Genomic DNA, 226,834 nt, shown 5'->3' with positions numbered 1-226,834 from the left:
GAGGGAGAGCTGACCGAGGTCGCCGCCGGCACGCTCAACGCCGCCACCGGCGTCGAGGCCACCCCCGACGCGCTCTACCAGATCGGCTCGATCACCAAGGTCTGGACGGCCACCCTGCTCATGCAGCAGGTCGAGCGCGGCAGGCTGACGCTGGACACCCCGGTCGCCGAGGTGCTGCCCGAGTTCAGGGTGGCCGACCCCGAGGTCAGCAAGACCGTCACCATGCGGCACCTGCTCTCCCACACCAGCGGCATCGACGGCGATCTGTTCCTCGACACGGGCCGCGGCGACGACTGCGTGGCCAAGTACGTCGAGGCCTGCGCCGACCTGGCCCAGAACCACCCCATCGGGGCCACCCAGTCCTACTGCAACTCCGGCTTCGTCATCGCCGGCCGCGTCCTGGAGAAGCTGAGCGGCAAGACCTGGGACGCCCTGCTGCGCGAGGAGATCGCGGAGCCCCTCGGCCTGACCCACACCTGGACGCTGCCCGAGGACGTGCTGCGCTTCCGCGCCGCGATGGGCCACGTGGACGGCGGCGCGCCGGCCCCGGTGTGGGGGCTGATGCGCAGCGCCGGCCCGGCCGGGCTCATCTGCGCCCGCCCGGCCGACGTGGTCGCCTTCGCGCGGGCCCACCTGGAGGGCGGGCTGCTCGACGACCCGCAGGCCATGTGGGAGCCGCAGGTGGACGTGCCCAACCCGCACGGGCTCGGCCCCCAGTGGGGCGTCGGCTGGATCCTGGACGAGTGGAGCGGGCAGCGCGTGGTGTCCCACGGCGGCAACACGATCGGCCAGCACGCCATGCTCTGGGCCGTGCCGGGCACCGGGACCATCGCCTGCGTCACCGCCAACGGCGGCCACTCGGGCGCCTTCACCCGCGCCGTGGCGACCGAGCTGTTCGCCGAGCTGGACGGCCTCGCCGTGCCGCAGATGCCCGCCCCGCCGGAGACCCCGATCGAGGTGGACGCCACCCCGTACGCCGGCGTCTACGAGCGGGCCGGCGCCCGCATCACGGTGTCGGTCAAGGACGACGGGCCGTGGCTGACGATGGAGGCCACCGGGGCGCTGGCCGAGCTGGAGCCGGAGCCGGTGAAGCGCAGGCTCGTCCCCGTGGAGGGCGGCGAGCGGCCGCTGTTCGCGTGCAAGGAGCCCGACGCTCCCGACTGGCTCGCGGTCGTCTTCTACGAGCTGGCCGACGGCTCCCCGTACGTGCACATGGGCGCCCGCGCCACGCCCAAGACGGGGTGAACTATCGTGACCCCATGAGAATCCGCCCGCGCGCCAGCCTCGGGCGGATCCTCGACGACCTCGGCACCACGGTGCTCGACGTCGCCGCCTCACCGGGCGACCTCGACGCCGAGGTCACGGGCGTGCACATCTACGACCCCCTCGACGAGCTGATCGTGCCCGAGGGCGCGATGGTGCTCGCGGTCGGGGTGCAGGGCGCCGCCGACGTCTGCGCGCTGCTGGCCCGCGTACCCCACGCGGCCGGCGTCGTCGTCAAGCTGCCCGTCGACGTGGACGAGCGCGTGCGCGCCGCCGTGCTGGAGACCGGCGTCGCGGTGCTCGGCCTGACCAGGGCCGCCTCCTGGGCGCAGGTGGCGGCACTGGTGCGCTCGCTGCTCGCCGAGGGTGACCTGGCCGAGCCCGGCGAGGGGGCGCACGGCGACCTGTTCGCGCTGGCCAACGCCGTGTGCGCGCTGCTCGACGCGCCCGTCACGATCGAGGACAGGTCGTCGCGGGTGCTGGCGTTCTCCGGCCGGCAGGAGGAGGCCGACCAGGGCCGCGTCGAGACCGTGCTGGGCCGCCAGGTGCCCGAGCGCTACCTGCGGCTGCTCGACGAGCAGGGCGCCTTCAAGCGGCTCTACCAGAACCGCGAGCCCGTCTACATCGAGCTGCACGACGGCAGCGTGATCAACCGGGTCGCCGTGGCGGTGCGGGCCGGCGACGAGATCCTCGGCTCCATCTGGGCGGCCGTGCACGAACCGCTCACCCCGCAGCGGCAGCGCGCGCTCGCCGACGCCGCCAAGGTCGTCGCGCTGCGGCTGCTGCACGAGCGGGCCGGCGCCGACACCCAGCGGCGGCTGCGCGCCGACCTGCTGTCCACCGTGCTCGCGGGCGGCGCCGACGCCGCCGAGGCGGCCGGCCGGCTGGGCATCGCGACCGCCCGGCTGTGCGTGCTGGCCGCCGAGCTGACCGGCCCGCCTGGCGACGGCGCCCGCACCTCCGGGCACGCCTTAGATCGGGCCTCCGACCGGCTCTCCGATCACCTCGCCGACTACGCGGCCGACCACGCGCGCAGCGAGAGCGAACGGCAGCGCTTCTGCGACGCCCTCGCCCTGCACGTCGCCGCCATCCACCCCAAGGCCGCCGCCGCGCTGGCCGGCTCCGTCGCCTACGCCGTGCTGCCCCTCACCCCGGGCGGTGGCGAGGAGGAGCGGGCCGTCCGCGTCGCCGAGAGCTTCCTCGCCAGGGTCGGCCCCCGCCACGCCGCCAACGTCGGCGTCGGCCGGCTCGCGCTCAACCTCGCCCAGGTCGCCCGTTCTCGCGCCGACGCCGACCGGGCCCTGCGCGTGCTGCGCACCCGGGGCGCCAGCGGGCAGGCCGCCGGCTACACCGCCGTGCACTTCGAGTCGCTGCTGCTCCAGGTCTCCGACGTGGCCGCCGCCGAGGAGCAGGCCCCCACCGGCCCCTACCAGCGGCTGCTGGAGCACGACGCCGAGCACGGCACCGAGCTGGCCGCCACGCTGGGGGCGTACCTCGACGCGTTCGGCGACGTCAACCTGGCCGCCGCCCGCGTCCACGTGCACCCCAACACCTTCCGCTACCGGCTCAAGCGGCTCACCGAGATCGGCGGGCTCGACCTGAGCGACCCCGACGCCCGGCTCACCGTGCAACTCCAGATGCGGATCTTCGGACGCCAGCACTAGACGGCCGAGCTTTTTCGTGGCCGGCACCGAAGAACGCGCCACGGCGCAGCCGCGAAGGTGGACCTCACCCCCACGCTCGTCTGGAGTACCCATGAGAACACCATTCGCGGCGGGCCTCGCCGCGCTCGCCCTGCTCGCGGCCGGCTGCGGAGGGACGGGGGCGGAAGGCGGGCCGGCCGGGGGCGGCACGTTCACGTACGCGCTGCCCGCCGACCCGGGCGTGCTCGACCCCGCCATGGGCGTGCTCAACGTCACCAACACCACGCTCTCGCTCGCCTACGACACGCTGGTCAGCGTGGACGCCGAGGGCAAGATCGTCCCCGCGCTGGCGCAGAAGTGGGACGTCGAGCCCGACAAGGTCACCTTCACCATGCGCAAGGACGCCGTCTGCTCCGACGGCTCGCCCGTCACCCCCTCCGACGTGGCCGCCAGCGTCGACCACATCACCGACCCCGCCACCAAGTCGTCCATCTACGGCGTGCTGGTCCCCACCGGCATGAAGGCAGAGGCCGACGACGCGGCCGGCACCGTGACGCTGTCCATGCCGGAGCCGTTCAGCTTCATCCTGGAGACCGGCCGCGCGATCTTCGTGGTCTGCGGCAAGGGCGTCAAGGACCGCTCGCTGCTGGCCCGCTCCACCTCCGGCAGCGGCGCCTACCAGCTCACCGAGGCGGTGCCCGGCGACCACTACACGTTCAAGGTGCGCAGGGAGTACGCCTGGGGCAGGCCAGGCAGCTCCATCAAGGAGGCGCCGGAGACCGTCGTGCTGAAGATCGTCCCGAACGAGCAGACCGCCGCCAACCTCCTCGTCGCCGGCTCGCTCAACGGGATCACCCTTTACGGCCCCGACCGTGCCCGCGTGGAGGCCGCGCCCGGCGTCACCAAGGCGGTCACGCCGGTCGCCAACGGCCAGTTCTTCTACCACCAGGGCGACGACAGGCCCACCCGCGACCCCGCCGTGCGCAAGGCGCTCACCCAGGCCATCGACCTCAAGGAGCTGGCCGGCATCGCCTCCAGCGGCACCGGCAAGCCGCCCACCGGGCTCGTCCTGTACCCGCGTCCCTGCCAGGGCGACACCGTCACGGGCCACGTGCCCGCGCACGACCCGGCGGCCGCCGCCGCGGCGCTCGACGCGGCCGGCTGGAAGGCCGGCCCCGACGGTGTGCGCGTCAAGGACGGCAAGCGGCTCACCCTGCGCTACCTGTACGCCACCACCCGCGGCGCCGGCGTCCAGGCCGCCGCCGAGTACCTGGCCACCGCCTGGGGCAAGATCGGCGCCGAGGTGAAGCTGAACGGCGCCATCGACACCAAGCTGTCGGAGTCGCTCAACGCCACCCAGGACTGGGACGTCGTCTGGCTGCCCATCGGCGTCACCCTGCCCAGCCAGCTCGTCGGCTTCCTGTCCGGCCCCGGCGCGCCCAAGGGCGCCAACTTCGCGCACCTGGCGAACAAGCGCTACCAGTCGCTCGTCGCCGAGGCGTCGAAGGTGCCCGCGGCCGAGGGCTGCGACAAGTGGCTGCAGGCCGAGTCGGCGCTGTTCGAGGACGCCGACCTGGTTCCGGTGGTCGAGACGAACGTCCTGGAGGCGGCCAAGGGCGCCACGTACGAGATGCTCGCCGGGATGTTCACGACCACCTCCATCCGCCTCACGCAGGGGGGCTGATGAGCCGTCGTGTCGGCGTACGGCGGCTGGTGCGCTTCCTGGTGTCCCTGGCCGTGCTCGTGGTGGCGACGTTCGCGATGATCCACCTCATCCCCGGTGACCCCGTGCGCGCCGCCCTCGGCCCGGCCGCGCCGGTCGAGCTGGTGGAGGCGCGCCGGGCGGCGCTGGGCCTGGACCGGCCGCTGCCCGAGCAGCTCGTCACCTACGTGACCGGCGTCTTCTCCGGCGACTTGGGGACCTCGTTCGTCACCGGCGAGCCGGTCGGGGAGGTCATCCTGACCCGCCTGCCCAACACGCTGAGCCTGGCCCTGCTCGCCACCCTCGTGGCCCTGCTCGTGGCCGTGCCGCTCGGCATGTGGGCGGCCATCCGCACCGAGAACGGCCGCAACCGCGGCACCGAGCTGACCTTCAGCGCCGGCACGGGTGCGGCGGTGGCGGTGCCGGAGTTCCTGTACTCGATCGCGCTGGTGGCCGTCTTCGCCATCGGGCTCGGCTGGTTCCCGCCCGCGGGCAAGGCGGGGGCGATCACGTACGTGCTGCCGGTCGCCGCGCTGGCGATCGGCCCGGCCGCCATGATCGCCCGCATCTCCCGCGTCGAGACGCTGCGCGAGCTGGGCAAGGACTACGTGCGGCTGGCCCGCGCCAAGCGCCTGCCCGCCGCCCGGCTGCACCTGCGGCACGTGCTGCCCAACACGCTCACCGCCACCCTCACCGTCGGCGGCCTGCTGCTGACCTCGCTCATCGCGGGCGGGGTGCTGGTCGAGTACGTCTTCGCCTGGCCGGGACTCGGGCTCAAGATCGTCGAGTCGGTCACCCAGAAGGACTACCCGGTGGCCCAAGGCGTGGTGCTCGTCTACGGGGCGATCGTGCTGGTCGTGAACCTGGGCGTCGACCTGGTGCTCGGCACGCTCGACCCGACGTCCGCGATCAAGGAGGCATGATGACCCCGCTGCTGGGGCGGCTGCGGCGGAACGCGCCCGGCGTGGCCGGGGCCGTCATCGTGGCGGCCATGGCCCTGCTGGCCGTGCTCGGGCCCATCGTCTGGGGCGCCGAGGCCGACCGCATCGACGCCGCCGCCATCCTCCAGGGCTCCTCGCCAGGACACCCGCTCGGCACCGACAACCTCGGCCGCGACCTGCTGGCCAGGGTGCTGGTCGCGGGCCGCTACTCGCTGCTGCTGGCCCTGGCCGCCACCCTGATCGGCGCGTTCGCCGGCGTCGTGCTGGGCACGCTGCCCTCGATCCTGCCCAGGCGCGGCGCCCGCCTGGCCACCGGCACCGTCAACGCGCTGGTGGCCTTCCCGGGGCTGCTGCTGGCCATGTTCACGGCCGTCGTCAGCGGGCTCGGGGCGCGCGGCGCGGTGCTCGGCATCGGCGCGGCCATCGCCCCCGGCTTCGCCCGGCTCACCCAGACCCTGGCCGCCACGGTCGCCGGCGCCGACTACGTCTCCGCCGCCCGCATGCTCGGCGTGCCGCGCCGCCGCATCCTGACCAGGCACGTGCTGCCCAACATCGCCGAGCCGCTCATCCTGCACCTCACCCAGGCGCTCGGCGGCGCCCTGCTGGGCCTCGCCGGGCTGTCGTTCCTGGGGCTCGGCGTGCAGCCGCCGGACTTCGACTGGGGGCGGCTGCTGTTCGACGGGTTCCCGCGCATCTACGTCACCCCCGAAGTGGCGCTCGGGCCCGCCGCCGCCATCGCGCTGGCCGGCATCGGCTTCAACCTGCTGGGCGACGCCCTCGCCAAGGCCGCGGCGCGCACCACCGTGCCGCGCGGCCGGGCGGCGCCCGCCGCGCCGCCCGGTGAGCCGCCCGAGCCCGACCCGGAGGCCGTGCTGGAGGTGTGCGACCTGACCGTCTCGTTCCCCGGCGGCGCGTCCCCCGTACGGAACCTGTGGCTCACCGTCGCGCCCGGCGAGATCGTCGGCCTGGTGGGGGAGTCCGGCAGCGGCAAGAGCATGACCGCCGCCGCCATCGGCGGCCTCGTGCCCTACCCCGGCGCCGTCACGTACGCGGCGCTGCGGCTCGGCGGCAAGGACGTCGCCACCCTGTCGGGCAAGGAGCTCGGCACCGCGCTCGCCATGGTCTTCCAGGACCCGCTGGCCGCGCTCAACCCCGCGCTCAAGGTCGGCGGCCAGCTCGCCGAGGTCGCGGTCGTGCACGAGGGCGCCACCCGCGCCGACGCCCGCCGCCGCGCCGTGGACCGGCTCGGCCAGGTCCACCTGCCCGAGCCGGAGAGACGCGCCGGGCAGCACCCGCACGAGCTGTCCGGCGGCATGCGGCAGCGCGCCGTCATCGCGATGGGCCTCATGGGAGCGCCCCGCCTCGTCATCGCCGACGAGCCCACCACCGCCCTCGACGTGACCGTGCAGCGGCAGATACTCAAGCTGCTGCGCGAGGTCGTCGAGGAGACCGGCGCGGCCACGCTGTTCATCTCGCACGACATCGCCGTCGTGGGCGAGCTGTGCGACCGGGTCGTCGTCATGTACGCCGGCCGCGTCGTCGAGGAGCTGCCCGCCGACCGGCTCGCGGGCGGGGCCGCGCACCCGTACACGAAGGCGCTCATCGCGTCCCTGCCCGACCTCGACACCGACCGCGACACGCCGCTGGCCGGCATCCCCGGCACCCAGCCCGCGCCCGCGGACGTCGGGCCCGGCTGCGCGTTCGCGCCGCGCTGCGAGCTGGCCACCGCCCGCTGCGCGAGCGAGCGTCCCGAACTCGTCACCCTCGGCCCCGGCCGGCGGGCCGCCTGCTGGGAGGTCAAGTGATCGTCAAGAACCTGAGCGTGCGCTTCGGCGCCTTCACCGCCGTGGACGACGTCACGCTGGAGATCCCCGACGGCAAGGTGGTCGGGCTCGTCGGCGAGTCGGGGTCGGGCAAGTCCACCCTCGCCAGGGCCGTGTGCGGGCTCGTGCCGCACACCGGCAGCGTCGAGGGGGCGCGGCGGGTGCAGATGGTCTTCCAGGACCCGTACGCGTCCCTGAACCCCCGCATGACCGTCGGCCGCACCATCGCGGAGGGCTGCGGCCCCGGCGAGGTGGAGCGGCTGCTCGGCCTCGTCCGGCTGCCCGCCGAGCTGGCCGGCCGCTACCCGCGCGAGCTGTCCGGCGGGCAGCGGCAGCGCGTCGCCATCGCCCGCGCGCTCGGCGGCGACCCCGAGCTGCTGGTGGCCGACGAGATCACCAGCTCGCTCGACGTGTCGGTGCAGGGAGCCGTGCTCAACCTCGTGCGCGGCCTGCGCGACGAGCTGGGCCTGTCGATGCTGTTCATCTCGCACAACCTGGCCGTCGTGCGGTACGTCGCCGACGTGGTGGCCGTCCTGCACCGCGGCCGGCTGGTCGAGGTCGGGCCCGCCGAGCAGGTCGTCGGCGAGCCCGCGCACGACTACACCCGCGCCCTGCTGGCCGCGGTGCCGCGGCTCAGAGAGTGATCCACTCCGTGGCGGTGGTGACCTCCTCCAGCACGCCCGGGATCGGCTCGACCCCGAGCCCCGGGCCCGTGGGCACCTCCAGGTGGCCGTCCACCAGCTCGAACGGCTCGGTGACGTCGGTCGCGAAGTAGCGGCGCGAGCCGGAGGTGTCGCCCGGCAGCGTGAAGCCGGGAAGCGCGGCCAGCGCCACGTTCGCCGCCCGGCCGAGGCCGGTCTCCAGCATGCCGCCGCACCACACCGCGATGCCGTTGGCCCGGCACAGGTCGTGGATGCGCCGCGCCTCCAGGTAGCCGCCGACGCGGCCCGGCTTGATGTTGACGATCGAGCACGAGCCGAGCGCGATCGCCGCGGCGGCGTGCTCGGCCGACTCGATCGACTCGTCCAGGCAGATCGGCGTGCGCAGCCGCTGCGCCAGCTTCGCGTGCTGCACCAGATCGTCGTTGGCCAGCGGCTGCTCGATCAGCAGCAGGTCGAACGCGTCGAGCCGGGCCAGCCTGGGCGCGTCGGACAGCGCGTACGCGGCGTTCGCGTCCACCTGGAGCAGCAGGTCGTCGCCGAACCGCTCGCGCACCGCCCTGACCGGCTCGACGTCCCAGCCAGGCTGGATCTTCAGCTTGACCCGGACGTACCCCTCGTCGACGTAGCCCGCCACCGCGTCCAGCAGCTGCGGGATCGAGTCCATGATGCCGACCGACACCCCGCACGGCACCCGCGTCTTCGCCGCGCCCAGGAACCGGCCGAACGACTCGCCCGCCGCCCGCAGCTGCGCGTCCAGCACCGCCGTCTCCACCGCCGCCTTGGCCATCCGGTGGCCCTTGATCGGCTCGAGGGCGCCGGCCACCTGGTTCGCGTCCAGGCCGGCGGGCAGCGCGGGCAGCAGGAAGCGGCGGATCACCTCGGCGGCGCCGTCGACGTACTCGGAGGAGTAGAGCGGCTCGCTCATCGCCACGCACTCGCCCCAGCCCTCGGAGTCGGGCGTCACCACCCTGACCAGCAGCACGTCACGCGCGGTCTCGGTGCCGAACGAGGTGCGGAACGGCGACACCAGCGGCATCGCGATCCTGCGCAGCTCCACTCCGGTGATCTTCACATGCTCTCCACTACGTAGTACGACTTCGCGGCGAACCCCGTCACCTTGCGGCCCTCCGCCATCAGCCCACCCAGCACATCACGGACGGCGTGCCGCCACGCCTTGCCCGCCCCCTTGTCGGCCCTGCGCAGCGCCTGGATGTCGGGCGGCACCGCGACCAGCACCACCGGCGCGTCCACCGGGCCGAGGGCCGGCCGGCCGCCCTCGTCGGCCAGCGCCACCACCGCGCCCTCCGGCGCCGGCGCGTCACCGGGCTCCCGCCTGGCCAGCGCCTCGACGTGCGGCGCGGTCAGCGGCCACGAGGCCAGCAGCCGGTCGGACTCGTCGCCCTGGTTGATCGCGTCCTCCATGACGCCGTAGAAGTACGGCAGGTACTCCACCGGGCGCGCGCCCAGCTTCGCCAGGTTGAAGTGCGCGTTGCGGCGTACCAGCGGGTCGTAGGTCCAGGTGATGCGGGTCAGGCCGCGTTCGAGCGCCCAGCGGCGCTGGTGCTGCTTCAGCTCGAACCCGATGCCCCGGCCCGCGACCGAGCCGGTGACGTGGGAGTGCAGGGCGTTGCCGGCGGCCAGGAACCCCACGGAGCCGCCGACCAGGCGCCCGCCGTCGAAGGCGCCGGCGACGTAGCCGCCCGCGTGCGACAGCGCGCGCATCAGCTCCATCGTGATGGGCGGGTCGCTGGAGCCGAAATCCCAGATGTCGTCGAACAGCGTGTAGACGCCCTCCAACTCCGGCATCTCGTGAAGCTCCCTGACCTCGATCAACGTCTCACCCTTTCCCCTCACTGAGGTTCCATGGCGACGTTATGCCATGGAGGGGCGCCCGGGATTCGTCCGGTACCACCAAGAGGACGGGGGTCTTTCGTAGCGGAACCTCAGCGCGGTCCCAGCGCGGTCCCAGCGCGGTCCCAGCGCGGTCTCAGCGCGGCTCAGGGGGCCGCCTCCGCGTGCAAGGCGATGCCGATCCTGCTCGGCGCCTCCTGGCTCAGGCGTACGGACTCCAGCGGCACCGTCACCTCCGGCGTACGGTAACGGCCGCCGGAGAACCGGCCGGCGCGGTGAGCACCACGTCGGCCCCCTGCAGCAGCAGCTCGGCGATCTCCTCGGCCCCCCGCGCGACCGGCCGCCCCACCAGCAGCCCGGGGAACTCCGGCACCGGCCCGTCGAGCGCGTAAATGATCTTGACCCTGGTGGCACAGGGCGGCGGGCCGCCGTCATGCCACCCGCAGACCACGACGTCAGCCGGCGCACCGGCCGGGGGGACAGGCGACACAGCGGGCTTCCACGTGCCGATGTGCAGCATGCTCCATGACTACCTTCGCCGCGAACCATCACACGCCGTCATGCCGTGGCTGTCAGCGCAGGCTGCGGGCGTCGAGCCGGCGCAGGATGCGGGAGATGATCGCCGGGTCCGCCGCGGGGTCGCGGCGGGCGTCCAGCACGACCTGGCGGGCCGCCGACATCATCTCGCCCTGCACCCGGCGCATCAGCCTGATCCGGCGGACCCGCTGCTCGTACGCCTCGCGCCGCTCCTCGTCGGCGGCCTCAGGGCTGAGCCGCACCCCCATGTCCAGCAGGCGTCGGTTCAGCACCTCCATCACCTCCTCCGGCAGGTCCTCGGCCTCGTCGATCTCGCGCAGCCGCCGCTTGGCCGCCTTCGCCGCCGCCACCGCCAGCCGCTTCTCCAGCTCCCGCTCCGCCGCCGTGTCCGCCTTCACGCCCAGCTTGCCCACCAGCCACGGCAGCGACAGGCCTTGCACGATCAGCGTCGTCAGGATGACCGCGAACGCGATGAACACGATGACGGGACGCTGCGGGAACGCGCCGTCCTCCGTCTCCAGCGGGATGGCCAGCGCCAGCGCCACCGACGCCACTCCGCGCATGCCGGCCCACCACATCACCACCGTCTCCCGCCAGCTCAGCGGGATCTCGGTGTCCTCATGGCCAGGGCCGCGCGCCTTCTTCGCCAGCCAGGCCGCCGGCAGCAGCCACACCAGCCGTACGAAGACCACCACGCCCACCACGGCGGCGCTCCACCACAGCAACTCGCCCAGCCGCCCGTGCACCGTGCCGAGCACCGCGTGCAGCTCCAGCCCGATCAGCCCGAACGCCACCCCGGTCACCAGCGTGTCCACGACCTGCCAGAACGTCGCCGAGGCGAACCTGCCCAGCACGTCGTCGGCGTCCGACATGCGCTCGCTCAGGTAGAACGACGTCGTCAGCACGGCCAGCACGCCAGAGCCGTGCAGCTGGTCGGCCAGCGCGTACGACACGAACGGCACCAGCAGCGACACCCCCACCTGCAGCGTCGCGTCGCCCAGCCACGCCATCAGCCGCCCGCCCAGCCAGCCCAGCGCCAGCCCCACGATGACGGCCACCACCGCCGACAGCACGAACTCGGTCAGCGCCCCCGGCCACGAGAACGTGCCCGTCACCACCGCCGCGATCGCCACGTGGTACAGCACGATCGCCGTCACGTCGTTGAACAGGCCCTCGCCCTCCAGCAGCGACACCATGCGCCTGGGCAGCCCCAGCCGGCCCGCCACCGCCGTCGCCGCCACCGGGTCCGGCGGGGCCACCAGCGCGCCCAGCGCGACCGCCGCGGCCAGCGGCAGCCCCGGCACCAGCGCGTGCGCCACCCCCGCCACGGCCGCCGTCGTCACGAACACCAGCGCCACCGCGAGCAGGAAGATCGGCTGCCAGTTGGCCGCGAACTGGCGCCACGAGGTGCGCTGGACGGCCGCGTACAGGAGCGGGGGCAGCAGGAGGGGCAGCACGATGCCGGGCGGTACGTCCACGTTCGGGACGAAAGGCAGGACGGCCATCACGATGCCCAGCAACGTCATGAGGACGGGCGGCGGCAGGCCCAGGCGGTCACCCAGCGGCACCATGAGCAGCGCCCCCAGGAGCACCAGCATGAGCAGCACGAACTGGTCCACGAACGCCCCCAACTGATCGCCGCACCAGCCTAGTCCAGCCCTTTCCCCCAACCCCGAGAACCCCACCCCCTCTGACGCTCCCGCCCTACGGAGGCTCTCCCGTCGGACGGGCTCGTGTCCTTCGGGGGTGGGGTGGAGACCCCCACCTTTCGGGTGCTTGCGTCTTTGGAGGCTTTCCCGCCTCACGGGCTCGTGTCCTTTGGGGTGGGGTGGGCCACGCCTACCCTTTCGGGCTCGTGGGGTGGTGGCGTCAGTGGTCGAGGGTGTGGAGGGTGTGGGGGAGGGAGCCCAGGGGGAGGGCGCCTGACTCCGTGCAGGCGATGACGTCGGCCAGGCGGGCGCCGAACAGGTCCGGTACGTGGATCGCCGGCTCCAGGCAGAACGTCATGCCCGCGGACAGGACGGTGTCCTCGCCGGGGCGGGGGCCCTCGTCGGGGCCGAGGCCGATGCCGTGGGCGACCTGCGGGGAGGCGTAGCGGCCGTAGCCGCTGCCGTCGATCACCTCCGTGACCGCCCTGGCCACCTCCGACATCGGGACGCCGGGACGTACGGCGGCCAGCCCCGCCCGGTACGCCGCCGGCACCACCGAGTACATCGCGTCGAAGTCCTCCGGCGGCTCGGCCACCACGAACACTCGGGCCGCCTCCGCGCAGTAACCGCCCCACCGCCCGCACACCGACACGGTCACCGCGTCCCCAGGGTTGATGACGCGGTCGCCTGGCACGTGCGAGGGCCTGGCCGTGTGCTCTCCCGCCGCGACCCGCAGCGCCGCCACGTCCTCGCACCCCGACTCGACCAGCAGCAGCCCCAGCCGCTTTGCCATCTCCCGCTCGGTCGCCCCGAACCAGGACAGCTCCCGCGCCCCCGCCAGCACGCCCTCCGCCGCCGCGACGGCCCGCCTGATGGCGGCCACCTCGCCCGGCTCCTTGCACAGCCGCAGCGGCGCCAGCACCGTCGAGGCCGGTACGAACTCCGCCTCGATCGCCAGCCCGAACAGCTCCCGCACCCGCATCTCGGCGTCCACCCCGACCCGCCGCGCCCCTGAGGGCACCACCGAGGCGGGATCGTCCGTCTCGGCCACCACCTCGGCCGTCACCACGAGGAACGCCCCCTCACCGCCCCCCAGGAACCGGTAATCGGGCGAGGGCCGCAAAATCAGCGCATCCACCCCATCCGCCACCATCCGCTCCCGCACCGCGACCACCCGCGAGGCCACCGAAACCGCCAGAGGCCCCACCAGAGGCCCCACCAGAGGCCCGATCGCGGGGCCGTCCCCCGGTCCAGCGAGCCCGGGCGCGCCCATCGCCGCCGCACCCTTCGGCGCACCCTCCGGCCCGGGACGCTCATCCGGCGTGAGGTCCGCACCGAGGGGATCAGGGGGTGGCGGGGTCACTTGGGCTCGTGGAGCCAGCAGGCGACCGGGCCGAAGGCCGGCTCCTTCTCGCGGCACACGTCCATCACCGAGGGGCAGCGCGGGTTGAAGCGGCAGCCCGACGGCGGGAAGGCGGGGTCAGGGACGTCGCCGGGCAGCTCGGCGGGCAGGACGCCGAGACCGTCCGGTTTGGGGATGGCGCCCAGCAGCGCCTCGGTGTACGGATGCCGCGGCCGCGCCCACACCTCGGCCGTGTCGCCCACCTCGACGATCTTGCCGAGGTACATGACCGCGATCCGGTCCGCGATCAGCCGTACCACCGACAGGTCGTGGCTGATGAACAGCAGCCCGGCCCCCGACGACACGGCGAGGTCCCGCATGAGCCGAGCCACCTGCGCCTGCGCGGAGGCGTCCAGCGCGGAGATCGGCTCGTCCCCGATGAGCAGCCGGGGCCGCGCGGCCAAAGCCCTGGCGATGGCGATGCGCTGCCGCTGCCCGCCGGAGAACTCGTGCGGATGCCGCCCGGCGAAGTCGCGCGGCAGCCCGACGCGTTCGAGCAGGTCGGCGGGCGTCGTGGAGGTGTCGCCCGAGGTGCGCAGCCCGTCGGCGATCTGGTCGCCCACCCGGCGCCGGGGGTTCAGGGACGCGTACGGATCCTGGAACACCATCTGGATGCCGGTCAGCTTCCTGCGCCGCAGCCCGAGCGGCGTCACCGGCTCGCCTTCGAACGCGATGGACCCGGCCGTCACCGGGTTCAGCCCGCAGACCGCCCGGGCCAGCGTCGACTTGCCGCAGCCGGACTCCCCGACGAGCCCGACCACCTCGCCGGGCCGCACCTCCAGGCTGGCCCCCGCGACGGCCCGCACCACGGGACGCCCGGGCGAGCGGTGCTCCACCACCAGGTCGTCGATGGTCAGCATGCTCAGCGCACCTCCGTGTCGGGCAGCGAGTCCAGCAGCGAGCGCGTGTAGGCGTGCCCGGGCTCGCGCAGCACGCGCCCGCGCGGGCCCGACTCCACCACCAGGCCGTCCTTCATCACGCTCACCTCGTCGGCCACCGCCGACATGACGCCCAGGTCGTGCGTCACCAGCAGCACGGCGAGCCCCAGCTCGTCGCAGAGCCCGCGCAGCAGCCGCAGCACGCCGGCCTGCACGGTGACGTCCAGCGCCGTGGTCGGCTCGTCGGCGATCAGCACCTTCGGGGAGCAGGCCAGCGCGATGGCGATCGCGATGCGCTGCCGCATCCCGCCGGAGAACTGGTGCGGGAAGCGCCCGTACGCCTCGGCGGGGCCGGGGATGCGGACCTTGCCGAGCAGCTCGACCGCCCGCTCCTTCGCCTCGGCCTTGCCCAGCCGCAGGTGGTGCCGCATGTGCTCGGTGAGCTGCGTGCCGATGGTCAGCATCGGGTGCAGGCTGGTCGCCGGGTCCTGGAAGACCATGGCGACCTCGCCGCCGCGCACCCGGTTCAGCTCCTTGGGCGGCAGCCGCAGCAGGTCGCGCTCGCCGAGCGTGATGGCCCCCGACGCCTTGGCGCCGTGCGGCAGCAGGCCGAGCACGGCGAGCCCGGTCATCGTCTTGCCCGAGCCGCTCTCGCCGGCCAGCCCGTGCACCTTGCCGGCCGCCAGCCGCAGGTCCACGCCGCGCAGCACGTCCTTGCCGCCGATCCTCACCTTCAGGTCCGCGATGTCCAGCGTCACAGGGCACGCTCCTTGATCGCGCGGGCCGTACGGGGGTCGAGGGCGTCGCGCAGCGTGTCACCGAGGAAGTTGAACGCCAGCACCACGGTCAGGATCGCCAGGCCGGGGAACGTCGCCACCCACCAGCTGTCGAACACCTCCACGCCCGACGCCACCATCGCCCCCCACTCGGGCGACGGCGGCTTGGCGCCGAGGCCGAGGAACGACAGGCCCGAGAGCAGCAGCAGCGCCGTGCCGATGTCGAGGGTGGCGAGCACCAGGACGGGGCCGGTCACGTTCGGCAGCACGTCCACCCGCAGCGAACGCCACACCGAGAAGCCCAGCAGCCGCCCGCTCAGCACGAACTCCCGCTCCCGCACGCCCAGCACCAGCCCGCGCGTCACCCGCGCGTACGCCGGCCAGGCCACGACCAGCACGGCCAGCACCGCGTTCGTCAGGCTCGCGCCCAGCGCCGCGGCCACCACCATGGCCAGGATCACCGTCGGGAACGCGAACACCAGGTCCGCCACCCGCATGATCGTCTCGTCCACCCAGCGGCCGAAGTAGCCGGCGCACGCGCCCAGCAGCCCGCCGATCAGCACGGACAGCACCACCAGCAGCAGCGTCAGCGGGATCGACACGCGCGCCCCGTACATGACCCGGCTCAGGATGTCGCGGCCGAGCTGGTCGGTGCCGAACCAGTGGCCGGGCCCGGGGGCGGCCAGCCGCGGCAGCTCCTGCGCCAGCGGGTCGTGCGGCGCCAGCGCGGGCGCCGCCAGCGCGATCACCAGCCAGGCCACCGCCAGCACCGCGCCGACCACGGCCAGCGGCTGCCGCCACGCCTCGGGCAGCCGCCGCAGCAGCCCCCTGCGGGCCAGGGGGTCCCGCCGTCTCATTGCAGCCTCACTCGGGGATCGATGACGCCGTACAGGACGTCCACGATCAGGTTGATGACCAGGTACACCACGCCGACGACCAGGCCGACGCCCATCACGGCGGGCAGGTCGAGGGTGGTGGCGCTCTTGTAGGCGTACTGGCCGATGCCCGGCCAGGCGAAGATGGCCTCCACCAGCACCGTGCCGGACAGCAGGCTGCCGAACGCCAGGCCCGCGACCGTGATGACGGGCACGAGGGCGGAGCGCAGCACGTAACGGAACAGGATCGTCCGTCCGGGCAGGCCCTTCGCCCTGGCCGCGCGCACGTAGTCCTGGCCCAGCACCTCCAGCACCGCCGAGCGGGTGAAGCGGGTCAGCAGCCCGATCGTGTAGAGCGCCAGCACCAGCGCCGGCGTGACCAGGTGGCCGACGGCGGAGGTGAAGATGTCCCAGCGGCCGGCCAGCAGCGCGTCCACCGTCTGCAGGCCCGTCACCGGCGGCGCGGAGCCGAGCGCGGCGTCCACGCGGCCGCTGCCCGGCGTGATCTGCAGCCGGTAGAAGAAGACGTAGAACGCCACCAGCGCCAGCCAGAACGTCGGCACCGAGATGCCGATCAGGCTCAGCACCCGCAGCGCGTGGTCCGACAGCCGGTCCCTGCGCAGCGCCGCCACCACCCCGAACGCCACGCCCAGCACCAGCGAGACCAGGATCGCCGCGCCGGCCAGCTCCAGCGTCGCCGGCACGAACTCCGCCAGGTCCTGCGCCACCGGGCGGTGGCTCTGCTGGCTCGTGCCCAGGTCGCCCTGGACCAGGCCCTGCAGGTGGATCAGGTACTGCTGCCACAGCGGCTTGTCCAGCCCGTGCTCGGCCCGCCACTGCGCCACGATGGCGGGGTCACCGAGCGCGCGCTGGCCGAGGTTCGCGGCCACGGGGTCGCCGGGGACGAGGTTCGTCAGCACGAACGTCACCAGCGTGATGCCCCACGCCATGAGCACGGCCAGCAGCACGCGCCGCACGAGGAACCGCACCAGCGGATGCCCGCCCCGCCGCCCCGCCTTCTTCTGGGCCGGGCCGGCGGCGGGCCGGCCCGCCGCCGGTTCCTGGGTCTCCGACACTTGGGACGTCCCCTACTTCACGCCGAGGTCGGCGACGTCCACCGTCCACACCGGGTGGTACTCGAGCCCGGTCACCGACGCGGCCGTCACGATGTTCTGGCTCGGCTGGATCAGCGGGACGAACGGCCCCGAGGCGTTCAGCTTCGTCTGGACGTCCACGTACGCGGCCTTGCGGGCGTCGTCGCCGATGGCCGCGGCGGCCTGCTCACCGGCGGACTCCAGCTCCTTCGACGCCCCCTCCTTCCAGCCGGCCCGCAGCCCCACGGTCTTGCCGGGCAGGAACGCCAGGTAGTCGCTCGGGTCGGGGTAGTCGGGGCCCCAGTACCACAGCCCCATCTCCTCCTTGCCGTTGCGGTAGTTGTCCAGTGCCGTCGTGACCGGCGCGGGCTGCAGGTCCACCGTGATGCCGACCTCCTTGAGGTTGGCCTGGATGCGCTCGGCCAGCGGCTGGAACGACAGGCCGTTCACGGTCAGCTCGCTCGGGTACTCCAGCTTCACGGTCGGGTTCGACAGCCCGCTCTCGGCCAGCGCCGCCTTGGCGCCCTCGACGTCCCGCTTGGCGCCCTGGTCGGGCGGCAGCGCGCCGAGCAGCTGCGACGGGATGATGCCCGGCGCCTGCGTCGAGCCCTCGCCGGCCAGCTCGAGCAGGCCCGCGTAGTCCACGCCCTTGCGCACGGCCTCGACGAACTTCGGGTTCGTGGTGGTCTTGCTGACCGCGGAGTCCTGGTTGGCGAGCAGGAAGAGCACGTTCGCCGAGGGCGTCTTCTTCACCTGCAGCGTCGGCGGCATGCCGGTGACCTGGTCGCCCGACAGGTTGAGCGCCACCTGGCTGTCGCCGCGCTGCACGTTCAGCTTCTGGGTGGCGGCCTCGACGTTGCGGATGACGACCTTGTCGTAGGCGGGCTTCGTGCCGTGGTACTTGGGGTTCGCCTTCAGCGTGACCTGGCTGCTGACGTTGAACGACTCGATCTCGTACGGGCCCGACCCGGCCGACGTCGAGTTGAGGTACTGCTCGGCCTTGTCCTGCGGGTCCGTGGTGGCGCCGTGCTCCTTGGCGACCTTGCTGTTGATGATGCCGAGCGCCGGGTTCGGCAGGATGTACGGCAGCGCCGGGTTCGGCGTCTTCGACGTCAGCGTGATCGTCGAGTCGCCCTCCTTGGCCACCTCGACGCCGTCCAGCAGGAACGACGGCGTACCCTTCATGTCACGCACCCGCGTGAGCGAGAACACCACGTCGTCGGCCGTCAGCGGAGACCCGTCGGCGAACGTGGCCCCCTGCTTCAGCTTGAGCGTCAGCGTCTTGCCGTCCTCCGACAGCTCGTACGACTCGGCCAGCGCCGGCACCGGCTTGGTCACGTCGGCCCCGTCGAACGTCAGCAGCGTCTCATAGATCGCCTTGCCCACGATGAGCCCCGTCGGCTCGTACGTGCGGCCGGGGTCAGCGGTCTTCAGGTCGAAGGAGGTGTCGATGACGAGGGTCTTGCCCCCGGCGGCACCCGATGCCCCGGAGGTGGGAGTCGTGCCGCCGCTTCCGCAGGCGGCGAGGGCGAGTGCACCGGCGAGCAGCACAGCCGCCGTCTGCGAGCGGGTCGCCATGTAGGTCCTCCAAGGTTGGACGTTCGGCAGAAGGATGTCGAGGATTGTGCGGCAGAACGTCCAGGCTCCGTGCGGTCGGCGAGACGGATATAAAGAGCGGTGAGGTAATGATGAGTGAAATTTCCAGAAATGGTGCCACGGGTGGCGGTCAACCTGGACGGATCGGAATCGGTCTCGAGCTGGACGAGATCCACATGAAGATCCTCGAGGTGCTCAGGGAGAACGGCCGCATCTCCGTCGCCGCCCTCGCCGAACGCGTCGGCATCTCCCGCGCCAACGCCTACACCCGCTTCGAGGCGCTGCGCGCCGACGGCGCCATCAAGCGCTTCACCGCCGAGATCGACCACGTCAGGACCGGGCTCGGCATCACCGCGCTCATCTTCGTCACCGTACGGCAGCAGATGTGGAAGCAGTTCAGGGCCGAGCTGGCGCGGATGCCGGAGGTCGAGTACTGCGCGATCACCACCGGGCAGCACGACGCGATGATCCAGGTGCGGGTCTCCGACGTGGCCGCCGTGCACACCATGGTGACCGACCGGCTCGCCAACATCCCGGCCGTCAAGGCCACCGAGACGGTGTTCATCCTGGACGAGGTGCTCAAGCGGCCGTACGTGCTGCCCAGCGACCGCGACCAGGCCGCCCGCGCCCAGCGCCGCCCCACCCCGGAGACCCAGGGCGACGTGCCGCTGGGCAAGATGCGCTTCGTCGGCGCCGCCGAGGGCCGCGCCGCCCTCCGCAAGGACACCTGACCTCGCTGGCTCGCCGGGGTGAGCCGCCCCTCCCTGGGAGCTCACCCCGGCTTCCGGACGGTCAGGGGAGCTCGGCGCAGACGCTGACGTGCGGCGTGTCGTCGCCCTCGAAGCTGAACTCCTCCACCAGCCGCAGCCGTCCGTCGTCGCCGGTCTCGATGCGGCTGGTGCTCTTCCCCGCCGCCTTGCCGCCGGCCACCAGGGCGTGCACGTAGGAGATCGTCACCTCGGCGCCGTCGCGCGTCCCCACGAAGCGGCCCTGCGTCACGGTGTCGCCGGTGTAGCTGCCCCACACGAGCCCGTCGTCCTCCCAGTACTCGAACCGTGTGGGACCATCGGGGTTGACCTTGCTCGCCGTCGAGCTGACCATGACGAATTTACGACCGTTGAGATTCACGCGGTCCATGGTCCCGACAATCCCGAAATTTCATCATTCGGCTGGACATCTTGTGAGACATCACGTCAACTTCCCGGCAATCCGTCCAGTCCGCCACCGCCTCTCCACCGCGCCGCCACACGGCTAGTCCACCCGCCCTCAGACGGTGGCGCGTCATGGAAGGCGGTACGCGGCGCATGCGCCTCCGGCTGCCCTCCGGGTGGTGGGGTGGTGCGGGAGGCGGTGTGGGTCCGGGGCGGTGGCGCATGGCTACGTGCGGCGACCGCCCCGGAGTGACCGCGGGGACCCGGTGCCGGTCTGGCGAGGACCGGCGCTGCGACGTGGCAACTGCTCCATCGGGGTCCTGCGGGCACCATCCCCTGCGCCGGCGAGAACACCGGCCGTCCCTCCGCGAACGGCCTGGACGTCCTCACCCGCGCCCCTCCCACGGGGGACGCTCACATATTGCGATTTTCCGTACGATTGCGCCTCAGGGTCCAGCCCAGGGATTACCCCGGGTAGGGCTCTGGGTCCCTTAACGTAGTGATCTTCGCGGCGGCTCGCCGGAGGTATGGGCTTGCCCGGGACTTTACCTTTGAGCGCCTGACGCCAACATTGCACTGTGTGATAGTAATGTGACACTGCGTATCCGAAAGAGGTCCGGGAGATCTTCATGGCGTACACGCTCTCGATCTTGGCGGCGGTGGGCGCGGTGGCGCTCACCGCGCTGGTGTTCAGACGGGTCAAGAGAGCAGGCGAGGATCGTGATCCGAGCGGCCCGTCCGCCGCGCACGCCGGGGCGATGCTGTCGGCGATGTTCCTGCTGGTGTTCGCCATCGCGATCATCGTCCCCTGGACGACGGCCGACGCCGCGAGGCTCAACACCCACGCCGAGAGCCAGGCCGCCGTCGACGCCTACTGGGCCGCCGCCGAGCTGCCCGGCAGCGCCTCCGAAGAGGTGCGCAGGTCGCTGCGGGAATATGTGGCGTTCGTGGTCAGGGACGAGTGGCCGCTGATGAAGGAGGGCCGCATGCACCCCGTCGGGGCCGAGCGCATGGACGACCTCCGCGCCCGCGTCACCGCGCTGCCGGCGGCCAACGACGACGAGGAGGACGCCAAGGCGCAGGTGCTCGAACACCTCCGCGCCATCTCCACCGCCCGCGCCCAGCGCACCGCCGACGCCGCCGCCCGGCCCCCGGACGGCCTGCTCTTCCTGACCGTCCTCACCGGGGTGCTGGTCGTCATCTTCCCGTTCCTCGCCGGTGCCAGGCCGCGCGGGCTCGCGATCCTGCCGCTGGTGGCGACCGCCGCGCTCATCGGGTTCGGCACGTACCTGACGTGGGACATCTCCCGCGCCTTCGACGGACCCCTGGCCGTGGGGCCGGAGGCGTTCAGGGGAGCCCTGGACGAGTTCGCCCGGATCACCGGAAAGGTGTGACCGTGGGAGCAAGGCGCGGCCCGCTCCTGCTGGCCACCGCCCTGATCACCGTCACGGTCACCGGCCCCGCCACCACCGACCTCGGCCCTCCTCCGCGACGTGGCGCGCTGACCGCAGCCGACCGGGCCGCTCACCAGGCGCACACTCCGGCCGCGGCACCGCTCCCGCCCAGCGCACAGCAGCTGTCGCGGTACGCGCCGGTCGCGTCGCACGTGCCGATGGCGGCGGCGTGGGGCGTGGCGGGATCGGCGCGCGCGCAGTCCGGTGGTGGGCGGGCAGGGGTGGTGCGGGTGGCCTCGCGGCGGGTGCGGATGGCGGCTCGTGTGACGGAGCCGGGGCGGGTGCCGGCGCCTCGTAAGCCGGCTCGGCCGGTCGTCAAGCAGCGGCCGGTGCCCAAGCCCGGCGCGGTGCCCAAGCCTCGTGCGGTGCCCAAGCCGCGGCCCGTGCCCAAGGTGTCCGTGCGGGCGCCGGCGCCGCCCAAACGGGTCAGAGTCGGGCGGGACGTGCGGGTGCCGCGGGTGTGGGTGCAGAGTTCGCCTCGGCCCAGGGTGTCGATCGCGATGCCGGACGCGAAGCGGCATGCCGCGCCCAAGGTGACGGTGCCTCAGGTGACCGTCTATCCGGACGGGCTGTGCGCGGGTGACGTCCAGCTGGGGGAGTGTCCGCGCGGGCGGCTCCGGCAGGTGCAGCGGGGCGTGCCGCCGCTCGTACCGGCTGAGGTGGTCCTGCCGCCCACGCCGACGCTCACGCCCACGCCCACTCCCACGCCGTCCCCGACGCCGTCCTCGCGGTCGCACGTCATCCGGGCCGAGCCGGCGGAGCGGCGGCGCAACCCGTTGAGCAGCGTCCTGCTCACCGTCGTCCTGGTGACGGCGATCACCTCGACCACCGCCGTCGCCTTCCGCGCCCGCCGCTGACCGCGCCCGCCGTCCACCGGTTCCAGGCCGGTGGACGGCGAAGGGGCTCAGGAGGCCAGGGAGCTCAGGGCCTTGGTGCGGGTCTGGAGGGTTTCGCGGAGGGCGGTCGCCTCCTTGGTCGCCTCCTCGGTCGCCTCCTCGGTCGCCTCCCTGGTCGCCCTCGCGGTGTCGGCTCCGGCATTCCGCCCGTACGCCGCCAGCGCCTCGTCCAGCAGCTTCGTGGCGGTGCCGCCGGCCAGGAGCTCCCGGTACAGGGTGGCGTACTCGCGCTCATAGAGCTTCTTGAAGCCGGCGTCCTTCAAGAAGCGGTCCTTCAGCGCGTGTCCCATCATCCGTGGCCCGCCCCCGGCGGGCGGCTGGGCCTGCTGATCGCGCTGGGCCGCTCGTCGCGGGCGGGCGCCGAAGCCCCGGCTGATCGTCTCCTCCGGGCCGGCCGTGGCGTCGCCGCTGAACGCGAAGTTGAGGTCCCAGCTGATCACGCGGAACTTGCTGGTGCCGAGGTCGTACCAGAGGTAGTAGTTGCGGCCGGGCCCGGACATGTCGTCGAAGTTCAGCAGCAGGTTCTGCAGGGCGGCGTAGCGGGCGAACGACTCGACGTCCAGCCGCTCGGCCAGGCCCTTCGCGAACTCCTCGTCCGACGCCTCCTCCACCCACTTGATGAAGCCGATGACCGGCTGCAGGTCCCGTTCGCCCTTCAGGTTGACCTGCTTGAAGTCGTCGACGTACGCGGTCTGGTCCTCGCCCTGGTAGGTGAAGCTGCTGGAGGCCAGCGACTTGTACAGCACGCCGTCACCGAGCCGCTCGGCGTACCCCTCGTCCAAATACTCGACGAGCAGCCGCGGCCTGGACGCCCGGCCGTTGACGGAGAAGGAGGAGTAGGTCGTGCGCTGGGTCGGTTCGCCGGCCGCCCCCACCATGGCGATGGCCAGCGCCTCGTTGAGCAGGGTCGAGGACTGCTGCGCGGCCGGGCGTACGGCGATCTGGCTGTGGCCCTGATAGCGGCGGCCCGCCACGAACTCGTCGAAGCTGATCAGCCACGGCAGGTTCTCCGGCTCCTCGGCCTTGAGCTGCCCGAAGCCGGCCCGCCCGCCGCCCGGCGGCCGTCCCACCCCGGGCGGCTGCCCGTTTCCAGGGGGCTGCGCGTTGCCGGGTCGCTGTCCGTTCCCCGGGGGCTGCGCGTTCCCCGGAGGGCGGCCGTCGGCCGGGGGCCGGAAGCCCTCCGGCGGTCCGCCGCCGCCCGGCCGGACGCGCGGCCTGGACTGTCCCTTCCAGGTGAACCCCTGCAAGGTCGAGTTGCCCTTGAGCCGGATCCCCACGCTCGGGATCCGTGTCCCGTCGATGGTGAGATCCGCCTCGACGTACTTCTTGTCGCCGTCCTTGAAGTACTCGGTCAGCATGTCCTGGTAGCCCTCGTCCCGGAACGTGAGCGTCACCTCGTGCGGCGTGGCCGCGTCGAACAGCTCGCGGGTGCCGGTGAGGTTCTGGACGACGGTGCCGGCCTGAACGGTGCCGGAGGTGGTGACGTACGGGCGGATGGTCCCGCTGCCGAACACCCCCCAGCACGCCACCAGGAACACCGCGCACAGCGCGACCAGCTTCCAGTTCTGCCGGAGTTTGACGGGGATGCGGTGCCTGAGTGCCATGACGGGGCCCTCACAGGTCGGTCTGGTCGTACCCGGTCAGGACCGTGACGTTCTGGCCGTGGTTGCGCTCGCGCAGCGCGGCGATCACGTCCGAGGGCTCGCTGCCCTTCTTGATCTTGACCGTGTACATCAGCTCGATGAGCGCTCCGGCCCTGATCGACTCCATGCTGACCAGCTCGAACTCGTCGGTGTGCCGGACCAGCACGTCCTGGATAGCGTGCGTGTAGTCGTCGTCGGACGGCACCTGCACCTTGACGACCTGCCGCCGCACGTTCAGCTGGAACCAGCTGAACCGGTGCATGATCATGATGATCAGCGAGATCGCCACGGCGGCGACCACGGCCAGCAGGTAGAACCGGGTGCCTACGGCCATCCCGACGCCCATCACCAGGAAGATGAACCCGACGTCCCTGGTCTCCTTGATCGCGTTGCGGAACCGCACCACCGACAGCGCGCCGACCAGGGCGAAGGCGCGGGCGATGTTCGAGCCGACCACGAGCATGATGAGCGAGATCAGCATGCCGAGGATGACCAGCGTCTGCACGTACGACTGGCTGTAGGAGACGTTGCGGTGGGTCGCCCGGTAGACCCAGCCGATCATGGCGCTGAGCACGAACGACAGGGACATCGCGATCGCGATGTCGGCGACGCTGAACGTGCCGGACAGGTCCTGGAACGAGAAGTCCACGGGGGGTCACGCCTCCTTGGCGGTGGTCATGGCCGGCGGGCGGCCGTTGGAGGGGTCCAGGTCGTGGCCGGGGATGTGGAACAGGGAGCGGGGCGCCCGCCCGTACGCCTCCACGCTCTGGCAGTACTTGGAGACCCGGACCACCTGGAGGTTCCGCTCGGCGGTGAGGTCGGTCAGCCAGTACGGCACCCGCTCGTCGGCCTTGACCTCCATGATCACTTTGCCGGGCGGGACGATGAACCGGTTCTCGGCGTCGGCGCCCAGGTGGAAGTCCCTGTCACGCCCGCGTACCCGCTGGTCGAAGGTCACCCGCAGGCCCACGTCGGCACCGCGGCCCACGTACGCGTGCCGCTGGTAGCCGGTCATCGCGGTCGCCCGCAGGTCGAGGCGGCAGACCAGGTCGAGCACCTCCTCCAGGAAGGCCCGCTCGGACGGCCCGTGCGCGACCATCGCGCGCCCGTCGCACAGCGCGACGGCGTCCCGGTACGGCAGCCGCACCCGCCGCTTCTGCGTGACCCGGTTGACCCGCTGCTTGATCTCCACGAAGACCGGGGTGTCGCCGGTGACCTGGAACCGGTCGCCGTAGTGGCGGATCCGCAGCTTCCTGCGGAACTTCAGGCCCTCGATCTTCTCCCAGTAGAAGCGCAGCGCCCGGGTGTCGTAGTAGACGCTCCAGATGCCGTAGCCGTTCTCGCCGCTGTGCTCGTCGCGGTCGAGCAGGCGCTCCATCTCGGCCCGCAGCTCGCCGGCCGTGGCGGCGTCGACCAGGTACTTGATCTCGTACCGGTTGAACGCGTGCAGCCTGCTGGGAGCGCGCAGGGCGTGCCCCGCCTCGCTTGGGGGAGAGCTTGGGGCGGCGGGCTGATCTGCGGAGATGGTACGCCTGCGGAATCTGCGCAGCATGTCTCTCCTTCCGTGTCAGTCCATATGGGATCGCAACAAGCTGGGAATAGTGTGTGAACTCCCGCTTACGCTGAAGCCCGACAGGGAGGTGGACGTGGCCGAGACGGCGACGACCGGGACACCGGCCGACGAGCTGGCAGAGGTGATGGCCGAGCTGGCCGCACTCGCGGACCCGAAGATCCGCGAGGTGAACGAGCGGCACGGCGACGACCACGCCGTGAACCTGGGCAAGCTGCGCGCCATCGCCAAGCGGCTCAAGACACGGCAGGACCTCGCCCGCGAGCTGTGGGAGACGGGTGACAGCGCGGCGCGGCTGCTGGCGCTGCTGGTCTGCCGGCCGAAGGCGTTCGAGGCGGACGAGCTGGACCGCATGCTGCGCGAGGCCCGCACGCCCAAGGTGCAGGACTGGCTGGTCAACTACGTGGTGAAGAAGAGCCCGCACGCCGAGGGGCTGCGGGTGGCCTGGTTCGCCGACCCCCACCCGGTGGTGGCGAGCGCGGGCTGGGCGCTGACCGTCGAACGGGTGTCCAGGAAGCCTGAGGGTCTCGACCTGGCGGGGCTGCTGGACGTCATCGAGGCGGAGATGAAGGACGCCCATGAACGCCTCCAGTGGGCGATGAACCACTGCCTGGCCCAGATCGGCATCGACCACCCCGGGCACCGCGCCCGCGCCGTCGCCATCGGCGAGCGCCTGGAGGTGCTGAAGGACTACCCGACCTCGCCGGGCTGCACGTCCCCTTACGCGCCCGTCTGGATCGAGGAGATGGTGCGCCGCTCGGGCTGACCCGGCGGGCCCTCCACGGGCAGCAGGACACGGAACGCGGTGCCGTGGCCCGGCGCGCTGCGCGCCTCGATGCGGCCGTCGTGCGCGGCCACCAGCGCCGCCGCGATGGCTAGCCCCAGGCCGGTGCTGCCGCTCTCGCGGGAGCGGGCGGGGTCGGCGCGGTAGAAGCGGTCGAAGACGTGCGGCAGGTGCCCGGGATCGATCCCCGGCCCGTCGTCGCACACCTCGACCACGGCCACCGGCCCCCGCACCTCCTCGGCCCCCGCCCAGGTGACCGCCGCTGCGGGGCGATCGCCGGCGTCCGGCCCCCGCATGTCATCACCTCCGGCCCGGGCGGCCGCCGTGCCGTGATCGCCGGGATCCCGGTTGCCGAGGAGGACGTGGACGGTGGTGCCTTCCGGGGTGTGGGTGAGGGCGTTGCCGACCAGGTTGGCGAGGACGCGGTGCAGGCGGTGCTCGTCGCCGGTCACCCGTACCGGATCGTCGCCCAGGACCAGCTCCACCGCACGGCCGGGGTCACGCGCCCGCGCCGCGTGCACCACGTCGGCCGCGATGACGTGCAGGTCCACCTCCGTAAGGTCCAGGGCGCGCTCCTCGTCCAGACGGGCGAGCAGCAGCAGGTCCTCCACCAGGACGCCCATCCGCTCGGCTTCCCCTTCGATGCGGCCGAGGATGCGGGCCACGACGGGATCGGGGCCGGGCCGGCCGTGCCGGTACAGCTCGGCGTACCCCCTGATGGAGGTGAGCGGGGTGCGCAGCTCGTGCGAGGCGTCGGCGAGGAAGCGGCGCAGGCGCTGCTCGGAGCGTTCGCGCTGGTGCAGGGCCTCGCCCAGGCGGCCGAGCATGACGTTCAGCGCCCGGCCCAGCCGGCCCGTCTCGGTGCGCGGGTCGCTGTCGGAGACCCGCCGGTCCAGCTCGCCCGCCGCGATGGCGGTGGCCGTGCGTTCCATGCGGGTGAGCGGGCGCAGGCCGAGGCGGACCACGGCCAGCGCCACCGCGCCCAGCAGCGCCAGCACGAGGACGCCGGCCGCCGCCTCGATGAGCAGGAGCCGGCGTACGGTGCTGCGGTTGGACTCCAGGGAGAGCGAGATGGCGGCCCTGTCGCCGTCGGGCAGGCGCACGATCATGGTCCGCCACTCGGCGCCGCCCGCCATGTCGGGCACGGTGAAGGGGCCGCGCGGCGGGTGGGCGAGCAGGCCGGCGGACACGTCGGGGCCGTCGCCGCCGCCGGGCAGCCGCCGTACGACCGCGCCCGACCCGGTGAACACGGTGACCCGGAACAGGGTGGGCAGCTCCACCTCGCCCCGCGGCCGGGGCGGCGGCACGGAATCGCCCGGCGGCGGCGGTCCCTGGCGGAACGTCGCGGCGAACCCGGTGAGCTGGGTGTCCACGCGCGCCAGCAGCGAGCGGTCGAGCAGCAGCACCCCGGCCGCCGCGAAGACCGCCAGCGCCGCCGCCGACAACGCGAGCAGCGCCGCGAGCAGCCGGTGCCGCAGCGGCCACGCCCGCGCACGGGGAAGGGAACGGTCCGTCATCGGGTCCGGTCGTTCGCCGGAGAGGGTTGGGGCCATCGGTATGTTGGGATTCCGGCGCGTCATCGGGCCCGGTCCAGCAGGGTCTGGTCGCGCAGGGAGTAGCCCACGCCGCGCAGCGTGTGGATCAGCGGCCGCCCCTCGGCGTCGATCTTGCGGCGGAGGTAGCTGATGTACGACTCCACGATGCGGCTGTCGGCGCCGAAGCCGTGGCACCACACGCGGTCGAGGATCTGCGGCTTGCTCACCACCCGCTCGGCGTTGATCATCAGGTAACGCAGCAGCGCGAACTCCGTCGGCGACAGGTGGATGTGCCGGCCGGAGCGGCGTACGGCGTGGGTCTCCTCGTCCAGCTCCAGGTCGGCGTAGCGGAGCAGGCCGTCGTCGCAGGGCGCCTCGCGCGCGCCCGTGCGGCGCAGGATGGCGCGGATGCGCAGCACCACCTCCTCCAGGCTGAACGGCTTCGTCACGTAGTCGTCGCCGCCCGCCGTCAGCCCCGCGATGCGGTCGGCGACCGTGTCGCGCGCGGTCAGGAACAGCACCGGCGGCCCCCCGCCGTCCGGCCGCAGCCGCTGCGCCACCGCGAAGCCGTCGAGGTCGGGCAGCATCACGTCGAGCAGGATGAGGTCGGGCCGCTGCCGGCCGACGCTCTGCAGCGCCTGGGAGCCCGACGCGGCCGTGCGGACACGGAAGCCGTTGAGCTCCAGGGCGTCGAGCAGCAGCTCGCGGATGTTGCGCTCGTCGTCCACGACGAGTACCACCGGTGCCGGGTCCATGCGCTTTGTTCTATCGCGCCGCCGAGAAGCCGGTCATAAAACCACCGGTCAGAAAACCAGTGGTGCGGTGCGCGGCACGACCCGTAGAAGGGAGGAGCGCCGGACGAGGAGATCTTGACAGGCGGGGGCGTCAACCACGTGGTGAAGGTGGCCGGCACCGTACGCCGCCCCACCTGTGTGTTCTGGGACGGCCTGCCGGCCGCGTTCATCGACTTCGACACCGCGCATCGGCCGCCGCGGGCGACGCGGCCTTCGCCGGTCACGTCGCCCGCGGGGACGACCGCTGCTACGAGACGGACATGGCGCACCTGAGGCGGCACGCCGGCCGGCTCACTTGCCGAACCCCGCGGTGAGACCGGCAAGGAGCTGGCGGCGGCCCACCACGTACAGCACCAGAATGGGCAGCGTGGTGAGCACGACGGAGGCGAGCACCGCGGGCACGTTGATGCTGTACTGGCCCTGGAACGACCAGAGTGCCAGCGGCAGCGTGCGCTTGTCGGGGCTCTGGGTGAGCACCAGAGGCAGCAGGAAGCCGTTCCAGATCTGCAGCGCGTTGTAGATCGTCACCGTCACCACGGCGGGGCGGGTGAGCGGGAAGGCCAGCTTCCAGAGCATCTCGGTCTCGGAGGCGCCGTCGATCCGCATGGAGTCGAACAGCTCCTTGGGCACGTCCCTGATGAAGTTCGACAGGACGAGCACCGACAGCGGGATCGCGAACGCGATCGAGGGCAGGATCAGCGCCATCAGCGAGTCGTACAGGCCGAGCTGGATGATGATCAGGTAGATCGGGATCACCACGGCCTGCAGCGGGATCGCGAGACCCATCAGGAACAGCGAGTTCGTCCAGCGCAGCGACCTGCTTCTGCCGCCGCGCACGATCGCGTACGCCGCCATGAAGCTGACCAGCACGGCCGGCACCACGGCGCCGAGGGTCGCGATCACGCTGTTGATGAAGTACTGGATGAAGTCGGACTCGATGACCAGGCGGTAGTTCGCCAGCGTCGGCTCTCCCGGCGGGGCGAACGGGTTCTCCTGGTAGTAGTTCGACTGCGACTTGAAGCTGGTGATGACGATCCAGTAGATCGGCACGGCGACGATGACCAGCCAGATGACGCTGGTCACGCCGGCCATCCAGTTGGGGCGCTCCTGGCTGCGGCCGACCTTGCGGCGGTGCGAAGGGCCGGCGGAGATGGTGTCGCGCTGGGGAGCCCTGGTGGGGGCGGTCGTCATGCGTCAGGCCCCTTCAAGCTGGCTGTGGCTTTGGTCTCGGCCGCCGAGCCGGCGCAGGAGCAGCGACAGGCCGAGGCCGACGAGGACGAGGATGACCGCGATCACGCTGGCCGGACCCATGAGGTTGGCCTGGAAACCGCGCTTGTACATGTCGAGCGCGAGCACCCGGGTGGCGTCGCCGGGGCCGCCGGCGGTCAGCACGAAGATCAGGTCGAAGAGGGTCAGCGACCCGACGACCATCAGCGTGGACGACGTGATGATCGTGTACTTGAGCTGCGGCAGCGTGATGCTGAAGAACCTGCGCACCCGGCCCGCGCCGTCGAGCTCGGCGGCCTCGTACATCGAGCGCGGGATCTGCCGGATGCCGCCCTGGTAGATCAGCGAGTGGAACGGGATGTACTGCCACGACACCACGAAGATCACTACGCCGAAGGCGAGCACCGGCTCGCCCAGCCAGTCCTGGACCAGGAACGGGATGTTCAGCCCGGCGCCGAGACCGAAGTTCGGGTCGAGCAGCGCCTTGTAGGTGATCGCCAGCGCGGCGGAGCTGAGCAGCAGCGGGATGAAGAACACCACCGACAGGATCGCGCGGTACTTCTGCTGCCCGGCCAGGAAGGCCCCCATCAGGATGCTCGCGGGCGTCTGCACCGCCCACGAGACGGCCATGACGAGGAAGGTGATCCACAGCGCGTGCGGCAGGCCGGGATCGGCGAGGATGGCGCTCCAGTTACTGAACCCGGCGATACCGATCTCTCCGAGCCCGTCCCACTGCGCGAAGCTGAGGGCGAGCACCCCTACCAGCGGGATGAGGGCGAACCCGACGAAGAACACCAGCGCCGGAATGGTCATCCATTTGATGGAGCCGCCACGGCCCGCCCTGCGGGCGGGCCTGGCGGTGGTCATGACGGCGCTCACTTGCCGATGACCGCGTTCATGTTCGTGGCGAACTCCTCGGGCGAGATGGACAGCTGGAACAGCTTGGCGATGTTGTCCAGCAGCACCTCGGCGGCCGTCGGGCTGAGCGCCTGGTCCCAGGACTGACCGAAGGTCTTGGCGTTGACCGCGATGTTGTAGACGAAGCCCAGGAAGTCCTTGTCCTCGGAGTTCGCGAACTCCTTGTCCGCGCCCTTGATGATCGGGACGGCGCCCGTGCCGACCCACTCCTTGACCGCGGTGTCGTCGATCAGCGCACCGGCGAAGAACTTCTTGGCGATCTCCTTCTGCTCCGGCGTGGCCTTGGAGGAGATGGAGATGTACTGGCCGGGGTTGCCCACGGTGTTGCCGGGGTCGCCCTTGCCGCCGTCGACCGGCGGGAAGTTCATGTAGCCCAGGTTGCCGCCGGAGACGAAGTCGCCGCCGTCGGCCTTCATGCTGCCGTACGTCCAGCCGCCGTGCAGCATCATGGCGGCCTTGCCGGTGTAGAGCAGGGCCTGGTCGGCGTTGGAGTCGGCGGTGATGGAGGAGAAGCCCTTGACGAAGCCGTCGGCCTTGATCAGCTTCTGCATCTCGCCCAGCGCCTGGATCGCGACCGGGTTGGACCAGGCGTCCTTCTCACCGTCGAACACGGCCTGGAAGACCTCGGGGCCGCCGATGCGGTCGAAGAGGAACTCCAGCCACATCATGTTCGTCCAGCGCGACTGGCCGCCCAACGAGAACGGCGCGATGCCCTTGGCGTTGAACTTGGGCACCAGGTCGAGGATGTCGCCCCACGTCTGGGGCGGCTGCGCGCCGATCTTGTCGAAGGCCCGCTTGTCGTAGTAGAGGACGATCGGCTGCAGGGTCTCGCACGGCATCGCGTAGATCTTGCCGTCGATGGTCGCGGCGCCGAAGGAGGACGGGAACAGCTTGTCCTTGACGGCCGGGTTCTGCTCGAACCAGTCGGTCAGGTCGTCCACCTGGCCGGCCTGCACGTAGCTGCGCAGGGTGCCGCCACCCCAGCCCCAGATGAGGGTGGGGGCCTGGCCGGCGCCGATGGCCGTCTTGATCTTGGTCTTGAAGGCGTCGTTCTGGAACGTCGTGCCGGTGATCGTCCCGTTGGCGTTGGCCTTGTTGTGCCGTTCGATCGTCCTGGTGCGCACGCCCTCCTGGGGCTGCGTCGACAGGTACCAGTACGTGGCGCTGTTGGCGCCGCCGCCACCGGCGGTCGCGCCGGCGCCGGGGTCGCCACCGGCGCCCGTCTGGGTGGGACCCGTGCCGCCACAGGCGGCAAGCGCTGCTCCTAGGGGGACACCCATGGAGACGAGGCTGAGAAAGTTGCGGCGAGAGGTAGTCCTGGACTCCACGCTGATCTCCGTACGTGAGTGCCGCGGGCTGGGGGTCGCGGCTCGTTGATCATCGGATGCGATGGCCGGCGGTCGTGGATTGGCACCTTAGTGCCACTCTTCCACTCCTCCTAGTGTCAGCTCATCGAAACATTTTCGACATGACCGCGGGGGTCGCCAATCTAGGTTTCGGGAATAGTGGTGTCAAGAGGTTGTCGATCAGACAAACATCTGGCGTTCTGATGAGGCGCGTGTAAGGTACTACCGCGCGTGCTCTTAGCTGGAGGTCTGGGACAGCGACGGTCACGCGCCGAGGTCGGCACCGCTGGCGAAACGTCTTCGAAAAGTTACGAAAAGACCGCACCTCTTTAAGGAGCGCAGTACATGACGGCTCTAGATCGGACCCCCACGGCGAACCGGGCGCTGCGCCCGTGGCAGGACCCGGCGCTCGCCGTGGCCGACCGAGTCGAAGCCCTCCTTGCCGAGCTGACCCTGGAGGAGAAGATCGGCCAGCTCGGCAGCAGGTGGGTCGGCAACGACATGAGCCAGGCCGAGGAGCCGGAGCCGGGCGCAGAGCCGCTCAACGTGGCCCCCATGCAGGACGTCTTCGCCGCCTCCGGCACCATCCCGCTGGAGGAGGCCGCCCGGCACGGGCTCGGCCACCTGACCCGCGTCCACGGCAGCGTCCCCGTCACGCCGGAAGAAGGCGCGGCCGAGGTCGTCCGCCAGCAGCGGATCGTGATCGAACGCTCCCGGCTCGGCATCCCCGCCATCGTCCACGAGGAGTGCCTGACCGGCTTCACCGCCTACGGCGCCACCGTCTACCCGGCCGCCATCGCCTGGGCCGCCACGTTCGACCCCGGCCTGGTCGAGCGCATGGCCGCCGCCATCGGCCGCGACATGCGGGCCGTCGGCGTGCACCAGGGGCTCTCGCCGGTGCTCGACGTCGTGCGCGACTACCGGTGGGGGCGGGTCGAGGAGACCATGGGCGAGGACCCGTACCTGGTCGCGACGCTCGGCGCCGCCTACGTACGCGGGCTGGAGAACGCCGGGATCATCGCCACGCTCAAACACTTCGCCGGCTACTCCGCCTCCCGCGCCGCGCGCAACCACGGGCCCGTGCCGATGGGCAGGCGCGAGCTGCTCGACATGATCCTGCCCACCTTCGAGACCGCGATCGCGCTCGGCGGCGCCCGCTCGGTGATGAACTCCTACTCCGACGTCGACGGCGTCCCCGCCGGCGCCGACCCGTGGCTGCTCACCGAGGTGCTGCGCGACGACTGGGGCTTCACCGGCACCGTCGTCTCCGACTACTGGGCGGTTCCGTTCCTGACCACCATGCACCGCGTCGCCGCCGACACCGGCGAGGCCGGCGTGCAGGCGCTCACCGCCGGCATCGACGTCGAGCTGCCCGACACCCTCGGCTTCGGCCAGGACCTCGCCGACCGGGTACGCCGCGGCGAACTGGACGAGGAGCTCATCGACCGGGCCGTGCGCCGCCTGCTCACCCAGAAGGTCGAGCTCGGGCTGCTCGACCCCGGGTGGACGCCCGAGCAGTCCGTCGCCGGCGCCGCGGACGTCGACCTCGACTCGCCCGCCAACCGCGCACTCGCCAGAGAGCTGGCCGAGCGCTCGATCATCCTGCTCGACGCCGGCACCGCGCTGCCGCTGCTCGGTGAGGGCCGCGCCGCGCCGCGCCGCGTCGCCGTCGTCGGGCCCGCCGCCCACGACCCCCGCACGTTCATGGGCTGCTACGCCTTCCCCAACCACGTGCTGCCCCGCCACCCCGGACTCGGCCTCGGCATCGAGGCGCCCACCGTGCTCGACGCGCTCACCGCCGAGCTGCCCGGCGCCGAGCTGCGCTACGAGAAGGGCTGCGAGGTGCGCGGCGACGACCGCTCCGGCTTCGCCGCCGCCGTCGAAGCCGCCCGCGACGCCGACGTGTGCGTGGCCGTGGTCGGCGACCTGGCCGGGCTGTTCGGGCAGGGCACCTCCGGCGAGGGCTGCGACGCCGAGGACCTGCGGCTGCCCGGCGTGCAGGCCGACCTGCTCGCCGAGCTGGCCGCCACCGGCACGCCCGTGGTCGTCGTCGTGGTCTCCGGACGGCCGTACGCGCTGGGCGAGATCCGCGACGGCGCCGCCGCGCTCGTCCAGGCGTTCATGCCCGGCGAGGAGGGCGGCGCCGCCATCGCCGGCGTGCTGTCAGGCCGCGTCCAGCCCACCGGGCGGCTGCCCGTGCAGATCCCGCGCGTGCCGGGCGGCCAGCCCGGCACCTACCTGCAGCCGCCGCTCGGCACCGACAGCCACGGCATCAGCAACCTCGACCCCACCCCGCTGTTCCCCTTCGGCCACGGCGCCTCCTACACCACCTTCGAGGTGACCGGCCTGCGGCTCAGCGCCACCGAGGTGCCCACCGACGGCGAGTTCACCGCCACCGTCACCGTGCGCAACACCGGCGGGCGGGCCGGCGAGGAGGTCGTCCAGCTCTACCTCAACGACCTCGTCGCCCAGGTCACCAGACCCGTCCAGCAGCTCACCGGCTACGCCAGAGTTCCGCTCGAACCCGGCGAAAGCGCCGACGTCACCTTCCGCATACACGCCGACCGCACCGCCTTCACCGGGCGCGACCTGCGCCGCGTCGTCGAACCAGGCGACATCGAGGTGCTGGCCGGCACGTCGGCCGCCGACCTGCCGTGCCGCGCCGTCGTACGATTGACCGGCCGGACCCGCCACGTCGGCCACGACCGCCGGCTCGTCACACCCGCGGAGGTGAGCGCCGGCGCGGCCGCCGGGCAGTCTCGGCAAGGGGGTGCAGATGCCGCCCAGTCCTAGACGTGCCACGCTCGCGACGGTCGCGGCGTCCGCAGGGGTGTCGGTCGCGACCGTCTCCAAGGTGCTCAACGGCCGCAGCGACGTCTCGCCGGCCACCCGCTCGCTCGTGCAGTCGCTGCTGCAGCAGCACGACTACGTCGCCCCGGCGCCGCGCCGCGAGCAGGCCGGGCTCGGCATCGTCGAGGTGCAGTTCGACACCGACCTCAACGCCTACTCCACGGAGATCATCCAGGGCGCCGTCGAGGCCGGGGCCGAGGCCGGGGTCGGCATCGTGGTCAGCATCAGGGGCGGCCAGGCCCGCACCACCGCCTGGGCGCGCGGCCTGGTCGCCGCAGGGCGGCGCGCGCTGATCGCCGTCACCAGCGAGCTGACCGCCGGGCAGCCCGCCGCGCTCAACCGGGCGCGGCTGCCGCTCGTCCTCATCGACCCGCTCAACCTGCCGCGCACCCGGGTGACCAGCATCGGCTCCACCAACTTCGCCGGCGGGCTGGCCGCCACCCAGCACCTGCTCTCGCTCGGCCACCGGCGTATCGCCTACGTCGGCGGGCCCGCCACCGCCGCGTGCAACCAGGCGCGGCTGCACGGCTACCGGGCCGCCATGGAGGCCGAGGGGGCGCCCGTGCTGCCCGGCTACGTGCGCTCCAGCCACTTCCACTACCAGGACGGCGTCGAGGGCGGAGCCGCCGTGCTCGACCTGCCCCACGCGCCGACCGCCATCTTCGCCGGCAGCGACGAGATGGCCGTCGGCATCATGGAGGCGGCGCGGGAGCGCGGGCTGCGCATCCCGGAGGATCTGAGCATCGTCGGCTTCGACGACACCCAGATCGCCAAGGTCACCTCGCCCCCGCTGACCACCATCCGGCAGCCGCTCCGCGAGATGGGCCAGGCGGCCCTCCGCACGGCCCTGCGGCTGGCGGAAGGCGAACGCGTGGACTCCCACCACGTGGAGCTGGCCACCGAACTGGTGGTCCGCGGCTCCACCGCCCCCGTCCCCCACCGCCTCTGACCTACCTCCTCATCTCTCCCCGGCTTTTGGCCGCGGAGAGGTGAGGAGGTAGATGTTCGTCTCGAATCCCCTTCCCGCCCGCTACCAGACGCCGATTTCGGCGGTTGCCGGGCGGCGGTGGTTCGCCTCCGCTCCTTGGCGAGATCGACCCTGCTTTCTTGGCAGGGTCACCTCTGACTCTTCCGCCGAAAAGTTTCGGTCCTTCAGAACTTCTTCCCATACCGTCTCGGCTCTTCTGACCTGGTGATTCTGCGCCCGGCCACACTGCTCCGGGATTCGCGGACGGGCTGCTCCTGGCGAAACCGTTTCGAGTTTTCGCCGGTGGCGGGAAGAGGGACCGGGTGGGGGTGGTTGAGGGTGAGCGTGGAGGAGAGTGCGGTCGTCGTCATCGGGGCCGGGCAGGCCGGCCTGTCCAGTGCGTACTTTCTGCGGCGGTTCGGGGTCGAGGCCGTCGTGCTCGACGCGGAGGACGGGCCCGGCGGGGCGTGGCGGCACCGGTCGCCCTCGCTGACGATGGACAAGGTGCACGGCATCTTCGACCTGCCGGGCCACCCCAAGCCCGCGGACGGCGGCGGGGTGCGGCCCGCCGCCGAGGTCGTGCCCGCGTACTTCGACGCCTACGAGCGGGCGGCCGGGCTGCACGTCGTGCGTCCTGTGCGGGTCACGTCCGTGCGCGAGGGCGCCAGGGGGCGGTTGCTCGTCGCGACGGACGCGGGGGAGTGGTCCGCCGCCGCGCTGGTCAACGCGACCGGTACGTGGACCCGTCCCTACTGGCCGTACTACCCGGGGGCCGCCACGTTCGCCGGCCGCCGGCTGCACTACGCCGACTATCGGGGGCCGGCGGAGTTCGCGGGGCGGCGGGTGGTCGTGGTGGGCGGCGGGACATCGGCGGCGCACGTCCTGTCGGAGATCGCGGGGGTGGCCGCCGCGACCGCGTGGGTGACGCGGCGGCCACCCGTCTTCCGTGACGACGACTTCGGCGAGGACGCCAGGCGCGAAGCCGTCGCCATGGTGGAGGACCGCGTACGCGCCGGGCTGCCGCCGCAGAGCGTCGTCGCCGTGACCGGGCTCACCTACAGCACGGTCGTCCGTGAGGCGCTGGCCAAGGGGGCTCTGCACCGGCGCCCGATGTTCCGCCGCATCACCGAGACCGGCGTGGAGTGGGACGACGGCACGTTCCTGGCCTGCGACACCATCGTCTGGGCCACCGGGTTCCGCTCGGCGCTCGACCACCTCGCACCCCTGCGCCTGCGGGAGCCGGGCGGCGGCATCCGCGTCGACGGCACGCGGGTCGTCCGCGACCCCAGGGTGCAGCTGGTCGGCTACGGCCCCTCGGCCAGCACGATCGGCGCCAACCGCGCCGGCCGCATGGCCGCCCGCGAAGTCCACCGCCTTCTCACCACCACCCCCGCCCCTCCGGCCGCTGCGCTCGCGCCTTCGGCGGTTACCTTCGCGCATCCACCCGCCACCCCCGCACCTGAGGCGGCGGCCTCCTCTGCGCTTCCGGCTGCCTGAGGTCGTACCAGCGGAAATGCCCGCTGGATGTCCGGTTCATGTCCTTGTCCCCAAGGCACTGGTCGAACACCATCTCGGGTGAGGCTCACAGGCGCCGGGAAAAGGGGCGATCATGCGTGGGGATGCGCCGGGGGACGCGCGCGGCGGGCGGCGCGACGAGAAGGTCCGTAGGCGCCGGTTCACCGTCCGGGGCAGGTGGGTCAGAACGGCGGCGGTCGTCCTGGTCGCGCTGCTGGTGCCGGCCGGGGTGTCGGCGGCCAGCACGATCGGCAGGTTCGGCGACATCTACCGGGCACGCCCCGACGCCGTCTCCGCCGAGCCCGCCGCCAAGCCCCACGACCCGGCCAAGCCCACCGTCGCCTTCCTCACCGGCGGCAACGGCACCAACGCCGCCGACCTGCTGGGCCCGTACGAGGTGCTGGCGAGCACCGGCCGCTTCAACACCTACGTCGTCTCCGCGGGCCCCCGGCTGATCACCCTGACCGGCGGGCTGGACGTCGTCCCCGACCTGACGTTCGAGGAGTTACGGCAGCTCCTCACCGGGCGCGGCGACACGCTCGACGCCGTGCTCGTCCCCGCCATGGAGCAGCCGGAGCCCGCCGAGCTCGCCGCCATCAACGCCTGGCTCAGGCAGCAGTCGGCGGCCGGCGCGCTGACCGTCAGCGTCTGCAACGGCGCGCGTGCGCTGGCCCGCAGCGGCCTGCTGGACGGCCGCCCCGCCACCTCGCACTGGCTGCGCATGCGCGGCCTGCGCGCGGACTTCCCGGCGGTGAAGTGGCAGAGCGGCCTGCGGTACGTGGACGACGGCGACGTGATCACCGCGGCCGGCGTGCTGTCGGCCATCGACGGCGCCCTGCGCATCGTCGAACGCCTGGCCGACATGGACACGGCCCGCCAGGCGGCCGACGCCGTGCACTGGCGGCACTACTCGCCGGGAGCGCCCGCGCGCATGCCCGTCCAGGGGCTGGACCTGGCGGATCTGGTGGCCCCGCTCAACTCCTCCTACCAGACCCGCCCGTCGGCCATCGGCGTCCAGCTCGTCGAGGGCGCCGGGGAGCTGGAGCTGGCGTCGGTGTTCAACGGCTACACCGAGCAGTCCGTGGTCGGGCACACGATCGCGGTGGGCGACGGCCCCATCCGCTCCGAGCACGGCCTGACGTTCGTCCCCCGCAGGACCCTGGCCGCCGCGTCCGGCGACCTCGACCGGCTCCTCGTCCCGGGCCACGAAGCCGCCCGCGCCCAGGCGGCGGGCACGGGAAGGCCGGAGTACGTCCACCCGGCCGACGAGTTCGCCTTCGACGCGGTGATCCGCGACATCGCCCGCACCTACGACGTGCCGACCGCCCGCTTCGCCGCCAAGACGCTGGAGTACCCGGTGATGGACGTCGAGCTGCGCGGCGGCGCCTGGCCGTGGCGCGAGACGCTGGTCTTCGCCCTGCTCATCCTGCTGGGCGTGGCCCTCGCCCTGGGCACGGGCGCGGTGGCCCGCCGCCTGCGCACCTGAAGCGTCCTCATGCGCTCCTGGCGCGACGCGACCTACTACGCGATGGGTTCGCCGAGCCACAGGAGAGCCGGCGCGCAAGGTGGGACCGCCGCACAGAAGGTTCGGCGGGCACGGGCCCCGGCGCCGTTGGCCGAGGGGTCCGTGGGCTACTACGCGGCATAGTGTCCATACCGATCCGATCACTGTGGTGAAGGGGGTCGACACGTCCGGTGACGTCAGGTTAGCGTCCCCCTATAAGGATCTTTATCCGGTCAGGAGGGCTCCATGGAGGTTCCCGGCTACACGGAGATCCGGGAACTGGGTCACGGCGGGACCGGCCGCGTGATGCTCGCCGTCCGAGACTCCGACGGCTCACAGGTCGCGATCAAGCACCTCGCCGAGCCGCTGCGCGACGATGAGGCGTTCGTGGCGCGGTTCAGGGAAGAGGCGCGGCTCATCCAGGAGATCGACAGCCCGCACACCGCGCGCGTGCTCGACTACGTCGAGGGCGACGACGACGCGGTCATCGTGATGGAGCTGGTCGACGGTCTCACGCTGCGGCGGCTGCTGGCCGGCGAGGGCGCGACGGGCCCGCAGGCGGCGCTGGCGGTGCTGAAGGGCTCGCTGCTCGGCCTGGCGGAGGCGCACCGGCACGGCGTCGTGCACCGCGACTTCAAGCCAGAGAACGTGATGATCACCCAGGACGGCGACAGCAAGCTCGTCGACTTCGGCGTGGCGGCCAAGGTCGGGGAGACGGCCGCGCTGGCGGGCACGCCGTCGTACATGGCGCCCGAGCAGTGGGACGAGGCCCCGGCCGGGCCCGCCACCGACGTCTACGCCGCCACCCTCGTCTTCTACGAGTGCCTGACCGGCCACCGCGCCTTCCACGGCGAGAACATCGCCGCCCTCGCCTACCAGCACCAGCACCTGCCGCCGCCGATCGACGACATCGCGGCGCCGCTGCGCCCGCTGATCGAGCACGGCCTGGCCAAGGAGCCGGCACGGCGGCCGGAGTCGGCGCTGTCGTTCCTGGAGGAGCTGGAGGAGACGGCGCGCACCGCGTACGGGGACGACTGGGAGGCCCGTGGCCGCGCGACCCTGGCGTTACTGGCCGTGCCGCTGGCCGGGCTGCTGCCCAACCCGCCGCCCGCCCCCGAGCCTGGCACGGGCACGAGCCTGTTCCACAACGCGCTGTCGCCGGCCGGGAAGCTCGCCATGACCGGCGGCCTGGTGGTGGCGACGGCCGCCGCGGTGGTGTCGGCGTTCGCGATCCTGGGCGACGCGCCCGCGCCGCGCAGCGTGGCCGTGCCGCCGCCCAGCGTGGCCCCGCCGGTCACGCCGGCGCCCTCCTCGCCTGAGCCGCCGGAGCAGGCCGCGACCCCGACGACGACCCCGACGACGACACCGACGACGGGGCCGAGCACGGAGCCGACGCGCACCGAGGAGCTCCCTCTTGCGAGTGAGTCGGCCGTGGTGACGCCGCCGGCGGGCCGCCCGGCGGGCAGCGCGCCTCCCCGGGCCAGCAGGCCGACCGCCCAGCCGACCAGTACGGCTTCCAGACCCACGCAGCGCCCCACGACCACGAGGCCCACCAGAGAGCCGACCCGCAGGCCGACCACGACGAGCGGCCCCACCAGGAGGCCCCCGACGACCGCGGCGCCCACCACCGTCCGGCCGACCCCGCCGCCCCCTGCCGGCGACCCGCCCGACCCGCCGGGCAATCAGGAGCCGCCGCCCGCGACGAACCAGCCGGACCCGCCCCGCGAACGGGAGCCGCTGCTGTCGGTCTCGGTGAGCGTCTCGCTCGGCCTGCCGGTGCTGAGAGGCGGCGACCGGCTCGTGGACGCCGACATCGGGCTCGGCCTGGGCACCAGCCTGCTGGGGTTCGTGGTGGTGCCGGGCTCGGTGCTGCTCGGACGGCACATCGTGGTCCGCAGAGTACGAAAAGGCCGTGATCACGAAATATCGTGACTTGCGGGTGGGGAGGCTTGATCCTCTACTATCGTGCGTCGAATAGAGGGCGACCCCCGGCCTGAACCGCTCATGCCCGGATCCTGCCCTGTGGCCCGGGGTAAGGAGAAGCGTGGCGGAAGCCTCCCCCGTCCGTACGTCCCTGCTCTGCATCGTCCTCGCCCAGCTGCTGCTGGTCACCGCGGTCCCCGCGCACGCCGCGCCCAAGCCGACGGCCAAGCAGCTCAAGAAGGAGCTGGCCACGATGCAGAAGGACGCCGACAAGCTCATCACCGACTACTACGCCTCCCGCGTCGCCCAGCAGCAGGCGGACAAGGAGGCGAAGAAGGCGAGCGAGCGGCTGGCAGAGGCGCAGGAGACCTACGACCGCCACTCGACGGAGCTGCGGGCCATCGCGACGGCGGAGTACATGGGCGGCACGCCGGGACCGCTCGCCATCCTCGTCAGCGGGCAGAGCGGCGGCGACCCCGCGCGACTGCTGAACAGGATGGCGCTCTCCCAGCACCTCATCGACGGCCAGGACGCCAGGCTGCGCGGCCACGCTCAGGTCAGGGACGCCCGCGCGCGGGCCGAGGAGGAGGCGGCGGCCAAGGCCGAGGAGCTGAAGCGCACGGTCGGCGAGCTGGAGCGGCGCAAGAAGAAGGCCGAGAAGCAGATCGAGAAGATCAAGGACAGGATCGACCTGCTCTACACGGCGCCGGGGGTGCGGCGTCCCGACGGCACGTGGGTGCCGCAGCTGCCGGACGGGCCCGACAACATCACGCCCAGGATGCGGCTGGTCAGGCAGCTCATCCAGGAGCGGTTCGAGGTGCCGTACGGGATCGGGTGTTACCGGCCGATCCAGGACGGCGGCGAGCATCCGCTCGGGCGGGCCTGCGACTTCATGCTGAGCCGCGGCGGCGCGATGCCGTCAGGGGAGGAGCTGAAGCGCGGCGACGAGATCGCCGCCTGGGTGATCAAGAACGCGAAGCGGCTCGGCATCATGTACGTCATCTACCGCCAGCGCATCTGGCACGCCAGGACGGGCGTGTGGCGGGTGATGTCGGACCGCGGCGGCACGACGGCCAACCACTACGACCACCCGCACGTCTCGGTCTACTAGTCCCTGGTCTACTAATCCCTGGCCTGCTAGTCCTTGGCGAGGGCGGCGAGCAGGCGGTCCTCGGTGACCTCGGGGCCGTTGAGCTGCTCGGTGATGGCCCCGTCGCGCAGCACGACGACGCTGTCGCAGTTCTCCACCAGCTCGCTCACGTCGGAGGAGATGAGCAGGATGGCCAGGCCGTCCACGGCCAGCTCGTCCAGCAGGGCCTGCATCTCGACCTTGGTGGCGACGTCGACGCCCCTGGTGGGCTCGTCGAGCAGCAGCACCTTGGGGTGCATGGCCAGCCACCTGGCCAGCAGCACCTTCTGCTGGTTGCCGCCGGACAGCTCGCCGGCCGGCTGGCGGGGGGAGACGGCCTTGATGCCGAGCCGCCGCATGAAGGTCGCGACGATGTTGTCCACCTGCGCGTCGGACACGATGCCGGCCCGCGACAGGCGGGGGAGCGCGGCCAGGGCGATGTTGTCGCGCACCGACAGGGTGGGCACGATGCCCTCGGTCCTGCGGTTCTCCGGCACCAGGCCGATCCCGGCGCGTATGGCGCTCCTGATCGACCACTTGCGCACCGGCGCGCCCGCGACGGTGAGCTGACCGGCGTCCACCGGCAGCACTCCGGCGATGGCGCGGGCCGTCTCGCTGCGTCCGGCGCCGAGCAGCCCGCCGAGGCCGACGACCTCGCCGGCCCGCATGGCGAGCGACACGCCGTCGAGCATGTGGTGCCTGGTCAGGCCCTTGGCCTCCAGGACGGGCGCGTCACCGGGCGGGTCGGGCTCGCCGGCGGGCAGGGGCGGCGCGGCGGGGTGGAAGGGGCGGCCCAGCATGAGCGAGACCAGCCGCAGCCGGTCGAGCCCGGCCAGCGGCCCGGTGTGCACGACCCGGCCGTCGCGCAGCACGGTGACCCGGTCGCAGATGCCGTAGAGCTCCTCGAGGCGGTGGGTGACGTAGATGACCGAGCGGCCCTGCTCGCGCAGCCGGGTCACCGCGCCGAACAGCACCTCGAGCTCGCCGTGGTCGAGCGCGGTGGTGGGCTCGTCCATGATGACCAGGCGGGCGTCGGCGGACGCGGCCCGCGCGAGCGCGACGATCTGCCGCGCGCCCTCGCCGAGCGAGCCGAGCGGGCGGCGGACGTCCACCTCCAGCCCGTACGCCGCCAGCACCTCCGCGGCCCTGGCGTGCACGGCGGCGGAGTCGATCAGCCCGAGCCGCCCCCGCGGCTCCCTGCCGAGCAGCAGGTTGCGGGCCACGCTCATGGTGGGGACGAGGTTGGTCTCCTGGTGGATGGTGGCGATGCCGGCCTTCCTGGCGTCGGCGGGCCCGGCGAAGCGCACCGGCTCGCCGAGGAAGCGCAGCTCGCCCGCGTCGGGCGGGTAGACGCCGGAGAGCACTTTCACCAGGGTGGACTTGCCCGCGCCGTTGCCGCCGATGAGGGCGTGCACCTCGCTGGCGCGTACGGACAGGGTGACGTGGTCGAGGGCGGTGACACCCTGGAACGCCTTGAGAACGCCAGCCACCTGCAGCACGGTTGCCTCCGCCTCGATGGTGGTCGAGGAAGGAAACAATATAGTAACGGGCTTGTCACATTCGATCAGTGCGCCGATCAGAACTGGGCGACGTGCAGCCGTACGCCGCGCGCGCTCAGCTCGTCGAGCACGTCGCGGGGCGCGGAGTCGTCGGTGACCAGGTGGTCGATGCGGTCGGGCGGCACGGTCTGCACCATGGTGTCGACGCCGACCTTGGTGTGGTCGGCCAGCACCACGACCTCCTCGGCGGCGGCGGCCAGGGCCCGGTCGACGCCCGCGACCTGCATGTTGGGCGTGGACAGGCCGCGCTCGGCGGTCAGGCCGTTGCCCGAGATGAACGCCCTGCGCACCCGCAGCCCGGCCAGCGAGTGCTCGGCCGCGCTGCCGACCAGGGCGAGGATGGAGCCGCGCAGCGTGCCGCCGGTCAACATCACCTCGACGCGCGGCGAGCCGGCCAGCACCTGCGCGACCAGCAGCGAGCTGGTCACCACGGCCAGCTCGGAATGCCTGGTCAGGCGGCGGGCGAACTCCTGCGTGGTGGTGCCCGGCCCGACCACGATGGCGTCGCCGTCCTCGACGAGCGCGGCGGCGAGGTCGGCGATGGCGGCCTTCTCGGCCGACTCCAGTGACACCTTGTGCGCGTAGCCGGCCTCGCGGGACAGCTCGCCGGGCAGCGTGGCGCCGCCGTGGTGGCGGTTGAGCAGGCCCTCGGACTCGAGCGCGCGCAGGTCGCGGCGGACGGTGACCTCGGAGGAGTGGACGGCCTGGGCCAGCTCGCGCAGCGACACGGCGCCGTTGGCACGTACCAGCTCGAGGATGCGCTGGCGGCGTTCGGCGGCGAACACGGGCCTGCGTCCGTCGCTCTGCGTGTCGCTCACGGGGCCGATCATAGTCGAAAGGCCAACATGAGTTCACCTCTGACCGAACGAGAACGAATTTGATCGGAAATCTTGACCGGCTCGGTCCGGCGGTGCTTACTTTGGAGCGTGTCAGGGTCAAAAGCTGTCCGAACCTGATCGGCGCCTTCCGAAAGGACACTCCCCGTGCGTAAGCGCCTCGCGTTGCTGCTGGCCGTACTGATGTCCGTGTTATGGCAGCTGCCGGCACCCGCCTCCGCCGGAACGGCGGCCCTTCCCGAGCGGAACGGGCTGCGCGGCGACTACTACCTCGCCTCAGGGGCGGGAAAATTCGACTTCGCCGAGCTCAAGGCGAGCATCATCGACCCGAAGCTGGAGCTGACCGACCTCAACCCCATCTTCCAGCTGCTGACCGGCAGGGAGGACGACGTCTCGGTCCGCTGGACCGGGCAGATCACCCCGGAGTTCTCCGAGACCTACACCTTCTCGATCATCGGTGACAACGGCTTCCGCCTCTGGGTGGACGGCCAGGTGATCATCGATCACTGGGTGGACGACTGGGACATCGAGCAGACCGGCACCCCGATCGCCCTCGAAGCCGGCCGCGAGTACGACATCAAGGTCGAGTACTTCGAGCACTACGGCGGCGCCAACCTGCGCCTGCGCTGGCAGAGCCCGAGCCAGCCGAAGGCCATCGTGCCCACCGAGGCGCTCACCGTCCCGGCCGACTTCCAGCCGGACGGCCCGTACGACGCCCGGCTCAACACCACCGGCGACGTCGTGACGCTCACCTACCCGCAGCCCCTCGCCCCGCTGCCCGCCGGCGCGGCGGAGAAGCTCGCGCTGACCGTCGGGGCCGCCGCCTGGCCGGTCACCTCGGTCGAGCAGAAGAGCCCGGAGACCCTGGCGCTCACACTCAAGTACCCGGTCCCGGCCAAGGCCGGCGGCACCGTGCGCACCTCCTACGACGGCAGCGGCGGCATCACCTACGCCGACGGCACCCCGCTGGCCGCCTATCCGTTCGCGAGCGTGGTCAACCTGTCGGCGTACGTGCTCAAGACCCGCTGGACCGACGAGGTCGACAAGAACGACCCGCTGCCCGAGTACCCGCGGCCGCAGCTCGTCCGCGACCGCTGGCGCAGCCTCAACGGCGTCTGGCAGTTCGCCACGGCCAAGGAGGGCGAGGCCGCGCCCATCGGCCGCACCCTGCCCGAGCGGATCACCGTGCCGTACCCGGTCGAGTCGCAGCTGTCCGGCATCGGCCGGCACGAGGAGCGCATGTGGTACCGGCGCACGTTCGAGGTGCCGCGCTCCTGGAGCGGCGAGCGGCTGATGCTGCACCTCGACGCCGTCGACTGGGACGCCGCCGTCTACGTCAACGGCAAGCGCGTCACCACCCACAAGGGCGGCTACGACCGCATCAGCGTGGACGTCACCGGCGCGCTCAAGCGCAAGGGCCCGCAGGAGCTGGTCGTCGGCGTGTACGACCCGACCGACCGCGGTGCCCAGCCCGTCGGCAAGCAGCGGCTGGAAGCCGGCAACATCTGGTACACCCCCGTGTCCGGCATCTGGCAGACCGTCTGGATCGAGCCGGTCGGCAGGGACCGCGTCGACCGCGTCGACACCACCCCCGACGTGCGCGGCCAGGCCGTGGACGTCACCGTGCACGGCACCCCGGGCACCGCCACCGTGATCGTCAGGGACGGCCGCCGCGTCATCGGCACCGCGCACGGCAAGACCGGCAAGAAGCTGCGCGTCCCCGTGCGCAAGCCCAAGCTCTGGTCGCCGGACAGCCCCCACCTGTACGACCTGGAGGTCAGGCTCAAGGGCGACAAGGTCGAGTCGTACTTCGGGATGCGCGAGATCACCCTGTCCGGCAACCGGATGCTGCTCAACGGCAAGCCGGTCTTCCAGATCGGCCCGCTCGACCAGGGCTTCTGGCCGGACGGCATCTACACCGCGCCCACCGACGAGGCCCTGCGCCACGACCTGGAGCAGACCAAGGCGCTCGGCTTCAACGCGGTGCGCAAGCACGTCAAGGTCGAGCCCGACCGCTGGTACCACTACGCCGACAAGCTCGGCCTGCTGGTCTGGCAGGACATGCCGTCGGCCTTCAGGACCGACGACAGGCAGCAGTTCGAGACCGAGCTGCGCGCGATGATCGACCAGCACAGGAGCAGCCCGTCGATCGTCATGTGGGTGCCGTTCAACGAGGGCTGGGGCCAGTACGACCAGGCCCGCATCGCCGACCTCGTCAAGAGCTGGGACCCGAGCCGCCTGGTGAACAACATGAGCGGCGTCAACTGCTGCGGCGCCGTGGACGGCGGCAACGGCGACGTCAAGGACTTCCACATCTACCCGGGCCCCGGCAACCCCGGCAAGCCCGAGGGCGACCGCGCGACCGTGATCGGCGAGTACGGCGGCCTGGCCCTGCCGCTCGTCGGCCACACCTGGTCGGGCGGCGGCTGGGGCTACGCGGTCGAGCCCGACCCCGAGGCCCTCACGAACCGCTACGTGGGCATGGTCGAGGAGCTGGCGCGGCTGCACGCCTGCGAGCAGCTCAGCGCCGCCATCTACACCCAGACGACGGACGTCGAGACCGAGATCAACGGCCTCATGACGTACGACAGGGCGATCACCAAGCCCGACGTCAAGCGCCTCCACGACGCCCACAAGGCGCTGACCAGCGCGATCAACCCCACCTGCGACTGAACCACCGCCGCGCCCCGGCCCTGTGCGAGGGCCGGGGCGCGCACCGGCAGGACCTGATAAGAAGGGAACCGCGATGACCCCCCATCTCCGGACGGCCGCCCTGACCCTGGCCGTCCTCCTCACCGCGACGGCCTGCGCCAAGGCGGAGGAGCCGCAGGGCGCGCCCGCCCCCACCGGCACCGCGGGGCGGCAGGTCGTCCAGACACCTGCGGGCACGGCCGGCCCGACCTGCACGCTGGAGCAGTTCGGCGGCACGAAGTTCGACCTGAAGACGGCCACCGTGGGCTTCTCCCAGTCGGAGAAGGAGGCCAACCCGTTCCGCATCGCGGAGACCAAGTCGATCAGGGACGAGGCGGCCGAGCTCGGCATCGGCGACCTCAAGGTGACCAACGCCCAGTCGCAGTTCTCCAAGCAGATCACCGACGTGCAGCAGCTCATCGCCCAGGGCGTGCAGCTCCTGGTCATCGCGCCGCTCAACTCCGACGGCTGGGAGCCGGTGCTCCAGCAGGCCGCGGCCAAGAAGATCCCCATCATCACGGTCGACCGCAAGATCAACGCCAAGCCGTGCAGCGACTACCTGACCTTCATCGGCTCCGACTTCTACGAGCAGGGCAAGCGCGCCGCCGACCGGATGATCGACGCGCTCGGCGGCAAGGGCAAGGTCGCCATCCTCCTCGGCGCCCCCGGCAACAACGTCACCACCGAGCGCACCAACGGCTTCAAGGACCGCGTCAAGGAGAAGGCGCCGGACATCACGATCTCGTTCGAGCAGACCGGCGAGTTCGCCCGCGAGAAGGGCCAGCAGGTCACCGAGCAGCTCATCCAGTCCAACCCCGACATCAACGGCATCTACGCCGAGAACGACGAGATGGCGCTCGGCGCGGTCACCGCGCTCAAGGGCGCGGGCAAGGAGCCGGGCGACATCAAGATCGTCTCGGTCGACGGCACCCGCAGCGCCGTCCAGGGCATCGTGGACGGCTGGCTGCACGCGGTCATCGAGTCCAACCCGCGCTTCGGGCCGCTGGCCTTCGAGACCGCGCAGAAGTTCCTCGACGGCGAGGCCATCCCCGACAAGGTGATCATCTCCGACCGTGACTACGACACCACCAACGCCAAGGACTCCCTCGGAGAGGCGTACTGAGGTGGAAGCGGTTCTCGAGGCCCGCGCCGTCAGCAAACGCTTCCCCGGCGTCCTCGCGCTCGACGGCGTGTCCCTCGCCCTGCGTCCTGGCGAGGTGCACGCCCTCGTCGGCGAGAACGGCGCCGGCAAGTCCACCTTGATCAAGGTGTTCACCGGCGTCTACCGCCCCGACGAGGGCGAGCTGCGCTATCAGGGCGGCACCGCCGCCTTCGGCAGCCCCATGGAGGCGCAGCGGGCCGGCATCTCCACCATCTACCAGGAGGTCAACCTCGTCCCCATGATGTCGGTGGCCCGCAACCTGCTGCTCGGCCGCGAGCCGCGCGGCAGGTTCGGCGTCATCGACGCCGCCGCCCTGTACGGCGAGGCCGAGCGGGTGCTGGCCGGCTACGGCGTCGAGACCGACGTCCGCCGCCCGCTGCGCACGCTCGGCGTCGGCGCCCAGCAGATGGTGGCCCTGGCCCGCGCCGTCTCCGTGGACGCCCGCGTCGTCATCATGGACGAGCCCACCTCCTCCCTGGAGCCGCGCGAGGTCGAGACGCTGTTCGGCGTGATCAGGCGGCTGCGCGACAGCGGCATCGCGGTCATGTACGTCAGCCACCGCCTCGACGAGCTCTACCAGGTGTGCGACCAGGTCACCGTGCTGCGCGACGGCCGGCTCGCGCACACCGGGCCGCTGGCCGCGCTCGACCGGCTGAAGCTCATCGCCCTCATGCTGGGCCGCGACCTCGACGAGGTCCGCGCCCAGGGCGTGACCCGCTTCAGCCGCGACCGCCACGGCTCCGGCGCGGACGCTCCCGTGGTCGAGGCCCGCGGCCTGACCCGCAGGCACGTGCTCGACGGGGTGAACGTCAGCGTCGAGCCCGGCGAGGTCGTCGGGCTCGGCGGCCTGCTCGGCGCGGGACGTACCGAGACCGCCAAGGCCATCGTCGGCGCGCTGCCGCTCGACGGCGGTCAGGTGCTCGTCGCCGGGCTGCCGCTGCGCGGCGGCTCCACCGCCGCCGCCATCAAGGCCGGCGTCAGCCTGCTGCCCGAGGACCGCAAGGCCGAGGGCATCATCCCGACGCTGTCCGTCCGCGAGAACATCGCCCTGGCCGCCCTGCCCGCGCTCGGCCGGGCCGGCGTGGTGTCCGAGGCGAAGATCGACCGGGTGGTCGAGATCTTCATGCGGAGGCTGAGGATCAAGGCCGCCTCGCAGCACCAGCTCGTCTCCGAGCTGTCCGGCGGCAACCAGCAGAAGGTGCTGCTGGCCCGCTGGCTCGCCGTCCGGCCCAAGGTGCTGCTGCTGGACGAGCCCACCCGCGGCATCGACGTCGGCGCCAAGGCCGAGGTGCAGGCGTTGATCGACGAGCTGGCCCAGGAAGGGCTGGGCGTGCTGCTCATCTCCTCCGACCTGGAGGAGCTGGTCGAGGGCGCCGACCGGATCCTCGTGCTGCGCGAGGGCACGGTCGTGGGCGAGCTGTCCGGCGACGAGGTGACCGAGGAGAGGATCATGGCGACGATCGCGGAGCAGGCCGATGGCTGAGCTGACCTCCAGGGGGAGCGCCCGGGTCGCCGTGCTCAAACCCCAGGTGTACGCGTGGGTGCAGGACTACGGCGTGTACGCGGCCGTCCTCGTGCTGCTGCTGTTCAACGTGCTGTTCACCCCGCACTTCCTCGACGCCTCCAACTTCCGCACCCAGCTCGTCCAGGTCACCCCCATCGTGATCGTCTCGCTGGGCATGGCGCTGGTCATCGGCACCCAGGGCATCGACCTGTCCGTCGGGTCCGTGATGGCGCTGGCCGCCGCGCTGACCGTGCTCTACCTCGGCTACGGCTGGCTGCCCGCGGCCGTCGTGGCCGTCATCGGCGGCGCCGTGGTGGGCGCGGCGGGCGGGGCGCTGGTCGCGTACGTCGGCGTGCAGCCCATCGTCGCCACGCTCGCGCTGCTGGTCGGCGTGCGCGGCCTGGCCAACGTGCTGGTGCCGCAGCTCGTCGAGTTCCGCAACCCCGACCTCATCGCGCTCGGCAGCAGCTCCGTGGCCGGGATCCCGGTCATCGTGCTCATCGCGGCGGCGCTCACCGTGATCGTGCTGTTCGTGGTGCGGCGCACCACGTTCGGCCGGCAGGTCGTCGCCATCGGCGGCAACCGCTCGGCCAGCGAGCTGTCCGGCCTGCCCGTCAAGCGGGTGCTGCTGATCGTGTACGTGATCTGCGGCCTGCTCGCCGCCCTGGCCGGCGTCCTGGCCACGGCCCGGTTGCAGGCCAGCGACCCCACCTCGCTCGGCCTGTTCATCGAGCTGTCGGCGATCACCGCCGTCGTGGTCGGCGGCACGCCGCTGACCGGCGGCCGGATCAGGGTGCTCAGCACGGTCATGGGCGCGCTGCTCATGCAGCTCCTGGCCGCCACGCTGATCAAGCACAACCTCCCGCAGTCATGGACCCAGATGGTCCAGGCGGTCATCATCCTGGCCGCCGTCTACGCCACCAGGAAGCGGGGGACCCGATGAACCGCGAACAGGTGAGCAGGCTGCTCCAGCAGCACGGCGCCGTCATGGTGCTCGGCCTGCTGGTCGTCGTGGGCAGCCTGGCCTTCGACTCCTTCGCCACCACCGCCAACGCCGCCAGCGTGGTCGTCTCCTCGTCGTTCCTCGCGATCATCGCCGTCGGGATGACGTTCGTGATCATCAGCGGCGGCATCGATCTGTCCGTCGGGTCGCTGTTCGTCCTCGGCGGCGTGCTGGCCGCCTACGGCTCCCAGTACGGCCTGCTCGTGGCGCTGCTGCTGCCGCTCGCCGTGTGCGGGGTCGTCGGGCTGCTGCAGGGGCTGGTCATCGCGCGTACCGGGATGGCGCCGTTCATCGTGACGCTGGCCGGGCTGCTCGGTGTGCGCGGGCTGATGCTGGCCATCTCCGACGAGGGCGCCACCACGTACCTCGTCGAGGACCGCGCCTTCGCCACGCTCGGCCAGGGCGAGATCCTCGGCCTGTCCTACCCCGTCTACCTCACCGCCGCCCTCGCGCTGCTCGCCATGGTGCTGCTGCAGCGCACCGGATTCGGCCAGAACGTCTACGCCATCGGCGGCAACGAGCAGGCGGCGGCCCTGATGGGCGTGCCGGTCGTGCGGACCAAGGTGTACGTGTACGTCATGTCCGGCCTGCTGGCCGGGCTGGCCGGCGCGCTCAACGCCGCCCGGCTCTCCTCCGGCGTCACCATCCTCGGCATCGGCCTCGAACTCGACGCCATCGCGGCCGTCGTGATCGGCGGCACCCTGCTGACCGGCGGCGCCGGCGGCATCACCGGCTCCGTGGCCGGGGTGCTGCTGCTGGGCGTCATCCAGAGCCTCATCAACCAGGTGGGCAACCTGACGTCGGCGTTCCAGCAGGTGGTCAGCGGCCTCTTCCTGGCTCTGGTGGTGGTGGCCCAACGCCTCCTCAGCAAGGCCCAGCGCCTCACCTGACCCTTCACCTGATCGGGGGCGGTCAGCGGACGCGGCCGCGGGGCTTGAGGCGGGTGCCGGGGAGGACCGGCGCGGGCAGGGGCGCGCCGTCGAAGCCCTCGACGACGCCGAAGCCCTCGCCGTCCATCCACTCCTTGCGGTACGCGGCCACCTCCTCGTGGGAGCGGCCGACGAAGTTCCACCACATGACGATCTCCTCGGCGAACGGCTCGCCGCCGATGAGCAGCACCCGGCCGCGGCCCGGCAGGCGTATCGAGGTGCGGCCCGGCGGCACGTACACCAGCGGGCCCCGCTCCACCCCGGCCACCTCGCCGTCGAGCAGCAGCAGCCCGTGCTCGAAGCCCGGCTCCAGCGGCACCTCGGCGGCGCCGTCGATCGCCAGCTCGGCTCCCACGAGCGGGGTGTAGGCGGTGGCGGGCGAGGTCACCCCGCCGAGCGTGCCCATGAGAACGCGGGCCCGGTGGCCGGTGCCGTCCAGCACGGGCGGCTCGGGGTGGTGCTCGAAGGCGGGCGCGGTGTGGCGGTGCTCGCCGGGCAGCGCCACCCACAGCTGGACGCCGTGCAGCACGGTCTGCGGCGACTCCTCCGAATGGGAGATGCCGCGGCCGGCCGTCATGAGGTTGAGCTGGCCCGGCCGGACCTCCTGCAGCGTGCCCAGGCTGTCGCGGTGCAGCACCTCGCCCTCGACCAGCCAGCTCACGGTCTGCAGGCCGGTGTGCGGGTGGGGCGGCACCCGCATGGTGGCGTGCTGCGGCCCGTACGCGTCGACGAAGCACCACGCGCCGATCATGCGGCGGTGCACGCCCGGCAGGGTCCTGCTGACCGTCATCGCCCGGGGCCCGCCCAGCGGCACCTCCCGCCCGATCAGGACCTCCCGCTCGTCCGGCGCGTCAGGCGCCGGGACGGCCGCCCCTTCCGCCTCGATGGCGGGCCCGCCGGCCGGGCCGGCGGTGCAGCGGATCTCGCGGGGGTCCCGTTCCAGGTTGCTCACGCCCGAACTCTACGTCGTGGCGCTGCGCGGGCGACGACTCAGGTGAGCATCTCCCACCAGCCCTCGACCGTGGGGGCGGCGGAGGCGTCCACGGCCTCCCCGGGACGCGGGACCGCGATGCGGACGTCGCGGGCCTTGGCCTCGCGCCACAGCCGGTCCACCGGCTCGGCCCAGGGGTGCAGGGCGAGCGTGAACGTGGCCCAGTGCACCGGCAGCAGCAGCTTTCCGCCCAGGTCGAGGTGGGCGTTGACGGCCTCTTCCGGGTTCATGTGGATGTCCGGCCAGGCCGGGCTGTAGGCGCCGATCGGCATCAGCGTCAGGTCGAACGGGCCGTGCTTGCTCCCGATGCCCCGGTAGCCCTCGAAGTAGCCGGAGTCACCCGCGTAGAACACCCGCTTGGTGGGCCCGGCCACTACCCAGGAGCCCCACAGCGTGTCGTTGCGGCTCAGGGTGCGGCCGGAGAAGTGGCGGGCCGCCGTGGCGGCGAAGCGCAGCCCCGCCACCTCGGCCTCCTCGTCCCAGTCCAGCTCGATGATGCGGTACGCGGCCACGCCCCACCGCTCCAGGTGCGCCCCGATGCCCAGCGGCACGATGAACGGCGCCTTCTGCGTCCTGTTGAGCCTGCGCACGGTCGCCATGTCGAGGTGGTCGTAGTGGTCGTGGGAGATGGCGATCGCGTCCACCTCGGGCAGCTCGTTCAGCTCCACCGGCACCGGGTGGTGCCGCTTGGGGCCGACGAACCGCGTGGGGGAGACCCGGCGGCTCCACACCGGGTCGAACAGCACCCGCCTGCCCTCGATCTCCACCAGCGTGGAGGCGTGGCCGTACCAGACCGCGCGCACGCCGTCGGCGGGCGGCGCGTCGGCCGGCGGGATGCGCAGCGGGATGGGACCTGCCGGGTGCCGCTGCTCGCGGTCCTGGGCGAACTCGCCGAGCATGCTGACGGGCGGCCCGGACGGCACGGTCGCCGCCCCGGGCATCGGATTGACGAACGCGCCGTCCCTGAACTGCGCCGAGCGCCTGATCCGCGCCACCCGGTCGGGCCCCGACCGCAGCGGCCGCATGCCCAGCTCGGCGGGAACCTCGCGCAGCGCCCAGCCGGCCGCGGCCAGGACCGCGCCGCCCGCGAGGATCCGCCGTGCCGTCCGCATCCCTGCCATCGCTCACACTCCCCTGGAAGATCTCTCACGTCCCGATCGGTGTGAACGGGACTCCCCGGTGTTCTACATCTACGATATATCGCGATAGGTCAGACGGGCGTGATCGCTCCACCGGCGTTGACCGAATCCGGCCACCGCCGGGGCGCGCCCGCGTAGGGGCGGCGTGCGCGGCGATGCCGGGCCCCGTCACCGAAGCGGCGACCTCGTCCGGTTGAAGGAAACCTATCGGTCGCCCCGAACCCCCGGAACGCCACCCCCATCGTCCGCGTCAGCGGCGTTGGTCGCGGCCGCGGTGGGGGTGGGGCCATGGGTTCGGGCGGCAGCGGCCGAGGGATTTCGACTGCTGGACCATGACGGGGGCCAGGCGGCCGGGGCCCGGGCAGTGGCGGTGGTCGTGTCCGAGGGCGTGGCCGACCTCGTGGTTGATCAGGTAGTGCCGGTACGCCGCCAGGTCGCCGTCGTACTGGGGGACGCCCTTCGCCCAGCGCAGGGCGTTGATGACCGAGCGGCGGCCGTTCCAGCAGGACAGTTCGCCGCCGGTGCGCAGCGGCAGGCACTGGCGGATGGTCATGCGCGGGCTGGACAGTGCGACGCGCACCCGTACGGGGCCGTGGTCCACGCGGTGGAAGCGGGCCCAGCCGCGGACGTCGTTGAGCGTCCTGTGCACCTCGGCGGCGAACGCGCGCGGCTCGAACGGCAGCCCGCGCTCCACCTCCACCAGGTACCGCACCGCCGCGCCACGGCCGGGCCTGGCGGGGGCCGAGCCTGGGACGATCGCGTAGCGGCCGGAGGCGGCGTTCGGCACCCGTACCTCCTCCTGCTCGGGCGCCTCCTCGCGGTGGCGGGGCGCCAGCGGCCTGGGGGCAGGCGAGGGCGGAGGTGTGATCGAGGGGGAAGGGGGCGCGGTGGCCTCCGGGTTCGCGCAGCCGGCCAGCGCCGCGAGCAGCAGCAGGAGCAGTGCGAGCAGCGGCAAGACGGCCTCCCCACGACGTCACCGGTGGGGAGGTATCCGATCTTACGTTGCCGCTTGTCGCACTTGACGGCCAGGGTGGCTTATCGCGCTCGGTGCCCGAATTCAGCCGGTGGGCGGCCGGTACGGGGCGAGGTCGATGGGCGGCCGCTCCCCGAGCGCCAGCGCGGCGGCGAGCTCACCGGTGAACGGGCCCGCCGTCAGCCCGTACGCGCTCAGCCCCGTCGCCACCACCACGCGGTCCGTCACCGGCCCGATGAGGGCGGAGCCCGGAGCGTAGACCGGGCGCAGGCCGACCCGCGTCTCCGAGACCGTCGCGCTGGCCAGCCCCGGCGCCACCCGCAGCCCGGCCTCGATGACCTCGTCGAGCCCGCCCACGGTGACGCGCGGCGCGAACCCGACGTCCTCGACCGTCGCGCCGACCACCACCCGCGAGTCGGGGAAGCCCAGCAGGTACGGCCCCATGCGGGGCAGGATGATCGGCCACCACGCGGTGTCCACGCCCTCCAGCGTGGCGTGCAGGATCTGGCCCCGGCGGGGGAAGACCGGCAGCTCGACGCCCAGCGGCCGGCACACCTCACCCGTCCACGCACCGGCCGCCACGATGACCGCGTCCGCCTCGAGCGGCACCCCCTCACCCATGGGCTCTTGCTGGACGCCGGGCATCGCCGGCGCATCAGGGTGAAGCGGCGCCGCCTGCCGCCACGAGGCATCCCCGGCCGGGACCGCCGCGGAGGAGCCGGTCCCGGCGGGGGCCGTTCCGGAGAGGGCGGGGGCGGGCGGGGGAGGGGTGGGGGCCGAGGTCTCCGGGTGGTCGGCGGGGTGGAGGAGGACCTGGCCGTCCTGGGTCAGGGTGGCGGTGCCCGTACGGACCTCGGCGCCCCTCGCCACCGCCGCCGCGAGCAGGGCGTCGCGCACCGAGCGGCCGTCCACCCTGGCCGCGCCCGGCACCAGCAGCGCGCTCAGCGTGTCGGACAGCGGCGGGAACAGCTCGGCAGGGGTCGCCACGTCCACGACCTCGCCCATCTCGGGCGCACCGGCGTAGCGGCGGCGCAGCAGCGCCCGCACCGGCTCCAGGTCCACCGGGTCCTCGGCCACCAGCAGCGCGCCCACCTTGGCGTAGCCGATGTCCTCGCCCAGCTCCTCCACCAGGCCGGGGTAGTGGCGGGCGCCCTCGCGGGTCAGGCGGTACCAGTCGTCGTCTTCGGGGTGGTCCACCCACGGGCAGACGATGCCGGCCCCCGCCTGCGTCGCCTCGCCCGGGTAGCCGCCGTCCACGACGGTCACCGCCGCGCCCCTGCGGCTCAGGTGGTAGGCCGCGCCGGCCCCCACGATGCCGCTTCCGATCACCACAACACGCATGCTCCCCATGTTCGCAGCCGGGGTGAGCAGGGCCGATGACCGGGCCGGGGTCTAGGCCGGGGTCTGGGCCGGGGTCTGGGCCGGGGTTACACGGAGGCGCGCATGCTCTGCCGCAGTTGCGGCGTCAGGAACGACGAGCGAGGGCCGGCCAGGGCCGCGTCCATGCGCTCGGCCTGGCCGAGGGTGAACATGTACATGGCGGCGTCCTCGACATAGTCCATGTAGTTCATGAACATGTCGCCGTTCGGCGCGTTGCCGCAGCTCACGGCCGGGAAGGACGGGGAGCCGCGGTTGGGCCCCGCCTGGTTGGGGGTGTCGTCGACGAAGTCGCTGCCCGAGCAGCCGTCGCCGTCGTCGCCCCAGATGTGGCGCAGGTTCAGCCAGTGGCCGACCTCGTGGGTGGCGGTCCGGCCCCCGTCGTACGGGGCGGCCGCCGTCCCGGTGGTGCCGAACGCGCTGTGCCGGATGACCACCCCGTCGAGCTCGGGCGGCCCGCCGGGGAAGGCGGCGTACCCGAGCGCGTCCGTCAGCTCGCACACCCAGACATTCAGGTAGCGGTCGGCGGGCCAGGCGTCGGAGCCGCCCTGCGCGCTGAACTTGACCCTGTCGTCGGTGCTGAACCCGGCGGCATCGGTGGAGACGCGGACGACGCCGGAGGTGGGCTCGCCGTCGGGCCCGGTCGAGGCCAGCCGGAACTCCAGCCGGGCGTCGGCCACGACGTTCCGCCACACCTGCGGCACCTTGCTCACGTCGGGGTTGGCCATGCGGAAGTCGGCGTTCAGCACCTTGAGCTGGCTGTCGATCTGCTCCTGGCCGACGTCCTGCTCGGGGGTGCGGTGGACGACGTGCACCACCACGGGGATGGTGACGACCTCGTCCCGGGCGGCGGCCCTGGCGGTCCTCCTGGCGAACGTCTCGTTCTCGATCGCGGCCAGCGCCAGCGCGTAGCGGGGCGAGGAGGCGAGCAGGCGGCGATGGACGGGCATGGTGGCGCAACGGTCGGTGTCGGGCACGGGGGTTCCCTTTCGGTGCGCGCGGCGGAGAGCCGCACAGGGGGGACGGTTGGCTCCTGCACATCTACCCAGAATGTAGTCGAACAATCACTCTGAGTGATGACAGGAGCCTTTCGTCCCCCTTGCGCTCAGCGCACCGTGACGGACGAGGCGGCCGTGCCGCCGCCGCGGTCCTCCCATCCGGCCAGGACGTTCGCGCCCTTGCCCGGGGCGCGGGTCACCGGCACGGTGACGGTGGTGACGCCCTTGCGGGAGACGGTCACGACCTTGCTGCCGGCCGTGCCCTCGGCGTCACGGACGAACAGGTGCGCCTTGCCCGGCCCACCGGCCTGCAGCCGCACCCGCACGGCGTCGCCCCCGGCCGAGGCGGTCAGCACCCGCGCGGCCGAAGAGGCGGCCGGCGCGCCCGCGGGCGGCACGTGCACGCGCACCGCCTGCTCCAGCGTCTGCGGCGAGTCCAGGGAGGACAGCGCCGTGTCGGGGATCACCGGGTCGGGCGGCGTCGTGGGCCGGTCGGCGGGCGGCTGGTAGCCGGGCAGCGTGGCCACGCCCCACCGGTACGGGTCACCCTGCACCCCGCCCCACGTGGACCAGCCGATCCGGGTCTGACCGGTCTTGTCCTGGGTGTCGGAGTCGTACACGAGGATGTTCAGCCCGAGGTGCGCGGGATCGACCGCGCCCGGCAGCACCTCCATCGGGATGGACAGCTCCACCGTGTACCCGCCGTCGCCCGTCGTGGACGCCACCTTCATGCCGGGCGCGGTCTCCTCGCCGGGGCCCTGGCGGTTGTCGGCGTCGCGCAGGAAGCACGGCGGCCCCTCGGCGGTGACCGGCAGGACCGCGGCCTTGAAGGTGGTGGAGGTGTTCTCGGACGTGCCGCGCGGGTCGAGGGTGACCTCCACCGCGTCGGTACGCCAGTGCCGCTTGCAGTCGGAGGCGGCGAGCGGCGTGCCGAGCACGTCGTCCTTCACGTGCACCAGCAGGTAGAGCGTGTCGTCGTGCCAGGCGGCCCGGGCCGTGCCCGAGCAGTCGGCCGCCGACGCGCACGCGCTGCCCTCCCACAGGCGGGAGATGTCGATCGGGTCGCCGGCGTACTCGCCGTCGCCCTCGGCGCCGTCCACCGCCGGCGCGGTCTCGGCCTGCGGCACCGTGGTGGCGGGCACGAGTTCGAGCGCGGGCCTGGCAGTGGCGGAGCCGCCGCCGTCGACGGTCGTGGTGATCGTGTACGCGTAGTCGCCGCCCTCGTTGGACGTCTTCAGCGACGGGTCGGAGTTGGTCACCTCGAACGGCACGGTCGTGGACTCGCCCGCGGCGAGATCCTCGAAGGGCGCCTCGGTCTGCTCGGCGGTGAACCCGCCGGGCAGGCCGAGCCGTACGGTGCCGGACCGCGTCTCCCCGCTGACGTTGGTGACGACCACGCCCACCTCGCGGCCGCCGCCGGAGGGGAGCGTGAGCACGGGCGGGACGATGCCGCCGAGCTGCGGCACGCCCACCTCGGCCGTCCACTTCTCGTACTGGGCGACCTGGGGGAGCGGCTGCTGCGCGGCGCGGACCGGCGGGCTCACCTCGACCTGCCGGTCGGTGTAGCCGCCGCCGCGCTCGGTGGTGAGGGTGGCGGCCAGGCGTACCCGGCCGGGCGCGGCCTGCGCGGGAGGCGTCACCTTGAAGGCGGCCTTCCCGGAGCGCCCGGCCCGCAGCCTGCCGAGGTCGCCGGAGCCGCTGACCTGCCAGCCGTCCGGCACCCGCAGCGCCACCTCGGAGCGGCCGAGCTCCTCCTTCGGCGGCGCGCTCACCTCGGCCTCGACCGTGAACGCCGCCCCCGGCCGCACGTCGAACTCGCCCGTGCGCAGGGCGAACCGCGTGCCGACCGGAACGCCGCCCTTGGCCCTGGTCAGCGCGCCGTCGAGGATGTTCGTGGGCGCGGCGGCGGCCGGGCTGCCCGGCTCGGGGAACGGCACCCGCGCGTCCACCTGGGTGAAGAAGTCGCAGCCGAGCTGCGCGGGGTCGGACGGCACGTCGGGGAAGCCGGCCCAGCCCTGCGAGGCGTACGTGCGCTGCGCCTCACGCTCGACGGCGGCCCACGTCCTGCCCCTGCTGGGCGAGGTGCGCCCGCTCCAGACGCCGAACACGTTCTGCGCGGGATTGTTCGGCTTGTACGTCGAGGAGCACGACGGCCCGACCTGCCCGGTGCCGCGCGCCCCGCCGGTGAACAGCCGGGCCGGAGCGAACGGCCGCAGCCCCTCCTTCGTGATCTGGCCGGGGAACGCCTTCGGGTCGGCCGCCGCGTAGAACGCCGCGATCGCCAGCCTGGCCGCCTCCTGGTGGTTGCCGTGGTTGCCCGGCGTCGGAGCCGGATCCATGGTGAGGATGATCTCCGGCCGGGTCTGGCGGACGACCCTGACCACCTTCTCCAGCGTGTCGCCGCCCCACACCTGGTCGGTCAGCGGCGCGCTCACCGTGTAGTAGAAGTCGACGTCGTCGAGGTTGAACACCTCGCGCACGCCCGCCTTGCCGACGGCCGCGCGCTCCTCCGACTCGCGCAGCAGCCCGAGCGCGGGCCCCTCCTCGGGGCCGACGGCGTTGCCGCCGCCCTCGCCCCTGGTCACGGTCACCACGCCGGCGCGCACGCCGTGGTCCTCGTTCCACTGGCCGAGCGTGGACAGCGTGCCCGACTCGTCGTCGGGATGCGCGCCGACGAACAGCGCGTCGAGATCGACGGGAGCCGGCGCGGCGCTCGCCGGAAGGGCGCCCGCCGGAAGGGCGCCCGCCGGAAGGGCGCTCGCTGGAAGGGCGGGGAGAAGACCGAGGACGAGCGCGGCGGCGGCCAGCGGAGCCGCGCTCCGCCGCGCGGCGGATACGTTGATGGGCATCGAACCTCCGGGGGGCTACTCGCGGACCGCCCCCTGAAGCAGTCCGCGGACGAAGTGGCGCTGGAGGAACAGGTAGAAGATGACGACGGGCGTCGCGACGATGACCGACCCGGCCGCGAGCAGCGTGAAGCCGGAGGTGTACTGGCCCTGGAAGAAGGCCAGCCCGAGCGGCGCCGTACGCAGCGACTCGCTGGTCACCATGATCAGCGGGATGAGGAACTCGTTCCACGTCCACATGAACACCAGCAGCGTCAGCGTGACGATCGCGGGCCTGGCCGGCGGCAGCAGCACCTGCCACAGCACCCGCCAGCTCGACGCCCCGTCGATGCGCGCGGCCTCGACGATCGCCCGGTTGGAGGTCAGGAAGTAGGCCCGCATCCAGAACGTCCCGAACGCCACCGACATCGCGACCTGCGGCAGCGTGATCGACCAGAACGTGTCGATGAGCCCCAGCGAGCGCAGGTCGAAGTAGAGCGGCACCGCCACCGCCTCGCTGGGCATCATGATGCCCAGCATGAACAGGTAGAACAGCGCCGTCCTGCCGCGGAAGCGCATGGTGCCGAAGGCGTAGCCGCTCATGATCGACAGGACCACGCTCACCACCACCGTGAACGCCGACACCGCGAGGCTGGTGCGCAGGTAGGAGCCGAAGTGGCCGATGTCCCAGGCCGCCGCGAAGTTCGCCAGGCCGGAGGTGTCGCCGCTGTCGGCGGGGCCGAGCGCGGCCGACAGGATCACCACGATCGGGTAGAGCGCGAACGCGGCGAACACCGACAGGATGACGTAGTTCGCCACCCGCTCACCGCGCGAGATCACGTCAGCCTCCTGTCCGCGAACCGGTTCACGCCGAACGACACGACGAAGATGAGCACCGTCAGCGTGACGCCGATGGCCGCCGCCGACCCGACCTGGCCCAGGCCGAAGGCCCGGTGGTAGACCTCGTACGACGGAACCGAGGTGGACTCGCCGGGGCCGCCGCGGGTGGTGACGTACACCAGGTCGAACGTGCGCAGCGCGGCGATCATCGTCAGCGTCAGCGCCACCGCGATCTCCGCGCGCACCGACGGCAGCGTGACCGAGAAGAACTCGCGCACCGCGCCAGCCCCGTCGAGGCGGGCCGCCTCGTACAGGTCGGCGGGCACCCGGCTCATCCCGGCCAGCAGCAGCACCGTCACCAGGCCCGTCTCGAACCAGGTGCCCACCACGCCGACGGCGGGCAGCGCGAAGGCGTAGTCGCCCAGCCAGCCGCGGGTCAGCGCGTCCAGCCCGAGCGCGCTCAGCAGCGAGTTGAGCGAGCCGTCGGGGGCGTACACCCGCCGCCAGGCCACCGCCACCACGACCATCGCGATGACCTGCGGCAGGAACACCACCGTGCGGAAGAAGGCGAGCCCGCGTACCTTGGCGTGGTTGAGTATCGCGGCCAGCGTCAGCCCGATGACCAGCGGGAACACCGAGTAGAAGACGATGAGCACCAGCGCGTGCCCGAACGCCCCGCGCAGCCCCTCGTCGGCCACGATCGCGAGGTAGTTGTCCAGCCCCGCCCACGTGCCGACGCTCAGCCCGTCCCAGTCGTAGAGGGAGAACTGCACGGCCCGCCCGATCGGCCAGAGCAGGAACGCCGCATAGATGGCGAAGGCGGGCAGGATGTACAGGTAGGCGACGCGGCGGGGCTCTCCGGGCGGACTGGTCATCCTCCGTTGCTCTCGGTGAACGCCGTGTAGTCCTTCTCCAGTGTCTGCAGGAACTCCTGCGGCGTGGCCTTCTTCGCGAGCAGGTCCTGCAGCGCCGCGCCCAGCGTGTCGGCGAAGGTGGGGGTGGCGTAGTCGAGGTACGGCACCAGCCCGTCCTTCTCGGTGGCCGTGCCGAACGCGGTGAAGACGTCCTTCTGCGGCCCCTCCTTCACGCTCTGCGCGGAGGTGTCGGCGACCGGCAGGTTACCGGTCTCGGTGAGCACCTTCATGGCGTCGGCATTGGTGATGAAGTCGATGTACGCCGCCGCCGCGTCGGGATGCGGGCTCTTCGCGGTCACCGCGAACGGCAGCCCCGTGCCGCCCGTCGCCACCGGCGCCGCGTCGGCCGCCGCGCCGGGCGGCAGCATGAAGCCCAGGTCGGAGCCGAGCGCCTTGTCCAGGTCGGCGAGCAGCCAGGTGCCGGCGATCAGGAACACACCCTGGCCCTTGCCGAACGCCTGCCAGGACGCGTCGTAGCCCTGCCCGTTGAAGCCCTTGGCGAAGTAGCCCTTGTCCACCCAGCTCACCAGGTGCTCGGCCGCCTTGACGTTCTCCGGCGAGGTCCAGGACGCGCCCTTCTTGCCGAACGCCAGCGTGCCGATCTGGTCCTTCGGCACCTCGCGGCCCTGCACGGTGCCGAACACGTGCACGGCGGGCCACTTGTCGAGGTTGCCGAACTGCAGCGGCACCTCGCCGCCCGCCTTCGCCGCGGCCAGCGCCGACTCGAGGTCGGCCCACGTCGCCGGCGGCTCGACGCCCAGCTTCTTGAGCTTGGCCTTGTTGTAGAAGATGCCGACGACCTCGCCGACCTGCGGCAGGCCGTACAGGTTGCCCTCGCCGAACACCTTGCCGTCGGCGCTGTAGCGGGAGTACTTCAGCACCGACTCGGGGTAGCGCTGCTTCCACCCGTACGCCTCGGCGTACGCGTCGAGCGGCAGCAGCTGCCCCGCCTTGACGAACGCGCCCATCGACGAGCGGCCGTTGTTGGCCTCCACCACGTCGGGCGGCTCGTTGCCGCTCAGCGCCAGGCGCAGCGTGGTGTTGAGGTCGTCGAACGAACGGGAGACCCGGTTGAGCTTGATGTTGGGGTATTTCGCCTGGAACGCCTTGTTGAGCTGCTCCATCTGGGCCGCCTGGCCGCCGCGGACCTCCTGGTCCCACACGGTCAGGGTGACCTCGCCGAGCGAGGCGGCGTCGGTGCGCACCGCCGAGGCGGACGGCTGGGCCGAGGGGGAGGAGGGCGGGGCGGAGGAGCCGGGCGCGCACCCGGTCAGGACCCCGGTGAGGGTCAGGGCGCCGGCGGCGAGCAGGGCGAATGCTCTCGGGCCGCGCGGTCGTCGCGTCGGGGGGGTCATGCGTTACTCCTTATGAACAGGTGCGCGAGGAGTGTCCGGGTCGTCATCCTCGGGCGGGGATTGCGGCGCTTCCGGCCGCTGCCCGGAAGCGGGGGGTGCCATGCCGGGCGTCATGCCGGGTGTCATGCCGGGTGTCATGCCCACGTCGGCGTACCTGGCGATGGTCGCAGCAGCGCGGCGCACCGCGCCCACCGGGTCGGTGGGCACCAGCCGGTCGAGGAAGGCGTAGCGGCGGGCCAGCGAGCTGCCGTACGCGCCGCCGTACGGGGCCGTCTCGCGCACCTCGTGCCACCAGTCGGCGATGTCGCCCCAGCCCGGCGCCGCCAGCGAGCCGCCGAACTGCTGCACCGCGAGCCCCGCGCACAGCCCCGAGAACGCCAGCCGGTCGTTCAGCGGCCAGCGGCACAGCGTGCCCAGCACGAGCGCGGCGCCGAACACGTCGCCCGCGCCCGTCGGGTCGAGCGCCGTCACCCGGGGCGCCGGCACGAACGCCTCCTCACCAGTCGAGGAGTCGATCGCCATCGCCCCGTTGGCGCCGTCGGTCACCACGGCCAGCGGCACCTTGTCGGCGAGCACGTAGAGCGCGTCGCGCGGCGTCTCGGTGCCGGTGTAGGCCATCGCCTCGGTCGCGTTCGGCATGAACGCGTGGCAGAACTCGAGCTGGTCGAGCAGCGAGCGCGACCACGCGCCCGACGGGTCCCAGCCCACGTCGGCGAAGATCAGCGCGCCCTCGCGGGAGGCCAGCTCGGCCCAGTTGCAGGCGGCGTCGGGCGAGCCGAGCGGCTCGTCGGGGGAGAGCGTGGCGATCACCGCGCGCGAGCGCGGCGGCTTGCCGATCATCTCGTTGGCCGGCATCGGCGAGGGATGGCCGTGGGTCACCATGCTGCGGTCGCGGTGCACCGCCATCGACACCGTCACCGGCGAGTGCCAGTGCTCGAAGCGCCGCGAGCGCGACAGGTCGACCGACTCCTGCTCCTCCAGCGTGCGCCAGCAGAAGTCGCCGTAGTCGTCGTCGCCGAACGCCGCCGCGAGCGACGTGCGCAGCCCCAGCCGGCTCGTCGCGATGGCCAGGTTGGCGATGCCGCCGGGGCAGGAGCCCATGCCCTCGGCCCAGATCTCCGTGCCGGCGGCCGGCATGGCGGGCAGGCCGGTGAAGACGATGTCGAGGAAGACGGTGCCGGCCAGGAAGACATCGAACTGCGGGCCTTCTGAGGTCCGCTCGCCGGCGAGAGGGTCGTACGCCTGGACAGACACGGGAATAAGTCCTCCTCGACACACCAGGTTCTGCGCAATCTTGCACGTTTGCTCGTACTCTGCAAGTGCTCGCGCAATTGTTTGGCGCAAGCTGCTTACTTGTGCGCGAATTTGAATGTTAGACTCCGGCCGTGCTCCAGCGCCTCCGGCATGCCGAGATCATGCGCCGCGTCCGCAGCTCGGGCGCCACGAGCGTGCGTGATCTCGCCAGTCAGCTCGGTGTGAGCCCGTCCACCATCCGCAGGGACCTCGAGGTGCTCGACCGCGACGGCACCCTGCGGCGCGTCAGGGGCGGCGCCCTGGCCACCGTGGACGCCGACGCCGACCGGCCGTTCTCCGAGGTCGCGGCCACCGACGAGCAGGACAAGGAGGCCGTGGCCGCCCGCGCCGCCGAGCTGGTCGGCGACGGCGACGTCGTCCTGCTCGACATCGGCACGACCACCATGCGGCTGGCCCGCAGGCTGCGCGGCCGCCGCGTCACCGTGGTGACCTCCAGCCTGGCCGTGCTCGACGCGCTGCGCACCGACTCCGCCGTCGAGCTGCTGCTGCTCGGCGGCATGGTGCGCCGGCCCTACCACTCGCTCGTCGGCGTGCTGACCGAGGCGGCGCTCGCCCAGGTCGTCGCCGACCGGGTGTTCCTCGGAGCCAGCGGCGTACGCCCCGACGGGCAGCTCGTCGACACCACGCTCGCCGAGGTGCCGCTGAAACGGGCCATGATCGCCGCGGCCGGGCAGGTGGTGCTGCTGGCCGACCGGCACAAGTTCCCCGGCACCGGCGCGCTGCGCGTGTGCGGTCCCGAGGACGTCGACGTGCTGGTCACGAACGAAGGCGCCGACGAGGCGACGCTGCGCGCCTGCGCCGCCGCCGGCGCCGAAGTGCTGCTCACGTGAAAGGCTGAGGATGAGACTGGCCGTACTCGGCGGCGGGGGCTTCCGCGTCCCCCTCGTCTACGGCGCGCTCCTGCGCGACACCGCCAAGCCCCGGGTGGAGGAGGTGGTGCTCTACGACGTCTCGCCCGAACGGCTCGAGGCCATCTCCCACGTGCTGCGCGGCATGGCCGCAGGCCACGACGACCCGCCCGCGGTGCGGGTCACCACCGACCTCGACGACGCGCTCACCGGAGCCGGCTTCGTCTTCTCCGCCATCCGCGTGGGCGGCCTGGCCGGGCGCACCGCCGACGAACGGGTGGCGCTCGAGCTGGGGCTCGTCGGCCAGGAGACCACCGGGCCAGGCGGCATCGCGTACGGGCTGCGCACCGTGCCCGTCGCCGTCCGCGTGGCCGAACGCGTCGCCGCCCGCGCGCCCAGCGCCTGGGTCATCAACTTCACCAACCCCGCCGGCATGATCACCGAGGCCATGCGCAGCGTGCTCGGCGACCGCGTCATCGGCATCTGCGACTCGCCCATCGGGCTCATCAGGCGGGCCGCCGGCGCGCTCGGGCTCGACCCCGCCCGCGTCTCGCCCGACTACGTGGGGCTCAACCACCTCGGCTGGCTGCGCGGGCTCGTGCACGACGGCCGTGACGTGCTGCCCTCGCTGCTCGCCGACGACGCCGCGCTGCACCAGGTCGAGGAGGCCAGGCTGCTCGGCGCCGACTGGGTGCGGGTGCTGGGCGCGCTGCCCAACGAATACCTGTACTACTACTACTTCGCCCGGCAGGCCGTCGCCGCCGGCGCCGGGACCACCAGGGGAGAGGCGCTGCTGGAGCAGCAGGGCCGCTTCTACGCAGCCGTGCGCGAGCGGCCCGGCCACGCGCTCGACGCCTGGCGGCGAGCCCGCAAGGAGCGGGACGAGTCGTACATGGCGGAGGCGCGCGAGGCCACCGACGCCGGCGAGCGCTCCGCCGAGGACCTGGAGGCCGGCGGGTACGAGGGCATCGCGCTCGCCCTCATGGCAGCCATCGCCAGGGGCGAGCCCGCCACCATGATCCTCAACGTGCGCAACGGCGCCGCCGTGCCCGGCCTGCCCGATGACGCCGTCGTCGAGATCCCCTGCGCCGTCGACGGCTCCGGCGTCCGGCCGCTCGCCGCCCGGCCGCTGCCCGGGCGGTTCCTCGGGCTGATGCAGCAGGTCAAGGAGGTGGAGCAGACCGCCATCGAGGCCGCGCTGACCGGGTCCTCGCGCCTCGCGGTGGCGGCGTTCGCCCTGCACCCGCTGGTCGACTCCGTACCGACCGCGCACCGCCTGCTCGACGGCTACCGCGCCCGCATCCCCGAACTCGCCGCCGTCTTCCCGAACTGACCGCTCCTCTCATTCCGTTGCGACGAAGTCGATGATCGGGGTGTCGCCCGAGACGAGTTCGAGGGTCTGGCGTGCGGTGCCCGGGTTGGCCAGCAGGGCGACGATGACGGCGGCCACGTCGTCGCGCGGCACCGCGCCGGGCGGCACCTCCGCCTCCAGCCGGACCAGGCCCGTGCCGGGCTCGTCGGTGAGGCGGCCGGGCCGCAGGATCGTCCAGTCGAGGTCGCGGCGGCGCAGGTCCTCCTCCGCCTCCGTCTTGGCCTTGATGTACGCGGCCCACACCTCGTCGCGCTCCGGATCGACCGGTTTGCCGGCCCCGATGCCCGAGATCTGGATGAAGCGCCGCACCCCGGCCCGCTCGGCCGCGTCGGCGAGCAGCACGGAGGCGGCCCGGTCGACGGTGTCCTTACGAGCCGCGCCGCTACCGGGCCCCGCCCCCGCCGCGAACACCACGGCGTCGGCCCCCTCCACGATCCGGGTGACCTCGTCGACGCTCGCCCGCTCCAGGTCGCACACGACGGCCTGCGCGCCGGTCGCCTCGACGTCGGCGACGTGCGCCGGGTTGCGTACCAGCCCGACGGCCCCCGACTTGAGCCGCTCCGCCAGCCGCAACGCGATCTTCCCGTGTCCACCCGCGATGATGATCCGCATGTCGGCCATGGTGTCATGGACGCATGCGTGACTTCCCGCAGGCGCCCACGCCGGCGTTCCTCTTCGACCTCGACGGCACCCTGATCGACAGCGTCTACCAGCACGTGGTGGCCTGGCGGCAGGCGCTGTCCGGCATGGGCATCGACCTGTCGGTGTGGCGGATCCACCGCCGCATCGGCATGAGCGGCGGGTTGTTCGTCAGCGCGCTGCTGCGCGAGACCGGGCTCCAGCTGACCAAGGAGCAGATCGACGAGCTGCAGACCCACCACGCCGAGGCGTACGAGCAGCAGGCCCACTCCGTCAGGCCGCTGCCCGGCTCGGCGGAGCTGCTGGCCGAGCTGAGCGCGCGCGGCGTGCCGTGGGCCATCTGCACCAGCGGCTACGCCCGTACGGCGCGGCTCGCGCTCGGCCTGCTCGGGCTGCCGGAGAACACGCCGATGGTCACCCGTGACCTGGTGCGGCGCGCCAAGCCCGACCCCGACCTGTTCCTCGCCGGTGCGGCGCTGGCCCGCGTCGAGCCCGCGCATGCCATGGTGGTGGGTGACAGCGTCTGGGACCTGCTCGCCGCCCGCCGGGCCGGCGCGCTGGGCATCGGGGTGCTGTCCGGCGGGTATGGCAGGGACGAGCTGGAGCGCGCGGGGGCTTTCCGGGTGTACGCCGACCCGGCGGACATGCTGGACCGGCTCGACGAGCTCGGCGTACGCCAGAGTGACTGACGGGAATATCCCTGCGAACCTCCGAGCTGGAGCATGCGTATTCCCCACAGAGGAGCTGACTAATGGACTTGGCAGACATCGGCGTCACCGGCCTGGCGACCATGGGGCGCAACCTGGCCAGGAACCTGGCCAGGCACGGCTACACCGTGGCCGTGCACAACCGGTCCCACAGCCGCACCGAGCAGCTGGTGAAGGAGTTCGGCTCCGAGGGCACGTTCGTGCCGTCGGAGCAGATGGCCGATTTCGTGGCCTCGCTGAAGCGGCCACGGCGCGCGATCATCATGGTGAAGGCGGGCGCCGGCACCGACGCGGTGATCGAGCAGCTCGCCGAGCTGATGGAGCCGGGCGACATGATCGTCGACGGCGGCAACGCCCACTTCGAGGACACCCGCCGCCGCGAGGCGGCGCTGCGCGAGCGCGGCCTGCACTTCGTCGGCACCGGCATCTCCGGCGGCGAGGAAGGCGCGCTGCTCGGCCCGAGCATCATGCCGGGCGGGTCGAAGGAGTCGTGGGAGGCGCTCGGCCCGATCCTGCAGGACATCTCGGCCAAGGTGGACGGCGTGCCGTGTTCGGTGCACGTCGGCCCCGACGGCGCCGGGCACTTCGTCAAGATGGTGCACAACGGCATCGAATACTCCGACATGCAGCTCATCGCCGAGTCCTACGACCTGCTGCGCCAGGCACTGGGCGCCACCCCGGCCGAGCTGGCCGAGGTGTTCAGGGAGTGGAACAGAGGCGACCTCGACTCCTACCTGATCGAGATCACCGCCGAGGTGCTCGACCAGGTCGACGCCGAGACCGGCAAGCCGTTCGTGGACGTCGTGGTCGACCAGGCCGAGCAGAAGGGCACCGGCCGCTGGACCGTGCAGAGCGCCCTCGACCTGGGCGTGCCGGTGACGGGCATCGCGGAGGCGACGTTCGCCCGCGCCCTGTCCGGCCACCCCGAGCAGCGCGCCGCGGCCAGGTCGCTGCACGGCCCGAACCTGTCCGGCGTCGGCGGGCGCGAGCTGATCGAGGACGTCCGCCAAGCCCTGTACGCCTCCAAGATCGTCGCCTACGCCCAGGGCTTCGACCAGATGGCCGCGGCCTCCAAGGAGTACGGCTGGGACCTCGACCTCGGCGCCATGGCCACCATCTGGCGGGGCGGCTGCATCATCAGGGCCAAGTTCCTCGACCGGATCAGGGCGGCGTACGACGCGAACCCGAACCTGCCGACGCTGCTGGCCGACCCGACGTTCGCCGGGGCGCTGGAGGCGGCGCAGGAGTCGTGGCGGCGCGTGGTCACCACGGCCGTGCAGATCGGCGTGCCGACGCCCGGCTTCTCCTCGGCGCTGGCCTACTACGACGGGCTGCGCCGCGACCGCCTCCCGGCGGCGCTGGTGCAGGGACTGCGCGACTTCTTCGGCGCGCACACCTACCACCGGGTGGACAAGGAGGGCACCTTCCACACCGACTGGTCCGGCGACCGCACGGAACGTCCGGCGTAGCCCTCTGACAGAGATGATGTGGGTGAGCGCCTCCCGCCGGGTCTGACCCACCCCCTGACCCGCGCGTCCGGCCCGCACCGAAGCCGGCATCCAGGGCCTTGGCCCGTCGCTTGAGCCAGGTGCGCAGGCCGGGGGCGGTGTCGTGCCGCCGGCGCCGCGCCTTTCGGCGGCGCTCCTGGCGCTATGCCTGGGTGGGCCGTGGCGGCGCTCCTGGCCTTGTGCTCTCCGTGCCGCGGGTGCGGGCGGCCTGTGCCGCCATTGCGGAGCCGTTGGCGAGGGCCGTCACCACGCAGAAGCCGATCGGTCCCGCGGTGTCGTGCACGGTCACCTGGCCGGTCGCGACGCCGTCGGCGCTGAGGTGGCCGGTGCCCTCCATGCCGACGATCTCGCCCTCCGGCTGCCTGGCCAGCGTCAGCGTGTAGTCGGCGTTGATGAACCGCAGGCCGTCGGCCTGGGCGTTGCTGATCGGGCTGGCGAAGTCGGCGGCCAGCGCGGCCCGTACGATCGGGGTCAGCGGCTCGTCGTCCACCAGCGGAAACTTCTCGCGCAGCCACACCCGGCCCGGCCCTGGAGCGCCCCACGGCGTCACCCGCCACAGGTCGAACGGCGGCGTCCAGGGCCCGCCCGCCCCGGCGGGCGGGCCCGAAGGCGGCGGCTCGTCCCAGGCGGGCGTGACGAGCGAGCGCTCGCCGTCGGGCTGCTCGCCCTCCCGCAGCAGCACCGCGCTCGCCCGCGCGATGACGCCCTGGACGGTGGAGATCGTCGCGTCCGCCACGCGGATCCTGCGGCCGTCCCTGATCAGGGACGTCTCCACGGTGACCGGCAGCATCGGGCTGTTGCGGAACAGATCGACGGTCAGCCGGGCGAAGCGCAGCCCGGGCTGGGCGTGGTGCTGTTCGAGCGCGCGGGCGGCGAGGCCGCCGAGCAGGCGGCCGTGCAGCATGTCGGGGGACCAGGGGCCACGGGCGTGCGGAGCGGGCACGAACTCGTCCCGCTTAAGCGTGAAAAACGCTGACTCTGACGACACAGAATGAGATTCTAGAGCAGGGTTGCCGTCGTGCCCCTCGGCGCCGCCATTGCGGCCGGGAACCGACCGGAGCGCCTCCTACCGTCCCTGCCATGCTCATCGACGACCACATCATCGACATATCCCAGGACAAGCTCGACGACCTGCGCGAACGGCTCGCCAGGACCCGCTGGCCCGACGCGCTCGACGGGGCCGGCTGGACCTACGGCGTGCCGCCCGAGGCGGTGCGGGAGCTGGCCGCGTACTGGATGGACGGCTACTCCTGGCGCGCCCACGAGGCCAGGCTCAACAAGCTGCCCCAGTACACGACCGAGATCGACGGCCAGCGCGTGCACTTCGCGCACGTGCGCAGCGACCGGGCCGACGCGCCCGCGCTGCTGCTCACCCACGGCTGGCCCAGCTCCTTCGCCGACTTCTCCCACCTCGCCGGCCCGCTCGGCCGCGACTTCCACCTCGTCATCCCGTCCATCCCCGGCTTCACCTTCTCCGGCCCCACCCGGGAGCCCGGCTGGGGCGTGCGCCGCGTCGCCGCCGCCTGGATCACGCTGATGGACCGCCTCGGCTACGACCGGTACGGCGTGCAGGGCGGCGACTTCGGCTCGCTCATCTCCGCCGCCGTCGGCCGCGCCGCCCCCGGCCGGGTCATCGGCGTGCACCTCAACGCGTCCGTGACCGCCTTCCCCACCGACGACGGCGCCGGCCTCACGGAAGCCGAGCAGGAACGCGCCGCCGGCGTGCGTGAGTGGGAGAAGGTCTCCGGGTACGCCGTCATCCAGGGCACCAGGCCCCAGACCCTGTCCTACGCCCTCGCCGACTCGCCCGCCGGGCTGCTCGCCTGGAACCTGGACGCGTTCGCCTCATGGGGCGAGGACGCCGGCGGGCTCACCCCCGACGACATCCTCACCAACGTCGCCCTCTACTGGTTCACCGGCACGGCGGGCTCGGCCGGCCGCCTGTACAAGGAGAGCATGCCCGACTGGGCGCCGCCCGCCGCGCCCGACCCCACGCCGACCGGCATCGCGGTCTTCCCCGGCGACACGACCGTACGGCGCTACGCGGAGCAGGTGCACAACGTGGTGCACTGGTCGGAGTTCGACCGGGGCGGCCACTACGCCGCCCTCCAGGCCCCCGGCCTGCTGGCCGGCGACCTGCGGACGTTCTTCGCCTCCCTGTCCTAACCGGTGGCCATGACGCAGAACGGGTGACCTTCGGGGTCGACCAGCACCGTCCACCCGTCACCGCCCGGCTGGAACTCCGGCACGACCGCGCCCAGCGCCGCCAGCTCCTTCTTGGCAGCCTCGACGTCGGGCACGGTGAGATCGAGATGCACGTGCTTGCCACCATTCGGCCACCCCGGCCCCTGGTAGCCCTCGACCCGCTGGAACGACACGGACACGGGCCCACCCTCGAGCGTCACGAAGTCCGCGTCACCGTCCGTCCGCGTCCACCCGGTCGCCTTGGCGTAGAAGCCCGCCAGGGCGACCGGGTCGGCGCAGTCGAACACGATGGAAGAAAGATTCGCTGTCATGCGCCCCAGCCTGCCGCGCCGGCACGACGAGGGTCTTGAACATCCTTGCGCCGTTCGGAGGATCTCAGTGGTTCTCTTGCCTGCTTCACTGGCAGCTGCCTCGATCGCTCGAGGTCTTCCGTCGCCTCCACAGGCGTTCAGCGTCTCCGGGGAACTGCCTGGCGGAGGCGAGGGTGGTGACGTTGCCGGCTATGCGCGGAACCAGCAGCCGGGCGGGAAATGTCGGAGGCGGTGGCTAGCGTTTCCCGCATGCTCTCCTCAATGTGTCTGGCCTCGGGGCCGGGGTTCCGGCTCGATGCCGTGACCTGCGTGGCCGACCACCGGGGCTGGTCGGCTCCGGAGGTGAGCGACCGTTACCACGTGGTGCTGGTGCGGCGAGGGGTGTTCCGGCGGATGACGCGCGGGCGGGCCGCCGTCAGTGACCCGACGATGGCGTACGTCGGGGTGCCCGGCGAGGAGGAACGCTTCGCCCACCCGGCGGGCGGCGACGTGTGCACGTCCCTGTCCCTTACGCCCGGCCTGTGGCGTACGCTCACCGCCGCGATGCCGCTCCACGACGGCACCGGTCGCCACACCCGCTCCGCCACGCCCACCGCCAAGGCGACGGCGCTGACGGCACCGGCGTTCTACGTGGACGCCCGTCTCGACCTGGCCCACCGCCGCCTCCTCCGGGCGGCCCGCGACGGCGACATCGCGTTCGCGCTGCCCGAGACCATGACCCTCCTCCTTCGCGCCGCCCTCACCCCACCCGGATCCCGGGATGCAGCCCGGACAAGCAATACGGGCCGCATCGTCGACACGGCCCGTGAGGCCTTCGCCGCCGACATCCAGGAAACCGCCACTCTCACCTCGCTGGCCGCCCACCTGGGCGTGTCCCCGTACCAGCTGAGCCGGGCCTTCACCCGCGAGCTGGGCGTCTCCCTGACCCACTACCGCAACCGAGTGCGCGTCGGCCGCGCACTCGACCGCCTGGAAGAAGGCGCGCCGAGCCTGGCCGAGCTGGCGGCGGACCTGGGCTTCGCCGACCAGGCCCACCTCACCAGAACCATCCGCCACCACGTCGGCCACACCCCCACAGCCTTGCGCCACCTCCTCACGACCCCCACTCCCTGAGAACCTCCGCCCCACCGCCCCTGCCCGACCGGTAGGCGTCTCGAGGCCACGCCAGCTGGCAGGGGCGGTTGTGGCGTCAGCCGTATGAGCGATGGTGACCACCGCTCATGCGACGGCGGGTTGTGGCGGTATGTGGTGTCCGCCGGCGGACTGATTGGTCGGCGGTGTCCGTCACTCCGACCGTGGCGCCCCGCGAGGCTGCCATCCCGCTCCCGTGCGGCGGCTGCTACCCAAGATCCCTCCTGCTGTGGGGCACCAGTTCTCGAAGGATGGGGAGGGGGTTCGTGTGGGGGTGGGTGGATTTTCTGTTGGGCTGGGTCGTAAGCTCCCTCAATGCGTGATCTAGGTGAGGACCCCCGCCCTGCCCGGGGTGCCGTACGTGAGATTCACTCCCTGCGCGGGACCGCCACCCTGGCCTATTCTCCCGACCTCGACGGCCTGGCCGATCCGGGGGAGATCGTGTGGGCGTGGGTGCCGTACGAAGAGGACCCGTCCCGGGGTAAGGATCGGCCGTTGCTGGTCGTGGGGCGTACCGGGCGGCGGTTGCTCGGCATGATGCTGTCCAGCAAGGGCGACGACGGGTCCGACTGGCTGGAGCTGGGCGCGTGGGGGCGCGACGACCGGGTGTCCTACGTACGCCTTGACCGGGTGTTCGAGCTCGACGAGGACGACATCCGCCGGGAGGGCGCGGTGCTGGACGGCGAGCGGTTCGCCAGGGTCGCGGCCCGGCTCATGAAGCTGCACGGCTGGAAAGTGGGATCGTGAGGTTCTCGCCCCGGGCCCGTTCGTTCGTGGCCGGGCTGATGGTGAGCAACAGCGCTCCCCACCTGGCCACGGCCGTCACCGGGCGCCGCCATCTCACCCCGCTCGCCGGCCGGCGTTCCGGTCCCGGGGTGAACCTGGTGTGGGGGCTGGCCAACCTGGCCGGCGGGCTCGCGCTGCTGCGTTCGGCGGCCCGTGCCGAACGTCCGGGCGACGCCTGGGACGGGCGGCTGGTGGCGTTCGAGGGTGGGTGTGTGGTGTTCGCGGCCTGGATGGCGGCCTCTGAGCGGTTCCTCCCGATGAACCACGAACGTCCCTCTGCCTGAGGTCCAGTTGTGAACTCCCCACCCACGGGAGTTCACAACGTGGGGGCTGGGGCCCGGCCTGGAGAAGCCGGGCCGGGCCGTTGGATCGTCGTCTTACTCCAGGGCGGCTTCGGCGCGTTTCCGGCAGTCCTCCAGCGTCAGGGCGGACAGGGCTTCGCGTACGGCGGGGACGCAGACCGGGGCCATGGACAGGCTGGTCACCCCCAGCCCCACCAGCAGGGGGGCGAGGAGGGGGTCGCCGGCGGCCTCGCCGCAGACCCCGACCGGTTTGCCTGCTTCGCGGCCTGCCCTCGCGCACATCCCGATCAGTTCCAGCAGGGCGGGCTGGCGCGGGTCGAGGAGGTCGGCGAGGGCGGAGTGCTGGCGGTCGGCGGCGAAGGTGTACTGGGCGAGGTCGTTGGTGCCGATGCTGAGGAAGTCGACCTCCTGCAGCAGCCGGGACGCCCGCAGCGCCGCCGCCGGCACCTCGATCATGACGCCCACCTTCGCGATGCCCTTGGCCCTGGCCTGGCGGGCGAACGCGCTGGCCTCCGCCATGGTGGTGACCATGGGCGCCATCACCCAGGGCTCGGTGCCGGTGCGGCGGGCGGCCTCGGCGATGGCGTCGAGCTGGGTGTCGAGGACGTCGGGCAGCAGCCGGTCCACGCGTAGCCCGCGTACGCCGAGCGCCGGGTTCTCCTCGTGCGGGAGGCCGAGGAAGGGCAGCGGCTTGTCGGTGCCGGCGTCGAGGGTGCGCACGATGACGCTGCCCGTCTGCGCGAACACGTCGGCGTACGCCGCCACCTGCTCCTCGTACGACGGCGCCTGCTTGCGGTCGAGGAACAGGAACTCCGTCCTGAACAGCCCGACCCCCTCCGCGCCCGGCCGCAGGTCGGCGGCGGAGCCGATGTTGAGCAGCAGCTTGACGGGGTGGCCGTCGGCGGTCCTGCCCGGCCCGGTGCCGGCGGCGAGCCTGGCCCTGCGCGCCCGCTCTTCCTCGGCGACGGCGGCCGCCTGCGCGCCGGTGAGGCCGACGGCGATCTCGCCGGTGGTGCCGTCGACGCCGATGACGGTGCCGTCGTCCAGGTCCATGACGCCCTTGCAGGCCACCACGGCGGGCAGGCCGCGGGCGCGGGCCAGGATCGCGGTGTGGCTGGTGGGGCCGCCGCGCTCGGTGACCAGGGCCAGCACGTCGTCGCCCAGGCCGGCGGTGTCGGCGGGGGAGAGGTCGTCGGCGGCCAGCACGTACGGGTGGCCGGGGTCGGGCAGGCCCGGCATGGGCAGCCCGAGCACGGACGCGATGGCGCGGTGCTTGAGGTCGTCGAGGTCGGCGGCGCGTTCGGCGAGGTAGCCGCCGAGCGCGGCCAGGGCCTCGCGGTGCTGGGCGAAGGCGGCGTCGAGGGCGTGGGCGGCGTCCACGCCCGACCCGGCCCTGGCCTCGGCGTCCTCGCGCAGCATCGGGTCGTCGGCGATCATGGCGAGGGCCTCCAGGATCTCGGCCGCCTCGCCGCCCGCCTCCGCCGCCCGCCTGTTCAGGTCCGCGGCCACCGACTCCAGCGCCTTGCCGGCCGCGGCCACCTCCGCGCCGGGGTCGCCGACGGCCCGTGGCGCGGGCAACGCGGGCGGTCCCGCCATCCGGAGCACCGGCCCGGCCGCCCGCCCCTGACTGACTCCCAGCCCGGCGAGCCGCCCGGCGCTCCCCACCCACGACTCCCCGCCCATCGGACCGTTCCCGGAGGCGGGGGAGGAACCGCCCATCGGCCCGGCGGCGTCGGCCGGCTCAACGGCCGCCGATCCGGAACCGGCCGGTCCGGAGGTGGCGGGTCCGGAGGTGGCGGGTCCGGAGGTGGCGGGTCCGGAGGTGGCGGGTCCGGAGGTGGCGGGTCCGGAGCCGGTGGATGCGGAGGTCGTCGATCCGCCGGCGGGGGCGGGGGTGGTGGGGGAGCTGGGGGCCGGTGGGGTGTCAGGCATCGAGGGCCTCTTCCGAGTCGAGGTCGCGGGACAGCAGGGCCGCCAGCGTGTCGAGCGCCTCCTCGGCCCCCGGCCCGTCGGCCTCCAGCGTGACCTCCGTGCCCTGGACCGCCCCCAGCGACAGCACGCCCAGCATGCTCTTGGCCGGCACGGCCTTGTCCCCGGCGCGGATCGTCACCGGCACCCCGGCCTTCACCGCCGCCTGCACGAACAGCTTGGCGGGCCGGGCGTGCAGGCCGCTGGCCGAGGCCACGACCACCGTACGTTGTGCCATGGCAGATCCTCCTAGGGCTCGATGGTGACCTTGATGGCCTCGCCCCTGCTGACCAGGTCGATGCCGTCCAGTACGCGCGGCAGCGGCAGCCGGTGCGTGATCAGGTCGGACACCACCACCGACCCTTCGGCGACCAGCTTCAGCGCCTGGGCGTTGTGGGCGGGGCTGGAGCCGTTGGCGCCGACGATGGTCAGCTCGCGGTAGTGGACCAGGTTGGAGTCGAGGGAGATGATCGGGTTGTCCTTGGGCAGCCCGCCGAAGAAGCTGATGCGTCCCTGCCTGGCCGCCATGCGCACCGCCTGCTCCTGGGCGGCGCCCGAGGCGGCGGCGGTGATGACGACGTCCGCGCCGCGCCCGCCGGTCAGCTTCAGCACCTGCTCGACGGGGTCGGTGTCGATGGCGGCGTCGGGACGTACGAGCTCGGCGGCCATGGCGAGGCGCTCGGCGTTGACGTCCACCAGGAACACCCGGGAGGCGCCGCGCGCCCGCGCGAGGCGTACGTGCAGGCAGCCGATGGGACCCGCGCCCATCACGACCACGTCGTCGCCGGGCCCGACGCGGGCCAGCTCCTGGCCGTTCAGCACGCACGCGAGCGGCTCGGCCACCGACGCCTCGGCGAACCCCACCCCTTCGGGGATGGCGTTGACGCCGTCCACGGCGAGCACCTTGGCCGGCACGATCATGTACTCGGCGAACCCGCCGTCGTAGTGGTAGCCCATCGACTCCTGGTTGGGGCACACGGTGAGCCGCCCGCGCCGGCACTCGCCGCAGGTGCCGCACGGGATGGCGGCGATCACCTGCACGCGGGCGCCGGTGTCGACGACCTCGCCGGCGATCTCGTGGCCCATCACGCGCGGCGGCACGATGTGGTGGTGACCGAACTTGAAGATCTTGTTGTCGGTGCCGCACGTGGAGCAGTTGCGTACCCGGATCTTCAGCTCGCCCGGACCGGCGACCGGCTCGGGCGCCTCCTCGATCCGGATGTCACCTGGCGCGTGGAAACGCGCGACCTTCATGTCAACTCCTTGAGAACCTGGGAGACCTCGGTGGCCTCCCGCAACGCCCGCGCCCTTTCCGGGTCGAGCAGAATGTCGGCCAGCGCCGCCAGCAGCGGCACGTGCCCGTCGTCTTTGGCCGCGATGCCCACGCAGAGCGTCACCTGCTCGCCGTCCCAGTCGACGCCGTCCGGGAAGCGCACCACGCAGATGGCGTCGCGCTTGACGGTGCCCTTGGAGGCGGCGGTGCCGTGGGGGATGGCGACGCCCTCGCCGACGTACGTGGAGATCGTCTGCTCGCGTTCGAGCATCGCCTCCACGTACGGCTCCTCGACGGCCCCCACCTCGACCAGCGCCCGCCCGCACCGGCGGATGGCCGCGGTGCGGTCGGGGGCGCTCTCGTGCAGCAGCACGGCCCGGGGGTCGAGCAGGTCGTCACGCATCGACCGTGCCGCCGTTCTTGATGGTGTTCACCAGCCGGGTCACCGCCGGGTCGCCGAGGAAGATCTGGAACGGGATCAGCACCTTACCCGGGGCGGCGGCCTTGGCACGGGCCGCCAGGCCGGAGTGGCAGACGATGACGTCGGCGTCGTCCGGGATGTTGTTGACGGGGGTGTGCTCGACGGTCACGCCCGTGTCCTTGAGCTGCTTCTTGAGCGTGGAGGCGAGCATGACGCTGCTGCCCATGCCCGCGTCGCAGGCCACGATGATCTTGTGGATGTCCTTGCTGTCGATGCCGGCCATGGCTCAGCTCTCCTTCTGGGTGGTTGGCGCGGTCTCGGCCTCTTCTGGCTGGGCCTTCTCGCCCCTGCCGAAGCCGAGCAGGACGGCGGCGATGGCGAACGAGACGCCGGTCGCCACGAGGATCCCCAGGCTGGAGGCGAGCCAGCCGCCCTTGGGGGTGACCGCGAGGTAGGCGAAGATGCTGCCGGGCGACGGGGTGGCGACCAGCCCGGCGCCGGTGATCATGAAGGTGAACACGCCGGCCGCGCCGCCCGCGATGACGGCCAGGATGAGGCGGGGCTTCATGAGCACGTACGGGAAGTAGATCTCGTGGATGCCGCCGAAGAAGTGGATGATCATGGCGGCGGGGGTGGTGGGCCGCATGGCGCGCGGGCCGAAGAGCAGGAAGGCCAGCAGCAGGCCGAGGCCGGGGCCGGGGTTCGACTCCAGCATGAACAGGATCGATTTGCCGCTCTCGGCGGCCTCGGCGACGCCGAGCGGGCTGAGCACGCCGTGGTTGATGGCGTTGTTGAGGAACAGCACCTTGGCCGGCTCGATCAGCACCGAGGCGATCGGCAGGAGGTTGTTGCTGATCAGCCACTCGACGGCGTTGCCGGCAGCGGTGGTGACGGCCTGCACGATCGGGCCGATGGCGTAGTAGCCGACGATGGCCATGGCGCCGCCGACGATGCCGGCGGAGAAGTTGTCGACCAGCATCTCGAAGCCGGCCTTGGTCCGCTGCTCCGTGAACTTGTCCACATATTTCAGGATCAGCGCGGTGAGCGGGCCGATGATCATGGCGCCGAGGAACATCGGCGACTCCGTGCCCACCACGACGCCCATCACCGCGACCGCACCGACGACGGCTCCGCGCTGACCGTGCACCATCCGGCCGCCGGTGTAGGCGATGAGCACCGGGAGCAGGATGCGGATGATCGGGTCGACCATCTGCGCGAGCGACTCGTTCGGCAGCCAGCCGGTGGGGATGAAGAGCGCGGTGATCAGACCCCAGGCGATGAACGCGCCGATGTTCGGCATGATCATGCCGGCCAGATGGCCGCCGATGCGCTGGATGGTGGCCTTGACCCCGGTTCCGGTGACCGGGGGAGTGTAGGTGTCGGCCATGGGACGTGCTCCTTTGGAGGATGAGCAGGAGATCAGCCGGGTTGCGGGAGTGCCGCGGGGACAGCGGTGGAGAGCGGACGGTCGGGGTCGGGCCGGCACACGGTGACGGCGCTGAGGTCGATGTGGGCGGGGCCCGGCATGCGGCTGCCGGGCTGCTGGACGGCGGCGGCTCCCCAGGCCAGCGCCTGCGTGAGTGCGTCGGGGCCGGTGCCGCCCGCGGCGAGGAAACCCGCGAGCATGGCGTCGCCGGCGCCGACCGAGCTGCGCGGCACGGCGGCGGGCGCCTCGCCGTACCAGACGCCGGACTCCTCGACGAGGACGGCGCCGTCGGCGCCGAGACTGGCCAGCACCGTACGGGCCCCCGCCGCACGCAGCTCGCCCGCGGCCGCGACCACGTCGCCGAGCCGCCTGATCGGCAGGCCGGTGGCCGCCGAAAGCTCCTCCAGGTTGGGCTTGACCAGCGTGGGAGCGGCGGGCAGCGCGCACGACAGCGCGGGCCCGCTGGTGTCGACCGCGACGTTGATGCCGGCCCCGGCGAAGCGGCGGCACAGCAGCGCGTAGACGTCGGCGGGCACCTCGGGCGGCAGGCTGCCGGAGGCGACCACCCAGTCGGCGCCCTGGCCGCCGGAGTGCGCGGCGTCCAGCACGGCCTCGGCGATCGTGTCGAGCTCGGCCGGTGACAGCGCCGTGCCCGGCTCGTTGACCTTGGTGACGGTGCCGTCGGGCTCGGCGAGCGTGACGTTGGACCTGGTCGCGCCGGCCACCGGCACGGTCACCATGTCGAGGCCCTCGGCGGCCAGCAGGCGGACGAGCTGCCTGCCCTCGTCGCCGCCGTACGGCACCACCGCCCGGCTCGCCACCGCGTTGGCCAGCAGCGCGCGCGAGACGTTGACCCCCTTGCCGCCGGGGTCGAGGCGGGCCGCGGCGGCGCGGATGACCGCGCCCCTGTCGAGCGAGGAGATCTCGATCGTGCGGTCGAGGCTGGGGTTGAGCGTCAGGGTGAGGATCACGCCCTGATCACCTCCGGACCGGCGGCCGCCACGTCGGCGGCCTGCGCCACGTCCAGCCCGGTGTCGGTGATCACCACGTCGATCTCGCTCAGATCGGCGAACGTGGCCAGGTAGGTGTTGCCGAACTTGGTGTGGTCGGCCAGCAGCACGCTGCGCTGCGCGGCCTTGACCATCGCACGCTTGATCGCGGCCTCCGCGGGGTCGGGGGTGGTCAGGCCGCGGGTCAGCGAGCAGCCGTTGGTCGCCATGAACGCGACGTCCACGTTGAGCGTGGCCAGCGGGGTCAGCGCCCAGTCGTCCACGGTGGCCAGCGTCTTGCCGCGCAACCGGCCGCCCAGCATGATCACGTGCAGGTTGGCGCGGGCGGCCAGCGCGGTCGCCAGCGGCGGTGAGTTGACCACCACCGTCAGCTCCCGGTCGGCGGGCAGCACCTTCACCAGGCGGCCCGTGGTGGTGCCGGCGTCGATGATGATCGAGCCGTCCTCGGGCAGCTCGGCCAGCGCGGCCTTGGCGATGCGTTCCTTCTCGGCCGTCATGACCTCGTCGCGGGTGGCGAGCGCGGGCTCGAAGCCGAGCCGCTCCACGGGGATCGCGCCCCCGTGCACGCGGCGCAGCACGCCGGCCCGCTCCAGCGACGTCAGGTCGCGGCGGATCGTCTCGGTGGTCACGTCGAGCTCGGCGGCCAGCGTCACCACGTCGACGCGGCCCGCGGCCCGCGCACGTCGCAGGATCTCCTGCTGCCGCTCCTCGGCGTACATGATGTTGATTCACCGCCGTTTCGAGTTGGTTTCCTCTGTGTTTATACCCGCTTTCGTTGGCGGGTCAAGAGTCCACTGCCGGAATCTGGTAGTTATAGGCGAATGCGAACCAAGCCCCTGGCACCCCTGCTCCTCGCCGGCAGCCTCACGCTGGCGCTCGCGACGCCCGCCCAGGCCGCCGCGGCACCCCGCGTGCCCGTGGGCACGACCGCCGCGTGGGTGGTCTTCGACCGCCAGGCCGGCAAGTTCGTCGCGGTGCGCAACGCGCACCGCAAGTTCCGCTCCGCCTCCGTCGTCAAGATCCTCATCGCGATCGACTACCTGGAGGGCCGCAGGACCGTGCCGCCGGCCGACGCCAAGCTGCTGAAGATCATGCTGCGGTCCAGCGACGACGACGCCGCCTCCGCCTTCTGGGACCGGCTCGGCAAGGGGCAGATCATCGTGCGGCAGGCGCGCAGGCTGGGCCTCGCCGACACCACCCCGCCGCCCGCGTCCAAGCCCGGCTTCTGGGGGTACGTCTCGCTCAGCGCGTACGACATCGTGCGCACCTACCGCTACCTGCTCGACCGGGCCGAGCCCAGGGTCAGGGAGACCATCCTCGGCCACCTGCGCAAGGCCACGCCGTGCGGCACCGACGGCTTCGACCAGACCTTCGGCATCCCCGACGGCGTGCCGAAGCCGCACGCCGTCAAGCAGGGCTGGTCGGGCTTCGGCACCAAGCCGCCCGTGCGGTGCTCGGGCAACGCCACCCACGCCGCCACCCACGCCGCCGGCACCGCCGCGGCGGGCGGCGCGATCGGGGCGCCCCTGTCGTGGATCGCGCAGCGCGCCACCGGCTCGGGCGTGCCCGACTACGGCCGCCCCGTGCTGCACACGACCGGGCTCGTGGGCCCCGGCGAGCGCTACGTCATGGCACTGCTCACCGCGCACCCGGCGGGCGGCACGTGGAACGCCTCGGTCAAGCGCGTCACTACGCTCGCCCGCGACCTCTACCGCACGGTCTCGCGCTGACCGCGCCGCTACGGGGTGGCGGCTACGGGGTGGCGGCTATGGGGTGGCGGCGCGCTCCTGCTCCAGGCGGACCTTCTTCGGCACGCACATCCGCCACGCCTCCAGCACCAGCTCGCGCATCTCGTCGGGCTCCAGGGCCGCCATGCGCGCCTCCACCCAGTGGTAGCGCAGGTCCGACTCGCGGGGCAGGAGGAACGTGCCGGGGTCGGCGGCCACCAGCGCCGCGCGTTCCTCCTTCGGGAAGCCGAACCCCATGATCGTCTCGTCGCGGGAGAACGCGACGTAGACGATCCTGCCCACCCGGAACTTCACCCGGTCGCGGATGAGGTGCTCGGTCGTGCGCGGCAGCGTCAGCGCGAACCGGCGGACGTCCTCGACTGTGACCACGCCCGCCAGGCTACAGGTCCTTGGCGGCCAGCCTGATCTCCTCCAGCAGCACCGCGAGGTCCGCCTCTGTGGTGTCCGGGTGCAGGAAGCAGGCACGCAGCGCGTCCCGCCCGCCCAGCCGGGTGCCGGTGATGAACGCGTTGCCGCGCGCCTGCACCGCATAGGGGATCGCCCGGTTGAGCGCGTCGAGCCCCTCGGTGGGTCCCTCGGTGGGCCGCTCGGTGGGCCGCCCGGTGGGCCGCCCGGCGCAGGGGATGTGCCGGAAGGCGGTGATCGAGGTGGTGACCGGGGCCAGCAGCTCGAAGTCGGGGGCCGCCTCGACCATCGCGGCCAGCGTGCGGGCCAGCCCCGACGTGTGCTCGACCAGGTCCTTGACGCCCCGGCGGCCCAGGTGCGACAGGGTCGCCCAGGTCTTCAGCGCACGGAACGGGCGGGTCTGCTCCGGCCCGTACTCGGCGAACCATCCCAGGTCGCCCGCGTTGTCGTCCACCAGGTACGACGGCACCAGGCTGAACGCCGCCCGCGCCGCCCCAGGATCGCGCAGCAGCGCGCACCCGCAGCCCACCGGCACGCCCAGCCACTTGTGCGGGTCGAGGGCCAGCGAGTCGGCCCGGTCGAGACCCCGGTAGTGCGGCGCCGCCTCGCCGGCCAGCACGCCGAGCGCCCCGTAGGCGCCGTCCACGTGGAACCAGATCCCGTACGAGGCGGCCACGTCGGCGATCTGGTCGAGCGGGTCGACCGCGCCGGAGTTCACCGTGCCCGCGCTGCCCGCCACGCAGAACGGCCGCAGCCCGGCGTCGAGGTCCTCGGCGATCATGCGGCGCAACGCGGCCACGTCCATCCGGTACGCCTCGTCCACCGGCACCGTCCTGACGTGCCGCGCGCCCAGGCCGAGCAGCTCGGCCGCCTTGTGCAGGCAGCTGTGGCCTTCCCCGGTGACGTACAGGACCATCGGCGCCCGCCCGGACAGCCCGTCGCGGCGGACGTCCCAGCCGTCGGCCGCCGCCGCCCGCTGCCGGGCGGCGGCCAGGCAGATCACTGTCGCCATGGACGCGCCGCTGGTCAGCAGCCCGCCGCCGGGCGGATGCGGGAAGCCGGTCAGCTCCGCGAGCCAGCGCACGACCGTGCGCTCCAGGTGCGGGCCCGCGTGGTCGCCGCCCGCGCAGCTCGGGTTGAACGCCGCGGCCAGCGGCTCGACCAGCACGCCCGCGCGGTTCGGCGGCGGGTTGACCCAGCCGAAGAAGCGCGGGTGGCCGTTGCCCATCGGGTACGGCAGGATGTGCTCCCGCGTGTCCGCCAGCAGCTCGTCCAGCGGCCGGCCGGTCTCGGGCAGCTCCTGCCCGGTGAGCCAGGCCCGCTCCTCGCCGGGCATCGGCCGCCACACGGGCCTCCCTGCGATGCCGTCGAGGTGGTCGGCGACCAGATCGGCGACCGTCCGCAGCTCATCCATCGTGCCCCTCCCTCCCGTGGTGCCCAGGCGCCAGCTCCATGGCGAGGTAGAAGACGCAGCCCGTCCCCGCGTCGCCGGCGAAGGCGTGGCGGCGGTCGCCCGGGTAGTACGCGGAGTCGCCGGCCGCCAGCTCGTACGGCTGCCCGTCGATCGTCAGCAGCAGGACGCCCTGCTCGACGGCGAGGTACTCGCGCGAGCCCGGCGCGTGCGGCGCGAACTCGCCCGCGTCCACGCCGGGACCCATGGTCGTCCGCATGAACTCGAACTCCACCTCGCCCAGCACCGGCGACAGGACCCGCCGCTCCCAGCCGGACGGGTCGCGCAGCACCCGCTGCTCGGCGTGCCGCAGCACCCGCACGCCGCCGTGCGCGGGCTCGTCGAGCAGCCGCGAGATGGACGTGCCGAGCGCCGTGGCCAGCCGGTCGAGCACCAGCACGGTCGGCGTCTTGGCGCCCCGCTCGACGTCCGACACCATGCTCCTGCTGATGCCGCTCAGCTCGGCCAGCCGCTCGATGGACAGCCCGCGCGCCCGCCGCTCACCGCGGATGCGCAGGCCCAGCTCGGCCATGGACAGGCCGCTCGACAGGACCCCTTCGCTCATTCCTCCACTATAGCGATGCTTTGTCCGCTTTAGCGGATGCCGCGGGCGCCTGGGCTGCCCGGTGCGCCTCATAGGCCGCCAGCACCTGCTTGCGCCGCTTGGCCGGCAGCCGGTCGATGTAGAGGTAGCCGTCGAGGTGGTCGGTCTCGTGCTGCAGGCAGCGCGCCAGCAGGCCGGTGCCCTCGACCGTGACGGGCGCGCCGGTCACGTCGAAGCCGCGCACGGTGGCCCGGTCGGGGCGGGGGAGCTGGGCGTACTGTCCCGGCACCGACAGGCAGCCCTCGTCGCCCGCGTCGAGCCGCCGCTCACCCAGGCTGGGCAGCTCCAGCTCAGGGTTGACGACCACGCCCTTGTGCGAGACGCCCTCCGCGTCGGGGCAGTCGTAGATGAACACGCGCAGCGGCACGCCGATCTGGTTGGCGGCGAGTCCCACGCCCTCGGCCGCGTACATGCTGGCGAACATCTCCTCCACCAGCGTCGCCAGCTCGCCGTCGAACCGGGTTACCGGCTCGCAGGGGCTGTGCAGCACGGGATCGCCCACGAGGGTGATCGGCCGGACCTCTGCCACGGACTCCGCCTTTCCATGAGATGTCGTACGTCGTCGCGCAAAGTCTACGGACATCCCGCTATGTCTTGAATTTTGAGACATATTCTCTTGAATGATGAGATGAGAGTTAGGGTGGCCGTACGCCGATACGAGGGAGTTCGCCGATGAACGCCGTCTACACGCATGGCCACCACGAGTCCGTGCTGCGCTCGCACCGCTGGCGCACCGCCGAGAACTCGGCCGCCTACCTGCTGCCCCACCTGCTCCCGCACATGAAGCTCCTCGACGTGGGCAGCGGGCCCGGCACCATCACCGCCGACCTGGCGGGCCGCGTGGGGCACGTGACGGCGTCCGAGGCCGGCGACGACGCCCTCGCCCTGGCCAGAGCCGAGATCACCGCCCGGGGGCTGACCAACGTCGACTTCGCGGTGGCCGACGTGCACGACCTGCCCTTCCCCGACGACACGTTCTGCGTCGTGCACGCCCACCAGGTGCTCCAGCACGTCGGCGACCCCGTACGAGCGCTGCGCGAGATGGGCCGGGTCACCAAGCCGCGCGGGTTCGTCGCGGCCCGCGACAGCGACTACGCCGCCTTCACCTGGTGGCCGCTGGTGCCCGCGCTGGACGAATGGCTGGCCCTCTACCGGAAGGTCGCCCGCGGCAACGGCGGCGAGCCGGACGCCGGGCGGCGGATGCTGTCCTGGGCCCGCGCCGCCGGCTTCGACGACGTCACCGCCACCTCCTCCACCTGGTGCTTCGCCACCCCCGCCGACCGGGAGTGGTGGGGCGGCATGTGGGCCGAGCGCATCCTGTCCTCCGCCATGGCCCAGCAGGCACTCGCCACCGGGGCCGCCACCGAGTCCGACCTGCGGCGCATCTCGGCGGGGTGGCGGGAGTGGGCGGCGGCCGAGGACGGCTGGTTCTCCATCCTGCACGGCGAGGTCATCTGCCGCCTGCCCGGCTGAGCTCTGGTGACCGTCGGGTGGAAGGTGGCCGTCGGGTGGAAGGTCCGGCATCGGGCCGGCAATGACCGCACAATGCCCGGCCGCAGCCCTGGCCAAGACGCCTGATCCATTGGAGGGTTGAGCGGGCGGGGAGACCTCCCTCTCCCCGCCCCTGCACCAGCCCGCCATTCCGGCGGATCCAGCGCAAGTCCAGGGAAAGGGGCAAGGATGTCCGCATTCGCCAGAGGCGTCACCGGAGCGATCGTCGCCGCACTGTCGCTGACCGCCCTGTCGGCCGCGCCGGCACAGGCAGCGCCGGCACAGGCAGCGCGGTCCGCGTCGGGGCAGGCCGCCGCCGGTTCGGTGTGCGTGACCACGGTCTCGCCCTCCGGCCGCCTCTGCGTCCCCGGCGAGCCGGGCTTCAAGGCGCTCAGCGCGACCGTCACGGGGGCCCAGAACCTCAGCACCTACGCGGCACGGGTGCGCCCGGCCGAGGGGATCACCGTCAGGTGCCTGAAGCCGGGCGACTCGCTGACGTACGCGCAGCCCCGCAAGATCGCCGGCATCGAGATCCTGTCGAGCAGCACCTGCGTCTACTGACCCCCGCCGTCCACGGCCCCGGGCTCCCCGCTCGGGGCCGCCGTGCTGAGAGGGGGCAGTGGGCGGGGCGGCAGGCCACAGGTCCACGGCGCGGACGCGCCGCCGCCTGGGACGAGCCGGGTCAGGTCATAGGCCGATGGCGCGGACGCGCTGCCACTGGGGATCGCGGTAGAGGACCATGTCCGTGCCGACCATCTCGTCGGGGGCCGACACCATCGCGATCTCGCCCGCCGCCTGCAGCTGGAGCAGCAGGTCGCGGACGCGGGGGCCGACGGGCAGCCGGCCCGTGGGGAGGCCGAGGCCGTTCCTGACCGTGTCGGCCACCTCCGACAGGTGGAACGGGCCGTCGAACCCGGCGACGACGCCGCGCACGATGGTCATCGTGATCAGGTGCTCGGCTTCGGCGTGGGCGAGCTGCCAGGTCACCTGCTCCTTGCGGCGGCCGGAGCCGGCGCACGAGGTGCAGGGGCGCACCAGGCCGGGCGCCACCTCCTCCTGCGTCGTGCCGAGACAGGCCGAGCACAGCCCGCTCTCGGCGGCGTGCACCTCGGCCGTCATCCGGCCGACCATCAGCGCGCCGCAGTCGCAGGCGAACGTGTCACCCAGGATGCCGGTCTGTGGGGAGATCGCATGCTTGGTCACCGAGCCGACTCTACCGGTGATCGACACCCCACAGCCCCGCCCGTCCCGCGGGCTCGCCCGTCGCGTGCGCGGTCAGAGCTGGGCGTCGGCCAGGCCGCGGAGGCGGCGCAGGGCCTTGCGGGCGGAGGCCCGCACCTTGTCGTCCGGGTGGTGGTCGATGAGGACGCGCAGCACCTGACCCGTCCACGGGTGGTCGCCGAAGGCGAGGATGGCGATCGTGCCCGCCTGCTCGTCGGCGTTCATGCCCATCGCCATCGACTCGATCACCTCCCCGATCTCCCCGCCGAACTCCAGCAGCGCCGCCGCCATGTCCACCAGCACCCAGGCGATCTCCTCGGGCGCGGGCCGCCGGTTGTCGCGCCCGGTCCTCGCCGCGATCACCGCGCCCAGCCTGGGCTGGTCGAGCAGCCGGGTCAGCGCCAGCCGCCCGGTGTCGCCGAGCGCCGTGGACAGCACCTCCACGCCGACCGCGCGGGCCAGCGGGCTCACCGAGGCGAGCGCGCCGGCCAGCTCGTCCGCCGCCTCGGCGGGGTCGCGGTCCTTGAGCCACCCGGCCAGCTCCTCGCCGCGCTCGGCCTCCGGGTACGCCCGCAGCCCGTGCAGCAGCGTCGCCGCGTCCGTCTCGGCGAGCGAGCCCATGACGGGGATCTCCTGCCCGGTGGTCTCGGCGATGATCTGCCGCGCCACCCACAGGCCGAGCCAGCTCAGCGTGTACGGCTCCTCCTGCCGTACCAGCCCGAGCCCCGTCAGCGCGGCGGGCGGCTCGCCCGTGACCGGCTCCCTGGACAGGAACATCCTGATCAGCTCCAGCAGCAGCCCCTCGTCGGCGGCCAGCCGTTCGCGGCAGTGCGCGGCCCAGACGCCGAGCACCTCGGCGTCCTCGGCGTCCGGCTTCAGCTCACCGGCCGCTTCCTCGAAGAGCGGCGCGGATCGTACGGAGGATGCGAGCGTGGCCGCGGCGGGCAGCCTGATGGGGGGCTGCAGGGGCAGTGTGTCGTCGTCGTAGGAGCTCACCCGAACATCCTGTCGCGATATTTCAGCTAGAGTGCCCTCCGATGCCGAAAAGTCGGAAGAAAGGAGGCGCAGAGGTGTCCAGCACGTCCATGGGCGCGCTCCGCGCCCGCTTCTGCTTGTCGGAGGATTCATGCGTTTCCGTCCTGCCACTGAGGACGATCTAGACCGCCTGCTCGGCTGCGTCGTCGACGAGTCGATCAGCTGGTCCCATCCGGAGCGGCTGCTGTCGTTCCTGGAGAGCGGCAACTACCGCTATGACCGGATCTGGCTCGCCGAGGACGAGCACACCGGCGACATCCTGGCCCGCGCCGTCTGGTGGAGCTTCGCCGACGGCGACCGGCCGCTCGCGCTCGACTGCCTGTACGTCCATCCGTCCGTGGCCGACCGCCGCGGGCTGGCGGCCGAGCTGCTGCGCCGGGCCCACGACGCGTACGGGCAGGCGCCCGCGTACCACGTGTTCCTGCTCAACGGCTGGCGCGACGACCCTAAGGCGCGGGCGGCGATCGGCTGGCGCTGGGAGGCGGCGGGACGGGCCGGGCTGAGCGAGGAGCTCGAACGCCTGCGCTACGCCTGGACCGCCGGCGACGCCCCGGTGCCCGAGCCGTCGAAGCGGCTGGTGTTCCGCGCCGATGACGACGACGAGGCGTTCGTGGCGGCGTTCCGGCGGGTGGCGGTGGGCACGCTCGACTTCCACACCCGCCAGGCACTGGCCGTCACCGACCCGGAGACGCAGGCCCGCGAGGACGTGCGCGACAACCGGTCCATGCGCGGCGACCGGAGCTGGTGGCGGCTGGCGTACGACCACGGCGGCGACCACGGTGGCGACCACGGCGGCGACCTCGTCGGGGTGGCGCTGCCGTCGGCCAACGACGCGGGACCCGTGGTCGGCTACATCGGCGTGGTGCCGGAGCGGCGCGGCCGGGGCTACGTGGACGACCTGCTCGGCGAGATCACCCGCTTCCACGCCGAGCGCGGCGTCCAGCGGATCGTGGCCGACACCGACGTGGGCAACGTGCCGATGGCGCGCGCGTTCGAGCGGGCCGGCTACCGCAACTTCGCCGTCCGCCTGGTCCTGTCACCCGCCACGGGAACCTGACGGGACCGGCGACTCGGCGACGTCCACCGCCCGTCCACCGCCCGTCCACCGCCCGTCCACCGCCCGTCCACCGCCCGCCCGCCGACCGCCCGCCGACCGCACACGACGGCCCGCCGATCTCCCGCGTGGCACGTCTTGCGCCATCGCCCCACGGCTGTTCTGATCGACGAGTGAGCGGTTACGAGGCGGTCTACCGGCGCAGCATCGAGCAGCCCGAGGCGTTCTGGGGCGAGGCGGCAAGCGGCATCGACTGGGACACGGCTCCGCGGACCGTGTACGCCGACGGCCGCTGGTATCCCGACGGGCGGCTCAACACCTGCCACAACGCCCTCGACCGGCACGTCGCGGCAGGCCGGGGCGATCAGCCCGCGCTCATCCACGACAGTCCCGTCACCGGCGTCACCCGCACCTACACCTACGCGGAGCTGCTGGAGGAGACGGCGAGGACCGCGGGCATGCTCCGCGCCCTCGGCGTCACCGCCGGCGACACCGTGGTCATCTACATGCCCATGGTGCCGCAGGCCGTGGTGGCGATGCTGGCCTGCGCGCGGCTGGGCGCGGTGCACTCGGTGGTGTTCGGCGGGTTCGCGGCCAGGGAGCTGGCGGTGCGCATCGACCACGCCCAGCCCAAGGTGGTGCTGTCGGCGTCGTGCGGCATCGAGCCGAGCCGGGTGGTGGCGTACAAGCCGCTGCTCGACGACGCGCTGGAGCAGGCGGCGCACCGGCCTGAGCGGTGCGTGATCCTGCAGCGGCCGCAGTGCCGCGCCGGCCTGGCCGAGGGCCGCGACCTCGACTGGGCGGAGGCGGTGGCGGCGGCCGAGCCGGCCGGCTGCGTGAGCGTGGCCGCGACCGACCCGCTCTACATCCTCTACACCTCGGGCACGACGGGCGCGCCGAAAGGCGTCGTGCGCGACAACGGCGGTCACGCGGTCGCGCTGCACTGGAGCATGGCGAACGTGTACGGCGCCGCGCCGGGCGAGGTCTACTGGGCCGCCTCCGACGTCGGCTGGGTGGTCGGCCACTCCTACATCGTCTACGCGCCGCTGCTGGCGGGCTGCACGACGGTCCTGTACGAGGGCAAGCCCGTCGGCACCCCCGACCCCGGCGCGTTCTGGCGGGTGGTGGCCGAGCACGGCGTGCGCACGCTGTTCACCGCCCCGACCGCGATCCGCGCCATCAAGAAGGAGGACCCCTCCGGCGCCTTCGCGAAGAAGTACGACCTGTCAGGGCTGCGGCACCTCTTCCTGGCCGGCGAGCGCCTCGACCCCGACACCTACCACTGGGCCTCCGACCTGCTCGGCATCCCCGTCATCGACCACTGGTGGCAGACCGAGACCGGCTGGCCCATCGCCGCGAACTGCGTCGGCATCGAGCCGCTGCCGATCAAGCCGGGCTCGCCCACCAAGCCCGTGCCGGGCTGGGACGTCCACGTCCTCGACGCCGACGGCCGCGACTGCCCGCCCGGCGTCGAAGGCGCGGTCACCGTCAGGCTGCCGCTCCCGCCCGGCGCCCTGCCCACCCTCTACCGCGACCCCGATCGCTTCGCCCGCTCCTACCTCGACCGCTACCCCGGCCACTACCTCACCGGCGACGGCGGCCACTTCGACGCCGGCGGCCACCTCTATGTCATGGGCCGCATCGACGACGTCATCAACGTGGCAGGCCACCGGCTGTCCACCGGCTCGATGGAGGAGGTCATCGCCGCACACCCCGACGTCGCCGAGTGCGCCGTGATCGGCGTCGCCGACGAGCTGAAGGGCCAGCTCCCCATGGGGTTCGTGGTGCTCAAGGCGGGTGCGGACCGCGACCCCGGGGAGGTCGAGCGGGAGCTGACCGCCCTCGTACGCGAGCGCATCGGCCCGGTCGCCGCCTTCCGCCGCGCCGTCGTGGTGTCCCGGCTGCCGAAGACCCGATCGGGCAAGATCCTGCGCGCCACCATGCGCGACATCGCCGACGGCCGCCCGTACACCGCCCCGTCCACCATCGAGGATCCCGCGGCGCTGCCGGAGATCGAGACGGCGTTGAAGGGTTCATGACGCGCAGGTTCCCGACCATCCCGGCGAACAGCCTGCACGATCGGGACGGACAACGCATGATGGGACATCCCCAGTCCCCCGGGAGAAGGCCATGATCGAAACCCCGAGCTACGCCGACGCCCTGAGGATTCTCGGATGCAAGGACGGCAGGCTCGTCAAGGTCATCGGGCTGGCGTCGGCGGCCGAGCGCACCGGCTGGGCCCTGTCCGGCGGGCCCCAGCTCGCGGCCGGGTTACGCGGCCTGCGCGACGCCATCGTCGCCTACGGCGAGGACGTCGTACGCCGCCTGCCCGAGCTGAGGGCGGGCGTCGACCGGCACACCCGCACCCGCCGCCTGGCCGCCGCGCACGCCGCCGTCGTGGTCTCCGCCTACTTCGAGGCGCTCGGCGAGGCCAAGCTGCCGTTCACGCTCGACCGGCTCGACCGGCCCGAGCAGATCTCCCGCGGCGTCCCCACCGCGGAGCGCTTCGCCCGGCTGGTCGCCGAGCTGCTGCTGGTCCGACTGCCCACCCCCGAGCCGCACATCCCGTACGCCGACACCCGCGCCGCCGTGGAACGTGCCTACCTGCGCATGTCGGAATGCCTGGCCGCGTACGTGAGCGGCCTGTCCCTGTGGGACGAGCTGCCCGTGGACGACCAGCTCCAGCTACCCCGCCTGCTCGCCGACGGCCCGCCCGCGCACGCGCTGCGCATCTACGACGAGGACTACCGGTCGCTGGCGCTCGAGAGCCACGAGTTCGGGGTGCGCAGCCTGGTCACCGAGCCGCCGCCGCCCGCCACCGCGCTGTCCAGGGTGGCCTGGCTGCTGGCCGAGCTGGCGCCGCCCCGCGCGGGCGACCGTCCCATGATCCACCGCGTCAGGATGGCCGCCAACGCCCTCGACCAGCCGCTGCTCGTGGTCGGCAAGCTGCCCGAGGACGTCTACCTGCCGCTGCTCGGCGAGGGCTACCTGAGCCCGCGCTGCCGGGTCGCTGAGCTGACCCAGGAGTCCACGCCCGCGCTGCGCGGCTGGTGGGAGGGGCAGCGGATGCTGGCCGACGCCGAGGCGTTCCTGGTCGGCCACCTCACCTCGCTGCGCGCCACCCAGGTGCCGCTGCTCGTGCTCGGCGAGCCGGGCTCGGGCAAGACCAAGCTGACCGAGGTGCTGGCCGCGCGGCTGGCCCGCTCGGAGTTCCTGCCGATCAGGGTGGAGCTGCGCGGCGTGCGGGCGCGGGCGGGCGTCACCGAGCAGATCGAGCAGGCCATGGCCGGGGTGCTGGGGGAGGAGGTCGCCTACGCCGACCTCGTCGCCGCCGCCGACGGCGCCATGCCGGTCATCCTGCTCGACGGGTTCGACGAGCTGGTGCAGGGTGCCGCCGCCCGCTACGACTACCTGGAGCACGTACGCGAGTTCCAGGTCAGAGAGGCCGAGCTGGGCCGGCCCGTCGCGGTCGTCATCACCAGCAGGACGGTGGTGGCCGACCGGGTCCGCTTCCCCGACGGGCTGCTCGCCCTGGAGCTGCGGCCGTTCGACGACGACCAGGTACGCCAGTGGCTCGATGTCTGGGACCAGGCCAACCGCGCCCTGCTCGCCCGCCGCGACCTGACCCCGCTGCCTCCCGAGGCGGCGCTGGCCCACGGCGAGATGGCCAGGCAGCCGCTGCTCCTGCTGCTGCTCGCCCTCTACGACGCCGGCGGCAACGCGCTCCAGCGCGACCACGGCCCGCTCGGCCGCGCCCGCCTGTACGAGGTGCTGCTGCGCGACTACACCGAGCGCGAGACGGGCGGCGCCCACCGGGTCGCCATCGACCAGGAGCTGGTGCTGCTCGGCGCGGTCGCGCTGTCCATGCTGGCCCGCGGCAGCCAGGTCATCACCGACGAGCAGCTCGAACGCGACCTGCCCGCCCTCTGCCACGGCGGCGAGGACGACCCGCGCGACGAGGACGCGCCGGGCGGCTGGGCGCGCAAGGCCACCGAGCGGTTCTTCTTCGTCCGCCGGGGCGGGCACGCGTTCCTGCACTCCACGTTCGCCGAGTTCCTCGTCGCCTGGATCACCATGTACGCGCTGCGCGACCTCGACCGGCGCCGCCGCTTGGCCGGGGACGAGCCGCTCGCCATCGTCCAGGCGGTGGACGACGACCTGCTGTACGCCGTCACCTCCCACTCCTGCCTGGCCGAGCGCGGCCCGACCGTCGGGTTCATCCTGGAGCTGCTGGCCGAGGTGCCGTCCGTGGTGCGGGCCCGCTGCGCCGACCTGCTGACCGGGCTGCTGCGCCGCGCCCTGCACGAGCGGACCCGCCGCCACTTCACCGGGTTCCGTCCCGTCCGGCATCCGCTGACGCGGCGCCTGGCGGCGTACTCGGCGAACCTCACCCTGCTCATCGTCACCGCGTCCGAGCAGCCCGTCTCGGTCTCGGCCCTGCTGCCGGGGCCCGACGCGCTCGAACGCTGGTCCTCGCTCACCCACCTGTGGAAGGGGCAGCTCGGCCAGGAGGGCTGGACCGGCCTCGTCACCACCCTCGCCGCCCGCCGCGTCGTCGTGGACGGCCGCGAGGACGTCGTGCTCGGCGGCGGCGCCGAGCCCATCGGCATGGGCGACGTCGTCGCCGCGGTCGCCACGGGGCACGACCCGCAGCACCGGCGGCTGCTCGACCTGCTGCTGCGGGCGCTGGGGGCGGGCGAGTCGCTGCCGTTCCGCCAGCGGGTCGCGCTCGTCGAGGAGCTGATGCGGACGGCCGGCGTGCGCTCACCCGCCCTGTACCGCGCCCTGGGCGCCATGTGGTACGAGGAGGGCGGCGACCGCGCCGTTCTGCGTCCCCTGCTGCGCACCCTGCTCGACGACCCGGCCGACCGGATGGCGACCTGGGAGCAACTGGTCAAGGCCGGCATCCCGGAGACGGCCCTGTGGGAGATCCACCAGAACGCCCTGTTGCAGGGCGACTGACGCCTGCCTGGGGGCGCTGCGGGGGTCAGAGCCAGCCGCGGGACTCCGCGACGCGGACGGCCTCGGCGCGGTTGGCCGCGCCGGTCTTGCCGATCGCCGACGACAGGTAGTTGCGCACGGTGCCCTCGGTGAGGAACAGCCGCCGGGCGATGGCCGCCACCGTGGGCTCGTCCGCCGCCACCCGCAGCACCTCCGCCTCCCGCTGGGTGAGCGGGCTCGGGCCGGTGGTCAGCGCGGTCACGGCCAGCTTGGGGTCGATGACCCGCTCGCCGGCCATCACCCGGCGTACGGTGGCGGCCAGCTCGGCGGCGGGGGCGTCCTTGACCACGTAACCGGCCACGCCCGCGTCGAGCGCCCTGCTGAGATAGCCGGGCCGGCCGAACGTCGTGACGATCACCACCCGATGACCCCGCAACTCCTCGGCCACCGCCAGGCCGGACATCCCCGGCATCTCGATGTCGAGCAGGATCACGTCGGGCTCATGCTCCCGCGCCGCCGCGAGCACCTCGTCACCGCGCCCGGCCTCGGCCACCACCTCGATGTCGTCCTCCAGCGAGAGCAGCGCGGCCAGGCCACCCCTGACCAGCTCCTGGTCATCCGCGAGCAGCACCCGGATCACGCCGCCTCCACCCCGGAGCCCGCCCCGGAGCCGGTTCCCGTCTCCGGCCCTGCCTCCAGCGGCACGCGCACCAGCAGCCGGTAGCCGCTGCCGGGCAGCGGCCCGGCCTCCACGCGCCCGCCCGCGGCCCCGACCCGCTCGGCCAGCCCGGCCAGCCCGTTCCCGGTTCCCAGGGCGCTGTCCCCGGTGCTCCGGCGGGCGCGGCCGTCGTCCACGATCTCCACCTCGGCGCACGTCTCGTCCGCGCGCAGGGTGACGCGGCAGCGGCGGGCGCGGCTGTGGCGCAGGACGTTCGTGGCGGCCTCGCGTACGGACCAGGCGAGCAGGGTCTCGGCGGCGGCGGGGACGGGCCGGTCGGCGGGCGAGACGGTTACCTCGATCCCGGCCAGCGCCAGGTTGCGCGTCGCCCCCTCCAGCTCCTGCGCCAGCGACGCCGCCCGGTAGCCCGTGACCGCCTGCCGCATCTCGTTGAGCGCCCGCCGCGCGGCCCCCTCCACCTCGCCCATCTCAGCGGCGGCCCGGACCGGGTCGGCCGGGGCGAGCCGGGCGGCGAGCTGGCTCCTGATCGTGATCGCGGTCAGGGTGTGCCCCAGCGTGTCGTGCAGATCGCGGGCGAAGCGCAGCCGCTCGTTCTCGACCGCCAGCCGGGCGACCTCGGCCCTGGCCGCGTCCAGCCGGGCCACCAGCAGGCCCATGTTCCGCATGCCGTGCACGGTGACGGCCTGCACGACGATGACCGGCGGCACCCACCAGACCCCAGGGAACGGCACGCCGAAGGACAGCAGCGCCGCCGCCTCCACCCCGGCGATCGCGGCCACGGAGGCGGCGAAGGCCGGGGTGCGCAGGGTCGCGGCGCAGGCGCTGACCGCGTACACGAACGACACGTACGCCCACGGCGCCCCGAACAGCGGCAGCAGCGCCAGCCCCGCGCCGGCCAGCCCCGCCAGCGCGAGCGGGTCCGGCGTCGTGGCCCGGTGGCTGAGCATCCGCCACATGATCCGCACCCAGCAGGCCGCGAACACCGCGACCCCGCCCAGCACCGCCACCACCCGTAGCGGGTCAGGGCCCGTTCCCGCGAACACCCACAGCGGCCAGACGATCAGCAGCAGCCAGGCGCACGCCCCGGCCCTCGCCGCCGCCCGGCCCCTGCTGAAGTCGAACTCCCGCACCGAGGTCACAGTGCCCGACGGTAACGCCATCCGGCCAGCGCGCAGAAGAGCAGCGTCCAGCCGATCAGCACGGCGAGCGAGGTCCCGGTCGGCGGGAGGCCGTCGAGCGCCCGCCAGCCCAGCGACCCGGCCTGGTAGGCGGGGCTCAGCTCGGCCACCGCCCGCATCCCGGCCGGCATGGCCTCGACCGGCAGCCACAGGCCGCCGAGCACCGACATGGCGAAATAGACCACCATCAGGGCCAAGGTCGCGACCTGCCCCTTCAGCGTGTAGCCGAAGGCGACCCCCAGCGCCGCGAACGGCAGCACCCCCGCCCAGATCAGCACCACCAGCAGCGGCCAGGTCCCGGCCGGCAGCCGCACGCCCGACAGCAACGCCCCCGCGGCGAGTACGGTGAGGATGCTCGGCAGCACCGTCGCCGCGCCGCTCAGCAGCTTGGCCGTCACGTAGCCCGACGCAGGCAGCGGGGTCACCGCGAGCTGGTCGAGCCAGCCCTTGCCGCGCTCCAGCGCGATGGCGCCGCCGATGAACAGCGCGCCGCCCATGGCGCCGTACGTCGCCATCGACACCATCGAGTACGCCGCGAAGTCGTCCATCCGCTCCTGCGGCACCACGGTGAGCACCTTGGTCCACAGCAGGTAGAGGCCCAGCGGGAAGAGCGTCAGCATGAGCAGCGACACCGGGTTGCGCAGCCCGCGCACCAGCTCCAGCCTGAGATACGACCCCATCAGTCCCGCCCTCCCGTCAGCGTCACGAACGCGCTCTCCAGATCCACGCTCTCCACCCGCACGTCCCTGACGTCGGCGCAGGCGGCGAACAGGGCCCGCAGCGTCGCGTCGGAGTCGCCGGTCCGCAGCCGCACGTCGCGGCCCGTCACGCTGACGTGCCGCACGCCGGGCAGGCCCTCCAGCTCGGCCGGGTCGGCGCCGCCGAGCGCGAACCGCACCTCGTTGCCGCCGACCAGCGCCTTCACCTCGGCCGGCGTCCCGTCGGCGACGACCCGCCCGCCGGCCAGCAGCACGATCCGGTCGGCGTAGTCGTCGGCCTCGGTCAGGTAGTGGGTGGCGAAGACGGCGGTACGCCCCCGCGCGGTCCTCGCCCTGATCTCCTGCCACAGGGCGCGGCGGCCCGTGACGTCCAGCCCCACGGTCGGCTCGTCCAGCACGAGCAGCTCCGGATCGCCCGCCACGCACAACGCGAACCGCACCCGCTGCCGCTGCCCCCCTGACAACCGCCCGACGGGACGCCGGGCCAGCTCCTCGATCCCCGCCGCGCGCAGCGCCCGCCCGGGATCGGGCCGCCCCGGGTACATCCCGGCGACCGCCGACACCAGCTCGCCCACCCGCACGTCCTCCAGCAGCCCCGACTCCTGCGGCAGCACCCCGACCCGGCCCGTCCGCAGCGCCTCCAGCGGCGCCCCTCCGAGCACCGTGGCCGTGCCCGCGTCGGGGGCGCGCAGGCCCAGCGCGACGGACAGCAACGTGCTCTTGCCGGCCCCGTTCGGGCCCAGCACCGCCACCGTCTCGCCCTCCGCGACGTCCAGATCGACGCCGCCGAGCGCGGTGACCTGGCCGTACGCCCTGGTCACGGCCTTCAGCTCCAGCGCGTTTCCCTTCATGCGCCCACCTTCGCCGGGCGGGCGGGGCCGCAGGTAGTGCCGTGCGTCAGCCTGGGGCGTATGACGTACGTCATGTGCGGTACCGCTCGTACGGCGACGGCGGTATCGCGCGGGCCGGAAAGCGGGCATTACGGTGCCGGTATGCGGACCACCGCCCTCGTGCTCATCATGGCCGTGAGCGTGCACGCCTCCACGATCATGGCCTACGGCAACCAGCCGCACGCCCGGCCACTCGACCTGCTCGGCCACGCGCTGCTCGCCGCCACGGCGCTCGGGCTCGCGCCGCTGCCCAGGCGGCCCGGCCTGGCGCTCGCCGTGTGCGCGGTCGCGGCGGCGGTGATCTTCTTTCGGGGGTACGCGATCGCGCTCTGGCCGGTGCCCGCGCTGATCGCGCTGTTCTCAGCCATCGCCGCCGGGCGCAGGGCCGCCGGGTGGGCCGGGGCGGCGTTCCTGGTGGCCGTGCCCGTGGTGGCGGCGCTCGCGCGGATGGAGGCCGACGTCGCGCTCGCCGTGCTCGTGTGGCTGCTGCTCGTGCTGGTGGTGGCGCAGCCGGCCGAGGTGTCGCGGGCGCGGCGGGCGTACACGCGGGAGGTGGAGCGGCGCGCCGCCCAGGCCGAGCGCACCCGGGAGGAGGAGGCGCTGCGCCGGGCCCAGGAGGAGCGGCTGCGGGTGGCCAGGGAGCTGCACGACGTCACCTCCCACACCGTCTCCGTCATCGCCCTGCACGCCGCCGTCGCCGCCGAGGCCGTCGAGCGCGTCGGCGGCCCGCCCGAGGCCGCCGCCGCCCTCCAGGTGATCCGCACCTCCAGCAGGCAGGCGCTGGGCGAGATGAAGGCGGTGCTCGGCGTGCTGCGTCCCGGCGCGTCCGGGCACGCGCCCCAGCCGGGGTCCGCGCAGCTGCCCCGGCTGCTGGAGACGGCCGGGTTGCCGGTGGCCTTCGACGTGGAGGGCGAGCGCCGTCCCCTCCCTCCGGCCGCCGACCTGACCGTCTACCGGGTGGTCCAGGAGGCGCTGACCAACACGATGCGGCACGCCGGCGCCGGCGCGGCCACCGTGCGGCTGACGTACGAGCCGGGGGCGGTGACCGTCCAGGTGGAGGACGACGGCCGCGGCATCCCCTCGAAGGCCGCCGCGCCCGGCCCGCCCAGCCAGGACGGCCCGGGTGACGGGCCGGGTGACGGGCCGGGTGACAGGCTGGGGGACGAGCCGGTGCGGCGCGGGCACGGGCTCACCGGCATGGCCGAGCGGGTCGCCGCCCTGGGCGGCCGGCTGACCACGGGGAACGCCCCCGGCGGCGGGTTCCGCGTCACCGCCAGGCTGCCCACATGATCACCGTCCTGCTGGCCGACGACCAGCCGCTCGTCCGCGCCGGGCTGCGGGCGCTGCTCGACACCGAGGACGACCTCCGTGTGGTGGGGGAGGCCGCCGACGGCGCGGAGGCGGTCCGCGAGGCGCGGCGGCTGCGTCCCGACGTCGTGCTCATGGACATCCGCATGCCCGAGCTCGACGGCCTGGCCGCCACCCGAGCGCTGACGGCGACCGGCGTGCGGGTCGTCGTGGTCACCACGTTCGACCTGGACGAGTACGTGTACGAGGCGCTGCGCTCCGGCGCCAGCGGCTTCCTGGTCAAGGACGCGGAGCCGGCCGAGATCCGCCACGCCGTACGGGTCGCCGCCCGCGGTGACGCCCTGCTGTCGCCCGGTGTCACCCGGCGGCTCATCGAGGAGTTCACCGCCCGCCCCGCCGCCCTGGACACCGGCCGCCTCGCCCCGCTGACCGGCCGCGAACGCGAGGTCCTGGCCCGCGTCGGCCGCGGCCTCACCAACGCCCGCATCGCCGAGGACCTGGCCATGAGCCCGCACACGGTCAAGACCCACGTCAACCGCATGATGACCAAACTGGCCGTCCACGACCGCGCCCAGCTGGTCGTCCTCGCCTACGAGACCGGCCTGATCCGCCCGGGCACCTGACCCCACCACTCCGGAGCCCCACGAAAGGTGGAGCCGGGTGGCCGCGTCGGGGAGCGCGGGCGGGTCCGAGACACCGGGAGCGCTGCGGAAGGGCGGCCGACGACCGCACCCGCAGCCACCCGGAAGAGCGGGCGACGACTTCACCCGCAGGTGCTGCGGAAGGGCGGGCGACGACCGCATCCGCGGCTACCGCGGAAGGTGCAGGTGAGCGACCGCGTCAGGGTGACGACCTTCGGCGGGTGCGCTTTCTACGGTCGCGGCATGATCCGATTCTGCATCCGTCACAGACGCCTGGTCATGGTGCTCTGGCTGGCGCTCGTGGCCGCGCTCGCCGGAGCCGCCGCGACCTGGCCGGGGCCCTCGGACGACGACTTCACGCTGCCCGGCTCCGAGAGCCGGCAGGCCGCCGCGTTCCTCGGGGAGGCCGCGGAGGAGGCGCCGGGCGCGCTGGTCGTCTACGCCCCGTCCGGGATCGAGTCCGCCCCGGTACGCGCCGCGCTCACCGGCCTGGCCGCCCGCGTGGACGCCGTCCCCGGCGCGCAGGCCGCCATGGAGGAGCGGCGCGTCTCCCAGGACGGCACCATCGCCTCCATCCCGCTCCACTACCCGGACCAGGCCGCCGCCCAGGCGATCAGAGGCGTCAGGGACGCCTTCGCGCCGCCCGCCGGGACAGCCCTCACCGTGGAACTGTCCGGCGGCGACTTCGCCGACGTCACCCCGGGAGGCGTCACCGAGGGCCTCGGCCTGCTGGCCGCCGCCGTGGTGCTGCTGGTCGCCTTCCGCTCCCTCATCGCCGCCGCCCTTCCCCTGGTGATCGGCATCGTCGGCGTGACGTGCGGCGCCGCGACGTACGGCCTGCTGAGCCACCTCGTCAGCACACCGGGCTTCGGCGTCTACCTCACGATCATGCTCGGCCTCGGCGTCGGCATCGACTACGCCCTCCTGATCGTCACCCGCTTCCGCACCGAACTCGCCGCAGCCGATGGGGCCGGGGGAGTGATGGGGGTCGAGGGGGCGGTCGAGCGGGCCATGCGGACGGCGGGGCGGTCGGTGTCGTTCGCCGGGCTGATCGTGATCGCCACCGGGGCCGGCATCCTCCTCCTCGGCCCCTCCCTGGGCGGTGGGGTGGCGCTGGCGGCCGGGTGCGGGGTGGTCATGGTGCTGCTCGCCTCGCTCACCCTGCTCCCGGCGCTGCTGGTCGTGATCGGGACGCGGATCGACAGGTTCGCGCTGCCCGGGCGGGCGGCTCGGAGCGTGCCGTGGTCGTACCGGTGGAGCAAGGTCGTGCAACGCCGTCCCTGGACGGCGGGAGCGATCGCGCTGGTCGCGCTCGTCGCGCTGGCCCTGCCCGCCACCCAGCTGCGCGTCGGCTGGTCCGACGCGGGCAACCGGCCGGTCACCGACACCACGCGAAGGGCGCACGATCTGCTCGCCCAGGGCTTCGGCCCCGGCATGGCCGGCCCGCTCGTCCTGGCCGCGCCCGCCACGGCGGCGGCCGAGCTACGCGCGGCCGTCCGCCAGGCGGCCGCCACCCCCGGCGTCGCACAGGTGATCCCCGCAGAGAACGGCGCCGACCGGGCACCCGAAGCAGGAGACGGCGCCGCGCAGGCGCCTGCGGCGGGGGTGCGCGAGTACGCGGGAGGACGGGTCGCGCTGGTGATCCCCGCCACCGGGCCGCAGGACGAGCGGACCGAGCAGCTCATCCATCGCCTGCGCGCCGAACTGCCCGCGCCCGTCCTCGTGTCGGGCTCCACCGCTGCCGCCGCCGACTACGCCGAGCACACCGCCGACCGGCTGCCGTGGGTGGTCGGTGCCGTGTTGCTGGCGGCCTTCGTGCTGCTCGTGCCCGTCTTCAGAAGTCTGGTGGTGCCGTTGAAGGCGATCGTGGTGAACCTGCTGTCCATCGGGGCCGCCTACGGGGTGGTGGTGGCGGTGTTCCAGTTCGACGTGCTGGGGCAGGGCACGGCGGGGCCGATCGACGCATGGGTGCCGATGATGCTGTTCACGATCATGTTCGGGCTGTCCATGGACTACGAGGTGTTCCTGCTGTCGCGGATCAGGGAGGAGTATCTCAAGGACCGGGACAACACCCGCGCGGTCGCCGACGGGCTCGCGCGGACCGCGGCGGTCATCACCTCCGTGGCCACCATCATGTTCTGTGTGTTCGCCGCGTTCGGCGCCTTCGATGATCGCGCGCTGCGGGTAATGGGGGTGGGACTGGCCGTCGCGGTGCTGGTCGACGCCACGGTGGTGCGGCTGGTGCTGGTGCCCGCGGCGATGGAGGTGCTGGGTGATCGGAACTGGTGGTTCCCTGGACTGACCTTCCGGAGGCTGACACCTGGGCAGAAACGAACGTAATATCCCAATATCACGAGCGTTGGGGGCGCCAGGGTGCCAGGACAGAACGTGGGTGTGGTCGTAGATCCGGCGGTTCCGCCGGAGGTGGCCGGACTGTTGCGCGCGAACGCCCCGTTGCTGTCCAGGATCAAGGCCGGATGGGTGCCGCCCGCCGAGGTGGCCCCGGCGCGCCGCCGCACGCCGTCGAGCGCGCTGCTGCTGGCCGCCACGCCGGTCGTGATCGCCCTGATGGCGGTGCTGCTGGCCTCCCGGTACGCCGCCGCCGGTTTCGTGCTGCTCGGCACGTACGTCTTCATCGTCCTGGTCAAGATCGCGTCCATGAGCGAGGTCGCCGAGGACGACCACCGCCCCCAGGAGCGCGCGGTCTACGAGCAGGCCCGCTGGTACGACGGCCGCTACCTGCTTCCCGAGGACTTCGACCCGGAGGCCGCGGCCGTCCTGGCCAGGGCGCAGCGCGCGATCGGCACGGTGCTGCGCTCCCACGTCAACGCCGAAGGGCTGCTGGACGACGCCCGCAACGCCACGATGCTGCCCGCCCAGGAGTGGGAGATCGCCCGGCTGCTCGCCAAGCTGTCGGCGCTGCGGCTGGAGCACCGCGACCTGCTGGCCAGAGGCATCGCGCCGGAGGTGGCGGCGGTGATCGAGCCGCTCGAACGAGCCCTGGCCGGCAGCGAGGCCGCGGTGGTGGCGAGGGTGGAGGCGCTGGAGCGGTACGCCGGCCATGTCGCCGAGGCCGAGCGCGCCTACCACGCCCGCAGCCAGATCGAGGAGCTGCGCGCCCGGCTGCCGCGCTATGAGGAGCTGCTCGCCGAGTCGGGCGCCGACAAGCTGGCCGTGCCGGAGATCGACCGGTTGTCGCAGGACGCCGACGTGCTTGAGCGCACCTTACGCCGCAGCGTGAAGTCCGCCCATGAGGCGTTCCGCTACCTGGAGAGCTGACGACCGGACGGGAAGACGTACCAAGGATCAGTACGAAGGACTCAGAACGTGGCCGGACGATATGCGAAGGTGATCGTCGATCCGTCCGTGCCCGACGACGTCGGGACGCTGCTCCGCGACAACCGCAAGCTGCTGCTGCGGATGCGCGCCGGCTGGGCGCCGCCCGATCGCGGCCGCGCCCCGCTGGCGCGCGCCGCCCGGCTGGCGGCGGCCGTGACGGCGCTCATCGCGGCGATGTACGGGCTCGTGCTGTTCACCGCCGAGCGCTACACCCCCTTCGTGGTGATCATGACGGGGTCGGCCCTGCTCATGGTGGCCGTCCTGCTCAAGCCCAGACCCGACGCGCAGGTGGAGCGGCGCAACGCGCTGGAGCGCGAGGTCTACGAGCTCGCCCGCCGTCATGAGGGCCGGTACGTGCTGCGCGATCGCCTCGACGAGCCCGCCAGGGCCCTGCTGTCGCGCGCTCAGACCGCCATCGACCAGGTCATGTCCTCCCACGTGCACGCCGAGGGCCTGCTGGACGGCGTGCGCAACGGCGTGATGCTGCCCGCCCAGGAGTGGGAGATCGCCCGGCTGGTGGCCAAGCTGTCGGAGCTGCGCGCCGAGCACCAGGAGGTCGTCGCGGAGGGCGTCACCCCCGAGGTGGCGGCCGTGGCGGAGCCGCTGGGGCGGGCGCTCGACAGCAGCGAGAAGGCGGTGCTGGCGCGCGTGGAGGCCCTGGAGCGGTACGCCGGCCACGTCGCCGACGCCGAGCGCGCCTACCGCGCCCGCAGCCAGATCGAACGCCTCAGCGCCAAGCTGCACCGCTACGAGGAGCTGCTGGCCGAGACGGGCGCCGACGGGGCCGGGGTGCCGGAGCTGAGCCGGCTGTCCGACGACGCCGACCGCCTGGAGCAGGCGTTACGCGACAGCGTCAGCTCCGCGCATGAAGCTTTTCGCCACCTTGATGACTGACGTAGCTTAGGATCCGGATTTGTGGCGGATATGGTGATTGATCCAGGTGTGCCGCCCGACGACGCCCAGCTGCTCAGGGAAAGCCGCGGGGTCCTGCTCAAGATGCGCGCCGGCTGGGTCCCCGAGCCGCGGCCGCACGTCTCCAGCCGGCGGGTCCGCGCCGCGATGTCCATCGGCACGGTGGCCCTCCTCGGCCTGATGCTGGGCCTCGGCGCCCTGCGCATCGGCGTCAACCTGCTGCTGCTCGTCGTGGCCGGCATCCCGCTGGTCATCGTGCTGTTCGCGCGCAACGACCTGACCGACGACGAGGAGGCCGACTACGAGCGCGAAATCTACGAGCAGCTGCGCTGGTACGAGGGCCGCTACGTGCTCACGAGCGACCTCGACGAGTCGGCCGCCCGCCTGCTGGAACGTGCCCAGCGCGCCATCGCCACCGTGACCGGCTCCCGCGTCAACACCGACGGGCTGCTCGACGACGTGCGCAACGCCGTCATGCTGCCCGCCCAGGAGTGGGAGATCGCCCGGCTGCTGGCCAAGCTGTCGGCCCTGCGCACCAAGCACAGGGAGACCGTCTCGCGGGGCCTCACCCCCGAGGTGGCGGCCGTCGCCGAGCCGCTCGCCCGCGCGCTCGACAACAGCGAGGAGGCCGTGCTCGCCCGGGTCGAGGCACTCGAACGCTACGCCGCCAACGTCACCGAGGCCGAGCGCGCGTACGTGGCCCACCACCAGATCGAGGAGCTGCGCGGGCGCATGCACCAGTACGAGGAACTGGTGGCCGAGACGGGCGCCGACGGGTTCGCCGTGCCGGAGCTGGACCGCCTGGCCGCGGACGCCGACCGGCTGGAACAGGCGCTGAGGCGGAGCGTCAGCTCCGCCCGCGAGGCGTTCCGCGCCCTCGACCCGTGACCCGCGAGCCCGGCCCTGGCCCGGGCGCGCGCACGGACATGGGCGCCTGAGCCCGATCGCAGGGGCTCGCCGGCTGGGGCTCGCCGGCGCCGGCTCGCTAGCGCCGGCTGTAGAGCTCGGGAGCGCCGTGACCGGCGGTCTCCAGCAGCAGGTCGCACAGCACCTCGGCGGCGTCGAGGCGGCCCAGCCCGGCCGCCGCCTGCCCCATCGTCTGCCGCAGCCCGGGGTCGGCCAGCAGCGGCATCAGCTCGGCCAGCAGCATCTCGCCCGTGGGACGCGGCTCCAGCAGCGCCCGCGCCGCCCCCGCCGAGGCCAGGTAGCCGGCGTTCTTGCGCTGCTCGTCGCCGCCGGTCGGGATGAGCGGGATCAGCACCGACGGCTTGCCGATGGCGGTCAGCTCCGACACCGTGCCCGCCCCGCTGCGCGAGATCACCACGTCGGCCGCGGCGAACAGGTCGGCCAGCTCGCTCCCGACGTACGGCACCGGGTGGTAGCGGTCGGCCAGGTCGGGCGGCAGCGGCACGGCCCGCATCTGGTCGATCCAGGCGGGCCCGCACTGGTGCACGATCTGCGCGTGCGGCAGCAGCCGCGGCAGGATCTCCGCGATCAGCGTGTTGATCTGCTTGCTGCCCTGCGCGCCGCCCGTCACGTAGATCAGCGGCACCTCGAACGTCAGCCCGAACAGGTCGTAGGCCGCCGCCCTGTTGCCCTGCAGCAGCTCCGGCCTGATCGGGTTGCCCGTCACCACGGCCTTCTTGCGGGCCGAGGCGGGCAGATGGTCCAGCGACGACTCGTGCGACAGCGCGATGCGGGTCGCCAGCCGCGACAGGATGCGGTTGGCCAGGCCCACCACGGTCGTCTGCTCGTGCATCACCAGCGGCCTGCGGATCAGCTTGGCCGCCACCCCGATCGGCACCGCCACGTAACCCCCCGTCGACAGCACCACGTCGGGCAGGTAGCGGGCGGCGTGCCCGACCGCCTGCAGGACCCCGATCGGGATGCGGAACACGTCGGCGATGTTGGTGCCCAGCTCCTTGAGGTTGGGGCGGCGGCGCAGCTTGCCCGTGGTGATCGCCTTGAACGGGATGCCGTGCTCGGCCGTGATGCGGGCCTCGAGGCCGTTGGCGGTGCCCACCCAGAGCACGTCGTGCGGCACCTGACGTCGCTGGACGGCCGACAGGGTCGTCAGGGCCGGATAGGTGTGACCACCGGTGCCGCCGCCGGTGATCAACAGTCGCAGGGTTCGTGACATGGGCTCAGACTATGGCCGCGCAGCGGAAGCCGGTGTGCCCGGTGGACGAGTCGGGCGTGTTCGACGTGCGCGCCGCCACCCGGTAGCGGTTGCAGTAGGAGTCGTGGCACATGTACGAGCCGCCCCTGATCACCTTCGCCGTGCCGCCGGCCGGTCCGAGCGGGTTGTCGGCGTACGGCTGCCACTCGGTGCCCCACCAGTCGGCCGTCCACTCCCAGACGTTGCCGGCGACGTTGTAGAGCCCGTAGCCGTTCGGCTGGAACGACTTGACCGGCATCGTCCCCTTGCTCGGCGCGGTCGGGAAGCGGCCCTGCCAGATGTTGCAGCGCGGCCGGCCGTTCGGGGCCAGCTCGTCGCCCCACGGGTAGCGCCTGCGCTCCAGCCCGCCCCTGGCCGCCATCTCCCACTCGGCCTCCGTGGGCAGCCGCTTGCCGGCCCAGGTGGCGTACGCGAGGGCGTCGTTCCACGACACGTGCACGACGGGGTGGTTCTGGCGGTCGCCGATCGACGAGCCGGGGCCCTCGGGGGAGCGCCACGTCGCGCCCTCGACGCCGGCCCACCAGGGGGCGCCGGGCACGCTCGCGTCCATCACCCCGGCGGAGGCGAACTGGGCGAACACGAACGACCAGCCGATGCGCTCGGCCTCCGTCACGTAACCGGTGTCCTTGACGAACGTGGCGAACTGCGCGTTCGTCACGCAGGCCGGGTCGATGAGGAACGGATCGACGCGTACCTCGCGCACCGGCCCCTCGCCGTCCTCGGGCCGGCCGTCCGGATCGTCGCCGCCCATGAGGAACGTTCCGCCGGGAATGCGTACCATCCCGCGCAGCACGGGCTTCCTGCGGGTGATCTGGACGGCTTCCTGGTACGGCCCGGCGGTGCCCTCCCTGCTCGGGCCACAACAAGCGCTCAAAGGTCCCCCAAACGTGTCATGCCATCAGGAAGGGTAGTGCCTGGAGCGGGCCCGCGATCACGCGGCCGTCCTGGTCGGCCGGGTCGCCGCGCGAAAGCCGCAGGACGGTAGCGTTTCCCCATGCGACTCGGCGTGCTGGACATCGGCTCGAACACCGTCCATTTACTGGTCGTGGACGCCCACCGCGGCGCCAGGCCGATGCCCGCCTACTCCCACAAGGACGAGCTGCGCCTGACCGAACACCTCGACCAGGACCAGAACCTGGGCCCCGAGGGCGTCGAGCGGCTCGGCGGCTTCGTCGAGGAGGCCGTGCGCATCGCCGAGGACAAGGGCGTGGAGGACCTGCTGTGCTTCGCCACCTCCGCCGTACGCGAGGCCGCCAACGGCGAGCAGGTGCTGGCGGAGGTCGAGCGGCGCTGCGGCGTGCACATCGCGGTGCTGTCGGGGCCTGACGAGGCCAGGCTGACGTTCCTGGCCGTGCGGCGGTGGTTCGGCTGGTCGTCGGGGCGGCTGCTGGCCCTCGACATCGGCGGCGGCTCGCTGGAGATCGCCGCGGGCGTGGACGAGGAGCCCGACGCCGCCGTCTCGCTGCCGCTCGGCGCCGGGCGGCTGACCCGCGGCTGGTTCACCGCCGACCCGCCCTCCGCCGAGGAGGTGCGGAGCCTGCGCAAGCACGTACGCGCCGAGATCGCCCGCACGGTCGGCGACGTCATGCGGTACGGCCGCCCCGACCGCGCCGTCGCCACCTCCAAGACCTTCAAGCAGCTCGCCAGGATCGCCGGCGCGGCGCCCTCCGGCGACGGCCCTTACGTCACCCGCTCGCTGTCCCGCCACGACATGGCCGACTGGGCGGCCAAGCTCACCACCATGGAGGCGGCCGCGCGGGCCCGCCTGTCGGGGGTGTCGCAGGGGCGGGCCGCGCAGCTCGCCGCGGGGGCGCTGGTGGCGGACGCGGCGATGGACCTGTTCGAGGTGGACCGGCTCGACGTGTGCCCGTGGGCGTTGCGCGAGGGTGTGATCCTGCGGCGGCTCGATCTCCTGCCGGGGTGGCCCGAGCAGCTCGACGGCGGGTCGAAGTAAGCCCGATCTATCTTCAATTCATGGCATAAAGCACTGGTGGGCGGGCACTGTCCGGCAAATGATGACAGTGCTCGGCTTGATCGGGACCCTGACGGTCGTCCTCATCCTCATCGTCCTCGCGGTGCTGCTCATCTCGGCGGTCGCCATGCTCGTGCTGCTCGGGCTGGCCGCCTCGATGGCCCGCTGGCGCACCGCCCGCCTCCGCCTCCACCGCCTGCTCCAGTCCTACTCCGCGGCCCGCCCTGCCCAAGCGGCGCGGCCGCGGCCTTCCGAAGAGGAGGGTCCGGCGACGGCTACGGCGCCCCCGTCCAAGCCCGCGCTGGGCACGGCCGCGGGGCCGGACACGGCGAGTACTCCCGCGGGGCCGGACACGGCGAGCACTCCCGTGGGGCCGGATACGGCGGGCTCGGACGCGGGGCCGGACGCGGAGCCCGGACGGGAGGCGAAGCCGGTCGAGGCGGCTCATTCGAGCGCGGGGTCCGGGCTGGAGCTGAAGTTGTGCGGGGAGGGGGTGCCGGAGCGCAGGCGGGCCACGCTCAGCCGGCACGCGCCCAGGATCCGCCGCCGTCTCCAGCTGGGGGAGTCTGAGAAGAGCGTGTCCGGCCGGAGGTGAGGGGGTCAGGTGGCGGTCAGGTGCTGGCCGGCCGCGCCGGGGGCGTAGCGCAGGCGCTTCTCCAGGCAGACGACGGCGCCGTGCTCGCGCCGGTTGGTGAAGCGGACGTCGTCGGCGAGTGCGCGCATGATCTGCAGGCCGCGCCCGTGCTCGGACCCCTGGTCGGGGTCGAGCATCTTGCGCGGGTCGAAGCCGTTGCCGGTGTCGACCACCTTGATCACGCACAGGTGGTCGTGGACGGACGCGCTGACGGTGTAGTCGTCGCTGGGCCCCGCGTGCTTGATGACGTTCGAGCACGCCTCGGTGAGCATCAGCTCGATGTCGTCGCGTACCTGTGGTTCGACGCCGAGCGAGCGCAGCGTGCCGTCCAGCAGCTGCCTGATCAGCGGCACGCTCGCCGCATCCCTGGGCAATCGGAGCGCTATCGTAGCCTCCACCACGTCTCCTCCAATATGGATGCGTGACGAGCCACTGCCCCGGAAATCCCGCCCCAATCGTCCGTATAGGCGGCGTAAGGCCGAAACCGCTCAGGTCTCCAGCAGCCGGAGCGCCACCTCGACGGTCGCCTGGTGGATCTCCTCCTCCGACAGCTCGTCCTCGTTCATCAGCCACTTGCCGGAGTGCAGCGCGAACAGCGCCAGCGAGTGACTGACACGCTGGGTGGCGCTCGCGCCGGGCTCAGTGAACTCCGACGCCAGCTCCATCAGCCGCTCGCGGATCTCGATCAGGGTCGGGTGGTCGCGCAGCGCCGTCTGGTTGCGCTCCAGGAAGTGGGCGATGCCGTGGTGGCGGGTGGCGCGCACGCCGGCGGCGTACCGCTCGACGAACTCGCGGCGCGTCCGCGCCGTCTTCGGCCGGCTCCGCACCCAGGCGAGCAGCTCCTCCAGCTCGCTCAGCCGCTGCTCGACCAGGCTGGCGACGATGTCGTCCTTGGTCTTGAAGTGGTAGTAGAGTGCGGCCTTCGTCACCCCGAGCTCCTCGGCGATCTCGCGCAGCGAGGTCGCTTCGTACCCTTGCTCCGTGAAGCGCCGCAGGGCGATCTCCTGGATCCGGGATCGGGTGTCTTCGCGCACCTCTGCACCTTTTCGACTTGACGGCCGGTAAGTCGGCCTCATTCTACGGGCGGCCCCGGTCCGCCTCCGGCCGCCGCGCGGAAAAGGAGGAGCGGTTCGGGATCGGGTTCGGGACAATCGGCATCATGCACACCATCAGGCGGCCCCGGCTGGACGACGCCGCCGGCATCTTCGAGCTCGTCGGCGCGTACAACACGGAGGTCATCGGCGAGCCAGACACCACGCTCGCCGACATCGAGGACGAGCTGGTCGAGCCCGGCTTCGACCGCGACGAGGACGGCTGGCTCGCGCTCACGCGGGACGGGCGGCCCGACGGGTACGCCTGGGTCTGCCGCGTGGGTGACGGCGACCTGGTGGACGTCGAGGTGATCGTGCGTCCCGGCGTGCCGGGCCTGGCGGACGAGCTGTGGCCCCTGGTGCTGCGCCGCGCCGCCGAGCTGGGGGCCGAGCTCGGCCACGACAGCGTCACGCTGCACATCGGCGTCTACCGCGACGACCTCCGCAAGCAGGCCGAGGTCCGCGAGCTGGGCTTCGAGCCGGGCACCTGCTACCACCGCATGCGCATCGACCACGACGGGCCGGTCAAGGCGCCCGACGTGCCCGAGGGCGTCACCCTGCAGACGGGGGAGAGCGAGGAGGTGCGGCGCGCGGCGCGCGCGGTGCACCAGGAGGGGTTCGCGCAGCACTTCGGCTTCGTCCGGATCGGCTACGAGCAGTGGTACGAGCGCCGCCAGGCCATGTCCGTCAACGACTGGTCACAGCTCACGCTGGCCCGCGTGGACGGCGTCCCGGCCGCGGCGGTCATCGGCAACGACCAGTTCGTGGCCGACGAGGACTGCGGCTACATCGCCACGCTCGCCGTGCTGCCCGCCTTCCGCGGCAGAGGGCTCGGCAGGTTCCTGCTGCGGCACGCGTTCGCCGCCGACGCCGCCCGCGGCCGCAGGGGCACGCTCCTGCACGTCGACTCCAACAACACCACCCCGGCACTCGGCCTGTACGAGTCGGCCGGCATGCGCCCGGTCCTCATCATGGACGTCTGGCGCCGCACCCTGGCCACGAAACCAGCCGCATAACGCCACCTCAGCCGCAGGAGCAACCGTAGGAGGCCGCGCTCAGCCGGCTCCGCCCCCACGTTCAGACGCGGTGCCGAGCCAGGTGGTCCAGCACCGACTGGTTGGCCTCCCAGCCGTCGGGGAACTTCACCGGCACCCCGAGCTGCACCGGCTCGGCCGACGGATGGGCGTCCAGCAGCTCGGCGATGCCCGCCCTGGCCACCACCACACAGGCGTGCCGGTGCCGGGACGCCAGCACGCACAGCCGGCCCGACTCCAGGTGGAAGGCCGTGGCGTCGCGGCGGCCCGACAGCGGGTGCAGCACGATGGTGACGTCGTACTCGCGGCCCTGCAGCCGGTTCGCGGTGTCCACGGTGATCTCGGGCGGCAGCCCGGCGGCGCGGATGGCGGCCACCTGGTCGCGGTGCGCCGCGCCGACCGCGATCCTGTCGGCCGTGACGGGCCGCTCGCCCTGCTCGGAGCCGGCCACCGCGCCGCGCTGCAGCAGCCGCTCGGCCAGCATCGCCACCGCCTGCACGGCCTCGCCGTCAGTGCGCACGGTGTGCCGGTTCGGCAGCTCCAGCAGCGCCCACCCCGACCGCGCCGCCTCCTCAAGCGCCCGGTCGTGCACGGTGCCCATGCCGCCGGTGGACAGCTCCAGCCGCCGGTCGCCCTCGCCGGTGCCGGAGCGGAACCCGGTGAACGGGTAGAACGCCCGCGACACCACCGGCGCGGCGGAGGCGGGCAGCCGCCACGACACCGGCAGCCGGTGCACGGGCAGGTCGGGGTTGTGCCGCAGCAGCACCGCGACCGCGCTCTGCAGCGGGTCCCACGACAGGCCGGACCAGCGGTCGCCGTCCACGATCGAGAACGGGTCGAGCTGCCCCGGATCGCCCACGAACAACGCCCGCTCGAACAGCCCCGCGATGCGCAGCAGCTTGTCCGAGCGCATCTGGTACGCCTCGTCCACGATCGCCCACGGCCACACCCGGTCGCCGATCCACGCCCACTTGTCGGCGGTGGCGATGACGATGTCGGGGTCGCCGAGGTCCTGGATGCGGGTGCCGACGCGGACGCCGGGCAGCTCCAGCATGCGCAGCGGCGGCACGTACCCGCTCGCCGACAGCCGGCCCACGGTCAGGTGGGGGTGCTTGTCGGAGATCCGCGCCACCAGGTCGTCGACCTGCTCGTTGGTCTGGGCGACGATCATCAGCGGCTCGCCGGTGGCGGCGATGTGGGCGGCGGCGCGTACGACGAGGGTGGACTTGCCCGCGCCGGGCGGCGAGTCGACCACCACGCCGCGGTGCCTGGGCAGGTCGGCCAGGACGTTCCTGATGACCTGCTCGGGGCTGTCGGTCACGACCAGTCCTCCTGGGCGTCCTCGTCGTCGGGCACGTACTCCTGCGGCGGGCCGCCGTGCGTCCACGGCGTGGCCTCGGCCTCCGGAAGGGCGGCGGAGCCCTGGAAGTCGTCGGTGAGCGAGGTGTAGCAGACCCGCTCGCCCAGCTCGGGCACCGCCCCGGGCGCGGGCGTCCTGCCCCTGCCCATGCCCTTGGTGATCTTCAGGGTGACCAGGCCCTGGGCGGCCTCCACCAGCGCGGCGCCCTGGCCGCGGCGCTGCGGGGTGCCGAGCGAGGTGCCGGGCGGCAGGCGTACGGGATCGTCGGTCTTGATCACCACCAGCGGGCGGAGCTTGCGCGAGCGGCCCTCGCCCTCGGTGTTGTCGGGCACCGTCTCGACCACCTCGCCGGCGAACGCCTCGCCGGTCAGCCGGTATTCGGCCATGACGAGGGGGTCGTCGTAGGCGCGCTGCACGTCGTACGCGGCCTGCGCGCGCTCCATGCGGGCCAGCTTGGCCGCGGCGGCCACCGCGCCGTCCCGCCTGGCCTGCGGCGGCGCGCCCTCGGCGATGTGCACGGCCATTCCGCTGAACGAGCCGCGGTCCTGCTCCCACCGCTGCGCCACGCTCGCGCCCGCCGGCAGCGCGGCGAGCAGGTCGATCGCCTGCCACATCAGCCGCCAGGTGGGCTCCAGCTGGGTGCGCAGCGCCTCGGTGATGCGCTCGGGCGACTCGCTCTCGATCGCCGGCGCGAGCACCTCGGCGTCGAACCCGGGATCGGTGGCGGGCCCGGCGGGCGGCCAGATCAGCGGGTCCTCGGCGTCGTCGCTCGGCCCGGTGGTGATCCAGCCGAGCAGCGCGGCCAGGTTGGCGTCCTCCAGGGAGCTCTGCCCGCTGGCCCAGTGGCGGCCCAGCTCCTCCGTCGCGGCCAGCATCAGCGAAGAGCCGGGGTACGCGGCCCGCTCCCCGAGATACGTCAGCCACCGCCCGAGCTGCGGCACCGACTCCGGCACCGGGTAGGGCCCGTCGGCGCGGCGGAACCGGGTCGAGCGGCCGAGCAGCCGGGTGAACGCCACGCCGGCCGGGTTGGGCACGATCACCTGCGGCGCGTCCAGCGCCCGCTCGTAGGGGTCGGCGTTCCTGCGCTCGACCGTCTCGGTGTCGTGCAGGAACCCCTCGATGTACGGCAGCAGCACCCCCGCCACCTCGGCCGCCCACGCGAAGCGCAGGTCGCGGTTGCGCGGCTGGGTCACCACGAGCAGCCGCGGCCGGTCACGCTCGGTGCCGAGCATGGCGGCCAGCGGCGCGGCGGCCTCGCCCGACAGCTTCAGCGGGATGAACACCATGGGCCGCTCGGACAGGTGGCAGTGCCTGACGGTCGCGACGGGCTGCGCGATGCCCTCGTGGAGGGCCCGCAGCCGGGCGAGCGAGGTCAGCAGGCTCATGCCGGGCTCTCCCGCGGGGGAGCCTGGCCGGGCGGCGGGATCGGGTTCACGTCAGGCACTCTCTGCGCAGGCGTTCGGCGTTGCGGAGCAGGCGGGCGATCTCCTCCTGCCCCTCGGCGGGGTCGAGCGAGCCGTCGGCGAGGCCGAGCACCTCGGTGACCGAGGCCACCCCGCCCAGCTCGTCGCGCACCTGCCGGCCGAGCAGGTCGGACGCGCCCTCCTGGCGGGCCTCGTCGCGGCAGAAGAAGCACAGGTCACAGGTGGACAGGCAGTCGGGCGCGTAGCGGGCGGTGGTCCTGTGCAGCGCGTCGGCCAGCTCGGCCACCGGCCTGGTGGGCCGGCCGTCCTCGCCGGGCAGCAGGTCGAAGCTGAGGTCGTCGGGCAGGTCGGCGAGCAGCCGGTCGAGGGTGGTCATCCGGGTGAGCTGGCGGCGCAGCACGGCGAGCTGCCTGCGCACGTCGACCAGCGAGGCGACCGGCCGGTTGGCGAAGTTCTCCGGGCAGACCAGCACCACGTCGTGCGAGACCTTGAGCGGGTCGTGGCCCAGCTCCTCCAGCAGCGTGCGCAGCGCCAGCACGTAGACCGCCGCCTGCCGGGCCGCCGCCGCGACCGCCGCCGGGTCGGCCTGCCCGTCGATCACCGCGAACGACTTGATCTCCACGATGTGGAAGCGCCCGCCGAGCTGGAAGGCCACCACGTCGGGCTCCAGGTAGGCGGTGTGGCCGGCGATGTCGAGGGTGAGCAGCGGATGGTCGTAGAGGGTGCCGGCGTCGTGCTCGTCGCGGGCGGCCCGGTCGATCAGCGTCCTGGTGTGGGCGTGGCGCAGGTGGGCGCCGACGTTCTCCACGTCGTGGTAGGCGACCTCGGCGACGGGCAGGCCGAGCAGCTCGCGCAGCATGCGCAGCAGCTCCGCGCACCCGTCGGCCTTCACCTGCGCCTCGAACATGTTGCCGCGCGTGATCGCGAACGGCGACTGCCCGAACGGCGCGGGGAAGCCCAGGTGGCGGGCGGCGGCGTCCTTGTCGATGCCGGCGCCGTCCATCAGGGCCCGGCGGGCGCAGCCGGGGTTGGCGGCCAGGGCCGCGATGGCGCGGGCGTCGTGCGGCTGCTGCGGTGTGGTGCCCCGCAGCGCCTCCAGGCGGTGCACGTGGTCGCCCTCGCGCTTCAAGCCGCTCACTTGGCGTTCTCCTTCTTGATCGTGCTCAGCGTAGCGGCGCCGAACAGCCTGGCGGCGTCACCGAGCTGCGCGGCGGCGCGTTCTGCCAGCTCAGCGCGGTCCCGCGTGTCGCGATCGACGTGGACGCGCAGCTCGGCCTGGGCCGCGCGGGCCACCCGCTCGGGGTCGGGCGGGCCCAGCGTGCCGTCCGTGGCGCCGGGGATGTTGCGCGCCATGCGCAGCAATAAGCGGCTGCCCCTCTCGGCGCCCTGCTCTCGCTCCTTGCTCGCCTGCTCGCGGGCCACCGCGACGGCGCAGGCGAGGAAGTCGACGCGGGGGCTGAGCGGGCCGACCACGCGCCGCTCCAGCGGCCAGGTGCTCAGCGTGAGCAGCCCGCGGGCGGGGGAGAGGCGGTCGGTGAGCGCGGCGCACAGATAGTACGGCCGCCCGAACGGCGTGGCGCGGAACGAGCGCTCCTCGTCCCTGCGCAGGCTGGTGAGCTGGCCGCTGCGGATGGTGCCGCCGAAGAACGCCTCGCTGACGGCCACGATGAGCCGCGGCTGGGCGGCGGCACCGAGCAGCCGCAGCCCCTGGTGCACCTGCTCGCGCACGGTGACCAGGCGCGGCGGCTCCTCCTTGGCGGCCCCCTCGGCGGACTCCTCGGCAGGAGGGCCGCCGCACACCATGGCGTCCCAGGCGCGCTCTGCGCTGCGCAGCTCGGCCCGCAGCACCCGCGCGGCGGCGCCGTCCCTGGCGCGCATCGCCTTGCGCACGCCCGCCCGCAGCTCGTCGATCCGCCGTTCGAGATCGTCCAGCCGGTCACTCATGGCGCGACTTTACCAACAGTCCCAGCATTTTCCAGTAAATCTGGAAGATCGACGCTTTGGCGTGATCTACGCTGTAAAGGCGACCGCCCAGGTGCGGTCCTCGGTGAGGAACCGGTCGAGGCGCAGCCCCTCCGCCGCCAGCTCCGCGGCCAGGTCGTCCTCCGTCAGCCGCAGCGACTCGAACGACTGCGTCCAGACCGTCCTGGCGCCGTCCTTGACGTGGGTGTACTCCATGGTCGCGGCCGAGACGCCCGGCCTGACCACCTCGTGCGCCGACATCATGATCGTGACGTCGCCCTCCGTGCGGATCGTGCCGGCCTTCCAGCGGTCCTGCGCCTCGGCGGGCATCCACTGGAGGACCACCGCGCCGCCGGGCTTCACCTGCCGGGCGCAGGCAGCGATCATGGCGCGCCGCGCGGCGTCGTCCACGGTGTTGACGAGCTGCGAGGCCAGCACGACCGTGTCGAAGCGCTCGCCGAGCCGAAGGTCCTCGACGCGGCACAGGACGGTCCGCGCGCCGCGCACGTGGGCCAGCATGTCGGGCGACTCGTCCACGGCGACCACCGTGAAACCGCGCTCGACCAGCGGGTGCGTCACGCGTCCGACGCCGCAGCCCAGCTCGAGGATCGAGCCGCCGGGCGGCGTCACCCCGGCGATGAGGCCGGGCTCGGCGCCGGCGCTCAGCAGGGTGTAGAAGTCGACAGGGGATCCGTCGGGGGTGATGGGGCCGGGGCCCGTGCCAGATTCGCGCATGGTCAGAACCTAACCCGGGGGTACGACGAAGATCAGCCCCCTACGCGCTGCGGCCGGGCGCCGCTGCGGGCCGGCGGGCGCGGGTCGTGGCGGACGTACAGGGTGAGCAGCGAGCCCTCGTCGGTCCGCTCCACCGTCACGGCGTCGCACAGATACTGGATCACCCACAGGCCGTAGCCGTGCGAGGCGGTCTGGTCGAGGCTCGCCTCGGCGAGATGGGTGCGGGTGAGCAGTCCCGCCACGTCGAGCACCTGCACCATCACCCCGTCGGGCAGGCCGCGGGCGGTCAGCACGCCGGCCTTGCCGCCGTGGTCGAGCACGTTCGTGACGGCCTCGTTGGTGGCCAGCACGAGGTCTTCGAGGCGTCGCTCGGGCAGCCCGCAGTACTGACCGTGCAGGCGCACCATGTCCCTGATCAGGCCGAGGTCGGCCGAGATCGGGCACCGCAGTTCGAACTCCAGAGGCATGTCATCCTGCCCGCCGAGGGCCGGGAGGTTCCGCGGGCGACGTGGCTCCTTACCCGGGAGGAGATCGCCAAACCATGAGGAAGGTCTGAGGGCTTTTGACGTGCCCCTACCTGCGGCAGAGCCGCCTCTGAAGGGCGGCGGCGTACGTTGGTGGCATGCAGGCACCCGGCGGCGACGCCCGATACCTGCCGATCGGTGAGCACGGGCTGATCGGCGACCTGCGGACGGTCGCGCTCGTGGGCACCGACGGCACGATCGACTGGTACTGCTGCCCCAGCTTCGACGCCCCCAGCGTCTTCGCCTCGATCCTCGACGCCGACCGGGGCGGCTCCTTCGACCTGTGCGCCGACGTGCCGGCCACGACCAAGCAGTTCTACTTCCCCGACACCAACGTGCTGATCACCCGGTTCTTCGCCGACGACGGCGTGGGGGAGATCCAGGACTTCATGCCCGTGGCCGACGACTCGGGCGAGGCCGACCGGCACCGGCTGATCCGCCGGGTCTCCTGCGTACGCGGCCGCATCCCGTTCCGCGCCCGCGTGTCGCCCCGCTTCGACTACGCCAGGCAGCCCCACGTCGTCACCCGTGAGGCGGGCATCGTCACGTTCGCCTCGCCGTCGCTGACGCTCTCGCTGACCTCCAGCGTGCCGCTCGAGACCGACGAGCGCGACGCCTGGACGGCCTTCGAGCTGAGCGAGGGCGAGCACGCCGTCTTCGCCCTCGACAACATGGCGCCGGGGGTCGCGCCGCGCGCCTGCCCGCTCAGTGAGGCCGAGGCGGAGTTCACCGCGACCGTGCGGTTCTGGCGCCGCTGGCTGTCGGCCTCGCGCTACCGTGGCCGCTGGCGCGAGGTGGTGCACCGCTCGGCGCTGACGCTCAAGCTCCTCACGTACGCGCCGACCGGCGGCATCGTCGCCGCCGCCACGACGAGCCTGCCGGAGCGCATCGGCGGCGGGCGCAACTGGGACTACCGCTACGTGTGGATCCGCGACGCCGCGTTCTGCGTCTACGCCCTGCTCAGGCTCGGTTTCACCGAGGAGGCGGAGGCGTTCATGAGCTTCCTGTCCGAGCACATCAAGGTGACCCGCGACCGCCGCGCGGGTCCCTTGCAGATCATGTACGGCATCGACGGCCGCGCCGACCTGCCCGAGCAGGAGCTGCACCACCTGGAGGGCCACCGCGGCTCGGCGCCCGTGCGCATCGGCAACGCCGCCGCCGAGCAGCTCCAGCTCGACATCTACGGCGCCCTCATCGACTCCATCTACCTCTACAACAAGTGGGGCGACCCGATCTCCAGTGACCGCTGGGAGGACGTGTGCAGGCTGGTCGACTGGGTGTGCGACAACTGGGACCAGCCGGACGAGGGCATCTGGGAGACGCGCGGCGGTCGCAAGAACTTCGTCTACTCGCGGCTCATGTGCTGGGTGGCGATCGAGCGCGCGATGCGCATGGCGGCCCAGCGCGGCCTGCCCGCCGACACGCCGCGCTGGCGGCGCACCCGCGACACCATCTACCGCGACATCATGCGGCACGGCTGGCGGCCCGACCTGGGCGCCTTCGTGCAGCACTTCGACGAGGACGTGCTGGACGCCTCAATCCTGATGATGCCGCTGGCCAAGTTCGTCTCGCCGACCGACCCCAAGTGGCTGTCCACACTCGACGCGCTCGGCCAGGGGCTGGTCTCCGACTCGCTGGTCTACCGCTACGACCCCGAGACGAGCCCCGACGGCCTGGAAGGGCCTGAGGGCACGTTCTCGATCTGCTCGTTCTGGTACGTCGAGGCGCTGGCCCGCGCTGGTCGTCTCGACGAGGCCAGGCTGGCGTTCGAGAAGATGCTCACCTACGCCAACCACCTCGGCCTGTACGCCGAGGAGATCGGCCACAACGGCGAGCAGCTCGGCAACTTCCCGCAGGCCATCACCCATCTCGCGCTCATCAGCGCGGCCTTCAACCTCGACCACGCGCTCGGCTGACCAGCGGGGCGCAAAGCGTTGGCCATGAACACGTCATCCCAGGTCAGCGTGGCTATGCTGGAGCGTCTGGGGCGGTTCACGGCAAGCCGGACGGGGAGGGACATGGCGGCATCGGACACCATGCTGGGAGCGGGCGCGAAGAAGTCGCCGGCCCTGTTCGTGGTCGACGTCATGGGCACCGTGATCGGATGGACGGCGCCCGCCGAGGAGCTCACCGGCTACCGGTCGGAGGAGATCGTGGGCCGGTCGGGACGCCTGCTGCTCATGCCCGGCAGGACCAACCTGTGGAGCGGCCGGCTCCACGACCAGGAGCGCTGGCACGGCCTGGCGGAGCTGCGCCACCGCGACGGCGACCGGCTGCTCGTCAGGGTCGAGGGGGCGCGGCTGGCGACCAGGCTGGCCGGGCAGGCGTGGCTGCTGTCGGCGGTGCCGGCCGACGAGGACCTGTCGGGCAAGACGGGTTCGCTGCTGGAGTCGCTGATCAACAGCTTCCCCGTCGCGATGGCCATCTGGGACCGCGACCTGCGCTGCGTCTGGCGCAACGCCGAGGCGGAGCGGCTCACCGAGGGCTTCCCCTACTACCGCATCGGCCAGTCGATGGCCGACCAGATCCCGGGGACGGACTCCAGCAACCTCCTGGAGGTCATGCGCAGGGTGCTCAAGGACGGCGTGCCCATCATCGATCGCGAGTCCCGGTGGACCTCGGCCGACCAGAACGAGGAACGCATGCTGTCGTCGTCCATCTCCCGCCTCGACGGCGTCGACGGCCGGCCGCTCGGCGTGTGCACGCTGGTGCTCGACATCACCGACAGCCGCGCCCGCGACCGCCTGCACCTGCTGCGCGAGGCGAGCATCAGAGTCGGCACCACGCTCGACGTGCGCAGGACCGCGCAGGAGCTGGCCGAGCTGGCCGTGCCCGCGCTGGCCGACTTCGTCTGCGTGGACCTCGGCGAGTCGGTGCTGCCCGACACCACGCCGCTGCAGCGGCTGGCCACCGAGCCGGAGCCGGTGCGGATCCCCGCCTTCCGCCGGGCCGGCCTCGCCTCCGTGCACGAAGGCGTCCCCGAGGCGCGCTGGCACCTGAACGACGCGGTCTTCATCCGGCAGGCGTCGCCGTTCTCGCACGTCGTGGCCACGGGCCGGACGCATTACGAGCCCGTCATCGACTTCTCGCCCGGCTCCTGGCTCGACCACGACCCCGAGCGGGCCGGGCTCATGCGGGCGACGGGCATGCACACGCTGCTCATCATGCCGCTCAAGGCGCGCGGCGACGTGCTGGGCGTCACCGTGTTCGCCCGCACCGACAACAAGGAGCCGTTCACCAGGGACGACCTGATGCTCGCCGAGGAGCTGGCCGCCAGGGCGGCGCTCAGCCTGGACAACGCCCGCCGGTACACCCGCGAGCGCAACACCGCGCTCGCGTTGCAGCGCGACCTGCTGCCGCGCGTGCTGAGCGGCGGCGACGCGCTGGAGGTGGCCTCCCGCTACCTGCCGTCCGACGTGCACGAGGGCGTCGGCGGCGACTGGTTCGACGTCATCCGGTTGCCGGACGGCGGCGTCGCGCTGGTCGTCGGCGACGTGACCGGGCACGGCATCAACGCCGCCGCCACCATGGGCCGCATGCGGACGGCCGTGCGCACGCTGGCGTACATGGGGCTGCGCCCGCACGAGGTGCTCACGCACCTCGACCAGCTCATCGTCCGGCTGGCCGAGGAGGACGACAGCCCCACCGACCCCACGGTCGCCACCTGCCTGTACGCCCTGTACGACCCGGCCACCCGCCGCTGCCTCATCTCCCGGGCCGGGCATCCGCCGCCCGCGCTGCTGCTCCCGTCGGGCGAGGTGACCTTTCCCGACATTCCCGGCGGCACCCCGATCGGCGTCGGGCTCGGCTCCTTCGAGTCGCTGGAGCTGGAGCTGGAGCCGGGCACCGTGCTCGCCCTCTACACCGACGGCCTCATCGAGACGCGCGAGGACGACCTGGAGGCGGGCATGCACCGGCTCGGCGTCGCGCTGGCCGCCGCGCCGCCGCCGCTGGAGCGGCTGTGCGCGTCGGTGATCTCCTCGATGCTCGGCGGCACCCCGGCCGAGGACGACATCGCCCTGCTGGTGGCTCGGACCCGCTGACCCCGCCGCCCGGCCTCAGGCCGCGCCGCCCGGCTCGTCGAGCACGTCGGCGAGCAGGCCCTCGTTGAGGGTGGCCGACCAGGTCAGCTCGCCCGAGTCCAGCCGGGCGACCAGCCGCCTGACCCAGGCCAGCTCGGCCTCGCCGAGCGTGCGCTCGTAGTCGAGCTCGACCGTGAGGACCTCGGGCAGGCCGGAGGTGCGCAGCGCGTCGAGGTGGGCGTTGAGCCCGGCCAGCGCGCCCTCCAGGGACGCCGCTCGCGTCCGCAGGGACTGCAGCGCGTCGGGCACCGGCAGCACGCCCATGAGGGAGACCGCCGCGGTGAAGGTGCGGCGTTCGGCGCCCGGGCTCTCCAGCAGGGCACGCAGCCGGGTGGCCAGCTCGCGGCGGCCCTCGCCGGTGATCTCGTAGACGGTGCGCTCGGGGCGGCGGCCCTGCCTGCTGGTCTCGACGGGGACGATCAGCTCCTGGCCGGCCAGCTTCTCGACCGCGTGGTAGAGGCTCCTCGGCAGGCCCGTCACGTAGTCCTTGTGCGTGTCGACGATGAAGCGGTGCAGCTCGTAGGGGTGGGCGGGGCGCAGCGAGAGCATGGCCAGCACGGTCAGGCCGACCAGGTCGGGACGTCGCGCCATGCTTCCCCCTCGCTCCCCCTCGCGTCATCGTGCGATGAGCACTTTAGCCGAGGCCTCACCTGATAGTGCGCGTTGCCATATGGGGATAACCGCAGGAAAACTGAACAAGCTTCGGTTTCTGCTTGATCGGCGGCGCATTACGGCGCATTCTCATCACGGGAGCCCGATCATCCCCACGCGAACCGATGCCACGCCGAAGGAGAGCGCATGAGAACGGGAGCATGGCTGATCGGAGCACGTGGCTCGGTCGCCGTCACCAGCATGATCGGCGCCCTGGCCGTCAGGGCGGGCCTGACCGGGCCCACCGGATGCGTCCTCGAATCGCCCGCGCTGCGCGACCGCATCCGCCCGGGGATCGGCGACCTGGTGTTCGGCGGGCACGACATCACCTCGGTGCCGCTCGACAAGAAGGCCGCCGAGCTGGCCGCCGCGGGCGTGGTGCCCGCGGCGCTCGTCACGGCCGTGCAGGAGGAGCTGTCGGTCGTCGAGCAGCAGGTACGGCCGCTGCCCTCGGCCGCCACCCAGGCCGATACCGCCGCCGCCATCGGCGCCGACCTCGACCGCTTCCGCCGCCGCCACGACCTCGACCGGGTCGTCGTCGTCAACGTCTCCACCACCGAGCCCGCCCCGCCGCCGCATCCCGCGCACGCCGGCCTGCCGGAGCTGCGCGCCGCGCTCGGACAGCCCGGCGCCGTCCTGCCGCCCAGCGCGCTGGCCGCCTACGCCGCCTTCCACGCCGGCTGCCCGTACGTCGACTTCACCCCGTCCACCGGGGCCCGCCTGCCCGCGCTCGACGCCCTCGCCCGCGAGCGCGGCCTGCCGTACGGCGGGCACGACGGCAAGACGGGGGAGACGCTCGTCAAGTCCGTGCTGGCGCCCATGTTCGCCCAGCGCAACCTGAAGGTGCGCACCTGGTCCGGCGTCAACCTGCTGGGCGGCGGCGACGGGGCCAACCTCGCCCGCCCCGGCGCCAACGCCGCGAAGGCCGCGAGCAAGCAGCGCGTCCTCGCCGAGACCCTCGGGTACGCGCCCCAGGGTGAGACCCGCATCGACTACCTGGAGGACCTGGGCGACTTCAAGACCGCCTGGGACCTCGTCACGTTCGAGGGCTTCCTCGGGACCGCCATGCGGATGGAGTTCACCTGGCACGGCTGCGACTCCGCGCTCGCCGCGCCGCTCATCCTCGACCTGACCCGGCTCACCGCCGCCGCCCACCGGAGCGGGCGGACGGGCGCGCTGCCCGAGCTGGCCTTCTTCTTCAAGGACCCCTTGGGTGACGTCCCGCACGGGCTGGCCGAGCAGTGGCAGGCCCTGTGCGCCTTCATCGACACCCTGGACTCCGGCCGGTGACCTTGCCTCGGCGGGGAGGCGGGTGTGAGGCTGGCGTATCGGCGGGGCCGGTGAAAGGGCCGGTGAAAGGGGCCGGCGAAAGGGGCTTGACGATGGTGAGACTCCGGGACCTGGCCGAGCTCGTCCGCGCGCCCGCCGCGCTGTCGGTGCCGGGCGACGTGATCGCCGGAGCCGCCGCCGGCCGGGCGCTGGGCCCCGGCACGGCCGGGCTGGCCTGCTCGTCAGTCTGCCTGTACTGGGCGGGGATGGCGGCCAACGACTGGGCCGACCGTGACCTCGACGCGGCCGAGCGCCCCGAGCGGCCGATCCCGTCCGGCCGGGTGCGCCCGGGGGAGGCTTTAGCCGTCGCCGCCGGCCTCACGGCCGCGGGCCTCGCCGTGGCCGGCCTCACCGGCGGCCGCCGCGCGCTGGCGATCGCCGCCCCGCTCGCGGCCGCGGTCTGGACGTACGACCTCGCCGCCAAGAACACCCGCGCGGGCCCCCTGCTGATGGCCGTGTGCCGCGGCCTGGACGTCCTCCTGGGCGCCACATCGACCCCCGCACCGGCCCGCGCACCCGCACCACCGGGCCGTTCGCCCACCATCCCGGCCCGTGTGCCCGCGCCACCCGTCGGCTCGCTCGCGCCGCCGGGCCGTTCCCTGGTCGGGGCGCTGCCGGCCGCTTTGACGATCGCCGCGCACACGTACCTGCTCACCGAGTTGTCGCGCGCCGAGACCACCGGCACCACCCCGGCCCGCCCCGCGACGACCCTGGCCGCCACCCTCGCCCTGGCGACCACGGTCGCCGTCCCCCCGGCGTCGGGGCCGGCGCAGGGGGCCCTGGCGGGATGGTACGCCGTGCAGTTCGGCAGGTCGCAGGCGCGGGCGGTGGCGGAGCCGTCGGCGGCGCGGGTGCGGGACGCCGTGGCGGCCGGGATCGTCAGCCTGCCCGCGCTCCAGGGCGCGCTGGCCGCGCGATCAGGGGCGCCGCGCGCCGGGGTCGTGCTCGCCGCGCTGGTACCGCTGGCCCGCCGCCTGGCCAGGAAGGTGTCACCCACATGATCAGGTTCGGCTACGGCACGAACGGCTTCGCCAACCACCGCCTCACCGACGCGCTCGACGTCATCGCCGAGCTGGGTTACGAAGGCGTCGCCCTCACCCTCGACCACCACCACCTCGACCCCTACGCCGACGGCCTCGCGCACCGGGTGGCCAAGGTCGCCGACCGCCTCCGTACGCTGAACCTGGCCGTCGTGATCGAGACCGGCGCCCGCTACCTGCTCGACCCCCGGCGCAAGCACGCGCCCACCCTCCTCGACGACGACCGGGACAAGCGGATCGACTTCCTGCGCCGCGCCGTGGCCGTGGGCGATGACCTGGGGGCGGAGGCGGTGTCGTTCTGGTCGGGGGTGCGCCCGGCGCACGTCCCGCCCGCCCTCGCCCGGGACCGCCTGGTGGACGGCTGCGCGCAGGTCCTGGAGGGCACGGAGACCATGAAACTCGGGTTCGAGCCGGAGCCGGGCATGCTGGTCGACACGATCGCCGGCTGGCGCGGGCTGCGCGACGCCCTGGGCGCGCCCGAGCGGTTCGGCCTCACGCTCGACATCGGGCACTGCCGCTGCAACGAGCCCGACCCCGTGCCGGACTGCGTGACGTCCGTGGCGGGCCACGTGGTGAACGTCCAGATCGACGACATGCGGCGAGGAACGCACGAGCACCTGGAGTTCGGCGAGGGGGAGATCGACTTCCCGCCGGTGCTGCGGGCGCTGGCCGCCTCCGGCTACCGGGGCCTGGTCGCCGTCGAGCTGCCCAGGCACTCCCACGCCGCGCCCGATGTGGCGGCCCGTTCCCTCGCCTTCCTGCGCCGCGCGGAAGAGGAGTCCCGCCGTGAGTCCCGCCACGAGTCCCGCCGCTTCGGCCTCGAGGGAGGGAGCACGTGATGACCACCGACCGGCTGCGCAAGGCGCTCGCCGCCACCCCCGCATGGCCCTGGCTGGAGGAGGCGCTGGCCGCCGCCGCGGACCGCCCGGACAGCGCCGTGCGGTCGTTCGCCGCCGCGGGACGCAGGGCGGGCCGCGCGGAGCTGGCCGACGCCCCCGGCTGGACGGCCGACGAGGCCGCCAGGACGCTGCTGCTCGCCGCGCTGCCGCCCGGCCAGGTCACCGCCTACTACGAGCACGGCGACGCCGACGAGAAACGCGCGGTGCTCAAGGCCCTGCCGCTGCTGAACGCCGGCACGGACGCGGTCCCGCTGCTGCAGGACGCCATCCGCACGAACGACGCCCGCCTGCTGGCCGCCGCGCTCGGCCCGTACGCCCGCCACCTCGACCAGCCATCCTGGCGGCAGGCGGTGCTGAAGTGCGTGTTCATGGGCGTGCCGCTCGACGCCGTGCACGACCTCGACCGGCGCGCGGACGCCGAGCTGGCGGCGATGCTGGCCGCGTTCGCCGCGGAACGGGCCGCGGCCGGCCGTCCCATGCCCGCCGACGCCGCGGCGCTGCTGCACCGGCTCACCAGCGAGGAGACCTGATGCGCATTTTCGACCCCCACATCCACATGACCTCGCGCACCACCGACGACTACGCCAGGATGGCCGCCTCCGGGGTGCTGGCCGTGGTCGAGCCGGCCTTCTGGCTCGGCCAGCCGCGCACGAACCCCGGCTCGTTCACCGACTACTTCGACTCGCTGCTGGGCTGGGAGCCGTACCGGGCGGCGCAGTTCGGCGTGGTGCACCACGCCACGATCGCGCTCAACCCCAAGGAGGCGAACGACCCGCGCTGCCGTCCCGTCCTCGACCTGCTGCCCCGCTACCTCGACAAGGACCGGGTGGTCGCGGTCGGCGAGATCGGCTACGACTCGATGACCCCGGAGGAGGACGACGCGTTCGAACGCCAGCTCGCCCTCGCCGTCGAGCACGACCTGCCCGCGCTCGTGCACACCCCGCACCGCGACAAGGCCCGCGGCACCAGGCGCACGCTGGAGGTCGTGGCGGCCTCCGGCATCGCGCCCGAGCGGGTCGCGATCGACCACCTCAACGAGGTGACGATCGAGCTGGTGCACGGCTCGGGCTGCTGGGCCGGGTTCTCGATCTACCCGGAGACGAAGATGTCGCCGCCGCGCATGGTGGCGATCCTGCGCAAGTACGGCCTGGAACGCATGCTGGTCAACTCGGCCGCCGACTGGGGCGTCTCCGACCCGCTGCTGACGCTGGCGACGGCCGAGGCGATGCTGGCCGACGGGTTCGGTGAGGACGACGTGGAGCAGGTGTTCTGGCGCAACCCGATCGCGTTCTACAGCCAGTCGGGGCGGCTCGACCTGACGGCGGTCACCGGCGCGGCCGAGCCGACGTTCGCGGGCAGCTCGATCAAGCGCGGCGGCGAGTGATGCGGCTGCGGCATCCGTCGGGCACGCCGCTGCACCTCGGCTACTGCACCAACGTGCACCCCGCCGAGGACGTCGCCGGCATCGTGGCCCAGCTCGACGCGTACGCGGTCCCCATCCGCGACCGCCTCGACGCCGGCGTGCTCGGGCTCGGCCTCTGGCTGGCCGCGCCCGCCGCCGCCGAGCTGGCCGCCGGCCCGGCCGCGCTCCGGCGGCTGCGCGGGGAGCTGGACGCGCGGGGCCTGGAGGTGGTGACGCTCAACGGCTTCCCGTACGCGGCCTTCCAGGACCCGGTCGTCAAGCACGCCGTCTACCGGCCGGACTGGACCACGCGGGAGCGGCTGGCGTACACGCTGGACCTGGCGCGCGTCCTGGCCGGGCTGCTGCCCGGCGACGCGGCGCGCGGCTCGATCTCCACGCTGCCGCTCGGCTGGCGCGACCCCTGGGACGCAGCCATGGCCGACGCCGCCGCCCGCCACCTCGACGAGCTGGCCGCCGGGCTGGCGGAGGTGGAGGCGGCGACCGGGCGGACGATCCGGGTCGGGTTCGAGCCCGAGCCCGGCTGCGTCGTGGAGACCACCGAGCAGGCGGTCGCGCACCTGTCGCGCGCGGACACCGAGCGGCTCGGGGTCTGCCTCGACCTCGCGCACCTCGCCTGCGCCTGGGAGCAGCCCGCCGCCGCGCTCAAGGCGCTGGCCGCGGCCGGGCTGCCGATCGTCAAGGTGCAGCTGTCGGCCGCCCTGGAGACGGCGGAGCCGCAGGCGCTGCGCGAGTACGCCGAGCCGCGCTTCCTCCACCAGACCCGCACCAGGGCGGGCGAGCAGGCCGACGACCTGGACGAGGCGCTCGCCCGCGGGCTGCCCGGCACGTGGCGGGTCCACTACCACGTGCCGCTGCACGCCGCTCCCGCCGCGCCGCTGGCCACCACGGCGCCCGTGCTGCGTGACGCGCTCGCCGAGCTGGTGGGCGGGCCCCAGCCTCTGTGCGACCACTTCGACGTCGAGACCTACACCTGGAACGTGCTGCCCGCCGCGCTCCGCCCCGGCACCCCCGCCGAGCTGGCCGCGGGCATCGCGGGGGAGCTGGACTTCGCCCGTACGCAGATGCTCGAGGCAGGAGTGACGGCATGACTTCGCTACTGGTCCTGGACGTGGTGGGGCTGACCCCCCGGCTGCTGGCCCACATGCCGCGCCTGCGCGCCGTCGGTGAGCGCGGGTTCCAGGCCGGGCTCGGCACCGTGCTGCCGGCCGTGACGTGCAGCGTGCAGTCCACGTTCCTCACCGGCCTGCCGCCGTCGGGGCACGGGATCGTCGGCAACGGCTGGTACTTCCGCGACCTCGGCGAGGTGCTGCTGTGGCGCCAGCACAACGCCCTGGTCGAGGGGGAGAAGCTGTGGCAGGCCGCGCGCCGCGAGCGCCCCGGCTACACCGTCGCCAACGTCTGCTGGTGGTACGCCATGGGCGCCGACGTCGACTGGACCGTCACCCCCAGGCCGATCTACCGCGCCGACGGCCGCAAGGACCCCGACTGCTACACCGACCCGCCCGGCCTGCACGACGAGCTGACGGCGGAGCTGGGGACGTTCCCGCTGTTCACCTACTGGGGTCCGGGCGCCGGCATCGCCTCCTCCCGCTGGATCGCCCGCGCCACCCGGCACGTCATGACCGCCCACGACCCCGACCTCACCCTCGCCTACCTGCCGCACCTCGACTACGACCTGCAGCGTTTCGGCCCCGGCCACCCGCAGGCCGCCGCGGCCGCCGCCGAGCTGGACGCCGAGCTGGGGCCGCTGCTCGACGCGGCCGGCGACAGGACCGTGGTGGTGCTGTCGGAGTACGGCATCACCGACGTCGCCCGCCCCGTGGACGTCAACCGGCTGCTGCGGTCCGAAAGGCTGCTGCGCGTGCACACCCAGGACGGCATGGAGTACCTCGACCCGTGGACGTCCAGGGCGTTCGCCGTCGCCGACCACCAGGTGGCGCACGTCTACGTCCGCGACCCCGCCGACGTGCCCGCCGTGGCCAAGCTCTGCGCCGCGCTGCCCGGCGTCGGAGCCGTGCTCGACCAGGACGGCAAGGCCGCCCACGACCTCGACCACCCCCGCTCGGGCGAGCTGGTCCTGCTCGCCGAGCCCGACGCCTGGTTCACCTACTACTACTGGCTGGACGACGCCCGCGCCCCCGACTTCGCCCGCCTGGTCGAGATCCACCGCAAGCCCGGCTACGACCCGGCCGAGCTGTTCTTCGACCCGGCCGCGCCGGGCGCCGCCAAGCGGCGGGCGGGCCTCGCGCTGCTGCGCAAGAAGCTGGGGATGCGCTACCTCATGAGCGTCGTGGGGCTGGACGCGGGCGCGCGCGCCGTACGGGGCTCGCACGGGCTGCTGCCCGCCGACCCCGCCGACGCGCCCGTCCTGCTCTGCTCGGACCCGGCGCAGGCGAGAGACCGGTACGCGGCCACCGAGGTCAAGGACCTGCTGCTGCGCCTGGCCCGCTGACCGCTCACTCCGCCGTGCACACCGTGCCGGGCCCTGACGGGCGGCGCGGAGGCAGGTCTGTTTTCGCAGGTGGGCAGCGCGAGGGGGCGTTCGGCGGCTAGGGTTTCCACGACCGTGACGGGGGAGGGGTGGCACGTGAGGCGAGGCGGGCACGCACTGGCTGCCGTCGCAGGGCTGGCCGCCGCGATCCCCGTCTACTACCTCACCGACGCCGCCGCCAGGGCGCTGCGCGGCGGCACCGTGGCCTTCGCCCCCGCTCCGGCCGCGCTCGCGTACGTGGCGGGCGTCGCCGTCCTCATCAGGGTCCTGACGGTGTGGCCGGTCGCCGCCCTGGCGTGTGGCGTGCCGCTGACGGCGGCCGGCGCGCTGTTCGCCCTCGACCTCGACGCCGCCGTCGGCGTGGCCGCCACGCTGCCGTGGGCGCGGGCCGGCGGCCTGCCCTGGCCGACCGGCCCGGCCCCGTGGGCGGCGCCCGGCGAGCCGCCCGGCACCCTGGCCGGGACGACCGGCCTGTACGCGCTCACCGGCGCCTTCCTCGTGCTCTCCGCGCTGCTCCCGGCCCGCAGGCGATCTATCCTGGGCGGGTGAGCGGGCGGGATCCTGATCGGCGCAGGGCGCTGCTCGACGCCGCCGACCGCGCCATCGCCGCCGAGGGCCCCGGCGTCTCGATGGCCGCCATCGCCGCCGCGGCCGGCATCACCAAGCCCGTCCTCTACCGCCACTTCGGCGACCGTCACGGCCTCTATCAGGCGCTGGCCGACCGCCACGTCGGCACGGTTGTCGCGCAGCTCAAGCCCCGGTTCGCCGAAGCCGGCACGGATCTGCGCGGCCGCGCCACGGCGGCCGTCGACCTCTACTTCGACCTGGTCTCGGCCAACCTCAACCTCTACCGCTTCCTGTTCCACCGCGCCGGCGCCGAGGACAGCCGGGTCCGCTCCCAGATGACCTCCCTGGTCCGCAGCCTGGGCGAGGAGCTGGGCGCGGTGCTGGCCGCGGAACGGGTGGTGCCCGACCCGGTGCGGGCGCAGGTGCTCGGGCACGCGTTCGTCGGCATGGTGCAGTCCACCTGCGACTGGTGGCTGGACCACCCGGAGGTCCCGCGCGACCGCGTCGTCCAGAGCCTCGTGGACGCCGTCACCGCCGCGGTGACCCCGCTCTGAGCACGCGGGCGGTCACTTCTCGCGGAGCAGGCCCAGCAGGTCCCACTCCGTCTCGCACACGCGCCGCCCGATCGCGGCCAGTTCCACCGAACGGGTGCCGCCGCGCAGGTGCCGCATCGTCTGCATGACGCAGATGACGCCCCACTTCAGCACCCCGAACGTCTCCCACCACCGCAGCGACTCGCGGTCCACCGGCCGCCCGCCGGCCTCCTCGTACGCGCGGATCAGCTCGTCGTACCCGCCGAACCCGCCCACCGGCAGCGGCGAGCCGAACCGCCACGCCTTGACGCACAGCCACCCCAGGTCCTCAAGGGGGTCGCCGGCATGGGCCAGCTCCCAGTCGAGCACCGCCCTGATGCCCTCGGGGCCGACGATGAGGTTGCCGTTGCGGAAGTCGCCGTGCACCACGGCGGGCGGGCGCGCGGGCGGCCGGTCCGCCGCCAGCCGGCGCAGCGCCAGCTCGAACACCGGATGCGGCTCGCCCAGCTGATCAAGCACCGCCCGCCAGCGCACCAACGGATCCTCCGGCCCCTCGGGCGGCCCGCCGGGCGGCGCCACCGACAGCGGCATGCGGTGGATCGCCGCCAGCGCCTGCCCGCGCTGCCGGGCCAGCAGCGGCCGGGCCGTCGCGAAGGCGTCGTCCCGGAGGATCTTGCGCGGGATCGTCTCGCCTGCCACGCGCGTCATCAGGATGTACGACGGCCCGCACGCGACGATCTCCGGCACCGGCACCCCGGCCTCGGCGGCGGCCCGCATCAGCCGCGCCTCCGCCGCCAGCCCCAGCCACAGCCCCAGCCCCACACCCGCAGCCGCATCACCTGCCGCTGGGGCGGTTGTGGTCGCGGCCGGGCCGGGTGCGGCGGGCAGGCCGGGGGAGTCTAGCCGGAGGATCAGGTCGTGCCGGTCGCCGGTCCCCGTGACCACGTCGAGGGACCAGGTCTCCCGGGACGCGCCACCGGGCAGGCGGGTGCGCGTCATCACCTCGGCTCCCGTCCCGAACGCCGCCTCGACGATCGCGTACGGGTCGCTCATCGCAGGCCGAACTCCCAGGTGCCGCCCGCCGCGTACACGCCCAGGATGCGCCGCCCCACCGAGTCGACGTGCACCTCGTCAGGCCCGTCGTAGACGCGCCCGGCGCGCGCGTGCCGGTACATCCGGTCGAGCGGGGTGTCCGAGGTGAGGCCCGCCGCCCCGTACACCTGAATGGCCCGGTCGATGACGTTGTGCAGCATCCGCGCCCCCACCACCTTGATCGCCCCGATCTCGACGCGCGCCTGCGAGCCCGCGTCGATCGCCTCGGCGGCCTGCAGCGTGAGCAGCCGCGCCGACTGGATCTCGGTGTAGGAGTCGAACACGTGCTGCCGCATGAGCTGCTTGGCCGCCAGCGGCTCGCCGAACGCGCGCCGCTCGTGCAGCCGCCGGCACATCAGGTCGAAGGCCCGCTGCGCCTGGCCGAGCCAGCGCATGCAGTGGAAGATCCGCCCGGGGCCGAGCCGCTTCTGGGCGATGACGAAGCCCTGCCCGCGCGGCCCGAGCAGGTTGGCGGCCGGTACGCGGACGTCCTCGTACCGCACCTCGCAGTGCGCCCCGTCGAGCCCCAGCACCGGCGTCTCGCGCACGATCGTGTAGCCCGGCGTGTCCGTCGGCACCAGGATCATGGAGAAGGCGAGGTGCGGCGGCGCGTCGGGCTCGGTGCGGCACATCACGGTCGTGTACGCCGCCCGCGACGCCCCCGTCGTGAACCACTTGTGCCCGTTGATCACCCATTCGTCCCCGTCGAGCACGGCGGTGGTGGCGAGCTGGGTGGGGTCACTGCTGGAGACGGCCGGCTCGGTCATCGCGAAGCTCGGCGAGATGTCGCCGCGCACCAGCGGCTCCAGGTAGCGTTCGCGCTGCTCGGGCGAGGCGTGCTCGTGCAGCATCAGCGAGTCCTGCAGCGTGTACGTCCCCAGCGCGAGCTGCCCGTACTCGCTGTGTCCCTGCACCTCGTTGACGTACACGTAGTCGAGGAACGGCAGCCCGCCCCCGCCCAGCTCGCGCGGATGGCCGAGCGCCCACAGGCCCTCCTTCCTGGCCTGCTCGCGCAGCTCGCCGAGCACCGCCGCCGCTTCGGGCCCGCCCCGGTGGAGCACGGGCTCGGCGGGCTCGACCCGCTCGGTGATGAACGCGTGCACCGCCTCACGCACCGGCCGGACACTGTCGGGCACCGCGAAGGTCATGCACCGACCCAACAACAGAACGTCGTTCTGGTCAACGGTCTCAGGGCAGCCAGCTCACCTTGCCGCGCAGGAACGCGTACCCGACGAAGGCGACCGCGTCGATCAGCGTGTGGGCCACGATCAGCGGCATCGCGCGCCCCCACCGCTGGTAGAGCCGCCCGAACACCAGCCCCATCACCACGTTCCCGACGAACCCCCCGAAACCCTGGTACAGGTGGTACGACCCGCGCAGCAGCGACGACACCACGACCGCCTTCCACGGCGTCCACCCGGCCTGCCCCAGCCGGTGCAGCAGGTAGCCGGCGACCACGACCTCCTCAAGCACCCCGTTCTGCGCCGCGGCCAGCAGCAGCACCGGCACCTGCCACCACACCTCCGGCAGCGCTCCCGGCACGACGGTCAGGTTCACCCCGGCCGCCCACACCGCGAGGTAGAACGCCAGCCCCGACCCGCCGATCGCCGCCGCGAGCGCCGCGCCGCGCAGCAGGTCGCCGCCCGGCCGGCGGAAGTCGGCGCCGATCGTCCGCAGCGACTCGTTCGAGCGCACCATCAGGTACGCCACCAGCCCCACCGGCGCCACCGCCACCGCGATCTGCACCAGCTGCAGCGTCAGATCCAGCCACGGCCGGCCGGGCGCCATCGACCCGACCAGCACGGCCTGCTGCCCCTTCAGCTCTCGGGGAGCGGTGAGCGCCCCGATCAGCCGGACGAACGCCACCAGCGCACTCGCCCCGAGCGACACCGACAACACGACGAAGATCTCGGCCCGGATCAGGCGGGGGGTGAGCAGGTGGGGCGGAGCAAGGGGGGACTGTGTCTGCATGGCCGCAGACTAACCCCGACATGATCGGACCCAGATAAAAGGAAACATTTCCGGTACGTCGGGGCTCGCCCCACAGGCTATGGCGGCGAGCGCCGTGCCGGCCCGGCCCCGGGGGCCGGGCGTGTGGCGTGCGGGGCGGGCCTTGGGGCCGGGCGCGTGCTGCGCTGGACAGGTCCTGGGATCGGGCGCGTGCTGTGCTGGACGGGCCTTGGGATCGGGCGGGTGGCGTGTTAGGGAGGACGGTGTGACAGGTATCGACCCGCATGACGTCCCGAGCGCGGCGCAGCTGGTGGCCGCCGTCCGCGAGTTCCTGCAGACCGACGTGCTTCCGGCCGTGGAGGGCCGGGTCCGCTTCCACACCCGGGTGGCCGTCAACGTGCTGGCCATGGTCGAGCGGGAGATCGACCTGGGCCCCGCCCAGGCCGATCGGCACGCGGCCCGCCTGGCCGGGTTGGGCGTCGCGGACGAGGCCGAGCTGGCGGAGGCCATCCGCGCGGGCCGCCTCCCGGACGACGAGCGCCTGCTCGCCGCCCTGGAGGAGTCCGTACGCGCGAAGCTGGAGGTCGCCAACCCCGCCTACCTCCAGACGCAATGAGCAGCGGCCCGCCCCCCATGCGGGAAGCGGGCCGCGAAAACCCCTGGGATCAGTGGGAACCGGTGAGGTCCAGGTCCTTGACCTTCGGGTCGCCCTCGTCGGCGAAGTAGTCGTCCTGCTTGGTGGCGTCGCCGCCGTCGGCGACCTTGGCCGCCTTCAGGATGACCGTGCCGAGCACCGCCACCACCAGGTTGACGATCAGCGCCAGGAACCCGGCGTAGATCGTCATCTTGGTGTCGAAGCCGAAGTTCGCCAGCGGGAACGCCGACCCGCCGAAGTGCGCCTTGCCGTTGGCCGGGTTGGGGATGAGGTACAGCATCCACATGCCGGCCGCCAGGCCGAGCGCCCAGCCCGCGATGAGCCCGCCCTTGTGGAGCCAGCGCGTGTAGAGGCCGAGCGCCACGGACGGCAGCGTCTGCAGGATGATGACGCCGCCGATGAGCTGCAGGTCGATCGAGAACTGCGGGTCGAGCAGCAGGATGCACAGCACCGCGCCCACCTTGACCAGCAGCGACACGATCTTGGAGACGTTGGCCTCCTGGGCGTCGGTGGCGGTCTTGTTGATGTACTCGCGGTAGATGTTGCGGGTGAACAGGTTGGCCGCCGCGATCGACATGATGGCGGCCGGCACGAGCGCGCCGATGCCGACGGCGGCGTACGCGACGCCCGCGAACCAGTCGGGGAACATGTCGTTGAACAGCTGCGGCACGATCGTGTTGGCGTCGGCCTTGCCGTCGGTGACGACCGGCTTGGTGCCGGCCGCGATGGCCATGAAGCCGAGCAGCGCGATCAGGCCGAGCACGAAGCTGTAGGCGGGCAGCGCCGACATGTTCCGCTTGATGACGTTGCGGTTCTTGGAGGCGAGCACGCCGGTGAGGCTGTGCGGGTAGAGGAACAGCGCCAGCGCCGAGCCGAAGGCCAGCGTCACGTACTGGAGCTGGTTGTTGGCGTTGAGGATGAAGCCGTCACCCTCGGCCGGAGTGGCGTCGAACTTGGCCTTGGCCGCGTCGAAGATCGAGTCCCAGCCGCCGAGCCTGGCCGGGATGTAGATGACCGCGGCCAGGATCACGATGTAGATGAGCGAGTCCTTGACGAACGCGATCAGCGCGGGCGCCCGCAGGCCGGACTGGTAGGTGTAGGCGGCCAGGATGGCGAACGCGATGATGATCGGCAGGTGCCCGGTGATGCCCATCGTCTTCAGCACGGCCTCGATGCCGACGAGCTGCAGCGCGATGTACGGCATCGTGGCGATGAGCCCGGTGATCGCGATGGCCAGCGCCAGCGTGGGCGAGCCGAAGCGGGCCCTGACGAAGTCGGCGGGCGTGACGAACCCGTGCACGTGCGAGACCGACCACATGCGGGCCAGCACCAGGAACACCAGCGGGTAGACGACCACGGTGTACGGCAGCGCGTAGAACCCGAGCGCGCCCGAGCTGAACACCAGCGCGGGCACCGCGACGAAGGTGTAGGCGGTGTAGAGGTCGCCGCCGACGAGGAACCAGGTGATCCAGGAACCGAAGCTGCGCCCGCCGAGCCCCCACTCGTTGAGGCTGGCGAGGTCGGTGGGGCGGCGCCAGCGGGCGGCGACGAAGCCCATGCCGCTGACGATGAGGAACAGCAGGATGAAGACGACCAGCTCGGTCGTGTGAGCGCTCACTTCGTCATCCGGTAGACGAGAGTGGTGGTGCCGACGCCGACGATGATGAAGGCGATCTGCAGCCAGTAGAACAACGGGAAGCCGAACAGGCGCGGCTCGTCGAAGTTGTACAGGAACGTCAGCAACGGCAGCACGATGGGCACGATCAGCAGCCAGTTCCAGGGGCTGCGGTCGGTGCGTGGCTGCCCGGGATCCCCGGTAGTCATCCGGCCCTCCGATGGGTAGATCAGGCGCTGGCGGTGACCATGCTCCTGACTTTGCGTCAACGGAGGGAGATTAGCTTTTCATGGGGATTAATCCCAATGAACGGCATGTTACGGTTTGGCCTAAATGCCGAATTGATATCTCGGCATATGAGACGATCATGCGGGCGCGACGTTCAGCACCATAACTCCGCCCCGGTGGGGAGTGCCGCCATTGATCGGCGAGTGGTCGGTTGCCCGCGACGAGCGGTCATCCGTCCACAACAGTCAGTGAGGCCCTGTCAGGACGGGCGGTCAGATCCGTACAGGCGGGCCATGCGCGCGGCGGCATCGGCGATCATCGCCCGCAACTCGGGCGGCCCGAGCACCTCCGCCTCCGGCCCGAACCGCAGCACCTGCGAGAACGCCACCGGCAGCGACTCCACCGCCAGCCGCACGGTCCCGTCCTCGCGCAGCGAGGCCATCGCGTCCTCGACCGCCGCCGGGTCGGCCACGTGCCGCAGCATGCGCACGCCGCGCCCGGTCAGCCGCAGCGTGATCTCCTCCCGCAGCAGCGACCTGGCGAACAGCGCCGCCTGCCCCGCCCAGAAGGCCGCGAGATCGAAGTCCTGGTCCCGGTCGAACGTCTCCCGCAGCACCGACACCTCGCCGAACCGGTGCACCCGGAAGATCAGGAACCGCCCCCTGTGCCGCGCCGCCAGGTACCAGACCCCCGCCTTGAGCACCAGCCCGTACGGCTCGAGCACCCGCAGCACGTCCTTGTAGACCGCCGAGACCCGCCGGTCCCGCCACACCGCCCTGGCCAGCGGCGCCAGCGCGGCGGGCGGCGGGTCGTCGCCCGCGAACCAGCCCGGCGCGTCGAGGTGGAAGCGCTGCGCGGCCGTCGCGGGCGCGTCGCGCAGCGCGGGGGCCAGCGCCGCCGCCGCCTTCAGCCGGGCCGCCGCCGCGACGTCCTGCAGCCCCATCTCGCGCAGCGCCGCCGGCACCCCCGACAGGAACAGCGCCTCGGCCTCGGCCCTGTCCAGCCCGGTCAGCCGGGTACGGTACCCGTCGAGCAGCCGGTACCCCCCGCCGCGCCCCCGATCGGCGTAGACCGGCACGCCCGCCTCCGACAGCGCGAGCACGTCGCGGTGCACCGTGCGCTCGGAGACCTCCAGCTCCCTGGCCAGCTCGGCCGCCGTCATCCCGCCCCTGGCCTGCAGCAGCAGGACCAGCGACATCAGCCGCGCGGCGCGCACAGCGGCAGCACCACGGCCGACGGCCGCTCGGTCGAACGGAACACCTCGACGTCGGCCGGCACCATCCGCCCGCCCCCTGAGCCGAGCGGCTCGCCGGTGCCGGGATTGCGGGCGATCGTCGGGTACGCCCCCGCCGCCACGTGCACCCGGATCCGGTGCTCGCGCCTGAACCGGTGCCCGATCGGCCACAAATCCACCTCCACCCGCCGCACGCCGTCCTCGTCGGTGGCCCCAGGTCCCAACCGCCTGACCCCCTCGCACACGTTGTACGACCGCCCGTCCGGATGCACGTCGCACACCCGCACCACCACGTCCACGTACGGCGTGCTGGAGCGGACGTACAGCTCGGCGCGCACCGGCCCGATCGCCTCCACGGCCGAGCGCAGCGCGGGGGAGCTGTAGACCAGCACGTCTCGCCGCTCCTCCAGCCGCCGCTGGTCGCGCGGCCTGGAGTCGCCCAGCAGCACGGGCCCGCCGATGCGCGGCGTCGGGTGGTCCGGGTGGTAGCGGAACCGGTCGGGCCCGCCCTCCAGCGGCCCGCCGGGCCCGAGCCCGAAGCCGTCCTGGAGGTGCCAGCGCGTCTCCTGCATGCCCGGCACCGGCCAGTCGGGGTAGTCGCGCCACTCGCCCGCCCCCGTGACGTGGATCCGCACCGGGTCGGGCCGCAGCCGCGACCGGTCGCCGAGCAGGTGGGCGCGGAACCACGCCGACGCCTCCTCCATGGTGGCGCGGCCGTGCCTGGCGTCGATGTGGTACCAGGGGCCGATCGTCAGGTACGGCCGCCGCCCGGCCGCCCGCAGCGCCGCGTAGTCCTTGAGCTGCCACGGCAGGAACACGTCGTACCAGCCGCCGAGCATCGTCACCGCCGCCTCCACCTCGCCCACCTTGGCGGAGAAATCCCGCTTGTGCCAATACGGGACCGCCGGGTCGGCGTGATGGGCCAGCAGGTCCTGGTAGAAGCGGAGCGGCCGGCCCGCCGAGACCAGGTCGAGCTCCGCCACCGGCCGCCCCGACAGCACCGCGCGGCGGGTCAGGCGGGGCGCCGTCAGCACCGAGGCGCCGCCGAACCTGCGCGACATGCCGTCGGTGAGCGTGGTCCAGCTCAGCGTCGACTCCAGCGCGAACGCGCCGCCCACGTACGCGGCGTCCCTGAACTGGGAGGCGGTGATCTGGGTGGCCATCGCCTTCAGCTCGGGTCCTGCGAAGGGCGCGACGGCCCACTGCGTGTAGCCGAGATAGGAGGGGCCGAACATGGCGAACGAGCCGCCGTACCAGGGTTGCTCGCGCAGCCAGGCGATGGTGGCCAGGCCGTCGTCGTGCTCGTCGCCGAGCGGGTCGAGCAGGCCGCCCGAGCCGAAGCCGCCGCGACAGCTCTGGATGACGACGTGCAGGCCCTGCCGGGCGAAGCCGCGCCCGTAGTACCAGCCGAGCATGCCGCGCCGCCCGTACGGGGAGCGCATGAGCACGACGGGGGCGGGACCGCCGTGCGGCGGCGCGTAGTGGTCGGCGAGCAGCGTCACGCCGTCGGGCATCGGCACGGGAAGGTCGCGTCTTATCCGCACGCGTCTCATATACCAACCAGTAACATACGCCGCCCCGGGCGAGTAGCCCGGGGCGGCGCACATCAGGGTCATCTCAGGGGCGCACCACTAGGGCGTCGTCCTGTCGGGACGCTCCGAGATGCGCAGCCCGTTGACGAGCGTCGAGCCCTGCCGGGCCGCGAACCGCACGTTGAGCTGCCCGTCGGTCACCCGCACCGTGTACTGCCTGCTCACCGCCGTGTACGTGCCCGCCTCCAGGGCCAGGTCGAGCGCCGGGATCGCCAGCTCTCCCTCGACCAGCACGTCGAACACCCGCTTGCCCATCTGCGTGCGCTCGAGGTCGGCGAAGTTCAGCTCGACGGTGTACGTCCCGTTCGGCACGTCGTCGAAGCGGTACTCCAGCATGTCCTCCCGCGCCGTCTTGAACAGCGTCTGGTCGGTGGTGCCGGAGATGCTCTTGGACGTGCTCACCGTCTTGTTCCTGCCGGCCACGTAGCCGTGACCGCCGGTGCTGTACTTCCTGTCGGGCGTCCAGGTGTCACCGGCGGCGTCCACCGTGTTCTTCTTGGCGCCGACGTCCACGGCGACCTGCAGCTTGGGCACCACGACGGTCACCGCGACCTCGATGGTCGGCTGCCGCCCGCTGGCCGACTTCACCAGCAGCGTGCCCGAGCGGTACGTGCCCGCGGCGACCCCGGCGCTCGACACCTCCACGGTCAGCTTCGCCTTCTGTCCCTTGGCGAGCTGCCCGGACGCCGGCGACACCGTGAACCACGAGCCGCCGGTCACCGTGTACGGCGTCGCCGCCCCGAGGTTGGTCAGCTCGATCGTGCGCTTGCGGGTGGTGTCGGTCGGCTGCACCACGGTCAGCTCCGCCGACGACGCGCTCACCCGGCCGGTGACCAGGGCCGTGTCCACCCGCGTCACCGTGGTCGGCGCGAGCGTGACGGGCTGGGTGAAGGTGCCGTAGTGCTCCTTGGACACCTCGACGTCGTAGTCGCCGGCCAGCACCTGCCCGTAGAACGTGCCGTTCTCGCCGGTCGTGAACGTGGCCACGTCGCCCACCTTCACCGTCGCCCCGGCGATGGGCTCGCCGTCGTTGGCGTCGGTGACGGCGCCGGTGACCAGGCCGTGCCGGCTGGCCGTGAAGGTCAGGCCCTGCCCGGTCTCGACCACCGGCTCCTGGTAGGAGTACTGCAGCGCGTCGTCGCCCGCGGCGTTCTCGACGCCGATGGTGGCGCTGAGGCCCTTGTCGCGCTCGCTCTCGATGTCCTTGTACCGGAACGCGATCGAGCCGTCCTCACCGAGCAGCGCCTCGAACGACACCCGCTGCGCGGTCTCGTTGTAGAAGGTGACGTTGCGCCACTCGACCACGAACTGCCGGTGCGGCGCGGTGCCCGTCACGCCCGTGTAGACGCCGCCCTGTGCGTCCACGATGAGGTCGTCCCAGTACGGGTAGACCGCGTTGTTCGGCGTGCCGCTCGCCGGCAGCCGGACGTTGCCCGCGGCGGTGGCCCGGTCGGTGGCGAAGGTGAGGAAGCCGTTGGTGGCGACCCACGCCCGGCTCTGGCCGGTTCCGTAGAACGGCACCTGGAACGGCAGCGTGACCTGCACGGCCTCGTCGTCACCGGTCAGTGCCAGCTTCTCGGTGCCCTCGACGAACGCCTGCGCGCCGGAGGCGCAGGTGTAGCCGAAGTTGTCGCCGCGCAGCGGCAGCTCGATGTCCTCGGTCAGGTCACCGTCCAGCGTGATCTCCGCGGTCGCGGTGCTGGAGCAGCGCGAGGAGGGCGTGACGGTCAGCTCGTACGAGCCGTGCGGCAGCGTCAGGCTGTAGCGGCCCGCCTCGTCGGTCACCGTGCTCACCGGCGTGCCCGCGGCCGCGACGGTGGCGCCCGCCTCGGGCGTGCCCGCCGTGCTGACCGTGCCCGACACCACGGCGTTCGCCTGGGCCGTCATGGTCAGGTCGGAGGTGGTCGCCTGCTCGGCGGTGATCGTCACGTCCGCCGTGGCCTCGGCGTAGCCGAACTTGGCGGCGGTCAGCCGGTAGTCGCCGGGCAGCAGGCGGGGCAGCGCGTACGTGCCGTCGGCGCCGGTCGTGACCGTGCGGGTCAGCGGGCCCGTGACGGTGACCGTCACGCCGGACAGCGGCTCGCCGCCGGCCGTGATCGTGCCGGACAGGTCGCCGAGGCCCTCCTTGGGCGCGGCCTGGACGGCGGCGTAGGAGTCGAGCTTGCCCTCGCCCCACACGTTGTTGTCGGCCGCGGTGCCGCCGCAGCTGGTGTCGGCGGTGTCCACGGCGGTGCCGTCGAGCAGCGACCTGGTGGTCTCGATCTCCCCGGTCAGGCCCGGGGCCGCCGACCAGATCAGCGCGACCGTGGCGGCCACGTGCGGCGATGCCATCGAGGTGCCGGTGTAGGAGTCGTAGCCGTTGCCGGGCACCGAGGAGCGCACGTTGACGCCGGGGGCGGCGATGTTCGGCTTGATCTCGCCGTTCTCGCCCTCGCCCTTGCTGGAGCGGGCGTACAGGGCGTTGTTCACGTCGAAGGCGCCGGCGCTGTAGGCGGTCACGTACTGGCCGGGCGAGCCGCTGGTGCGGCAGGACGGGCCCTCGTTGCCGTTGGAGAAGGCGGGGAAGATGCCCGCGGCGATCCAGGAGTCGACGACCTCCTTGTACCAGGGGTCGAAGCCGTCACCGCCCCAGGAGTTGTTGACGATGTCCGGCGCGAGGTCGGGGCGCGGGTTGTCGCCGTTCAGGTCGGTCGGCCGCACGATCCACTGGCCGGCCGCGAGCAGCGAGGCGTCGGTGCAGGTGTTGAGCTCACAGCCCTTTGCCGCGATCCACTGCGCGCCCGGCGCCACGCCGATGCCGTTCGCGCCGACCATCGTGCCCATCGTGTGGGTGCCGTGGCCGTTGTTGTCGCACGGCGCGGTCGAGGGGCACACGCGGGCCGGGTCGAACCAGTTGTAGTCGTGGCTGTAGCTGCCGTCGGGGTTCCTGCCCCGGTAGGTGGCCGCCAGGTCGGGGTGGTCGAACTGCACGCCGGTGTCGATGTTGGCCACCACGATGCCCTCACCGCGGTCGCCCAGCTCCTCCCAGACGCGCGGGGCGTTCACCCGGTCGATGTTCCACTCGACGGCGTTCACCCGGTTCTGCGCCTGGCCTTCGTCCGGCTTCGGCACGTTCAGCACGCGGATCGGCTGGATGCGCTCGACCTCGGGCAGCTTGGCGATCTCGCCGGCCAGCTTCTCGTCGGCGGTCACCTTGACCGCGTTGACGATCCAGTAGGGGGTGTACTCGGCCTTGCGGGCGTCGAGTAACGTGCGTAAGCCCTCCTGGGAGGACTTCGCCCGCTCGCTCTTGGCCTCGTAGACGGCTTCGGCCTTCAGCTCCTTGGTCGCGGCCCTGCGGGCGCCGCTGAGGTCGGCGGAGCCCTTCATCCTGACCCAGAAGGTGGCCTTGTCGTCCTGCGCCAGCCGCGCCTGCACGGCGGCGTCTATCTTGTCGGACTCTGGCGCCGCCTGTGCCGCGGTCTGCGGGACCAGCAGACCGGTGGCGGCCACGACGATCCCCGTGAGGATCATCCGCCAGCGGGGGGTTTGGGGCACGTGCTCTCCTTCTCGACGGGCGAAGGCGTGATCTTTCCGCCTCTGTCGAGAAGAGTGAATTGATCATGTCGGGAAAGCAATAGGTGTCGCAAAAAGTTACTTTGCGGACAGAAATGTAATCTGGTCAGGCGAACTGCCGATGACCTCAGCCGTCTCACGCGGAACGGTGGCCGAACTGCGCCATGATGGCCATGAAGTGCGCCGCGATCCGCTCCGGGTCCTCGTTGTCCGGGCCCAGGCCCACGTGCAGCATGACCGCCGCGGTCAGCACCTCCTGCACGACGTCCACGTCCACCTCGGCGGGCAGGCGGCCGCGGTCGCGGGCGCGCGTCAGCACCTCGCGCACCGCCGCCGCGCGCCGCCCGCCGTTGACCTTCCTGTAGGTGTCCAGCAGCTCCGGGTAGTCGTCGCGGCTGCCGTACAGGCGGCGCAGCAGCCGCCTGTTACGGGGGACGGCGAGGTAGCGGCCCCAGTCGGCGAACATCGCCTCAAGGTCGGGCCAGCCGGTCAGCGCCGGGTCGTCGTCGTGGTTGGCCCACTCCAGCGTGCGCACCAGCAGCGCCGTCTTGTCGGCGAACCTGCGGTAGACCGTCGCCCTGGTCACCCCGGCCCGCCGCGCCACCTGCTCGATGCTGGTCTGCTGGGCGCCCTGCTCGATCAGCAGGTCGAGCGCGGCCGCCAGGATGGCCAGGTCGGCCTCCTGACTGCGCGGCCGGCCCGCCGCCCGCACCCGCGGCGCCTGGTCGTCGATCATGCCCCTCCGGTCAGCGTCCCGTCGTCCCGCAGGAGTCTATTGAGGCGCGTCCCAGGCGACGGGCAGCCGGTGCACCCCGTAGATCGCCATGTCCGTACGCAGGGGCACCTCCGCCGCCGGCACGGCCAGCCGCAGCGAGGGGAGCCTGGCGAACAGCGCGGGGAAGGCCACCCGCATCTCCACCCGCGCCAGCTGCTGGCCCAGGCACTGGTGCACGCCGTGCCCGAAGGCCACGTGGCTCCCGGAGTGCCGGGACAGGTCGAGCAGATCGGGCGAGTGGAAGCGGCCGGGGTCGCGGTCGGCCGCCGCCAGCGAGACGGTCACCGACTCGCCCTTGGCGACCCGTACGCCGCCCAGGTCGAGGTCCTCCAGCGCGGTGCGGACGAGGAACGGCACGATGCTGAGATGGCGCAGCAGCTCCTCCACCGCCCGGTCCACGTCGTCGAGCAGCGCGGCGGCCGCGCCCGGATGCTCCAGCAGCGCGAACGTGCCCAGCGCCAGCATGTTCGCGGTGGTGTCCAGGCCCGCGCCCAGCAGCATGAACCCGATGGTGGCCAGCTCGTCGTCGTCGAGGTCGCCGCGGGTCAGCCCGCTCAGCAGGTCGTCGGAGGGCGCCGCCCGCTTGGCCGCCACCAGCTCCTTGATCTGCCCCTGGACGGCGGCGAACGCGGCGTACTTCTCCTCGATCGTCAGCTCGGGACCGCTCAGCCTGGTCATCTGCGCGATGAAGGCAGGCCGGTCGGTCTCGGGCACGCCCAGCAGCTCGCAGATCACCACCGCCGGGATCGGCGCGGCGAACGCCGCCACCAGGTCGGCCGGCGGCCCCTGCCGCTCCATCGCGTCGAGGCACGTGCGCGTGACCTCCTCGATCCGCTCGGTGAGCCGGCGCATCCTGCGTACGGTGAACTCGCCGGTGAGCAGGTGGCGGTAGCGCGTGTGCTCCGGCGGGTCCATCGCGACGAACAGCCCGGGCGGCGCGGGCCGCCCCTGCGGCGCCTCCGACGCGGTGGGCAGGTGCCGCAGCTCGGAACGGGCGCTGAACCGCGGGTCGGCCAGCACCTCGCGGGCCAGGGCGTGGCCGGTGACCAGCCACCCCTGGTGCCCGTCGGGATAGGCGAGGGGAACGATGGGGCCGCGCTCGCGCAGCAGGGCCAGCTCGGCCGGCGGGTCGAACGGCGTGGGCCGCCCGGCGGGCATGATGATCGTCTCGGTCATGGGGGTCTCCCTTCACCGAGAAACGATACAGTACTGCTCTGTATTGAAATAGGGGGCATCCAGTGAGAGGGGGTAGTGTGCCCAGGTGCGCCACACCGGTAGGGGGCGCGTTGCGCGATCATGGTCGGGGGGTTAACCTTGACCACATGCGAAATCACGCTCAGCTCCAGTGGTGGCGCCGCTTCTAGGCGGCGCGTGTTTCGCATTCCACAACGGACGGCCGCCCCGGATGGCGGCCTTTCTCGTGTCCGCCCCCGGGGCTCGATCATTTGAAGGGGCAGGAAGTGGAGAAGAGCGGATATACCACTGCCGGGGGCATCGGTGTCGAGCGCGAGACGCGCGAGGTGGACGAGGCCGCACTCGAAGAGATCGTGACAGCCCTGTCGGAGCGGCGCGGCGGCGCCTTCTCCTCCGGCATGGACTACCCGGGCCGCTACAGCCGATGGGCGTTCGGTTACGTCGATCCGTGCCTCGAGATCGTCGCCAAGGGCCGGACGATCTCGGCGACCGCGCTGAACGAGCGCGGCCGCGTCGTGCTGCCCGCGATCACCACGTGCCTGCTGGCCGCCGGCAAGCCCGTCACCGAGCCCACCGCCGACCGGGTCGAGGTCCACGTCCCCGAGTCCGAGGACCTGCTGCCCGAGGAGATGCGCAGCCGCAGGCCCACCGTGTTCACCGCCATCCGCGAGGTGATCGCCGCCTTCAAGGGCGACGACCCGCACCTCGGCCTCTACGGCGCCTTCGGCTACGACCTGGCCTTCCAGTTCGAGCCCATCAGGCAGGAGCTCGTCCGCCCCGACGACCAGCGCGACCTCGTGCTGCACCTGCCCGACCGGCTCGTGGTCATCGACCGCCAGCGCGAGACCAGCGTCGAGCACCGCTACGAGTTCACCGTCGACGGCGCCACCACCCGCGGCCTCGAGCGCACCGGCGACACCGCGCCGCCCGTCACGCCCGCCGAGGTCCCGCCCAACCCGCCGAGGGGCGAATACGCCAAGGTCGTGGCCGCCGCCAAGGAGAAGTTCAAGCGCGGCGACCTGTTCGAGGTCGTGCCCGGCCAGGTCTTCCACGCCACCTGCACCGACCCGTCCGCCTTCTACCGCGGCCTGCGCACCAGCAACCCCGCCCCGTACGAGTTCATCATCAGCCTCGGCGAGGGCGAGCACCTCGTCGGCGCCTCACCCGAGATGTACGTCCGCGTCACCGGCGAGCGCGTCGAGACCTGCCCCATCTCCGGCACCATCGCCCGCGGCCGCAACCCGGTCGAGGACGCCGAGGCCATCCGCACCCTCCTGTCCAGCGTGAAGGAGGAGTCGGAGCTGACCATGTGCACCGACGTCGACCGCAACGACAAGTCGCGCATCTGCGTCCCCGGCACGGTCAAGGTCATCGGCCGCCGCCAGATCGAGCTCTACTCCCGGCTCATCCACACCGTCGACCACATCGAGGGCCGGCTGCGCCCCGAGTTCGACGCCCTCGACGCCTTCCTCACCCACATGTGGGCCGTCACCGTCACCGGCGCCCCCAAGACGTGGGCCATGCAGTTCATCGAGGACCACGAGGCCACCACCCGCCGCTGGTACGGCGGCGCCATCGGCTTCATCGGCTTCGACGGGTCCATGAACACCGGGCTCACCCTGCGTACCGCGCAGATCAAGAACGGCGTCGCCGCCGTCAGGGCCGGGGCGACGCTGCTGTTCGACTCCGACCCCGAGTCCGAGGAGCGCGAGACCGAGCTCAAGGCCAGCGCCCTGCTCGGCGCGCTCGCCGCGGTCAACCAGCCCGGCGTCGTCCCGGTCGCCGAGACCAGGCAGCAGCCGGGCCTCGGCATGAAGGTGCTGCTCGTCGACCACGAGGACTCCTTCGTCAACACCCTGGCCGACTACTTCCGCCAGGAGGGCGCCGACGTCGTCACGCTGCGCCACGGCTTCCCGACCCACATGATGGACGAGATCGCGCCCGACCTGGTCGTGCTCTCACCCGGCCCCGGCTGGCCGACCGACTTCGGCATGTCGGCGCTGCTCGACGAGGTCTACGCCCGCGACCTGCCCGTCTTCGGCGTCTGCCTGGGCCTGCAGGCCATGGTCGAGCAGGCCGGCGGCACCCTCGAGCTGCTCGACTACCCCGAGCACGGCAAGCGCGGCCGGGTCTCCAGGGTGAGCGAGAGCGCGCTGCTGGAGGGGCTGCCCGACGAGTTCACCGCGGCCCGCTACCACTCCCTGCACGCCAAGCGGCCCGGCGTGGTCGGCTTCACCCCGACCGCCCTTACGCCCGACGGCAACGTCATGGCCATCGAGGACACCGCGCGGCGGCGCTTCGCCGTGCAGTTCCACCCCGAGTCGATCCTCACCCAGGAGGGCAACGCGGGCGCCAAGATCATCTCGAACGTCCTGCGGCTCGCCCGCAGATGAGTAAAACCCGGGCGGGGGCGTGCGGGGCTCCCCTAGAGTCTCCGCATGCTCCCCGTAGACCTGCCCGGCACGGTGCGTGACGCGCTGCTCGCCCCGCTCGTCGACCACCACTGCCACGGGGTGCGGCGCGACGACCTCGGCAGGGCCGGCTTCGAGCTGCTCATCAGCGGGGCCGGCAACCCGGCGCCGCCCGGCACCACCCACTTCGACACGCCGCTCGGCGTCGCCGTACGGCGGTGGTGCGGGCCGCTGCTCGACCTTGAGCCGCACGCGCCGCCCGCCGTCTACCTGGCTCGCCGCGAGGAGCTGGGCGCCGGGGAGGTCAACCGGCGGCTGCTGGCCGGGGCCGGGGTGGTGGCGTTCCTCGTCGACTCCGCCTCGCAGGACGGCGAGCTGCTGAGCGCCACCGAGATGGGCCGCCACGGCGGGGCCGCCGCCGACGAGCTGGTCCGCGTCGAGCACATCGAACGCGACGTCGCCGCCTCCGCCCAGCTCGCCGTCGACTACCTCGACGACCTGGGCGAGCAGCTCACCGCCCGGGCGGCGCGCGCGGTCGGGCTCAAGACCGTCGCGGGCGCGCTGTGCGGCCTCGACCTGGAGCCGTCCAGGCCCGCACGGGGCGCCGTGATCGCCGCCGCCAACCGCCGCCTCGCCGACCCCAAGCTCCCGCTCACCGACCCGGTCCTGCTCCACTACCTGGTCTGGAGCGCCGTGGACGTGGCCAGGGAACGCGGCCTCCCCCTGCAGTTCCACTGCGGCCTCGGGGGCGGCCTCGGGGGCGGCCTTGGAAGCGGCCTCGCCGGAGGTTACGAGGGCGGCCTCGGCGGCGCCCTCACCGGCGGGCCCGGAGGCGGCCTCGAATCCGGGCCCGGGGACGGGCCCAGCGGTGGCTTCAGCGGCGGGTTCAGCGGTGGCTTCAGCGGTGGCTTCAGTGGTGGGTTCAGCGGTGGGCTCGGCGGGCCGCTCGGCGAGCCGCATCGGGCGGACCCGGCCAGGCTGAGCGCGTTCGCGGGCGCGCTGCAGCCGCTCGGCGTCCCGATGATCCTGCTGCACAGCTACCCGTTCCACCGTCAGGCCGCGTATCTGGCGGCGGCCTTCCCGCACGTGTACGTGGACGTCGGCCTCGCCCCGCCGCACACCGCCGCCGCGCCCCGCGTCATCGACGAGCTGCTGGAGCTGGCTCCGTTCCACAAGCAGCTGTTCAGCTCCGGCGCCTGCGGCCTGGCCGAGACCGCCTACTTGGGCGCGCTCACCTACCGCCGAGCCCTGTCCCGAGCCCTGGCCACCAGAATCGACTCGGGCGAGTGGAGCACCGCCGACGCCTCCAGAATCGCCCACATGATCGGCTCAGGAAACGCCCGCCGCATCTACCGCCTCTGACGGCCGCACACGCACCACCCCCGCCCACCCCCTGAACGGCTGCCGCCACACGCCGCCTGACGCTCAGCGAAGCCACGTTCGGCAGCGCCTCGCGCTGTCAGGCGCATTGCGCACGGCGGCATCTTCGCCGGCTTCTGCCGCGCGCCGATCGGTGCGCGGTGTGGCTGTGTTGCGCGGTGCTTTGCGCTCTCAGGCGTATTGCCGCACGGTGTCTACGCCGGCTGCCGCCGTGCGCCGCCTGGCGCCCTGCGAGGCAGCGTTTTCCAGTGCCTCTGACTCTCGTCCTGAGGCATTCCTGCGCGGCCGTATCCCCGTCGGCCCCTGCCGGGCCCCGGCGGGCGTCTGTGCGGCTCTGTCCTCATCCTCGCCGACCGTTGGGGCAGGTCGCCGGGCTCCTTCGCGCGCGGTGCCGGGCTCTGGAGGTGAAATACCCGAATAAAAATCCAAATTTCCCGTTTTCCAAACAGCTCCATCGTTTCTTGTCGATTTGTCAATATCGCTGTCATGATCGGTGGCGCCAGACAAACCTACCCCTTGGAGGTGCCGTGTCCTGGCGTCCCATCACCCTCGTGGCCGTGTTATGCCTGGCGCTCACCGCGCCGGGCACCGCGGCGGCCGACGACCCGCCGCCCGAGGTGGAGCAGCGGGCGGGCACCCGCGCCCCGGCAGAGGTGCACGGCCTGTCCGAGCCCGCCCAGGCGGGCGACCCGGTGGCCGCCGCCAAGGCGCACCTGGCCGACCCCCGCTACCACCTCGACCCCGCCGACCTGGCCCCGCTCAGGACGGTCGTGGACGGCGCCGACGAGACGGTCAGGTTCGCCCAGCGCCACCAAGGCGTGCCCGTCTTCGGCGCCCACTACCTGGTGCACTTCCGTAAGGACGGCGACCGGCGCGAGGTGGTCGGCGCGGGGGGCCGGTTCCTCACCGAGCTGACCGTCTCCACCACCCCCACCGTCACCGGGAAGACCGCCGCGCGGATCGCCCACACCACCATGATCCGCGACCACCGGTCCCGCGAGGGCGTCACCGCCCAGGACGCGGGGCTCGTCGTGGTGCCGGGCGGCGCCGGCCAGCTGGCCTGGCACGTGGTGCTCACCGGCCGCGACGCGGTCGCGAAGAAGCCGCTGCTGCTCGACGCGTACGTGGACGCCCACTCGGGCCGCCCCCTGTTCGCCGTGGACCGCCTGCGCATGGAGGGCCCGGTGACGGGCAGCGGGCAGACCGCGCACGGCCGTACGGTGGAGCTGAACGCCTACGAGCGCGCCGACGGCGCCTACGAGCTGCGCGACCGCACCCGCCCGATGTGGGACGGCACCGACGGCGAGATCCTCACCTACGACGCCGCCGGCCGCACCTTCTTCGACTTCTTCACCCCCGGCATCCCGGAGGGCACCGAGCTGGTCCGCTCCGCCACCCCCGTCTTCGGCCCCGAGCACACCGAGACCGGCGCCGTGGACGCCCACTGGAGCGCGGGCCAGGTCTACGCGTACTACCGCGGGCTCGGCCGCGACGGGCTCGACGGGCAGGGCGGCACCATGTACTCGGTGGTCAACGTCACGGCGGACGGCGAGCCGTACACCAACGCCTTCTGGGACGGCACCAAGATGGTCTACGGCGGAGGCGGCGACTACCACTCCTTCGCCGCCGCGCTCGACGTCGTCGGCCACGAGATGACCCACGGCGTCATCACGCACAGCGCCGACCTGGTCTACATCGGCCAGTCCGGCGCGATCAACGAGGGCCTGGCCGACTACTTCGGCAACGCCATCCAGGTGGACACGTACGGCATCCCGATGAGCGACCCGAACGCGAGCCTGCTCGGCGAGACGCTGTGCAAGACCGCCCCGCCGGAGGAGTGCGCCGGCCGCGACCTCGGCGACGGCCGCGTGGCCGGCGAGGACTACCTCGGCTTCGCCGTCGGCTACGACAACGGCGGCGTGCACTACAACTCCACGATCTTCTCCGGCGCCCTCTGGGACGTCAGGGAGACGCTGGGCGGCGCCGTCACCGACCGGCTCGTCTACAAGGCGCTCACCGAGTACATGACGCCGCTGGACGACTTCGTGGACGGCCGCCGCGCCGTCGAGTCGGCGGCCCGGGCGCTCGGCATGTCCGCCCGCGACAAGCTGACCGTCGCCCGCGCGTTCGACCGGCACGGCATCAGGCCGGGCTGGGAGCGCGCGCTGCGCACCGACTCGCGCGTGCTGATCGACGGCATCACCGACCGCCTGGCGCGCCCCGACGTGGCGGGCGACCGCTACGTCATCTCCAACACCTCGCCCGACGCCCTGTCGCCGAGCGTGATCCTCACCGGCCGGATCGGTGGCGGCAAGCCGGTGCGCCTGTCGGAGGGCGAGCGGTGGAACTCCGTCCCGGTCACCGACGGCAGGCGGGCCGCGTGGACGTCGTTCGACGCCGCGCAGGAGCACTACCAGGTCCACGTCCGCCCGCTCGACCGCAGCTCGCCGCCCGAGCTGGTCTTCGACGCCCCGAGCCTCGTCGACTCGGTGGCGATCGACGGCGACACGATCGTGTGGGACGGCGTCGGCGCCGACGGCGAGCACGGGGTCTGGGTCAAGCGCGGCTCCGCGGCGCCCGTCGAGGTCACCGCCGAGGCGGCCGTGCACGGGTTCTCGCCGTCGCTCAAGGGCGGCAGGCTCGCCTACGAGCGGTACTGGACGGAGGACGGCGCGCTGCGCAGCGCACCCGCCGTCGTCGACCTCAGGACCGGCGCCGAGACCGTCATCCCCATGCCGGCCGGCTCGTGGACCGTGAAGCCGACCCTGACCGGCCGTCACCTCGTCTGGATGTACGACGCGGACGACGACGGCCGCTACGGCATCATGCGGGCCGCACCCGACGGCACCCGCAGGGCCGTCGTCGTGCAGGACGGCCCGCAGGCGCCCAGGCCGAACTGGTTCGACGCCAACGACGAGGTCGCCACCCTCGGCCTGTGGCCCGACGGCAGCGGGAACGAGGTCTCGAACGCGATCCTGCCGAAGATCCACCAGGTGCCGCTCGGCGGCGGGACCCCGCAGCGCTACTCGTGCAACCGGGGATATCAGGACTACTTCGCCTCAGGAGAGGGCAGAACCGTCGTCTGGCTCGACGGCACTGACGGGAACACCGACCTGGTGACCCGCGACCGGCCCGCGCCGCGCTGCCGTACCGGCTCGTGACGCCGGGCCGGGTGACCGCCGGGCGACGGCCCGCGCACGCGGGTTGACCTGGGCAGGCGCCCGCCGCACCATGCGAGGGGGGCGGCGGGCGCCGAGCCCTGGTCAGGCGTCTCACTGCGGAAACCGAGCGGGGGCTCCCATGCGCACTGCCGAACCCGAGGTCTTCATCGTCGCCCGCCCGGCGCTCGACTACGACGAGCTGGCCCGCTATCTCGCCGAGGTGGGCGGGGAGAGCTGGCTGGAGCGGCTCGACCGCGGCGACCTCGACGCGCAGAACCTCGCGGAGTTCGCCGGCCGGCTCTGCTACCGCTCGTTCGAGCCGGGCCTGAACCCCAACGTGACGAAGATCAGGGAGAACCAGGACGACTACCTGCGCAACATCCTGGCCAGCGCCCACGGCTCGGTCCTGGAACACGTGAGCTTCAGCTTCGTGCTGCACGACGTCAGCCGGGTGCTGACCCACGAGCTGGTACGCCACCGGCCCGGCGTGGCCATCTCGCAGGAGTCGCTGCGCTTCGTCCGCCTCGACGAGCTGCCGTTCTGGTTCCCGGAGTGGGCGCGCGAGGACGACGAGCTGATGCGGCGGGCCACGGCCGTGCTGGAGGAGCTGGAGCGGTTCCAGATGTGGATGGCCGGCCACTTCGGGCTCGACGAGGAGGGCGTGCCGTTCTCCGAGAAGAAGCACCGTACGTCGTTCATGCGGCGCTTCGCCCCCGAGGGCGTGGCGACCGGCCTGGTGTGGACCGCGAACGTGCGCACCCTGCGGCACACCATCGAGGCCCGCACCGCGGCCGGCGCGGAGGAGGAGATCCGCCTGTTGTTCCAGCGCATCGGCGAGCTGATGCGCGAGGAGGCGCCCGCCCTCTTCGGCGACTACGTCGTCGAGGACGGGGCCTGGATCCCCGGCTGGCGCAAGGTCTGACCCCGGGGGATCAGGCGAGGGCGGGCAGCACGTAGACCTCGGCGCCCGGGGGCATGGCGCAGTCGAGGCCGCCGAGCCCCCTGGAGTTCTCCCCGCACACGAACATGCTGATGTGGCGGCGGATGCGGCCGTATTCGTCGCGCAGCCGCTCCTCCAGCATGGGGTGGGTGCGCCGCAGCATGTCGAGCGCCGAGCGCAGGGTGGGCGGCGAGTCGCGGTCGTCGCCCACGGCGAAGACCGCGACCTCCTGGCGCCCGCTCACCCACCGCCGCAGCGAGCTGGGCAGCACGAACACGACCATCGTCACCGGCCTGGCCATGATCTAGAGCACCGCCGCACGCACGGTGAGCACGTCGGGCAGGTGGCAGGCGACCGTGGACCACGTCTCGCCGTCGTCGCGCGAGCCGTAGACCTCGCCTGAACGGGTGCCGAAGAACACCCCGGCGTCGGAGGCGGTCATCGCGTCGCGCAGCACGGTGGAGTAGACCGGCTCGTCGGGCAGCCCCTGGGAGAACGCCTGCCAGGCGGCGCCGCCGTCGTCGCTGCGGTGGACGCGGTAGCGGTGGCCGACCGGCGTGCGGTCCATGTCGGCGTGGAGCGGCAGCACGTAGACCGTGTCGGGCCGCGACGGGTGCACCGCGATGGGAAAGCCGAAGTCGGACGGCAGCGAGGTGCCGATGTCGCGCCAGTTGGCCCCGAAGTCGTCGCTGCGGTAGACGCCGAAGTGGTGCTGGAGGTAGAGCCGTTCGGGCCGGGACGGGTGCATCGACACCTTGTGGACGCACTGCCCGAACTCAGGATATTGCTGGCCCTCCGGCATGAACGGGGCCCTGATGTTCTTGTTGGCCGCCTCCCACGACAGCCCGCCGTCGCGGGTGCGGTAGAAGCCGGCCGCCGAGACGGCGACGGCCATGATCTCGGGGTCGGTGGGGTGGTTGACGATCGTGTGCAGGCACAGCCCGCCGCCGCCCGGCTCCCACCGCTCGCGGTGCGGATGCTCCCACAGGCCCTCGACCAGCCGATAGGTGACGCCGCGGTCTTCCGAGCGGAACAGCGCGGCCGGCTCGGCCCCCGCCCAGACGACGTCGGGCTCGGACGGCGACGGCACGAGCTGCCAGACCTTGGCCAGCGTCGCCCCGGTCTTCTCGGGGAAGGCGACGGGCGGGTGGTCGGCCTCGTGCCAGGTGTCGCCGAGGTCGTCGGAGTACATCACCGACGGGCCGAAGTGGCCGTATTCGATGCCGGCCAGCAGCCGGGGCGTGGCGCCCCTGGTGTCGATCGCCACCGAGTGCACGGCGACCGTGGAGAACTGGATCGGCTGGACCTCGAACGGGCCGCCGCGCGTCGAGCGGGCCAGGAACAGGCCCTTACGGGTGCCGACCGCGAGCATTGCGTCACTCATGACTTCGCTCCCATGTTCGCTTGCGGTCATCGTGCCACGCGCCACCGACAGTTACCGAGGACTGGGCGATTCCGCTCGCAAGCGTCTCGCTTACCTGAGGGGTAATCGAGACGCTTCCCTCTGATCGCTACGGTGAGGGGCATGGAAGCGGTCGCCGTACATGAGGAGTCCTTCGGTTCACTGCTGCGCTCGTGGCGGCAGCGGCGCCGGGTGAGCCAGCTCGACCTGGCCATCGAGGCGGGGGTGTCGGCCCGCCACGTCAGTTTCCTGGAGACCGGGCGGGCCAGGCCGAGCCGCGAGATGGTGACGCGGCTGGCCGAGGAGCTGGACGTGCCGCTGCGGCACCGCAACCGGCTGCTGGTGGCCGCGGGGTTCGCCCCGGTCTATCCGGAACGCGAGGTGCGCGCGCCCGAGCTGCACGCCGTCCGGCAGGCGCTGGACACGATCCTGGCGGGGCACGAGCCGTATCCGGCGGTCGTGGTGGACGTGGCGTGGAACCTGGTGGCGGCCAACGCGGCGGCCGGGATGTTCCTGGAGGGCGTGCCCGATGAGCTGCTGAAGGAGCCGGTCAACGTGATGCGGCTGTCGCTGCACCCCGACGCGATGGGCGGGCGGCTGCTCAACCTGGCCGAGGTACGCGGCCACCTGCTGCGCCAGCTACGCCGCCAGGCCGAGTCGTCGGGCGACGGGCGGCTGGCCGAGCTGCACGACGAGCTGGCCGCGTACACCTACAAGGACAGGGCCGGCGTCGAGGCCGACGTGGCGCACCTGACGGGGCCGTCCGACCTCCTCATCCCGCTGCGCATCGCCGCGGGTGACCGGGTGCTGTCGCTGTTCACCACGATCGCGACGTTCGGCACGCCGATGGACGTCACGCTCTCCGAGCTGGCCATCGAGACGTTCTGGCCGGCCGACGAGGAGACGGCGGCGGCCTTCCGCGTCAGCGGGCGGTGAGGGGGAGCGCGGGTGGCGGCTCGCCGGCGGCGACCGCGGCCTCGATCGAGGCCAGGGGGGCGGGGCCCGGCACGATCGGCAGGCCGCCGGTGACGGTGTGCGTGCGGACGTCCGGCAGGCCGTCGGCGGGCGGCGCGGCGACGGCGAAGACCGGGAAGGCGTCGCCGCCCGGGACGACGGAGACGGAGATGTAGTCGCCCACCGTCCTGCCCTGGCCGGTGACCGGCAGCCAGCCGACCGCCATCGGCCCGTGCAGCTCCAGCGGCGCCGACCAGCTCGCCCCGCCGTTGGCCGAGGAGGTGTGGCCGACGGTGAGGCGGCAGGTGGCGGGCACGCAGGCGGCGTCGGCGTAGCGGTAGTACGTCACCGCGAGCCGCGCCCGCTCGCCCTTGCTCGCGCGGTCCACGCCGAGCCCGGGGATGACGTGGTCGCCGCCGTCGTCGGTCACCCGCAGCACGTCGCCCCACCGCTCGCCGGTGGCCGACGTGCTGAGCACGATGTCGTTGCCGGCGCAGCCGTGCTGGAAGCGGCAGTCGTGCCAGGCGACGTAGACGGTGCCGGCGGCGTCGGTCTCGGCCGAGGGCAGCGGTAACGCCCGCAGCCCGCCCGCCGGCGTGTGCCGCTCCACCCGCGAGACCAGCGTGCTCTCGCTCCAGCCCGCCCCGCCGTCGCGGGACCGGAAGGAGCGGATCTCTCCGTCGTTGCTCAGGTACGGCACCACGACGGTCCCGTTGGGCCGCACCACCGGCTGCCCGCCCAGCCCGCTCGCTCTGGTGACCGCGACGGTCCAGGACAGGCCGCCGTCGACCGAGCGGGCCACCCTGATCGCGTTCGCCACGGCGTGGTCGTCGAACACGGCGTAGCACTGCCCCCGGTACGGGCTGCCGTCCCCGTTGTCGCAGACCACCCAGCTCTTGTCCAGGTCGCCGCCCACGGCGGTGACGACCGGCGGCGACCACGCCACCCCGTCGGCGGAGCGGCTGGTCAGCACGGCCGCCCCGGTCACCCCGCCGGTGTCGGACAGCCCGATCGAGGTGATCAGCCACACGCCGTGCAGGGCGTCATAGGCCACCGAGGGGTCGGCGGTGCGCGCGTGCACGCCGCCCGCCGCCGTGGTGAGCCCGGGCAGCGTCCCCCTGCTCCAGGTGGCGCCGCCGTCGCCGGACATCGCGTACGCGATGCCGGCCGCGCCTCCGTCGGACAACCGGCCCGTCTGGTGCGCCGCCACGATCACCTCGCCCCACTGGTAGGTGTCGGCGCCGCCCTGCGGGCCGGGCCGCGGCGCGGTGGCGCCGGCCTCGGGGCCGATCTCGGTGAGGGGGACCGCCTCGGACGCCGTGGCGGGAGCCGGCGCGATCAGCGACGCCGCGGCCACGAGGGCGACGAGCCCGCCGATCGTACGGCGCCGGGCGGGAAGGGGCACGCTCCACCTCCGCGTGGGGGGTCACCTTCCAGATGGCCTCTTCCACGCCCGATTGTCAACCTTTCGATCACTGGTGTCAGCGTTCGCCGTGCACGGCGTCCCGGTGGATGCGGGCCAGCGGGACGCCGTCACCCTGGAGGCGGCGCACGGTCTCGTTGACCATGCTGGAGGGGCCGCACACGTACACGTCGTGCTCCGACCAGGAGTGGAAGCGCTGGGTCACCTCGGGCAGGTGGCCGCGCATGCCCTCGTAGCCCGGCTCGTCCGAGACCACGGGCAGCACCCGCAGCCACGGGAACGACGACTGCATCCTGATCAGGTCCGGCAGGTCGTACAGCTCGCCCGAGGTGCGGGCGCCGTACAGCAGGTGGATGTTGGGGCGGCGGCCCGAGGCGATGATGGACTCCACGATCGCCTTCAGCGGCGCGAGTCCCGTGCCGCCCGCCACGCACAGCACGTCGCGCACGCTGTGCTCGCGCGGCGTCATCGAGCCCATGGGCGGGCCCAGCATGAGCGTGTCGCCGATGCGGGTGTGCCTGATCAGCGTGGTCGAGACCCAGCCGCCGGGCACCGAGCGCACGTGCAGCTTGATCATGTTGTCCTGGCGCGGCGCGTTGGCGATGGAGAACGTCCGCCACACGCGCGGCCAGCGCGCGGTCTGCACGGTGACGTACTGGCCCGGCGTGTACGGCAGCCGCTGCGTCGGCCGCAACGTGATGACCGCGATGTCGCGGTGGCGCAGCTCGTGGTCGACGACCTCGGCCAGCCACCACGCGGGGGACACCCCCGAGTCGGACTCGGCAGAGCCGATCATGAGATTGGCGGCCGCCGAGTACGCCGCCACCCAGGCCGCCTCGATCTCGTCGTTCCAGACGTCGGCCGCGAAGCGGCGGATCGTGGCCAGCAGGGCGTTGCCCACGGCCGTGTAGTGCTCGGCGACGACGCCGTACTTGCGGTGGTCGCGGCCGAGCTGGCCGAGGTAGGCCGCCATGCCGTCAGGGCTGTCCAGGCTCCACACGATCCTGGTCAACGCGCTGAACAGCCGGTCCCGCTGCACGTTCATCGCGGGCGGGAACATGCTCCGCAAGTGCGGGTTCTCGGCGAACAAGCGGCCGTAGAAGTAGGCCGTGGCCTTGGCGGCCACGGGTTCGACGAGGGAGAAACTCTCCTTCACCAGGCGCGGATTCAACGACATGAAAACAACCCCACCCCTTGACCGGAAACGCATTCCGGTCTCGCCGTTCACCTCCCTGACGTTCCGGGTCGTGAGCGCGGGACCCCTCCCCGGCATGTCCGTACGCTCGAAATCGAGTCTTACACCCGCGATGACCCGCCACAACCGTTTCCCCCCAATACGGTGCGAAGGAGAACTATCAGTAATGACTCAGTGATTCTCTGCGCTCGGGATCTCTGGAATTTCGGTCGTCGAATGTGAAAACAACTAATTTTCATATCAAGCAACGAAAAATGCGCGTATGGCGGGATGATCGTCGCCCTTAACGGCGGGATACGCCCGGCTAACCGGACAACCCGGGAAGGGGGTGTCGGACGGGAGGCAAGCCGCACGAGGGGATCTTCGGGAGGGGTGACATATCGGAAAGACTGTGCGCCATGATGGGGGAGTGCATGGGGCCGCCCCCGCACCTCGGCGGAGGGCGGCCGTACGAACTCCACCATGCCCTTGGGAGATCGCATGTCCCGACCGCTGATCGGCGTCACCGCCTACTTCGAGGCCGCCCGCTGGGGCGACTGGGTGCGCGAGGCCGTGCTGTCTCCCCCCTCCTACGCCAAGATGGTCGGCCGGGCGGGCGGCGCGCCCGTCGTGCTGCCGCCCATCGCCCCCAGCGCGGTCGACGACTACGTCAGCGGCCTGCGCGGCGTCGTCCTGGCCGGCGGCGCCGAGCTGGCCGCCGACACCTACAACGGCGAGCAGGACCCCAGGGCCGACGAGCCGCAGCCCCAGCGCGACCGCTTCGAGCTGGCCCTGGCCAGGGCCGCCATCCGGGCCGACGTGCCCGTCCTCGCCATCGGCCGCGGCATGCACGTGCTCAACGTCGCCCAGGGCGGCACCCTCATCCCGTGGCTGTCCGACGTCCTCGACAGCGACCGCCACGCCGAGCCCGACGGCGGCCACGTCATCCAGGTCAGCGTCACCAGCAAGCTCGGCAAGGCCGTCGGCGACCGCGTCGAGGTCAGCGCGCCCCACCGCCAGTCCGTACGCAGGCTCGGCACGGGCCTGCTGGCCGTGGCCTGGGCCGAGGACCAGATCGTCGAGGGCATCGAGCTGCAGGGGCACCGCTTCGGCGTCGGCGTCCAATGGCACCCGGAACGCGGCACCGACACCCGGCTCTTCGATGCGTTCATCGAGGCGGCCCGCTAGGCTGCTGATCATGCCGCTGCACCCCCAGGCGCGGGATTACGTCGCCCAGTTCCTTCCCGGCTCCGACGACGAAGGGCTGGCCGGTCTCGACCTGGCCGCCATCCAGGAGATGCGCGCGAGCGACCCCATAGCCGTCCACCGGGGGCCGCTGACCAAGCTGCCGTTCGTCCGCGACGAGGTGGCCGAGGGCGTGCCCATCCGCATCTACCGCGCCGACCCGGGCGACGCGCCCCTGCCGGTCCTGGTCTACTTCCACGGCGGCGGCTGGGTCTTCGGCAGCGTCAAGCGCAACGACGCGATCGGCCGCGACCTCGCCATCCGCACCGGCGCCGTGGTGGTCTCCGTCGACTACCGGCTGGCGCCCGAGCACCCGTTCCCGGCCGCCGCCGACGACGCATGGACGGTCGTGCGCGACCTGTTCGCCCGCCCGGCCTTCTACCAGAGCAACGGCAGCGTCGCCGTGATCGGCGACAGCGCCGGCGCCAACCTGGCCGCCGTGGCCGCCTGGCAGGCCCGCGACGCCGGCCTGCGCCTGGCCCACCAGGTGCTCGTCTATCCGGTGCTCGACGCCGCCATGGACACCCCCAGCTACACCGCGAACGCCAAGGGCTACGGCCTCGACGCGGCCGACATGGCCTGGTTCGTCAGCCGATACGCCGGCGACGTCGACCCCGCCGAGCCGCGCCTGTCGCCGCTGCGCCTGCCCGACGTCTCAGGTCTCGCCCCCGCCACCGTGGTCACCGCCGAGTACGACGTCCTCAGAGACGAGGGCGAGCGCTACGCCGCCCGCCTCGCCGACGCGGGCGTCCCCGCCGAGCTGCGCAGGTACGACGGCGCCATCCACGGCTTCTTCGTCCTGCCCGGCCTGTTCGACCAGGCCGTCGAGGCCCGCGACTACGTGGCGCGGCGGCTGCGGGAGCACCTGTGAAAGACGCCTACACCAAGCTGCGGCTCGACACCCCGGCCGACGGCGTGCTCCGCGTCACGATCAGCGAGCCCGCCAGGCTCAACGCCGTCGACGCCACCGCGCACCGCGAGCTCGGTGAGATCTGGCGCGACGCCGACCGCGACGCGTCCGTACGCGCGATCGTGGTCAGGGGAGAGGGCGCCGCCTTCTCCGCCGGCGGCGACCTGTCCATGATCGAGGACATGATGCGCGACCACGACACCCGGATGCGGGTGTTCACCGAGGCCCGCGACATCGTCTACAACGTGCTCAACTGCTCCAAGCCCATCGTCTCCGCCATCCAGGGCCCCGCCGTCGGCGCCGGGCTCGCGGTGGCGCTGCTGGCCGACATCTCCGTGGCCGGCCGCACCGCCCGCATCATCGACGGCCACACCAGGCTCGGCGTCGCGGCCGGCGACCACGCCGCCATCGTCTGGCCGCTGCTGTGCGGCATGGCCAAGGCGAAATACCACCTGCTGCTCTGCGAGCCGGTCACCGGCGAGCAGGCCGAGCGCATGGGCCTGGTGAGCCTGTGCGTCGAGGACGACGAGGTGCACGAGAAGGCCATGGAGATCGCGGTCAGGCTCGCCGCCGGCGCCCAGGACGCGATCAGGCTGACGAAATACTCGCTCAACAACTGGCTGCGCCTGGCCGGCCCGTCCTTCGACGCCTCGCTGGCCATGGAGTTCCTCGGCTTCACCGGGCCCGACGCCGCCGAGGGCGTGCGCGCCCTGCGCGGGAAGCGGCCGCCCGCGTTCGGCTGACCTCGGCTTCCACCGTCCTGGTGTGCTTCCCCCGCCCTCGGGTAGTCGGGGCGCGTGGACGTCGAAGGGCCGCTTTCCGCCGAGGTCGAGAACGCCGCCCCGGCACCCGGAGCCCGGGCGTCCATCGCACAGGGGGAGGAGGTCATCCAGCCGCCGTGATCATCTCACGGCGACCAGCCCACCGGCCGGTCCACCCTTCGCCTCATGGCGGGACCAGGGACGTGATCCGTACGGCGATGGGCACGCCGGCCGGCAGGCCGGCGGGAAACCGCGGGGGCGGTCCGGACGCTCGCGCCGCCAGGGGTTGAGCAGGCAGCTCCCGGCCGAAGGCGTGGCCCGTCCGATCCTGGCGCCGATCGGGCGGCCGGACACCCCGCGCTCCTCCCTACCGTCGCCCGTTCCAGCAGGTCGTCGGCCCGGCCTTCAGCCCGGCCCTCGGCCAGGCCCTCAGGTCGGCCGTCAGCCCGGTGGTCAGCCCGGTGGTCAGCGGGGCCTGCGGGCGTGGAAGACGAAGGCGGGAGGCGTGTTGCGCCACACCGTACGGCCCGGCACGACCTCCTCGAACCGCTCGGCCAGCAGCGCGCGGAAGCGCCGCGCCGAGCTGAGCGGGATCGCGTGGATGTAGGAGAACGTGGTGAACGCCGCCCCCGGGCTCATCGCCCCCGTCACCGCGCCCAGCAGCTCCCGCTGCACGTCATCGGGGAACGCCGCCCACGGCAGCCCGCTCACCACCACGTCCGCCATCCGCAGCCCGCGCTCGCCGAGCAGCTCGCCAAGCCGCGTCGCGTCGTCGTGCGCGACGTCCACCGCCGGATAACGCTCGGCCAGCAGCCGAGCCAGCTGCTCGTTCAGCTCCACCGCCAGATGGTGACCCCGGCCGTCCAGCCGCTGCTGGATCTCCGCGGTGAACGCGCCCGTGCCAGGCCCGAGCTCGACCACGATCGGCTCGCCCCGCTCGGGGATCGGCGCGCAGACGGCCGCCGCCAGCCGCCGCGAGCTGGGCGCGACCGCGCCGATCGTGGCGGGGGAGCGCAGGAACTGTCCGATGAACAGTGCGGTGTCGTTGGGCATGCCCTGAATGTAGGCGCTGGTCGCCGCCGATCGCTCCGCCCTCCGGGCGGACCTGCGGCCACTTGGAGGAGGCGGGGTCCTCCGCGCGGAGGATCAGCCGGTGGAGCGGTGCGGATACGGTGTGGTGCATGCGTTGGCGTGGTGTGCCGCTCGATGTCCTGCTCGCGGCCTCGGGGGTGGCCCTCGACCTGCTGACCACGGCACACGCGGGCGACACCGACGTCCTGCCCGCCGAGGCGAACATCCCCATGGCGCTGCTGGTCGGCCTGCCCATGGGGTTCGTCCGCCACCGGCCGGTCCTCGTCACCCTCTACCTGGCGGCCATGCTCGCCACCACCGACCAGCTCGGCTCGTTCACCTCCAACACCGCGCAGATCCTGCTCTGCGTGGCGCTCGGCGTGGCCGGATACCTCGCCAGCGCCCGCGCCACCGCCCTCGCCGTCGTCGCCGCCATCGTCGCCACCGCCTTCAACATCGCCGACCCCGGCATCGCGCTCACCGGCAACACGTGGATGTACTCCGTGCTGCTGCCCGTCTTCCCCGCCGTGCTCGGCGGCTACCTGCGCAGCTCGGCCGAGCGGCTCGACGAGCGCGACGTCACCCCCGACGCGCTGCTCGCCGCCGGGGGCGTCGCCATCACCGTGCTCAGCACGTGGACGTCCTGGCACTCCGGCGCCCAGCCCGTCTGGGTCGTCGGGCTGCTCGCCGTGGTCGGCGGCCTGTCGCTCGGCGTCGCCAGGCGGCTGCCCGGGCTGGTCTTCCTGCTGCAGGGCGTGCTGCTCGTCTCCGCCGACGCCTACCTCAACCAGGCGGTCAACACCTGTGTGATCCTCACCCTGATCGCGATCGGCGTGTTCGCCATGCGGGTGGTGTCGTGGGCCTGGACGGTGGCCGCGTACCTGACCGGCTGCCTGCTCACCGCCATCGCCGTCGTCGGCGACGACACCTCCATCACCGGCTTCCGCGTCGGCGTGCTCATGACGCTCGTCGCCACGCCCATCGCGATCGGCCGCTACCTCGGCATGCGCCGCGCCGCCGCCGCGTCCGAGCGGCTGCGCGCCGAGGAGGCCGCCCGCGCCGCCGTCGCCCAGGTGCGCGCCGACCAGCTCGCCGAGCGCGAGCGCATCGCCCGCGACGTGCACGACATCGTCGCCCACCACGTCGGCGCCATGGTGCTGCGGGCCAGCGCCGCCCGCTACACCGCGCCCGACGGCCCCGTCGCCGACGCGCTCAACGACATCCGCGAGACGGGCCACCAGGTGCTGCAGGACCTGCGCGACCTGCTCGACCTGCTGCGCGACCCCGAGCGCCAGCCCGACCTGCTGGCCAACCCGGCCGACGTCGTCCGCGAGTCCGCCGAACGCATGGCCGCCGCCGGCCTCGTCGTGGACCTCGACCTCGACCCGGCCACCGACCAGACCCCGCTCATCGCCCGCGCCTCCGCGGCCAGAATCGTCCAGGAAGGACTCACCAACGTGCTCAAACACGCCGGCCCAGGCACCCGGGTCCGCGTATCCGTGACCCCCTCGCAAGAGGGGCTCGCCGTCGAGGTCCGCAACGGCCGCCCGCCGACCGCCATCGAGCGCCTGCCCTCCTCCGGCCGGGGCCTGGCGGGCATGCGCGAGCGGGTCCGCACCCTCGGCGGCACCCTCAGCGCCGGGCCCGACGGCGAGGGCGGCTGGCTGCTCGCCGTCCACCTGCCCACCCGTCTGACCCCGGGGAGCGCCGCGTGATCCGCGTGCTGGTGGCCGACGACCAGGCGCTCGTCCGCGCGGGCGTGCGCATGCTGCTGCAGGCCACGGGCGACATGGAGGTCGTGGGCGAGGCCGAGGACGGCGCCGAGGCCGTCCGCCTGGCCGAGCGTCACCTGCCCGACGTCATCCTCATGGACCTGCGCATGCCCAGAGTCGACGGGCTGGAGGCCATCAGGCGGGTGCTCGCCGCCCGGCCGGGCGCCAGGATCGTCGTGCTGACCACGTTCGCCGAGGACGGCAACGTCTACGCCGCCCTGCGCGCCGGCGCCGTCGGCTTCCTCGTCAAGGACGACGACCCCGAGCGCATGGTCGAGGCGGTGCGCAGGGCCGCGGCGGGCGAGCAGCTCCTCGCCCCCTCGGTGCTGCGCCGGGTCGTCGAACGCTTCCTCGCCGCCGAGGAGCAGGCCGCGCCCGCCGCGCCACCCGGACTGACCGAGCGCGAGCTGGAGGTGCTCGCCCTGGTCGGCACCGGCCTGTCCAACGCGGAGATCGCCGAGGAGCTGCACGTCGGCGTCACCACGGTCAAGACCCACATCGCGGCCGCGATGGAGAAACTCGGCCTGCGCAACCGCATCCAGGCCGCCGTCATCGCCCACCGCACCGGCCTGGTGGACGCCTCCTTCCGCCCCGTCCGCCAGCCCCGCCCCTGACCCTCTCTCATCGCGTGGGCGTCCGCCTGTGGGTGGACGCCCGCGTCAGCCGGTGGGCGGACGACCGGGGCGGGGGTGGTCCGAGAGCATGTGGTCGCACATTGATCGCAGGAGCGGAAGGACCCCCCCATGCAGGAGACCCTCAGTTCGCAGGAGCGGCGCGGCGGCGGCGCGGACCGGATCTCCGGTGGCCTGCTCTACGGGCTGCGGCTGGCCGTCACGGCGCAGGGCGTCGCGCTCGTCGTCGCGGCGTCGTTCGCCGGGCAGGCCGTCGAGACGGCGTCGATGGGTGAGAGCCACGTCATGGCCGGCATGGTCGTCCACCTCGTGGCGCTCGTCCAGATCGTGCTGGCGGTGCTGTTCTGGCGGCCGGGACGCGGCGCGGGCTGGCCCGCCCTGGCGAGCGTGGCGCTGTTCGTCGTCGGCCTGGCCCAGCACGTCACCTGGCTGTGGCTGGGCGCCCACCTGCCCAACGGCGTGATCCTGTTCGGCCTCATCACCGCGCTGCTCATCTGGGTCTGGTCACCGGCGGCCGCCCGCCGCCGCTAAGGTCGAAGGCGTGTACGTGAAGATCTGCGGGCTGAGCGAGCCGGAACACGTCGCCACCGCCGTCGAGGCCGGCGCCGACGCCATCGGGTTCGTCATGACCAGGAGCCCGCGCCGCATCACGCCCGAGCGGGCCGCCGAGCTGGCCGCGCCGGTCCCGCCCCACGTCCTCACCGTCGGCGTCTTCCGCGGCGAGGACCCGCAGGCCGTGCGCGAGGCCGCGCTGACCTCCGGCGTACGCGCCGTCCAACTGCACGGCAAGCACCCCCACGGCGACTTCACCGCGCTCAAGGACCTCGGGGTGCGCCTGGTCAGGGCCGTGGACGCGCAGGCCGACCTGCGCTGCGGCGCCTACGACGAAGACCTGCTCATCGTCGACGCGCCCCACGCCGGCTCCGGGCAGCCGTGGGACTGGGCGGCGGTCCGCGGCCGCCCCTCGGGTCAGTGGATGCTGGCGGGCGGACTGGCCCCCGGCAACGTCGCCGAGGCGGTCGCCGCCGCCCGTCCGTGGGGCGTCGACGTCTCCAGCGGCGTCGAGACCGCCCCCGGCAAGAAGGACTCGGCCCTCATCAGGTCCTTCCTCAAGGCGGCCCGCGGCCTCGATGTCTGACCTCCCTCCCGCCCCCACCGCCGAACACGACCCGGGCGCGCCTGAGCAGCCGCCCGCCGTCGCCGGCGACCTGGCGCGGGTGCTCGGCTTCCTGCACGGGTTCGCCCGCCGGCGCGCGCCCCGCGTGCTGCCCGCACCGGGCGGTTTCGCCGTGCTCGACGACCGTTTCCCCGGCTCGTACGACGACAACAAGCTGATCGTCACCGAGGACGCGGACCCGGCTCTCCTGCTGAAGGCGGCCGACGACCTCCTGGCCACCAGGGGCCACCGCCTAGTCTGCGTGGACGACGACCGCCTCGGCACCACTTACACGCCCGTGTTCGCCGCCGCCGGCTACGAGCGGGAGACCACGCTCGTCATGACCTTCACCGGCGGCCTTCCCGAGGCGCCGCCCCCGGCCGAGCGCCTGGAGCCGGACGAGCTGCTCCCCGTGCTGCGCCGCGACTGGCGCCACACGCTCCCCGAGGCGCCGGAAGAGGTGATCGAGGGCCTCGCCCGCCGCGTCGAGGCCCGCGCGGCCGGCGCCGACGTGGTGCGCTTCTACGGCGTACGCACCCCGTCCGGCGAGATCGCCGCCCGCGCCGACCTGTACGTCCACGACGGCGTCGCCCAGATCGAGAACGTCTTCACCGGTCACCTCCACCGGGGCGCCGGCCACGCCCGCGCCCTCATGACCGCGCTCCTCGCCGAAGCCTCGGCCCTGCTCGGTGACGGCCTGATCTTCCTGCTGGCCGACGCCGGCGACTGGCCGCACGGCTTCTACCGCCGGCTGGGCTTCACCGAGCTGGCCCGCACCCACGCCTTCCTGCGCGCCTGACGGACCGCCACGATCCCCTGAGGCCGATGAGACGGGGGAAGCGCGGGCCGCTGCGAGGGAGTTCCACGCAGTAGGGTCTCCTGCGTGAGCGAAACTTCCGCCGAGGACCGGATCTGGACGGTTCCTAACCTGCTGAGCTTCCTGCGCCTCCTGGGCGTGCCCGTGTTCTTCTGGCTGGTTCTCGGGCCAAAAGCCGACGGGTGGGCGATCGGGATCCTCGCGGTCGCCGGTTTCACGGACTGGCTCGACGGAAAGATCGCACGGGCGTTCAACCAGACGAGCAGGCTGGGCCGGATCATCGATCCTGCCGCGGACAAGCTGTACGTGTTCGCCACCATCATCGCCCTGCTGCTGCGCGACGTGATCCCGTGGTGGCTGGTCGTGGTCGTTCTGGGGCGCGACGTCTTCGTTGCCTGTTTCGCCCCCGTTCTTCGCAAATATGGCTATAAGGCACTTCAAGTGCATTTCCTGGGCAAGGCAGCCATGTTCAACCTCATGTACGCCTTCCCCCTGCTCTTCCTTGCCTCGCACTCCGGGTGGTATGCCGAAATAGCACGCATTGTCGGGTGGGCGTTCGCTCTCTGGGGAACGGGCCTGTACTGGTGGGCGGGGGCGCTGTATGTCGTACAGGTGCGTCAACTGGTAACGGCGGCCAGAAGGGGATGATCGGGTGAAGGCGGTCGTCATGGCGGGCGGGGAGGGCACTCGGCTGCGTCCGATGACCGCCAACCAGCCCAAGCCCCTGCTCCCTGTCGTCAACCGCCCGATCATGGAACACGTCCTGCGCCTGCTCAGACGGCACGGCGTGACCGAGACCGTGGTGACCCTGCAGTTCCTCGCCGCCCTCGTCCGCAACTACTTCGGCGACGGCGACGAGCTGGGCATGAGCCTGCAGTACGCCACCGAGGACGTCCCGCTCGGCACGGCGGGCAGCGTCAAGAACGCCGCCGACCGCCTGCGCGACGACCGTTTCCTGGTCATCTCCGGAGATGCCCTGACGGACATCGACTTATCGGACATGATCCGTTTCCATCGCGAAAAAGGCGCGCTTGTCACGATCGGCCTGAAAAGGGTTCCCAACCCGCTCGAATTCGGGATCATCATCGTGGACGAGGAGGGCCGGGTCCAGCGCTTCCTGGAGAAGCCCACCTGGGGCCAGGTCTTCTCCGACACCGTCAACACCGGCATCTACGTCATGGAACCCGAGATCCTCGACGCCGTCGCCACCGGCGAGCCCGTCGACTGGTCCTCGGACGTCTTCCCCGCCCTCCTCCACTCCGGCGCCGCCATCTACGGCTACGTCGCCGACGGCTACTGGGAGGACGTCGGCACTCACGACAGCTACCTCAAGGCCCAGGCCGACGCCCTGTCCGGCCGGGTCGCCCTCGACATCGGCGGCTTCGAGCTCTCACCCGGCGTGTGGGTCGCCGACTCCGCCTCCGTCGACCCCGACGCCGTGCTCAAGGGCCCGCTCCTGATCGGCGACTACGCCAAGGTCGAGGCGGGGGCCGAGCTGCGCGAGTACACCGTGCTCGGCAACAACGCCGTCGTCCGCGAGGGCGCCTTCCTGCACCGCGCGATCGTCCACGACAACGTCTACCTGGGGCCGGGCGCCCACCTGCGCGGCTGCGTCATCGGCAAGAGCACCGACGTGATGGCCGGCGTCCGCATCGAGGAGAACGCGATCGTCGGCGACGAGTGCGTCATCGAGGCCGAGGCGTACGTCTCCAGCGGCGTCCGCGTCTACCCGTTCAAGACCATCGAGGCCGGCGCGGTGGTCAACACCAGCGTCATCTGGGAGTCGCGCGGCCAGCGCAACCTGTTCGGCCCGCGCGGCGTGAGCGGCCTGGTCAACGTCGAGATCACCGCCGAGCTGTGCGTCCGCCTGGCCAGCGCGTACGCCACCACCCTGAAGAAGGGCGAGCACGTCGTCACCTCCCGCGACTGCTCGCTGGCGGCCAGGGCGCTCAAGCGGGCCGTCATCGGCGCGCTGACCGCGGGCGCCATCAACGTCCTCGACCTGGAGGCCGCGCCGCTGCCCGTCACCCGCTTCCACACGGCCAGGGTGTCGGCGGCCGGCGGCATCGCGCTGCGCACCACGCCCGGCGACCCGCAGAGCGTGGACATCGTCATCATGGACGACCGCGGCGCCGACCTGCCGCCGGCCGCCCAGCGCAAGCTGGAGCGGGTCTTCTCCCGCCAGGAGTTCCGCCGCGCCTTCCCCGGCGAGATCGCCGAGCTGACCTACCCGGCGCGGGCGGTCGAGGACTACACCCACGAACTGCTGCGCCACGTCGGCGTGAGCGGCGTCAGGGACATGAAGGTCGTCGTCGACTGCGCGGGCGGCACCTCATCGCTGGTGCTGCCCACGCTGCTGGGCAGGGTCGGCGTCGAGGTGCTCACGGTCAACGCCAGGCTCGACCACGTCTCGCCCACCGAGACGCTGGCCGAGCGCCGCCGCGACCTGCAGCGCCTGTCGGAGCTGGTCAGCTCCTCAAGGGCGGCGTTCGGGGTGCGGTTCGACCCGGTGGGGGAGCGCATCGCCCTGGTGGACGAGAAGGGCCAGCTCATCAGCGAGGAACGCGCCCTGCTCGTCGTGCTCGACCTGGTGGCCGCCGAGCGGCGGGGCGGCCAGGTGGCGCTGCCGGTCACCACCACCAGGGTCGCCGAGCAGGTCTGCCGCTTCCACGGCGTCCAGGTGCGGTGGACCCCCACCGCGCTCGACGCGCTCACCTCCGCCGCCGCGGGGCCCGACATGATCTTCGCCGCCGACGGGCGCGGCGGGTTCGTGGTGCCGGAGTTCAGCCCGGCCATCGACGGGCTGGCCGCGTTCATGCGGCTGCTCGGGCTGGTGGCCCGCACCCGGCTGTCGCTCAGCCAGATCGACGCGCGCATCCCCGAGGTCAGGCTGCTCAGGCGGACGGTGCCCACCCCGTGGGCGGCCAAGGGCGCGGTCATGCGCTCGGTCATCGAGGCGGCCGAGGCCGAGCCCGACGGCCACCGCGTCGACACCACCGACGGCGTGCGCGTGGCGCGCGAGGACGGGAGCTGGGTGCTGGTGCTGCCCGCCGCCGCCGAGCCGGTCACCGACCTGTGGGCCGAGGCGGGCGACATGGACGGTGCCCAGGCCCTGCTCGAACGCTGGGCCCGCGTCGTCGAGCAGGCGGCCGGGTGACGCCCGCACGCAGAGTGATCGGAAAGTGTTCGCCGATGACGTGCCCAGAGAGTGCCGCAAGATCGTAATGTAGAAACGCGCGGCGGCATGGACCACGGGGCGGGGGCGGCGGTAACTTTATCTGCGTCCGAACCACAGTGCAGCGCCCCGCCTTGACCTTTGCCGCTGATCAGCGTAAGTTGCGGCATTCGCAAACGTGAAAAAGCGAAGCGAGGCGCGCCCAGAGCACCGTCGCCGCGTCTTCGCGGTAGGAGGCCGAGCCGATCGATGCCGAGCGTCTACTGCACGCAGTGCGGGCACGCCAACCCCGAGGATGCCCGTTTCTGTTCCCGTTGTGGGTCGCCGCTGACCAGACCCGAGGTCGCCGGGGACACCACCTCGACGATCTCCATAGCGGGAATCGAGGCGTACGAGGCTGAGACCGGTGACATGCTTCTGGCCGAGCGGGCGATCGTCGAGCAGCTCCCGCCCGGCGCGGCGTTGCTCACGGTGACCAGGGGCCCCAATCAGGGGAGCCGTTTCCGGCTGGACAAAGACCTCACCACGACGGGGCGCCATCCCGAGAGCGACATCTTCCTCGACGACATCACGGTCTCGCGCCGCCACGTCGAGTTCTACCGCCACCGCGGCGGCCAGTTCTCCGTGCGCGACGTGGGCAGCCTCAACGGCACCTATGTCAATCGGGAACGCATCGAGGAGGTTCCTTTGCACTCGGGAGACGAGGTGCAGATCGGCAAGTTCCGCCTTCTCTTCCTGATGCGGGGCAACTCCGGCGTATGACTTCTCAGGCGGCACGCTCGCACATGAGCATCGGGGAAGTGCTCGCGCTCCTGCAGGGCGAGTTCCCCGATGTGACGATCTCCAAGATCAGGTTCTTGGAGGGCGAAGGGCTGATCGAGCCCGAGCGCAGCCCGTCCGGCTACCGTAAGTTCACGCACCTGCACGTCGAGCAGCTGCGCTTCATCCTGACCGAGCAGCGCGACCACTACCTGCCGCTGCGCGTGATCAAGGACAAGATGGCCGAGAGCTTCGGCCGCCCGCGCGCGGTGCAGCAGACGCAGGAGGTCAGGCTCAGCCGGGCCGAGCTGCTCGAGGCGGCGGGCATCGACGACGAGACGCTCACCGAGCTGGAGGACTACGGCCTGCTGGTCCCCGTGGCCAGGCGTTACGACGAAGAGGCGCTCAAGGTGGCCCGCACCGTGGGCGCCCTGGCCAGGTTCGGCCTGCACGCCCGTCATCTGCGGGCGGTCAAGGCGGCGGCCGAGCGCGAGGCGGGGCTGGTCGAGCAGACCGTCGCCCCGATACTCAAACGGCGCCGCCCCGGAGCCATCGGCGAGGCCGACGAGGTGGCCCGCGAACTGTCCACTCTCCTGCTCGACCTGCACGCATCCCTTGTGCGCACGGGGGTGCGGTCGGTCCTGGGTCGTTGATACCGGAGCGAGCTGGGAGGCGAGGGCACATTCCAGGCCCCCTGGGTGTTACGTTGAATTGAACCAGTCAGCAGAAGCGATGTTCGAAGAGCTGTGCCGGGTGACCGGTCAGGAATACGGAGCAGCCCGTGTTGCAGATGGAGGTCGTGGGCGTACGAGTTGAAATGCCCACAAATCAGCCGATCGTCTTGCTCAAGGAGGCACACGGGGAGCGGTTCCTTCCTATATGGATCGGCATGACCGAGGCCACGGCCATCGCCCTGGCCCAGGCGGAGGAGCCGCCGCCGCGGCCGCTCACCCATGATCTCTTCCGGGACGTGCTGAGCGCCCTGGGTGTCGGCTTGCGCGCGGTCAACATCGTCGCCCTGCGCGACGGCATCTTCTTCGCCGACCTGGTCTTCTCCAACGGCGTGGAGGTGAGCGCGCGGCCGTCCGACTCGATCGCGCTCGCCCTGCGCACGGGGGCGCGCATCTTCGCCAGCGAAGAGGTCGTCCAGGAGGCCGGGGTGATCATCCCCGACGACCAGGAGGACGAGGTGGAGAAGTTCAGGGAGTTCCTTGACACGATCACTCCCGAGGACTTCGGCAGGGCGGGGTAGGTATTTCAGTGCATTTACGCTTCACGACGCGCCGAGCCGGATCGTTGACTGAGCATGGTCACGGTCCTACGGTGCAAGTGAAACCCGTGGCCGCCTTTTACGAACCCCCAGATCAGGCCACGGGATGAGAGAAAGCCGGAGGTCCGCGTGGCGGTCAGCAGCGGCGAGGGAAAGACGGCCGGCCAGGAAGATCCGGTGCGGCGCGAGAGCGCGCGGCAGCGTGCCGGGGAGCAGGGCCTGCTCTTCGACGAGCAGCCGACGGCGCTGCCGGACGACATCGGATACCGCGGGCCCACGGCCTGCGCCGCGGCCGGCATCACCTACAGGCAGCTCGACTACTGGGCGCGCACGGGCCTGGTGGAGCCCACGATCAGGGCCGCGCACGGCTCGGGCTCGCAGCGGCTCTACAGCTTCCGCGACATCCTGGTGCTCAAGGTCGTCAAGCGGCTCCTCGACACCGGGGTGTCGCTGCAGCAGATCCGTACGGCAGTCCAGCACCTGCGTGACCGCGGGGTCGCCGACCTCGCCCAGATCACGCTCATGAGCGACGGCGTCAGCGTCTACGAGTGCACCTCGGCGGACGAGGTCATAGATCTTCTCCAGGGCGGGCAGGGCGTGTTCGGCATCGCGCTCGGCCGGGTCTGGCGGGAGGTCGAGGGCTCCCTCGCGGAGCTGCCGGGGGAACGCGCGGCGGTCGAGGACACCGTCCCGGCCGACCACCCCGCTGACGAACTGGCCCGCAGGCGGCGCGCCCGCCGCATCGGCTGACCTGATTCCGTTTCTCACGTTCGCGCCGGGTCGCACGCTGCCCAGGGCAGGGCACGCACCGGCGCGAAGCGGCGACGGAGCGTCACCCGCGGTCCGGCCCTCACCGCCGGACCTGCGGCGAAGTGCGCCCGGAACGGCGGGTGCGGTGCACGGCAATCCCGGCTTACCGTAGTAATCTAGGACAGCAAGGCTGACGACCCCGTGCGGGAGAGTCCCCGGTCCTTCCGGTCCGGGGCGCCGAAGGAGCAACCCTCCCCGGAATCTCTCAGGCAACCGGTACCGCTCGGGCGAGGCAACTCTGGAAAGCAGGCGCGCCCGCCAGGCGTGCCTCACCGACGGTGCAAGCCCTGCGCAGGGGTGAAGCTCTCAGGTCGCGGCACACCACGTGGGGCCGCGCTGACAGAGGGGGAGATCCGGCACTCGCCCGCGCCCCGGCGCCGGTCTCCGTAAGCCTCGGGAGGCACACCCCATGACCGATCTGTCAGCTCCGCCGTTCTCGTCCAGGCATATCGGCCCCTCCGAGCCCGAGCAGCAGCGCATGCTCGAGGCCGTGGGCTTCGAGTCCGTCGCCGACCTCGTGGCCGTCGCCGTGCCCGAGTCGATCAGGGTCAAGGACCGGCTCAGGCTGCCCGCCGCCATCGGCGAGGCCGAGGCCATCGCCGAGCTGCGCGCCCTGGCCGGCCGCAACCAGGTGCTCACCTCCATGATCGGCCTGGGCTACTACGACACCGTCACCCCCGCCGTCATCCGCCGCAACCTGCTGGAGAACCCGGGCTGGTACACCGCCTACACGCCGTACCAGCCGGAGATCTCGCAGGGCCGGCTCGAGGCGCTGCTGAACTTCCAGACCGTCGTCTCCGACCTGACCGGCCTGCCCGTTGCCGGCGCGTCCCTGCTGGACGAGGGCACCGCCGCGGCCGAGGCCATGACGCTGGCCCGGCGGGCCGGCAAGAGCAAGAGCGACGTGTTCGTGGTGGACGCCGACGCGCTGCCGCAGACCAAGGCCGTGCTCGCCACCAGGGCGGAGCCGCTCGGCATCACGCTCGTCGAGCACTCGCTGGACGGCGAGCTGCCCGAGTGCTTCGGCGTCCTCGTGCAGTACCCGGGCGCCTCCGGGCGGCTGCGCGACTTCCGCGCCGTGGCCGCCGCCGCGCACGAGGCCGGCGCGCTCGTCGTGGCCGCCGCCGACCTGCTGGCCCTGACGCTGATCACGGCCCCGGGCGAGCTGGGCGCCGACATCGCCGTCGGGTCCTCGCAGCGCTTCGGCGTGCCGTTCGGGTTCGGCGGGCCGCACGCGGCGTACATGTCCGTACGCGAGGGGCTGCAGCGCCAGCTCCCCGGCCGCCTGGTCGGCGTGTCCGTGGACGCCGACGGCGACCCCGCGTACCGGCTGGCCCTGCAGACCCGCGAGCAGCACATCCGCCGCGAGAAGGCCACCAGCAACATCTGCACCGCCCAGGTGCTGCTGGCCGTCATCGCGAGCATGTACGCCGTCTACCACGGCCCCGAGGGCCTGCGCGGCATCGCCCGCCGGGTGCACCGCCACGCCACCGCCCTGGCCGAGAGCCTCAAGGGCGCCGGCGTCGAGGTCGTGCACGGCGAGTTCTTCGACACCGTGCTCGCCCGCGTGCCCGGCAGGGCCGCCGAGGTCGTGGCCGCCGCCGCCGAGCGGGGCGTCAACCTCTGGCAGGTGGACGCCGACCACGTCTCCGTCGCCTGCGACGAGAAGACCGGCGCCGGCGAGCTGGCCGCCGTACGCGCCGCGTTCGGCGTGACCGGCGGCGTGACCGGCGGCGTGACCGGCGGCATGGAGCCCGAGCAGGCCCCCGACGCGCTGCCCGGCACGCTGCTGCGCGAGAGCGACTACCTCACCCACCCGGTCTTCCACCAGCACCGCTCCGAGACCGCGATGCTGCGCTACCTGCGCAGGCTCCAGGACAAGGACATCGCGCTCGACCGGTCGATGATCCCGCTCGGCTCCTGCACGATGAAGCTGAACGCGACCACCGAGATGGAGCCCATCACCTGGCCGGAGTTCGCGGCCGTGCACCCCTACGCCCCCGAGGCGCAGTCCGAGGGCTACCGCGAGCTGATCGGCACGCTGGAGAGCTGGCTGGCCGAGGTGACCGGCTACGACGCCGTCTCCATCCAGCCGAACGCCGGCTCCCAGGGCGAGTTCGCCGGGCTGCTGGCCATCCGCGCCTACCACCGCGCCAACGGCGAGGGCGAGCGCGACGTCTGCCTCATCCCGTCCTCCGCCCACGGCACCAACGCCGCCAGCGCCGTCATGGCCGGCATGCGGGTCGTCGTCGTGGCCTGCGACGACGACGGCAACGTGGACCTGACCGACCTCGACGCCAAGATCGGCAAGCACCGCGACGCGCTGGCCGCGATCATGGTGACGTACCCGTCCACGCACGGCGTGTACGAGGAGTCCATCACCGAGGTCTGCGCCAAGGTGCACGAGGCCGGCGGCCAGGTCTACGTCGACGGCGCCAACCTCAACGCCCTCGTCGGCCTGGCCAAGCCGGGCGAGTTCGGGGCCGACGTGTCCCACCTCAACCTGCACAAGACCTTCTGCATCCCGCACGGCGGCGGCGGCCCCGGCGTCGGGCCCGTCGCGGTCCGCGCCCACCTGGCCCCCTACCTGCCCGGCCACCCGCTGCGCGGCGGCACGCCGGTCGGGCCCGTCTCCGCGGCGCCGTACGGGTCGGCCGGCATCCTGCCCATCTCGTACGCGTACGTCAGGATGATGGGCGCCGAGGGGCTCACCGCCGCCACGCAGCAGGCCATCCTGTCGGCCAACTACCTCGCCCGCCGGCTGGCCCCGCACTACCCGGTTCTCTATACCGGCCGCGGCGGCCTGGTCGCGCACGAGTGCATCATCGACCTGCGGCAGATCACCAAGGAGACCGGCGTCACCGTGGACGACGTGGCCAAGCGCCTCATCGACTACGGTTTCCACGCGCCGACCATGTCGTTCCCCGTGGCCGGCACGCTGATGATCGAGCCCACTGAGAGCGAGGACCTCGCCGAGCTCGACCGGTTCGTGGACGCCATGATCGCCATCCGCGGCGAGATCGCCAAGGTGGCCTCGGGCCACTACGACAAGACCGACAACCCGCTGCGCAACGCGCCGCACACGGCCGAGTCGGTCAGCGCCGACGAGTGGCCGCACCCCTACAGCCGCAGCGAGGCCGCCTACCCGGTGCCGTCGCTGCGCGAGGGCAAGTACTGGGTGCCGGTGCGCCGCATCGACCAGGCCTACGGCGACCGCAACCTGGTGTGCTCCTGCCCGCCGCTGGAGGCGTACGAGGACTGAGCGGCTCCTGGCGGGCGGGGCTCCCACCCGCCCGCCATTCGCAGGGCGTCAAGTGAGCAGACATGATCGCTCGAAGTCGTTAGGCTCAGGGCGACCGTCCCCACAAGGAGCTCCGTTGACGTCCTCAGAGCTGGAGACCTCACCTCTCGACACCGCCCGCCGCCTGGCCGAACGCGGCGACCTCGACGCCGCCGCGGCCATCCTGGGCGAGCTGGCCGGCGACCCCGACGAGCCCGACAGGGCCCAGGCCGCCGTGGGCCTCGCCGTCGTGCTGGAGCAGCGCGGCGACGTCGAGGCCGCCAGGAAGGCCGCCAGGACCGCGCTGGCCACCGGCCACCCCGAATACGCCGCCCAGGCCGCCTGCCATCTCGCCCAGGGGTTCGAGCGCGAGGAGCGCGACGAGCAGGCCAGGGCCGCCTGGCAGGCCGTGCTGGGGGTGGGCACGCCCGCGTACGTGCCGCTCGCCCACCTCGCCCTGGCCCGGCTCGCCGTCCGCGACGGCAACCTGGAGGAGGCCGAGAAGGAGCTGCGCGCGGCCATGGAGGCCGGCATGCAGGCGGGGGACGAGCGGGTCGGTGCGCACGCCGCCCAGCGGCTCGCCGACCTGATGGTCGAGCACGGAGAGCCAGGGGCGGCGGCCGAGGTGCTGCTGGACGCCCTGGAGTTCGCGCCCGAGGACGAGGTGCCGGGGCTGCGGGTGCAGCTCGGCATCGCGCATCTGGAGCTCGCCTGCGCGGAGTTCGCCGAGAGCGTCGAAGGCGGCGCCGACGCCCGGACCGGCGCTCTCGCCATCGAGCTCCTGGCCCGCACCCTGCCGCTACGCGGGCGGGCGGACGACGCCGACCGGGTGTGGACGTACGGGCTGGAACACGAGAACGAGGCCCTCGCCGCCGAAGTCCGCCTCCGCTACCACCGCGACGCCTGATTCCCGCTGAGACCGACTCAGACCCGCGCCGGACGGCCGCGCCCCCGCGTCCGGGCACGGGCGGCTCAGTGGCGGAGGATGCCGGGCGTGCGGCCTGGGTCTGGTCGCGGCGTTCGGTGGCGCTTGAGCAGCGGCCTGGTCACGGGGACTCTCAGCGGCGGCGCATGACGGCGGCGGCTGCTGCCACGTTGACGACGACGATCGCGAGCCAGGCGATCACCAGGCCATAGCCGCCCGCGGTCGCCCCTGCGACCCCGGTCAGCGGGATGCCGAGAGCCAGCGAGCCGAGGACGATGGGCACCATCGGCGCGGCCGGGCTGGTCTGCTTCCCCCTGGGAACGGCGTCGTGCCGTTCGAGCTCGGCGTGCACGCGGTGGGCGATGGTGGCGTCGAGGCGCTCGACGAACGCGTCGATGAGGGCGGCCTCGTACTCCGGGCCCAGATCACGACGAGCTTCGAGCGTGGCCTGCAAGTCGTCCCGGAGGGATTTTTCTGGCATGAGATCCATCATGCTCCCATCTCGGCGCGCCGTCATCCGACCTGAGAGCTAGCGCGGGATCCTTCGCAGGTACGGTGCTGCCATGCAGGTGATGACCCCGAGAGGGCCGGCGCTGGCCGAGATCGACGAGGCCGGCGACCCGCGGCTGCTGCTGGTGCTGACCCACGGCTCGGCCGGCACCGTGGACGCGCCCGACCTGCTGGCCGTGCGCGCGGCGGCGTTGGGGGCCGGGGCGACGGTGGTCCGGGTGACGCAGGCGTTCCGGGTGGCGGGGGCGCGGGCGCCCGGCTCGCCCGCCCGGCAGGACGAGGCGTGGGAGGTTGTCCTGGACGAGCTGCGCAAGCGCCTGCCGGACCTGCCGCTCGTGCAGGGCGGGCGGAGCAACGGGGCGCGGGTGGCCTGCCGTACGGCCGAGGCCGTCGGCGCGGCCGCCGTGGTGGCGCTGGCCTTTCCGCTGCACCCGCCGGGCAAGCCCGAACGGTCCCGCGCCGACGAGCTGCGTGCGGCCGGGGTGGACGTGCTGGTGGTGAACGGCGATCGCGACCCGTTCGGTGTGCCCGACGCGGCGGACGCGACCCGGCTGGTGGTGCTGCCGGGGGAGGGGCACGACCTGAAACGGGACCCCGCCCGGGTGGGCGAGATCGTCGCACAATGGATCACCCGATACGCCTAGCCCTCGGGAGCTACGTACGGGCCGCCTGATTCTTCGACAGAGGCGGCGTCCAGGCCGGGAGGTTCGGGCGCTCGTTTCGCTGTTCGTGGGGGCGGGGTGGCGGCCGGGAGGTGTGGTCACTCGGCCGGCCGCTCGTCGCCGCGCCTCAGCGGGTCCGGCCGCGCCTCGGCGGGCCGGTGGCGGTGGTGCCGGGGCGGCGTGTCCCGGCGCCCGACTTTGAGGTCAGGCCGCGCCTACGACAGGGCGGTGCGGAGCGATGGCGGTGCCGCTGGGCAGGAGCTCTCCGGTGTCCTCGAACAGGACGACGCCGTTGCAGAGCAGGCTCCACCCCTGTTCGGGGTGGCTGGCGAGGGTGCGGGCCGCTTCGCGGTCCGGCGCCTCGGCATCCGGACAGGCCGGGTCGTGCGGGCACATCGGCGTGCCTCCGATATCTCGTGGGATGCTCCCGTGATGGAGGGGCGGGAGCCGGCTCGGGTAGTTGTGCTGGCAAGTGTGCGACCTAAGTCACACGTTTCGACATAGTCCGTTAGGACTGTTACAGGAGGGTCCCCGAACCGTGTGACCTTCGACACAGCGTGCCTTATGCAGGATAACCGGCCAAGCGCGCCACGCGCATCACGTTTGCAAACCCTTGAGAAGAGCGTCGAGTCCGCGCTCGAAGTCCACATCGGCTCTTTCGTCCCGCCTGACCCATTCATCGACTTCGGGGTCCGCCCAGCCCGACTGCTGCACCTCGACCGCCACGCTGCCGAAGACGAAGGCCCGCAGCGCGCGCACGGCCTCGGCGGCGTCCGGCAGGCCGGCGTCGGTGAGCTGGTCGATCTGCTCCCTGATCGTGATCATGGTGGCGCCCTTGGGCGGCTTGGTGAGCGCCAGGGCCAGCACGCCGGGGTGGTCGCGCAGCAGCTCCCTGCTCGCCCGGCACCACGCCTTGGCCGTCTCCTGCCAGGTCGGGCCTGGCTCGACGTGGACGGCCGTGACGTGCTCGGCCAGCGCGTCCATCAGCGCCTCTTTGCCCCGGGGCAGGTGGTGGTAGATGGCCATCGCCTCGACCTGCAGCGCGTCGCCCAGCCGGCGCATCGTGAGGCGGCGCAGGCCCTGGCTGTCGGCGATGTGCAGCGCGGCCTCGATGATCCGCTCGCGGGAGAGGGGGACCGGAGGTCTCTTGGCGGGCATGCTGATCATCTTACTATGTAAAGGCGCTGGCGCCGGGGCGATTTCCGCACGTGTCGCGGGACGGCGTAACCTTGGCGGTTGAACGAGTACCGACAGTGTGAAAGGGCCGGGTCGATGGCGTTTTTCCGTCCGCGGGTGAGCCGGGAGGCAGAGGTCCGCTACCACGCGGACCAGGAGATAGCCAAGAGCTTCCCCGAGTTGCTCGACAAGGCCAGGGAGGCCGAGCGCACGCTGCGGGAGCTGCGGGCCGCCGACGCCGACGAGGTCGAGCTGCGTGCCGCGGGGCTGGCGTTCGACCGCGCGCTGACCGAGGCGCTGCGTGCCGCCGAGGCGGGGCAGCGGGCCACGTTCGGGGTGAAGGCCTACGACGACCGGATCGCCCGGCGCAAGGCCAGGGCGACGCCCGAGGGCGCCATGTGGACGGCCGAGGTCAACCGGCTGCGCACGCTGCGCGAGGAGAACCGCCTCTGGGGCATCCCGCACGTCCCGTCGCGCGTCCCCGCCGCCCGCTGACTCTCCCGCGGCCCTGACGGCGCTTCGGCGGTCAGGGTCGTGAACGACGAAGAGCCCCGGTGGGGTCACCGGGGCTCTTCGCATGTGTACGCCCGATCGGGCCGGGCGGGTGGTGCTAGCTTGCCCAGTCCAGGAGTGGGCGGGTGTTGCTGGGGTGGCGGAGCTTGGAGAGCGACTCCTTCTCGAGCTGGCGGATTCGCTCCCTCGTCAGTCCCAGGTGCTTGCCGATCTCGTCGAGGGTGTGCGGCTTGCCGTCCACGAGGCCGAAGCGCAGGGCCATGATCTTCGACTCGCGCGGCGAGAGGTTGTCGAGCACGCCGCGCAGTTGGTCGCCCAGCAGCTGGCGGTCGACGATCTCCGAAGCCTCGGGGGAGTCGACGTCCTCGATGAGGTCGCCGATCGTGGTCTCGCCGTCCTCGCCGATCGTCGCGTTGAGGGAGATGGGCTGCCGGCTGGTGCGCAGCAGTTCCTCGATCTGGTCGGGCGTCTTGTCGAGCTCGACGGCCAGCTCCTCGGGCGTGGGCTCGCGGCCCAGCCGCTGGTGCATGTCACGCTCGACCCGCGACAGCTTGGACAGCATCTCCAGCACGTGTACGGGCAGCCGGATCGTCCTGGCGGAGTCGGCGAAGCCGCGCTGGATGGCCTGCCTGATCCACCACATCGCGTACGTGGAGAACTTGAAGCCCTTGGTGTAGTCGAACTTCTCCACGGCCCTGATGAGGCCCAGGTTGCCCTCCTGGACGACGTCCAGCAGGGACATGCCGCGGTCGGTGTACTTCTTGGCCACCGACACCACGAGGCGCAGGTTGGCCTCCAGCATGTGGTCCTTGGCCTGCTTGCCGTCCTCGACGACGAGGTGGAGGTCCTCGCACATGGATTCGGGCAGGTCGGGCTGGGTCTCCAGCTTGTACTCGGCGTAGAGGCCGGCCTCGATGCGCCGGGCCAGCTCGACCTCCTGGGCGGCGGTGAGCAGGGTGCGGCGGCCGATGGACTTGAGGTAGGTGTGCACCGAGTCGCCCATGACGGACGCGGTGTCGTCCAGGTCGAGCGGCTCGTTGTCGACGTCGGGGTCCTCACCGTTGACGGCGAGGTCCTCGGGGACGTCCTCCACGTGCTCAGGCTTCGTTTCGGAGCCCGTCTGCGTCTTCGCGGAGGTTTTTGCCTCGCCGGCCTTGCGGCCGGTAGTCTTTGCCCGCGAGGTGCTCTTCCTGGTGGTGGCCTTCTTGGGCGTGGGGGCGGTGGTGCTGAGCGACGGCTCGTTCTCGGCGGCCAGGCTCACGCCGGCCTCTGACAGTTCGCGCAGGATCGTGCGGCCTTCAGAGGGGCTGATACCGGCCTCCGCGAAAGCGTCACGCAGCTCCGCCAGAGAGAGGTGACCCTGGTTTCGCCCTCGTTCAATCAGCTGGTCGAGAGTTACGGGTGGGGTCGCCACGGCGGTTCTGGGCATGAGGACACCTCCTCCGTACGGAGTGGAAGCGATCAGGCAGGTTGTGGTGGGGCGGGTTCGCGTCCGCACGGCGCACCAGTATCAATAACGCCAATCGCCGTCATTTGTTCCCGTGCGCATCGATGCGGGGTGAAAAGGGGCGGATCGCCCACATAGGCAACCGCCCCGCCCCTGGTCTTATTCCGGCAGGCCGGCGACCTCTCCCGACTCGACCTCGCCGGAACGACGCCCGCCCGGGGCCGCGTCACTGGTCTCCAGCCTGCCCACCTCGGGCATCGGCATCGGCTGGGCGTCCTCCATCCGCTGGTCGCTCCAGTATCTGAGCACCTCGCGGGGGTCGGGGTTGACCTCTGTGGAGACCACGACGCCGTCGGTGGTCTCGGGACGCGGCTGCTCGCCGGTCTTCTCGATCTGGGCTCGGGTCTCCCTCGCGACCTGGTCGAGCTTGCCCGCCGAAGCGGCCGCCGCGACAGAGGCACCTCCGACGACGATGACGCCGACGACGGCCGCGGATGCCCACATCTTGCGGGTGTGGTCCATGAAGGCTCCCTCCTTCTCCCCACTATGACGCAGCCGCAACTCGTCAGGTTCCTGCCCTCAGGCGTACCAGATCGGTCTTTCCGTTCGGCAGCAGGGGCAGCCGGGACATCAGCCGCAGGTCGCGCGGGGCAGCGTGAGGAGGCAGCCTATCGCGGCAGAATGCCCGCAATTGCGAAAGTGTGGGAGGCGCGCCGGGGTCGGCGGGGACGATGACGGCGGTGACCAGCTCGCCCCACTCTGGGTCGGGTACGCCGATCACGGCCGCGTCGGCCACCTCCGGGTGGGCGGCCAGGACGGCGGTCACCGCGGCGGCCACCACCTTCTCGCCCCCGGTGTTGATGACGTCGTCGGCACGGCCCAGCACGCGCAGCCGCCCGCCGTCCAGCTCGCCGAGGTCGGAGGTGACGAACCAGCCGCCGTCGAGCGGGGCGGGCGGCCGGTCGAAGCGGTAGCCGGAGAACAGCACGGGGCCCGCGATCCTGATCAGGCCGTCCTCGCCGATCTTGAGGTCGACGCCGTCGAGCGGCCGTCCGTCGTAGACGCAGCCGCCTGAGGTCTCGCTGCTCCCGTACGTCGTCACCACCCGCGCGCCCAGCTCACGGGCCCGGTCGAGCAGGCCGGGACGGGGTGCGGCGCCGCCGAGCACGATCGACCTGAACGCCGACAGGTCGGCCCCCATCTCGACCAGCCGGTGGAGCTGGGTGGGGACCATGGAGACGTGGTCGGCGCCGGAGCCCAGCACCGCGTGGGGGTCGAACGAGGGGTGGATCACCGGCTCGCTGCCGGAGAGCAGGGCGCGTACCAGGACTTGGAGGCCCGAGACGTGGGCGACGGGCAGGCAGCACAGCCAGCGCTCGCCCTTGACCGCCCCGACGCGGCGGAGCGAGGCCGTCGCCGAGGCGCGCAGGGCGGCGGCCGAGAGCAGCACGCCCTTGGGGGCGCCCGTGCTGCCGCTGGTGGAGATCACGACCGCCACGTCGTCCGGCACGCCGGCGCCGTCGTCGCGGGGGACGCCGCCGACGTGGGTGGGCCGCAGCGCCTCGATGGCGGGCCCTTCGTGGCCGGGGACGAGCGGGAGCACGGCGGGCCCGTCGCCCGCCAGCGCGTCGCGGATCGCCGCGAAGAGAGCAGGTCCCGGAGGCTGCACGATGGCATGCAGCGGACGGTCCGGATGCGACGGGTTCCTCCACATGCTCGTAAGGTTAATGGCGACAGGTCGGACAGCGGGTGCAGGGAGGGTCGTGACGCGTTCCCCCGTGGTCTGCCGGACCGCGCGGCCTTCCGGGCAGACCGTCAGGTCCCACCTGCCGTCGTCGATCCAGGCCCGCACGCGGCTTCCCGACCGGCCCCTCAGGTCCGGTGCGTCGGCGCGCCGTCCCTCGGTGAAATTTCGTGATTTGTCGGCATTTGAGATTGAATCTCCCCAGTGGCTTCGCCGGAAGCAGGAGGCGTCCCGTTGAACCCCGCTACCGCGCTGGCCACGGTGCTGGTCGATGAGCTGGTGCGCTGCGGCCTGACCGACGTGGTGCTGGCGCCAGGCTCGCGTTCCGCACCGCTGGCCATGGCGCTGCACGCCGAGTCGCGGGTGCGCCTGCACGTCCGCATCGACGAGCGCTCGGCGTCGTTCCTGGCGCTGGGGCTCGCCAAGCGCTCAGAGCGGCCGGTCGCGCTGATCTGCTCGTCCGGCACCGCCGCCGTGAACTTCCACCCGGCCGTCGTCGAGGCCGCGGAGTCGGGCGTGCCGCTGCTCGTGCTGACCGCCGACCGCCCGCCCGAGCTGCGCGGCACCGGCGCCAACCAGACGATCGACCAGCTCAAGCTGTACGGCTCCGCGACCCGCTGGTTCGCCGAGGTCGGCGTGCCCGAGGACCGTCCGGGCCAGGTCGCCTACTGGCGTTCGCTGGCCTGCCGCGCTTACCAGCGCGCCGCGGGGGCGGGCAACCCCGGCCCCGTCCACCTCAATCTGGCCTTCAGGGAGCCGCTGATCCCCGACGGCGACACCGAGTGGTGCGAGCCGCTCGACGGCGGCACCAACGGGCCGTGGGTGCGGGCCAGGGTCGCGCCCCCGCCCATCGCCCTGCACCTGCCGCCGACCAGACGCGGCGTGCTCGTGGTCGGCGACGGCGCCGCCAACGTGCGCCGCTACGTCGCCGCGGCCGGCATGGCGGGCTGGCCGGTGCTGTCGGAGCCCAGCGGCGGCGGCCGCTACGGCGACCACGCCATCTCCACCTACCACTACCTGCTCGGCACGCCCGAGTTCGCCGACGGCCACCGGCCCGACGTCGTGGTGACGCTCGGACGTCCAGGGCTGTCGCGCCCGCTGCTGTCGTGGCTCGCGCGGGCCGGCGAGCACATCGTGGTCGCGCCCGACCTCGACCGCTGGCCCGACCCGACCCGCTCGGCCACCCAGGTGGCGCAGGCCGTGGAGATCCCGGTCGCCTCCGGCGACGACAGCTGGCTGCACGCCTGGCGGCAGGCCGACCTCGCGGTGAGGTCGGTCATGGACGAGGTGCTCGACCTGACCGGCACCAGCGAGCCCCGCCTGGCCAGGGACCTCGTCGACGCGCTGCCGAACGGCGCCCTGCTCTTCTGCGGGTCCTCGATGCCGATCCGCGACCTCGACCAGGCGATGCGGCCCAGGCGGGGCATCCGGTTCATGGCCAACAGGGGCGCTTCGGGCATCGACGGGCTCGTGTCCACCGCCATGGGGGCCGCGCTGGCGCACAACGGGCCCTCGTACGCGCTGATGGGCGATCTGTCGTTCCTGCACGACCAGAACGGGCTCATCCTCGGGCCCCGCGAGCCGCGGCCCGACCTGTGCCTGGTCGTGGTCAACAACGACGGGGGCGGCATCTTCTCGCTGCTGCCCCAGGCGGCGGTGCGGGATCCGTTCGAGCGGGTCTTCGGCACGCCGCACGGGGTGGATCTCGGGTATGTGGCGGCCGCCACCGGCACGCCGTACACGCTCGTCTCCGACATCGGTGAGCTGCCCAAGGCGCTGCGGGGGGAGGGGCCGCGCATCGTGGAGGTGCGTACGGACCGGGAGGAGAACGCGCTCGTGCACGCCCGCCTGCGCGAGGCCGCCCAGGACGCCGTGCGGGCCTTCCTCAGCGCCTGAGCCTCCCTCGGCGGGTCACTTGGCGGGTCACTTGGCGAGTCACTTGGCGAGGGCGTCGAGGAGGCGGTTGAGCGGGCCGTCGATGCCCCAGCGGTCGGCCAGGGCGACCAGGGCCTCCGCGTCGCGGGGCTTGGACGGCAGCGTCAGGTCGGCGTCGGGCAGCGGCGCCTCCTTGGCCACCTCGACCACCGCCGGGGCGACGCGCAGGTAGTCGCGGGCGGCGGCCAGGCGGGTGCGGCTGCCGGCCGGGAAGCCGTCGGTCTCGCCCGCGTCGAGCGCGTCCAGCAGGCCGGCGAGCGAGCCGAACCGGGTGATCAGCGCGGCGGCGGTCTTCTCGCCGACGCCGGACACGCCGGGCAGGCCGTCGCTGGGGTCGCCGCGCAGGGTGGCGAAGTCGGCGTAGGAACGGCCGGGGATGCCGTATTTGGCCGTGACGAACGCCTCGTCGGCGATCTGCAGGTTGCGGATGCCGCGCGCGGTGTAGAGGACGCGGACCGGGCGGGAGTCGTCGACGAGCTGGAACAGGTCGCGGTCGCCGGTCACGATGTCGACGGCGCCGCCGGCCTGGGCGGTCAGCGTGCCGATCACGTCGTCGGCCTCGTAGCCGGGCGACTCGAGGCGGGCGATGCCGAGGGCGTCGAGCACCTCCTGGATGACCGCGATCTGCGGCACCAGCGCCTCGGGCACCACCTCCGTGTCGCCGTGCGCCACCCGGTGCGCCTTGTACGTGGGGATCGCCGCCACCCTGAACGCCGGCCGCCAGTCGGCGTCCATCGTCGCGGCGAGCTGGTCAGGCGCGTATTGGCGGACGAGGGTGGCGATCATGTCGATGAGCCCGCGCACGGCGTTGACGGGCGACCCGTCGGGAGCCTTGATCGACTCGGGGACGCCGTGGAAGGCGCGAAAGTAGAGGGACGGGGTGTCCAGGAGCATCAGCACGCGACCCATGCTGCCACCCCGCACCGACATCCCGCCCACCCCAGCTCACAGGCCCTTCTCAGGCGTCGAGGATGCCGACCGCGACGAGGCAGGCGTCGTCCTCCGGGTTCGGGCCGCCGATGTCGGTCAGGAGGGCGTCGAGGCCGTCGTCCAGGTCGTGGGCGGACAGCCGGCGGGCGGCGGCCAGTACCAGGTCCAGGCCCACGTCGATGTCGCGGACCCGCCGCTCGACCAGCCCGTCGGTGAACATCAGCAGCAGGTCGCCGGGCAGCAGCCGGGTGGTGGCCAGCTCGTACGGGCTGCCGGACGCCGCCCCCAGCAGCACCCCTCTGGGCTTGGCGAGCTGGCTGGCCACCCCGTCGCGTACCAGGATCGGCGCCAGGTTCCCCGCCTGCCCCCAGGCGAACACCCGGGTCGCCGGGTCGAGGTGGCCCACGATCGCGGTGGCGGTGGTGTCCTTGAGCTGGTGCATGACCAGGTCGTTCAGCCAGTCGAGCAGCCGGTTGGCGGCCTGCCCCGTCATCGCCAGGCCGACCAGGGCGTGGCGGAGCTGGGCCATCCGGGAGATCGCCGGCAGGCCGTGACCTGAGACGTCGCCGATGGTGAGCAGCAGCCGGCCGTCGGGGGCGGGCGCGGTCTCGAACCAGTCGCCGCCCAGGTTCGCGGTCTTCTCGGCCGGCACGTACCGCACGGCGACCCTGGTGTGCGGCAGGTCCAGGCAGCCGACCGGCGCCGGCAGGATCGCCTCGCGCAGCGCCAGCATCACGTGCCGCTCCTCGGCCGCCTGCTCGCGGGCCTCCAGGAGCTGGCGGCGCGACTCGGAGACCATGCGCTCGGCGCGGCGGCGGCCGGTGATGTCCTGGATGACGCCGTGCATGCCGATCGTGCCGCCGGGGCCCGGCAGGGGTTCGAGCACGACGCGCAGGTCCCGTACGTCCCCGGCGTCGCGGCGGATGCGGAACTCCGCCTGCACCGGCTCTACGCCCTGCACCACCGACCACAGCAGCCGGTCGAGCGTGGCCACGTCGGCGGGATCGACGTGCTCGGCCAGGTCGGGCAGCGCGATGGGACCGTCGTCGGGGTCGCGGCCGAAGATCACGTAGACCTGCTCGGACCAGGTCGTCTCGCCGGTGTGCAGGTGCCACTCCGCCCAGCCCATGTTGCCCAGCCGCTGGGCGTGCGCCAGCCGTACGGCGAGCATCTCGGCCTCGCTCTCGTGCCCGAGCAGCTCGGCCGCGCCTATGACGTCGACCATGGTCTCACTCTCGAAGCGCAGGGAACTGGACAATTGGCCCCACAATACGTGATCGACCGTGAACGTGGAGTAGCCATGAGATGCGGCGTGGTGAGACCTTTTCGCGGATTTTAGGCGGTGGACGTACGAGTAGATTGGGCCTGTGACGTCCTCAGATCTGTATCCCGTGTCCCGTCTCGCCGCCGTCCAGGAGGCCACCGCCAAAGCCGGTCTCGACGCCCTGCTGCTCACGCCGGGCCCCGACCTGCGTTACGTCAGCGGCTACGACGCCAAGCCGCTGGAGAGGCTGACGTGCCTGGTGGTGCCGGCCTCGGGGGAGGCGTACATGATGGTGCCCCGTCTCGAGCTGCCCGCCGCCGAGGCGTCGCCGGCGTCCAGGCTGGGGCTGGAGTTCGTGGCGTGGGACGAGACCGACGACCCGTACGCGATCGCCGCCGCCCGCCTCGGCCGCCCGGCCAGGGTGGGGCTGGCCGACCGCATGTGGGCCATGTCGTCGCTGCGCTTCCGCGCGGCGCTGCCCGGCACCGAGCAGGTGCTGGCCGGCAGCGTGCTGCGAGAGCTGCGGATGCGCAAGTCGCCCGCCGAGGTGGCGGCGCTGCGGCAGGCCGGCGAGGCCATCGACGGCGTCCACCGGCAGGTGCCCGGGCTGCTGCGCGCCGGGCGCACCGAGCGCGAGGTGGCCAGGGACATCGCCGAGGCCATCCTCGCCTCCGGCCACGCCACCGTCGACTTCGTCATCGTCGCCTCCGGCCCCAACGGCGCCAGCCCGCACCACGACGTGTCCGACCGGGTCATCCAGGCCGGCGAGCCCGTCGTGGTCGACATCGGCGGCGCGCTGCACAACGGCTACTGCTCCGACTCCACCCGCACGTACAGCGTGGGCGAGCCGCCGGCCGAGTTCGCCGCCTACTACGAGGTGCTGCGCCAGGCCCAGGACGCCGCCTGCCGCGCGGTCCGTCCAGGTGTGTCGTGCGAGTCGATCGACGCCGCCGCCCGCGACGTCATCGCCGCCGCCGGCCACGGCGACCACTTCGTCCACCGCACCGGGCACGGCATCGGCATCGAGACGCACGAGGAGCCGTACATCGTGGCCGGCAACGGCGAGCCGATGGAGCCCGGGTTCGCGTTCTCCGTCGAGCCCGGCATCTACCTGCCCGGCCGCCACGGCGCGCGCATCGAGGACATCGTGGTCTGCACCGACGGCGGCTACGAGCGGCTCAACAACACGCCGCGCGAGCTGGTCGTCGTCTGACGGGCGTGTTCCAGCAGGTCACGTACGCCACCAGGCCCGGCTCCGCGCGTCCCAACGAGGACCTCGTGGTCGCCGGGCCGTCCTGGATCGCCGTGCTCGACGGCGCCACGGCCGCGCCCGGCGTCGACAGCGGGTGCGTGCACGACGTCGCCTGGCTGGTGGGGCGGCTCGGCGGGGCGCTGGCCGCCGAGCTGTCCCGCGACGCCCCTGATCCGCTCGCCGTGGTCCTGGAACGCGCCATCGAGGCCACCGCCGCCGGCCACGCTCCTTCCTGCGACCTCGCCAACCCCGACTCGCCGTCCGCCACCGTGGCGCTGGTGCGGGTGCGCGAGCGGCTGGAGTACCTCGTGCTCGGGGACTCGCCGGTCGTGCTCTCCCTGGCCGGGGGCGGGGTGCGGGTGGTGTCGGACGACCGGCTGGAGCGGCTGCCCGGCGGGCGGCCGTACAGCGTGGAGCTGGTACGCCGGCTGCGCAACGCGCCCGGCGGGTTCTGGGTCGCCGCCGCCAGGCCCGAGGCCGCCCGCCAGAGCGTCACCGGCGACCTTCCCGCCCGTGACGTGCGCGGGGCGGGGGTGTTCACCGACGGGGTGGCACGGCTCGTCGACTGGTACGGGTGGCGCTGGGAGACCGTGCTCGGCCTGCTCGCCGGGCGGGGGCCGGACGCGGTGATCTCCGCCGTGCGGGCGCTGGAGAGCGAGCGGGGGCCCGTACGCGGGAAGCGCCACGACGACGCCACCGCCGCCTGGGGGCTGCTGCGCCGGCCCGCCTGCTGAGGTGGTGTATCAGGTGCTCGCACCGCCGCTCTGGGATGGCGAGGGCGGCGGAGGGAGTTCGCATGTTCGTCGGCAGGACGCGGGAGCTCGCCCTCCTGCGCGGGGAGCTGCGGGCGGCCCTTGCGGGGGCCGTCAGGATCGTGGCCGTCGAAGGGCCGGAGGGCATCGGCAAGACCGCGCTCATCCATGAGGCCCTGCGTTCGTCGGCGCCTGGTGGGGAGCCGGGCGCGAATGGCGTCAGCACGCCGACGGTGGGCGGCGCCGAGGGCGTCAGCGCGCCGGTCGTGAGCGGCGCTGAGGGAGCTGGCGCGCCGGCCGTGAGCGGCGCTGAGGGAGCTGGCGCGCCGGCCGTGAGCGGCGCCAAGGGAGTGTGCACGCTGGCGGTCAGCGGCGCGGAGGGCGAGCGCGGGCTCCGGCTCGGCGTCGTGCGCCAACTCGCGTATCAAGCCGCCCGCGTTTCGGGCGCCGGGCCGCTTGATGCGGGTGCCTTCGAGGGCGGGACGGCCCTTGCCGCGCTCGCCGGCGCGGCCGTCATCGTCCCTGAGGACCGTTCCTGTGCGGGCCGTCCCAGGACTTCCGGCTCTGGGCGCCTCGGTGCATGTGCCGCCGGGGAGATGGTGTGTGCGGCTCTTTCGCGGGTGGCCGAGCGGGGGTGCGTCGTGGTCGTGGACGACGCGCAGTGGGTTGATCGGGCGTCGTCGCGGGCTCTCGCGTACGTGCTGCGGCACCTGCGGGCGGGACGGGTCCTCGTCGTCGTCGCGTGTCGTGATATTTCCGACCCGTGGCTGCCTGAGGGGCTGCGGCGGTCGCTCACCGGTGACTCCACCCTGCGCCTGACCCTCGAGGGTCTGACGCCCGGCGACCTCGCCGCCCTGCTCTCATGGCCGGAGGCCGAGGTGAAGCCGGGTGCGGTCCCTGAGCGCGGGGGAGCGGCCTGGGCAGGAGCGGGCCACTCCCTAGATCGGCCTCACTCGCAGGCTCTCCTTCGGGACGGTCACGATCGTGCGGTGCCGGGGGCGGACCTGTCGCTCCGGAGCCGCCCGTCGGAGCGGCTCGGGGCGGGGGCGGTGCGGCGGTTGTGGGAGCACACCCTGGGCAATCCGCTGCACGCCCGGGAGTTGCTGGGCACGCTGGCCCACGGCGTGCTGGACGATCCCGGGGCCCGGTTGCCTGCGCCGGGGACGTACCGCAGGGGCTTCGAGCGGCGGCTGCGCGCCTGCGGGCCCGACACCGCGCGGCTGGTGGCGGCGTGCGCGGTGCTGGGCGGGCCGACACCGCTGCACGTGGCCGCGACCGTGGCCGCGCCTGTGTCCGTCGGCGGCGTCGGCTGCGGCGGTGTGCCGCTGGAGGCCTTCGAGGAGGCGGAGGCCGCTGGGCTGCTGCGGGAGGTGGGTGGGCGGCTGGTCGACTTTCCTGAGCCGCTCGCCAGGGCGGCGGCCTACGACGGCATCGGGCCTGCCGCCAGGGCCCGCCTGCACCTGGCCGCCGCAGGGGTGGCCGATGACACCGGTGCGGCGTTGCGGCATCGCGCCGCTGCCGCGTTCGGGCCAGATGGGGAGTTGGCCGAGGAGCTGGCGGGGTTCGCGGTCAAGGCGGCGCAGCACGGGCTCTGGCGGGAGGCCGCCGCCCATCTCGACCGGGCCGCCGGGCTGACCGAGCCGGCCGGGAGGCGCGACGAGCTGCGTACGGCCGTCCTGGAACATGTGCTCATCGGCGGCGACGTGCTGCACGCCGCCCGGCTCGCCGCCGCGCGCAACACCGACCCGCGCCCCGCCCGCCGGTACGTGCTGGGCCGGCTCGCCCTGGCCGCCGGGCGCTTCGAGGCGGCGTACGAGCTGCTGTCCGAGGCGTGGCGGCACGCCGAGCCGGGGCACGCCGCCGACGTCGCCGAGCAACTGGCCTGGCTGCACCTGGTGACGGGCGACCCCGTGGAGGCGGCGGCATGGGCCCGCCAGGTGATCGACCAGCCCATCCAGAGCCCGGCCGCCCGCCCCCACGACATCCTGGCCCTGACCAGGGCCCTGACCTGCGTCGCGTCGTCCGAGGCCGGCTCGGCATCGGACGACGGGCTGGCCGGTGCGGTGGCGTTGCTCCAGCAGGGAGCCGTGGCTGCGGCCGGGAGCGTGCTCAGGCGGGCGGTGGGCGCGGCCGGGACCTTGGCGCAGCATCGGCTGCTGGCCGCTGGATTGCGGGCCGTCGCCGATCACGAGATGGCGCGGTGGGACGAGGCGGTGGCCGGGGCCGAGGAGGCTCTGGCCGAGGCGACGGCGCTCGGCCAGCGCTGGTTGCTGCCCCTGCTGGAGGTGGCCTGTGTGGCCCCCCTGGCGGCCAAGGGCGAGCACGAACGGGCGCTCGCGCACGCCAGGTCCGCCGCCACGACCGCCCGCGGGATGCGGCACGCACTGGGAGAGCGGCAGGCCGAGCTCGCCCTGGCCTCGCTCGGCGCCGGCCCGCTCCCGGAGGGGGAGTGCGGTGACCCCGGGTGCGGGGCGCTGTTCGCCCCCGACCCGCGTCCTGAACGCATCGAGGCCCTCGTCGCCGACGGCCGACTGGAAGAGGCGGAGCGGCTGCTCTCCACATACGAGAGACACGCTCAGGACCGGCCGGGCAACGCGGCGCAACCGCTTGCCGCGGGTGAGGGGCGGGTGGGTGCTGAGGTGGGGCGGTTGCGGGGGTTGGTGCTTGTGGCTGGGAACGTTCCAAAAGGGGCGGAGGCGGAGTTCTTGCGGGCGGTGGGGATGGCGGCGGGGGTGTGGCCGTTCGAGGAGGGCAAGGTGCTGCTCGACCTGGGGCGCTTGTTGCGGAGGACCGGGCGGCGGCGGGCGGCGGCCGAGCGGCTGGGGGCGGCTCGGGAGATCTTCCAGCGGCTCGGCGCGCAGTCGCGGGCCGAGCGGTGTGCGCAGGAGCTGGAGGCGTGCGGGCTGGAGCCGCCCGCGACCGTACGGCTGGGCCTCACCCCACAGGAGCTGAGCACGGCCATGCTGGTGGCCGGCGGGCTGACGAACCGGCAGATCGCCAGGGAACTGCTCATCAGCGTCAAGACCGTCGAGTACCACATCGGCAAGATCTATACGAAACTCGGCATCGGCTCCCGCGTCGCCCTGACCGCCGCACTTCACGCGGCTGGCTTGGGGGAGAGGCGAACGCGCCTGCCCGGCCAGGCAGCTGATACCTTGATCGATACCGCGTGATCATGAAACAATTGCCGTGACAGGTGCATATCCAGGGGAAATGGGGGTCGTCGGGCATGATCCGCGAGCCGGTCGAGCGGCCCTAGGATGCCGGGCGACGAGCTGGACGAGGCGTTCGAGCTCGGCGAGACGTGCGCAATGGCCGCCGAATGCGGCAGAGATCTGCGGCGGTGCGCCGAAATGTACGGCGGGTTGTTCCCCGCTGCCGCTTTCACCACCGACCTCATTCACGCCCTGACCTTGTCCACCGCGTTCAGCGCCCCCTGGGCCGGCGCCCACCGGCTCAAGGTCGTCAACCGGGCCGCCCTGTGGGTCCTCGCGGTGGACAGGATCGTCGACCACACCGCGCTCACCCGCTCCCACGTCGACCGCCTGACGAAGGAGTGCCTGGACGTCGCGCGGGGCTCGGCGCCGCGCTCGGCGGTCTCCCGCTTCCTCGCCGACCTGCGCGACGAGCTGGGCACCGTCAAGGAGTTCGGCGACCTTCAGGACATCTGGGCCGGCCAGCTCGCCCGCATGCTGGAGGGCATGGCGCGGGCCTGGGCCTGGCGGGACGCGCACGCGACGCCGTCGCTGGCCCACTACGTCGAGAACGCCGACAGCCGCGGCTCCTGCTTCGTGGACCTGTGCCACTGGATCTACACGGCCGACGACTGGTCGAAGGCCCACCTGGAGGAGCTGCGCGCGGTCAGCCGCCAGGTGCAGCGCTACCTGCACCTGCTCGGGGACGTCGTGACATACCGGCGGGACCTGAGCTGGGGCGACCTGAACGTGCTCGCCCTCGGCGTAGAGCGCTCGCAGGTGACGGCCGCGATGGCCGAGCTGGCGCGCAGGGCGCAGGAGCTGATCGAGCCGGTACGCGCCCACAGCCCCCGCACGGCCTTCTACCTGCACAGACAGCTCGGCTTCCAGGCCGGCTTCACCGGCGTTTCGGGCTTTCACCTGCAAGAATAAGTACTCGTCTGAATACATGACAGACAAACTTGACTCTTTGCCTGTTAGATCGCCGAATAAGCGGGCGTCCTGTCACAAACCGTGACATTTTCATTCTTGTAAAAGATTGCGGCTTGAGTGGAAAATGTGGCGTTGCTAGGGTGTCTCGATGCCAGGCATGCGGATCGACCTTCACAGCTTTCCTTGACAGGTACCACTGACCACGGCACCTCAGGGGCGGGGTCGCGCATGCGCGGGAATTGTACGGGCGGTGCTGGATGGAATTCGGTCGCTCAGACCGTTGGCGGCTTCCGACAGCGATCAAGATCTTGATCGCCGGGGGCTTCGGCGCGGGCAAGACCACCATGGTCGGTGCCGTCTCCGAGACCAGGCCACTGCGCACGGAAGAGGCGCTCACCCAGGTGGGCACGCACATCGACGACCTGTCGGGCGTGGAGCGCAAGCTCACCACCACCGTGGCGATGGACTTCGGGCGCATCACGATCCGCAACGACTACATGCTCTACCTGTTCGGGACGCCGGGCCAGGAACGGTTCTGGTTCGTCTGGGACGAGCTGGCCATGGGCGCGCTCGGCGCCGTCGTGCTGGCCGACACCCGCCGCCTCGACGACTGCTTCCCCGCCGTCGACTACTTCGAGAAGCGCGACCAGCCGTTCATCGTGGCGCTCAACCAGTTCGAGGGCACCAGCCCCTTCACCGTCGGCGACGTGCGCTCGGCCATCGGCCTGGCGGCGGACATCCCGATCGTGCGCTGCGACGCCCGCCGCCGCGATTCGGGCAAGGATGTGCTCATCTCGCTCGTCGAGCACGCGATGCGCAGAGGAGCGTCTCCGGTCGGGACCATGTCGTGACCATGACCGGCTACCTTTGACCGATGGAGGAGATCGACCGCCGCATCGTCACGCTGCTGGCCCGTGACGGCCGCATGAGCTTCACCGACCTGGCCAGGGAGACCGGGTTGTCCGTCTCGGCGGTGCACCAGCGCGTACGCCGCCTGGAGAAGCGCGGCGTGATCCGCGGATACGCCGCGATCATCGACCACGACGCGGTGGGGCTGCCGCTGACCGCGTTCGTGTCCATCAAGCCGATCGACCCGGCCGCGCCCGACGACGCCCCCGAGCGGCTGGCCCACCTGACGGCCATCGAGGCCTGCCACAGCGTGGCCGGCGACGAAAGTTACATACTCAAGGTGCGGGTGGCCTCGCCGGTCGCGCTGGAGGACCTGCTGCAGCAGATCCGCGCCTCGGCCAACGTCTCGACCCGCACCACGGTCGTGCTCAGCACCCCTTACGAGCACCGCGCCCCCGACGTCGCGGGCGAGCCCCCGATGGCCGCCGAGGGCGCCTGACCGGCCACAGCGCGACCGCAGGCCGCAGCACGAGCGCGACCCCAGGCCACAGCGCTTCCCCAGGGGCCGCAGCGCCGTCATGAGAGCTCAGGAGCGTCCCCCGACCCCCGGATCGCCTCAGCGAGGACCGTAGGCCGTGGACAGCGCCGTCAAGGCCCCCTTGGCGGCGCCCAGCCGTTCCAGGCCCAGCAGCGCCGCCCCCATGACCGGCGGCCGGTCGGCCACCACCGGCTCGGCGTGCGGCGCCCGCAGCGCGAACCCCGCCTCCAGCAGCTTCGTCATCAGCGGGTCGCGCGCGGTCAGCAGCCCGCCGCCGAGCACCACCTCCACGGGCGTCTCCAGCAGCCCGAGCCGGCGCAGGCACACCTCGGCCAGCACGGTCACCTCCTCGGCCTGCCGCTCGACCAGCTCCCTTGCCACCGGGTCGCCGTCGCCGGCCGCCGCCAGCACACCGGGCGCGAGCTCGTGCAGCCGGTCGCCGTCGACCAGCCCGAAGTGCACGGCCAGCACCAGCTCCTCGACCGTGGCCGTGCCGAAGTGCGAGGTGACGAGGCGGGCCAGCGCGGTGGGCCGGCCCCGGCCGTCCTCGGCGCGTACGGCGTGCCACAGCGCCTCCTCGCCGAGGTCCTGCCCGCCGCCCCAGTCGCCGCTGAGCCGCCCGAGCGCGGGCAGACGGGCCACCGCGCCGGACGGCGCGACGCCGACGGCGTTGATGCCGGCCCCGCACACCACCGCCACCCCCCACGGCCCCGACGCGCCGGCCCGCAGCAGCGCGAACGTGTCGTTGCGCACCACCACGTCCGCCCCCAGCTCTCTGGCGGCCAGCTCGGCGGCCAGCGCCTCCTCCTCGACCGGCAGGTCCGCCCCGGCCAGGCAGGCCGACACGTGAGCGAACCCGTCGCGCGGCACCCCGGCGGGCAGCGCGGCCAGCGCCGCCGCGATCACGTCCACGGCCGCCGCCACCCCGTCGCGCTGCGGCGCGAACCCGCCCGCGCGGCCCGCCCCCAGCACCTCGCCGTGCTCGGACACCACGGCCACGTCGGTCTTGCTGTTGCCGCCGTCCACGGCCAGCACGAGCCGGCTCACCGCGACGCCGCCCACGGCAGGTGCGCCTGGTTGGCGGTCAGCAGCAGCTCGGTCAGCTCCTCCGCGGTCTCGTCCTGCCCGATGAGCGGATGGGCGAGCAGCGCGTCACGCACCCGGTCCGCGCCGCCGTGCAGGGCCGCGTCCAGGGCCAGCGTCTCGTACGCCGACACGTGCGCGATCAGCCCGGCGAACAGCGGCTCGACCGGCGCGACCGGCAGCGGCACGGCCCCTGCTGCGGTGACGGCGGCGGGCACCTCGATCACCGCCTCGTCGCCGAGGAACGGCAGCGTCCCGTCGTTGCGCACGTTCACCACCTGAGTGTCGCCCCGGTCGCCGAGCAGCGAGGCGATCAGCGCCACCGCCGCTTCGGAGTAGAAGGCGCCGCCGCGCTCCGACAGCAGCTCGGGCTTGGTGACCACGGCGGGGTCGGCGTACAGGGCGAGCAGCCGCGCCTCCATGTCCGCCACCTCGGCCGCCCGCGACGGCTTCGAGCGCTGCTCGCGCACCACCGCGTCGTGGGCGTAGAAGTAGCGCAGGTAGTAGGAGGGGACGACGCCGAGCCGCCGCAGCAGCCCCGGACGCAGGCCGAGGCTCTCCGCCAGCTCGTCGCCGTGCTCGCGCAGCAGCGCGGGCAGCACGTCCTCGCCGTCGAGGAGCACGGAACGTTCCCAGGTGAGGTGGTTCAGCCCGACGTGCCCGAGGGACACGCGGGCGGGGTCGGCGCCCAGCCAGGCGGCGAAGCGGCGCTGCAGGCCGATGGCCACGTTGCACAGCCCGATCACGCGGTGCCCGGCGTCCAGCAGCGCCCTGGTGACGATGCCGACCGGGTTCGTGAAGTCCACGATCCACGCGTCGGGGGCGACGGCGCGCACGACGTCGGCGATCTCCAGCACCACCGGCACCGTGCGCAGCGCCTTGGCCAGCCCGCCCGCGCCCGTCGTCTCCTGCCCCACGCAGCCACAGCGCAGCGGCAGCGTCTCGTCCACGTCGCGGGCCGCCTGCCCGCCCACCCGCAGCTGGAACAGCACCGCCCGCGCCCCCGCCACGCCCTCCTCGACCGAGGACGTGGCGAGCACCCGCGCCGGGTGCCCCGCGTGCGCCAGCATGCGCCGCGAGACCCCCGCCACCAGGCCGAGCCGCTTCGCGTCGGGGTCGATCAGCGCCAGCTCCGTCACCGGCAGTTCGTCACGCAGCCGCGCGATCCCGTCCACCAGCTCCGGCGTGTACGTCGAGCCGCCCCCGACCACCGCGATCCTCAACCCTTCACTCCCGTCAACGTCACGCCCTCGATGAAGACCCGCTGGGCGAAGAAGAACACGATGATCACCGGGGCGGTCACCAGCAGGGTGGCCGCCATGGTGAGGTTCCACTGCACGCTGTGGAACGCCTTGAACGTGGCCAGGCCGAGCGACAGCGTCAGGTTCTCCTGCTCGACGCCGGCGTACAGCAGCGGCCCGTAATAGTCGTTCCAGCAGTAGAAGAACTGGAACAGCGCGACCGCCGCCACGGCGGGGCGGGCCATGGGCAGGATGACCCGCAGCAGCGTCCTGAGGTCGGAGCAGCCGTCCACCCTGGCCGCGTCGGTGTAGTCGCGCGGGATGGTGAGCAGGAACTGCCGCAGCAGGAAGATCGAGAACGCGTCGCCGAGCAGCAGCGGAAGGATCAGCGGCCACAGGCTGTCGGTGAGCCCGAGCCGCGCCCACACCAGATAGACCGGCACCGCGACGACCTGCGGCGGCAGCATCATGGTGGTGACGACCAGCAGGAACGCCGCCCGCCTGCCGCGGAAGCGGAACCTGGCCAGCGCGTAGGCCACCGGCACCGACGACACCACGGTGAACAGCGTGCCGAGCGCCGCGTACAGCAGCGTGTTGCCCGCCCACCGCAGCAGCATCGACTTCTCGAAAACCAGCGCGATGTTCTCCCAGTTCCACTCGCGTGGCCACAGGTCGCTGGTCAGCGCCTGCTCGTCGGTCATCAGCGCGGTCAGCGCGATGAAGGCGATCGGGGCGAGGAACATCAGCGCCAGCGCCACGGCCAGCGCGTGCGTGGCGATCCATACCAGCACCCGCCGCCGGCGCGCTCTGAGACCGGCGCGGCGAGCGCCGGGAGCGCCCGGGCTCCCCGGCGCGGGGCGGGGCGGCGCGGTCATGGTGGCGCTCATGACACCTCCTCGGCCCGGCGGAAGTGCCGCAGCAGGATCAGCGTGAAGATCATCGACGTGGCGAACAGCAACAGCGCGAGCACGCAGGCGTAGCCCATGGTGTAGTCGCGGAACCCGGCGTGGAAGAGCCACTGCGGCAGCGTGAGCAGCGACTCGTCCGGATAGCCGGGGGTGAACGAGCTGCCGGGCGAGTCGGTCGCGCCCGAGGCGACCCGGGAGGCGATCATCGCCTGGCTGAAGTACTGCAGGGCGTAGATGACGTTCGTGACCAGGGCGAACATCAGCACGGGTGCGATCGTCGGCAGCGTCACGCTGCGGAACTGCCGCCAAGGGCCGGCGCCGTCGATGGCGGCGGCCTCGTACAGGTGCCTGGGGACGTCCAGCAGCGCCGCCATGAAGATCACGGCGAGCTGGCCGCAGCCCCACAGCGACAGCAGCGTCAGGCTCGGCTTGGCCCAGCCGGGGTCGCCGAACCAGTCGGGTCCCTCAATGCCGAAGACGGCCAGCACCTGGTTCATCGGCCCGGTCGATGGGTTCAGCAGGAACACGAACGTGATCGTCCCGGCCGCCATCGGCACCAGCGAGGGCAGGTAGAAGATCGTCCTGAACAGGCCGGTGCCCGCCTTGAGCCGCACCACGAGCTGGGCCAGCGCCAGCGCGAACAGCACGGTCGCCGGGACCATGATGAGCACCAGCCACAGCGTGTTGGCCGCCGACGTCGGCACCCGCGGGTCCTGCAGCAGGTAACGCCAGTTGTCCAGGCCGATGAACTCCAGCGTGTACAGGTCGTAGCGGTGGAAGGAGAAGTACACCGTGGACAGCAGCGGATAGACGAAGAAGATCGACACGCCGGAGAGCCACGGCGCGAGCCACACCAGCGCGCGCAGTCCCTCGCCGTGCCGCCGCCGCAGCGGTACGGAGGTCACGGCGGCCACCTCAGCCCCCGGACAGCTTCAGCTTGTCGTCGATGACCTTGTCCACGCCCTTGAGCCCGGCGTCCAGGTCCGGTACGTCGCCCTTCTCCCACTTGACGGCGAAGGCGGAGAACGCCTCCTGGTTGAAGACGCTGTTGACGTTCGCGGGCAGGGTCGTGGTCTTGGGGTGGGCGAAGATGCCGAGGAAGGTGGCGAAGTTCGGGTCCTTGGCCAGATCGGGCGACTCCATCGACGCCTTGGTCGTGGGGACGTTGCGCAGCGCGTTCGACAGCGTCACCAGCGACTCGGTGTCCGTCGTCAGGTGCTTGACCAGCTCCCAGGCGTGCTGCGGGTGCTCGGCGCCCTTCGGCACCCCGATGACCGTGCCGGCGGTGAAGCCGCTGCCGTACAGGTCGGGGCGGTCGTCGGCGACCGGCAGGGGAGCGGTGCCGTAGTCGAGGTCCTGCGCCTCGTTGGCGATCATGGCGTTGCGCCACTCGCCGTCCAGCACCATCGCGACCTTGCCCTTGTAGAAGGGGTGCTCGGCGCTCCACTCGTCGCCGAGTCCCTTGCGGAAGCGGTCGAGCCTGTCGTGGCCGTACCAGTCGACCAGCTCCTTCTGCCAGGTCAGCAGCTTCTTCCAGGCCGGGTCGGAGCCGATGGCCGAGGTGCCGTCGTCGTTGTACCACTTCGCGCCGACCATCGGGCCGAGGTGGCTCATGCTGTTCTCGTAGTACTGGACGCTCGGGATGAAGCCGGCGACCTTGATCTCGCCCTTGCCGTCGCGCACGGTCAGCTTCTTGGCCAGCGCGGTCAGCTCGCTCAGCGTCTTCGGCGGCTGCTCGCCCTTCATCAGGGCCTTGTTGTAGTAGAGGCCGTACGCGTCGGCGAGCAGCGGCAGCGTGCACTGCCTGCCCTCGTAGGCGGTGTAGGACCGCGCGACGGCGGGCAGCACCGACAGGTCGACGCCGTCCTGCTCGATGACCGGCGTGAGGTCCTGGAACGATCCCGACCTGCACCACTGTGCCACGTTGTCGGTGGTGAACGAGGCCGCCACGTCGGGCGCGTTCCCGCCCCTGATGGCCTGGGTGATCTGGTCGTCCTGGACGCCCTTGACGGCTTTGACGGTGATCTGCGGGAACTTCTTCCTGAAGCCGGCGATGGCGTCCTCGAACGCCTTGACCTCGGCGTCGGTCGAGAAGCCGTGCCACAGCTCCAGCGTGGCGGGGGAGAGGGCCTGAGCAGCGGAGCTCGAAGGGCGGGCGCCGAGCGACGGGCCCGCCTCCTTGCCGGCGGTACACGCGGTCAGCGCCAGCGCGGCGGCGACCGCAAGAGGGACGAAGCGCACGGGGGGTGCCTCCTGCCATCCATCATGACGGGACGGTTGAACGGAACACCTCGTCGCGGACGGCGGCGAGGCCGAGGTCGAGTGCGCCGGCGAGCACGGGGTTGCCCTCGACGCTCGACAGGCGGACGGGGGGCTGGGGGATGGTCAGCGCGTGCAGCTCGTGTTCGACCAGCTCGCGCAGGGTCTCGCCGCCCGGCAGCACCACGCCGCCGGTCAGCACGATCAGGCCGGGATCGACGACCGAGGTGATGGCCGCCAGGCCCACGGCCAGGCGGGCGGCGACGTCGCGCAGCCCGGCCCTGGCGTCGTCGGCCTTCTTCCCGGTGCCGGCCGCCGCGCGTACGGCGCCCGCGACGGCCTGGCGGAAGTCGGAGCCGCGCACGCCGTACGAGCGCAGCAGCTTGAGCACGGCAGGGCCGCCGGTCAGCGCCTGGTAGCCGTGGTTGGCGTAGCGGCCCGCCTCGCGGGCCGTGGGTGCGCCGGGGGTCGGCATGTAGCCCACCTCGCCCGCGCCGCCGGTGGCGCCCCGGTGCATGCGCCCGCCCAGCACGATGGCCGAGCCGATGCCCTCGTCGGCCCACAGCAGCACGAAGTCCTGCTGGCCGCGCGCCGCGCCGTGCGCCTGCTCGGCCACCGCCACCAGGTTGACGTTGTTCTCGACGTCCACCGGCGCGCCGAGCCCGGCGCTGAGCGTGGGCACCAGGTCGGGCAGCTGCCAGCCCGGCACGTCCTTGGCGGCGGCGTAGCCGAGCCTGCCGGTGGCCGGGTCGATCGCGGCCTGCACGCCGATCACGACCCGGCGCGGCTTGTCCGGCGGGTTGGCGCCGTGCAGCGCGGCGGCCAGCCGCTCGACCAGCTCGCCGTGCGGCCTGCGCGGCGTCGGCAGCACGTGCTCGCCGACGACCGTGCCGGTGATGTCGGCCACCTTGGCCTCGATGCGGGCGGGGGTGACGTCGAGAGCGGCCACGTACGCGGCCTCCGGGTTGATCCGGTAGACCTCGGCCGTACGGCCCGGCAGGCCCTCCCTGACGCCGTCCTGCACGACCAGCCCCGCCTGCTGCAACCTGAGCAGGAGCTGGGAGGCCGTGGGCTTGGACAGGCCGGTGAGCGCGCCGATCTCGGGCCTGGTGAGCGGGCCGCGCTCCAGGAGCGCCTGCAACGCCGCGCGATCATTGATGGCACGTAGCAGACTGGGGGTTCCCGGAACCGGGCCGCTCACGGCGTCTCCTTCGCTTGGGTTAGGAAACTTTCCTAACTCGCGATGACCATAAGAAGACCCTGGCGAGACGGTCAAGAGGTGAAACCAAGACGTGACCAGGAAAGGAGAAAAGTGACGAGACTGCTACAGCAGGCGTGCTAATGTCGGCGTTTGTCGCAACAACAAGCAGAATGGCCCGGAGTGTCCCATTAACCACATTAACGGTCAGGCGGCAACGCGTCAAACCGAACTGGCAAAAGAGCAGGCGTACGTCACCCGCCTCTACGACCGCCTCGACACCCTTCGCGAGCGCACCCAGCGGCAGCTCAAGGAGGTGCTGGCCGCAGGAGCCGTCGGCACGATGCAGAACAGGTCGGAGCGCGACACGTTCGCCGACATGTACGCCTCGCGCCTCGCCAGGCTCTGGGCGGTCGAACGCGGTCTCGCCTTCGGCCGGCTCGACCACGCCGACGAGGGCCGCCTCTACATCGGCAAGATCGGCATGACCGACGACGACCAGCGCCGCCTGCTCATCGACTGGCGGGCGCCCGTCGCGCAGCCCTTCTACCGCGCCACCCCCACCGCCCCCATGGGCGTCACCCGCCGCCGCCACCTGCAGACCAGGGGCCGCGACGTCATCGGCGTGGACGACGACCTGCTCGACCTCGACGCGCTCACCGACGACGACCGCGCCACGCTCAACGGCGAGGCCGCGCTGCTCGCCGCCCTCGACGAGCGGCGCACGGGACGCATGCGCGACATCGTCGCCACCATCCAGTCCGAGCAGGACCGCGTCATCCGCAGCGACCTCAACGGGGTGCTGGTGGTGCAGGGCGGACCGGGCACCGGCAAGACCGTCGTGGCCCTGCACAGGGCCGCGTACCTGCTCTACACCCACCGCGAGCGCCTCGAGCGGCGCGGCGTGCTCATCCTCGGCCCCAACCTCACCTTCCTGCGCTACATCGAGCAGGTGCTGCCCTCGCTCGGCGAGACCGACGTGCTGCTGTCCACGGTCGGCGAGCTCTACCCCGGCGTCACCGCCACCAGGCGCGACCGCCCCGAGGTGGCCGCGGTCAAGGGCGACGCGCGGATGGCCGACGTGATCGCCAAGGCCGTACGCGACCGGCAGCGCGTCCCGCGCAAGCCGATCGAGCTGCAGGTCGGCCGCATCACGCTCACCATCGACCGGCAGATGCTCGACAACGCCAAGAACAAGGCCGGCCGCTCGCGCCGCCCCCACAACCAGGCCCGCGCCGTGTTCGTGCGCTCGCTGCTCACCGCGCTGGCCAGGCAGCAGGCCCGCAAGATCGGAAAGGGCCTCATCGACGACGACGAGCTGGCCGACCTGCGCGAGGACCTGCGCACCGAGCCGGTCGTCAAGGCCGCGCTCAACCGCCTGTGGCCCTACCTGACGCCCCAGGGCCTCCTGCTCGGCCTGTACGGCTCCGCCGAGCGCCTCGGCCACGCCGCCTCCGCCCTCACCCCCGAGGAACGCCGGCTGCTGCGCCGCGACGGCGGCGAGTGGACGGAGTCCGACGTCCCGCTCCTCGACGAGGCCGCCGAGCTGCTCGGCGACATCGACGAGCAGGTGCTGCGCGCCACCGCCATGCAGGCCGAGGAGGAGCTGGCCGCCGCCAGGCGGGCCGCCGAGAACGAGCGCGAGGCCGAGCTGGCCTACGCCCGCGAGGTGCTGGAGCTCACGGGCCTGTCCGACGTCATGGAGGCCGAACGGCTCGCCGAGCGCCAGCGCGGCGACGGCCCCTACCTCACCACCGCCGAGCGCGCCGCCGCCGACCGCACCTGGGCCTACGGGCACATCATCGTGGACGAGGCGCAGGAGCTGTCGCCGATGGCCTGGCGGGCCGTCATGCGGCGCTGCCCGACCCGGTCCATGACCATCGTCGGCGACATCGCCCAGACCGGCTCCGCGGCGGGGGCCCGCTCCTGGGCCGAGGTGCTCGACCCGTACGTCGCCGGGCGCTGGCGGCAGGAGCAGCTGACCGTCAACTACCGCACCCCGGTCGAGCTGATGGACGTCGCCGCCCGCGTCCTGGCCACCATCGACCCCGGCCTGCGGGCCCCCTTGTCCGTCCGCGAGGCGGGCACCCGGCCCTGGTCGGCGCCGCTCACCGCGCTGCCCGAGCTGGTCGCCGCCGAGGCGGCCGACGGCGGCAAGGTGGCCGTGGTCGCGCCCGACGACCTGGTGCCCGAGCTCGGCGGCCGGCTCGCCGCCGCCGTGCCAGGCGCCGCCGTCGTCACGCCGGGCGCCGGGCGGGGCAGGGGCACCGAGGCGCTCGACGCGCCCGTGGCCGTCATGGGGGTGACCGACGCCAAGGGGCTCGAGTTCGACTCCGTCATCGTCGCCGAACCCGACCTCATCGCCGCCCAGTCGCCACGCGGGCCGAGCGACCTGTATGTTGCTCTCACGCGTGCGACGCAACGGCTCGGGGTCGTCCACGAGCGCCCGCTGTCGCCCGCGTTGCGGGACTTGCCAAGCCGCTCACCGGAGCCCGCTAATGGCCTTTGACCTGCTTTGAAGCCACCGGTCAAACATGTCCTAGCTGCGAAAACTTGATGTTTCTGCTGATCGGGACACGGTTGACATCTGAGGTGGAGTCGGTAGTTTGCTGCGCAGTCCAGCACGGGACTTGGCCGGTTGGCCGTCTCTGACATCGCCGGATCCTGCGTCCGTGACGGAGCGCGACTCCGTCCACACAGCCAGGTGCAGGGCCGTCGGTCCGTCGAGTCGGGGCACCCCAACCGGGCGGGGGGTTGGACCCGGGACGGGTCCGGGAGCCCAGTAGACAACGGAATTCCGCGCTCGCCGCCGACGAGACGGGTCCGGTCCGAAGGGTTTCCGGGCCCTCTTCCCGTTCCCGTGCTCCAGGACCGCCGACGCGCCGGGTGGTCCCGCCTTATCGCCGCGGGACCGCCCTGCCGTCTTTCCCCTTCTTCGATCTTCTGCGGGGTGTGCCGACCTGAGTGCGGCCCGAGGGCGGTAGCGTTTTCGCGAGCAGGCGTTTGCGAGGTGGCGAGGAGACCCCGGAGTGGTTCAGGACCGAACGAATCTCACGCCCGCGCCCGGACGGGTCTCTACCGGCACGCCCACCGACGGCACGCCCACCGACGGCACGCCCACCGACGGCACGGCCCCCGCCGCCGCGTCGGCCGAGGAGCCCGCCGCGGAGTCCGAGATGTCCGCTGAGCCGGAGCCCGAGCCGCAGTCTGCGGCGTCCGGCGAGTCCTCGTCCGGGCCGGGCGGGCCGGCGCGTAAGGAGAGCCGGCGGGTGCTGGGCGCGCGGATCGTGGCGGCCGCGGCCGGTGGGTTCGCGCTGTTCCTCGCGTTCCCGCCGCTCGACTGGTGGCTGTGCGCGCCGCTCGGCATCGGCCTGATCGCCGCCTCCATCCACGGCACCCGCCCCCGCCGCGCCGCCTGGATCGGCTACCTGGCGGCGGCGGTGTTCCTGCTGCCAACCGTCGCCTGGGTGCGCACGATCGGCGACGACGTGTGGATCATGCTGGTCGCCACCGAGAGCTTCTTCTACGCCGCCATGGCCGCGCTGGCGGCGCTGGTGTTCCGGCTGCGCGCCTGGCCGCTGTGGTTCGGCGGCCTGTGGGTGCTCATGGAGTGGGCGCGCGGCCTGGTGCCCATCGGCGGGTTCCCGTGGGCGCGGGCGGCCTTCAGCCAGGGCGAGTCGCTGTTCACGCCGTACGCCGCGCTCGGCGGCGCGCCGCTGGTGTCGTTCGCGGTCACGCTGTGCGGCGCGCTGCTGGCGTACGCGGCGCTCAACCGGCCCGCGAGGGCGGTGGCCAGGGCCGTGCCGGTCGGGCTGGCGGTGGCCGTGCCGGTGCTGGGGCTCGCGGTGCCGAGGTTCGGCGACGAGGGCCGCTCGATCAACGTCGGCGTCGTGCAGGGCAACGTCCCTGGCCGCGGCATGTACGCGCTCGGCGACGAGCCCGCCGTCGTGCTGCGCAACCACGCCAACGAGACCAAGCGCCTGGCCCAGGCCGTACGCGACGGCAAGCTGCCCAAGCCCGACATCGTGGTCCTGCCGGAGAACTCCACCGACATCGACCCCTACCGCGACCCGTACGCCCGCCAGATCATCCACGACTCCGTGCAGGACGTCGGCGTGCCCACCCTGGTCGGCGCGGTCGTGGCCATCGGCGACGAGCACCGCGCCACCCGCAGCCTCGTCTGGGACCCGGTCACCGGCCCCGGCGCCTACTACGACAAGCAGCACCTGGTGCCGTTCGGGGAGTACACCCCGTTCAAGGAGATCGTGCTGGCGCTGTGGGAGCGGGCCAGCCTCGTCGGCCGCCAGTCGATCGCCGGCACCAGGCCGGGCGACCTGAAGATGGGGCCGGTCACCGTCGGCGCCGTCAACTGCTACGAGGTCGCCTACGACGACACCGTGCGCGGCACCGTGCGCGCCGGCGGCACCCCGCTCGTCGTGCAGACCAACAACGCCAGCTACGCCCTGTCCAACCTGCCGTCCCAGCAGCTCGCCATGTCGAAGCTGCGCGCGGTCGAGCACAACAGGGCCGTGGTCACCGCCGCCACGACCGGGATCTCCGCCTACGTGACGCCTGAGGGTAAGGTCTCCTGGCAGACTCGCGAGCTTGTCGCTGACATGAACGTGGTCAAGGTGCCCGTACGCACACAGGAGACAATCGCCACAAAGGTGGGCGCTCTTCCTGAATGGGCATTGATGGTGATGGGAGCGGCGGCGGCCGGGTTCGCCGCGTGGCGTGGCAGGCGGCGAGGCGATCGGATGAGGAACGACGGATGATGGAGAGTCTCGGCCGGGTGCTCGTCGTCGTGCCGACGTACAACGAGCGCGACAACCTGCCGGCGATCGTCCAGCGCGTACGCGCGGCCGTGCCCGAGGCCCATGTGCTGGTCGCCGACGACAACAGCCCCGACGGCACCGGCGAGGTGGCCGACACCCTCGCCGCCGGCGACGAGCAGGTGCACGTGCTGCACCGGCCGGGCAAGCAGGGGCTGGGCGCCGCCTACATCGCCGGGTTCCGCTGGGGGCTCGACGAGGGCTTCGACGTCCTGGTCGAGATGGACGCCGACGGCTCGCACCAGCCGGAGGAGCTGCCGAAGCTGCTCGAGGCGCTGGCCGAGGGCGCCGACCTCGCCATCGGCTCCCGCTATGTCCCCGGCGGCAAGGTCGTCAACTGGCCGCAGCGGCGCGAGCTGCTGTCCAAGGGCGCCAACATCTACACGCGGGTGATGCTCGGCCTGCCGGTCCGCGACGCGACCGCGGGCTTTCGCGCCTACCGCGCGGCCACGCTGGAGAAGGTGGGCCTCGCCGGCGTCGAGTCGCAGGGCTACTGCTTCCAGGTGGACCTCACGCTGCGCACGTCCCGCCACGGGCTGCGGGTGGTGGAGGTGCCGATCACGTTCGTGGAGCGGACGGTCGGCAAGAGCAAGATGAGCGGCAAGGTCATGTCCGAGGCGCTGTGGCGGATCGGCATGTGGGGCGTCACCGGGCTCCCGAAGCGCCTCAAGGGCGGCGGCGCCCGCGACTAGCCCGGGCGTGGGGGACGGCGTCGCGCGACCGGCGGCGTCCGGCCCGGCGCTCGAAGGACGGCGGCGTGCCGCTGGCGGCGTCCGGCCCGGCGTTCGAGGGACGGTGGCGTGCGGCCGGCGGCGTCCGGCCCGGCGTTCGAGGGACGGTGGCGTGCGGCCGGCGGAACGCTTCGAGGGCGCCGGGCGTTGTCCAGTGCAGTGACGCGTGTGCGGAATCGAGGGTTGAAACGATGCGGCTGCTGCTATTCCTGGCCTTCCTGGTCATCCCCATCCTGGAGATCTGGCTGCTGATCCAGGTCGGTCAGGTGATCGGCGGGCCGGCCACGATCGCCCTGCTCATCGCCGACAGCCTGCTGGGCGCGTGGCTGGTGCGCCGCGAGGGCCGGCGGGCGTGGCGGGCGCTGCAGGAGGCCATGCAGAGCGGGCGCATGCCCGACCGCGAGCTGGCCGACGGCGGCATCATCCTGGTCGGCGGCACGCTGCTGCTGGCGCCCGGGTTCTTCCTCGACGTGTTCGGGCTGCTCTGCCTGATCCCGGTGACCCGGCCGATGATGCGCCGCCTCGGGGCGTGGTTCTTCGAGCGCCGGATCAAGCGCCTGGCGCAGTCGTCCCCGTACGCGAACCTCTTCCCGCCCGGCGGCTTCCCCGGCCCGGACGCGGCCCACTACGACCCCCACCATGACGGCCGCGACGCCGGCGCGCCGCAGGGCGGCCGGGTGGTGCACGGCGAGGTCATCCGCGAGGACCGCGACTCCTGAAGCACGCACAGAGAAACCCCCGGGCTCAAGCCCGGGGGTTTTCACCGTGAGAGGAAGTCAGGCGCTCTTACGACGCTGAGCCCGCAGGACGGCGAGCCGCTCGTTGAGCACCTCCTCGAGATCTTCTATGGACCGTCGCTCCAAGAGCATGTCCCAATGTGTCCGCGGGGGCTTGGTCTTCTTCGACTCCGGCTGCTCGCCGTCCACCCGCAGCGCGGTCGCGCCGCACATGCGGCACTCCCAGCTCGCGGGAATCTCGGCCTCGGCGGCAAGCGGAACCTCGAAGCGATGGCCCTTCGGACAGGTGTACGACACCTCCTGGCGCGGGGCCAGATCCGTGTTACGGTCGTTCTCGTAGCTGGTTGCCCCGAGCCGGGTGCCACGAAGCGCGCGCTCGCCCATGTTTAAATGCCTCCTACAGGGCCCCCTTGCGTGGGGGGTCTGTCTCCCACGGTGTCTAACGCTTGGTACCGTGATGGGATTCCCACCCGCGGGGTGATCCAATCGCGCTTGGGGCCTCGGTTCTTCGCGTGATCGCCGATCAGGCCCGTAGCCTGCGGGAATCCCGGGGCATGCGCGTCGCGGGGGTCATATTTCCGGATTTTGTTTCTGTACGAAGTCGCTCACCGCGGGCCGGAACACTCCGTGACGGTCAGACGCCGGTCACTCCGTCGACCATCTCGCGCACCATGTCGAGGTGCCCGTTGTGCCGGGCGGTCTCCTCGATGAGATGCATCAGCACCCACCGCAGCGTCACGTGGTCCTCGTCGCGGTCGGTCCACTTGGCCCGGTCGTCCAGGTCGTGGGCGGCGACCAGCTCGCGGTAGCGGGCGCACTGCGCCTCGTACTCCGCGAGCAGCCGCGCGATCGGCATCTCCACGGCGATGCGCATCTCGCGGTCGGGGTCCTCGTCGGTCCACGGGCCCTGGTCGTCCTCGCCGAGAAACACCACCTGGAACCAGAAGTACTCGACCCAGCGGACGTGGTTCACCAGGCCGGACATCGTCATCAGCGGCGACGTCGGCAGCGGCGCGCGGCGCGCGTCCTCCTCCGCCAGGCCCTCGCACTTGGCGTGCACGGTGGCCCTGGCGTAGTCGAGGTACGTGGTGAGCGTGGCGCGCTCGTCCCAAGCCGGGGGAGTGTAGGTGCGCTTCATGCCCGGCATCATGCTGGCGCCCCGCACCGGTGTCGAATGGTTTACCGGTGTCCGTCCCTGGCTGGGGCGGTACGGGCGATTGGATCGGGTCGAAGACACGGCGATAGACTGGTTTTCGGTGTGAAAACCGATATCAGCCGCGAAACGTTCACCGGTGACCGTCCGGAGTCTGCATGGAGGAAGAGATGGCCGATGTGGACGTGTGGGTTTATACGTTGTCCGGTATGGCAGGAAAATCGCAGCGGGTGACCGTGCACCTGACGGGAGGGCAGTCGCTCAAGGGGGCGGTCGTCGAGCTGGATCGGTCCCGGAACACCGTCGTGCTCGACGAATACGCCCACGGGTCCGCGTCCACCCGGCACGAATCCCCTGTGCACACGATCCTGCTGACCGCCGTACAGGCTGTCACGGTGCACGAGCAGGAATAGCGCGGGTTTGGAGCGCGGGTGGGGGCGTGGTAGGCTGACTGGTGTTGCAGTTGTTGTACCCATAAGAAGACTTTGTGCGCGTCTGGCAGAGTTTCGCCAGGCGCGTTTTTGTTTCCCGGTCATCTCCGGATGGGCTTTCATCGCGGCGACACGGCGATCCGCGCGGTGCGGATCGCGTCCCTGCACATCTCAGAAGGAGATCGACATGGCTTCCGGAACCGTCAAGTGGTTCAACTCCGAAAAGGGCTTCGGCTTCATCGAGCAGGACGGCGGCGGCGCCGACGTCTTCGCCCACTACTCCAACATCGTCAGCAACGGTGGCTACCGTGAGCTGCACGAGGGCCAGAAGGTGTCCTTCGACGTCGTGCAGGGCCAGAAGGGCCCGCAGGCGGAGAACATCGTCGCCGCCTGACCCGGCAGACATCCACGGGCCGGGCCCGCACCCTTCCGAGGGTGCGGGCCCGGCCTGTTTTGTGGGGTCGTCTGACCGGGGCTGCGGGTTCGGCGTGCTCCTGGAGAAGGTGCGGGCCCGGCCCGGCCCATACAGAGGGTGCGGGCCCGGCTCGTTTCTTCCAGGGCGTGGATCCGGCTCGTTCTTTCCGCGGTGCGGCCCCCGGCTCGTTCCTTCCACGGGTGTGGGCCTTCTCCAGGGCTCTTCCACGGTGTGGGGCCGTGAGTGGTGGGGGGTGGGCGGCGTAGGGTGGGGAGTCTGGGATATCTCGCATGCCGGCAGCCGCGTCGGCGTCGCCCCGGCCACAGCCGGCCTTCGACCGCCGGAGACAGGCGGCACACCGATGCCGAACCGCCGCTCACCGACCGCCTCCCTCATCTCCCTCCGACCGGCCCGGCTGTTCCTCGAACCCACCCTGACCCGCGACGGGACGCTCGACGGCGCCTGGTGGCCGCACAGCACCGACCTCCGGCGCGAGCTGCCCGCGTTCGTCCGCGCCCTTGAAGACCGGATCGGGCCCGTGCTGCGGGTCGGGCTCGACAGTCAGGCGTGGGACGAGGTGCCGGCGCATCTGGTCGTCGACGGACGGTTCGTACGGATCAGCGGCCATCCGGCCACCCCGCACACCATCCGCGTGATCCGCGGCGGCCAGGACGGCTTCCTGCTGCTGGTCATCCCACCGGACACCGCCGGCTCTGTCGCCGCGACCGCGATGCGAACCGCCGCCCGCACCGGCAACACGCTGTCGGCCCACGACATCCTCGCCACCCCTGGGACGCTTCCACCGGACGCGGAGTGGCGAATGCGCCGCTACCGCGACTCGGACAGAGCGGCCGTCGAGGCCCTCGCCCTCGCCGACGCCCTCGCTGCTCTCGCCTTTACGGACGCCGTCGCTCTTCCGGACGCCCTTGCCGCCGCCGGCGTCCTCGCTCTCTCGCCCGCCTCCGCCCCCGCCGTCGCCGACGCCTGTGAGTTGTCCGGGCTTGACGGTGCGCTCGGCGGACATGTGGCAGGGACGGCCTATGAGGAGCCTGAGATTCATGTGCTGGAGGGGCCGGGCGGGCGGGTGCTTGGGGCGGTGGCCTATGCGTTGCGGCGGGATCGTGCGGCCGGGCGGATCCTGTGGTTGCACGGAGGCGAGGTGCCGGAGGTCGTTGAGGCGCTCGTTCGACGCGCTCTCAGCGGGATGGGCGGCGTGCCCGTGCATGCCTTCACCGACGAGCCGGGCGGGCGGCCAGGGACTGCTCCGGCGGCTCTGCCTGCGGGGCGGCGGGCCGTCACGCTCGCGGTGTTCGAACGGGAGGGGTTCGTCGCCAGGGACTCGTGGCGGCAGCTGCGGCGGACGTCGCCGTGCGAGCCGGGCGCGGGGCCGTACCCGATGGTCGATGTGGTCGTCAGCGGGACGCCGCGGGGCTGGTGGCTCAAGGCCCCCGGCGATGACGCGGCGGCCGCGCTGGTCGCTCAGGAGCCGGTCGGCGGGCGCGGCGTCGTGTGGTGGCTCGGCGCCGACGCCGGGCACGCCGACCCCGATCTCGAACGGGCGCTCCTGCTGCGTGCCGACGCCCTCCTGACCGAGCACGGGGCCCGCGAGACGGTCCTGTACGCGGCCGGAGACCCCGAGCCGTCGTGGGAGCTGTTCACCGCCGCGGGCTTCACCGAGATCGACCGCCTGGCCTCCTTCACGCGCCCGGCCACCCCGGCGGGAGCGCCCGCAGACCATCCGGCCTTCGTCCGCGCCGCCGCCTCCCCGTCCGCCGATCGCCCGTCCGCTGATCGCGCGGCTTCCATGCCTCTGCCCGCCTCCGTGAGCCCGTCCGCTGGTCGCTCGTCCTCCATGCGTTCGGCTGTCCCCGCGTCCTCGGCCGCTGATCGGTCGTTCTTTGCGCGGTCGGCTGCTCCGGCAAGCGCGCCTGGTGATCGTTCGTTCCTGCCATAAGCGAAGGGGTGCCTGTCATCGCCTGTTGTTCCGTCTCCCCGTCCGCCCCCTGTCCGCCCGACCAGCCCGTACGTCCGGCGTGCCGGCATGTGAGTGAGGCGAAGCTGACCGGGGGGCGGTTGCCGGCCGCGGCCGCTGCCCAATGGGTGTGCCCGCATGAGAAGTCCGCCGCCCAGGGGTGTGTCACGTGCTACGACGACAGTTCCGCGGCCGGGCCTGCGGCGCCGGTCTGGGAGCTGGCGGTGTGGTTCACCTCCGAGCGGCCTATGCCGATCGCGGCGCTGAAGGACGTGCGGCGGCACGGTGGACGGTTCGCGCTTGATCAGCCGTCAACGCCCCTGGTTTACCTGCTCAGCGGGCAGGTACGGGCCGCCACCGCCGCGCAGGCCGTCGCGGGGCTCGTCGGGTTCCTGCTGGCCAACCGGCATGTCGTGGACGCGTTCGTGGTGACGGAGATACGGGCGGTGCACAGGACGGTCGGGGGAAGCGGGCCAATAGCGGGTCAAAGTCTCATGGTGTGAGAGTCGTCGCCGGTCGCCGGGGAAGCGCATCCCTTGAGGGCCGGACACCTCGTGGGGAGGGGCGCCGTGCGGGAACCCGGCATGGGCTTCGTCCTGGTCGGCTACGACGAGTCGCCGGGGAGCGAGCAGGCGCTGCGGTGGGCGGTGGAGGAGGCGCGGCTGCGCGGGCTTGCCGTAGTGGTGTGTCATGCCTGGAATTGGCCATATCCGCTGCGTGCGGTCAGCCGGGCGTTGCTCGCCGAGGTCGAGCGGGTCGCCGCCGGGGTCGTGGAGGACGGCGTACGGCGGGTGCGTGCGCTGGGCGGGGTGCCGGACGTCCGGCCGCTGCTGGTCAAGCGGCCCGCGTCTGCGGTGCTGCTGGAGGCCGCGGCGGAGGCGGAGCTGGTGGTACTGGGGTCGCGCGGGGTGGGCGGGTTCGAGGATCTCAGGGTGGGCTCGGCGGCCGTCCAGGTGCCCGCGCACAGCCCCACGCCCGTCATCGTCGTCCGCCCTTACGACCGTGACGACGACCATGACGACGACCATGACGACGACCATGTCGATGGCCCGCCCGGCACTCGCCCCGATGAGGACGCACGCTCCCAGGAGGGGGCCGGTGGTGGGCGGATCGTGGTGGGGGTGGACGGGTCGCCGGCCAGCCTGGCGGCGTTCGGGTTCGCGGTGCGTGAGGCGGCGCTGCGGGACGGGGTCGTGGAGGCGGTGTGCGGCTGGTGGGACCCGTGCGCGTGGCAGGGGCACGAGGAGCCGTTCGTGGACAACGCACGAATGCGGGCCGAGGCGGAGTCGGGCTTCAGGGACGTCGTACGCCGCCTGGCCGGCTGCGGGCCCGACGTGCCGGTGACGGCCACCTTCGAGGCCGAGCGGCCGCCCAGGATGGTCGTGGAGTCGGCCAAGGGCGCGACGCTGCTCGTCGTGGGCCGCAGCCACAGGCAGGCGGGCGTGCTGGTCGGGCCCGTACTCCAGGCGGCGCTGGCCGAAGTGCGCTGCCCGGTCGCCGTGACCCCGCCGCCGAGCTGAGCAGGGCCGCGCGATAACGTCCCAATGAGTGGATTTGATACCTATTTCCCCAAAAAGTGACGTGTATCACGCAACTTCACGGGTCTTACTTGCGTCCTACCTGACATCGTGTTGATCTCTTATGTGAAGGGACATTCGTTGGGCATGCTCAAGAAGACCGCAGCCGTGGCATTCGGCCTGGCGGCCGCGCTCGCCGGCACGATCGCCACCAGCGGCCCCGCCATGGCGGCGGACACGCCGATCGCGGCCTGCGGCGGTGGCAGCTACCACGTGATCGACAGCCATGCCCTCGGCTCCAGTGCCGTCGTCTACCTCCTCTACAACGGCTCCACCAACTGCGTGGTGACCTGGAAGACGGGCGCCAGGGGCAACAGCACCTGGGTTGAGGCGCGCGTTCGCCACGACCACATGTACTTCAATGTGGACGAAGGCAACTTCAAGTACTACGCGGGACCGGCCAAGGCGAAGGGCGCCGCCGGCAGCTGCATCATGTGGGGCGGCTCGTACGGCAACACGTCCTACCTCAGCGGATGGGAGCACTGCGGCTGATCGGCTAACCGAACTCCGGGCGGGGGCGCCAGGCGCGGAGTGCGCCCCCGCCCGGGCTCCATGGAGCCGCACCGCGCCGCGAGTCATGTGAACGGAAGGCCGATGCCCGCGCCCGACCTCCAGGCCCGACAGGCCCGTGCCGCCGTCGCGGCGCTGTTCCTCACGAACGGCGCCGTGTTCTTCAACGTCGTCCCGCGCTACCCGCAAATCAAGGCCGAGCTCGACGTCGGCAACGCGGTCTTCGGCGGCGCGGTGGCCGGCATGCCGATCGGGGCGTTGCTGGCCGGGCTGCTCGCCGGGGCGGCCGTGCGGCGGTTCCGCTCGTCGCGGGTGGCGGCGTTCGGGATCGTGCTCATGACGGTCGTGACGGTGGCCGTCCCGTTCGTCCCCAACTGGGTGGCCTTCTGGGGGGTGTTGTTCGTCCTGGGGGCACTCGACGCGGTCGTGGACGTCGCCCAGAACGCTCACGGGCTGCGCGTGCAGCGCATCTACCGGCGTTCCATCGTGAACTCGCTGCACGGCGTGTGGAGCGTCGGCGCCGTGCTGGGCGGTCTGATGGGCTCGGCCGCCGCCGGCCTGCACCTGCCGCTCGCGGTGCATCTGACGATCTCCGGCGCCCTGTTCAGCGCCGTCGCCCTGACCGCCTACCGCTTCCTGCTCCCCGGCTCCGACGACACCGAACGGGCCGCCGCAGCGCCCGAGGGTGGGCGGTCGCTTCCGGGGACGTCCACTCGTGAGCGGTGGCGCGCGCTGGCCGGGCCGGCCATGCGGACGGTCATCCTGCTCGGCGTGGTGGCCGCCTGTGGTGCGCTCGTCGAGGACGCCGGCGCGTCCTGGGGTGCGTTGTTCCTCAGCGGCGACCTGGGCGCGGACGCCGCCACCGCGGGCCTCGCCGTCGTCGTCTTCCAGACCGCCATGACCGCGGGGCGGCTCACCGGCGACCGCGCCGTGGACCGCTTCGGGCAGCGGACGGTCGCACGGGCCGGGGGCCTGTTGGCCGCGGCCGGGATGGGCGCCGCGCTGGCGGTGCCGACCGTGCCGGCGGCGCTGGCCGGGTTCGCGCTGGCCGGGCTGGGTGTCGCCACTCTCGTGCCGGCCGCCATGCACACCGCCGACGAGCTGCCCGGGCTGCCGCACGGCACCGGACTGACCGTCGTGAGCTGGCTGCTGCGCGGCGGCTTCCTCGTCTCACCGCTCCTCGTCGGAGCCGTCGCCGACCTGGCCGGCCTGCGCGTGGGGCTGCTCTCGGTGGTGCTGGCGGGCGTGATCACGATCGCCCTGTCCCGCACCCTGGCGAACCGCACCGCCTGAGATCACGCCTCGCGCTGGATGTCCGTGATGGCGGACTCGTACGCCAGCAGGGTGTCGACGAACAACCGGCGCTGCTCGTCCGTCAGCGGCGCCAGAGCGCGGCGCCAGGCCCGCGCGCCCGGGGACAGCCACTGCGAGATGGCCGGGCGGCTCGCCTGGCTGATGTCGATGATGCGGCGGCGCCGGTCGGCGTCGTCCTCACGCCGCTCCAGCACCCCCTTACGGCTCAGCTCGCTCACGATGAGGCTCACCGTGGTCGGCGCGACGCCCAGCGCGCCGGCGAGCTGGGAGACGGTCAGCGGGCCGTCGAGCAGCAGCATCGACAGTAGCGACAGGTGCCGTGGCGCGAGGTCGAGCGAGCGCAGCTCCTCGGGCGGCGGCGTGCGCTTGGCCCGGCCGATCAGCCGGGGCATCACGAGCATCAGCGCGCGGACGGCATCGTCCGCGGGTTCGGGTGTTGACATGCGTCGGGCCTGCCAATTAGCTTTGCTGTCAAAGGTACTTTGTTCTCAAAAACAATTGTAATGGGGGGCGTCATGCCGCACCTGACCGTTCATGCCCTCGAAAGCGATCTCGCCGGCCGCGAGAGCGAGCTGATCGCGGCACTCACCGACGCCGTCGTCGCCGTCTACGGGGAGTGGGCGCGGGAGATCGCGGAGGTCCGGCTCGTCGGCGTCCCGGCGGGTCGCTGGGGCATCGGCGGCAAGCAGGCCGAGGATCCGGCGCCGAGCGTGACGTTCGGCGTCAAGGACATCGCCTTCACCCGTCCCGACAGCGACCGGATCGTGGCCCGCCTGATCTCCGGCGTGACGGACGCGATCGCCGGCGTCGTCGGCGAGCGCGTCCGCCCGAGGGTGGCCGTTGACCTGGTGAGCATGCCCACCGGACGCAGCGGCGTCGGCGGCGTCGTGATCACGTCCTAGACACCTGGTCAGACGCCGTCCGGGACCTCGTTGCCGGCCGCGCGGATGGCCTTGGGCAGGTTGGTGAGGGCGAGCAGCACGAAGCCGATCACGAAGAAGACGATCATCGACATGATCGCGATCCGGTAGCTGTTGGTGAGCTGCAGCGCGATGGTGACCGTCAGCGCGCCGATGAACGCCGACCCCTTGTCGCTGATCTGCAGCAGGCTGAAGTACTCGGCCTCCCGACCCTTCGGGATCACCAGCGAGAACAGCGAGCGCGACAGCGCCTGCGTGCCGCCCAGCACGATCGCGATCGCGAACGCCATCAGGTAGAACTGCAGCGCCTGCCCCTCGGCCACGAACATGGCCATCGACACGATCGCCGTCCACAGCACCAGGCTCGCCAGCACCGTCCGCTTGGTGCCGTAGCTGCGCGCCAGCCGGCCCAGCAGCAGCGCCCCGAAGAACGCCACGAACTGCACCATCAGGATCGCGGTGATCTGCACGGTCTGCGGCAGCTTCAACGCCTCTGAGGCGAACGCCGCGCTGTTGCCGATGACCGTCTGCACGCCGTCGTTGTAGACCAGGTACGCCACCAGGAACAGCAGCGTCAGCGGATACTGCCGAAGGCCGGAAAGGGTCCGGCCGAGCTGGCGGAAGCTGCCGCCGACCGAACGCAGCGCGGTCGTCTCGTGCCTGGGCACCGGCCGGTTGCGCAGCCGCAGCAGCGGGATGATCGTGAACGTCGCCCACCACAGGCCCGCCGACATCATGCAGATCCGCACCGCCATGCCCTCGGTCAGGCCGAGACTCTCGTGCTGGAGGTAGAGGACCAGGTTGAGCGCCAGCAGCAGGCCGCCGCCGAGATAGCCGATGGCCCAGCCGCGCGAGGAGACCGCGTCGCGTTCCTCGGCGGTGGAGATCTGCGGCAGGAACGAGTCGTACACCACGATCGAGGAGCCGTAGGCCAGGTTGGCCGCGATGAACAGCACGCCGCCCAGCATGTAGCGGTCGCCCTCGACGAAGAACAGCCCCATCGCGGCCAGCGCGCCCGCGTAGGCGAACAGGCCGAGCATCTCGCGCTTGCGCCCGGTGTGGTCGGCCAGCGCCCCCACGATGGGCAGGAACACGATCTGCAGCAGCACCGCGACCGTGGTGATCAGGCCGAAGAACGCGGCGGGCCTGATGTCGGCGCCGAGCACGTCCACGTAGCCGAGCCCCGGGTTGGCGGCGGCCAGCTCGTCGAACGTCGACACGCACGTGCCGGAGGCGATCGACGGGAAGTCCTTGGCGCAGGCGGCGGTCTTGGCGACCGGGATCAGGTAGGGGCCGAGGAAGACCGAGATGACCGTGGTGTAGAAGGCGGAGTTGGCCCAGTCGTAGAAGTACCAGCCGCGTTGCTCGCGCCGGCGCGCTGCGGGGGAGTCGTCGAGGGCCGCGGGGGGTGCGGATGCGGGCATGGTGTCGGGTAGCTCCTCTGCGGGGGGCCGGGCGTGTCGGGGGATGTCGTGCCGGTTAGGGAACCTCAGGCGGCCAGGCCGGAGTGCCAGAGCCCGCGGCGGTCGAGCACGTCGCGCAGGCCCGTGACGTTGTCGGTCATGATGCCGTCGACGCCGAGGTCGAGCAGCTGCTCCATGCGGGCGGTGTCGTTGATCGTCCACACGTGCACCTGCATGCCGAGGGCGTGGGCCGTACGGACCAGGCGGCGGGTGGTGACCCGCAGCCCGCGGAAGCCCACCGGCACCTGCGCGCAGGGGACCCCGGCGCGCGACAGGCGGGCCAGCATGCGGCCGTAGCCCGAGGTGGTGGCGGCGGCGCGCAGCGCGGCGACGCCGCGCGGGCCGAGCGCCGAGCACACCTCCCTGCGCAGCGCCCGCCTGGCCGCCAGCAGCCGCTCGTCGTTGAACGAGGTGAGGCAGACGCGGTCGTAGGCGTTGGTGCGCCTGACCGCCTCGGCCAGCGGGCCGATGGCCGCCCACTCCTTGACGTCGATGTTGAAGCGGTGCTCGGGCCAGGTGCCGAGCAGATCCTCCAGGAGCGGGATCTCGTGCACGCCGTTGATGCGGGCCCGCTTGACCGCCCGGTAGGGCAGCTCGGAGATGCGGCCGCGCTGGTCGGTCACCCGGTCGAGGGTGTGGTCGTGGAAGGCCAGCAGCACGCCGTCGGACGTGGCGTGCGCGTCCGTCTCGAGGTAGGTGTAGCCGAGCCCGATCGCGCGCTCGAAGGCCGCGACGGAGTTCTCGGCGCCCTCCGCCGCGCCTCCGCGGTGGGCGAAGGCCAGCGGGCCCGGGTGGTCGAGGAAGGCGAATCGGCGGCTCAGCACGTGCAGAAGTATGCCCTTCCGTGGTGAACGGTTCGGTTACGAATCGGGGAGATTCTGCCACTCCTGCCGACGGGCCTCGGCGAGCGCGATGGCCGCCGCCACCGCCACGTTGAACGAGCCCACCCGGCCGACCTGCGGGATGTAGCAGGCCCCGTCGACCGCGTCGAGCAGGGCGGGGGAACAGCCGTGGTCCTCGCTGCCGACCACCAGGCACACGTCGCGGGCCAGGTCGGCGCGGTGCAGCGGCACCGACTCGGCGGTCAGCTCGATGGCCAGCACGGTGTAGCCCTCGTCCCTGGCCGCCTTGACCGCCTCGGTGGCCGGGATCGCCTCATGCCAGGTGACCAGGCGCTCGGTGCCGAGCGCGGTCTTGCCCGCCTTGGGGTTGGTGGGCGGGGTGGCGTTGCCGGCCAGCCAGATCTCCTCCACGCCGAACGCGGCGGCGCTGCGGAAGATCGAGCCGACGTTGAACGGCCCGGTGACCGACTCGATGATGAGGCCGAGCCGGTTGCCGGTGTTTCTGCGCCAGGTGCGGTTGAGCCGCTTGACGTCGGTGGGGCGCAGCTGTCTTCTCAACGGGTCACCTTCAGGATGCGGTAGGCGGCCCTGCTGGCCTCGCGTGAGGTCTGCCAGCCCTGCTCGCCGAGCCAGCGCTGCAGGGAGTCGGAGCCGAGGTGTTTCTGGACGACCAGGTAGGCCTCGCCGTCGGGCGTCAGCCGGGTCAGCCACCTGGTGAGCATGTCGTGCAGCGCCTGCTTGCCGATGCGGATCGCAGGGTTGGACCAGATGGCCCGGAACGTCACGCCGCCGGGCACGTCGTCGATGTGCGCGGTGCGGACGTTGCCGAGCTTCGCGGCCTCGGCGTTGCGCCCGGTCAGCTCGAGGCTGCGGCGGTTGACGTCGATCGCCCACACGGTGGCGCCCGGCGCCCGCGCCGCCATGGTCAGCGCGACGGGCCCGTAGCCGCAGCCCAGGTCGAGCAGGTCGCCCTCCTGAGGCGGCGGCGGGACGCTCTCCAGCAGCACCCGCGTGCCGACGTCGACCCGCTCGGGGGAGAACACGCCGCGGTCGGTCTCCAGCCGCAGATGCAGGTCGGGCAGGACGAGATCGACCGACCCCGGCCTGCTCGCGGTCTTCGGCTGCTCGGAGAAGTAGTGGGCCACGTCGGAAAACGTTACGGGATCCGCGAACCGAACAGCACCGCGGCGCCCGCCACCAGCAGCCCGGCCACGATCGCGGCCACGATGAACCACTGCGTGACCTCCTGGTTGACCAGCTTGTAGCCGAGCGAGGTGCCGATCTGCTCGTAGACCTCGCGCAGCTCGCTGCCGGACTCGGCGGTGTAGGCCCGTCCGCTGGTGCCGTCGGCGAGGGCCTGCAGCGTCTGCTTGTTGACCGGCACGTTCACCGGGCGGCCGTCGATGCTGACCGTGCCCTCCTGGGTGCCGTACGCGATCGTGGAGACCGGGACGCGGGCCTGCTGCGCCGCCTCGATGGCCTCGTTGACCGACCGGCCCGAGGTGTTGTCGCCGTCCGACAGCAGCACGATCGCGGCCGGCGGCGGGTCGGTCGCGGCCTGCTGGTCGAAGGAGCGCACCGATTCCAGCGAGTTGAAGACCGCCTCGCCGATGGCGGTGCCCGGCCGGGTGGTGAGGTTGCCGAGCGCGGTGACCACGGCCTGGTGGTCGGTGGTGGGGGAGACGATCACGTTGGCCGAGCGGGCGAAGGAGACGACGCCCACGTTGAAGCGGTCGGGCAGCTCCTGGGCGAACGCCTGCGCGGCGGCCTTGGCGGCGCTGATGCGGTCGGGCTGCACGTCGTCGGCGTCCATGGACAGCGAGATGTCCAGGGCGATCATGATGGTCGCGCGGTCGCGGGGGACGCGTACCTGGTCGGCGGGCTTGGCGGCGCCGACGACCAGCAGCGACATCATGACGAGGAACAGCGCGGGCGCGACGTGCCGGCGCCAGCCGGGACCGGCGGGGGCGACCAGGTTGAGCAGGGCCAGGTTGGTGAAGCGCACCGTGTAGCGGCGGCGGGCGAACATGGCCGCCACGTAGCCCGCCACGAGCAGCAGCACGAGCACGAACAACCACAGCCAGGCGGGGGCGAGAAAGGTCATGCGGACGGCCTCCTGTGGGCGAGGTGGCTCATGCGGCGCTGGCGCAGCACGAACTGCGCGACGTCGAACACCCAGTCGCGGTCGGTGCGCAGCACGAGGTGGGCGACACCGGCGCGGCGCAGGGCCAGGCGGGTGCTCTCGCGCTGCAGGGCCGCGGCCTCCGCGTACGCCTGCCGGATTTTCGGCGAAAGGTGCACTTCGCGTACGTTCCCGGTCTCGGGGTCGGCGAACGCGACCCGGCCCACGTCGGGCAGCTCCAGCTCGCGGGGGTCGATGACCTCGACGGCCAGCACCTGGTGGCGGGCCGCGAGGCGGCGGATCGGCCGCTCCCAGGGGCGCTCGGCGTCGGGGTCGAGGTCGGGGTGCGCGTCGAGGAAGTCGGAGACGATCAGCCGCAGGCCGCGGCGCCGCCGGGTGGCGTTGAGTATGTCGATGCCTTCGGCGAGGTCGGGCGGGTCGTCCACGATGCTGCCGCGCGGCGCGTCCATGAGGGAGTGCAGCAGGCCGTAGAGGGCGGGGCGGCCGGTGCGGGCGGGCATGCGGTGCACGTACTCGTCGTGGATCACCAGCGCCCCGAACCGGTCGCCCATGCGGCTGGACAGGAACCCGATCGCGCCGATCGCCGCCACCACCAGGTCGCGCTTGTCGCTGTCGGCGGTGCCGAAGTCCATGCTGGGCGACAGGTCGGCCAGCGCCCACGTCTCCAGCTCGCGGTCCGCGATCAGGTCGCGGACGTGGGGGATGGTCGTGCGGGCGGTGACCGCCCAGTCCATGCGGCGCACGTCGTCCTCACCGGCCACGTAAACGCGGCTGTCGCCGGCCTCGCTGCCGGTGCCCGGCAGCAGGCCCTGGTGGGCGCCGTGCAGCAGGCCGTCGAGCCGGCGGGTGACGGTCAGCTCGAGTCGCCGCAGCGCCTGTTCTGCTGTGTTGCTCAACGGTTCTGGTTCCAGACGACGAGGGGCGGGGGTACGGCGTGCAGGATCTGCTTGACCACCTGCTCGGGATCGACCCCGTCGGCCAGGGCGTCGAAGGTGAGCATCAGCCGGTGGGCCATGACGTCCACCGCGACGTCGCGTACGTCGTCGGGCAGCAGGTAGTCGCGCCCGCGCAGCAGCGCCAGCGCCCGCCCCGCCGACACCAGGCCGAGCGTCGCCCGGGGGCTGACCCCGACCTCGATCGTGTCGGTGAGGTCGGCCAGGCCGTACTCGGCCGGGTTGCGGGTGGACATGACGAGGCGCACGACGTAGTCGGCGACGAGCTGGTGCACCGAGACCTGCTCGGCGGCGTTCTGCAGGGCCAGCAGCTTGGGCGGGTCGAGCACGCGGTCGGGGACGGGCGGGGTGACGCTCATGCGGTGCAGGATCTCCAGCTCCTCGTGGGCGCTGGGATGGGGGACGCGCACCCGGAACAGGAACCGGTCGCGCTGCACCTCGGGCAGCGGGTATACGCCCTCGGACTCGATCGGGTTCTGGGTGGCCAGCACGATGAACGGCCTGGGCAGCGGATGGGTGACGCCGGCCAGCGTCACCTGACGCTCGGCCATGACCTCCAGCAGCGCGGACTGGACCTTGGCGGGGGCGCGGTTGATCTCGTCGGCCAGCAGGAAGTTCACGAAGACGGGGCCTAGCTCGACATCGAACTTCTCATTGGACGGGTGGTAGACGCGGGTGCCGACGATGTCGCTCGGCACGAGGTCGGGGGTGAACTGGATACGGGCGAACGTGCCGCCCACGACGGTGGCCAGGGTGGAGGCGGCGAGGGTCTTGGCGACCCCAGGAACTCCTTCGAGCAGGCAGTGCCCGCGCGCCAGCAGGGCCACGACGAGGCGTTCGACCATGTGGTCCTGGCCGACGATGACACGCCGGACCTCGTCGAGACTCTGACGCAGCAGTGCCGCGTCGTTTCCGCCTGGCAACTCTTCGGCGACGCTCATGACGCCCATTCCACCAAACGCGCCGCAAACTCGCACGACGCCACGTCTGTGCTTACATGGCAAACGTGGCAAGTCCCCTGCAGTACGGCGATCCTCCCCGGCTGGGGCCCTACGTGGTGCAGGCGCGCCTGCACAGCGCGCCCGCCGGATTCGTGTACCTCGGCCAGGGCCCCGACGGGCGGGCCGTGTCGCTCGCGGTGCTCACCCGCGGCGCCGCCTACGACGCCGCGGCCCGCGACCGGTTCGTCACCGCCATCAGGGACGCCGGCGGGCGGGAGCGCTCGGGGGTGCGCGGCTGGCTCAACCGTCCCGCCCGGCCGCGCGGCGGTGGCGCGGTGCTGGAGGGCGCGCCCGAGGTGCTGGCGTACGACGGGGGGCGGGCGCCGTGGGTGGCGGTGCCGTACGCGCCGGGGCGGCCGGGCGCCGAGCGGTTCCTGGAGCCGGTCATGGTGGGCGGGACGCTCATCGGGCAGGCCCATGGGCCGGACTTCGTGCCGTACTGGCTGACCGACCGCGCCCCCGCCCTGCCGGGGCCGCCGCGCCCGCGCCGGCCACTGACCGAGACGCGCAAGCGGGTGCTGATCGCCGCGCTCGCCATGGTGCTGCTGTTGCTGCTGGTGGTGACGATCCTGCTGTTGCTGCTGCTCGGGCGGCAGGACAGCGAGCCGCAGCCCCGGCAGCTCCCGCCGACGGTGTTCGTGCCGACGCCGCCGCCGACTCCCGAGACGCCGGAGCCGCGGCCGTCTCCCTCGCAGTCGCCGTCGCCCACGGAGAGCGGGCAGAGCACGCCGGGACGTTCGCCGGGCGAGGACCCCGGCGACGAGTCGCCGCTGTAATTCGGTTGATCCTCACGTAACGTGAGGGTTTAGCGTCCAGGGTCATGGAATTCATCGTTCACGACACCCTGACCCCGATGGCGTCCCTGCTGGAGCGGCCGCTCTCGCACCGGCCTGACGCGCTGCGGGAACTGCTGGAGCCGATGCGCTCGTCCATCCCGATGCCGGGCGACATCGTCGACATCCACCACCAGGGCGGCGGTTTCCGGGCCGACAGGGATGACCCGCGCTACCTGCCCGCCGTCCGACGCATGATCGAGGAGGACGTGCTCGGCCAGGTGCGGCACGAGCTGGAGCGGGCCTCGCGGGCGCTCGGCGGCGCCGAGCAGGCCGACTCGCTGGAGGTCTTCCTCGTCATGGGCGACCCCGACAACGAGCACCTGATGACGACCGCAGGGGGCTATTACGGCATGGGAGCCGGCACCGGGTACATCTACCTGCTGGCGTGGCCGGCGGACGAGGTGATCGGGCGGATCCCGCACCTGGCCGTGCACGAGTTCCACCACCACGTGCGCTACACCAACGTGGAGTGGAACCCGGCCACCGTGACCGTGGGCGAGCACGTGGTCGGCGAAGGGCTGGCCGAGGCGTTCGTCCGCGAGCAGGCGGGGCCCGAGGCGATGGGGCCGTGGTCGTCCATGGTGGCGGGGGAGGCCTTCGAGCGCGCCCTGGAGCTGATCATGGCCGACTTCGGCCTGCAGGGGATGCAGAACACGCCGGCGTACGTGCTGGGCGACGGCACGGCGCGGAGGTTCGGCCAGGAGCCGCGCGGCATCCCGGACATGGCCGGGTACGCGGTGGGCCTCCACCTGGTCGACCGCGCCCTGGCCGGCACGGGGCTCACCGCGGCCGAGGCCACCGTCGTCCCGGCGGCCGAGCTGCTGCGCCGCGGTGGCGTCCGTCCGTGACGTCAGCCGGGGGAGACGAACCCGGACTCGTACGCGGCGATCACCGCCTGGGTGCGGTCACGCGCGCCCAGCTTGGCCAGGACGTTGCCCACGTGCGTCTTGACCGTCTCCTGGCTGACGACCAGCTCGCCGGCGATCTCCTGGTTGGACAGGCCCCTGGTCATCAGCCGCAGCACGTCGCCCTCGCGCTCGGTCAGCCGGTCGATGCCGGGCACCCGGTCCGGCGACCCCGCCGGTGACCGGCGGCCGGCCAGGGCGCGGATCGCGGCCGGGAACAGCAGTGAGTCGCCGGCCGCGACCATGCGCACGGCCTGGACGAGGTCGTCCGGTCTGGTGCGCTTGAGCAGGAAGCCACTGGCCCCCGCCCGGAGCGCGTCGTAGACGTGGTCGTCGTTCTCGAACGTCGTCACCACCAGCACCTTGGGCGGATCATCCAGGGCCAGCAGCCGCTCGGTGGCCCTGATGCCGTCCACGGCGGGCATGCGGACGTCCATCAGCACCACGTCTGGCCGCTCCCGGCGCACGATGGGCAGCACCTCGGCGCCGTCGGCGGCCTCACCCACGACGGTGAGATCCGGCTCGGCGTCGAGGATGATGCGCAGGCCGGCACGGATGAGATCCTCGTCGTCGGCGATCACGACTCGCAGCGTCATGAACCCGACCGTAGCGGCAGCCGAGCCGTCACCCGCCACCCACCCGCGGCAGGCCCGGCCTCCAGCTCACCCCGCAGCAACCTGACCCGCTCCCGCATCCCCGCCAGCCCGCGCCCCCCGCTCCAGCCACCGCTCCACCCGCCGCCACCGCGTTGGGCGTTGACGACCTCCAGGTGCAGGTCGTCGCCGTGGACGGCGGCGGTCAGGCGGACGGGGCCGTGGCCGTGCTTGATGGCGTTCGTGAGCGCCTCCTGCACGATCCGGTACGCCTCCCGTGACACCACGGCAGGCACCCCGGACAGATCGCCCACCTGCCGCTGCACGGAGGCGCCCGAGGTGGCGATGAGCTCGCCGAGGTCGGCCAGCGTGGCCTGCGGCGTGGTCCGGCGTTCGTCATCCTCGGCGTCCCTGCCAGGGGAGGCGTCGTCTCTCAGGAGGCCGAGGACGTGGTCGAGGTCGTCGAGGGCGGCGCGGGCCGACTGTTCGACGGCGGCCAACGCGGTGCGTGCCGTGGCCCGGGCGTCGTCGGAGTCGCGGTCGAGGACGCGTCCTGCCGCCGCGGCCTGCAAGGTGACGACGCTGAGCGCGTGGCCGACGGAGTCGTGCAGTTCGCGGGCCAGGCGGTTGCGTTCGGCCAGGGCGCGGGCGTGCTCCTCGGCGGCGGCCAGCCGCTCCGAGGGAGTGGGGCCGAGCAGGACGGGAGCCAGCCTGGCCAGCAGCTCGCCGGCTCCGGCCGCCAGGGCGATCAGAGCGATCAGCAGCGCGACCCCGCCAAGCGCCCACAGCACCGCGTTCCAGCCCGGCGTGATCTCCATCCCGCCCAGGTCCGGGGGCGGCCCGGTGAAGAGCACCACGAGCGTGAAGGCCGTGAACGGCAGGATCGCCAGCGTGCAGCCGCTGAGCACGCCGCCGACGCCCAGGTGGAGGGTGAACCAGGCGGCCGTGCGCCGCCGCTCCTGCCAGGTTCTGCCGGTCTGCCGTGGCGGGGTGCGCACGCGTGCCCCCAGCAGGCCCTGCGCCGCGCTCACCTCCAGCCCGCGCACCGGCAGGAACAGCCCGGTGACGGCCACGACGGGCAGCATCGCGGCGAAGACGCCGATCTGCGCAGGCAGCAGCAGGTTGCCTGGCTCGCCGCTCACCAGGCCCGCGACCAGCACGCCGACCATCATGTACGGCATCAGCAGGGCTCCGCCCAGGATGAGGCACGTCCACCGGCGGAACAGGTTCCCTGTCACATCCGAGAGTGTATGTCGAGGAAAAGCCGTCTCCTTCGGCGGTTTCCCGCCGCTTCGAGGTCGCTCACGCGGCGCCTCCGGCGGGGCGGGCGCGCAGGCGGGCGGTGGCCGTCCCGGCGTTGCACCGCAAAGGAGCTGCATATCCCGATAGCCGGTAAGTTCGGACAGATTGCGAGTTCACGGACGGAGACCCCCCTCACCATGACCGACCAGCAGCCCTGGCAGTGGGACGAGCGGACCTGGCGCGGGCACGTCGACCGGGTGCGCGCCGGCCGCAGCCTGCGTCCCGCGTCGTGGCCGGGCGGCGCCCGCGTCGCCGTCGCGCTGTCGTTCGACTCCGACCACGAGACGATCCCGCTCAAGGACGGCGAGACCCGGCCGGGCCGGCTGTCCCAGGGCGAGTACGGCTCCCGCGTCGGCGCCCCGCGCATGCTGCGCCTGCTGGAGCGGTACGGGGTGCCCGCGTCGTTCTTCATGCCCGCCGTGTCGGCGCTGCTGCACCCCGGCGAGGTACGCGACTACGTGGCGGCCGGCCACGAGGTCGCCATGCACGGCTGGATCCACGAGCGCAACATGCGGCTCGCCCCGGCCGAGGAGCGCGAGCTGGCGCTGCGCGCGGCCGACACGCTGGAGCGGCTGTCCGGCACGCGCCCGGTCGGCATCCGCACGCCGTCGTGGGACTTCTCCGACCACACCCTGGCCATCACCCGCGAGCTGGGCCTGCGCTACGACTCCTCGCTGATGGCCGACGACGAGCCGTACGAGCTGCTGGCCGACGGCGAGCCGACCGGCGTGGTGGAGATCCCGGTGGAGTGGATCAGGGACGACGCGCCGTACCTGACGATGGACCGTGACGGCGCGTCGCGGCCCTACACGCCGCCGCGGCAGGCGGCGGCGATCTGGCGCGACGAGTTCGACGAGGCGTACAGGGAGGGCGGGCTGTTCCAGCTCACCCTGCACCCGCACATCATCGGCCACCGCTCCCGCATGGCGGCGCTGCGTGAGCTGCTGCAGCACATCGACGCGCACGAGGGCGTCTGGTACGCCACCCATGCCGGAATCGCCGCGTACGTCTGGGAACACGCGTGACGGTCGCGGCCTCCGCGACCCGGCTGTCCCCTGCTCAGCGCAAGGCCATCGTGGCCGGCGCCGTCGGCCACACGGTCGAATGGGTGGACTGGGCGATCTACACCACGTTCGCGTCGGTGTTCTCCGGCCACTTCTTCCCGTCGGGCGACGAGGCGGCGAGCCTGCTGCCGGCGCTGGCGGTGTTCGCCGCGGGCTTCGTCATGCGGCCCATCGGCGGGGCGATCCTCGGCCCGTACGGCGACCGGCACGGCCGCAAGAAGGGCATGACGCTGACGATCTCGCTGATGGCGGCGGCCTCGTTCGTGATCGCGATCTGCCCCGGCTACGACACGATCGGCGTCCTCGCCCCCGTCGTGCTGGTGCTGGCCCGGCTGGTGCAGGGCTTCTCGGCGGGCGGCGAGTGGGGCACGTCGTCGGCGTTCCTGGTGGAGTCGGCGGCCCCCGGGCGGCGCGCGTTCGCCGGGTCGTGGCAGCAGGTGTCGGTCGGCGGCGGCGTGCTGATCGCGTCGGGGCTCGGCACGGTGCTCACCTCCGTCCTCGACGAGGCGGCGCTGTACGGCTGGGGCTGGCGGGTGGCGTTCGCGATCGGCGGCCTGCTCGGCCTGGCCGGGTTGTGGCTGCGGGTGTCGGTGCCGGAGACGGAGGCGTTCGAGCGGGCCGTGGCGTCGGGCCGGACGCGGACGAACCCGCTCAGGGCGATGCTCCGCGAGCATCCCCGGGCCGCGCTGCGGGTGGCCGGCGTGGCGATCGCCGGCACGCTGCTCTACTACGTGTGGGTCAGTTACATGCCGACCTACGCCCACATCGACACCGGCATCCCGCTGAGCAGGGCGCTGCTCGCCAACACGATCGCGGTGCTGGTGCTGCTCGTCCTGCTGCCGTTCGGCGGGCTGCTGTCGGACCTGGTGGGGCGCAGGCCGACGATGCTCGCGTTCGCGCTCGGGTTCCTGGTGCTGGCCTGGCCGGCCTTCCGCTTCCTTGACGGCGGCTTCGGCGCGCTGCTGGCCATCGAGCTCGCCGGCGTGGTGCTGCTGGTCGGCTACTCGGCGAACTGCGCGGCGGTCATGGCCGAGCAGTTCCCCGCCGAGGTGCGCACGACGGGCATCGGGCTGCCGTACGCGCTGTCCGTGGGCGTCTTCGGCGGCACCGCCCCGTACGTCACCACCTGGCTCAGCGCCAACGGCCACCGCGACCTGGTGTGGATCTACGTGGCCGGTGCGGCGCTGATCGGCGTGATCGTCTACGCCACCATGCCCGAGACGAAGGACAAGGAGCTGACCTGACCCGGCCCCCGCGTGACCGGCCGGCCTGCGGGGGCCGGGCGCCGGTCAGCGGTCGGCGGCGAGGCTGTGGACCGGGTGCTCGCCCTCGGTCTGCAGCCGGTACTCGCGGCCGTTCTTGGCGCGGTTGTCGTCGATGACCCGCTCCGAGGGGGCCTTCTCGCCGCCCATGATCGCTTCCTGCATCTTCTCGAAGCGCTCGTGGGCCTCCTGGACGTAGCCGGTGCCCAGGGTGGTGTAGTCGATCTGGGTCGCGATCAGCTCGCGCAGGTACGCCTTGTTCGGCTCGAACGTCACCGGGGCCGGCAGCTCGGGCGCGAGGACCTGCTCGGGGTCGCGGCCGTCGTGCTTCTTGAACAGCTCGGCGGCCAGTCGCAGGTGCTCCAGCTCCATGTTGAGGTGGAGCTCCCAGATGTTCTTCACCTTGGGGTCG

General features: G+C 72.6%; 208 protein-coding genes, 1 pseudogene and 1 riboswitch (1 of these 210 cut by a window edge). Of the genes and pseudogenes, 104 read left to right on the top strand and 105 right to left on the bottom strand.

The annotated features are described in order from the left end of the window. The 6 genes from ACFFR3_RS11540 to ACFFR3_RS11515 all read left to right on the top strand — a co-directional run. A protein-coding gene (locus tag ACFFR3_RS11540; protein ID WP_364377173.1) for a serine hydrolase domain-containing protein crosses the window boundary here: on the top strand, positions 1–1,245 show its 3' portion. It extends 84 nt beyond the left edge of the window; the window shows 1,245 of its 1,329 coding nt (coding positions 85–1,329); its start codon lies beyond the left edge, outside the window; the stop codon is at positions 1,243–1,245. A gap of 14 nt (positions 1,246–1,259) precedes the next feature. Next, the gene (locus ACFFR3_RS11535) at positions 1,260–2,927 is read left to right on the top strand and encodes a PucR family transcriptional regulator (protein ID WP_379483078.1); all 1,668 of its coding nucleotides are present in this window, start codon (positions 1,260–1,262) and stop codon (positions 2,925–2,927) included. 91 nt (positions 2,928–3,018) lie between these two features. Then, positions 3,019–4,590, top strand: coding sequence for an ABC transporter substrate-binding protein (locus ACFFR3_RS11530; protein WP_364377177.1), 1,572 nt, complete (start codon positions 3,019–3,021; stop codon positions 4,588–4,590). Continuing rightward, a complete protein-coding gene (locus ACFFR3_RS11525) occupies positions 4,590–5,531 on the top strand; it encodes an ABC transporter permease (protein WP_345403133.1) in 942 nt (313 codons plus the stop codon). The genes ACFFR3_RS11530 and ACFFR3_RS11525 overlap by 1 nt, the downstream gene beginning before the upstream one ends. Next, the gene (locus tag ACFFR3_RS11520; protein ID WP_379483077.1) at positions 5,528–7,354 is read left to right on the top strand and encodes a dipeptide/oligopeptide/nickel ABC transporter permease/ATP-binding protein; all 1,827 of its coding nucleotides are present in this window, start codon (positions 5,528–5,530) and stop codon (positions 7,352–7,354) included. Before ACFFR3_RS11525 ends, ACFFR3_RS11520 begins: the two co-directional genes overlap by 4 nt. Next, positions 7,351–8,016 carry an ABC transporter ATP-binding protein gene (locus ACFFR3_RS11515; protein ID WP_345403139.1) on the top strand — a complete coding sequence of 222 codons (666 nt, stop codon included), beginning with the start codon at positions 7,351–7,353 and terminating at the stop codon, positions 8,014–8,016. Before ACFFR3_RS11520 ends, ACFFR3_RS11515 begins: the two co-directional genes overlap by 4 nt. Here ACFFR3_RS11515 and menC read toward each other — a convergent pair. The 10 genes from menC to ACFFR3_RS11465 all read right to left on the bottom strand — a co-directional run bounded on the left by menC (position 8,006) and on the right by ACFFR3_RS11465 (position 18,674). After that, the gene (gene menC, locus ACFFR3_RS11510) at positions 8,006–9,106 is read right to left on the bottom strand and encodes an o-succinylbenzoate synthase (RefSeq protein ID WP_345403142.1); all 1,101 of its coding nucleotides are present in this window, start codon (positions 9,104–9,106) and stop codon (positions 8,006–8,008) included. The genes ACFFR3_RS11515 and menC overlap by 11 nt on opposite strands. Beyond that, a complete protein-coding gene (locus tag ACFFR3_RS11505; RefSeq protein WP_345403145.1) occupies positions 9,103–9,840 on the bottom strand; it encodes a GNAT family N-acetyltransferase in 738 nt (245 codons plus the stop codon). Before ACFFR3_RS11505 ends, menC begins: the two co-directional genes overlap by 4 nt. 274 nt (positions 9,841–10,114) lie before the next feature. Then, positions 10,115–10,405, bottom strand: a complete 291-nt coding sequence (locus tag ACFFR3_RS11500; RefSeq protein WP_379483076.1) for a hypothetical protein — start codon at positions 10,403–10,405, stop codon at positions 10,115–10,117. 52 nt (positions 10,406–10,457) lie between these two features. Beyond that, positions 10,458–12,041, bottom strand: a complete 1,584-nt coding sequence (locus ACFFR3_RS11495; RefSeq protein ID WP_364377185.1) for a Na+/H+ antiporter — start codon at positions 12,039–12,041, stop codon at positions 10,458–10,460. 250 nt (positions 12,042–12,291) lie between these two features. After that, the gene (locus tag ACFFR3_RS11490; protein ID WP_379483075.1) at positions 12,292–13,209 is read right to left on the bottom strand and encodes a M24 family metallopeptidase; all 918 of its coding nucleotides are present in this window, start codon (positions 13,207–13,209) and stop codon (positions 12,292–12,294) included. 221 nt (positions 13,210–13,430) lie between these two features. Continuing rightward, a complete protein-coding gene (locus ACFFR3_RS11485; RefSeq protein ID WP_355423052.1) occupies positions 13,431–14,333 on the bottom strand; it encodes an ABC transporter ATP-binding protein in 903 nt (300 codons plus the stop codon). A gap of 2 nt (positions 14,334–14,335) precedes the next feature. Next, entirely contained in the window at positions 14,336–15,109 is a 774-nt protein-coding gene (locus ACFFR3_RS11480) for an ABC transporter ATP-binding protein (protein WP_379483074.1), read from the bottom strand. Then, positions 15,106–15,984 (bottom strand): ABC transporter permease, encoded by an 879-nt coding sequence (locus ACFFR3_RS11475; RefSeq protein ID WP_355423046.1) that lies wholly within the window; start codon positions 15,982–15,984, stop codon positions 15,106–15,108. The genes ACFFR3_RS11480 and ACFFR3_RS11475 overlap by 4 nt, the downstream gene beginning before the upstream one ends. Beyond that, complete coding sequence (locus ACFFR3_RS11470) at positions 15,981–17,078, bottom strand: ABC transporter permease (RefSeq protein WP_345403169.1); 1,098 nt, start codon at positions 17,076–17,078, stop codon at positions 15,981–15,983. The genes ACFFR3_RS11475 and ACFFR3_RS11470 overlap by 4 nt, the downstream gene beginning before the upstream one ends. 12 nt (positions 17,079–17,090) lie before the next feature. Next, on the bottom strand, positions 17,091–18,674 hold the full coding sequence (locus tag ACFFR3_RS11465) for an ABC transporter substrate-binding protein (protein ID WP_345403172.1): 1,584 nt from the start codon (positions 18,672–18,674) through the stop codon (positions 17,091–17,093). A gap of 107 nt (positions 18,675–18,781) precedes the next feature. Here ACFFR3_RS11465 and ACFFR3_RS11460 point away from each other — a divergent pair, with 107 nt between their 5' ends. Further along, positions 18,782–19,423, top strand: a complete 642-nt coding sequence (locus ACFFR3_RS11460; RefSeq protein WP_379483073.1) for an Lrp/AsnC family transcriptional regulator — start codon at positions 18,782–18,784, stop codon at positions 19,421–19,423. Positions 19,424–19,484: 61 nt separating this feature from the next. On the opposite strand, the gene ACFFR3_RS11455 is transcribed toward ACFFR3_RS11460, so the two are convergent. After that, a complete protein-coding gene (locus ACFFR3_RS11455) occupies positions 19,485–19,829 on the bottom strand; it encodes an avidin-fold protein (RefSeq protein ID WP_364384831.1) in 345 nt (114 codons plus the stop codon). Positions 19,830–20,472: 643 nt separating this feature from the next. Here ACFFR3_RS11455 and ACFFR3_RS11450 point away from each other — a divergent pair. Then, a complete protein-coding gene (locus ACFFR3_RS11450) occupies positions 20,473–21,237 on the top strand; it encodes a bestrophin-like domain (RefSeq protein ID WP_345403178.1) in 765 nt (254 codons plus the stop codon). A 2-nt stretch (positions 21,238–21,239) separates the two neighbouring features. Continuing rightward, on the top strand, positions 21,240–22,154 hold the full coding sequence (locus ACFFR3_RS11445; RefSeq protein ID WP_345403181.1) for a hypothetical protein: 915 nt from the start codon (positions 21,240–21,242) through the stop codon (positions 22,152–22,154). A gap of 47 nt (positions 22,155–22,201) precedes the next feature. Here the strand turns inward: ACFFR3_RS11445 and ACFFR3_RS11440 are convergent, their stop codons facing one another. Genes ACFFR3_RS11440 through ACFFR3_RS11430 form a run of 3 tightly spaced genes read right to left on the bottom strand, consistent with a single transcriptional unit; the run spans position 22,202 to position 25,388 of the window. Further along, positions 22,202–23,797: a CotH kinase family protein gene (locus tag ACFFR3_RS11440; RefSeq protein ID WP_345403184.1), complete on the bottom strand. Its 1,596-nt coding sequence runs from the start codon at positions 23,795–23,797 to the stop codon at positions 22,202–22,204. Positions 23,798–23,807: 10 nt separating this feature from the next. Then, a complete protein-coding gene (locus ACFFR3_RS11435; RefSeq protein ID WP_345403187.1) occupies positions 23,808–24,485 on the bottom strand; it encodes a DUF4956 domain-containing protein in 678 nt (225 codons plus the stop codon). A 6-nt stretch (positions 24,486–24,491) separates the two neighbouring features. Next, positions 24,492–25,388, bottom strand: a complete 897-nt coding sequence (locus ACFFR3_RS11430; protein ID WP_345403190.1) for a polyphosphate polymerase domain-containing protein — start codon at positions 25,386–25,388, stop codon at positions 24,492–24,494. Between the two features lie 145 nt (positions 25,389–25,533). On the opposite strand from ACFFR3_RS11430, the gene ACFFR3_RS11425 reads away from it, so the two are divergent. Further along, on the top strand, positions 25,534–26,172 hold the full coding sequence (locus ACFFR3_RS11425; RefSeq protein WP_379483376.1) for a DNA alkylation repair protein: 639 nt from the start codon (positions 25,534–25,536) through the stop codon (positions 26,170–26,172). Here the strand turns inward: ACFFR3_RS11425 and ACFFR3_RS11420 are convergent. Then, entirely contained in the window at positions 26,127–27,707 is a 1,581-nt protein-coding gene (locus ACFFR3_RS11420; protein ID WP_379483072.1) for a sensor histidine kinase, read from the bottom strand. The two genes, ACFFR3_RS11425 and ACFFR3_RS11420, sit on opposite strands and share 46 nt — an antisense overlap. Positions 27,708–27,766: 59 nt before the next feature. Next, the gene (locus ACFFR3_RS11415; RefSeq protein WP_345403202.1) at positions 27,767–28,480 is read right to left on the bottom strand and encodes a response regulator transcription factor; all 714 of its coding nucleotides are present in this window, start codon (positions 28,478–28,480) and stop codon (positions 27,767–27,769) included. A 114-nt stretch (positions 28,481–28,594) separates the two neighbouring features. Between ACFFR3_RS11415 and ACFFR3_RS11410 the strand changes: the two genes are divergently transcribed. Continuing rightward, positions 28,595–28,792 carry a hypothetical protein gene (locus ACFFR3_RS11410; RefSeq protein WP_364384852.1) on the top strand — a complete coding sequence of 66 codons (198 nt, stop codon included), beginning with the start codon at positions 28,595–28,597 and terminating at the stop codon, positions 28,790–28,792. A gap of 18 nt (positions 28,793–28,810) precedes the next feature. Here ACFFR3_RS11410 and ACFFR3_RS11405 read toward each other — a convergent pair whose 3' ends face one another. From ACFFR3_RS11405 to ACFFR3_RS11395, 3 genes are read right to left on the bottom strand one after another with little or no spacing between them, the layout of a single operon-like run. Next, complete coding sequence (locus ACFFR3_RS11405) at positions 28,811–29,710, bottom strand: carbohydrate ABC transporter permease (protein ID WP_364384855.1); 900 nt, start codon at positions 29,708–29,710, stop codon at positions 28,811–28,813. 3 nt (positions 29,711–29,713) lie between these two features. Next, complete coding sequence (locus ACFFR3_RS11400; protein ID WP_364384858.1) at positions 29,714–30,613, bottom strand: carbohydrate ABC transporter permease; 900 nt, start codon at positions 30,611–30,613, stop codon at positions 29,714–29,716. An 8-nt stretch (positions 30,614–30,621) separates the two neighbouring features. Further along, entirely contained in the window at positions 30,622–31,944 is a 1,323-nt protein-coding gene (locus tag ACFFR3_RS11395) for an extracellular solute-binding protein (protein ID WP_364384861.1), read from the bottom strand. A gap of 411 nt (positions 31,945–32,355) precedes the next feature. Here ACFFR3_RS11395 and ACFFR3_RS11390 point away from each other — a divergent pair, with 411 nt between their 5' ends. The 6 genes from ACFFR3_RS11390 (at position 32,356) to ACFFR3_RS11365 (ending at position 41,880) form a co-directional block, all read left to right on the top strand. Further along, the gene (locus ACFFR3_RS11390) at positions 32,356–34,803 is read left to right on the top strand and encodes a beta-xylosidase/alpha-l-arabinosidase (RefSeq protein WP_379483071.1); all 2,448 of its coding nucleotides are present in this window, start codon (positions 32,356–32,358) and stop codon (positions 34,801–34,803) included. Beyond that, complete coding sequence (locus ACFFR3_RS11385; RefSeq protein WP_364384867.1) at positions 34,787–35,809, top strand: LacI family DNA-binding transcriptional regulator; 1,023 nt, start codon at positions 34,787–34,789, stop codon at positions 35,807–35,809. Before ACFFR3_RS11390 ends, ACFFR3_RS11385 begins: the two co-directional genes overlap by 17 nt. A gap of 357 nt (positions 35,810–36,166) precedes the next feature. Further along, complete coding sequence (locus ACFFR3_RS11380) at positions 36,167–37,324, top strand: FAD-dependent oxidoreductase (protein ID WP_379483070.1); 1,158 nt, start codon at positions 36,167–36,169, stop codon at positions 37,322–37,324. A 112-nt stretch (positions 37,325–37,436) separates the two neighbouring features. After that, positions 37,437–38,828, top strand: coding sequence for a DJ-1/PfpI family protein (locus ACFFR3_RS11375; protein ID WP_379483069.1), 1,392 nt, complete (start codon positions 37,437–37,439; stop codon positions 38,826–38,828). 264 nt (positions 38,829–39,092) lie between these two features. After that, the gene (locus tag ACFFR3_RS11370; RefSeq protein ID WP_379483068.1) at positions 39,093–40,778 is read left to right on the top strand and encodes a serine/threonine-protein kinase; all 1,686 of its coding nucleotides are present in this window, start codon (positions 39,093–39,095) and stop codon (positions 40,776–40,778) included. A gap of 112 nt (positions 40,779–40,890) precedes the next feature. Further along, a complete protein-coding gene (locus ACFFR3_RS11365) occupies positions 40,891–41,880 on the top strand; it encodes a coiled-coil domain-containing protein (protein WP_345403234.1) in 990 nt (329 codons plus the stop codon). Between the two features lie 26 nt (positions 41,881–41,906). Here ACFFR3_RS11365 and ACFFR3_RS11360 read toward each other — a convergent pair whose 3' ends face one another. Together ACFFR3_RS11360 and ACFFR3_RS11355 are read right to left on the bottom strand one after the other, a co-directional pair. After that, entirely contained in the window at positions 41,907–43,397 is a 1,491-nt protein-coding gene (locus tag ACFFR3_RS11360; RefSeq protein ID WP_379483067.1) for a sugar ABC transporter ATP-binding protein, read from the bottom strand. Between the two features lie 77 nt (positions 43,398–43,474). Further along, positions 43,475–44,275 carry a DeoR/GlpR family DNA-binding transcription regulator gene (locus tag ACFFR3_RS11355; RefSeq protein ID WP_345403237.1) on the bottom strand — a complete coding sequence of 267 codons (801 nt, stop codon included), beginning with the start codon at positions 44,273–44,275 and terminating at the stop codon, positions 43,475–43,477. 165 nt (positions 44,276–44,440) lie between these two features. Between ACFFR3_RS11355 and ACFFR3_RS11350 the strand changes: the two genes are divergently transcribed. The 5 genes from ACFFR3_RS11350 to ACFFR3_RS11330 all read left to right on the top strand — a co-directional run bounded on the left by ACFFR3_RS11350 (position 44,441) and on the right by ACFFR3_RS11330 (position 51,543). Next, the gene (locus ACFFR3_RS11350; protein WP_379483066.1) at positions 44,441–46,966 is read left to right on the top strand and encodes a PA14 domain-containing protein; all 2,526 of its coding nucleotides are present in this window, start codon (positions 44,441–44,443) and stop codon (positions 46,964–46,966) included. 73 nt (positions 46,967–47,039) lie between these two features. Further along, the gene (locus ACFFR3_RS11345; RefSeq protein WP_364384887.1) at positions 47,040–48,107 is read left to right on the top strand and encodes an ABC transporter substrate-binding protein; all 1,068 of its coding nucleotides are present in this window, start codon (positions 47,040–47,042) and stop codon (positions 48,105–48,107) included. Position 48,108: 1 nt separating this feature from the next. Beyond that, positions 48,109–49,629 (top strand): sugar ABC transporter ATP-binding protein, encoded by a 1,521-nt coding sequence (locus tag ACFFR3_RS11340; RefSeq protein WP_345403249.1) that lies wholly within the window; start codon positions 48,109–48,111, stop codon positions 49,627–49,629. Then, complete coding sequence (locus ACFFR3_RS11335; RefSeq protein ID WP_379483065.1) at positions 49,622–50,593, top strand: ABC transporter permease; 972 nt, start codon at positions 49,622–49,624, stop codon at positions 50,591–50,593. The genes ACFFR3_RS11340 and ACFFR3_RS11335 overlap by 8 nt, the downstream gene beginning before the upstream one ends. Further along, complete coding sequence (locus ACFFR3_RS11330; RefSeq protein WP_345403258.1) at positions 50,590–51,543, top strand: ABC transporter permease; 954 nt, start codon at positions 50,590–50,592, stop codon at positions 51,541–51,543. Before ACFFR3_RS11335 ends, ACFFR3_RS11330 begins: the two co-directional genes overlap by 4 nt. A gap of 22 nt (positions 51,544–51,565) precedes the next feature. Here the strand turns inward: ACFFR3_RS11330 and ACFFR3_RS11325 are convergent, their stop codons facing one another. The 10 genes from ACFFR3_RS11325 to ACFFR3_RS11280 all read right to left on the bottom strand — a co-directional run bounded on the left by ACFFR3_RS11325 (position 51,566) and on the right by ACFFR3_RS11280 (position 64,248). After that, complete coding sequence (locus ACFFR3_RS11325) at positions 51,566–52,534, bottom strand: pirin family protein (protein WP_345403261.1); 969 nt, start codon at positions 52,532–52,534, stop codon at positions 51,566–51,568. Between the two features lie 38 nt (positions 52,535–52,572). Continuing rightward, positions 52,573–53,694, bottom strand: a complete 1,122-nt coding sequence (locus ACFFR3_RS11320) for an MBL fold metallo-hydrolase (protein WP_379483064.1) — start codon at positions 53,692–53,694, stop codon at positions 52,573–52,575. Positions 53,695–53,962: 268 nt separating this feature from the next. Beyond that, positions 53,963–54,667 (bottom strand): DUF3152 domain-containing protein, encoded by a 705-nt coding sequence (locus ACFFR3_RS11315; RefSeq protein ID WP_379483063.1) that lies wholly within the window; start codon positions 54,665–54,667, stop codon positions 53,963–53,965. A 102-nt stretch (positions 54,668–54,769) separates the two neighbouring features. Continuing rightward, complete coding sequence (locus ACFFR3_RS11310; protein WP_379483062.1) at positions 54,770–56,026, bottom strand: NAD(P)/FAD-dependent oxidoreductase; 1,257 nt, start codon at positions 56,024–56,026, stop codon at positions 54,770–54,772. 86 nt (positions 56,027–56,112) lie between these two features. After that, positions 56,113–57,039 carry a zinc metalloprotease gene (locus ACFFR3_RS11305; RefSeq protein WP_379483061.1) on the bottom strand — a complete coding sequence of 309 codons (927 nt, stop codon included), beginning with the start codon at positions 57,037–57,039 and terminating at the stop codon, positions 56,113–56,115. 128 nt (positions 57,040–57,167) lie between these two features. Then, entirely contained in the window at positions 57,168–59,909 is a 2,742-nt protein-coding gene (locus ACFFR3_RS11300; RefSeq protein ID WP_379483060.1) for a sugar-binding protein, read from the bottom strand. A gap of 15 nt (positions 59,910–59,924) precedes the next feature. After that, positions 59,925–60,725, bottom strand: a complete 801-nt coding sequence (locus ACFFR3_RS11295) for a carbohydrate ABC transporter permease (protein WP_379483059.1) — start codon at positions 60,723–60,725, stop codon at positions 59,925–59,927. Next, positions 60,722–61,600, bottom strand: a complete 879-nt coding sequence (locus tag ACFFR3_RS11290; protein WP_345409760.1) for a carbohydrate ABC transporter permease — start codon at positions 61,598–61,600, stop codon at positions 60,722–60,724. The genes ACFFR3_RS11295 and ACFFR3_RS11290 overlap by 4 nt, the downstream gene beginning before the upstream one ends. Beyond that, positions 61,597–62,994 (bottom strand): extracellular solute-binding protein, encoded by a 1,398-nt coding sequence (locus ACFFR3_RS11285; protein WP_379483058.1) that lies wholly within the window; start codon positions 62,992–62,994, stop codon positions 61,597–61,599. The genes ACFFR3_RS11290 and ACFFR3_RS11285 overlap by 4 nt, the downstream gene beginning before the upstream one ends. Before the next feature lie 3 nt (positions 62,995–62,997). Further along, a complete protein-coding gene (locus ACFFR3_RS11280) occupies positions 62,998–64,248 on the bottom strand; it encodes a PfkB family carbohydrate kinase (RefSeq protein WP_379483057.1) in 1,251 nt (416 codons plus the stop codon). A 131-nt stretch (positions 64,249–64,379) separates the two neighbouring features. On the opposite strand from ACFFR3_RS11280, the gene ACFFR3_RS11275 reads away from it, so the two are divergent. Both ACFFR3_RS11275 and ACFFR3_RS11270 read left to right on the top strand, forming a co-directional pair. Then, positions 64,380–65,138 (top strand): DeoR/GlpR family DNA-binding transcription regulator, encoded by a 759-nt coding sequence (locus tag ACFFR3_RS11275; RefSeq protein WP_345403288.1) that lies wholly within the window; start codon positions 64,380–64,382, stop codon positions 65,136–65,138. A gap of 10 nt (positions 65,139–65,148) precedes the next feature. Next, complete coding sequence (locus tag ACFFR3_RS11270; RefSeq protein ID WP_345403291.1) at positions 65,149–66,489, top strand: 6-phospho-beta-glucosidase; 1,341 nt, start codon at positions 65,149–65,151, stop codon at positions 66,487–66,489. Between the two features lie 9 nt (positions 66,490–66,498). Here ACFFR3_RS11270 and ACFFR3_RS11265 read toward each other — a convergent pair whose 3' ends face one another. After that, the gene (locus tag ACFFR3_RS11265; protein ID WP_364383675.1) at positions 66,499–67,140 is read right to left on the bottom strand and encodes an SDR family oxidoreductase; all 642 of its coding nucleotides are present in this window, start codon (positions 67,138–67,140) and stop codon (positions 66,499–66,501) included. Between the two features lie 23 nt (positions 67,141–67,163). On the opposite strand from ACFFR3_RS11265, the gene ACFFR3_RS11260 reads away from it, so the two are divergent. After that, positions 67,164–67,856 carry an HAD family hydrolase gene (locus tag ACFFR3_RS11260; protein ID WP_345403294.1) on the top strand — a complete coding sequence of 231 codons (693 nt, stop codon included), beginning with the start codon at positions 67,164–67,166 and terminating at the stop codon, positions 67,854–67,856. Positions 67,857–67,918: 62 nt separating this feature from the next. Beyond that, positions 67,919–69,343 carry an NADP-dependent phosphogluconate dehydrogenase gene (gene gnd, locus ACFFR3_RS11255; protein WP_345403296.1) on the top strand — a complete coding sequence of 475 codons (1,425 nt, stop codon included), beginning with the start codon at positions 67,919–67,921 and terminating at the stop codon, positions 69,341–69,343. A 181-nt stretch (positions 69,344–69,524) separates the two neighbouring features. Here the strand turns inward: gnd and ACFFR3_RS11250 are convergent, their stop codons facing one another. Next, positions 69,525–70,325, bottom strand: coding sequence for an acyl-CoA thioesterase domain-containing protein (locus ACFFR3_RS11250; RefSeq protein ID WP_364383679.1), 801 nt, complete (start codon positions 70,323–70,325; stop codon positions 69,525–69,527). Positions 70,326–70,462: 137 nt separating this feature from the next. Between ACFFR3_RS11250 and ACFFR3_RS11245 the strand changes: the two genes are divergently transcribed. After that, positions 70,463–71,548 carry an epoxide hydrolase family protein gene (locus tag ACFFR3_RS11245; RefSeq protein WP_364383682.1) on the top strand — a complete coding sequence of 362 codons (1,086 nt, stop codon included), beginning with the start codon at positions 70,463–70,465 and terminating at the stop codon, positions 71,546–71,548. Here the strand turns inward: ACFFR3_RS11245 and ACFFR3_RS11240 are convergent. Further along, a complete protein-coding gene (locus tag ACFFR3_RS11240; protein ID WP_345409761.1) occupies positions 71,545–71,898 on the bottom strand; it encodes a VOC family protein in 354 nt (117 codons plus the stop codon). The genes ACFFR3_RS11245 and ACFFR3_RS11240 overlap by 4 nt on opposite strands. A gap of 249 nt (positions 71,899–72,147) precedes the next feature. On the opposite strand from ACFFR3_RS11240, the gene ACFFR3_RS11235 reads away from it, so the two are divergent. The 3 genes from ACFFR3_RS11235 to ACFFR3_RS11225 all read left to right on the top strand — a co-directional run bounded on the left by ACFFR3_RS11235 (position 72,148) and on the right by ACFFR3_RS11225 (position 74,099). Further along, positions 72,148–73,011, top strand: a complete 864-nt coding sequence (locus ACFFR3_RS11235; protein ID WP_379483056.1) for a helix-turn-helix transcriptional regulator — start codon at positions 72,148–72,150, stop codon at positions 73,009–73,011. A gap of 333 nt (positions 73,012–73,344) precedes the next feature. Then, the gene (locus ACFFR3_RS11230; RefSeq protein ID WP_364383688.1) at positions 73,345–73,776 is read left to right on the top strand and encodes a type II toxin-antitoxin system PemK/MazF family toxin; all 432 of its coding nucleotides are present in this window, start codon (positions 73,345–73,347) and stop codon (positions 73,774–73,776) included. Next, complete coding sequence (locus ACFFR3_RS11225) at positions 73,773–74,099, top strand: hypothetical protein (RefSeq protein WP_345403303.1); 327 nt, start codon at positions 73,773–73,775, stop codon at positions 74,097–74,099. Before ACFFR3_RS11230 ends, ACFFR3_RS11225 begins: the two co-directional genes overlap by 4 nt. 93 nt (positions 74,100–74,192) lie before the next feature. Here ACFFR3_RS11225 and ptsP read toward each other — a convergent pair whose 3' ends face one another. The 8 genes from ptsP to ACFFR3_RS11185 are packed head-to-tail and all read right to left on the bottom strand — an operon-like array spanning position 74,193 to position 80,934. Next, the gene (gene ptsP, locus ACFFR3_RS11220) at positions 74,193–76,049 is read right to left on the bottom strand and encodes a phosphoenolpyruvate--protein phosphotransferase (protein ID WP_379483055.1); all 1,857 of its coding nucleotides are present in this window, start codon (positions 76,047–76,049) and stop codon (positions 74,193–74,195) included. Beyond that, positions 76,042–76,323: an HPr family phosphocarrier protein gene (locus ACFFR3_RS11215; RefSeq protein ID WP_364383695.1), complete on the bottom strand. Its 282-nt coding sequence runs from the start codon at positions 76,321–76,323 to the stop codon at positions 76,042–76,044. Before ACFFR3_RS11215 ends, ptsP begins: the two co-directional genes overlap by 8 nt. A gap of 11 nt (positions 76,324–76,334) precedes the next feature. Beyond that, positions 76,335–77,339: a zinc-dependent dehydrogenase gene (locus tag ACFFR3_RS11210; RefSeq protein WP_345403312.1), complete on the bottom strand. Its 1,005-nt coding sequence runs from the start codon at positions 77,337–77,339 to the stop codon at positions 76,335–76,337. Further along, on the bottom strand, positions 77,336–77,761 hold the full coding sequence (locus ACFFR3_RS11205; RefSeq protein ID WP_364383699.1) for a PTS mannitol transporter subunit IIA: 426 nt from the start codon (positions 77,759–77,761) through the stop codon (positions 77,336–77,338). Before ACFFR3_RS11205 ends, ACFFR3_RS11210 begins: the two co-directional genes overlap by 4 nt. Beyond that, on the bottom strand, positions 77,754–78,062 hold the full coding sequence (locus ACFFR3_RS11200; RefSeq protein WP_355422895.1) for a PTS sugar transporter subunit IIBC family protein: 309 nt from the start codon (positions 78,060–78,062) through the stop codon (positions 77,754–77,756). The genes ACFFR3_RS11205 and ACFFR3_RS11200 overlap by 8 nt, the downstream gene beginning before the upstream one ends. A gap of 3 nt (positions 78,063–78,065) precedes the next feature. After that, a complete protein-coding gene (gene mtlA, locus ACFFR3_RS11195; protein ID WP_364383703.1) occupies positions 78,066–79,166 on the bottom strand; it encodes a mannitol-specific PTS transporter subunit IIC in 1,101 nt (366 codons plus the stop codon). A gap of 32 nt (positions 79,167–79,198) precedes the next feature. Continuing rightward, the gene (gene pfkB / locus ACFFR3_RS11190; RefSeq protein WP_364383706.1) at positions 79,199–80,176 is read right to left on the bottom strand and encodes a 1-phosphofructokinase; all 978 of its coding nucleotides are present in this window, start codon (positions 80,174–80,176) and stop codon (positions 79,199–79,201) included. After that, positions 80,173–80,934, bottom strand: coding sequence for a DeoR/GlpR family DNA-binding transcription regulator (locus tag ACFFR3_RS11185; RefSeq protein WP_345403327.1), 762 nt, complete (start codon positions 80,932–80,934; stop codon positions 80,173–80,175). Before ACFFR3_RS11185 ends, pfkB begins: the two co-directional genes overlap by 4 nt. A 102-nt stretch (positions 80,935–81,036) precedes the next feature. On the opposite strand from ACFFR3_RS11185, the gene ACFFR3_RS11180 reads away from it, so the two are divergent. Then, positions 81,037–81,945, top strand: a complete 909-nt coding sequence (locus ACFFR3_RS11180) for a D-alanyl-D-alanine carboxypeptidase family protein (RefSeq protein ID WP_379483054.1) — start codon at positions 81,037–81,039, stop codon at positions 81,943–81,945. 36 nt (positions 81,946–81,981) lie between these two features. Here ACFFR3_RS11180 and ACFFR3_RS11175 read toward each other — a convergent pair whose 3' ends face one another. The 4 genes from ACFFR3_RS11175 to def are packed head-to-tail and all read right to left on the bottom strand — an operon-like array spanning position 81,982 to position 84,951. Further along, positions 81,982–82,332: an MmcQ/YjbR family DNA-binding protein gene (locus ACFFR3_RS11175; RefSeq protein WP_345403336.1), complete on the bottom strand. Its 351-nt coding sequence runs from the start codon at positions 82,330–82,332 to the stop codon at positions 81,982–81,984. Between the two features lie 10 nt (positions 82,333–82,342). Beyond that, complete coding sequence (locus ACFFR3_RS11170; RefSeq protein ID WP_345403339.1) at positions 82,343–83,782, bottom strand: pyridoxal phosphate-dependent decarboxylase family protein; 1,440 nt, start codon at positions 83,780–83,782, stop codon at positions 82,343–82,345. After that, a complete protein-coding gene (locus ACFFR3_RS11165; RefSeq protein WP_345403342.1) occupies positions 83,775–84,383 on the bottom strand; it encodes a helix-turn-helix domain-containing protein in 609 nt (202 codons plus the stop codon). Before ACFFR3_RS11165 ends, ACFFR3_RS11170 begins: the two co-directional genes overlap by 8 nt. Before the next feature lie 7 nt (positions 84,384–84,390). Beyond that, positions 84,391–84,951 carry a peptide deformylase gene (gene def / locus ACFFR3_RS11160; protein ID WP_345403345.1) on the bottom strand — a complete coding sequence of 187 codons (561 nt, stop codon included), beginning with the start codon at positions 84,949–84,951 and terminating at the stop codon, positions 84,391–84,393. Between the two features lie 143 nt (positions 84,952–85,094). Here def and ACFFR3_RS11155 point away from each other — a divergent pair, with 143 nt between their 5' ends. Both ACFFR3_RS11155 and ACFFR3_RS11150 read left to right on the top strand, forming a co-directional pair. Next, on the top strand, positions 85,095–85,895 hold the full coding sequence (locus ACFFR3_RS11155; RefSeq protein ID WP_345403348.1) for a class I SAM-dependent methyltransferase: 801 nt from the start codon (positions 85,095–85,097) through the stop codon (positions 85,893–85,895). A gap of 207 nt (positions 85,896–86,102) precedes the next feature. After that, positions 86,103–86,474 (top strand): hypothetical protein, encoded by a 372-nt coding sequence (locus tag ACFFR3_RS11150; RefSeq protein ID WP_364383725.1) that lies wholly within the window; start codon positions 86,103–86,105, stop codon positions 86,472–86,474. Between the two features lie 126 nt (positions 86,475–86,600). Here the strand turns inward: ACFFR3_RS11150 and ACFFR3_RS11145 are convergent, their stop codons facing one another. Next, entirely contained in the window at positions 86,601–87,116 is a 516-nt protein-coding gene (locus ACFFR3_RS11145) for a hypothetical protein (RefSeq protein ID WP_345403351.1), read from the bottom strand. Positions 87,117–87,188: 72 nt separating this feature from the next. Beyond that, positions 87,189–88,130, bottom strand: a complete 942-nt coding sequence (locus tag ACFFR3_RS11140) for a hypothetical protein (RefSeq protein ID WP_345403354.1) — start codon at positions 88,128–88,130, stop codon at positions 87,189–87,191. Positions 88,131–88,260: 130 nt separating this feature from the next. On the opposite strand from ACFFR3_RS11140, the gene ACFFR3_RS11135 reads away from it, so the two are divergent. The 3 genes from ACFFR3_RS11135 to ACFFR3_RS11125 all read left to right on the top strand — a co-directional run bounded on the left by ACFFR3_RS11135 (position 88,261) and on the right by ACFFR3_RS11125 (position 94,185). Beyond that, positions 88,261–89,226 carry a GNAT family N-acetyltransferase gene (locus tag ACFFR3_RS11135; protein ID WP_345403357.1) on the top strand — a complete coding sequence of 322 codons (966 nt, stop codon included), beginning with the start codon at positions 88,261–88,263 and terminating at the stop codon, positions 89,224–89,226. A gap of 170 nt (positions 89,227–89,396) precedes the next feature. After that, entirely contained in the window at positions 89,397–91,262 is a 1,866-nt protein-coding gene (locus ACFFR3_RS11130) for a propionyl-CoA synthetase (RefSeq protein ID WP_364383734.1), read from the top strand. Positions 91,263–91,353: 91 nt separating this feature from the next. Further along, positions 91,354–94,185 (top strand): NACHT domain-containing protein, encoded by a 2,832-nt coding sequence (locus tag ACFFR3_RS11125; protein ID WP_345403360.1) that lies wholly within the window; start codon positions 91,354–91,356, stop codon positions 94,183–94,185. Between the two features lie 25 nt (positions 94,186–94,210). Here ACFFR3_RS11125 and ACFFR3_RS11120 read toward each other — a convergent pair whose 3' ends face one another. From ACFFR3_RS11120 to ACFFR3_RS11105, 4 genes are read right to left on the bottom strand one after another with little or no spacing between them, the layout of a single operon-like run. Further along, on the bottom strand, positions 94,211–94,804 hold the full coding sequence (locus ACFFR3_RS11120; protein ID WP_364383741.1) for a response regulator: 594 nt from the start codon (positions 94,802–94,804) through the stop codon (positions 94,211–94,213). Beyond that, positions 94,801–95,982, bottom strand: a complete 1,182-nt coding sequence (locus ACFFR3_RS11115; protein ID WP_379483053.1) for a sensor histidine kinase — start codon at positions 95,980–95,982, stop codon at positions 94,801–94,803. The genes ACFFR3_RS11120 and ACFFR3_RS11115 overlap by 4 nt, the downstream gene beginning before the upstream one ends. Next, positions 95,979–96,701 carry an ABC transporter permease gene (locus ACFFR3_RS11110; protein ID WP_379483052.1) on the bottom strand — a complete coding sequence of 241 codons (723 nt, stop codon included), beginning with the start codon at positions 96,699–96,701 and terminating at the stop codon, positions 95,979–95,981. Before ACFFR3_RS11110 ends, ACFFR3_RS11115 begins: the two co-directional genes overlap by 4 nt. Continuing rightward, positions 96,701–97,591, bottom strand: a complete 891-nt coding sequence (locus tag ACFFR3_RS11105; RefSeq protein ID WP_364383750.1) for an ABC transporter ATP-binding protein — start codon at positions 97,589–97,591, stop codon at positions 96,701–96,703. The genes ACFFR3_RS11110 and ACFFR3_RS11105 overlap by 1 nt, the downstream gene beginning before the upstream one ends. Positions 97,592–97,732: 141 nt before the next feature. Between ACFFR3_RS11105 and ACFFR3_RS11100 the strand changes: the two genes are divergently transcribed. The 6 genes from ACFFR3_RS11100 (at position 97,733) to ACFFR3_RS11075 (ending at position 104,718) form a co-directional block, all read left to right on the top strand. Next, entirely contained in the window at positions 97,733–98,920 is a 1,188-nt protein-coding gene (locus tag ACFFR3_RS11100; protein ID WP_379483051.1) for a sensor histidine kinase, read from the top strand. Then, complete coding sequence (locus ACFFR3_RS11095; RefSeq protein ID WP_345403379.1) at positions 98,917–99,561, top strand: response regulator transcription factor; 645 nt, start codon at positions 98,917–98,919, stop codon at positions 99,559–99,561. The genes ACFFR3_RS11100 and ACFFR3_RS11095 overlap by 4 nt, the downstream gene beginning before the upstream one ends. Positions 99,562–99,822: 261 nt before the next feature. After that, on the top strand, positions 99,823–101,919 hold the full coding sequence (locus tag ACFFR3_RS11090) for an MMPL family transporter (RefSeq protein WP_379483050.1): 2,097 nt from the start codon (positions 99,823–99,825) through the stop codon (positions 101,917–101,919). Positions 101,920–102,015: 96 nt separating this feature from the next. Next, positions 102,016–102,858 (top strand): hypothetical protein, encoded by an 843-nt coding sequence (locus tag ACFFR3_RS11085; protein WP_345403388.1) that lies wholly within the window; start codon positions 102,016–102,018, stop codon positions 102,856–102,858. 48 nt (positions 102,859–102,906) lie between these two features. Beyond that, positions 102,907–103,812, top strand: a complete 906-nt coding sequence (locus ACFFR3_RS11080) for a hypothetical protein (RefSeq protein WP_364383760.1) — start codon at positions 102,907–102,909, stop codon at positions 103,810–103,812. Positions 103,813–103,842: 30 nt separating this feature from the next. Then, on the top strand, positions 103,843–104,718 hold the full coding sequence (locus tag ACFFR3_RS11075; RefSeq protein ID WP_379483049.1) for a hypothetical protein: 876 nt from the start codon (positions 103,843–103,845) through the stop codon (positions 104,716–104,718). 97 nt (positions 104,719–104,815) lie between these two features. On the opposite strand, the gene ACFFR3_RS11070 is transcribed toward ACFFR3_RS11075, so the two are convergent. Both ACFFR3_RS11070 and ACFFR3_RS11065 read right to left on the bottom strand, forming a co-directional pair. Next, on the bottom strand, positions 104,816–105,970 hold the full coding sequence (locus tag ACFFR3_RS11070) for a UDP-N-acetylglucosamine--N-acetylmuramyl-(pentapeptide) pyrophosphoryl-undecaprenol N-acetylglucosamine transferase (protein WP_364383766.1): 1,155 nt from the start codon (positions 105,968–105,970) through the stop codon (positions 104,816–104,818). 4 nt (positions 105,971–105,974) lie between these two features. Further along, positions 105,975–106,883, bottom strand: coding sequence for a formylglycine-generating enzyme family protein (locus tag ACFFR3_RS11065; RefSeq protein ID WP_364383769.1), 909 nt, complete (start codon positions 106,881–106,883; stop codon positions 105,975–105,977). 120 nt (positions 106,884–107,003) lie between these two features. Between ACFFR3_RS11065 and ACFFR3_RS11060 the strand changes: the two genes are divergently transcribed. Both ACFFR3_RS11060 and ACFFR3_RS11055 read left to right on the top strand, forming a co-directional pair. Then, a complete protein-coding gene (locus ACFFR3_RS11060; RefSeq protein ID WP_364383772.1) occupies positions 107,004–107,963 on the top strand; it encodes a Ppx/GppA family phosphatase in 960 nt (319 codons plus the stop codon). Between the two features lie 76 nt (positions 107,964–108,039). Next, positions 108,040–108,576, top strand: coding sequence for a hypothetical protein (locus ACFFR3_RS11055; protein WP_379483048.1), 537 nt, complete (start codon positions 108,040–108,042; stop codon positions 108,574–108,576). Between the two features lie 5 nt (positions 108,577–108,581). Here the strand turns inward: ACFFR3_RS11055 and ACFFR3_RS11050 are convergent, their stop codons facing one another. Next, the gene (locus tag ACFFR3_RS11050; RefSeq protein WP_379483047.1) at positions 108,582–108,989 is read right to left on the bottom strand and encodes an ATP-binding protein; all 408 of its coding nucleotides are present in this window, start codon (positions 108,987–108,989) and stop codon (positions 108,582–108,584) included. Between the two features lie 114 nt (positions 108,990–109,103). Further along, positions 109,104–109,649 carry a TetR/AcrR family transcriptional regulator gene (locus ACFFR3_RS11045; protein WP_345403410.1) on the bottom strand — a complete coding sequence of 182 codons (546 nt, stop codon included), beginning with the start codon at positions 109,647–109,649 and terminating at the stop codon, positions 109,104–109,106. Between the two features lie 125 nt (positions 109,650–109,774). Between ACFFR3_RS11045 and ACFFR3_RS11040 the strand changes: the two genes are divergently transcribed. Further along, positions 109,775–110,722 (top strand): GNAT family N-acetyltransferase, encoded by a 948-nt coding sequence (locus tag ACFFR3_RS11040; RefSeq protein WP_379483046.1) that lies wholly within the window; start codon positions 109,775–109,777, stop codon positions 110,720–110,722. A 61-nt stretch (positions 110,723–110,783) separates the two neighbouring features. Here the strand turns inward: ACFFR3_RS11040 and ACFFR3_RS11035 are convergent, their stop codons facing one another. The 6 genes from ACFFR3_RS11035 to ACFFR3_RS11010 all read right to left on the bottom strand — a co-directional run bounded on the left by ACFFR3_RS11035 (position 110,784) and on the right by ACFFR3_RS11010 (position 116,688). After that, positions 110,784–112,061 (bottom strand): AAA family ATPase, encoded by a 1,278-nt coding sequence (locus ACFFR3_RS11035; protein ID WP_345403416.1) that lies wholly within the window; start codon positions 112,059–112,061, stop codon positions 110,784–110,786. Continuing rightward, on the bottom strand, positions 112,058–113,485 hold the full coding sequence (locus ACFFR3_RS11030) for a hypothetical protein (RefSeq protein WP_345403419.1): 1,428 nt from the start codon (positions 113,483–113,485) through the stop codon (positions 112,058–112,060). The genes ACFFR3_RS11035 and ACFFR3_RS11030 overlap by 4 nt, the downstream gene beginning before the upstream one ends. Before the next feature lie 46 nt (positions 113,486–113,531). Beyond that, a complete protein-coding gene (locus ACFFR3_RS11025; protein ID WP_345403422.1) occupies positions 113,532–114,662 on the bottom strand; it encodes a hypothetical protein in 1,131 nt (376 codons plus the stop codon). After that, positions 114,659–115,468 carry a hypothetical protein gene (locus tag ACFFR3_RS11020; RefSeq protein ID WP_379483045.1) on the bottom strand — a complete coding sequence of 270 codons (810 nt, stop codon included), beginning with the start codon at positions 115,466–115,468 and terminating at the stop codon, positions 114,659–114,661. Before ACFFR3_RS11020 ends, ACFFR3_RS11025 begins: the two co-directional genes overlap by 4 nt. Positions 115,469–115,534: 66 nt before the next feature. Further along, entirely contained in the window at positions 115,535–116,221 is a 687-nt protein-coding gene (locus tag ACFFR3_RS11015) for a class I SAM-dependent methyltransferase (protein ID WP_345403428.1), read from the bottom strand. Between the two features lie 32 nt (positions 116,222–116,253). After that, on the bottom strand, positions 116,254–116,688 hold the full coding sequence (locus ACFFR3_RS11010; RefSeq protein ID WP_345403431.1) for an ATP-binding protein: 435 nt from the start codon (positions 116,686–116,688) through the stop codon (positions 116,254–116,256). Between the two features lie 155 nt (positions 116,689–116,843). On the opposite strand from ACFFR3_RS11010, the gene ACFFR3_RS11005 reads away from it, so the two are divergent. Next, on the top strand, positions 116,844–118,661 hold the full coding sequence (locus ACFFR3_RS11005; protein ID WP_379483044.1) for a glycoside hydrolase family 15 protein: 1,818 nt from the start codon (positions 116,844–116,846) through the stop codon (positions 118,659–118,661). A gap of 102 nt (positions 118,662–118,763) precedes the next feature. After that, positions 118,764–120,788: a SpoIIE family protein phosphatase gene (locus ACFFR3_RS11000; protein WP_379483043.1), complete on the top strand. Its 2,025-nt coding sequence runs from the start codon at positions 118,764–118,766 to the stop codon at positions 120,786–120,788. Positions 120,789–120,803: 15 nt separating this feature from the next. Here the strand turns inward: ACFFR3_RS11000 and ACFFR3_RS10995 are convergent, their stop codons facing one another. Further along, the gene (locus ACFFR3_RS10995; protein WP_345403443.1) at positions 120,804–121,418 is read right to left on the bottom strand and encodes a PadR family transcriptional regulator; all 615 of its coding nucleotides are present in this window, start codon (positions 121,416–121,418) and stop codon (positions 120,804–120,806) included. Between the two features lie 207 nt (positions 121,419–121,625). Here ACFFR3_RS10995 and ACFFR3_RS10990 point away from each other — a divergent pair, with 207 nt between their 5' ends. The 9 genes from ACFFR3_RS10990 (at position 121,626) to ACFFR3_RS10950 (ending at position 129,781) form a co-directional block, all read left to right on the top strand. After that, complete coding sequence (locus tag ACFFR3_RS10990; protein ID WP_345403446.1) at positions 121,626–122,768, top strand: inositol-3-phosphate synthase; 1,143 nt, start codon at positions 121,626–121,628, stop codon at positions 122,766–122,768. Positions 122,769–122,860: 92 nt separating this feature from the next. Further along, entirely contained in the window at positions 122,861–123,808 is a 948-nt protein-coding gene (locus tag ACFFR3_RS10985; protein ID WP_345403449.1) for an SCO3242 family prenyltransferase, read from the top strand. Further along, complete coding sequence (locus tag ACFFR3_RS10980; RefSeq protein ID WP_345403452.1) at positions 123,805–124,686, top strand: sugar phosphate isomerase/epimerase family protein; 882 nt, start codon at positions 123,805–123,807, stop codon at positions 124,684–124,686. Before ACFFR3_RS10985 ends, ACFFR3_RS10980 begins: the two co-directional genes overlap by 4 nt. Beyond that, entirely contained in the window at positions 124,686–125,276 is a 591-nt protein-coding gene (locus ACFFR3_RS10975; RefSeq protein WP_364383814.1) for an EboA domain-containing protein, read from the top strand. Before ACFFR3_RS10980 ends, ACFFR3_RS10975 begins: the two co-directional genes overlap by 1 nt. Next, positions 125,276–126,130: a TatD family hydrolase gene (locus ACFFR3_RS10970; protein ID WP_364570544.1), complete on the top strand. Its 855-nt coding sequence runs from the start codon at positions 125,276–125,278 to the stop codon at positions 126,128–126,130. Before ACFFR3_RS10975 ends, ACFFR3_RS10970 begins: the two co-directional genes overlap by 1 nt. After that, positions 126,130–127,257, top strand: coding sequence for a metabolite traffic protein EboE (gene eboE / locus ACFFR3_RS10965; RefSeq protein WP_379483042.1), 1,128 nt, complete (start codon positions 126,130–126,132; stop codon positions 127,255–127,257). The genes ACFFR3_RS10970 and eboE overlap by 1 nt, the downstream gene beginning before the upstream one ends. Continuing rightward, positions 127,254–128,621 (top strand): alkaline phosphatase family protein, encoded by a 1,368-nt coding sequence (locus tag ACFFR3_RS10960; protein WP_379483041.1) that lies wholly within the window; start codon positions 127,254–127,256, stop codon positions 128,619–128,621. The genes eboE and ACFFR3_RS10960 overlap by 4 nt, the downstream gene beginning before the upstream one ends. Before the next feature lie 135 nt (positions 128,622–128,756). Next, positions 128,757–129,209 carry a hypothetical protein gene (locus tag ACFFR3_RS10955; RefSeq protein ID WP_379483040.1) on the top strand — a complete coding sequence of 151 codons (453 nt, stop codon included), beginning with the start codon at positions 128,757–128,759 and terminating at the stop codon, positions 129,207–129,209. Continuing rightward, the gene (locus ACFFR3_RS10950) at positions 129,206–129,781 is read left to right on the top strand and encodes a TetR family transcriptional regulator (protein WP_345403461.1); all 576 of its coding nucleotides are present in this window, start codon (positions 129,206–129,208) and stop codon (positions 129,779–129,781) included. Before ACFFR3_RS10955 ends, ACFFR3_RS10950 begins: the two co-directional genes overlap by 4 nt. Positions 129,782–129,793: 12 nt before the next feature. Here the strand turns inward: ACFFR3_RS10950 and ACFFR3_RS10945 are convergent, their stop codons facing one another. Genes ACFFR3_RS10945 through ACFFR3_RS10935 form a run of 3 tightly spaced genes read right to left on the bottom strand, consistent with a single transcriptional unit; the run spans position 129,794 to position 132,823 of the window. Next, positions 129,794–130,813, bottom strand: a complete 1,020-nt coding sequence (locus ACFFR3_RS10945; RefSeq protein ID WP_345403464.1) for a phosphotransferase family protein — start codon at positions 130,811–130,813, stop codon at positions 129,794–129,796. Beyond that, entirely contained in the window at positions 130,810–132,000 is a 1,191-nt protein-coding gene (locus tag ACFFR3_RS10940) for an acyl-CoA dehydrogenase family protein (protein ID WP_379483039.1), read from the bottom strand. Before ACFFR3_RS10940 ends, ACFFR3_RS10945 begins: the two co-directional genes overlap by 4 nt. Before the next feature lie 40 nt (positions 132,001–132,040). Next, positions 132,041–132,823 carry a CPBP family intramembrane glutamic endopeptidase gene (locus ACFFR3_RS10935; protein ID WP_364375864.1) on the bottom strand — a complete coding sequence of 261 codons (783 nt, stop codon included), beginning with the start codon at positions 132,821–132,823 and terminating at the stop codon, positions 132,041–132,043. Between the two features lie 244 nt (positions 132,824–133,067). On the opposite strand from ACFFR3_RS10935, the gene ACFFR3_RS10930 reads away from it, so the two are divergent. Beyond that, positions 133,068–133,418, top strand: coding sequence for a DUF6285 domain-containing protein (locus tag ACFFR3_RS10930; RefSeq protein WP_364375867.1), 351 nt, complete (start codon positions 133,068–133,070; stop codon positions 133,416–133,418). 49 nt (positions 133,419–133,467) lie between these two features. Here ACFFR3_RS10930 and mctP read toward each other — a convergent pair whose 3' ends face one another. From mctP to ACFFR3_RS10895, 7 genes are all read right to left on the bottom strand, one after another. Then, positions 133,468–135,075 (bottom strand): monocarboxylate uptake permease MctP, encoded by a 1,608-nt coding sequence (gene mctP, locus ACFFR3_RS10925; RefSeq protein WP_364375870.1) that lies wholly within the window; start codon positions 135,073–135,075, stop codon positions 133,468–133,470. Beyond that, positions 135,072–135,281, bottom strand: coding sequence for a DUF3311 domain-containing protein (locus ACFFR3_RS10920; protein ID WP_345403479.1), 210 nt, complete (start codon positions 135,279–135,281; stop codon positions 135,072–135,074). The genes mctP and ACFFR3_RS10920 overlap by 4 nt, the downstream gene beginning before the upstream one ends. A gap of 278 nt (positions 135,282–135,559) precedes the next feature. After that, positions 135,560–136,516 carry a helix-turn-helix transcriptional regulator gene (locus ACFFR3_RS10915; protein WP_364375876.1) on the bottom strand — a complete coding sequence of 319 codons (957 nt, stop codon included), beginning with the start codon at positions 136,514–136,516 and terminating at the stop codon, positions 135,560–135,562. Continuing rightward, a complete protein-coding gene (locus ACFFR3_RS10910) occupies positions 136,498–138,087 on the bottom strand; it encodes a CocE/NonD family hydrolase (RefSeq protein WP_379483038.1) in 1,590 nt (529 codons plus the stop codon). The genes ACFFR3_RS10915 and ACFFR3_RS10910 overlap by 19 nt, the downstream gene beginning before the upstream one ends. Positions 138,088–138,165: 78 nt before the next feature. Next, on the bottom strand, positions 138,166–141,663 hold the full coding sequence (locus ACFFR3_RS10905) for a S8 family serine peptidase (protein WP_379483037.1): 3,498 nt from the start codon (positions 141,661–141,663) through the stop codon (positions 138,166–138,168). Positions 141,664–141,817: 154 nt separating this feature from the next. Beyond that, entirely contained in the window at positions 141,818–142,417 is a 600-nt protein-coding gene (locus tag ACFFR3_RS10900; protein ID WP_345403490.1) for a TetR/AcrR family transcriptional regulator, read from the bottom strand. A gap of 36 nt (positions 142,418–142,453) precedes the next feature. Then, the gene (locus ACFFR3_RS10895) at positions 142,454–143,632 is read right to left on the bottom strand and encodes a cytochrome P450 (RefSeq protein WP_345403493.1); all 1,179 of its coding nucleotides are present in this window, start codon (positions 143,630–143,632) and stop codon (positions 142,454–142,456) included. Positions 143,633–143,916: 284 nt separating this feature from the next. Here ACFFR3_RS10895 and ACFFR3_RS10890 point away from each other — a divergent pair, with 284 nt between their 5' ends. From ACFFR3_RS10890 to thyX, 4 genes are all read left to right on the top strand, one after another. Then, complete coding sequence (locus ACFFR3_RS10890; RefSeq protein WP_364375886.1) at positions 143,917–146,043, top strand: anthranilate synthase component I; 2,127 nt, start codon at positions 143,917–143,919, stop codon at positions 146,041–146,043. Positions 146,044–146,088: 45 nt separating this feature from the next. After that, positions 146,089–147,423 (top strand): amidohydrolase family protein, encoded by a 1,335-nt coding sequence (locus ACFFR3_RS10885; protein ID WP_379483036.1) that lies wholly within the window; start codon positions 146,089–146,091, stop codon positions 147,421–147,423. Positions 147,424–147,968: 545 nt separating this feature from the next. Next, entirely contained in the window at positions 147,969–150,602 is a 2,634-nt protein-coding gene (locus tag ACFFR3_RS10880; protein ID WP_379483035.1) for a M4 family metallopeptidase, read from the top strand. A gap of 139 nt (positions 150,603–150,741) precedes the next feature. Next, positions 150,742–151,524, top strand: a complete 783-nt coding sequence (gene thyX, locus ACFFR3_RS10875) for an FAD-dependent thymidylate synthase (protein WP_364375895.1) — start codon at positions 150,742–150,744, stop codon at positions 151,522–151,524. A 10-nt stretch (positions 151,525–151,534) separates the two neighbouring features. On the opposite strand, the gene ACFFR3_RS10870 is transcribed toward thyX, so the two are convergent. Both ACFFR3_RS10870 and ACFFR3_RS10865 read right to left on the bottom strand, forming a co-directional pair. Further along, the gene (locus tag ACFFR3_RS10870; protein WP_345403508.1) at positions 151,535–151,843 is read right to left on the bottom strand and encodes a ubiquitin family protein; all 309 of its coding nucleotides are present in this window, start codon (positions 151,841–151,843) and stop codon (positions 151,535–151,537) included. Positions 151,844–151,846: 3 nt separating this feature from the next. Beyond that, entirely contained in the window at positions 151,847–152,926 is a 1,080-nt protein-coding gene (locus ACFFR3_RS10865; RefSeq protein ID WP_345403511.1) for a WD40/YVTN/BNR-like repeat-containing protein, read from the bottom strand. Between the two features lie 141 nt (positions 152,927–153,067). Between ACFFR3_RS10865 and ACFFR3_RS10860 the strand changes: the two genes are divergently transcribed. After that, complete coding sequence (locus ACFFR3_RS10860; RefSeq protein WP_345403514.1) at positions 153,068–153,880, top strand: helix-turn-helix domain-containing protein; 813 nt, start codon at positions 153,068–153,070, stop codon at positions 153,878–153,880. Here ACFFR3_RS10860 and ACFFR3_RS10855 read toward each other — a convergent pair. Continuing rightward, positions 153,867–155,303, bottom strand: a complete 1,437-nt coding sequence (locus ACFFR3_RS10855; RefSeq protein ID WP_364375901.1) for a sialidase family protein — start codon at positions 155,301–155,303, stop codon at positions 153,867–153,869. The genes ACFFR3_RS10860 and ACFFR3_RS10855 overlap by 14 nt on opposite strands. A 76-nt stretch (positions 155,304–155,379) precedes the next feature. Beyond that, positions 155,380–156,498, bottom strand: a complete 1,119-nt coding sequence (locus tag ACFFR3_RS10850; protein ID WP_364375904.1) for a globin domain-containing protein — start codon at positions 156,496–156,498, stop codon at positions 155,380–155,382. A gap of 498 nt (positions 156,499–156,996) precedes the next feature. On the opposite strand from ACFFR3_RS10850, the gene ACFFR3_RS10845 reads away from it, so the two are divergent. Genes ACFFR3_RS10845 through ACFFR3_RS10835 form a run of 3 tightly spaced genes read left to right on the top strand, consistent with a single transcriptional unit; the run spans position 156,997 to position 159,393 of the window. Further along, a complete protein-coding gene (locus ACFFR3_RS10845) occupies positions 156,997–157,683 on the top strand; it encodes a gamma-glutamyl-gamma-aminobutyrate hydrolase family protein (RefSeq protein ID WP_364375907.1) in 687 nt (228 codons plus the stop codon). A 10-nt stretch (positions 157,684–157,693) separates the two neighbouring features. Continuing rightward, a complete protein-coding gene (locus tag ACFFR3_RS10840; RefSeq protein ID WP_345403535.1) occupies positions 157,694–158,611 on the top strand; it encodes an alpha/beta hydrolase in 918 nt (305 codons plus the stop codon). Then, entirely contained in the window at positions 158,608–159,393 is a 786-nt protein-coding gene (locus tag ACFFR3_RS10835) for an enoyl-CoA hydratase/isomerase family protein (RefSeq protein WP_364570477.1), read from the top strand. The genes ACFFR3_RS10840 and ACFFR3_RS10835 overlap by 4 nt, the downstream gene beginning before the upstream one ends. Positions 159,394–159,876: 483 nt before the next feature. On the opposite strand, the gene ACFFR3_RS10830 is transcribed toward ACFFR3_RS10835, so the two are convergent. After that, positions 159,877–160,464 carry a class I SAM-dependent methyltransferase gene (locus ACFFR3_RS10830; RefSeq protein WP_364375916.1) on the bottom strand — a complete coding sequence of 196 codons (588 nt, stop codon included), beginning with the start codon at positions 160,462–160,464 and terminating at the stop codon, positions 159,877–159,879. Between the two features lie 128 nt (positions 160,465–160,592). Between ACFFR3_RS10830 and ACFFR3_RS10825 the strand changes: the two genes are divergently transcribed. The 13 genes from ACFFR3_RS10825 to ACFFR3_RS10765 all read left to right on the top strand — a co-directional run bounded on the left by ACFFR3_RS10825 (position 160,593) and on the right by ACFFR3_RS10765 (position 175,060). Then, positions 160,593–162,197: a sensor histidine kinase gene (locus ACFFR3_RS10825; RefSeq protein WP_364375919.1), complete on the top strand. Its 1,605-nt coding sequence runs from the start codon at positions 160,593–160,595 to the stop codon at positions 162,195–162,197. Continuing rightward, a complete protein-coding gene (locus ACFFR3_RS10820) occupies positions 162,194–162,868 on the top strand; it encodes a response regulator (RefSeq protein WP_345403552.1) in 675 nt (224 codons plus the stop codon). The genes ACFFR3_RS10825 and ACFFR3_RS10820 overlap by 4 nt, the downstream gene beginning before the upstream one ends. A gap of 129 nt (positions 162,869–162,997) precedes the next feature. After that, entirely contained in the window at positions 162,998–163,417 is a 420-nt protein-coding gene (locus ACFFR3_RS10815) for a hypothetical protein (RefSeq protein WP_345403555.1), read from the top strand. Between the two features lie 10 nt (positions 163,418–163,427). Continuing rightward, positions 163,428–164,024 carry a phosphoribosylanthranilate isomerase gene (locus ACFFR3_RS10810; protein WP_364375923.1) on the top strand — a complete coding sequence of 199 codons (597 nt, stop codon included), beginning with the start codon at positions 163,428–163,430 and terminating at the stop codon, positions 164,022–164,024. Then, positions 164,017–164,841, top strand: coding sequence for a GNAT family N-acetyltransferase (locus ACFFR3_RS10805; protein WP_379483034.1), 825 nt, complete (start codon positions 164,017–164,019; stop codon positions 164,839–164,841). Before ACFFR3_RS10810 ends, ACFFR3_RS10805 begins: the two co-directional genes overlap by 8 nt. 84 nt (positions 164,842–164,925) lie before the next feature. Further along, on the top strand, positions 164,926–165,507 hold the full coding sequence (gene clsA / locus ACFFR3_RS10800) for a cardiolipin synthase ClsA (protein ID WP_364375929.1): 582 nt from the start codon (positions 164,926–164,928) through the stop codon (positions 165,505–165,507). A 4-nt stretch (positions 165,508–165,511) separates the two neighbouring features. Next, entirely contained in the window at positions 165,512–168,016 is a 2,505-nt protein-coding gene (locus tag ACFFR3_RS10795) for a sugar phosphate nucleotidyltransferase (protein ID WP_379483033.1), read from the top strand. A gap of 267 nt (positions 168,017–168,283) precedes the next feature. After that, positions 168,284–168,796, top strand: coding sequence for a double zinc ribbon and FHA domain-containing protein (locus ACFFR3_RS10790; protein ID WP_345403567.1), 513 nt, complete (start codon positions 168,284–168,286; stop codon positions 168,794–168,796). Positions 168,797–168,819: 23 nt separating this feature from the next. Beyond that, positions 168,820–169,446, top strand: a complete 627-nt coding sequence (ftsR, locus tag ACFFR3_RS10785) for a transcriptional regulator FtsR (protein ID WP_345403570.1) — start codon at positions 168,820–168,822, stop codon at positions 169,444–169,446. 128 nt (positions 169,447–169,574) lie between these two features. Continuing rightward, positions 169,575–170,045, top strand: a complete 471-nt coding sequence (locus ACFFR3_RS10780; protein ID WP_090771501.1) for a bifunctional nuclease family protein — start codon at positions 169,575–169,577, stop codon at positions 170,043–170,045. 147 nt (positions 170,046–170,192) lie between these two features. Further along, positions 170,193–170,813, top strand: a complete 621-nt coding sequence (locus ACFFR3_RS10775) for a MerR family transcriptional regulator (protein ID WP_345403573.1) — start codon at positions 170,193–170,195, stop codon at positions 170,811–170,813. A gap of 194 nt (positions 170,814–171,007) precedes the next feature. After that, positions 171,008–171,105: riboswitch (glycine riboswitch) on the top strand. Positions 171,106–171,282: 177 nt separating this feature from the next. After that, positions 171,283–174,135, top strand: a complete 2,853-nt coding sequence (gene gcvP, locus ACFFR3_RS10770) for an aminomethyl-transferring glycine dehydrogenase (RefSeq protein ID WP_379483032.1) — start codon at positions 171,283–171,285, stop codon at positions 174,133–174,135. A gap of 115 nt (positions 174,136–174,250) precedes the next feature. Then, a complete protein-coding gene (locus tag ACFFR3_RS10765; RefSeq protein ID WP_364375942.1) occupies positions 174,251–175,060 on the top strand; it encodes a tetratricopeptide repeat protein in 810 nt (269 codons plus the stop codon). Between the two features lie 151 nt (positions 175,061–175,211). Here the strand turns inward: ACFFR3_RS10765 and ACFFR3_RS10760 are convergent, their stop codons facing one another. Continuing rightward, positions 175,212–175,559, bottom strand: coding sequence for a hypothetical protein (locus ACFFR3_RS10760; protein ID WP_364375945.1), 348 nt, complete (start codon positions 175,557–175,559; stop codon positions 175,212–175,214). Positions 175,560–175,641: 82 nt separating this feature from the next. On the opposite strand from ACFFR3_RS10760, the gene ACFFR3_RS10755 reads away from it, so the two are divergent. Next, positions 175,642–176,232, top strand: coding sequence for an alpha/beta hydrolase family protein (locus ACFFR3_RS10755; RefSeq protein ID WP_379483031.1), 591 nt, complete (start codon positions 175,642–175,644; stop codon positions 176,230–176,232). 222 nt (positions 176,233–176,454) lie between these two features. On the opposite strand, the gene ACFFR3_RS10750 is transcribed toward ACFFR3_RS10755, so the two are convergent. Together ACFFR3_RS10750 and ACFFR3_RS10745 are read right to left on the bottom strand one after the other, a co-directional pair. Beyond that, entirely contained in the window at positions 176,455–176,646 is a 192-nt protein-coding gene (locus tag ACFFR3_RS10750) for a DUF5999 family protein (protein ID WP_043616949.1), read from the bottom strand. A 201-nt stretch (positions 176,647–176,847) separates the two neighbouring features. Further along, positions 176,848–177,408, bottom strand: coding sequence for a TetR/AcrR family transcriptional regulator C-terminal domain-containing protein (locus tag ACFFR3_RS10745; protein ID WP_355422528.1), 561 nt, complete (start codon positions 177,406–177,408; stop codon positions 176,848–176,850). A 135-nt stretch (positions 177,409–177,543) separates the two neighbouring features. Between ACFFR3_RS10745 and ACFFR3_RS10740 the strand changes: the two genes are divergently transcribed. Further along, a complete protein-coding gene (locus tag ACFFR3_RS10740; protein WP_345403587.1) occupies positions 177,544–177,921 on the top strand; it encodes a hypothetical protein in 378 nt (125 codons plus the stop codon). A 115-nt stretch (positions 177,922–178,036) separates the two neighbouring features. Here ACFFR3_RS10740 and ACFFR3_RS10735 read toward each other — a convergent pair whose 3' ends face one another. From ACFFR3_RS10735 to ACFFR3_RS10725, 3 genes are all read right to left on the bottom strand, one after another. After that, a complete protein-coding gene (locus ACFFR3_RS10735; protein WP_364375953.1) occupies positions 178,037–179,368 on the bottom strand; it encodes an RNA polymerase sigma factor in 1,332 nt (443 codons plus the stop codon). 177 nt (positions 179,369–179,545) lie between these two features. Next, positions 179,546–179,908: a hypothetical protein gene (locus tag ACFFR3_RS10730; protein ID WP_345403590.1), complete on the bottom strand. Its 363-nt coding sequence runs from the start codon at positions 179,906–179,908 to the stop codon at positions 179,546–179,548. A 43-nt stretch (positions 179,909–179,951) separates the two neighbouring features. Beyond that, positions 179,952–181,100, bottom strand: a complete 1,149-nt coding sequence (locus ACFFR3_RS10725; RefSeq protein WP_364375959.1) for an AMP-binding protein — start codon at positions 181,098–181,100, stop codon at positions 179,952–179,954. Positions 181,101–181,364: 264 nt separating this feature from the next. Between ACFFR3_RS10725 and menD the strand changes: the two genes are divergently transcribed. Beyond that, positions 181,365–183,026 carry a 2-succinyl-5-enolpyruvyl-6-hydroxy-3-cyclohexene-1-carboxylic-acid synthase gene (gene menD, locus ACFFR3_RS10720; RefSeq protein WP_379483030.1) on the top strand — a complete coding sequence of 554 codons (1,662 nt, stop codon included), beginning with the start codon at positions 181,365–181,367 and terminating at the stop codon, positions 183,024–183,026. 39 nt (positions 183,027–183,065) lie between these two features. Here the strand turns inward: menD and ACFFR3_RS10715 are convergent, their stop codons facing one another. Both ACFFR3_RS10715 and ACFFR3_RS10710 read right to left on the bottom strand, forming a co-directional pair. Further along, positions 183,066–183,959 (bottom strand): 5'-3' exonuclease, encoded by an 894-nt coding sequence (locus ACFFR3_RS10715; protein WP_364376383.1) that lies wholly within the window; start codon positions 183,957–183,959, stop codon positions 183,066–183,068. 64 nt (positions 183,960–184,023) lie between these two features. Further along, positions 184,024–185,220 carry a PP2C family protein-serine/threonine phosphatase gene (locus ACFFR3_RS10710; RefSeq protein WP_364375965.1) on the bottom strand — a complete coding sequence of 399 codons (1,197 nt, stop codon included), beginning with the start codon at positions 185,218–185,220 and terminating at the stop codon, positions 184,024–184,026. 142 nt (positions 185,221–185,362) lie between these two features. Between ACFFR3_RS10710 and ACFFR3_RS10705 the strand changes: the two genes are divergently transcribed. The 6 genes from ACFFR3_RS10705 to ACFFR3_RS10680 all read left to right on the top strand — a co-directional run bounded on the left by ACFFR3_RS10705 (position 185,363) and on the right by ACFFR3_RS10680 (position 192,738). After that, positions 185,363–186,472, top strand: coding sequence for a M24 family metallopeptidase (locus ACFFR3_RS10705; protein ID WP_379483029.1), 1,110 nt, complete (start codon positions 185,363–185,365; stop codon positions 186,470–186,472). Positions 186,473–186,477: 5 nt separating this feature from the next. After that, a complete protein-coding gene (locus tag ACFFR3_RS10700; protein ID WP_379483028.1) occupies positions 186,478–187,245 on the top strand; it encodes a protein phosphatase 2C domain-containing protein in 768 nt (255 codons plus the stop codon). 62 nt (positions 187,246–187,307) lie between these two features. Further along, positions 187,308–190,436, top strand: coding sequence for a helix-turn-helix transcriptional regulator (locus tag ACFFR3_RS10695; protein WP_379483027.1), 3,129 nt, complete (start codon positions 187,308–187,310; stop codon positions 190,434–190,436). Between the two features lie 87 nt (positions 190,437–190,523). Then, on the top strand, positions 190,524–191,390 hold the full coding sequence (locus ACFFR3_RS10690) for a terpene synthase family protein (protein ID WP_364375977.1): 867 nt from the start codon (positions 190,524–190,526) through the stop codon (positions 191,388–191,390). Positions 191,391–191,647: 257 nt separating this feature from the next. Then, entirely contained in the window at positions 191,648–192,241 is a 594-nt protein-coding gene (locus ACFFR3_RS10685) for a GTP-binding protein (protein ID WP_345403614.1), read from the top strand. Positions 192,242–192,264: 23 nt separating this feature from the next. After that, positions 192,265–192,738 carry an Lrp/AsnC family transcriptional regulator gene (locus tag ACFFR3_RS10680; RefSeq protein ID WP_364375983.1) on the top strand — a complete coding sequence of 158 codons (474 nt, stop codon included), beginning with the start codon at positions 192,265–192,267 and terminating at the stop codon, positions 192,736–192,738. 117 nt (positions 192,739–192,855) lie between these two features. Here ACFFR3_RS10680 and ACFFR3_RS10675 read toward each other — a convergent pair whose 3' ends face one another. Genes ACFFR3_RS10675 through ACFFR3_RS10650 form a run of 6 tightly spaced genes read right to left on the bottom strand, consistent with a single transcriptional unit; the run spans position 192,856 to position 199,469 of the window. Next, positions 192,856–193,839: an N-acetylglucosamine kinase gene (locus ACFFR3_RS10675; protein WP_364375986.1), complete on the bottom strand. Its 984-nt coding sequence runs from the start codon at positions 193,837–193,839 to the stop codon at positions 192,856–192,858. Further along, positions 193,821–195,083, bottom strand: coding sequence for a 6-phospho-beta-glucosidase (locus ACFFR3_RS10670; protein WP_364375990.1), 1,263 nt, complete (start codon positions 195,081–195,083; stop codon positions 193,821–193,823). The genes ACFFR3_RS10675 and ACFFR3_RS10670 overlap by 19 nt, the downstream gene beginning before the upstream one ends. Further along, a complete protein-coding gene (locus tag ACFFR3_RS10665) occupies positions 195,080–195,988 on the bottom strand; it encodes a carbohydrate ABC transporter permease (RefSeq protein ID WP_364375993.1) in 909 nt (302 codons plus the stop codon). The genes ACFFR3_RS10670 and ACFFR3_RS10665 overlap by 4 nt, the downstream gene beginning before the upstream one ends. Then, positions 195,985–196,914 (bottom strand): carbohydrate ABC transporter permease, encoded by a 930-nt coding sequence (locus ACFFR3_RS10660; RefSeq protein WP_345403623.1) that lies wholly within the window; start codon positions 196,912–196,914, stop codon positions 195,985–195,987. Before ACFFR3_RS10660 ends, ACFFR3_RS10665 begins: the two co-directional genes overlap by 4 nt. A gap of 10 nt (positions 196,915–196,924) precedes the next feature. Continuing rightward, positions 196,925–198,250, bottom strand: a complete 1,326-nt coding sequence (locus tag ACFFR3_RS10655; RefSeq protein ID WP_379483026.1) for an ABC transporter substrate-binding protein — start codon at positions 198,248–198,250, stop codon at positions 196,925–196,927. 22 nt (positions 198,251–198,272) lie between these two features. Continuing rightward, complete coding sequence (locus tag ACFFR3_RS10650; protein WP_364375999.1) at positions 198,273–199,469, bottom strand: ROK family transcriptional regulator; 1,197 nt, start codon at positions 199,467–199,469, stop codon at positions 198,273–198,275. Positions 199,470–199,665: 196 nt separating this feature from the next. On the opposite strand from ACFFR3_RS10650, the gene ACFFR3_RS10645 reads away from it, so the two are divergent. The 4 genes from ACFFR3_RS10645 (at position 199,666) to ACFFR3_RS10630 (ending at position 205,748) form a co-directional block, all read left to right on the top strand. Next, positions 199,666–201,975: a HelD family protein gene (locus ACFFR3_RS10645; RefSeq protein ID WP_512699776.1), complete on the top strand. Its 2,310-nt coding sequence runs from the start codon at positions 199,666–199,668 to the stop codon at positions 201,973–201,975. A gap of 520 nt (positions 201,976–202,495) precedes the next feature. Beyond that, positions 202,496–204,241 carry an apolipoprotein N-acyltransferase gene (gene lnt / locus ACFFR3_RS10640; protein WP_345403644.1) on the top strand — a complete coding sequence of 582 codons (1,746 nt, stop codon included), beginning with the start codon at positions 202,496–202,498 and terminating at the stop codon, positions 204,239–204,241. Beyond that, positions 204,238–204,990, top strand: coding sequence for a polyprenol monophosphomannose synthase (locus tag ACFFR3_RS10635; protein WP_364376007.1), 753 nt, complete (start codon positions 204,238–204,240; stop codon positions 204,988–204,990). Before lnt ends, ACFFR3_RS10635 begins: the two co-directional genes overlap by 4 nt. 230 nt (positions 204,991–205,220) lie before the next feature. Beyond that, positions 205,221–205,748 (top strand): FxsA family protein, encoded by a 528-nt coding sequence (locus tag ACFFR3_RS10630; RefSeq protein WP_364376010.1) that lies wholly within the window; start codon positions 205,221–205,223, stop codon positions 205,746–205,748. Positions 205,749–205,805: 57 nt separating this feature from the next. On the opposite strand, the gene ACFFR3_RS10625 is transcribed toward ACFFR3_RS10630, so the two are convergent. Both ACFFR3_RS10625 and ACFFR3_RS10620 read right to left on the bottom strand, forming a co-directional pair. Beyond that, positions 205,806–206,150, bottom strand: a complete 345-nt coding sequence (locus ACFFR3_RS10625) for an RNA polymerase-binding protein RbpA (RefSeq protein ID WP_345403653.1) — start codon at positions 206,148–206,150, stop codon at positions 205,806–205,808. A gap of 250 nt (positions 206,151–206,400) precedes the next feature. After that, positions 206,401–206,904, bottom strand: a complete 504-nt coding sequence (locus tag ACFFR3_RS10620; protein ID WP_345403656.1) for a DinB family protein — start codon at positions 206,902–206,904, stop codon at positions 206,401–206,403. Between ACFFR3_RS10620 and ACFFR3_RS10615 the strand changes: the two genes are divergently transcribed. From ACFFR3_RS10615 to ACFFR3_RS10580, 8 genes are all read left to right on the top strand, one after another. Next, the gene (locus ACFFR3_RS10615; RefSeq protein WP_379483024.1) at positions 206,903–207,028 is read left to right on the top strand and encodes a hypothetical protein; all 126 of its coding nucleotides are present in this window, start codon (positions 206,903–206,905) and stop codon (positions 207,026–207,028) included. The two genes, ACFFR3_RS10620 and ACFFR3_RS10615, sit on opposite strands and share 2 nt — an antisense overlap. Before the next feature lie 49 nt (positions 207,029–207,077). Next, the gene (locus ACFFR3_RS10610; RefSeq protein WP_345403659.1) at positions 207,078–207,332 is read left to right on the top strand and encodes a hypothetical protein; all 255 of its coding nucleotides are present in this window, start codon (positions 207,078–207,080) and stop codon (positions 207,330–207,332) included. 205 nt (positions 207,333–207,537) lie between these two features. Then, on the top strand, positions 207,538–207,744 hold the full coding sequence (locus ACFFR3_RS10605; protein WP_355422459.1) for a cold-shock protein: 207 nt from the start codon (positions 207,538–207,540) through the stop codon (positions 207,742–207,744). Between the two features lie 382 nt (positions 207,745–208,126). Next, positions 208,127–209,719 carry a DUF5994 family protein gene (locus ACFFR3_RS10600; protein WP_379483023.1) on the top strand — a complete coding sequence of 531 codons (1,593 nt, stop codon included), beginning with the start codon at positions 208,127–208,129 and terminating at the stop codon, positions 209,717–209,719. Positions 209,720–209,808: 89 nt separating this feature from the next. Then, positions 209,809–210,240 (top strand): hypothetical protein, encoded by a 432-nt coding sequence (locus ACFFR3_RS10595; protein ID WP_364376022.1) that lies wholly within the window; start codon positions 209,809–209,811, stop codon positions 210,238–210,240. Positions 210,241–210,306: 66 nt separating this feature from the next. After that, on the top strand, positions 210,307–211,257 hold the full coding sequence (locus tag ACFFR3_RS10590; RefSeq protein ID WP_379483022.1) for a universal stress protein: 951 nt from the start codon (positions 210,307–210,309) through the stop codon (positions 211,255–211,257). 144 nt (positions 211,258–211,401) lie between these two features. After that, positions 211,402–211,806, top strand: coding sequence for a hypothetical protein (locus tag ACFFR3_RS10585; protein ID WP_345403677.1), 405 nt, complete (start codon positions 211,402–211,404; stop codon positions 211,804–211,806). A gap of 102 nt (positions 211,807–211,908) precedes the next feature. After that, entirely contained in the window at positions 211,909–213,117 is a 1,209-nt protein-coding gene (locus ACFFR3_RS10580; protein ID WP_379483021.1) for an MFS transporter, read from the top strand. Between the two features lie 2 nt (positions 213,118–213,119). On the opposite strand, the gene ACFFR3_RS10575 is transcribed toward ACFFR3_RS10580, so the two are convergent. Further along, a complete protein-coding gene (locus ACFFR3_RS10575; RefSeq protein ID WP_364376033.1) occupies positions 213,120–213,581 on the bottom strand; it encodes a MarR family transcriptional regulator in 462 nt (153 codons plus the stop codon). Between the two features lie 72 nt (positions 213,582–213,653). Here ACFFR3_RS10575 and ACFFR3_RS10570 point away from each other — a divergent pair, with 72 nt between their 5' ends. Further along, positions 213,654–214,040, top strand: coding sequence for a tautomerase family protein (locus tag ACFFR3_RS10570; protein ID WP_345403689.1), 387 nt, complete (start codon positions 213,654–213,656; stop codon positions 214,038–214,040). An 8-nt stretch (positions 214,041–214,048) separates the two neighbouring features. Here the strand turns inward: ACFFR3_RS10570 and ACFFR3_RS10565 are convergent, their stop codons facing one another. The 7 genes from ACFFR3_RS10565 to ACFFR3_RS10535 form a co-directional block, all read right to left on the bottom strand. Continuing rightward, positions 214,049–215,482, bottom strand: a complete 1,434-nt coding sequence (locus ACFFR3_RS10565; protein ID WP_364376039.1) for an MFS transporter — start codon at positions 215,480–215,482, stop codon at positions 214,049–214,051. Positions 215,483–215,547: 65 nt separating this feature from the next. Then, complete coding sequence (locus ACFFR3_RS10560; RefSeq protein WP_345409772.1) at positions 215,548–216,342, bottom strand: glycerophosphodiester phosphodiesterase family protein; 795 nt, start codon at positions 216,340–216,342, stop codon at positions 215,548–215,550. 39 nt (positions 216,343–216,381) lie between these two features. Further along, positions 216,382–216,921: a TrmH family RNA methyltransferase gene (locus tag ACFFR3_RS10555; protein WP_345403695.1), complete on the bottom strand. Its 540-nt coding sequence runs from the start codon at positions 216,919–216,921 to the stop codon at positions 216,382–216,384. Beyond that, complete coding sequence (locus ACFFR3_RS10550; protein WP_345403698.1) at positions 216,918–217,508, bottom strand: class I SAM-dependent methyltransferase; 591 nt, start codon at positions 217,506–217,508, stop codon at positions 216,918–216,920. The genes ACFFR3_RS10555 and ACFFR3_RS10550 overlap by 4 nt, the downstream gene beginning before the upstream one ends. 11 nt (positions 217,509–217,519) lie before the next feature. Then, positions 217,520–218,467 (bottom strand): VWA domain-containing protein, encoded by a 948-nt coding sequence (locus ACFFR3_RS10545; RefSeq protein ID WP_364376042.1) that lies wholly within the window; start codon positions 218,465–218,467, stop codon positions 217,520–217,522. Beyond that, complete coding sequence (locus ACFFR3_RS10540) at positions 218,464–219,402, bottom strand: DUF58 domain-containing protein (protein ID WP_364376045.1); 939 nt, start codon at positions 219,400–219,402, stop codon at positions 218,464–218,466. The genes ACFFR3_RS10545 and ACFFR3_RS10540 overlap by 4 nt, the downstream gene beginning before the upstream one ends. Beyond that, a complete protein-coding gene (locus ACFFR3_RS10535) occupies positions 219,399–220,400 on the bottom strand; it encodes an AAA family ATPase (protein WP_355422427.1) in 1,002 nt (333 codons plus the stop codon). The genes ACFFR3_RS10540 and ACFFR3_RS10535 overlap by 4 nt, the downstream gene beginning before the upstream one ends. 56 nt (positions 220,401–220,456) lie before the next feature. Between ACFFR3_RS10535 and ACFFR3_RS10530 the strand changes: the two genes are divergently transcribed. Together ACFFR3_RS10530 and ACFFR3_RS10525 are read left to right on the top strand one after the other, a co-directional pair. Then, positions 220,457–221,236 (top strand): hypothetical protein, encoded by a 780-nt coding sequence (locus ACFFR3_RS10530; protein ID WP_379483020.1) that lies wholly within the window; start codon positions 220,457–220,459, stop codon positions 221,234–221,236. A 44-nt stretch (positions 221,237–221,280) separates the two neighbouring features. After that, a complete protein-coding gene (locus ACFFR3_RS10525) occupies positions 221,281–222,144 on the top strand; it encodes a DUF2268 domain-containing putative Zn-dependent protease (RefSeq protein WP_345403703.1) in 864 nt (287 codons plus the stop codon). A 2-nt stretch (positions 222,145–222,146) separates the two neighbouring features. Here ACFFR3_RS10525 and ACFFR3_RS10520 read toward each other — a convergent pair whose 3' ends face one another. Both ACFFR3_RS10520 and ACFFR3_RS10515 read right to left on the bottom strand, forming a co-directional pair. Continuing rightward, the gene (locus ACFFR3_RS10520) at positions 222,147–222,797 is read right to left on the bottom strand and encodes a response regulator transcription factor (RefSeq protein ID WP_379483019.1); all 651 of its coding nucleotides are present in this window, start codon (positions 222,795–222,797) and stop codon (positions 222,147–222,149) included. After that, positions 222,794–224,032, bottom strand: coding sequence for a sensor histidine kinase (locus ACFFR3_RS10515; protein WP_364376057.1), 1,239 nt, complete (start codon positions 224,030–224,032; stop codon positions 222,794–222,796). The genes ACFFR3_RS10520 and ACFFR3_RS10515 overlap by 4 nt, the downstream gene beginning before the upstream one ends. A 201-nt stretch (positions 224,033–224,233) precedes the next feature. On the opposite strand from ACFFR3_RS10515, the gene ACFFR3_RS10510 reads away from it, so the two are divergent. Both ACFFR3_RS10510 and ACFFR3_RS10505 read left to right on the top strand, forming a co-directional pair. Further along, the gene (locus tag ACFFR3_RS10510) at positions 224,234–225,121 is read left to right on the top strand and encodes a polysaccharide deacetylase family protein (RefSeq protein WP_345403709.1); all 888 of its coding nucleotides are present in this window, start codon (positions 224,234–224,236) and stop codon (positions 225,119–225,121) included. Then, positions 225,118–226,404 carry an MFS transporter gene (locus ACFFR3_RS10505; protein WP_364376060.1) on the top strand — a complete coding sequence of 429 codons (1,287 nt, stop codon included), beginning with the start codon at positions 225,118–225,120 and terminating at the stop codon, positions 226,402–226,404. Before ACFFR3_RS10510 ends, ACFFR3_RS10505 begins: the two co-directional genes overlap by 4 nt. A gap of 45 nt (positions 226,405–226,449) precedes the next feature. On the opposite strand, the pseudogene ACFFR3_RS10500 reads toward ACFFR3_RS10505, so the two are convergent. Then, positions 226,450–226,834: pseudogene (locus tag ACFFR3_RS10500) on the bottom strand (hypothetical protein); the annotation flags it as partial.

This window comes from Nonomuraea salmonea (assembly GCF_042428605.1).
GTDB lineage: Bacteria > Actinomycetota > Actinomycetes > Streptosporangiales > Streptosporangiaceae > Nonomuraea > Nonomuraea salmonea.
Note: the sequence above shows the minus strand (reverse complement) of the source record. Positions and strands in the feature narration are given on the sequence as shown.

Bases quoted from the DNA above. Each gene is read 5' to 3' on its own strand.
- ACFFR3_RS11535 (WP_379483078.1), top strand. From the start codon at position 1,260: ATGAGAATCCGCCCGCGCGCCAGCCTCGGGCGGATCCTCGACGACCTC.
- ACFFR3_RS11530 (WP_364377177.1), top strand. From the start codon at position 3,019: ATGAGAACACCATTCGCGGCGGGCCTCGCCGCGCTCGCCCTGCTCGCG.
- ACFFR3_RS11525 (WP_345403133.1), top strand. From the start codon at position 4,590: ATGAGCCGTCGTGTCGGCGTACGGCGGCTGGTGCGCTTCCTGGTGTCC.
- ACFFR3_RS11520 (WP_379483077.1), top strand. From the start codon at position 5,528: ATGATGACCCCGCTGCTGGGGCGGCTGCGGCGGAACGCGCCCGGCGTG.
- ACFFR3_RS11505 (WP_345403145.1), bottom strand. From the start codon at position 9,840: ATGCCGGAGTTGGAGGGCGTCTACACGCTGTTCGACGACATCTGGGAT.
- ACFFR3_RS11500 (WP_379483076.1), bottom strand. From the start codon at position 10,405: ATGCTGCACATCGGCACGTGGAAGCCCGCTGTGTCGCCTGTCCCCCCG.
- ACFFR3_RS11485 (WP_355423052.1), bottom strand. From the start codon at position 14,333: ATGCTGACCATCGACGACCTGGTGGTGGAGCACCGCTCGCCCGGGCGT.
- ACFFR3_RS11475 (WP_355423046.1), bottom strand. From the start codon at position 15,984: ATGAGACGGCGGGACCCCCTGGCCCGCAGGGGGCTGCTGCGGCGGCTG.
- ACFFR3_RS11465 (WP_345403172.1), bottom strand. From the start codon at position 18,674: ATGGCGACCCGCTCGCAGACGGCGGCTGTGCTGCTCGCCGGTGCACTC.
- ACFFR3_RS11460 (WP_379483073.1), top strand. From the start codon at position 18,782: ATGATGAGTGAAATTTCCAGAAATGGTGCCACGGGTGGCGGTCAACCT.
- ACFFR3_RS11455 (WP_364384831.1), bottom strand. From the start codon at position 19,829: ATGGACCGCGTGAATCTCAACGGTCGTAAATTCGTCATGGTCAGCTCG.
- ACFFR3_RS11450 (WP_345403178.1), top strand. From the start codon at position 20,473: ATGGCGTACACGCTCTCGATCTTGGCGGCGGTGGGCGCGGTGGCGCTC.
- ACFFR3_RS11440 (WP_345403184.1), bottom strand. From the start codon at position 23,797: ATGGCACTCAGGCACCGCATCCCCGTCAAACTCCGGCAGAACTGGAAG.
- ACFFR3_RS11430 (WP_345403190.1), bottom strand. From the start codon at position 25,388: ATGCTGCGCAGATTCCGCAGGCGTACCATCTCCGCAGATCAGCCCGCC.
- ACFFR3_RS11425 (WP_379483376.1), top strand. From the start codon at position 25,534: ATGGCCGAGCTGGCCGCACTCGCGGACCCGAAGATCCGCGAGGTGAAC.
- ACFFR3_RS11420 (WP_379483072.1), bottom strand. From the start codon at position 27,707: ATGACGGACCGTTCCCTTCCCCGTGCGCGGGCGTGGCCGCTGCGGCAC.
- ACFFR3_RS11415 (WP_345403202.1), bottom strand. From the start codon at position 28,480: ATGGACCCGGCACCGGTGGTACTCGTCGTGGACGACGAGCGCAACATC.
- ACFFR3_RS11405 (WP_364384855.1), bottom strand. From the start codon at position 29,710: ATGACGACCGCCCCCACCAGGGCTCCCCAGCGCGACACCATCTCCGCC.
- ACFFR3_RS11400 (WP_364384858.1), bottom strand. From the start codon at position 30,613: ATGACCACCGCCAGGCCCGCCCGCAGGGCGGGCCGTGGCGGCTCCATC.
- ACFFR3_RS11395 (WP_364384861.1), bottom strand. From the start codon at position 31,944: ATGGGTGTCCCCCTAGGAGCAGCGCTTGCCGCCTGTGGCGGCACGGGT.
- ACFFR3_RS11390 (WP_379483071.1), top strand. From the start codon at position 32,356: ATGACGGCTCTAGATCGGACCCCCACGGCGAACCGGGCGCTGCGCCCG.
- ACFFR3_RS11385 (WP_364384867.1), top strand. From the start codon at position 34,787: ATGCCGCCCAGTCCTAGACGTGCCACGCTCGCGACGGTCGCGGCGTCC.
- ACFFR3_RS11375 (WP_379483069.1), top strand. From the start codon at position 37,437: ATGCGTGGGGATGCGCCGGGGGACGCGCGCGGCGGGCGGCGCGACGAG.
- ACFFR3_RS11370 (WP_379483068.1), top strand. From the start codon at position 39,093: ATGGAGGTTCCCGGCTACACGGAGATCCGGGAACTGGGTCACGGCGGG.
- ACFFR3_RS11345 (WP_364384887.1), top strand. From the start codon at position 47,040: ATGACCCCCCATCTCCGGACGGCCGCCCTGACCCTGGCCGTCCTCCTC.
- ACFFR3_RS11335 (WP_379483065.1), top strand. From the start codon at position 49,622: ATGGCTGAGCTGACCTCCAGGGGGAGCGCCCGGGTCGCCGTGCTCAAA.
- ACFFR3_RS11330 (WP_345403258.1), top strand. From the start codon at position 50,590: ATGAACCGCGAACAGGTGAGCAGGCTGCTCCAGCAGCACGGCGCCGTC.
- ACFFR3_RS11320 (WP_379483064.1), bottom strand. From the start codon at position 53,694: ATGGCAGGGATGCGGACGGCACGGCGGATCCTCGCGGGCGGCGCGGTC.
- ACFFR3_RS11310 (WP_379483062.1), bottom strand. From the start codon at position 56,026: ATGCGTGTTGTGGTGATCGGAAGCGGCATCGTGGGGGCCGGCGCGGCC.
- ACFFR3_RS11300 (WP_379483060.1), bottom strand. From the start codon at position 59,909: ATGCCCATCAACGTATCCGCCGCGCGGCGGAGCGCGGCTCCGCTGGCC.
- ACFFR3_RS11290 (WP_345409760.1), bottom strand. From the start codon at position 61,600: ATGACCAGTCCGCCCGGAGAGCCCCGCCGCGTCGCCTACCTGTACATC.
- ACFFR3_RS11285 (WP_379483058.1), bottom strand. From the start codon at position 62,994: ATGACCCCCCCGACGCGACGACCGCGCGGCCCGAGAGCATTCGCCCTG.
- ACFFR3_RS11270 (WP_345403291.1), top strand. From the start codon at position 65,149: ATGAGACTGGCCGTACTCGGCGGCGGGGGCTTCCGCGTCCCCCTCGTC.
- ACFFR3_RS11265 (WP_364383675.1), bottom strand. From the start codon at position 67,140: ATGCGGATCATCATCGCGGGTGGACACGGGAAGATCGCGTTGCGGCTG.
- ACFFR3_RS11260 (WP_345403294.1), top strand. From the start codon at position 67,164: ATGCGTGACTTCCCGCAGGCGCCCACGCCGGCGTTCCTCTTCGACCTC.
- gnd (WP_345403296.1), top strand. From the start codon at position 67,919: ATGGACTTGGCAGACATCGGCGTCACCGGCCTGGCGACCATGGGGCGC.
- ACFFR3_RS11245 (WP_364383682.1), top strand. From the start codon at position 70,463: ATGCTCATCGACGACCACATCATCGACATATCCCAGGACAAGCTCGAC.
- ACFFR3_RS11240 (WP_345409761.1), bottom strand. From the start codon at position 71,898: ATGACAGCGAATCTTTCTTCCATCGTGTTCGACTGCGCCGACCCGGTC.
- ACFFR3_RS11235 (WP_379483056.1), top strand. From the start codon at position 72,148: ATGCTCTCCTCAATGTGTCTGGCCTCGGGGCCGGGGTTCCGGCTCGAT.
- ACFFR3_RS11230 (WP_364383688.1), top strand. From the start codon at position 73,345: ATGCGTGATCTAGGTGAGGACCCCCGCCCTGCCCGGGGTGCCGTACGT.
- ptsP (WP_379483055.1), bottom strand. From the start codon at position 76,049: ATGCCTGACACCCCACCGGCCCCCAGCTCCCCCACCACCCCCGCCCCC.
- ACFFR3_RS11215 (WP_364383695.1), bottom strand. From the start codon at position 76,323: ATGGCACAACGTACGGTGGTCGTGGCCTCGGCCAGCGGCCTGCACGCC.
- ACFFR3_RS11210 (WP_345403312.1), bottom strand. From the start codon at position 77,339: ATGAAGGTCGCGCGTTTCCACGCGCCAGGTGACATCCGGATCGAGGAG.
- ACFFR3_RS11205 (WP_364383699.1), bottom strand. From the start codon at position 77,761: ATGCGTGACGACCTGCTCGACCCCCGGGCCGTGCTGCTGCACGAGAGC.
- ACFFR3_RS11200 (WP_355422895.1), bottom strand. From the start codon at position 78,062: ATGGCCGGCATCGACAGCAAGGACATCCACAAGATCATCGTGGCCTGC.
- mtlA (WP_364383703.1), bottom strand. From the start codon at position 79,166: ATGGCCGACACCTACACTCCCCCGGTCACCGGAACCGGGGTCAAGGCC.
- ACFFR3_RS11185 (WP_345403327.1), bottom strand. From the start codon at position 80,934: ATGTACGCCGAGGAGCGGCAGCAGGAGATCCTGCGACGTGCGCGGGCC.
- ACFFR3_RS11180 (WP_379483054.1), top strand. From the start codon at position 81,037: ATGCGAACCAAGCCCCTGGCACCCCTGCTCCTCGCCGGCAGCCTCACG.
- ACFFR3_RS11170 (WP_345403339.1), bottom strand. From the start codon at position 83,782: ATGGATGAGCTGCGGACGGTCGCCGATCTGGTCGCCGACCACCTCGAC.
- ACFFR3_RS11165 (WP_345403342.1), bottom strand. From the start codon at position 84,383: ATGAGCGAAGGGGTCCTGTCGAGCGGCCTGTCCATGGCCGAGCTGGGC.
- ACFFR3_RS11155 (WP_345403348.1), top strand. From the start codon at position 85,095: ATGAACGCCGTCTACACGCATGGCCACCACGAGTCCGTGCTGCGCTCG.
- ACFFR3_RS11150 (WP_364383725.1), top strand. From the start codon at position 86,103: ATGTCCGCATTCGCCAGAGGCGTCACCGGAGCGATCGTCGCCGCACTG.
- ACFFR3_RS11135 (WP_345403357.1), top strand. From the start codon at position 88,261: ATGCGTTTCCGTCCTGCCACTGAGGACGATCTAGACCGCCTGCTCGGC.
- ACFFR3_RS11125 (WP_345403360.1), top strand. From the start codon at position 91,354: ATGATCGAAACCCCGAGCTACGCCGACGCCCTGAGGATTCTCGGATGC.
- ACFFR3_RS11110 (WP_379483052.1), bottom strand. From the start codon at position 96,701: ATGGGGTCGTATCTCAGGCTGGAGCTGGTGCGCGGGCTGCGCAACCCG.
- ACFFR3_RS11105 (WP_364383750.1), bottom strand. From the start codon at position 97,591: ATGAAGGGAAACGCGCTGGAGCTGAAGGCCGTGACCAGGGCGTACGGC.
- ACFFR3_RS11100 (WP_379483051.1), top strand. From the start codon at position 97,733: ATGCGGACCACCGCCCTCGTGCTCATCATGGCCGTGAGCGTGCACGCC.
- ACFFR3_RS11095 (WP_345403379.1), top strand. From the start codon at position 98,917: ATGATCACCGTCCTGCTGGCCGACGACCAGCCGCTCGTCCGCGCCGGG.
- ACFFR3_RS11090 (WP_379483050.1), top strand. From the start codon at position 99,823: ATGATCCGATTCTGCATCCGTCACAGACGCCTGGTCATGGTGCTCTGG.
- ACFFR3_RS11075 (WP_379483049.1), top strand. From the start codon at position 103,843: ATGGTGATTGATCCAGGTGTGCCGCCCGACGACGCCCAGCTGCTCAGG.
- ACFFR3_RS11070 (WP_364383766.1), bottom strand. From the start codon at position 105,970: ATGTCACGAACCCTGCGACTGTTGATCACCGGCGGCGGCACCGGTGGT.
- ACFFR3_RS11060 (WP_364383772.1), top strand. From the start codon at position 107,004: ATGCGACTCGGCGTGCTGGACATCGGCTCGAACACCGTCCATTTACTG.
- ACFFR3_RS11040 (WP_379483046.1), top strand. From the start codon at position 109,775: ATGCACACCATCAGGCGGCCCCGGCTGGACGACGCCGCCGGCATCTTC.
- ACFFR3_RS11030 (WP_345403419.1), bottom strand. From the start codon at position 113,485: ATGAGCCTGCTGACCTCGCTCGCCCGGCTGCGGGCCCTCCACGAGGGC.
- ACFFR3_RS11020 (WP_379483045.1), bottom strand. From the start codon at position 115,468: ATGAGTGACCGGCTGGACGATCTCGAACGGCGGATCGACGAGCTGCGG.
- ACFFR3_RS11015 (WP_345403428.1), bottom strand. From the start codon at position 116,221: ATGCGCGAATCTGGCACGGGCCCCGGCCCCATCACCCCCGACGGATCC.
- ACFFR3_RS11010 (WP_345403431.1), bottom strand. From the start codon at position 116,688: ATGCCTCTGGAGTTCGAACTGCGGTGCCCGATCTCGGCCGACCTCGGC.
- ACFFR3_RS11005 (WP_379483044.1), top strand. From the start codon at position 116,844: ATGCAGGCACCCGGCGGCGACGCCCGATACCTGCCGATCGGTGAGCAC.
- ACFFR3_RS11000 (WP_379483043.1), top strand. From the start codon at position 118,764: ATGGCGGCATCGGACACCATGCTGGGAGCGGGCGCGAAGAAGTCGCCG.
- ACFFR3_RS10995 (WP_345403443.1), bottom strand. From the start codon at position 121,418: ATGGCGCGACGTCCCGACCTGGTCGGCCTGACCGTGCTGGCCATGCTC.
- ACFFR3_RS10990 (WP_345403446.1), top strand. From the start codon at position 121,626: ATGAGAACGGGAGCATGGCTGATCGGAGCACGTGGCTCGGTCGCCGTC.
- ACFFR3_RS10985 (WP_345403449.1), top strand. From the start codon at position 122,861: ATGGTGAGACTCCGGGACCTGGCCGAGCTCGTCCGCGCGCCCGCCGCG.
- ACFFR3_RS10980 (WP_345403452.1), top strand. From the start codon at position 123,805: ATGATCAGGTTCGGCTACGGCACGAACGGCTTCGCCAACCACCGCCTC.
- ACFFR3_RS10975 (WP_364383814.1), top strand. From the start codon at position 124,686: ATGACCACCGACCGGCTGCGCAAGGCGCTCGCCGCCACCCCCGCATGG.
- ACFFR3_RS10970 (WP_364570544.1), top strand. From the start codon at position 125,276: ATGCGCATTTTCGACCCCCACATCCACATGACCTCGCGCACCACCGAC.
- eboE (WP_379483042.1), top strand. From the start codon at position 126,130: ATGCGGCTGCGGCATCCGTCGGGCACGCCGCTGCACCTCGGCTACTGC.
- ACFFR3_RS10960 (WP_379483041.1), top strand. From the start codon at position 127,254: ATGACTTCGCTACTGGTCCTGGACGTGGTGGGGCTGACCCCCCGGCTG.
- ACFFR3_RS10945 (WP_345403464.1), bottom strand. From the start codon at position 130,813: ATGAGCGACCCGTACGCGATCGTCGAGGCGGCGTTCGGGACGGGAGCC.
- ACFFR3_RS10940 (WP_379483039.1), bottom strand. From the start codon at position 132,000: ATGACCTTCGCGGTGCCCGACAGTGTCCGGCCGGTGCGTGAGGCGGTG.
- ACFFR3_RS10935 (WP_364375864.1), bottom strand. From the start codon at position 132,823: ATGCAGACACAGTCCCCCCTTGCTCCGCCCCACCTGCTCACCCCCCGC.
- ACFFR3_RS10920 (WP_345403479.1), bottom strand. From the start codon at position 135,281: ATGACTACCGGGGATCCCGGGCAGCCACGCACCGACCGCAGCCCCTGG.
- ACFFR3_RS10910 (WP_379483038.1), bottom strand. From the start codon at position 138,087: ATGAGACGCGTGCGGATAAGACGCGACCTTCCCGTGCCGATGCCCGAC.
- ACFFR3_RS10900 (WP_345403490.1), bottom strand. From the start codon at position 142,417: ATGATCGACGACCAGGCGCCGCGGGTGCGGGCGGCGGGCCGGCCGCGC.
- ACFFR3_RS10895 (WP_345403493.1), bottom strand. From the start codon at position 143,632: ATGACCGAGACGATCATCATGCCCGCCGGGCGGCCCACGCCGTTCGAC.
- ACFFR3_RS10885 (WP_379483036.1), top strand. From the start codon at position 146,089: ATGCTCCCCGTAGACCTGCCCGGCACGGTGCGTGACGCGCTGCTCGCC.
- thyX (WP_364375895.1), top strand. From the start codon at position 150,742: ATGCGCACTGCCGAACCCGAGGTCTTCATCGTCGCCCGCCCGGCGCTC.
- ACFFR3_RS10870 (WP_345403508.1), bottom strand. From the start codon at position 151,843: ATGGCCAGGCCGGTGACGATGGTCGTGTTCGTGCTGCCCAGCTCGCTG.
- ACFFR3_RS10865 (WP_345403511.1), bottom strand. From the start codon at position 152,926: ATGAGTGACGCAATGCTCGCGGTCGGCACCCGTAAGGGCCTGTTCCTG.
- ACFFR3_RS10860 (WP_345403514.1), top strand. From the start codon at position 153,068: ATGGAAGCGGTCGCCGTACATGAGGAGTCCTTCGGTTCACTGCTGCGC.
- ACFFR3_RS10850 (WP_364375904.1), bottom strand. From the start codon at position 156,498: ATGTCGTTGAATCCGCGCCTGGTGAAGGAGAGTTTCTCCCTCGTCGAA.
- ACFFR3_RS10845 (WP_364375907.1), top strand. From the start codon at position 156,997: ATGTCCCGACCGCTGATCGGCGTCACCGCCTACTTCGAGGCCGCCCGC.
- ACFFR3_RS10840 (WP_345403535.1), top strand. From the start codon at position 157,694: ATGCCGCTGCACCCCCAGGCGCGGGATTACGTCGCCCAGTTCCTTCCC.
- ACFFR3_RS10830 (WP_364375916.1), bottom strand. From the start codon at position 160,464: ATGCCCAACGACACCGCACTGTTCATCGGACAGTTCCTGCGCTCCCCC.
- ACFFR3_RS10825 (WP_364375919.1), top strand. From the start codon at position 160,593: ATGCGTTGGCGTGGTGTGCCGCTCGATGTCCTGCTCGCGGCCTCGGGG.
- ACFFR3_RS10815 (WP_345403555.1), top strand. From the start codon at position 162,998: ATGCAGGAGACCCTCAGTTCGCAGGAGCGGCGCGGCGGCGGCGCGGAC.
- ACFFR3_RS10805 (WP_379483034.1), top strand. From the start codon at position 164,017: ATGTCTGACCTCCCTCCCGCCCCCACCGCCGAACACGACCCGGGCGCG.
- ACFFR3_RS10790 (WP_345403567.1), top strand. From the start codon at position 168,284: ATGCCGAGCGTCTACTGCACGCAGTGCGGGCACGCCAACCCCGAGGAT.
- ftsR (WP_345403570.1), top strand. From the start codon at position 168,820: ATGAGCATCGGGGAAGTGCTCGCGCTCCTGCAGGGCGAGTTCCCCGAT.
- gcvP (WP_379483032.1), top strand. From the start codon at position 171,283: ATGACCGATCTGTCAGCTCCGCCGTTCTCGTCCAGGCATATCGGCCCC.
- ACFFR3_RS10760 (WP_364375945.1), bottom strand. From the start codon at position 175,559: ATGCCAGAAAAATCCCTCCGGGACGACTTGCAGGCCACGCTCGAAGCT.
- ACFFR3_RS10755 (WP_379483031.1), top strand. From the start codon at position 175,642: ATGCAGGTGATGACCCCGAGAGGGCCGGCGCTGGCCGAGATCGACGAG.
- ACFFR3_RS10750 (WP_043616949.1), bottom strand. From the start codon at position 176,646: ATGTGCCCGCACGACCCGGCCTGTCCGGATGCCGAGGCGCCGGACCGC.
- ACFFR3_RS10745 (WP_355422528.1), bottom strand. From the start codon at position 177,408: ATGCCCGCCAAGAGACCTCCGGTCCCCCTCTCCCGCGAGCGGATCATC.
- ACFFR3_RS10735 (WP_364375953.1), bottom strand. From the start codon at position 179,368: ATGCCCAGAACCGCCGTGGCGACCCCACCCGTAACTCTCGACCAGCTG.
- ACFFR3_RS10730 (WP_345403590.1), bottom strand. From the start codon at position 179,908: ATGGACCACACCCGCAAGATGTGGGCATCCGCGGCCGTCGTCGGCGTC.
- ACFFR3_RS10725 (WP_364375959.1), bottom strand. From the start codon at position 181,100: ATGTGGAGGAACCCGTCGCATCCGGACCGTCCGCTGCATGCCATCGTG.
- ACFFR3_RS10715 (WP_364376383.1), bottom strand. From the start codon at position 183,959: ATGCTCCTGGACACCCCGTCCCTCTACTTTCGCGCCTTCCACGGCGTC.
- ACFFR3_RS10710 (WP_364375965.1), bottom strand. From the start codon at position 185,220: ATGGTCGACGTCATAGGCGCGGCCGAGCTGCTCGGGCACGAGAGCGAG.
- ACFFR3_RS10695 (WP_379483027.1), top strand. From the start codon at position 187,308: ATGTTCGTCGGCAGGACGCGGGAGCTCGCCCTCCTGCGCGGGGAGCTG.
- ACFFR3_RS10690 (WP_364375977.1), top strand. From the start codon at position 190,524: ATGCCGGGCGACGAGCTGGACGAGGCGTTCGAGCTCGGCGAGACGTGC.
- ACFFR3_RS10685 (WP_345403614.1), top strand. From the start codon at position 191,648: ATGGAATTCGGTCGCTCAGACCGTTGGCGGCTTCCGACAGCGATCAAG.
- ACFFR3_RS10680 (WP_364375983.1), top strand. From the start codon at position 192,265: ATGGAGGAGATCGACCGCCGCATCGTCACGCTGCTGGCCCGTGACGGC.
- ACFFR3_RS10665 (WP_364375993.1), bottom strand. From the start codon at position 195,988: ATGAGCGCCACCATGACCGCGCCGCCCCGCCCCGCGCCGGGGAGCCCG.
- ACFFR3_RS10635 (WP_364376007.1), top strand. From the start codon at position 204,238: ATGATGGAGAGTCTCGGCCGGGTGCTCGTCGTCGTGCCGACGTACAAC.
- ACFFR3_RS10630 (WP_364376010.1), top strand. From the start codon at position 205,221: ATGCGGCTGCTGCTATTCCTGGCCTTCCTGGTCATCCCCATCCTGGAG.
- ACFFR3_RS10625 (WP_345403653.1), bottom strand. From the start codon at position 206,150: ATGGGCGAGCGCGCGCTTCGTGGCACCCGGCTCGGGGCAACCAGCTAC.
- ACFFR3_RS10615 (WP_379483024.1), top strand. From the start codon at position 206,903: ATGCCCGGCATCATGCTGGCGCCCCGCACCGGTGTCGAATGGTTTACC.
- ACFFR3_RS10620 (WP_345403656.1), bottom strand. From the start codon at position 206,904: ATGAAGCGCACCTACACTCCCCCGGCTTGGGACGAGCGCGCCACGCTC.
- ACFFR3_RS10610 (WP_345403659.1), top strand. From the start codon at position 207,078: ATGGAGGAAGAGATGGCCGATGTGGACGTGTGGGTTTATACGTTGTCC.
- ACFFR3_RS10605 (WP_355422459.1), top strand. From the start codon at position 207,538: ATGGCTTCCGGAACCGTCAAGTGGTTCAACTCCGAAAAGGGCTTCGGC.
- ACFFR3_RS10600 (WP_379483023.1), top strand. From the start codon at position 208,127: ATGCCGAACCGCCGCTCACCGACCGCCTCCCTCATCTCCCTCCGACCG.
- ACFFR3_RS10585 (WP_345403677.1), top strand. From the start codon at position 211,402: ATGCTCAAGAAGACCGCAGCCGTGGCATTCGGCCTGGCGGCCGCGCTC.
- ACFFR3_RS10580 (WP_379483021.1), top strand. From the start codon at position 211,909: ATGCCCGCGCCCGACCTCCAGGCCCGACAGGCCCGTGCCGCCGTCGCG.
- ACFFR3_RS10575 (WP_364376033.1), bottom strand. From the start codon at position 213,581: ATGTCAACACCCGAACCCGCGGACGATGCCGTCCGCGCGCTGATGCTC.
- ACFFR3_RS10570 (WP_345403689.1), top strand. From the start codon at position 213,654: ATGCCGCACCTGACCGTTCATGCCCTCGAAAGCGATCTCGCCGGCCGC.
- ACFFR3_RS10565 (WP_364376039.1), bottom strand. From the start codon at position 215,482: ATGCCCGCATCCGCACCCCCCGCGGCCCTCGACGACTCCCCCGCAGCG.
- ACFFR3_RS10545 (WP_364376042.1), bottom strand. From the start codon at position 218,467: ATGACCTTTCTCGCCCCCGCCTGGCTGTGGTTGTTCGTGCTCGTGCTG.
- ACFFR3_RS10535 (WP_355422427.1), bottom strand. From the start codon at position 220,400: ATGAGCGTCGCCGAAGAGTTGCCAGGCGGAAACGACGCGGCACTGCTG.
- ACFFR3_RS10530 (WP_379483020.1), top strand. From the start codon at position 220,457: ATGGCAAACGTGGCAAGTCCCCTGCAGTACGGCGATCCTCCCCGGCTG.
- ACFFR3_RS10525 (WP_345403703.1), top strand. From the start codon at position 221,281: ATGGAATTCATCGTTCACGACACCCTGACCCCGATGGCGTCCCTGCTG.
- ACFFR3_RS10520 (WP_379483019.1), bottom strand. From the start codon at position 222,797: ATGACGCTGCGAGTCGTGATCGCCGACGACGAGGATCTCATCCGTGCC.
- ACFFR3_RS10510 (WP_345403709.1), top strand. From the start codon at position 224,234: ATGACCGACCAGCAGCCCTGGCAGTGGGACGAGCGGACCTGGCGCGGG.